The 220971-nt window shown below is 62.4% G+C and carries 228 protein-coding genes, 2 tRNA genes, 1 other RNA gene and 4 pseudogenes (1 of these 235 only partly in view); 112 read left to right on the top strand and 123 right to left on the bottom strand.

The features are described from left to right. The first annotated feature begins 116 nt into the window (after positions 1-116). The 4 genes from BLW25_RS05315 to BLW25_RS05330 all read left to right on the top strand — a co-directional run bounded on the left by BLW25_RS05315 (position 117) and on the right by BLW25_RS05330 (position 2739). Positions 117-566, top strand: a complete 450-nt coding sequence (locus tag BLW25_RS05315; protein WP_092897057.1) for a transposase — start codon at positions 117-119, stop codon at positions 564-566. A gap of 177 nt (positions 567-743) precedes the next feature. Continuing rightward, positions 744-1391 carry a P-loop NTPase family protein gene (locus BLW25_RS05320; protein WP_092897059.1) on the top strand — a complete coding sequence of 216 codons (648 nt, stop codon included), beginning with the start codon at positions 744-746 and terminating at the stop codon, positions 1389-1391. Continuing rightward, positions 1388-1894 (top strand): hypothetical protein, encoded by a 507-nt coding sequence (locus BLW25_RS05325; RefSeq protein ID WP_092897062.1) that lies wholly within the window; start codon positions 1388-1390, stop codon positions 1892-1894. Before BLW25_RS05320 ends, BLW25_RS05325 begins: the two co-directional genes overlap by 4 nt. 524 nt (positions 1895-2418) lie before the next feature. Further along, the gene (locus tag BLW25_RS05330; protein WP_143040446.1) at positions 2419-2739 is read left to right on the top strand and encodes a hypothetical protein; all 321 of its coding nucleotides are present in this window, start codon (positions 2419-2421) and stop codon (positions 2737-2739) included. 575 nt (positions 2740-3314) lie between these two features. On the opposite strand, the gene BLW25_RS05335 is transcribed toward BLW25_RS05330, so the two are convergent. From BLW25_RS05335 to BLW25_RS05350, 4 genes are all read right to left on the bottom strand, one after another. Beyond that, on the bottom strand, positions 3315-3488 hold the full coding sequence (locus tag BLW25_RS05335) for a hypothetical protein (protein WP_092897066.1): 174 nt from the start codon (positions 3486-3488) through the stop codon (positions 3315-3317). Between the two features lie 137 nt (positions 3489-3625). Next, on the bottom strand, positions 3626-3937 hold the full coding sequence (locus tag BLW25_RS23890; RefSeq protein ID WP_143040447.1) for a hypothetical protein: 312 nt from the start codon (positions 3935-3937) through the stop codon (positions 3626-3628). A 463-nt stretch (positions 3938-4400) separates the two neighbouring features. Further along, on the bottom strand, positions 4401-4601 hold the full coding sequence (locus BLW25_RS05345) for a hypothetical protein (RefSeq protein WP_092897070.1): 201 nt from the start codon (positions 4599-4601) through the stop codon (positions 4401-4403). Between the two features lie 439 nt (positions 4602-5040). Next, the gene (locus BLW25_RS05350) at positions 5041-5298 is read right to left on the bottom strand and encodes a sulfurtransferase TusA family protein (RefSeq protein ID WP_092897072.1); all 258 of its coding nucleotides are present in this window, start codon (positions 5296-5298) and stop codon (positions 5041-5043) included. 102 nt (positions 5299-5400) lie between these two features. Here BLW25_RS05350 and BLW25_RS05355 point away from each other — a divergent pair, with 102 nt between their 5' ends. The 3 genes from BLW25_RS05355 to BLW25_RS05365 are packed head-to-tail and all read left to right on the top strand — an operon-like array spanning position 5401 to position 8842. After that, positions 5401-6156, top strand: a complete 756-nt coding sequence (locus BLW25_RS05355) for a cytochrome c biogenesis CcdA family protein (protein ID WP_092901560.1) — start codon at positions 5401-5403, stop codon at positions 6154-6156. A 53-nt stretch (positions 6157-6209) separates the two neighbouring features. Further along, positions 6210-7430: a hypothetical protein gene (locus tag BLW25_RS05360; protein WP_092897074.1), complete on the top strand. Its 1221-nt coding sequence runs from the start codon at positions 6210-6212 to the stop codon at positions 7428-7430. Positions 7431-7477: 47 nt separating this feature from the next. Next, on the top strand, positions 7478-8842 hold the full coding sequence (locus BLW25_RS05365; RefSeq protein WP_092897076.1) for a cytochrome P450: 1365 nt from the start codon (positions 7478-7480) through the stop codon (positions 8840-8842). A 160-nt stretch (positions 8843-9002) separates the two neighbouring features. Here the strand turns inward: BLW25_RS05365 and purS are convergent, their stop codons facing one another. Together purS and BLW25_RS05375 are read right to left on the bottom strand one after the other, a co-directional pair. Next, complete coding sequence (purS, locus tag BLW25_RS05370) at positions 9003-9242, bottom strand: phosphoribosylformylglycinamidine synthase subunit PurS (protein ID WP_092897078.1); 240 nt, start codon at positions 9240-9242, stop codon at positions 9003-9005. A gap of 69 nt (positions 9243-9311) precedes the next feature. Next, entirely contained in the window at positions 9312-10088 is a 777-nt protein-coding gene (locus BLW25_RS05375; RefSeq protein WP_092897080.1) for a phosphoribosylaminoimidazolesuccinocarboxamide synthase, read from the bottom strand. Between the two features lie 235 nt (positions 10089-10323). Here BLW25_RS05375 and BLW25_RS05380 point away from each other — a divergent pair, with 235 nt between their 5' ends. Both BLW25_RS05380 and bmt read left to right on the top strand, forming a co-directional pair. Further along, a complete protein-coding gene (locus BLW25_RS05380; protein ID WP_092897082.1) occupies positions 10324-10638 on the top strand; it encodes a DUF1476 domain-containing protein in 315 nt (104 codons plus the stop codon). Positions 10639-10837: 199 nt separating this feature from the next. Further along, a complete protein-coding gene (gene bmt / locus BLW25_RS05385) occupies positions 10838-11869 on the top strand; it encodes a betaine--homocysteine S-methyltransferase (RefSeq protein WP_092897084.1) in 1032 nt (343 codons plus the stop codon). 148 nt (positions 11870-12017) lie between these two features. Here bmt and BLW25_RS05390 read toward each other — a convergent pair whose 3' ends face one another. Together BLW25_RS05390 and BLW25_RS05395 are read right to left on the bottom strand one after the other, a co-directional pair. After that, on the bottom strand, positions 12018-12242 hold the full coding sequence (locus tag BLW25_RS05390) for a DUF6324 family protein (protein WP_092897086.1): 225 nt from the start codon (positions 12240-12242) through the stop codon (positions 12018-12020). Positions 12243-12344: 102 nt separating this feature from the next. Then, positions 12345-12421, bottom strand: a tRNA-His gene (locus BLW25_RS05395). Between the two features lie 177 nt (positions 12422-12598). On the opposite strand from BLW25_RS05395, the gene BLW25_RS05400 reads away from it, so the two are divergent. From BLW25_RS05400 to BLW25_RS05415, 4 genes and pseudogenes are all read left to right on the top strand, one after another. After that, positions 12599-14926: a Tex family protein gene (locus tag BLW25_RS05400; protein WP_092897088.1), complete on the top strand. Its 2328-nt coding sequence runs from the start codon at positions 12599-12601 to the stop codon at positions 14924-14926. A 97-nt stretch (positions 14927-15023) separates the two neighbouring features. Then, a complete protein-coding gene (locus tag BLW25_RS05405) occupies positions 15024-15602 on the top strand; it encodes a peptidoglycan recognition protein family protein (RefSeq protein ID WP_216279333.1) in 579 nt (192 codons plus the stop codon). Further along, positions 15599-15790: a hypothetical protein gene (locus tag BLW25_RS05410; protein WP_092897092.1), complete on the top strand. Its 192-nt coding sequence runs from the start codon at positions 15599-15601 to the stop codon at positions 15788-15790. Before BLW25_RS05405 ends, BLW25_RS05410 begins: the two co-directional genes overlap by 4 nt. A gap of 233 nt (positions 15791-16023) precedes the next feature. Further along, positions 16024-16215: pseudogene (locus BLW25_RS05415) on the top strand (integrase core domain-containing protein); the annotation flags it as partial. A 47-nt stretch (positions 16216-16262) separates the two neighbouring features. On the opposite strand, the gene BLW25_RS05420 reads toward BLW25_RS05415, so the two are convergent. Further along, positions 16263-17519, bottom strand: coding sequence for a D-amino acid dehydrogenase (locus BLW25_RS05420; RefSeq protein WP_366268261.1), 1257 nt, complete (start codon positions 17517-17519; stop codon positions 16263-16265). Positions 17520-17686: 167 nt separating this feature from the next. Here BLW25_RS05420 and BLW25_RS05425 point away from each other — a divergent pair, with 167 nt between their 5' ends. After that, the gene (locus BLW25_RS05425; protein ID WP_092897098.1) at positions 17687-18127 is read left to right on the top strand and encodes an Lrp/AsnC family transcriptional regulator; all 441 of its coding nucleotides are present in this window, start codon (positions 17687-17689) and stop codon (positions 18125-18127) included. Between the two features lie 872 nt (positions 18128-18999). After that, positions 19000-21507 (top strand): Hint domain-containing protein, encoded by a 2508-nt coding sequence (locus BLW25_RS05430; RefSeq protein ID WP_092897100.1) that lies wholly within the window; start codon positions 19000-19002, stop codon positions 21505-21507. A 255-nt stretch (positions 21508-21762) separates the two neighbouring features. Here BLW25_RS05430 and BLW25_RS05435 read toward each other — a convergent pair whose 3' ends face one another. Beyond that, positions 21763-21990 (bottom strand): DUF1127 domain-containing protein, encoded by a 228-nt coding sequence (locus tag BLW25_RS05435; protein ID WP_092897102.1) that lies wholly within the window; start codon positions 21988-21990, stop codon positions 21763-21765. An 87-nt stretch (positions 21991-22077) separates the two neighbouring features. Here BLW25_RS05435 and BLW25_RS05440 point away from each other — a divergent pair, with 87 nt between their 5' ends. The 5 genes from BLW25_RS05440 (at position 22078) to BLW25_RS05460 (ending at position 26810) form a co-directional block, all read left to right on the top strand. Then, a complete protein-coding gene (locus BLW25_RS05440; protein ID WP_092897104.1) occupies positions 22078-23478 on the top strand; it encodes an aminotransferase-like domain-containing protein in 1401 nt (466 codons plus the stop codon). A gap of 153 nt (positions 23479-23631) precedes the next feature. Next, a complete protein-coding gene (locus BLW25_RS05445; RefSeq protein WP_092897106.1) occupies positions 23632-23889 on the top strand; it encodes a hypothetical protein in 258 nt (85 codons plus the stop codon). 148 nt (positions 23890-24037) lie between these two features. Beyond that, positions 24038-24904 carry an ABC transporter permease gene (locus BLW25_RS05450; RefSeq protein ID WP_092897108.1) on the top strand — a complete coding sequence of 289 codons (867 nt, stop codon included), beginning with the start codon at positions 24038-24040 and terminating at the stop codon, positions 24902-24904. After that, on the top strand, positions 24901-25710 hold the full coding sequence (locus BLW25_RS05455; RefSeq protein ID WP_092897109.1) for an ABC transporter permease: 810 nt from the start codon (positions 24901-24903) through the stop codon (positions 25708-25710). The genes BLW25_RS05450 and BLW25_RS05455 overlap by 4 nt, the downstream gene beginning before the upstream one ends. Beyond that, entirely contained in the window at positions 25710-26810 is a 1101-nt protein-coding gene (locus tag BLW25_RS05460) for an ABC transporter ATP-binding protein (protein ID WP_092897110.1), read from the top strand. Before BLW25_RS05455 ends, BLW25_RS05460 begins: the two co-directional genes overlap by 1 nt. A gap of 152 nt (positions 26811-26962) precedes the next feature. On the opposite strand, the gene BLW25_RS05465 is transcribed toward BLW25_RS05460, so the two are convergent. From BLW25_RS05465 to BLW25_RS05495, 6 genes are all read right to left on the bottom strand, one after another. Beyond that, positions 26963-27580, bottom strand: coding sequence for a TetR/AcrR family transcriptional regulator (locus BLW25_RS05465; RefSeq protein ID WP_092897112.1), 618 nt, complete (start codon positions 27578-27580; stop codon positions 26963-26965). Positions 27581-27602: 22 nt separating this feature from the next. Then, the gene (gene ppk2, locus BLW25_RS05470) at positions 27603-28490 is read right to left on the bottom strand and encodes a polyphosphate kinase 2 (protein WP_092897114.1); all 888 of its coding nucleotides are present in this window, start codon (positions 28488-28490) and stop codon (positions 27603-27605) included. Positions 28491-28505: 15 nt separating this feature from the next. Further along, the gene (gene metA / locus BLW25_RS05475; RefSeq protein WP_092897116.1) at positions 28506-29423 is read right to left on the bottom strand and encodes a homoserine O-acetyltransferase MetA; all 918 of its coding nucleotides are present in this window, start codon (positions 29421-29423) and stop codon (positions 28506-28508) included. Between the two features lie 38 nt (positions 29424-29461). Then, the gene (locus BLW25_RS05480; RefSeq protein ID WP_092897118.1) at positions 29462-30343 is read right to left on the bottom strand and encodes an ATPase; all 882 of its coding nucleotides are present in this window, start codon (positions 30341-30343) and stop codon (positions 29462-29464) included. 900 nt (positions 30344-31243) lie between these two features. After that, positions 31244-31384 carry a hypothetical protein gene (locus BLW25_RS24260; RefSeq protein WP_171909484.1) on the bottom strand — a complete coding sequence of 47 codons (141 nt, stop codon included), beginning with the start codon at positions 31382-31384 and terminating at the stop codon, positions 31244-31246. A 14-nt stretch (positions 31385-31398) separates the two neighbouring features. Continuing rightward, positions 31399-32157, bottom strand: a complete 759-nt coding sequence (locus tag BLW25_RS05495) for a response regulator transcription factor (RefSeq protein ID WP_092897124.1) — start codon at positions 32155-32157, stop codon at positions 31399-31401. Between the two features lie 684 nt (positions 32158-32841). On the opposite strand from BLW25_RS05495, the gene BLW25_RS05505 reads away from it, so the two are divergent. From BLW25_RS05505 to BLW25_RS05515, 3 genes are all read left to right on the top strand, one after another. Beyond that, the gene (locus BLW25_RS05505; protein WP_092897128.1) at positions 32842-33138 is read left to right on the top strand and encodes a hypothetical protein; all 297 of its coding nucleotides are present in this window, start codon (positions 32842-32844) and stop codon (positions 33136-33138) included. 9 nt (positions 33139-33147) lie between these two features. Beyond that, on the top strand, positions 33148-33672 hold the full coding sequence (locus BLW25_RS05510; protein WP_092897130.1) for an N-acetylmuramoyl-L-alanine amidase: 525 nt from the start codon (positions 33148-33150) through the stop codon (positions 33670-33672). A gap of 117 nt (positions 33673-33789) precedes the next feature. Next, complete coding sequence (locus BLW25_RS05515) at positions 33790-34110, top strand: glutaredoxin domain-containing protein (protein WP_092897132.1); 321 nt, start codon at positions 33790-33792, stop codon at positions 34108-34110. Positions 34111-34459: 349 nt separating this feature from the next. On the opposite strand, the pseudogene BLW25_RS24895 reads toward BLW25_RS05515, so the two are convergent. The 3 genes and pseudogenes from BLW25_RS24895 to BLW25_RS05530 all read right to left on the bottom strand — a co-directional run bounded on the left by BLW25_RS24895 (position 34460) and on the right by BLW25_RS05530 (position 38085). Then, positions 34460-34791 (bottom strand): annotated as a pseudogene (locus BLW25_RS24895) (glyoxalase superfamily protein). Beyond that, positions 34788-36179, bottom strand: a complete 1392-nt coding sequence (locus BLW25_RS05525; RefSeq protein WP_092897134.1) for an MATE family efflux transporter — start codon at positions 36177-36179, stop codon at positions 34788-34790. The pseudogene BLW25_RS24895 and the gene BLW25_RS05525 overlap by 4 nt, the downstream one beginning before the upstream one ends. 1009 nt (positions 36180-37188) lie before the next feature. Then, entirely contained in the window at positions 37189-38085 is an 897-nt protein-coding gene (locus BLW25_RS05530) for a LysR family transcriptional regulator (RefSeq protein ID WP_092897136.1), read from the bottom strand. A 94-nt stretch (positions 38086-38179) separates the two neighbouring features. Between BLW25_RS05530 and BLW25_RS05535 the strand changes: the two genes are divergently transcribed. Then, entirely contained in the window at positions 38180-38608 is a 429-nt protein-coding gene (locus BLW25_RS05535; RefSeq protein WP_092897138.1) for a PACE efflux transporter, read from the top strand. 418 nt (positions 38609-39026) lie between these two features. Here the strand turns inward: BLW25_RS05535 and BLW25_RS05545 are convergent, their stop codons facing one another. After that, positions 39027-39485 (bottom strand): SOS response-associated peptidase family protein, encoded by a 459-nt coding sequence (locus BLW25_RS05545; protein ID WP_216279334.1) that lies wholly within the window; start codon positions 39483-39485, stop codon positions 39027-39029. Positions 39486-39564: 79 nt separating this feature from the next. Between BLW25_RS05545 and BLW25_RS24640 the strand changes: the two genes are divergently transcribed. Together BLW25_RS24640 and BLW25_RS05550 are read left to right on the top strand one after the other, a co-directional pair. Further along, the gene (locus BLW25_RS24640; RefSeq protein ID WP_216279335.1) at positions 39565-39756 is read left to right on the top strand and encodes a hypothetical protein; all 192 of its coding nucleotides are present in this window, start codon (positions 39565-39567) and stop codon (positions 39754-39756) included. A 563-nt stretch (positions 39757-40319) separates the two neighbouring features. After that, positions 40320-40556 carry a glutaredoxin family protein gene (locus tag BLW25_RS05550; RefSeq protein ID WP_092897140.1) on the top strand — a complete coding sequence of 79 codons (237 nt, stop codon included), beginning with the start codon at positions 40320-40322 and terminating at the stop codon, positions 40554-40556. A gap of 1492 nt (positions 40557-42048) precedes the next feature. Here the strand turns inward: BLW25_RS05550 and lexA are convergent. From lexA to BLW25_RS05590, 8 genes are all read right to left on the bottom strand, one after another. Next, the gene (lexA, locus tag BLW25_RS05555) at positions 42049-42780 is read right to left on the bottom strand and encodes a transcriptional repressor LexA (protein WP_092897142.1); all 732 of its coding nucleotides are present in this window, start codon (positions 42778-42780) and stop codon (positions 42049-42051) included. Positions 42781-42951: 171 nt separating this feature from the next. Continuing rightward, complete coding sequence (locus BLW25_RS05560; RefSeq protein WP_092901563.1) at positions 42952-44115, bottom strand: molybdopterin molybdotransferase MoeA; 1164 nt, start codon at positions 44113-44115, stop codon at positions 42952-42954. A 44-nt stretch (positions 44116-44159) separates the two neighbouring features. Next, complete coding sequence (moaC, locus tag BLW25_RS05565) at positions 44160-44660, bottom strand: cyclic pyranopterin monophosphate synthase MoaC (RefSeq protein ID WP_092897144.1); 501 nt, start codon at positions 44658-44660, stop codon at positions 44160-44162. 14 nt (positions 44661-44674) lie between these two features. Then, positions 44675-45496, bottom strand: a complete 822-nt coding sequence (gene trpC / locus BLW25_RS05570) for an indole-3-glycerol phosphate synthase TrpC (protein WP_092897146.1) — start codon at positions 45494-45496, stop codon at positions 44675-44677. Positions 45497-45640: 144 nt separating this feature from the next. After that, positions 45641-46306, bottom strand: coding sequence for a uracil-DNA glycosylase (locus tag BLW25_RS05575; protein ID WP_253188222.1), 666 nt, complete (start codon positions 46304-46306; stop codon positions 45641-45643). A gap of 574 nt (positions 46307-46880) precedes the next feature. After that, positions 46881-47894 carry an anthranilate phosphoribosyltransferase gene (gene trpD / locus BLW25_RS05580; RefSeq protein WP_092897148.1) on the bottom strand — a complete coding sequence of 338 codons (1014 nt, stop codon included), beginning with the start codon at positions 47892-47894 and terminating at the stop codon, positions 46881-46883. Further along, complete coding sequence (locus BLW25_RS05585) at positions 47891-48478, bottom strand: aminodeoxychorismate/anthranilate synthase component II (RefSeq protein ID WP_092897150.1); 588 nt, start codon at positions 48476-48478, stop codon at positions 47891-47893. The genes trpD and BLW25_RS05585 overlap by 4 nt, the downstream gene beginning before the upstream one ends. 192 nt (positions 48479-48670) lie before the next feature. Beyond that, positions 48671-49042, bottom strand: a complete 372-nt coding sequence (locus BLW25_RS05590) for a hypothetical protein (protein ID WP_092897152.1) — start codon at positions 49040-49042, stop codon at positions 48671-48673. A gap of 91 nt (positions 49043-49133) precedes the next feature. Here BLW25_RS05590 and BLW25_RS23895 point away from each other — a divergent pair, with 91 nt between their 5' ends. Next, positions 49134-49520, top strand: coding sequence for a hypothetical protein (locus tag BLW25_RS23895; protein WP_143040448.1), 387 nt, complete (start codon positions 49134-49136; stop codon positions 49518-49520). 459 nt (positions 49521-49979) lie between these two features. Here the strand turns inward: BLW25_RS23895 and dtd are convergent, their stop codons facing one another. The 10 genes from dtd to BLW25_RS05640 all read right to left on the bottom strand — a co-directional run bounded on the left by dtd (position 49980) and on the right by BLW25_RS05640 (position 60606). Then, complete coding sequence (dtd, locus tag BLW25_RS05595) at positions 49980-50423, bottom strand: D-aminoacyl-tRNA deacylase (protein ID WP_092897154.1); 444 nt, start codon at positions 50421-50423, stop codon at positions 49980-49982. Continuing rightward, a complete protein-coding gene (locus tag BLW25_RS05600; RefSeq protein WP_092897156.1) occupies positions 50420-51355 on the bottom strand; it encodes a carbohydrate kinase family protein in 936 nt (311 codons plus the stop codon). The genes dtd and BLW25_RS05600 overlap by 4 nt, the downstream gene beginning before the upstream one ends. A gap of 51 nt (positions 51356-51406) precedes the next feature. Continuing rightward, complete coding sequence (locus tag BLW25_RS05605) at positions 51407-52387, bottom strand: phosphoribosylaminoimidazolesuccinocarboxamide synthase (RefSeq protein ID WP_092897158.1); 981 nt, start codon at positions 52385-52387, stop codon at positions 51407-51409. Positions 52388-52561: 174 nt separating this feature from the next. After that, positions 52562-53695 carry a TFIIB-type zinc ribbon-containing protein gene (locus BLW25_RS05610; protein ID WP_092897160.1) on the bottom strand — a complete coding sequence of 378 codons (1134 nt, stop codon included), beginning with the start codon at positions 53693-53695 and terminating at the stop codon, positions 52562-52564. Between the two features lie 3 nt (positions 53696-53698). Continuing rightward, on the bottom strand, positions 53699-54796 hold the full coding sequence (locus BLW25_RS05615; RefSeq protein ID WP_092897162.1) for an SPFH domain-containing protein: 1098 nt from the start codon (positions 54794-54796) through the stop codon (positions 53699-53701). Positions 54797-54952: 156 nt separating this feature from the next. Then, positions 54953-55678 (bottom strand): DUF4241 domain-containing protein, encoded by a 726-nt coding sequence (locus BLW25_RS05620; RefSeq protein WP_092897164.1) that lies wholly within the window; start codon positions 55676-55678, stop codon positions 54953-54955. Beyond that, a complete protein-coding gene (locus tag BLW25_RS05625; protein WP_092897166.1) occupies positions 55675-56634 on the bottom strand; it encodes a DUF2927 domain-containing protein in 960 nt (319 codons plus the stop codon). Before BLW25_RS05625 ends, BLW25_RS05620 begins: the two co-directional genes overlap by 4 nt. After that, positions 56631-57812, bottom strand: a complete 1182-nt coding sequence (locus BLW25_RS05630; protein ID WP_092897168.1) for a toxic anion resistance protein — start codon at positions 57810-57812, stop codon at positions 56631-56633. Before BLW25_RS05630 ends, BLW25_RS05625 begins: the two co-directional genes overlap by 4 nt. Before the next feature lie 15 nt (positions 57813-57827). After that, the gene (locus tag BLW25_RS05635; RefSeq protein ID WP_092897170.1) at positions 57828-58742 is read right to left on the bottom strand and encodes a 5-bromo-4-chloroindolyl phosphate hydrolysis family protein; all 915 of its coding nucleotides are present in this window, start codon (positions 58740-58742) and stop codon (positions 57828-57830) included. A gap of 442 nt (positions 58743-59184) precedes the next feature. Continuing rightward, complete coding sequence (locus tag BLW25_RS05640) at positions 59185-60606, bottom strand: pseudouridine synthase (RefSeq protein WP_092897172.1); 1422 nt, start codon at positions 60604-60606, stop codon at positions 59185-59187. Between the two features lie 108 nt (positions 60607-60714). Between BLW25_RS05640 and BLW25_RS05645 the strand changes: the two genes are divergently transcribed. Continuing rightward, a complete protein-coding gene (locus BLW25_RS05645) occupies positions 60715-61176 on the top strand; it encodes a nucleoside deaminase (RefSeq protein ID WP_092901569.1) in 462 nt (153 codons plus the stop codon). Between the two features lie 267 nt (positions 61177-61443). On the opposite strand, the gene BLW25_RS05650 is transcribed toward BLW25_RS05645, so the two are convergent. Then, the gene (locus BLW25_RS05650) at positions 61444-62139 is read right to left on the bottom strand and encodes a metal-dependent hydrolase (protein ID WP_092897174.1); all 696 of its coding nucleotides are present in this window, start codon (positions 62137-62139) and stop codon (positions 61444-61446) included. A 229-nt stretch (positions 62140-62368) separates the two neighbouring features. On the opposite strand from BLW25_RS05650, the gene gatC reads away from it, so the two are divergent. From gatC to BLW25_RS05680, 6 genes are all read left to right on the top strand, one after another. Then, entirely contained in the window at positions 62369-62656 is a 288-nt protein-coding gene (gatC, locus tag BLW25_RS05655) for an Asp-tRNA(Asn)/Glu-tRNA(Gln) amidotransferase subunit GatC (RefSeq protein WP_092897176.1), read from the top strand. Then, positions 62653-64143, top strand: coding sequence for an Asp-tRNA(Asn)/Glu-tRNA(Gln) amidotransferase subunit GatA (gatA, locus tag BLW25_RS05660; RefSeq protein ID WP_092897178.1), 1491 nt, complete (start codon positions 62653-62655; stop codon positions 64141-64143). Before gatC ends, gatA begins: the two co-directional genes overlap by 4 nt. A 90-nt stretch (positions 64144-64233) precedes the next feature. Next, complete coding sequence (locus BLW25_RS05665) at positions 64234-65007, top strand: hypothetical protein (protein ID WP_092901573.1); 774 nt, start codon at positions 64234-64236, stop codon at positions 65005-65007. After that, the gene (locus BLW25_RS05670; protein WP_253188224.1) at positions 65004-65678 is read left to right on the top strand and encodes an N-acetylmuramoyl-L-alanine amidase; all 675 of its coding nucleotides are present in this window, start codon (positions 65004-65006) and stop codon (positions 65676-65678) included. The genes BLW25_RS05665 and BLW25_RS05670 overlap by 4 nt, the downstream gene beginning before the upstream one ends. Positions 65679-65712: 34 nt before the next feature. Continuing rightward, an RNA gene (gene rnpB, locus BLW25_RS05675) (RNase P RNA component class A) lies at positions 65713-66133 on the top strand. 468 nt (positions 66134-66601) lie between these two features. Further along, entirely contained in the window at positions 66602-69304 is a 2703-nt protein-coding gene (locus BLW25_RS05680) for a DEAD/DEAH box helicase (RefSeq protein WP_216279336.1), read from the top strand. A gap of 180 nt (positions 69305-69484) precedes the next feature. On the opposite strand, the gene BLW25_RS05685 is transcribed toward BLW25_RS05680, so the two are convergent. Continuing rightward, entirely contained in the window at positions 69485-70030 is a 546-nt protein-coding gene (locus BLW25_RS05685) for an HNH endonuclease (RefSeq protein ID WP_198836412.1), read from the bottom strand. A 918-nt stretch (positions 70031-70948) separates the two neighbouring features. Here BLW25_RS05685 and BLW25_RS05690 point away from each other — a divergent pair. After that, positions 70949-71293: a lytic transglycosylase domain-containing protein gene (locus BLW25_RS05690; RefSeq protein ID WP_249495713.1), complete on the top strand. Its 345-nt coding sequence runs from the start codon at positions 70949-70951 to the stop codon at positions 71291-71293. 69 nt (positions 71294-71362) lie between these two features. Here BLW25_RS05690 and BLW25_RS05695 read toward each other — a convergent pair whose 3' ends face one another. The 4 genes from BLW25_RS05695 to BLW25_RS05705 form a co-directional block, all read right to left on the bottom strand. Continuing rightward, entirely contained in the window at positions 71363-72487 is a 1125-nt protein-coding gene (locus tag BLW25_RS05695) for an aminotransferase class V-fold PLP-dependent enzyme (RefSeq protein WP_092897186.1), read from the bottom strand. A 73-nt stretch (positions 72488-72560) separates the two neighbouring features. Continuing rightward, a complete protein-coding gene (locus tag BLW25_RS05700) occupies positions 72561-73025 on the bottom strand; it encodes an Lrp/AsnC family transcriptional regulator (protein ID WP_092897188.1) in 465 nt (154 codons plus the stop codon). Positions 73026-73080: 55 nt separating this feature from the next. Further along, positions 73081-73203: a hypothetical protein gene (locus BLW25_RS25200; protein WP_290438663.1), complete on the bottom strand. Its 123-nt coding sequence runs from the start codon at positions 73201-73203 to the stop codon at positions 73081-73083. Between the two features lie 43 nt (positions 73204-73246). Then, a complete protein-coding gene (locus tag BLW25_RS05705; RefSeq protein ID WP_092897190.1) occupies positions 73247-73711 on the bottom strand; it encodes an Lrp/AsnC family transcriptional regulator in 465 nt (154 codons plus the stop codon). Between the two features lie 132 nt (positions 73712-73843). On the opposite strand from BLW25_RS05705, the gene ilvC reads away from it, so the two are divergent. Both ilvC and BLW25_RS05715 read left to right on the top strand, forming a co-directional pair. Next, positions 73844-74866, top strand: coding sequence for a ketol-acid reductoisomerase (gene ilvC, locus BLW25_RS05710; protein ID WP_092897192.1), 1023 nt, complete (start codon positions 73844-73846; stop codon positions 74864-74866). Positions 74867-75266: 400 nt separating this feature from the next. Continuing rightward, complete coding sequence (locus BLW25_RS05715) at positions 75267-76568, top strand: MFS transporter (RefSeq protein WP_092897194.1); 1302 nt, start codon at positions 75267-75269, stop codon at positions 76566-76568. Positions 76569-76625: 57 nt separating this feature from the next. Here the strand turns inward: BLW25_RS05715 and BLW25_RS05720 are convergent, their stop codons facing one another. The 9 genes from BLW25_RS05720 to BLW25_RS05760 all read right to left on the bottom strand — a co-directional run bounded on the left by BLW25_RS05720 (position 76626) and on the right by BLW25_RS05760 (position 88883). Beyond that, positions 76626-77468 (bottom strand): hypothetical protein, encoded by an 843-nt coding sequence (locus tag BLW25_RS05720; protein ID WP_092897196.1) that lies wholly within the window; start codon positions 77466-77468, stop codon positions 76626-76628. Positions 77469-77576: 108 nt separating this feature from the next. After that, positions 77577-78920 (bottom strand): phosphoglucosamine mutase, encoded by a 1344-nt coding sequence (glmM, locus tag BLW25_RS05725; protein ID WP_092897198.1) that lies wholly within the window; start codon positions 78918-78920, stop codon positions 77577-77579. 69 nt (positions 78921-78989) lie between these two features. Next, the gene (folP, locus tag BLW25_RS05730) at positions 78990-80033 is read right to left on the bottom strand and encodes a dihydropteroate synthase (protein ID WP_092897200.1); all 1044 of its coding nucleotides are present in this window, start codon (positions 80031-80033) and stop codon (positions 78990-78992) included. A 64-nt stretch (positions 80034-80097) separates the two neighbouring features. Next, complete coding sequence (locus BLW25_RS05735; RefSeq protein ID WP_092897202.1) at positions 80098-80994, bottom strand: dihydroneopterin aldolase; 897 nt, start codon at positions 80992-80994, stop codon at positions 80098-80100. A 167-nt stretch (positions 80995-81161) separates the two neighbouring features. Next, positions 81162-82163 (bottom strand): cell wall hydrolase, encoded by a 1002-nt coding sequence (locus BLW25_RS24905; protein WP_253188225.1) that lies wholly within the window; start codon positions 82161-82163, stop codon positions 81162-81164. 249 nt (positions 82164-82412) lie between these two features. Further along, positions 82413-84968, bottom strand: coding sequence for a putative PEP-binding protein (locus BLW25_RS05745; protein WP_092897204.1), 2556 nt, complete (start codon positions 84966-84968; stop codon positions 82413-82415). A gap of 131 nt (positions 84969-85099) precedes the next feature. Next, positions 85100-87226 (bottom strand): glycine--tRNA ligase subunit beta, encoded by a 2127-nt coding sequence (gene glyS / locus BLW25_RS05750; RefSeq protein WP_092897206.1) that lies wholly within the window; start codon positions 87224-87226, stop codon positions 85100-85102. A 164-nt stretch (positions 87227-87390) separates the two neighbouring features. Then, complete coding sequence (locus BLW25_RS05755) at positions 87391-87813, bottom strand: DUF6446 family protein (RefSeq protein WP_092901583.1); 423 nt, start codon at positions 87811-87813, stop codon at positions 87391-87393. A gap of 110 nt (positions 87814-87923) precedes the next feature. After that, positions 87924-88883 (bottom strand): glycine--tRNA ligase subunit alpha, encoded by a 960-nt coding sequence (locus tag BLW25_RS05760; RefSeq protein WP_092897208.1) that lies wholly within the window; start codon positions 88881-88883, stop codon positions 87924-87926. Positions 88884-89262: 379 nt separating this feature from the next. Here BLW25_RS05760 and BLW25_RS05765 point away from each other — a divergent pair, with 379 nt between their 5' ends. Genes BLW25_RS05765 through pssA form a run of 3 tightly spaced genes read left to right on the top strand, consistent with a single transcriptional unit; the run spans position 89263 to position 91752 of the window. After that, positions 89263-90123, top strand: coding sequence for a DUF2189 domain-containing protein (locus BLW25_RS05765; RefSeq protein WP_253188227.1), 861 nt, complete (start codon positions 89263-89265; stop codon positions 90121-90123). A 48-nt stretch (positions 90124-90171) separates the two neighbouring features. Further along, a complete protein-coding gene (locus BLW25_RS05770) occupies positions 90172-90924 on the top strand; it encodes a phosphatidylserine decarboxylase (protein WP_290438703.1) in 753 nt (250 codons plus the stop codon). Next, the gene (gene pssA, locus BLW25_RS05775; protein WP_092897212.1) at positions 90925-91752 is read left to right on the top strand and encodes a CDP-diacylglycerol--serine O-phosphatidyltransferase; all 828 of its coding nucleotides are present in this window, start codon (positions 90925-90927) and stop codon (positions 91750-91752) included. Between the two features lie 74 nt (positions 91753-91826). Here pssA and BLW25_RS05780 read toward each other — a convergent pair whose 3' ends face one another. Together BLW25_RS05780 and BLW25_RS05785 are read right to left on the bottom strand one after the other, a co-directional pair. Further along, on the bottom strand, positions 91827-92306 hold the full coding sequence (locus tag BLW25_RS05780; protein WP_092897214.1) for a VOC family protein: 480 nt from the start codon (positions 92304-92306) through the stop codon (positions 91827-91829). A 165-nt stretch (positions 92307-92471) separates the two neighbouring features. Then, on the bottom strand, positions 92472-94322 hold the full coding sequence (locus BLW25_RS05785) for a M3 family oligoendopeptidase (RefSeq protein ID WP_092897216.1): 1851 nt from the start codon (positions 94320-94322) through the stop codon (positions 92472-92474). Positions 94323-94455: 133 nt separating this feature from the next. Here BLW25_RS05785 and BLW25_RS24265 point away from each other — a divergent pair, with 133 nt between their 5' ends. The 7 genes from BLW25_RS24265 to BLW25_RS05815 all read left to right on the top strand — a co-directional run bounded on the left by BLW25_RS24265 (position 94456) and on the right by BLW25_RS05815 (position 100048). Continuing rightward, entirely contained in the window at positions 94456-94593 is a 138-nt protein-coding gene (locus tag BLW25_RS24265) for a hypothetical protein (protein WP_171909485.1), read from the top strand. 163 nt (positions 94594-94756) lie between these two features. Then, complete coding sequence (locus BLW25_RS05790; protein WP_092897218.1) at positions 94757-96172, top strand: circularly permuted type 2 ATP-grasp protein; 1416 nt, start codon at positions 94757-94759, stop codon at positions 96170-96172. A gap of 6 nt (positions 96173-96178) precedes the next feature. After that, positions 96179-97129 carry an alpha-E domain-containing protein gene (locus tag BLW25_RS05795; protein ID WP_092897220.1) on the top strand — a complete coding sequence of 317 codons (951 nt, stop codon included), beginning with the start codon at positions 96179-96181 and terminating at the stop codon, positions 97127-97129. After that, positions 97129-97956, top strand: a complete 828-nt coding sequence (locus BLW25_RS05800; RefSeq protein WP_092897222.1) for a transglutaminase family protein — start codon at positions 97129-97131, stop codon at positions 97954-97956. Before BLW25_RS05795 ends, BLW25_RS05800 begins: the two co-directional genes overlap by 1 nt. 33 nt (positions 97957-97989) lie before the next feature. Then, the gene (locus BLW25_RS05805) at positions 97990-98712 is read left to right on the top strand and encodes a proteasome-type protease (protein WP_092897224.1); all 723 of its coding nucleotides are present in this window, start codon (positions 97990-97992) and stop codon (positions 98710-98712) included. 127 nt (positions 98713-98839) lie between these two features. Continuing rightward, positions 98840-99157 (top strand): hypothetical protein, encoded by a 318-nt coding sequence (locus BLW25_RS05810; protein ID WP_092897226.1) that lies wholly within the window; start codon positions 98840-98842, stop codon positions 99155-99157. A gap of 405 nt (positions 99158-99562) precedes the next feature. Next, a complete protein-coding gene (locus BLW25_RS05815) occupies positions 99563-100048 on the top strand; it encodes an MmcB family DNA repair protein (RefSeq protein WP_092897228.1) in 486 nt (161 codons plus the stop codon). 72 nt (positions 100049-100120) lie between these two features. Here the strand turns inward: BLW25_RS05815 and BLW25_RS05820 are convergent, their stop codons facing one another. Next, positions 100121-101209, bottom strand: a complete 1089-nt coding sequence (locus BLW25_RS05820) for a PA0069 family radical SAM protein (RefSeq protein ID WP_092897230.1) — start codon at positions 101207-101209, stop codon at positions 100121-100123. Positions 101210-101407: 198 nt separating this feature from the next. On the opposite strand from BLW25_RS05820, the gene BLW25_RS05825 reads away from it, so the two are divergent. The 3 genes from BLW25_RS05825 to BLW25_RS05830 all read left to right on the top strand — a co-directional run bounded on the left by BLW25_RS05825 (position 101408) and on the right by BLW25_RS05830 (position 103094). Continuing rightward, positions 101408-102106 (top strand): corrinoid protein, encoded by a 699-nt coding sequence (locus BLW25_RS05825; protein WP_092897232.1) that lies wholly within the window; start codon positions 101408-101410, stop codon positions 102104-102106. Between the two features lie 108 nt (positions 102107-102214). Next, a complete protein-coding gene (locus BLW25_RS24270) occupies positions 102215-102370 on the top strand; it encodes a hypothetical protein (RefSeq protein ID WP_171909486.1) in 156 nt (51 codons plus the stop codon). Positions 102371-102446: 76 nt separating this feature from the next. After that, entirely contained in the window at positions 102447-103094 is a 648-nt protein-coding gene (locus BLW25_RS05830) for a DUF1638 domain-containing protein (RefSeq protein ID WP_092897234.1), read from the top strand. Positions 103095-103577: 483 nt separating this feature from the next. Here BLW25_RS05830 and BLW25_RS05835 read toward each other — a convergent pair. The 6 genes and pseudogenes from BLW25_RS05835 to BLW25_RS05860 all read right to left on the bottom strand — a co-directional run. Next, positions 103578-103961: pseudogene (locus BLW25_RS05835) on the bottom strand (transposase); the annotation flags it as partial. Between the two features lie 287 nt (positions 103962-104248). Then, complete coding sequence (locus BLW25_RS05840) at positions 104249-104470, bottom strand: ribbon-helix-helix domain-containing protein (protein WP_092897238.1); 222 nt, start codon at positions 104468-104470, stop codon at positions 104249-104251. 81 nt (positions 104471-104551) lie between these two features. Then, a complete protein-coding gene (locus tag BLW25_RS05845; RefSeq protein ID WP_092897240.1) occupies positions 104552-104782 on the bottom strand; it encodes an N-(5'-phosphoribosyl)anthranilate isomerase in 231 nt (76 codons plus the stop codon). A gap of 46 nt (positions 104783-104828) precedes the next feature. Then, on the bottom strand, positions 104829-105050 hold the full coding sequence (locus tag BLW25_RS05850) for a DUF4169 family protein (RefSeq protein WP_092897242.1): 222 nt from the start codon (positions 105048-105050) through the stop codon (positions 104829-104831). Further along, entirely contained in the window at positions 105050-106456 is a 1407-nt protein-coding gene (fumC, locus tag BLW25_RS05855; RefSeq protein WP_092897244.1) for a class II fumarate hydratase, read from the bottom strand. Before fumC ends, BLW25_RS05850 begins: the two co-directional genes overlap by 1 nt. Positions 106457-106657: 201 nt before the next feature. Continuing rightward, on the bottom strand, positions 106658-107227 hold the full coding sequence (locus BLW25_RS05860) for a peptidoglycan L,D-endopeptidase MepK (protein ID WP_092897246.1): 570 nt from the start codon (positions 107225-107227) through the stop codon (positions 106658-106660). A 360-nt stretch (positions 107228-107587) separates the two neighbouring features. Here BLW25_RS05860 and BLW25_RS05865 point away from each other — a divergent pair, with 360 nt between their 5' ends. From BLW25_RS05865 to BLW25_RS05880, 4 genes are read left to right on the top strand one after another with little or no spacing between them, the layout of a single operon-like run. Beyond that, positions 107588-109219 carry a L,D-transpeptidase family protein gene (locus tag BLW25_RS05865; protein WP_092901592.1) on the top strand — a complete coding sequence of 544 codons (1632 nt, stop codon included), beginning with the start codon at positions 107588-107590 and terminating at the stop codon, positions 109217-109219. A gap of 30 nt (positions 109220-109249) precedes the next feature. Further along, positions 109250-110350, top strand: a complete 1101-nt coding sequence (locus BLW25_RS05870; protein WP_092897248.1) for a UDP-3-O-(3-hydroxymyristoyl)glucosamine N-acyltransferase — start codon at positions 109250-109252, stop codon at positions 110348-110350. An 11-nt stretch (positions 110351-110361) separates the two neighbouring features. Further along, complete coding sequence (locus BLW25_RS05875; protein ID WP_092897250.1) at positions 110362-110652, top strand: acyl carrier protein; 291 nt, start codon at positions 110362-110364, stop codon at positions 110650-110652. Continuing rightward, a complete protein-coding gene (locus BLW25_RS05880; RefSeq protein ID WP_092897252.1) occupies positions 110649-111845 on the top strand; it encodes a beta-ketoacyl-[acyl-carrier-protein] synthase family protein in 1197 nt (398 codons plus the stop codon). Before BLW25_RS05875 ends, BLW25_RS05880 begins: the two co-directional genes overlap by 4 nt. A 5-nt stretch (positions 111846-111850) precedes the next feature. Here BLW25_RS05880 and BLW25_RS05885 read toward each other — a convergent pair whose 3' ends face one another. Next, positions 111851-112552 carry an invasion associated locus B family protein gene (locus tag BLW25_RS05885; protein WP_092897254.1) on the bottom strand — a complete coding sequence of 234 codons (702 nt, stop codon included), beginning with the start codon at positions 112550-112552 and terminating at the stop codon, positions 111851-111853. Positions 112553-113263: 711 nt separating this feature from the next. On the opposite strand from BLW25_RS05885, the gene BLW25_RS05890 reads away from it, so the two are divergent. The 6 genes from BLW25_RS05890 (at position 113264) to BLW25_RS05915 (ending at position 121918) form a co-directional block, all read left to right on the top strand. Then, positions 113264-114874, top strand: coding sequence for a helicase HerA-like domain-containing protein (locus BLW25_RS05890; protein ID WP_253188228.1), 1611 nt, complete (start codon positions 113264-113266; stop codon positions 114872-114874). Positions 114875-115223: 349 nt separating this feature from the next. Continuing rightward, positions 115224-115829 (top strand): hypothetical protein, encoded by a 606-nt coding sequence (locus tag BLW25_RS05895; protein ID WP_143040449.1) that lies wholly within the window; start codon positions 115224-115226, stop codon positions 115827-115829. A gap of 144 nt (positions 115830-115973) precedes the next feature. Further along, positions 115974-117374: an aspartate aminotransferase family protein gene (locus tag BLW25_RS05900; protein WP_092897260.1), complete on the top strand. Its 1401-nt coding sequence runs from the start codon at positions 115974-115976 to the stop codon at positions 117372-117374. A gap of 405 nt (positions 117375-117779) precedes the next feature. Continuing rightward, positions 117780-118814, top strand: a complete 1035-nt coding sequence (locus BLW25_RS05905; protein WP_092897262.1) for a cysteine synthase A — start codon at positions 117780-117782, stop codon at positions 118812-118814. A 43-nt stretch (positions 118815-118857) separates the two neighbouring features. Continuing rightward, entirely contained in the window at positions 118858-121200 is a 2343-nt protein-coding gene (locus tag BLW25_RS05910) for a DUF3772 domain-containing protein (RefSeq protein WP_092897264.1), read from the top strand. Between the two features lies 1 nt (position 121201). Further along, the gene (locus BLW25_RS05915) at positions 121202-121918 is read left to right on the top strand and encodes an alanyl-tRNA editing protein (RefSeq protein ID WP_092897266.1); all 717 of its coding nucleotides are present in this window, start codon (positions 121202-121204) and stop codon (positions 121916-121918) included. Between the two features lie 282 nt (positions 121919-122200). Here BLW25_RS05915 and BLW25_RS05920 read toward each other — a convergent pair whose 3' ends face one another. The 8 genes from BLW25_RS05920 to BLW25_RS05960 form a co-directional block, all read right to left on the bottom strand. Continuing rightward, positions 122201-123205: a CheB methylesterase domain-containing protein gene (locus BLW25_RS05920; protein WP_092897268.1), complete on the bottom strand. Its 1005-nt coding sequence runs from the start codon at positions 123203-123205 to the stop codon at positions 122201-122203. Between the two features lie 128 nt (positions 123206-123333). Next, positions 123334-123711, bottom strand: coding sequence for a hypothetical protein (locus tag BLW25_RS24275; RefSeq protein ID WP_092897270.1), 378 nt, complete (start codon positions 123709-123711; stop codon positions 123334-123336). Then, positions 123708-124094, bottom strand: a complete 387-nt coding sequence (locus BLW25_RS05930) for a response regulator (RefSeq protein ID WP_092897272.1) — start codon at positions 124092-124094, stop codon at positions 123708-123710. The genes BLW25_RS24275 and BLW25_RS05930 overlap by 4 nt, the downstream gene beginning before the upstream one ends. Positions 124095-124098: 4 nt before the next feature. Then, complete coding sequence (locus BLW25_RS05935) at positions 124099-124995, bottom strand: CheR family methyltransferase (protein WP_253188230.1); 897 nt, start codon at positions 124993-124995, stop codon at positions 124099-124101. Next, the gene (locus BLW25_RS05940; protein WP_092897276.1) at positions 124971-125435 is read right to left on the bottom strand and encodes a chemotaxis protein CheW; all 465 of its coding nucleotides are present in this window, start codon (positions 125433-125435) and stop codon (positions 124971-124973) included. The genes BLW25_RS05935 and BLW25_RS05940 overlap by 25 nt, the downstream gene beginning before the upstream one ends. Next, positions 125422-127869, bottom strand: coding sequence for a chemotaxis protein CheA (locus BLW25_RS05945; protein WP_216279337.1), 2448 nt, complete (start codon positions 127867-127869; stop codon positions 125422-125424). Before BLW25_RS05945 ends, BLW25_RS05940 begins: the two co-directional genes overlap by 14 nt. A 2-nt stretch (positions 127870-127871) precedes the next feature. After that, positions 127872-128273, bottom strand: a complete 402-nt coding sequence (locus tag BLW25_RS05955) for a response regulator (RefSeq protein ID WP_092897278.1) — start codon at positions 128271-128273, stop codon at positions 127872-127874. Then, positions 128270-128704, bottom strand: coding sequence for an STAS domain-containing protein (locus BLW25_RS05960; protein WP_216279338.1), 435 nt, complete (start codon positions 128702-128704; stop codon positions 128270-128272). Before BLW25_RS05960 ends, BLW25_RS05955 begins: the two co-directional genes overlap by 4 nt. A gap of 239 nt (positions 128705-128943) precedes the next feature. Here BLW25_RS05960 and tpa point away from each other — a divergent pair, with 239 nt between their 5' ends. Continuing rightward, entirely contained in the window at positions 128944-130323 is a 1380-nt protein-coding gene (gene tpa / locus BLW25_RS05965) for a hypotaurine--pyruvate aminotransferase Tpa (protein WP_092897282.1), read from the top strand. 56 nt (positions 130324-130379) lie between these two features. Here tpa and BLW25_RS05970 read toward each other — a convergent pair whose 3' ends face one another. Further along, complete coding sequence (locus BLW25_RS05970) at positions 130380-130871, bottom strand: GNAT family N-acetyltransferase (RefSeq protein WP_092901598.1); 492 nt, start codon at positions 130869-130871, stop codon at positions 130380-130382. A gap of 93 nt (positions 130872-130964) precedes the next feature. Here BLW25_RS05970 and BLW25_RS05975 point away from each other — a divergent pair, with 93 nt between their 5' ends. From BLW25_RS05975 to phoB, 7 genes are all read left to right on the top strand, one after another. Continuing rightward, positions 130965-131417: an RbsD/FucU family protein gene (locus tag BLW25_RS05975; protein ID WP_092897284.1), complete on the top strand. Its 453-nt coding sequence runs from the start codon at positions 130965-130967 to the stop codon at positions 131415-131417. A gap of 21 nt (positions 131418-131438) precedes the next feature. Continuing rightward, positions 131439-132377, top strand: a complete 939-nt coding sequence (locus BLW25_RS05980) for a ribokinase (protein ID WP_092897286.1) — start codon at positions 131439-131441, stop codon at positions 132375-132377. A 299-nt stretch (positions 132378-132676) separates the two neighbouring features. Next, on the top strand, positions 132677-134134 hold the full coding sequence (pstC, locus tag BLW25_RS05985; RefSeq protein WP_092897288.1) for a phosphate ABC transporter permease subunit PstC: 1458 nt from the start codon (positions 132677-132679) through the stop codon (positions 134132-134134). After that, on the top strand, positions 134131-135525 hold the full coding sequence (gene pstA, locus BLW25_RS05990) for a phosphate ABC transporter permease PstA (protein ID WP_092897290.1): 1395 nt from the start codon (positions 134131-134133) through the stop codon (positions 135523-135525). Before pstC ends, pstA begins: the two co-directional genes overlap by 4 nt. A gap of 30 nt (positions 135526-135555) precedes the next feature. Next, complete coding sequence (gene pstB, locus BLW25_RS05995) at positions 135556-136353, top strand: phosphate ABC transporter ATP-binding protein PstB (protein WP_092901601.1); 798 nt, start codon at positions 135556-135558, stop codon at positions 136351-136353. Between the two features lie 14 nt (positions 136354-136367). Beyond that, a complete protein-coding gene (phoU, locus tag BLW25_RS06000; protein WP_092897292.1) occupies positions 136368-137069 on the top strand; it encodes a phosphate signaling complex protein PhoU in 702 nt (233 codons plus the stop codon). Positions 137070-137096: 27 nt separating this feature from the next. Then, entirely contained in the window at positions 137097-137789 is a 693-nt protein-coding gene (gene phoB / locus BLW25_RS06005) for a phosphate regulon transcriptional regulator PhoB (protein ID WP_092897294.1), read from the top strand. 200 nt (positions 137790-137989) lie between these two features. On the opposite strand, the gene choV is transcribed toward phoB, so the two are convergent. The 3 genes from choV to choX all read right to left on the bottom strand — a co-directional run bounded on the left by choV (position 137990) and on the right by choX (position 140986). Then, positions 137990-139021: a choline ABC transporter ATP-binding protein gene (gene choV / locus BLW25_RS06010; RefSeq protein ID WP_092897296.1), complete on the bottom strand. Its 1032-nt coding sequence runs from the start codon at positions 139019-139021 to the stop codon at positions 137990-137992. After that, positions 139018-139884: a choline ABC transporter permease subunit gene (choW, locus tag BLW25_RS06015; protein WP_092897298.1), complete on the bottom strand. Its 867-nt coding sequence runs from the start codon at positions 139882-139884 to the stop codon at positions 139018-139020. Before choW ends, choV begins: the two co-directional genes overlap by 4 nt. Positions 139885-140056: 172 nt before the next feature. Continuing rightward, positions 140057-140986 (bottom strand): choline ABC transporter substrate-binding protein, encoded by a 930-nt coding sequence (gene choX, locus BLW25_RS06020; protein WP_092897300.1) that lies wholly within the window; start codon positions 140984-140986, stop codon positions 140057-140059. Positions 140987-141130: 144 nt separating this feature from the next. On the opposite strand from choX, the gene betI reads away from it, so the two are divergent. From betI to BLW25_RS06040, 4 genes are all read left to right on the top strand, one after another. Beyond that, complete coding sequence (gene betI, locus BLW25_RS06025) at positions 141131-141718, top strand: choline-binding transcriptional repressor BetI (protein WP_092897302.1); 588 nt, start codon at positions 141131-141133, stop codon at positions 141716-141718. Continuing rightward, positions 141715-143169 carry a betaine-aldehyde dehydrogenase gene (betB, locus tag BLW25_RS06030; RefSeq protein WP_092897304.1) on the top strand — a complete coding sequence of 485 codons (1455 nt, stop codon included), beginning with the start codon at positions 141715-141717 and terminating at the stop codon, positions 143167-143169. The genes betI and betB overlap by 4 nt, the downstream gene beginning before the upstream one ends. A 115-nt stretch (positions 143170-143284) precedes the next feature. Beyond that, positions 143285-144934 (top strand): choline dehydrogenase, encoded by a 1650-nt coding sequence (gene betA / locus BLW25_RS06035; protein WP_092897306.1) that lies wholly within the window; start codon positions 143285-143287, stop codon positions 144932-144934. An 82-nt stretch (positions 144935-145016) separates the two neighbouring features. Further along, the gene (locus BLW25_RS06040; RefSeq protein ID WP_092897308.1) at positions 145017-145256 is read left to right on the top strand and encodes an HP1242/YdcH family protein; all 240 of its coding nucleotides are present in this window, start codon (positions 145017-145019) and stop codon (positions 145254-145256) included. A 109-nt stretch (positions 145257-145365) separates the two neighbouring features. Here BLW25_RS06040 and BLW25_RS06045 read toward each other — a convergent pair whose 3' ends face one another. The 13 genes from BLW25_RS06045 to BLW25_RS06105 all read right to left on the bottom strand — a co-directional run bounded on the left by BLW25_RS06045 (position 145366) and on the right by BLW25_RS06105 (position 157415). Further along, positions 145366-146697 (bottom strand): NAD(P)/FAD-dependent oxidoreductase, encoded by a 1332-nt coding sequence (locus BLW25_RS06045; RefSeq protein ID WP_092897310.1) that lies wholly within the window; start codon positions 146695-146697, stop codon positions 145366-145368. Further along, complete coding sequence (locus tag BLW25_RS06050) at positions 146697-148052, bottom strand: glutamine synthetase family protein (protein WP_092897312.1); 1356 nt, start codon at positions 148050-148052, stop codon at positions 146697-146699. The genes BLW25_RS06045 and BLW25_RS06050 overlap by 1 nt, the downstream gene beginning before the upstream one ends. A 35-nt stretch (positions 148053-148087) precedes the next feature. Then, positions 148088-148801, bottom strand: coding sequence for a type 1 glutamine amidotransferase (locus BLW25_RS06055; protein ID WP_092897314.1), 714 nt, complete (start codon positions 148799-148801; stop codon positions 148088-148090). Between the two features lie 93 nt (positions 148802-148894). After that, positions 148895-150229, bottom strand: a complete 1335-nt coding sequence (locus BLW25_RS06060; RefSeq protein ID WP_092901604.1) for a glutamine synthetase family protein — start codon at positions 150227-150229, stop codon at positions 148895-148897. A 227-nt stretch (positions 150230-150456) separates the two neighbouring features. Then, positions 150457-151287 carry an ABC transporter permease gene (locus tag BLW25_RS06065; protein ID WP_092897316.1) on the bottom strand — a complete coding sequence of 277 codons (831 nt, stop codon included), beginning with the start codon at positions 151285-151287 and terminating at the stop codon, positions 150457-150459. Beyond that, the gene (locus tag BLW25_RS06070; RefSeq protein ID WP_092897318.1) at positions 151284-152165 is read right to left on the bottom strand and encodes an ABC transporter permease; all 882 of its coding nucleotides are present in this window, start codon (positions 152163-152165) and stop codon (positions 151284-151286) included. The genes BLW25_RS06065 and BLW25_RS06070 overlap by 4 nt, the downstream gene beginning before the upstream one ends. Before the next feature lie 181 nt (positions 152166-152346). Beyond that, the gene (locus BLW25_RS06075; RefSeq protein ID WP_092901607.1) at positions 152347-153060 is read right to left on the bottom strand and encodes a transporter substrate-binding domain-containing protein; all 714 of its coding nucleotides are present in this window, start codon (positions 153058-153060) and stop codon (positions 152347-152349) included. Between the two features lie 48 nt (positions 153061-153108). After that, positions 153109-153819 (bottom strand): ABC transporter substrate-binding protein, encoded by a 711-nt coding sequence (locus BLW25_RS06080; RefSeq protein ID WP_092897320.1) that lies wholly within the window; start codon positions 153817-153819, stop codon positions 153109-153111. A 7-nt stretch (positions 153820-153826) separates the two neighbouring features. Next, positions 153827-154597 carry an ABC transporter ATP-binding protein gene (locus tag BLW25_RS06085; RefSeq protein WP_092897322.1) on the bottom strand — a complete coding sequence of 257 codons (771 nt, stop codon included), beginning with the start codon at positions 154595-154597 and terminating at the stop codon, positions 153827-153829. A 199-nt stretch (positions 154598-154796) separates the two neighbouring features. After that, positions 154797-155543 carry a phosphate/phosphite/phosphonate ABC transporter substrate-binding protein gene (locus BLW25_RS06090; RefSeq protein WP_253188233.1) on the bottom strand — a complete coding sequence of 249 codons (747 nt, stop codon included), beginning with the start codon at positions 155541-155543 and terminating at the stop codon, positions 154797-154799. 14 nt (positions 155544-155557) lie between these two features. Further along, a complete protein-coding gene (locus BLW25_RS06095; protein WP_092901610.1) occupies positions 155558-155998 on the bottom strand; it encodes a tellurite resistance TerB family protein in 441 nt (146 codons plus the stop codon). Positions 155999-156176: 178 nt separating this feature from the next. After that, entirely contained in the window at positions 156177-156956 is a 780-nt protein-coding gene (locus tag BLW25_RS06100; RefSeq protein ID WP_092897326.1) for a 23S rRNA (adenine(2030)-N(6))-methyltransferase RlmJ, read from the bottom strand. 27 nt (positions 156957-156983) lie between these two features. Further along, the gene (locus BLW25_RS06105) at positions 156984-157415 is read right to left on the bottom strand and encodes an Lrp/AsnC family transcriptional regulator (protein WP_092897328.1); all 432 of its coding nucleotides are present in this window, start codon (positions 157413-157415) and stop codon (positions 156984-156986) included. Between the two features lie 210 nt (positions 157416-157625). Here BLW25_RS06105 and BLW25_RS06110 point away from each other — a divergent pair, with 210 nt between their 5' ends. Both BLW25_RS06110 and BLW25_RS06115 read left to right on the top strand, forming a co-directional pair. Next, positions 157626-158771 carry a type III PLP-dependent enzyme gene (locus BLW25_RS06110; RefSeq protein ID WP_092897330.1) on the top strand — a complete coding sequence of 382 codons (1146 nt, stop codon included), beginning with the start codon at positions 157626-157628 and terminating at the stop codon, positions 158769-158771. 251 nt (positions 158772-159022) lie between these two features. Then, on the top strand, positions 159023-160048 hold the full coding sequence (locus tag BLW25_RS06115) for a DUF2235 domain-containing protein (RefSeq protein ID WP_143040451.1): 1026 nt from the start codon (positions 159023-159025) through the stop codon (positions 160046-160048). On the opposite strand, the gene BLW25_RS06120 is transcribed toward BLW25_RS06115, so the two are convergent. The 3 genes from BLW25_RS06120 to gltX form a co-directional block, all read right to left on the bottom strand. Continuing rightward, positions 159988-160710, bottom strand: coding sequence for an acetyltransferase domain-containing protein (locus BLW25_RS06120; RefSeq protein ID WP_092897334.1), 723 nt, complete (start codon positions 160708-160710; stop codon positions 159988-159990). The two genes, BLW25_RS06115 and BLW25_RS06120, sit on opposite strands and share 61 nt — an antisense overlap. A gap of 266 nt (positions 160711-160976) precedes the next feature. After that, positions 160977-162266, bottom strand: coding sequence for a citrate synthase (locus tag BLW25_RS06125; RefSeq protein WP_092897336.1), 1290 nt, complete (start codon positions 162264-162266; stop codon positions 160977-160979). Positions 162267-162373: 107 nt separating this feature from the next. Next, positions 162374-163786, bottom strand: coding sequence for a glutamate--tRNA ligase (gene gltX, locus BLW25_RS06130; protein ID WP_092897338.1), 1413 nt, complete (start codon positions 163784-163786; stop codon positions 162374-162376). A gap of 184 nt (positions 163787-163970) precedes the next feature. Here gltX and BLW25_RS06135 point away from each other — a divergent pair, with 184 nt between their 5' ends. Both BLW25_RS06135 and BLW25_RS06140 read left to right on the top strand, forming a co-directional pair. Then, a complete protein-coding gene (locus BLW25_RS06135; RefSeq protein WP_253188235.1) occupies positions 163971-166205 on the top strand; it encodes a ComEC/Rec2 family competence protein in 2235 nt (744 codons plus the stop codon). After that, positions 166186-166374: a hypothetical protein gene (locus BLW25_RS06140; protein ID WP_092897340.1), complete on the top strand. Its 189-nt coding sequence runs from the start codon at positions 166186-166188 to the stop codon at positions 166372-166374. Before BLW25_RS06135 ends, BLW25_RS06140 begins: the two co-directional genes overlap by 20 nt. Before the next feature lie 46 nt (positions 166375-166420). On the opposite strand, the gene BLW25_RS06145 is transcribed toward BLW25_RS06140, so the two are convergent. Beyond that, on the bottom strand, positions 166421-169534 hold the full coding sequence (locus BLW25_RS06145; protein WP_092897342.1) for a valine--tRNA ligase: 3114 nt from the start codon (positions 169532-169534) through the stop codon (positions 166421-166423). Positions 169535-169798: 264 nt separating this feature from the next. After that, positions 169799-170338, bottom strand: a complete 540-nt coding sequence (infC, locus tag BLW25_RS06150) for a translation initiation factor IF-3 (protein ID WP_092897344.1) — start codon at positions 170336-170338, stop codon at positions 169799-169801. Positions 170339-170662: 324 nt separating this feature from the next. Between infC and BLW25_RS06155 the strand changes: the two genes are divergently transcribed. Further along, on the top strand, positions 170663-171322 hold the full coding sequence (locus tag BLW25_RS06155) for a hypothetical protein (RefSeq protein WP_092897346.1): 660 nt from the start codon (positions 170663-170665) through the stop codon (positions 171320-171322). 178 nt (positions 171323-171500) lie between these two features. Here BLW25_RS06155 and BLW25_RS06160 read toward each other — a convergent pair whose 3' ends face one another. From BLW25_RS06160 to cobA, 6 genes are all read right to left on the bottom strand, one after another. Continuing rightward, complete coding sequence (locus tag BLW25_RS06160) at positions 171501-172322, bottom strand: ferredoxin--NADP reductase (protein ID WP_092901616.1); 822 nt, start codon at positions 172320-172322, stop codon at positions 171501-171503. 107 nt (positions 172323-172429) lie between these two features. Further along, positions 172430-172834, bottom strand: coding sequence for a DUF934 domain-containing protein (locus tag BLW25_RS06165; RefSeq protein WP_092897348.1), 405 nt, complete (start codon positions 172832-172834; stop codon positions 172430-172432). 89 nt (positions 172835-172923) lie between these two features. Further along, the gene (locus BLW25_RS06170; RefSeq protein WP_092897350.1) at positions 172924-173673 is read right to left on the bottom strand and encodes a phosphoadenylyl-sulfate reductase; all 750 of its coding nucleotides are present in this window, start codon (positions 173671-173673) and stop codon (positions 172924-172926) included. Further along, positions 173663-175333 carry a nitrite/sulfite reductase gene (locus BLW25_RS06175; RefSeq protein WP_092897352.1) on the bottom strand — a complete coding sequence of 557 codons (1671 nt, stop codon included), beginning with the start codon at positions 175331-175333 and terminating at the stop codon, positions 173663-173665. The genes BLW25_RS06170 and BLW25_RS06175 overlap by 11 nt, the downstream gene beginning before the upstream one ends. Then, positions 175326-175634 (bottom strand): DUF2849 domain-containing protein, encoded by a 309-nt coding sequence (locus BLW25_RS06180; protein ID WP_092897354.1) that lies wholly within the window; start codon positions 175632-175634, stop codon positions 175326-175328. Before BLW25_RS06180 ends, BLW25_RS06175 begins: the two co-directional genes overlap by 8 nt. Next, a complete protein-coding gene (gene cobA, locus BLW25_RS06185) occupies positions 175631-176404 on the bottom strand; it encodes a uroporphyrinogen-III C-methyltransferase (protein WP_092897356.1) in 774 nt (257 codons plus the stop codon). Before cobA ends, BLW25_RS06180 begins: the two co-directional genes overlap by 4 nt. Before the next feature lie 167 nt (positions 176405-176571). On the opposite strand from cobA, the gene BLW25_RS06190 reads away from it, so the two are divergent. After that, entirely contained in the window at positions 176572-177033 is a 462-nt protein-coding gene (locus BLW25_RS06190) for an Lrp/AsnC family transcriptional regulator (RefSeq protein ID WP_092897358.1), read from the top strand. On the opposite strand, the gene BLW25_RS06195 is transcribed toward BLW25_RS06190, so the two are convergent. The 5 genes from BLW25_RS06195 to ssb all read right to left on the bottom strand — a co-directional run bounded on the left by BLW25_RS06195 (position 177030) and on the right by ssb (position 180932). Then, the gene (locus BLW25_RS06195) at positions 177030-177986 is read right to left on the bottom strand and encodes a DMT family transporter (RefSeq protein WP_092897360.1); all 957 of its coding nucleotides are present in this window, start codon (positions 177984-177986) and stop codon (positions 177030-177032) included. The two genes, BLW25_RS06190 and BLW25_RS06195, sit on opposite strands and share 4 nt — an antisense overlap. Before the next feature lie 176 nt (positions 177987-178162). Next, the gene (gene tpiA / locus BLW25_RS06200; RefSeq protein ID WP_092897362.1) at positions 178163-178906 is read right to left on the bottom strand and encodes a triose-phosphate isomerase; all 744 of its coding nucleotides are present in this window, start codon (positions 178904-178906) and stop codon (positions 178163-178165) included. Positions 178907-179022: 116 nt separating this feature from the next. Then, positions 179023-179394: a HesB/IscA family protein gene (locus tag BLW25_RS06205; RefSeq protein WP_092897364.1), complete on the bottom strand. Its 372-nt coding sequence runs from the start codon at positions 179392-179394 to the stop codon at positions 179023-179025. A 279-nt stretch (positions 179395-179673) separates the two neighbouring features. Continuing rightward, positions 179674-180051: an SUF system Fe-S cluster assembly protein gene (locus BLW25_RS06210; protein ID WP_249495647.1), complete on the bottom strand. Its 378-nt coding sequence runs from the start codon at positions 180049-180051 to the stop codon at positions 179674-179676. Between the two features lie 314 nt (positions 180052-180365). Beyond that, a complete protein-coding gene (ssb, locus tag BLW25_RS06215; protein WP_092897366.1) occupies positions 180366-180932 on the bottom strand; it encodes a single-stranded DNA-binding protein in 567 nt (188 codons plus the stop codon). Between the two features lie 337 nt (positions 180933-181269). Between ssb and BLW25_RS06220 the strand changes: the two genes are divergently transcribed. The 4 genes from BLW25_RS06220 (at position 181270) to BLW25_RS06235 (ending at position 185478) form a co-directional block, all read left to right on the top strand. Further along, complete coding sequence (locus BLW25_RS06220) at positions 181270-181911, top strand: lytic transglycosylase domain-containing protein (RefSeq protein WP_092897368.1); 642 nt, start codon at positions 181270-181272, stop codon at positions 181909-181911. Positions 181912-182149: 238 nt separating this feature from the next. After that, positions 182150-182803, top strand: coding sequence for a protein-L-isoaspartate O-methyltransferase family protein (locus BLW25_RS06225; protein WP_092897370.1), 654 nt, complete (start codon positions 182150-182152; stop codon positions 182801-182803). 98 nt (positions 182804-182901) lie between these two features. Beyond that, on the top strand, positions 182902-184338 hold the full coding sequence (locus BLW25_RS06230) for a TolC family outer membrane protein (RefSeq protein WP_253188245.1): 1437 nt from the start codon (positions 182902-182904) through the stop codon (positions 184336-184338). Positions 184339-184545: 207 nt separating this feature from the next. Then, complete coding sequence (locus tag BLW25_RS06235; RefSeq protein WP_092897372.1) at positions 184546-185478, top strand: hypothetical protein; 933 nt, start codon at positions 184546-184548, stop codon at positions 185476-185478. Between the two features lie 139 nt (positions 185479-185617). On the opposite strand, the gene BLW25_RS06240 is transcribed toward BLW25_RS06235, so the two are convergent. The 5 genes from BLW25_RS06240 to BLW25_RS06260 form a co-directional block, all read right to left on the bottom strand. Beyond that, positions 185618-185944: a DUF6280 family protein gene (locus BLW25_RS06240; protein WP_092897374.1), complete on the bottom strand. Its 327-nt coding sequence runs from the start codon at positions 185942-185944 to the stop codon at positions 185618-185620. 399 nt (positions 185945-186343) lie between these two features. After that, positions 186344-187168 (bottom strand): CAF17-like 4Fe-4S cluster assembly/insertion protein YgfZ, encoded by an 825-nt coding sequence (locus BLW25_RS06245; protein ID WP_092897376.1) that lies wholly within the window; start codon positions 187166-187168, stop codon positions 186344-186346. A 78-nt stretch (positions 187169-187246) separates the two neighbouring features. Then, entirely contained in the window at positions 187247-189001 is a 1755-nt protein-coding gene (locus tag BLW25_RS06250) for an ABC transporter ATP-binding protein (protein ID WP_092901625.1), read from the bottom strand. Between the two features lie 181 nt (positions 189002-189182). Further along, entirely contained in the window at positions 189183-189761 is a 579-nt protein-coding gene (locus tag BLW25_RS06255; protein ID WP_171909489.1) for an exopolysaccharide biosynthesis protein, read from the bottom strand. A 387-nt stretch (positions 189762-190148) separates the two neighbouring features. After that, entirely contained in the window at positions 190149-190541 is a 393-nt protein-coding gene (locus BLW25_RS06260; protein ID WP_092897380.1) for a CopM family metallochaperone, read from the bottom strand. Between the two features lie 256 nt (positions 190542-190797). Here BLW25_RS06260 and BLW25_RS06265 point away from each other — a divergent pair, with 256 nt between their 5' ends. Both BLW25_RS06265 and BLW25_RS06270 read left to right on the top strand, forming a co-directional pair. Beyond that, complete coding sequence (locus tag BLW25_RS06265) at positions 190798-191619, top strand: gamma-glutamyl-gamma-aminobutyrate hydrolase family protein (protein ID WP_092897382.1); 822 nt, start codon at positions 190798-190800, stop codon at positions 191617-191619. A 164-nt stretch (positions 191620-191783) separates the two neighbouring features. Further along, a complete protein-coding gene (locus tag BLW25_RS06270; RefSeq protein ID WP_092897384.1) occupies positions 191784-192470 on the top strand; it encodes a D-lyxose/D-mannose family sugar isomerase in 687 nt (228 codons plus the stop codon). Positions 192471-192579: 109 nt separating this feature from the next. Here the strand turns inward: BLW25_RS06270 and BLW25_RS06275 are convergent, their stop codons facing one another. Further along, a complete protein-coding gene (locus tag BLW25_RS06275) occupies positions 192580-193629 on the bottom strand; it encodes a L,D-transpeptidase (RefSeq protein WP_216279339.1) in 1050 nt (349 codons plus the stop codon). 231 nt (positions 193630-193860) lie between these two features. Next, complete coding sequence (gene kynU / locus BLW25_RS06280; RefSeq protein WP_290438664.1) at positions 193861-195057, bottom strand: kynureninase; 1197 nt, start codon at positions 195055-195057, stop codon at positions 193861-193863. A gap of 366 nt (positions 195058-195423) precedes the next feature. Between kynU and BLW25_RS06285 the strand changes: the two are divergent. After that, a pseudogene (locus BLW25_RS06285) lies at positions 195424-196997 on the top strand (Re/Si-specific NAD(P)(+) transhydrogenase subunit alpha). A 15-nt stretch (positions 196998-197012) separates the two neighbouring features. Continuing rightward, the gene (locus BLW25_RS06290) at positions 197013-198518 is read left to right on the top strand and encodes an NAD(P)(+) transhydrogenase (Re/Si-specific) subunit beta (protein ID WP_092897388.1); all 1506 of its coding nucleotides are present in this window, start codon (positions 197013-197015) and stop codon (positions 198516-198518) included. Positions 198519-198778: 260 nt separating this feature from the next. On the opposite strand, the gene lipB is transcribed toward BLW25_RS06290, so the two are convergent. Beyond that, on the bottom strand, positions 198779-199456 hold the full coding sequence (lipB, locus tag BLW25_RS06295) for a lipoyl(octanoyl) transferase LipB (RefSeq protein ID WP_216279340.1): 678 nt from the start codon (positions 199454-199456) through the stop codon (positions 198779-198781). A gap of 328 nt (positions 199457-199784) precedes the next feature. Here lipB and BLW25_RS06300 point away from each other — a divergent pair. Beyond that, positions 199785-199871, top strand: a tRNA-Leu gene (locus tag BLW25_RS06300). A 136-nt stretch (positions 199872-200007) separates the two neighbouring features. Beyond that, entirely contained in the window at positions 200008-200976 is a 969-nt protein-coding gene (locus BLW25_RS06305; protein WP_092897390.1) for a tyrosine-type recombinase/integrase, read from the top strand. Here the strand turns inward: BLW25_RS06305 and BLW25_RS06310 are convergent. The 11 genes from BLW25_RS06310 to BLW25_RS06355 form a co-directional block, all read right to left on the bottom strand. Beyond that, the gene (locus BLW25_RS06310) at positions 200973-201218 is read right to left on the bottom strand and encodes a helix-turn-helix domain-containing protein (protein WP_143040452.1); all 246 of its coding nucleotides are present in this window, start codon (positions 201216-201218) and stop codon (positions 200973-200975) included. The genes BLW25_RS06305 and BLW25_RS06310 overlap by 4 nt on opposite strands. Before the next feature lie 76 nt (positions 201219-201294). Next, positions 201295-202308 (bottom strand): DUF5131 family protein, encoded by a 1014-nt coding sequence (locus BLW25_RS06315; protein WP_092897394.1) that lies wholly within the window; start codon positions 202306-202308, stop codon positions 201295-201297. Continuing rightward, a complete protein-coding gene (locus BLW25_RS06320; RefSeq protein WP_171909490.1) occupies positions 202301-202735 on the bottom strand; it encodes a DUF4326 domain-containing protein in 435 nt (144 codons plus the stop codon). The genes BLW25_RS06315 and BLW25_RS06320 overlap by 8 nt, the downstream gene beginning before the upstream one ends. Beyond that, positions 202728-203033: an acetyltransferase gene (locus BLW25_RS24280; RefSeq protein ID WP_171909491.1), complete on the bottom strand. Its 306-nt coding sequence runs from the start codon at positions 203031-203033 to the stop codon at positions 202728-202730. Before BLW25_RS24280 ends, BLW25_RS06320 begins: the two co-directional genes overlap by 8 nt. Further along, complete coding sequence (locus BLW25_RS06325) at positions 203033-203227, bottom strand: hypothetical protein (protein WP_092897398.1); 195 nt, start codon at positions 203225-203227, stop codon at positions 203033-203035. Before BLW25_RS06325 ends, BLW25_RS24280 begins: the two co-directional genes overlap by 1 nt. A gap of 174 nt (positions 203228-203401) precedes the next feature. After that, positions 203402-204298: a DUF2303 family protein gene (locus tag BLW25_RS06330; RefSeq protein ID WP_092897400.1), complete on the bottom strand. Its 897-nt coding sequence runs from the start codon at positions 204296-204298 to the stop codon at positions 203402-203404. A gap of 41 nt (positions 204299-204339) precedes the next feature. After that, positions 204340-204675: a hypothetical protein gene (locus BLW25_RS06335; RefSeq protein ID WP_143040453.1), complete on the bottom strand. Its 336-nt coding sequence runs from the start codon at positions 204673-204675 to the stop codon at positions 204340-204342. A gap of 11 nt (positions 204676-204686) precedes the next feature. Then, positions 204687-204881, bottom strand: coding sequence for a hypothetical protein (locus BLW25_RS06340; protein ID WP_092897404.1), 195 nt, complete (start codon positions 204879-204881; stop codon positions 204687-204689). Further along, complete coding sequence (locus tag BLW25_RS06345) at positions 204878-205144, bottom strand: hypothetical protein (protein ID WP_092897406.1); 267 nt, start codon at positions 205142-205144, stop codon at positions 204878-204880. The genes BLW25_RS06340 and BLW25_RS06345 overlap by 4 nt, the downstream gene beginning before the upstream one ends. Continuing rightward, a complete protein-coding gene (locus BLW25_RS06350) occupies positions 205141-205368 on the bottom strand; it encodes a hypothetical protein (RefSeq protein WP_143040454.1) in 228 nt (75 codons plus the stop codon). Before BLW25_RS06350 ends, BLW25_RS06345 begins: the two co-directional genes overlap by 4 nt. A gap of 238 nt (positions 205369-205606) precedes the next feature. Then, positions 205607-205912 carry a hypothetical protein gene (locus BLW25_RS06355; RefSeq protein ID WP_092897410.1) on the bottom strand — a complete coding sequence of 102 codons (306 nt, stop codon included), beginning with the start codon at positions 205910-205912 and terminating at the stop codon, positions 205607-205609. Between the two features lie 411 nt (positions 205913-206323). Between BLW25_RS06355 and BLW25_RS06360 the strand changes: the two genes are divergently transcribed. The 24 genes from BLW25_RS06360 to BLW25_RS06475 form a co-directional block, all read left to right on the top strand. Further along, entirely contained in the window at positions 206324-206551 is a 228-nt protein-coding gene (locus BLW25_RS06360; RefSeq protein WP_092897412.1) for a hypothetical protein, read from the top strand. Continuing rightward, entirely contained in the window at positions 206548-206703 is a 156-nt protein-coding gene (locus tag BLW25_RS24285; protein ID WP_171909492.1) for a hypothetical protein, read from the top strand. The genes BLW25_RS06360 and BLW25_RS24285 overlap by 4 nt, the downstream gene beginning before the upstream one ends. Next, a complete protein-coding gene (locus tag BLW25_RS06365; protein ID WP_216279341.1) occupies positions 206700-207404 on the top strand; it encodes a hypothetical protein in 705 nt (234 codons plus the stop codon). Before BLW25_RS24285 ends, BLW25_RS06365 begins: the two co-directional genes overlap by 4 nt. After that, on the top strand, positions 207401-207811 hold the full coding sequence (locus tag BLW25_RS06370) for an HNH endonuclease (RefSeq protein ID WP_092897414.1): 411 nt from the start codon (positions 207401-207403) through the stop codon (positions 207809-207811). Before BLW25_RS06365 ends, BLW25_RS06370 begins: the two co-directional genes overlap by 4 nt. Before the next feature lie 9 nt (positions 207812-207820). Beyond that, positions 207821-208876, top strand: a complete 1056-nt coding sequence (locus BLW25_RS23905; RefSeq protein WP_143040455.1) for a hypothetical protein — start codon at positions 207821-207823, stop codon at positions 208874-208876. Beyond that, entirely contained in the window at positions 208873-209211 is a 339-nt protein-coding gene (locus BLW25_RS06385; RefSeq protein WP_092897419.1) for a hypothetical protein, read from the top strand. The genes BLW25_RS23905 and BLW25_RS06385 overlap by 4 nt, the downstream gene beginning before the upstream one ends. Continuing rightward, positions 209208-209909 carry a DNA methyltransferase gene (locus BLW25_RS06390; RefSeq protein WP_092897421.1) on the top strand — a complete coding sequence of 234 codons (702 nt, stop codon included), beginning with the start codon at positions 209208-209210 and terminating at the stop codon, positions 209907-209909. Before BLW25_RS06385 ends, BLW25_RS06390 begins: the two co-directional genes overlap by 4 nt. Continuing rightward, complete coding sequence (locus BLW25_RS06395) at positions 209910-210143, top strand: hypothetical protein (protein WP_092897423.1); 234 nt, start codon at positions 209910-209912, stop codon at positions 210141-210143. Between the two features lie 444 nt (positions 210144-210587). Beyond that, the gene (locus BLW25_RS06400) at positions 210588-210794 is read left to right on the top strand and encodes a hypothetical protein (protein WP_092897425.1); all 207 of its coding nucleotides are present in this window, start codon (positions 210588-210590) and stop codon (positions 210792-210794) included. Next, complete coding sequence (locus tag BLW25_RS06405; protein WP_171909493.1) at positions 210791-211432, top strand: helix-turn-helix domain-containing protein; 642 nt, start codon at positions 210791-210793, stop codon at positions 211430-211432. Before BLW25_RS06400 ends, BLW25_RS06405 begins: the two co-directional genes overlap by 4 nt. 19 nt (positions 211433-211451) lie before the next feature. After that, positions 211452-212036 (top strand): hypothetical protein, encoded by a 585-nt coding sequence (locus tag BLW25_RS06410; RefSeq protein WP_092897429.1) that lies wholly within the window; start codon positions 211452-211454, stop codon positions 212034-212036. Continuing rightward, positions 212036-212647, top strand: coding sequence for a transcription termination/antitermination NusG family protein (locus BLW25_RS06415; protein ID WP_092897431.1), 612 nt, complete (start codon positions 212036-212038; stop codon positions 212645-212647). The genes BLW25_RS06410 and BLW25_RS06415 overlap by 1 nt, the downstream gene beginning before the upstream one ends. A 178-nt stretch (positions 212648-212825) precedes the next feature. Further along, entirely contained in the window at positions 212826-213182 is a 357-nt protein-coding gene (locus BLW25_RS06420; RefSeq protein ID WP_092897433.1) for an HNH endonuclease, read from the top strand. 81 nt (positions 213183-213263) lie between these two features. Beyond that, positions 213264-213782 (top strand): hypothetical protein, encoded by a 519-nt coding sequence (locus tag BLW25_RS06425; RefSeq protein WP_253188248.1) that lies wholly within the window; start codon positions 213264-213266, stop codon positions 213780-213782. Then, positions 213766-215463, top strand: coding sequence for a terminase large subunit domain-containing protein (locus tag BLW25_RS06430; RefSeq protein WP_092897437.1), 1698 nt, complete (start codon positions 213766-213768; stop codon positions 215461-215463). The genes BLW25_RS06425 and BLW25_RS06430 overlap by 17 nt, the downstream gene beginning before the upstream one ends. After that, complete coding sequence (locus tag BLW25_RS06435; RefSeq protein WP_092897439.1) at positions 215460-216701, top strand: phage portal protein; 1242 nt, start codon at positions 215460-215462, stop codon at positions 216699-216701. The genes BLW25_RS06430 and BLW25_RS06435 overlap by 4 nt, the downstream gene beginning before the upstream one ends. Beyond that, on the top strand, positions 216688-217359 hold the full coding sequence (locus BLW25_RS06440) for an HK97 family phage prohead protease (RefSeq protein WP_092897441.1): 672 nt from the start codon (positions 216688-216690) through the stop codon (positions 217357-217359). The genes BLW25_RS06435 and BLW25_RS06440 overlap by 14 nt, the downstream gene beginning before the upstream one ends. A 13-nt stretch (positions 217360-217372) precedes the next feature. Further along, positions 217373-218704, top strand: coding sequence for a phage major capsid protein (locus tag BLW25_RS06445; RefSeq protein WP_171909494.1), 1332 nt, complete (start codon positions 217373-217375; stop codon positions 218702-218704). Between the two features lie 56 nt (positions 218705-218760). Continuing rightward, positions 218761-219195 (top strand): hypothetical protein, encoded by a 435-nt coding sequence (locus BLW25_RS06450; RefSeq protein ID WP_092897445.1) that lies wholly within the window; start codon positions 218761-218763, stop codon positions 219193-219195. A gap of 4 nt (positions 219196-219199) precedes the next feature. Beyond that, positions 219200-219712 carry a head-tail connector protein gene (locus BLW25_RS06455; protein ID WP_092897447.1) on the top strand — a complete coding sequence of 171 codons (513 nt, stop codon included), beginning with the start codon at positions 219200-219202 and terminating at the stop codon, positions 219710-219712. Continuing rightward, the gene (locus tag BLW25_RS06460) at positions 219709-220044 is read left to right on the top strand and encodes a phage head closure protein (RefSeq protein ID WP_092897449.1); all 336 of its coding nucleotides are present in this window, start codon (positions 219709-219711) and stop codon (positions 220042-220044) included. The genes BLW25_RS06455 and BLW25_RS06460 overlap by 4 nt, the downstream gene beginning before the upstream one ends. Next, the gene (locus BLW25_RS06465) at positions 220044-220460 is read left to right on the top strand and encodes a hypothetical protein (RefSeq protein ID WP_253188250.1); all 417 of its coding nucleotides are present in this window, start codon (positions 220044-220046) and stop codon (positions 220458-220460) included. The genes BLW25_RS06460 and BLW25_RS06465 overlap by 1 nt, the downstream gene beginning before the upstream one ends. After that, positions 220460-220891, top strand: coding sequence for a DUF3168 domain-containing protein (locus BLW25_RS06470; RefSeq protein WP_092897451.1), 432 nt, complete (start codon positions 220460-220462; stop codon positions 220889-220891). The genes BLW25_RS06465 and BLW25_RS06470 overlap by 1 nt, the downstream gene beginning before the upstream one ends. Then, on the top strand, positions 220884-220971 hold the 5' end (the start) of the coding sequence (locus tag BLW25_RS06475) for a hypothetical protein (protein WP_092897453.1). Its footprint extends 95 nt past the window's final position; only the first 88 of its 183 coding nucleotides appear in the window; the start codon lies at positions 220884-220886; its stop codon lies off the right edge, out of view. Before BLW25_RS06470 ends, BLW25_RS06475 begins: the two co-directional genes overlap by 8 nt.

Here is a 220971-nt window from a genome sequence, read left to right on the forward strand (position 1 = left end):
TGTGACGACCTTCTAGCACCAATTTTGTCATCAGATTCGCCATATGTGCTCCCACCGAGAGATGATAAAACTGTCTCCGATTACTTGCAACACTCCTTCTCCGCTGAAAGTCAACCATGCCGACTGAAAATGACGACATCGCAGCGCAAGCCCATAAAATATGGGGGATTCCTGTTCGGATCGATACCGCTGGACGCCGCAGATGGCTGAAAGAAGTCAAGGCAGAGGCCGCCAGAAAAGTCGCTGCTGGCGCGACGATTGCCAACTTGGCTCGGGAGATCGGCATCGATGACTGCACGCTGGGAAAGTGGGTCCGCAAAGAAAATCCCATCAAAACAGGCGCGCCAAGATTTGTCGAGATTAAGGCGCCAGAAGTCAGATTCGATACGAAAGGAATTTGGGATCCTCGCGATGTGCGGCGACCGGTTGATACTCAAAAATTGAGTCAGGTGGATGATTTTTATGAATGCACTTTGCAAATCAGAGATGCGACACTGAGATTTGATGCATCCATGCCAATCGAGATGTTATCGAATATAATACGGGCTATTTCTTCGTCCGATTGACATATCGATAAATGCTGATCGTAATCTGATATATGTGAGTAGTCCTGCTGAAAAATTCTGGGCGCGGGATCTCAATCCGGAAAATCAGAAAATTCATAATTCTATATCCGAGGGAGTAATTTCTCTTCGGCCCTAAAACCATGACATAAGGCTAACCTTGCCATGCCCAAAATACCCATGCTCGGGGTCAGACTCTTCGATCCGGACGATAATCGCTTCAAGCTGACACGCCGCTTCATGGCCCATCTCGTCCGCCTGCGTCAGGCCACGGTCGAGGCGGCGAAGTCGCTCAGCATGACGGAGCTCGATGAGCTGGTCAAAAAGCTCCCCGATCATGAGGTCGACAGGATTGACCGCCGTGTTGGCCTGATCCTGGCGGCCCGGGCAAAGCTGCCGGGCGCGGGCCATCTGAAGACGGAGGATCGCAACGCGCTGCGAGCGCTGGCCGACGGCGCGGAGCTGATCGCCATCCCCAGTGAGCATCGCGCGGATGAGATCGCCGCCGAACTCCATACGGATATGCCCTGGATGGGTCCGGCCAATGAACTCGCCTGGCATGCCATGCGCCGTTCCGTCCGCGAGGGCTGGAAGGGTTTCCGGCTGCCGCCAATGCTGCTCGACGGGCCGCCCGGCATCGGCAAAAGTCACTGGGCCCGCAAGCTCGGCGAGCTGCTTACGGCGCCGGTCATGGTGCTGGAAGCGGGCAGCGAGGGGGCCAGTTTCGGGCTGGTGGGCAGCCAACGCGGCTGGAGCGGCGCGGAGCCGGGACGGCTCATCAGAACGATCCTGCGCACCGGGGTCGCCAAGCCGAATACGGATATGTGACGATACTGGCCGCTATTGATGCGACCCTTCATCCTCTCCTGAAAGAACCGCACCAGATCGTCTGGCTCAACGGCCCAGAACAGGTCTCCATCGTCTTGCTGACCGCCAATGCCAAGCTTCAGATCTATAGGGTCGAAGCTTGCCGGCGTCCGGCCAATTGCCTGCATGGCTGCGATACACATGTCGACAGGAATGGCTGTCTCATTGGCAGCAATCTGGTTCGTAAACCGCAAAATGTGAGACTGGCTGGCGGGGCGCAGGCCCACGGAGCGCGAAATCCAGTCCTCGTGTTCGGCCTTCTTCCGGCGCAACACCTCCACCGGATGCTTGTCACTTTCGTCGCGATCAATCACACGGTGACAGCCATCGCAGAGCAACATGACATTATCCGGGTCCTTGGCCAAGGCCTTGGACAGCTCAGCGTTTCCCCGGGGCCCGTCCTCGCTCGAGCCAATGATGTGCGCGATGTATCCCTTATTTGCGGTGCGGTTGGGGTGGTCTGACTGTAAAGGTTGCAAATCGTCAGGCCCTCTTGTTGCGCCAAGCCATTTCACACCCGTCAGGGAAAGGGGGAGTGATGGGATGAAATGAAAAAAGCCGCCATCGCGACATGCGCAAGGGCGGCTCTCTCTTCAATCAATACTACTGGAACTCAATCACTCGTAACCAGAGGTAATGAGGCATTTCTACTCCGCCCGGTGGGAGAGGCGAAGATGGCATCATTGCGTAGGCAATTCTGCCCTGGCGCGAGAAACGGGGCGCCCCATTCCCTGAGCGCCCCGGTCGGACAGGGAGGGCGGCTGGCCGAGGGAGATTGCGGTCGCCACAATTGCCAACCGATTGCGACGCAAATGGTTCCCGGTGCTGGTATCGGAAAAAAGCCGGGACGCACATAGGCGACCCGGCAGTCATACAGGCAGATCAACAGACAGGTCACGGGACAGTGTGACGGTCTGATAAGACAACGTGTAGTGGGCTGTTTGGTTCCCGCATCAACCCGTTGTGATCAGGGGGCGGTATGAGCAGAATGGCACCAGAGGAAATCAGGCTCCGGGACGAAGCGATGTCGGCTGGCGGGGTTGTGCGCCCGCGCTCGCGCCAGGCGAAGGCCGCACCGCCAGTTATCAGCTCGGAAATCATCCTCCAGCCAAGGCTGTCCGCAAACGCCCCATCAGCCGATCTGCCCCAGGCTGACATCTGCAGCATGTCGATCCAGCGCGTGCTGGAATGGGCATTTGGCAGAGAACACGCCGGCCTTGAGTTTGACGAGACGGGTGAAACCTCCGGCAGTCAGCGCATGCGTATCGAAGGCATCTGGCTGATGATGCAGCACGGCGCTATCGGCTGAGAAAGTGACTGCGCAGGGCGGTCGGATCCGGCCAGGGACGATCAGATCATCGCCTCGAGGGGGGCAAGCCTGCCGGTCAGCCATGGCGGGTGGCAGATGGCGGTGTTCGTCGCCCAGCATGCCCGCGCCGGGATCACGCCTGGCTGGATGCAGGATGCGCGGCCGACGATCCAGCCTTGCGGGGGGGGGCACTCCACATGGGGAGCTGGCAGTGACGGAAGAGGCGCATCATCTCGGCGCACAGGGCTGTGCCCATACAGAAGTGCATCGGCCGCAAGGGCAGGGTGCATGAGGAGCCGGTTCTGAATTGTCCTGTGGTCATGACCCCGTCCAGATCACAGATCACAGATCGCCGCAGCGCAGCGCCGCTATCTCGCATGGTATGGCGCACTGCTCTGGATCAGGGCGGAGCTGGATGGCCTCGCTATTCTCGCGGGGATCGATCTCATCCTGGATATGCCCCCATCTGTAGCTCAGGAACGCAAGACAGAGCTTTCGAAACTCTGGCCCACTTGATACTTTTGCCCGTAGAATAATCGCGCCCGGAGGAGAGATCCCGCCGGGCGCTTTGCGTTTCAGCCGCGATGGCCGTTCTCACGATTTGCCCCGCCCGCATTGGGCTCATTGGTTCTGGGCGCTTTGTTCGGGTTAAACGGCTGGGCAGCGTTACCCATCTTTTGCTTCTGCGCCTCTTCCTCGACGTTGAACTTCGTGTTCTCAGCTTCTTTGTCGAAATCGGGTTTGGTCATAGCTTCCTCCTATTGCTGAGAGATCAACTGTCTCGCTCCGCCAGGGGTTCCGCTTTCGCTGATCACGTTTTCACTGATTGGGTAATTGGGGAAGGTGGGTAACTCTGCCCGGCACGATCCGCGCGGGGCAGAACATATCAACCACCGGTTGCCTCTGCCGCAACGCTCGCCGCGCCGGTTGCGACGGCATGACTCACTGCACCCTTACTCGCGGTCTTTGAACCGGTATTCGCAGTATCGGCGTCCTTCTCAGCTGTGCCGCATGCTGCAAAGGTGGCCAGAAGCGTGTCGGCGAACAGGGATTTCATTTTTGATTCTGGTGGTTTGGCTGGGATCGCCACTGCGCGCGCGAAGGCGAAGCTATGAGCCTGCGAGAAACACCCCCGGCTTGCCGAGGGCGCCTGGCTTTTAAGGAAGTGAAACCGGCGGTGGGGAAATGATGTTGCCATTCTCCCGATGATACAGACCCTGCACCCGCGACACTGGCTCGCAGTTCCCGAGAACGAACCTTTCCTCAACAACTTCGTTCGCCCCGTCCTTCAACACCTGATGGAAAACGCGAGTTAAATCGCCATTCTCATCACGGCAGGCGAGCTTATGCGCTGTCGTCCATTTCTGACCCATCGCGACCTCCTCCTTCTGTTGTGCGGTGATCGAAGAGGAATCAGACGATTCGCGCAACCATGGCGGGTATATGGCTGCGGATCCCGGCGAAGGCCTGCCGGCTTACCCGTTTGCGACAGTGTAACCACAGCGCATCGCCCCGCCTTTCATAGACCCACTTCGCCCGGCCATACCCCGCAGCCGTAATCACCCCGACGCGCGGATCACTGCGTCAACTCGCCGGGGCCCGCCTGGCGGCGCGAATGGGCGGGACTGTGGGGAGCGGGAAACAGCGGGATAGCGGAGGCCTTATTCGATCTCGAGAGGGGCTGAAACCGGAGCGTCATTCGGCATGTCCGGAGCGTTCAGGCTATCAGGATCTCTCTCCTGGACGTCCGAATGCCAGAAGACCCGCAGGACGAAGAACAGGACGACGATGACGGCCACCACTATGGCGAAAATCACCGCAGCCTTCTCGCGGTGTCTTGTTGGCGGTGTCGGCGGCTTCATTGGTATTCCTTCCCTGGTGTCCGGAACATAACGAAGGACCGCCGCCACTGGTTTCATGGCCTGCTGGCATAGGTGTCAATCCGCCGGTTCTCTGGTGAGATGGGGGATGCATGATCAGGTCCGACAGAGGGCGCGGGCAGGGACGACGCTCAAACGAGAGGCCGCCGGATTGCCGGGGGCGTTCTGTTTATAATGATTCCCCGACACCCTCCTGGCATGCCAGGGTGATCTCGGCCGCCAAGTCTAAGATAGCAACCATGAAAGCGGATGTCGGCGCGCATGAGCGACTGTCAAAAGCTGGGTAGCAGATTTCTGTCTGGTCAGGCCCCGGCTCCGGCACTCGCGTGTCGGCGCCACCTTTGGAATCATTTTGGCGGGGATCTTTATCCCAGGCACTACCGGCCCCGTCATTCGGCACCGGCATTACAGACTGAGCAGTTCAGTCCTGCGCGGGAAGGCTGTTCGCGCCGCGCCGGATCAGATGGCGGGTCACAGCGGCGTCAGCCTGTGCCTCAAGATAGTCATGCCCGGCACCGGCGCAGAAATGCGGCAGATCGATCACTGCCATCCGGTCCGTGGTGCTTACCCGTAAAACCTCGCCCGGTTCCATCGCCAGCAGACGTTTGCGCGCTTTCAGCACGGGGAGGGGGCATAGCAGCCCCTCGCAATCGAGTTCATGGTCATACTGCGCGGTCATATGGCGGTGATAGCGGGCTGCGACGGAATGTGACAGGGGAATGCCGTCAATGTGAGCGCATAGCGGATGACGCGCCCTCCGGCTATGGCTATGAGTTTGACCATGTTTGGAATTGATCTCTTCGATGCAGGGCTGGGCCCGGCCACTTTCATCGCGCTGATCGCGGGGGTTTTGTCATTCCTCTCGCCCTGCGTGCTTCCGGTCGTGCCGCCATATCTGGCCTATATGGGCGGGATTTCTGTCGGCGAGATGAAAGAGGGAAGGGCAAGGCGCCGTATCCTCATCCCGGCTTTGTTCTTCGTGCTGGGCCTTTCGGTGATCTTCCTGCTTCTGGGATTCACCATGTCGGCCTTTGGTGCGTTCTTCCTGCAAAACCAGGTGATGTTCGCCCGGGTTGCGGGGGTGGTGATCTTCATTTTCGGCCTGCATTTCACCGGCATCATCCGCATCCCGATCCTTGATCGCGAGGCGCGGCTGGATGCGGGCGATCAGGGCGGATCTGCCTTTGGCGCCTTCCTTCTTGGGCTGGCTTTTGCGGCGGGCTGGACGCCCTGTATCGGGCCGCAGCTAGGCACCATCCTGTCGCTTGCGGCACAGGAGGGCTCGGTCACGCGCGGGACGTTCCTTCTGGGCGTTTACGCGGTGGGGCTGGGGCTGCCCTTCCTGATCTCTGCCCTGTTCATCGAGCGCGCTATGGGGGTGATGACCCGTCTCAAACGCCATATGAAATGGATCGAGCGCGCGATGGGTGCCCTGCTGCTGATCGTCGGCATAATGATGGTGACCGGGGCCTTTACCGATTTCAGCTGGTGGCTCCTGAACATTTTCGAGACACTCGGCCTGCCGGTGCCCGGATGATCCCTTAATCCTGCCCGATTTCTCCGGCAGACCGGGCCTTGCCGGAGGTGGGAATGACTGATCAGCGACAGGGCGAGATTTTCCGCCGGAAGGTATTCTACCTTCCCGGCTATGACCCGTTTCACCCGCGCCGCTACCGCGAGCTTTACCGCAAGGAAGGCACCGAACAGGCACGGCTTTCGGGCTATGATCTTAGCCTCAAGCCGAAAAAGGCCGGCGGCCCCTATGGCTGGCGTGTCGAGGCCACGATCGAGGGGCGCGCCGCCGAGACCGATATGGAGGTGCTGGTCTGGTCCGATATCGTCAAAGGCTCGATGTCCGAGACGATCCCGGCGACCTATCTGCAGCTTTTCCGCACCGCCTGGGCCTATATCGGATCGGGAGCACTCTTCCGGCTGATGCGGCTGCGCAAAGGCCCGATGATCGCGGCGCTGTACCCGATTGTCTTTCTGCTTTTGCAGCTGGGTGTCGCTTTGGGGCTGGCCTGGGCCGGATTTGCCCTGGTGGCGCATCTGTTGCATTGGGTGCCGGGCCTTCCGGTCGCGGGCGGCATCCTCTGGTATGTGCTTTATTGGTTCCGAAAGAAGGACAATAAGGTCTTTGCCTGGTATCTTATGCATGATTATGCCTATTCGGCGCAGTATAAGGGCGCCAACCCGCCCGAGCTTGAGGCACGGATGCGGGATTTCGGCAGGCAGATCCGGGCCGCACTGTCCGGAGAATACGACGAGGTGCTGGTGATCGGCCATTCTTCGGGCGCGCATCTCGGCGTCTCGATTCTTGCCGATCTTTTGCACGCGGGCCTTCCCGCACCGCGCCCGGTTCTGTCGTTCCTGTCGCTCGGCCATGTGGTGCCGATGGTGTCGTTCCTGCCAGAGGCCACCCGCCTGCGCGCCGATCTGGCCTGGCTTTCCACCCGCGACGAGATCGCCTGGATCGATGTGACGGCCCCCGGCGACGGCTGTGCTTTTGCGCTATGCGACCCGGTTTCGGTTTCGGTCACGCCGCCCGAGGGCAAACGCTGGCCGCTGGTCATTTCCGCCGCCTTCACCCAGACGCTGAGCCCGGCCCGCTGGCGCGCTTTGCGGCGGCGCTGGTTCCGGCTGCATTTCCAGTATCTTTGCGCCTTCGACAATCTCGCGGGCAATCCCGACGAATATGACTATTTCCGCGTGACCGCCGGGCCGCAGACGCTGGGCGCGCGTTTCAAAACCCGCCACCCGTCGAAAAGCCGCATTGAAGCCACCGTCAACCGCTATAGAAACGTGGCGTGAGCAACGATCCCAAATCCTGCCCCTTTGCGGGGGCATCCGGGGCCCCTGTGCCCCCGAAACCCGCGGCCCGCGCCGAAAGGGTCTCGCTTCTGACCTATCTCAGGCTCTTTCGGCGCGACATCCTCTCGGCCCAGCCTGCGCGGCTTTACCGCGCCTGGATGGCCGAGTTCCGCACGCCTTTCTTCCGCTCCTATCTCTGCAATGACCCGAAGCTTGTCGATCTGGTGCTGAAGGACCGACCCGAAGATTTCCCGAAATCGAACCGGATCCGGGCGGGGCTGGAACCCCTTCTGGGCAATTCCGTCTTCGTCACCAATGGCGAGACCTGGAAGCGCCAGCGCCGCATCATCGACCCGGCCTTCGAGGGCGGACGCCTGCGCGACACGTTCCCCGCCATGGTGGCGGCGGGGCAGGCGGCGGTCGCCCGGATGCAGGATCTGACCCAGGGCGTCACGGGAACCGAGGTCGAGGTCGAAGAGGAAATGTCCCATGCGGCGGCGGATGTGATCTTCCGCACGCTGTTTTCGATTCCGATCGAACATGAGATCGCGGCCCGGGTCTTTTTTGAATTCCGCGCCTATCAGCGCACGCAGCCGATCCTGAACCTTGCGGCCTTCCTGCCGCTGCCCCGCTGGTTCCCGCGCCTGCATCGCAAGCGCACCCGGGCCTCGGCAAAGATGATCCGCGATCTGATCACCCGGCTGACAGATGCGCGGGCGGCTGAAATCGCCGCGGGCACTGCCCCTGATGATCTCGCAACCAAAATCATGACCACCGCCGAACCCGTGACCGGAAAGCGCTTCACGCCCGCGGAAATGGTCGATCAGGTCGCGATCTTCTTTCTTGCCGGGCATGAGACCAGCGCCTCGGCGCTTGGCTGGTCGCTCTATCTGCTCGCGCTCAGCCCCGATGTGCAGGAGCGCGTCGCGGCCGAAGCGGCCTCGCTTGGCGCGGCCCCCGATTTCAGCGCCGTGAACCGGCTGCACTACACCCGCGATGTCTTTCGCGAGGCGCTGCGCCTCTACCCGCCGGTGCCGATGATGGTGCGACAGAACACGCGCGCCGAGACCTTCCGCGACCGCAAGGTCAGGCCCGGCGCCCAGGTTGTGCTCTCGCCCTGGCATCTCCAGCGCCATGAACGGCTCTGGGCGGAACCCGACGCCTTCTGCCCCGCCCGCTGGCAAACCAGCGAGGGCCGCCACTCCGCGCGCGAGGCATATATGCCCTTTTCCGCCGGCCCCCGCGTCTGTACCGGCGCCGGTTTCGCCATGGTCGAAGGCGTCCTCCTCCTCGCCATGCTGGTCCGGCACTTCCGCTTTGACCGCATCGAAGGCGCCGACCCGGTTCCGGTGGCCCATCTGACGGTGCGCGCCGAAAACGGCATCCGCCTCCGCGTCACGCCCCGCGGCTAGAAAAGCCGGGCGCATAAAAAAAACGGCGCGCAAAAAAAAAGGCACCCCGAAAGAGCGCCTCCCAATTTCTCCGACAGCAATTTCATCTGTCTCTAAATATCCCGGGGGAGTCTGCCAAAGGCAGGCGGGGGCAGAGCCCCCGTGCCCGGCCAACCAGATCTCAGAGGATCTCGACCTTGTAGCCTTCGATCACCGTATTCGCGAGCAGCTTCTCGCACATAGCCTTCACATCGGCCTCGGCGGCCGCCTTGTCATTCGCCGTGAGGTCCAGTTCGATGACCTTGCCCTGGCGCACGCCTTCCACACCGGCAAAGCCAAGCGCGCCAAGCGCATGGCGGATCGCCTCGCCCTGGGGATCGAGAACGCCGTTTTTCAGCATGACGGTGACGCGGGCTTTCATCGGGGCCTCCGGTGGCTCAGGGGAATCTCGCGCCCCTGATAGCCAGGGCGCGCGAAGGGGGCAATCGCTTCAGTTGATCAGCGAGGGTTTCGAGACATGGGTGACATTCGAGGGCAGAACGCCGATGCGCCGCGCCAGTTCCGCATAGACATCGGAAAGTGGCCCCGGTTCGGGCACCGACCCATCGGCGCGTTCGGGCTGGCGCAGATCCCACAGCGTCATGGAATCCGGGCTGATCTCATCGGCGAGGATCAGCCGCATATAATCGCCATCCCAGACCCGGCCGATCTCGATCCGGAAATCCATCAGCCGCACGCCTACGCCCAGCATGACGCCCGAAAGGAAGTCATTCACCCTGAGCGCCAGCTCGACCATATCGTCGAGATCCTGCTGATTGCCCCAGCCAAAGGCGATGATGTGTTCTTCGGTCACCAGAGGCGTCCCGAGTTTCTCATCCTTGAAGTAATATTCCACGATCGGGCGCGGCAGGCCCATGCCTTCGGGGATACCCAGTCGCTCAGAGATCCCGCCGGTCGCGAAATTCCGCACGAGGATCTCCAGCGGAATGATCTCGGCCATCCGCACCAGCTGCTCACGCATGTTCAGGCGGCGGATGAAATGGGTCGGAACCCCGATATTGTTCAGCCCGGCCATGAAGAATTCCGACAGCCGGTTGTTCAGCACACCCTTGCCTTCCGAGGCCGCAGAGATCGGTGCGACATTGGCGCCGCTGCCGGCTTCGGGGCCGTTCTCGTCATCCTTGAAATACTGGATCAGCGTGCCCGGTTCCGGTCCTTCGAACAGGATCTTGGCCTTGCCCTCATAGACCTTCTTGCGACGTGCCATGGTGACCTTTGTACAGACAATGACGAAAGGGGCGGCTCAGCCACCCCGGAGGTTTCCCGGCCTATAGCTGAGCCCCCAGGCGGGGGCAAGCGGGCAGGGGCGCCGCGAGGGGGCAGGCGGTGCTGCGCCGGGCAAAATTTGCCGCAGGCTTTCTTCTTGCAGGTGCCAGGGGGGATGATCATATGGAAGATGAGACCATGAAAACCATGACCCGGACAGGGAGCTGAGAGATTACATGAGCACTTTTGACGACCGCGAAAACGCATTCGAGGCCAAATTCGCGCATGACAGCGAGATGCAGTTCCGGGCCGAGGCGCGGCGCAACAAGCTTGCCGGCCTCTGGGCGGCAGAGCTTCTCGGCAAATCCGGCGATGATGCCAATGCCTATGCGCTGGACGTCGTGGCGGCTGATTTCGACGAGCCGGGCATTGAGGATGTGGTGCGCAAGCTCGCCGCCGATCTGGGGGACCGGGTGAGCCCCGACCAGATCCGCGCCAAGCTGACCGAGCTTCTGCCGGTGGCCAAGGCGCAGCTGCTGAACGAAGTCTGAGGACTGGTTTTCTCAGGAGGCTCTGCGTCAGCGCAGAGCCGGCATAAAAGAACGCCGCGCCGGAAATCAGTGCCCCGACGCGGCGTTTTGCGTGGATCTGGTGTCGGGAAAGCGATTGTGCGGCCAGCGGCACCATGTCAGGAACAGGATCAGCACCGCCGCCCGTGAGGCGACGCAATCTGTTAAGAAAGGGTGCCCGATGACCAATGATGCCCCAAAGAAGAATGACCTGCTGAGCCAGCTGCTGGCCGAGCGGGACTGGCTGATGGCCGATGGGGCGACCGGCACCAATCTCTTCAATATGGGGTTGGAATCGGGCGAACCGCCGGAGCTGTGGAATGTCGACCGCCCCGATAATATCCGCACGCTCTACCGCAATGCGGTCGAGGCAGGATCGGATATCTTCCTGACGAACACCTTTGGCGGCAATGCCTCGCGGCTGAAATTGCATAATGCGCAAGGCCGCGTGCATGAGCTGAACAGGGTCGGTGCGGCTTTGGGGCGTGAGATCGCCGATGCCTCGGGGCGCAAGGTGGTGGTGGCGGGCTCGGTCGGGCCGACCGGCGATATTTTCGAGCCGATGGGCACCCTGACCCATGCGCTCGCGGTCGAGATGTTCCATGAACAGGCCGAAGGGCTGAAGGCCGGTGGCGCCGATGTTCTCTGGGTTGAGACCATCTCGGCGCCGGAAGAATACCGCGCGGCGGCCGAGGCTGCGAAACTTGCGGGCATGCCCTGGGTCGGGACCATGAGCTTTGATACGGCAGGCCGCACCATGATGGGGGTGACTTCTGCCGCGATGGCAGAGCTGGTCGAGAAACTCCCCGAGGCGCCGCTGGCCTTTGGCGCGAATTGTGGCGTGGGGGCCTCGGATCTGATGCGCACGGTGATGGGCTTCATTGCCACCGGGACCACGCGACCGGTTGTGGCAAAGGGGAATGCCGGGATCCCGAAATATCACGACGGCCATATCCATTATGACGGCACGCCGGAACTGATGGGGGTCTATGCTGTGATGGCCCGCGATGCCGGGGTGAAGATCATCGGCGGTTGCTGCGGCACCATGCCCGAGCATCTGAAAGCGATGCGGCGCGCGCTGGAAGAAACGCCGCGCGGTCCGGCCCCGAGCCTGGAAGACGTAGCTGCAAAGCTGGGCGGGTTCTCTTCCGTGTCAGATGGCACTGACGGTGAAGGCCCGGCCAAACGGGAACGTCGCGGCCGGCGCGGCTGACAGCTGCCGGTAACGCCTGCACCTGTAACGCCTGATCAGGATACCGACGCGCCGCCAGGAAACTGGCGGCCGTTTTCTTTGCAGAAAACGGCCAAATTCCTTTCTGAAAGGAATTTGCGGCGCGTCTGGCGCCGGGCTTGCGACAAGGTCAGCGGCGTTTGGGTTTGCCGCCCTTGCTGCCTTCTTCCGTCATCAGCCGGGCGGCCTCGGCGGCAGCGCGCAGCTCTTCTGCGATCTCTTCCGCCTCTTCGGGGTCGAAATCCAGCGGCAGTTCGATCCCGCCTTCGGCCTCGATATAGATCCGCACCATACCGGCATCGGTCGGCCCGATCTGGATATTGGCGGCGATGTCGCTTTGTTTGTTGATGCCCATGGCGGCTCAGGCTCCCGGATGAGACTTTTCTGCCCGTGAGTTTCCGCCCCGCAGGGCGTTACCTGCAAGAAATATCGCCACTGGGCGCGTAAAAGGGAGGAATGGTACCGACACCCCGGCTCGAACGGGGGACCCCCAGATCCACAATCTGGTGCTCTAACCAACTGAGCTATGTCGGCACTTGGCGGTTGATTAGCGCCCGGCTGCGGATATTGCAAGGGCAGAGCGGCAGGAATTTTCACCCGGGCCAAAACAGGCCCTGCGGGCAGGGCCGCGCCTCTTCCGGGCTTGCCCTGCGCCGGACCTCAGCTATTTTCGCCCCTCCTGTCTTATCGGTTTCGTCTCGGAGGATTCGTATGTCTGTCGCCCGTATTCCGGAAATCATCGCCGCCGAGATCGGGGCCCAGACCCGGCAGGTTGTGGCGGCGGTCGAGCTGCTGGATGGTGGTGCCACGGTGCCGTTCGTCGCGCGCTACCGTAAGGAAGTGACCGGCGGGCTGGACGACACGCAACTGAGGAAGCTTGAGGAACGGCTGACCTATCTGCGTGAGCTTGAGGCGCGGCGCGGCTCGATCCTCGGTGAAATCACGAATCAGGGCAAGCTGACCGACGATCTTGCCCGCGCGATTTCCGGGGCGGTGACCAAGGCCGAGCTTGAAGATATCTACCTGCCCTATAAACCGAAGCGCCGCACCAAGGCGATGATCGCGCGCGAGGCCGGTCTTCAGGGCCTCGTTGACGCGATTCTCGCGGATCGCCGGGCGGATCCGGCGGTGCTGGCGGCCGGGTTCCTCACCGACGGATTCGTGGATGCAAAGGCTGCGCTTGACGGCGCGCGCGACATCATCGCCGAGGGGCTGTCGGAGGATGCGGGGCTTCTGGGCCGGCTGCGCGAGCATATGCGCAAGGAAGGCCGGCTGAGTGCAAAGGTTCAGGCCGGGAAAGAGGCGGCCGGCGCGAAATTCTCGGATTATTTCGACCATAACGAATCCTTCCGCGATGCGCCGTCGCACCGCGTTCTCGCCATGCTGCGCGGCCGCAATGAAGATGTTCTGTCGATTGATCTCGAGATCGACCCCGAGGCGCCGCGCGGCGAATCTCCGTCCGAGCGCGCCTGTGCGGCGGTGCTGCTGGCCTCGGGCCCGGGCGCGGGCGACAAATATCTGCGCGAGGCGGCGGCCTGGGCCTGGCGGATCAAGCTGAAAACCTCGCTGACGCTGGACCTGATGGCAGAACTGCGCGAGGCGGCGGAGGCCGAAGCGATCCGGGTCTTTGCCCGCAATCTCAAGGATCTGCTGCTGGCGGCGCCGGCGGGCGGCAAGGCCACGATGGGGCTTGATCCCGGCATCCGCACCGGGGTCAAGGTTGCCGTGGTCGATGCCACGGGTAAGCTTCTGGCAACCGAAACCGTCTATCCTTTCCAGCCGAAGAACGATCTGCGCGGCGCCCAGGTGGCGATTGCGAAACTGATCGGCAATCACGGCGTCAAGCTGATCGCCATCGGCAATGGCACAGCGAGCCGCGAGACCGAGAAGATGGTCGCCGATCTGCTGGCGCTGCTGCCGGCTGGCGCTCATAAGCCGGTGAAGGTGGTGGTCTCCGAGGCCGGCGCCTCGGTCTATTCGGCCTCGGAACTGGCCGCACGGGAATTCCCGGGGCTGGATGTGTCCCTGCGCGGTGCGGTTTCCATCGCGCGGCGGCTGCAGGATCCTCTGGCGGAACTGGTGAAAATCGAGCCGAAATCGATCGGCGTTGGCCAGTATCAGCATGATGTCGATCAGCACCGGCTGGCGAAAAGCCTCGACGCGGTGGTCGAGGATGCGGTGAACGCGGTCGGCGTTGATCTCAACACGGCTTCGGCGCCGCTGCTTGCCCGGGTGTCGGGCGTGGGGCAGGGGCTGGCCGAAAGCATCGTGGCGCATCGCGATGCCAATGGGCCGTTCGCAAGCCGGCGCGAGCTGTTGAAAGTTGCGCGGCTCGGGCCAAAGGCCTTTGAACAGGCGGCGGGCTTCCTGCGCATCCCGGATGGGAAAGAGCCGCTCGATGCCTCCTCCGTCCATCCGGAAGCCTATGATGTCGCCCGTAAAATCGTCGCCGCCTGCGGGCGCGACATCCGCAGCCTGATGGGTGATGGCGGGGTGCTGAAACAGCTCAACCCCGGTCAGTTTGTCGATGAGAAATTCGGCCTGCCCACGGTGCGCGACATCCTGTCGGAACTTGAAAAACCGGGCCGCGACCCGCGTCCTGAATTCAAAACCGCAACCTTCGCGGATGGGATCGAAGAGATCAAAGATCTCAAACCCGGCATGGTGCTGGAAGGCACCGTCACCAATGTCGCGGCTTTTGGCGCCTTCGTTGATATCGGCGTGCATCAGGACGGGCTGGTCCATGTCAGCCAGCTGGCCGATAAATTCGTTTCCGATCCGCATGAGGTGGTAAAGGCCGGCGATGTGGTGAAGGTGACCGTGGTCGAGGTTGATGTCGCGCGCAAGCGGATCGCTCTGACGATGAAGAAAGACGGCGGCGCCTCGGCGAAATCGGCGCGTGAGGAACGCGGCCCCGGCCGGGAGCAGACCCGCGACCGCAGCCCGCAAAAGGGCAACCGGCCAATGTCCTCGTCGCCACAATCCTCGGGCGGGGGCAATGCCTTTGCCGATGCGCTCAAGGGCAAATTCGGGCGCTGATCCGTTGCGCGCCTGCCGCCGGGGGCGATCCCCGGCGGAACCCTTATTAAGAGATTAACCGCTCACTCTGGCCCCGCAGCTTTTGCGGAGGGGTCACTTGCAGCGCATCATCATTCACTGGACCGGCGGCCCGCATCAGCCGACCGGGCTTGACCTGCATCATTATCACTATGTTATCGATGGCGCCGGTAAGGTTCATCCTGGACAGTTCCCGGTTGCCGCCAACCAAGGGCCGCTGGTCAGGGGCGCTTACGCCGCCCATACGCTCAATTGCAACAGCGGCAGCATCGGCGTCGCGCTGGCGGCGATGGCGGGCGCGGTTGAGCAGCCGTTCTGCCCCGGCAGCGCTCCGGTCACCGAGGCGCAATTGCGGGCGCTGGCGGGTCTGTGCCGCGAGCTGTGCACGCGCTATGCCATCCCGCTCACACCGCGCACAGTGCTGACCCATGCCGAGGTGCAGCCGACGCTGGGCATAGCGCAGCGCGGCAAATGGGATGTGACCTGGCTGCCGGGCATGGTCGTACCCGGAACAGCGATCGCGACCGGCCACCGACTGCGTGCCCTGATCGCCGCCCCGGTGGTTGTGCAAAATAACCGGGCCGGCAGCGGCGTAATTGCCAGCATCCTCGCGATGATCGCGCGGCTTTTCTCACGTCAAAACAGGAGCTTCATATGATGGCTGTTCTGGCCCGTATTCTCGCGCGCTATGTTTCCGGCGCCCTGGTGGCTTACGGTGTGATCGATCCGGGGCTTGGGCGCGAGATGGCGCTGGACCCGGATCTGGCATTGTTGATCGGAACAACACTCGGCGCGCTGGCTGAGGCCGGCTATGCGCTGGCACTCCGCTTTGGCTGGCAAAGATGACGGGGTGGCCGAGGGCGGCATATGGGCCGGGTTCTGGCGCCTGTTATGGCGTTGATTGACTGATGGCGGGCGCGCGTGGCAGCACCCAAGGCGGTTCAGGTGGAAAGCGAGGCGCTTTTTGCGCAGACACGCAGGCAAATGGATGCGGCAGCATCTCTGGCCAATGATCCTGATGCTGCGCTTCGCTGATCTGCGCCCGGTCGATGCGCTTCAACATGATCTGTAAGGTCGGGCACTGGCTGACAAAGCCCAGTCACCCCTGGACCAATCGCCAGCTCGAACGCATGAACCGCACGAACGAGGAGGCCACCGTCAAACGCTTCCATTACGACAGGCACGACCTGCTGCGAGCTCATCTCGCCGACTTCATAGCGGCTTACAACCTCGCGCGCAGCGTCAGGCCGCTCGGCGGCCTGACGCCCTGGCCACAGGCAAGAACGCCCTGAAGATCATTCCGTCGGCGATACCGGCCTCAGGCGTAGCGGCTGATCGCGAGGTCCTTCGCGTCGATCTCCGGCGCGCGCCCCGAAACCAGATCCGCCAGAACCCGACCCGAGCCGCAGCTCATCGTCCAGCCAAGCGTCCCATGGCCGGTATTAAGGAACAGCCCCTGAATCTTTGTTCCGCCGATCACCGGTGTGCCATCCGGCGTCATCGGGCGGAGCCCGGTCCAGAATGAGGCCTGTTTCGGATCGCCACCCGGGAAGAGATCCATTACGGAATGCTCAAGCGTCCGGCGCCGTTTCGCATCCAGCCGGTCATTATAGCCGGAGATTTCGGCCATGCCGCCGACCCGGATCCGGTCGCCCAGCCGGGTGATCGCGATCTTGTAGGTCTCGTCCATGATGGTCGATTCCGGGGCCCGCGCCGGGTCCGCGATCGGAATGGTCAGCGAATAGCCCTTTACCGGATAGACCGGCAGTCTGATCCCCATCGGCTTCAGGATCTGCGGCGAGTAAGACCCGAGGCAAACCACCACCGCATCTGCCGTTACCAGACCCTTATCGGTCCTGACCCCGGTCGCCCGCCCGCCCTCGGTGACGATATGCTGAATCGTCTCACCCCAGCGGAAGGTCACGCCCTTTTCTGCCGACAAAGCCGCCAGCGCAGTGGTGAATTTGAAACAGTCGCCGGTCTCGTCCAGCGGCGTGCGCAGCCCGCCCACGATCCGGTCCTTCACATGGGCGAGGCCGGGCTCCACGGCAACACAGCCGTCCGGATCGAGCAGCTCGCAGGGAATGCCATCCGCCTTCAGCGCTTTCACATCCTTGGCCGAAGCCTCCAGCTGCGCCTCGGTCCGGAAAAGCTGCAGGGTTCCGTTCATGCCGTGATCATACTGGATCCCGGTCTCCTGGCGGATCTGGGCAAAGCTCTCGCGCGAGTAATCCGCGATCCGGAGCATCCGGCTTTTGTTGATCGCATAGCGCGAGGCAGTGCAGTTCCTGAGCAGTTTGAACAGCCAGCCGATCATCGTCGTGTCGATCTTCAGCTTAAGGATCAGGGGGGCATGTTCCATCATCACCCATTTGATCGCCTTCAGGGGGATCCCCGGTGCGGCCCAGGGGCTGCAATAGCCAAATGACACCTCGCCCGCATTGGCGAAAGATGTCTCCAGCGCCGGCCCGTCCTCGCGGTCGATCACCGTGACCTCATGGCCGGCCTTGGCCAGATACCAGGCCGAGGTGATCCCTACGACCCCGCCGCCGAGAACGATGACTTTCATTGCGATTTTCCCCTGTTGCCGGACCCGATCCTGCGCGCGATCTTGGGGGGCCTGGCTATGATGTCGATTTTTCCCGATGCTCGTTGATCATTGATCGAATGTCCTGTTGATTGACGCAATATTCTGCGATTATTTGGCGATAATTGAAATAATAAGGCGGCAGGCGCAATTCCATGTCAGAGATCGACCGGATCGACCGCGCCTTGATTCGAGCGCTTCGCCGCGATGCCCGCATGTCCAATGTCGCGCTGGCGGCAGAGGTCGGGCTCTCGCCCTCGGCCTGCCTGCGCCGGGTGCGTCTGCTGGAAGAAAACGGCACCATCCGCGGCTATACGGCGCTGGTGGCGGGCCCCGCCTCGGAAAGCCGCCATGTGGTGATCGTGCGGATCAGTCTCTCTCGCCAGACCGAAGAAATCCTGAACGCCTTTGAGGCCGAGGTCCGCAAACACCCCGAGATCCGGCAATGCTGGCTGATGACCGGGGAGGAGGACTACCTTCTCCATCTCGAGGCCGAAAATCCGGGTGACTATGAGCGGATCCATAAGGAGATCCTGTCGCGCCTGCCGGGCGTCACCCGGATCAATTCCAGCTTCGCCATCCGCAGCGTTATCTGACAGGCCTTCGCGCGCGTGCGGAGATCTGTCGGGAGAGATGCGTCAGACCACGCGCCCCGCCTGCCTCGGCTCGGGTTTCCCCCCTGGTGCCAGGGAGGGGAGGGATTGTGGCCAAATTGCGGCGAATCCCCGGGGCGGAACGCTGCATTGGCACGGATGATTCGCAGATTTCCCTTGGGTCAATGTTGCTCAGGTGAGCGTTAATACTTCTAAACCAGCTTACTGATCAGCCTTTGGCAACGCGGCGTCACGAGAGGGGCACAAACTCATTGGCTTTTCGGGGCAGGGTTAATTCGCGCCCTGGTTGATGTGCGCTGTTCTGTTTCAGGCAACAAATCCAGGCAGTCTGGCCGGTTTCGGGGGCTTGTGAGCAGAGATTTCGAAAGTTCCTAGAGAATTTTGCTGAAATTTTCTGAAACTCTGACTGGACCTGTCTCTGGTGCGGAAACAATTGACCTGCCGAAAATGACCTCCGGCTCGCCTCGCAGGACTGGTTTTGTCCTGCAGGAGAACACCTTCTTGCCGCAATCTGCGCCTTTTCCGCTTCCTTCCGGGACAAAGCAAAGCTAGATATTGATCGTCAGCTGCAAGACGTATGGGCCGTGGGGGCGGTCGTATGTTGGTGGTGTGCCGCAAGGCACCAGAGTGGTGACGAGAGTGCTGCCGATACCGGTAATCCGGATGCCCGCTTTTGCGGGTAAGGTCTTTTACAGGCCGGCGTATCCTCATCCCATCCACCTCCATTCGACGGGTTCGCTCGGTATTATCGTGCGATTGTGCCCGTTGCAGGAGTTTACGACGACCATTTCGGGTCGTTTCTGGATGGGATTTGCGGCGACGGATTTCGTTGTCGGGATGTACGAGGACCTGAGATGCCTGTTATCGCACTTTACAATTTCGAAGAACCGACGACGCACCTCATCCGTGACGAAGCCCCTTCGCATGGCGAGCAGAATGGTGGCCTGACCGGCGGGGCGACCGTCAGTGGCGGCAACCTCAATCTGGACGGCCAGACCGGCTATGTGAAATTCGATCCTCACATGGATTTCCAGCTGTCGAGCGGCACCGTCGGTATCAGCTTTACCCCGACCGCCAGCCCGATGAGCGAAAATCAGACCGTTGTGTCGCGCGACACCGCCGGCGATCACGAGGGCAGCTTCCGCATCGAAGTCACCCCGGATGGCGCAGTGATCGTGACCAGCGAAAGCGGTGCGGGTGATACCGTTTACACCACCGGCCCGGGGTTCTTCACCCCCGGCGACACCATCGACCTGACCTTCTCCTGGGATCAGGGCGGTGCCGGCGGCCAGCTTAATGTCACCAATACCACCACCGGCGGCGTCAGCTCGCAGCCGACTTCGCCTGATGTGACCCTGGTGATGGCCGATTACGGCCAGCCCTGGATCCTCGGCGGCGGCCAGGAAACCACTTCCGACCCGCTGAATCCCGAAGTCACCAGCCATTTCGAAGGCACGGTCGGCCATTTCTGGGTTTCCGACAGCGTTGACAACCATCCAGTCGGCGAGCCGCCGATTGCAAATCCCGACATCGCCGAGGTGGATGAGGATGGCGTGGTGGAGATCGACGTCCTCGCCAATGACAGCGATCCCGAGGGCGGCGCCCTGACCGTGACCAGCGCCAGTGCCGGCAATGGGACGGTTGAGATCGGCGAAAATGGCGTGCTGATCTATCGTCCGAACCCCGATTTCAACGGCGAAGACACCATCACCTATACGATCACCGATCCCGACGGCATGACCGCCTCAACCACGGTGACCGTGACGGTGCATCCGGTGAATGACGATCCGGTGGCGAATGACGACTTTGCCTCGACCACCGGCAGCACCCCGGTCGTGATCTATCCGTTGGCCAATGACACGGATGTCGATGGCGACACTCTGTCGCTGGTTGGAACACCGACCTCGCCCAATGGCACGGTCGAGCTGCTGCCCGATGGTGGCATCCGCTTTACGCCGAACCCGGGCTTCACCGGCACTGCCGAGATCGGCTATGAAATCACCGATGGCAATGGCGGCACCGACACCGCGACGATCTTCGTCACCGTCAATCCCGGAACCGGCCGCGACGGCATCATCACCGGGACCGATGGCGATGATCTGATCGGACCTGGCTATATCGATGCCGATGGTGATGAAGTTGACGCCGGTGACGCGATCATCCCGGGCGATGGCCCGGATGATGACCGTATCTATGCCGGCGCCGGTAATGACACCGTGCTCGCGGGTGCAGGCAATGACACCGTTTACGGCGGCACCGGCGATGATCAGATTTACGGCGGCTCCGGCGATGACGTGCTCTACGGCGATGAGGGCGACGACATCCTCTATGGCGGCTCCGGCGACGACGTGCTCTATGGTGGCGAGGGTGACGACATCCTGTTCGGCGGCACTGGCGATGACACGCTTTACGGCGGGGCAGGGAACGACACCCTGTTCGGCGGGGAAGGCGCGGATCAGCTGTTCGGCGGCGAGGGGAACAATGTCATCTTCGGTGGCGCCGGAAATGATACGATCACGCTCAGCGGCGGCGGAGACACGGTTTTCGGCGGCGCAGATCGCGACACGTTCATTGTTGAAAACCAGGGCGCCGGCATCGGCAGCTATATTGATGGCGGCGAAGAGGGAGACGATTACGACACGCTCGACCTTTCGGGCGCCGGTCCGCTGCGCATCGTCTATGACGAGGAAAACCCGGAAAATGGCCGCGTCCATTTCCTCGACCGTGACGGCAATGAGGTCGGCCATCTCGATTTCCGCAATATCGAGAATGTCATCCCCTGCTTTACCCCGGGCACGCTGATCGCGACGCCGCGTGGTGAGGTGCCGGTCGAGGAGCTGCGCGCCGGTGACCGGGTGATCACCCGCGACAACGGCATCCAGGAGATCCGCTGGATCGGTGAAAAGGCGCTGACCGGGCAGCAGCTGCGCGTCGACAGCCACCTGCAGCCGGTTCTGGTCAAGGCGCACAGCCTTGGCAATGGTCTGCCCGAGCGTGACATGCTGGTCTCGCCGAACCACCGTCTGCTGGTCGCCAATGACCGGACCCAGCTTTACTTCGACGAACATGAAGTGCTGGTCTCGGCCAAGCATCTTGTGGGCGCGAACGGCATCCATCAGGTCGCATCGATCGGTGTCAGCTATATTCACTTCATGTGTGACCGCCACGAGGTCGTGCTGTCGAACGGTGCCTGGACCGAAAGCTTCCAGCCCGGCGATTACACGCTGAAAGGCATGGGCAATGCGCAGCGTAATGAGATCTTTGAACTCTTCCCCGATCTGAAGACCGAAGAAGGCCTCGGCAATTACCATGCCGCCCGCCGCACGTTGAAAAAGCATGAGGCGAGACTGCTCGCCCGCTGAGCCCTCAGGGCCCGGCACCACGGTTTATGCAGCGACTCCGGCGGAGCAATCCGCTGGACGAGAGGAAAAGGGCTCCGCTTGCGGGGCCCTTTTTCTTTTACGCGGCAGCTGTCTGGCGGAATTGGCTGGGCGGCGGCTTCAGATATGGGCCCCAGATCCGGAAGCCGGAATGAAAAAGAGGGGCCGGAAATCCGGCCCCAGTCTCAGGGGTTCAATTAAGGGGAAGGCGATCTTGCAGCGCGTTTGCGCCCGCGATCACGCGCGCCAGAACGGCTTTGCCACTTCGCTGTCGCGCGTCACCGGGGCCATGCCGATATCGCGCAACAGGTGATCATCCAGCCGGGCCAGCGACAGGCGCGTGCGCTTTCGGATCTGCCACCGCGCCAGCCCCAGGCCAATCGCGACCAGCAGACGCGATACCGGCGGCAAACGGTCAAGCCGCGACAGAGAGGCAGGACGGGACGGAGTGGATTGCCAGGTCATTTCTGTTATGCCTTGTATTGGTACAATCTGGCTGATATGCTACAAAAAGAAATACAATAGCCAAATATCAATCACCAGAGCTACATTGTGCCGGATACAAGATGGTCTCCTGATCTCAGCGCCTGGGCTGGTCCGAAATATCTCGGGCTCAGCCGCGCGCTTCGCGATGCAATACGGAGCGGTGATCTGCCGCCGGGCACACAATTGCCCACGGTTCGCGATCTGGCCTGGCGGCTGTCTCTGACGCCGGGCACTGTGGCCCGTGCCTATCAGATCTCGACGCAAGAGGGGCTTTTAGAGGCAACTGTCGGCCGCGGCACCTTTGTCGCCTCCAGCCAGCCGCGGCTCGGGCCGACGCAGCCGCTTTATACCGAACGGTTGCCGATGCGGGTCGGTGCCATCGATATGCGGCCGCCGCAGGTGCCCGAGGTCGGTCAGGCCGAGGCCTTCCAGGAGGCGCTGACCGCCATGGCCGCCGGCACTGCGCGCGGCTGGACCGATTACACCAGCCAGTCGGGGGAATATGCGCTCCGGACCGAGGTCCTGCGCTGGATGGGCGACCGGATCCTTGGCCCGGCGACGGCGGATGACATCATGCTGACCCATGGCGGGCAGAATGCGGTCGGGCTGATCTTCGATTGCTGCCTGCGGGGCGACCGGCCGGTGGTGGTGCTGGAAGAACTCGCCTATCCGGGCTTCCGCTATGCCGCGCGCTCGGCCCGCGCCGATGTTGTAGCGGTCGAGATCGACGAATATGGCGTCATCCCCGGGGCGCTGGAGGCGGTCTGCCGCCGGCATGGGCCGCAGGTCCTGTGCCTGACCTCCGAGGCGCAGAATCCGACGACAGGCAGGATGCCGGTGGAACGTCGGATGCAGATTGCCCGGATCGCCCGCGATTATGATCTGCAGGTGCTTGAGGATGATTGCTATTCCGTCGCGGAAAGCGATCTGCCCACCTTGCGCGCTCTGGCGCCGGAACGGGTCTGGCTGGTTGGCAGCATCTCGAAAACTGTTTCGGCGGCGATGCGCTTTGGCTTTGTGATCTGCCCGGCAGGGATGGGCGAGGCGGGGCGGCTCTCGGCGCAATATGGGTTCTTCGCACTGGCGCGACCTGTTTCGGATCTGATGCTGCATCTGTTTCGCTCGGGCGCTGCCGAAGAGATCCGGGCGAAGGTCCAGGCCGAGTTTGCCCATCGCATCCAGGTCGCCGTCAACCGGCTGGGCGGCTATGATCTTTCCTGGCAGCCCGGCGTGCCCTTTGTCTGGCTGAACCTGCCGCAGGGCTGGCGCGCCTCGTCCTTTTCGCGGATGGCTGAATCCGAGGGGGTCATGGTGCGCTCGGCCGATGAATATGCGCTGGTGGGCGGGCGCGCGCCGCATGCGATCCGCCTTGCCATTCCGGGTGCCCTGCCGCTTTGCGATTTCGAGCTGGGCCTTGACCGGCTGGCGGCTTTGCTGGCCAATCCGCCCGCGGCACTCGCGGTCTGAGACGGCTGGTCTGAGAGGCATCGCCTGGCGCGCGTAAGTGTTGCTCTGCGGACTCGGATCGTGATTTCGGGGGGTTACAGGGTTTTCTGCATGTTGACGGCGCGGGCCTGACATTGTCCCATAGGGAAAAGAGCAGCAAAAATGAGATCTCGAATGGGACAGCAGGCCATTTTCCACGCCCCGCGCGGGTGTTCCGATTTCCTTGGCTGGCGCCGTCGCGGCGATGCGGTTGAGGTGGTTTACGATGACGGGGCAGCCCGTCACATGATCTGGCGCGTCGAGGCGGGCGAGGGCTTTGAAGAGCAGCTTTCCGATGCGCTTCAGGTCGCGGTGGAACAGCCGCGTATCCTGCGCGCGCTCTATGCCGAGCTGAATAAACGCGCCATAGCCGTAGAAATGATCAGAGGCTGATCAGAGCGCCGCCGCCCCCCCGGGCGGCGCAATTTTTTTTGGCAGCTTCCCTTGCCTTCGCATCTGCAGACTTGCATGAAAGCCAGAGCGGCGTCAGTATTTTGATCAAACTGACGTCGGCAAGAATCCGGCAAACCCGGGGGTAAAGGTGCAATCAAAATCCTCTGAAGCACGCACGGGCTGGCTGCTGATTGCGCCCCCGGCAGTGGTGACGTTTCTCTTGCTTGCGGCACCGCTGGCAACGGTTCTGGTCTATTCGGTGCTTACCGGCTCGCGCGGCGCGGTCAGCCTGCCGATCACCGGCGAGAACTATCTCCAGGTACTGACACGGCCACAATATCACATCGTGATGCTGCGCTCGCTGAATGTCTCGGTGCTGGTGACGCTGGCAACGGTGCTGCTGGCCTATCCGATCGCCTATTTCGTCAGCTTTCATGTGCAGCCGTCGAAAAAGTCGCTCTGGCTGTTTCTGATCACCATTCCGTTCTGGACCAGCTACATCATCCGTGTAGCACTCTGGCGCACCATTCTGGGCTATGACGGCATTGTCGACAGCTCGCTGATGGGGCTGGGGATCATGGATACGCAGCTCAATGTGCTGCAATATGGCGTGACCTCGATCATCATCACGCTGGCCCATGCCTATGCGCCTTTCGCGGTGCTGCCGATTTTCGTCAGCCTTGAAAAAGTCGACCGCTCGCTGCTCGAAGCCGGGCAGGATCTGGGCGAAAGCAAATGGCGCACCTTCCTGCGCGTGACCCTACCATTGTCGATGCCGGGTGTGATCGCGGCAGTGCTGATCGTCTTTATCCCGACCGCCGGCGATTATGTGACGCCGGAACTGATCGGCGCGGGCAAAGTGCCGATGGTGTCGAATTTCGTGGAAACACAGCTGCTTAAATCGCGCAACTTTGCGATGGGTTCGGCGCTCGCGGCGAGCGCAATGATTGCGGTGGCGATTATCAGCGTGGGCTTTCTGCTATTGAACAAGCGCTTTATCGGAGGCCGGAAATGACCAAAGCTCCCGGCCTCAGAACCTATGCGATCCTCTATCTCGCCTTTCTCTATGGCCCGATCCTGGTGCTGCCGCTCTTTGCCTTCAACAATGCCGCGGTGGTGTCTTTTCCGCTTTCCGGATTCACCACCAAGTGGTTTTCCGAGATGTGGGCCGATCCGAACCTGTGGAAAGCGCTGAAGAACAGCCTGATCATTGCGCTCTCAGTGGCCACGCTGTCGACCATTCTGGGCCTCTTCGCGGCGCGGTCTTCGGTGCGCTATCAATGGCCCTTCAAGGCGCCGGTCATGGGCTTTATCATGCTGCCGCTGGTTTTGCCCGAGATGATCGTCGCAATGTCCCTGCTGATCGTATTGATGGCGATCGGCATTCCGCTGTCGATCTTCACGGTGATCCTTGGCCATCTGCTGATCTGCACGCCATTCTCGGTCGCGCTGCTGACCTCGGCCTTCCAGTCGCTGGATCGCTCGCTGGAAGAGGCGGCGCTGGATCTGGGCGAGACCGCCGCCTCGACCTTCCGGCTGATCATCCTGCCTTTGGTGATGCCGGGGATACTGTCTTCGTTCCTGATCACCTTCACCATCTCGATCGATGAATTCATCGTCGCGAACTTCCTCGGGTCGGGCCAGCCGATCCTGTCGGTCTATATTTTCGGCCAGTTCCGTTTCCCCGCGAAAGTGCCCTCGATGCTGGCTCTGGGGACGATCCTGGTCGGCCTCTCCATCTGTCTTCTCGCAATCGCTGAATATTTCCGTCGCCGCGGTATCGCCAGGACCGGTGGCAAGGATTCCGGAGGCTTCCTGTAATGAGCGCTGATAAACGCCCGACCATGATCGAGTTTCGGGATATCCAGAAATACTACGGCGATTACCACGCGCTGCGGGGCATCAACGGGACGATCCGGGCGGGCGAGTTCTTCTCGCTCCTCGGGCCCTCGGGCTGTGGCAAGACCACGCTCCTGCGCACGATTGCCGGCTTTGAAGGCGTCGATTCCGGTGCCGTGCTGATCGATGGCAAGGATATGAGCTCGGTTCCCGCGAACCTGCGGCCGACCAATATGGTGTTCCAGAGCTACGCGATCTTCCCGCATATGTCGGTGGCGGAAAACGTGGCTTTCGGGCTGCGCCGCGATCCGCGCAGCAAGGCCGAAAAGGCTGCGGCCGTGGAAGAGGCGCTGGAGATGGTCGGCCTTAAAGGTTACGGCGGTCGCGCGGCCCATGCACTGTCTGGCGGCCAGCGCCAGCGGGTTGCGCTGGCGCGCGCGCTGATCCTGAAGCCGAAGGTTCTGCTGCTCGATGAGCCGCTTTCCGCGCTCGACAAGAAGATGCGCGAGCATATGCAGGTGGAACTGATCAAGCTGCAGCGCCAGGTCGGGATCACCTTCATCCTCGTGACCCATGACCAGGAAGAGGCGCTGGTGATGTCCGACCGCATCGCGGTGATGTTCGAGGGCCAGATCGCGCAGCTCGCCGATCCAGAGACCCTTTACCGCCGCCCGAACAGCCGTAAAGTCGCGGATTTTATCGGCACGATGAATTTCATCCCCTGCGAGATCCTTGCGGAAACCGGCGGCAGGTTTGAGGTCGAGGCCAAAGGCCTGGGCCGCGTGACGCTCGAAGCCGATCAGGCGCCGGCCCCGACCGGAGAAGGGAGCCCCGTCGTCGGGCTGCGCCCCGAGACCCTGACCATGCTTTACCCGGGGCAGAGCGCGGATGAGCGGTCGGTCAGGGGCAAGATCGACGAGGTGATCTATATCGGCGACATGACCTATTACGATGTGTTTATCGGCGATACGGATGTCGAGGTGCGCCTGTCGATGCGCAACACGCCCGGCCGTCCGGTGCTGGATGTCGGCACGGAGGTCGAGCTTGCCTGGTCGCCCTCGGCACTTGTGCTCTTCCGCTGATCGTTCCCCCGCTTGCGCGGGGGAAGGCCTCCGGCGGGGATATTTAAGAGACAGATGAATACAGAGCCGGGCTTTGCGATTTCATCTGTCTTTAAATATCCCGGGGTGAGAGGCAAAGCCTCGAGGGGCAGGGCCCCTTTCTGCGGCCAGCCCTACCTGTCAGGCGGCAGGATGCCGAGACCGCGCAGATAGATCCCGACCGAGGCCTCGAGCAGGTCTTCGGGCGTATAGGGCAGGCTGCCGCCATTGCCGCGCAGGAAGAGCTCTACGATGCCATGACTGGTCGCACGGATATGGGCGGCAACCATCGTGGCCGGCGGGCGCCGGGCGGCGGGGAGCGCGGCGAGCAGCGCTTCGGCAGCGTTTTCCATGATGCCGCGCGCGCGGGTGGCGATCAGCGCGAGGTCGGGATGGCTGGCCGGTTGTAATCCGCTTTCAAACATCGCCTGGTAATGGCCGGGATATTTGCGGGCAAAGGCCAGATAGGCGCGCCCGATCGACGCAAACCCTGCCAGCGCTGAAGGGCGGCCCTCATTCCAGGCATATTCCAGCAGTGCCGCAAAAATCCCGAAACCCTGATGCGCCACTTCGGCGATCAGGTCGTCGCGGCCGGCGAAATGGCGATAGACCGCTGCCGGGGTCACATCCGCAGCTTTGGCAGCCTCGGAAAGGGAAAAGCCCTGCGGGCCATTGGCCGCGATCAGCTCCAGCGCGGCATCGATCAGCGCCTGACGCAGATTGCCATGGTGATAGCCGCGTTTCGTGCTCATGCCCGGATCCGTAAAGGCGGCATCAGCCGCGCGGCATCCGTTCGGGGCCGCCGCTGATCAGCGGATCGATGGCGCCGATCACCGTCGCATCCTTGCCCTTGTAATCGACACGGCTCAGCACCTCGCGGATTGCCGCGAGCCTGGCGCGTCGCTTGTCATCCGCCAGGATCACCGTCCAGGGCGCATGAGAGGAATGGCTCAGGGTCAGCGTCTCGGCTATGGCAGCGGAATAGTCCTCCCATTTCGCGAGACCCTCGATATCAACCTGGGACAGCTTCCACTGTTTCAGAGGATCCTGCTCGCGCTCGATGAAGCGCCGGAGCTGTTCGGCGCGCCCGACCTCAAGCCAGAGCTTGATCAGGATCACGCCCTCATCGACCAGCATATGTTCAAACCCGGGAACCTGGCGGAAGAAGGTAGCGCGTTCCGCATCCGAGCAGAAGCCGAAGACCTTTTCGACCACGCCGCGATTATACCAGCTGCGGTCGAAAAGTACCATTTCGCCTTTGGCCGGCAGCCAGTCGATATAGCGCTGGAAATACCACTGGCCCTTTTCGCGATCAGACGGCGCGGGCAGCGCCACGACATTCGCGACGCGCGGGTTCAGGTTTTCGCGGAAACGCGCAATGGTGCCACCCTTGCCGGCGGCGTCGCGCCCCTCGAAGATCACCACGATGCGCTTGCCGGTGGCTTTCACATCCGCCTGGAGGCGGACGAGCTGGCGCTGCAACCCTTCCATCGCGGTATCATAGTCTTTGCGCCCCATCTCTTCGGAATAGGGAAAGCCGGGGGTCAGGATATCATCCTTGCCGGCTTTCTCGATGGCCTCGCGGATCGCCTTCGGGGCCTCTTTGCGGAAGTAGCGGCTGATCGCGCCGTCAAAGGGCAGATCGTGGTTTTCTTTTACCATGGCGCATCTCCTCGCTCAGCTGCCGATATCGCGCATGTCGAAGGGCGTGTGCTGATAGATCTCGTTGATCCAGTTACCGTAGAGCAGATGCGCATGGCTGCGCCAGCGGTTGCGTGGCTGCTTTGTCGGATCATTGCCGGGATAGTAATGCGAGGGGATATTGATCGCGGTGCCATTGGCGATGTCGCGATCATATTCCTGCTTCAGCGTGTCATTCTCATATTCGAAATGGTTGAAGATATAGAGGGCGTTCAGCCCGGAATCTTCCACGAGACAGGGGCCGGTCTGATCGCTGTCGAGCAGGATCTTCATCCCGTCGACGCCTTCGATATCGTCGCGTTTCATTTCCGTCCAGCGCGAGACCGGCACGAAACAATCATCCGAAAACCCGCGCAGATAGGGCGAGGCGGGGGCGACGTTTTCATGCAGGAAACAGCCGAAGGCCTTTCTTTCCAGCATATGCTTCGGCACGCCGTGGAAATGGTTGATCATCGCCATGCCGCCCCAGCAGACGCCGAAGGTGGAATGGACATGGGTCCGGGACCAGTCGAAGACCTCGCGCAGCTCGTCCCAATAGGTGACCTGATCGAAATCGAGATGTTCGATCGGGGCGCCGGTGATGATCAGCCCGTCGAATTTCTCGTCTCTGACCGCCTCGAAGGGGCGGTAGAAGGTTTCCATATGTTCGGCGGCGGTATTTTTCGTCTGATGCTCGGTCATCCGGATCAGCGAGAGATCGATCTGCAAAGGCGTGGCACCGATCAGCCGGGCGAACTGGTTCTCGGTCTGGATCTTTTTCGGCATCAGATTGAGGAGGCCGATTTTCAGCGGCCGGATATCCTGCCTGGCCGCCCGTTCGGGCGACATGACCATGACGCCTTCGTCTTGCAGGACGGAATAGGCGGGCAGGGTCTCGGGCAGGGTGATCGGCATGGTCTTTCCTTGGTATGATGCCAGCTGGGCGGTGGTGGTCAGGCTACGCTTGCCTTGCGGTCGATCGCGCGGGCGATCATCGCGTCAAATTCATCCGGGCCGGTGACTTCAGCGACCTCTTCGGCGGTGACCGTGACACCCCATTCGGCCATGGCGGCATAGCGCGGCTGGCGATGGGCGAGGGCCTTCGCATAGGTCCAGCGCACGAAATGGTCCGGGTCGCAGCTGTCTTCGCTGACTTTGTATTCGGCGCGGTATTCCTCCCACATGCGGGTGAGGAAGTCGGGCTGATAATACATCGGTTTCGGGGCGCGGTCAAAGCGGCGGACGAGTTCCTCGGTATGGGCATCAGAGCCCCTGATCCAGACCATCAGGAGCGTCTGGCTGAGCTGCGTCATCACCGGGTCTGTTTCATCCCAGGGGTTCACCACTTCGCAGATCGAGCCGGAGGTGTCGCAGATGAAATTCCGGTAACCATAGAGGTCATTTGCGCGGGCGATGAAGGGTCTTGTGTCCAGCGTTGCCGCAATTTCGGCGCCACGATGCTGGTCCTGGCGCAGCATATATTCAGCAAAGGGCAAGCCGCCTTTTGCTGCATCCCCCGGCTTGCCGAGATAGGTCGAAAGCGGCGCCAGATTGTTGAAGGTGATGTTCGAGGCGATGAAGACGGAATCCGACATCAGGAGTTCCCGCAGGAGCGGGACCTTCATGGCTTCGCGTTTGAAATTGTCTGCGATATATTCACCCATATAGCGGGTGCCGATGCGGTAATCGACCGAGTAATGGAACCAGCCGCCCTGATCGGCCGGGGCCGCGCGCAGCATGTTCGACAGATATGTCTTGCCCAGACCCGACATGCCGAACAGGAGAACCTGCTTGTTCGGGGCCTGAAGATAAGCCGCGCCGGATGGGTAAAGCATGTCGGACCTCTTTGCTCGGATCCGGTCTGAGATAATCCCGCGCGGCGGGGCACGCAATGGCAAAGGGCGGGGCGGCGTGAGGCGCTTGGGCGAGGGGCCGTTCGGAGGGACCCGCCATTGCGCTGGCCATCGAGGCCAGCGCAAAGGCTGCTGCCGCCTGCTTCCTGGGGCGGCGGAGGCAGATGGCAGGCCGCCACACATATGGCCAGGTATTCCCGCCGGTTCGATGGCAAAGCGACTTCAACATGCTTGAGTTCCGGCCTGCGTCAGGATCCGGGCCTCGGGGCATTTCCGGTCTTCGGGGGCCAGTTGAGAAATGCCTGCAGGTCCGGCACGATTTTCGGGCCCTGCTTCCGGCGCACCAGGGCAGGCACCCCGAGGCCGTTTCGGATATTGGTTGGGTTTTCCCCTTCTTTGGGCAGGATCTGGCGCTTTTCAGGCTCTGAGTTGCTCCTGTTGATCGGGTTGCGTAACTTCGCAGTGCAGTGAGCAGATCGTTGTGGGCGGGTGCCGGCTGTAAAAATTTCATCCGGTTGCGGACATGAGCGCGTGGCTGCGATCCGGCGTCCCATGCATGCAGGCAAGCGACGTCAACTGGCCCCTTGATTGCTGTTCGTGATGTCCGGCGGTCCGAACCGAGAGATGGCCTCGTTCAGAGCTGCGACGCAGAAGTCGGCATCCGGCGTATTTGAGAACAGGCTCGTCTGTTCCAACACGGGCTCCTCGCCTTGCAGCGCCTCTAGGGCTTCCTGCGCCCCGAATTCAGGGGGACGCGCTGCTTTCGTTTCGACATCGTCAATCTCCCATGTGAGGCACATCGGCAGACAGCAAAGACTGAGCTTACATCAGTGTCGCATTTGCAGCGCCCACTCACATACAGGGCAAAGCGGCGATCACTCCTCACTGCGGCGCTGCCCAAAGTGCAGCGCGCCGCGTTTCGGGATCGCCCGCATTCCCGCCACAGGCCATGCGGGCCGAGGTGAAAAGCGCCGGGGTGAAGATCTCCGGTGCCGGGGCATCATCGCCCAGAGCGGCTTTCATACCGATTGCCCGCCTCATTTGGATCTTGGCGTCTTCGACAGATAGCGTTGCGCCAGCGTCACCAGTTCGGCGACGGTACGCACCTGCAACTTCTCCAGAATGCGGGCACGGTGGTGATCGGCGGTGCGGGGGCTGATCCCCAGCCGCGCCCCGACCTCTTTGCTGGAGGTTTGTGACGGGTTCGCGGCCATGTGGCTGACGACTTCCATCTCGCGGACGGTCAGCCGTTTGAATTTTGCGTTCAGGCGCGCGGTGCCTGCTTTTGAGGCGATCCGTTCGGCAGCCATCGCCAGAGCGGTTTCGATCCTTTCAATCAGAACCGACTGGCTGAAGGGCTTTTCCAGAAAATCGAGTGCCCCGGCCTTGATGGCCTGCACAGATTCCGGCACGCCCCCATGGCCAGTGACGAAGATGATCGGGAGAGTATTGCCCGCCGAGTTAAGATGGGCCTGCAACTCCAGCCCGTTCATTCCGGGAAGCCTGTAATCGAGGACGAGGCAACCGGGCTCTACCCCATCATAGGCAAACAGAAAATCCATCGCTGAAGCATAGGATTCAACCCTGAAATCCCGCAATTGCAGCGCATTCGCCAGCGAGACACGGAACGCCTCATCATTGTCGACCAGAAACACCGTCAGCGATGTGCCGCGCCGGTCAGCGCCGCGCCGCTCGCCCTTACGGCGATCCGGTCCGCGGTAGGGCGTTGCACTTCCTATGCCAGAGCCGCGCCGGTCTGTGCGGCCTGGAGGAGCGGGATCAGATGGTTTCGTCATGACATCCTCGCTGCGGCTGCGAGCGTGAAATAGAATCTGGCCCCGCACATGTGCGGATGTTTATGCCCAAGAGTACCGCCGTCAACCCTGACAAAGGGATTCATTACTGAAAACAATGAGCTAAAGTTTGGTGTAAATCAATCCAGACAGGCCAGCTCGTCTTGACCAGGGCCCGCGCACGCTAAATCCGGATGGGCTCTGTGCTTTGATCCCGGCGCGTGGCCCATCAGAAGCGCCGGAGAAGGACCGCGATGGCGGCTGTGCAGACGGAGCGGGCGCTGTGAACCCAGGTGTTCAGTCCCGGCATCTGCTGTATCAGGCTCAGGTTGAATCTGTCTGGCGCTGATGCCCGGAATTTGAAGATCTGTTCGTAAGGCGTGCGACTGCCGAGCGTCCTGAGCCGTCGAGAGAAGCTGCAGGCGGCCATGAAGTCGGCAAGGTGAGGCTGCAACTGTACGCCGGGCCCGTCGCCGCCAGGATGCTCAGCCTAGTGTCAGGGAGGACGGCCAGCTGTCGGATAATATCGCGGCCAGCATCCGGGTTAATAACGAGGTCGGTGCCGCTGCCAGCGCGGCCCGGATGCGCGAGACCGGCGGGGCAGACAAGGCCGGTGCTGTTTCGGCAATGCGCGATGCGCGCCGCGCCGCCAGGGGAATTGCGCCGCCGCTGTTCACGTAAGTCGGATTGACCGTCAAAGCGCCTCACGCCCATCTGGTCGAGCTCGGCACCGCCCCGCATATCAATGCCGGGAAACTCATTGGCACACAACACCCCGGCACCGCGCAGCAGCCGTTCGTCCGGCCCGCCTGGGTCGCTGAGAAAAATGCCACTATTGAGCGGATCGCCAAGGCGCTCGGCAACGAGATCATGAGGGCCGCCCGCCGCGCTGCGAACAAGGCCGCGACCTTCGCATCACCTGGAGCGCAAGCCGCTTTCCACCACACCCCGCCAGCCTGCGGGGTTTTTTCACATCCAAAATAGGAGAACATCATGAGCAAGATCGCTCTGGTGATCGGGCATAACGTCCGGTCGCAGGGGGCTGTCCGCGTGACGGACAAGCGCACCGGATATGACATCAACGGCGACCTCGCGGTGGCGATCCGGGATCTGGACCCGGCGCGCTATGTGATCGTGCGGCGCACGGCTGGCACGGGTGAGATCGGCCGGGCCTATGCGGAGGTTGACCGGCTGGGCATCCTGGTCTCGGTCGCGCTGCATTTCAACAGGACGAAGGCCGTCAGCGCCACCGGGACCGAAACGCTGACCAGTGGCACCACCAACAGCGCCCGCCTCGCGCGCGGCGTCCAGGCCGGCATGGTCCGCGCCCTTGGCCTGCGGGATCGCGGCGTGAAGGTCATCGCGCGGAACGGAAGGGGAGGCGCCTCGCTCTGGACCGGCAAGCCGCCGGCCTTCTTTATCGAGCCGTATTTCGGCAGCAACGCGGGCGACTGTGCCGCAGCGGATCGCAACTTTTCGGCACTTGTCCGCGCTATCCATGAGGCCTGCCCGGCCTAATTCACAGGAGCCTGATCATGAGTTCCGTCAACATGCGCTTCGCGCATTACGTTCTCTCCACCTTCCTCGGGCTGACTGCTGCATGGCTGGCCGGCTGAGGTGAGGTCCGGGAGGCTGATGCCCCGGACCCTGACCATCCACTTGCCGACGCTGGTTGCGGCAGTCCTGGGAGCGGCTGGCGCCTCCTTGGGGGATCTTCGCACGGTGGGGCGTGAGGTGATCACCCTCCACAGCAAATCCTTATGCGTCCAGTGTGACGCCACCAGGCGCGCGCTGGATCAGGCCTGGCTCCGGTATCGCGTGATGGACCTGACCGAGGACGCTGAGGCCATGGGCTATGTCCAGAGCCTTGGATACCGGCAGGCCCCGGTGGTGGTCACCGAGACCGAACGGCACTGGTCAGGGTATCAGCCGGGGAAGATCACCACGTTGAGGTGAGATCGGACATTTTGGCCAATTTGAGAGCCGCCCCCGGGATGCCATGGGCCGCTCTATTTGTTTCGGCGACCGGCAGCTATGCGGGACATTGCTGCCGGTCGCTCCGGTTGATCCCTGTTGCCAATCATTTAGCACGTTACGTGGCGCTTGCGGCAAAGACATGAGATACGAAAGCCCCTGATTTTCTTGACTTTGCCGATCTGTCGCGGGTTTTAGCACTTCCGCGACAGACCGTCCCGCTTTTCGGCAGCCAGGGGAGGTCTCCTTTCCTTTGCTCAATGATCAACTGCGGGTCACCATCTGAGGTCTGGCGATGTGAGCAGCCGTGTTCGTTGTTCGCCGCTTTGATCTAAGGGCGCAGGTTCGTGGAGTTCTCGAACCTGACCACATCGACCGGCGTATCGATGCGGATTGTAATCTGTCGGTGTTTGGCCGGGCCGGAATGGCCGATTATCCGCCTGGTGAAAGGCCGACCAGTATAGCGGCCGCGTACCCGATCGCTCAGCGCCTGTTCGGGAGGTGCGTTGCACAGAGCTGATCGGGCGTGGAGCGTGTTCCAGTCCTTTGCGCTATGCTGTCCGGCTATCAGCTTCAACACCTGTGATGGCTGATCGCAGTTCCTTGCGCCTGAAGCGCCGCGCGCAAGGTTTTGGCCGCCGCCTTTGCATCATCAATGGTCATCTGCGTTTCTCCGCATTGACCTCCTGCGTATCAGCGGTGTGCAGGACGTTGCGCCCGATCATCACGGCGAGCATGAGAATGATCGCGTCCGCCATCGGAAAGGCCAGCCAGATACCCGGCACCCCGAAGCCGACAGAAAGCACCAGTATGAACAAGGGGGTCAGAAGCCAAGGCTTCACCAAAGTCAGTGCCGCGGTCCGTCCCGGTTGACCAAGAGCCTGGAAATACAGCGCCAGGACAAGGACCGGGCCGGATGCTGCGTAAAACAGCATCACAGGCCGCAATATCTCCGCAACGGCGACGATCACGGCGGGGTCATCGCTGAACCAATGACCGAGGGTGGCCCCCGCAAAGACACCGACCAACACCACCGACAGACACCAGAGGAAAGCGGCCGCCATCGCCAGCCGTAACGCGGCCCGTGCCCGGTCAATCCTTCCCGCACCAGCATTATTGCCGGCAATGCTTTGCATAGCCAGCGCGATTGCCATCTGTGGCATGAAGGCAAAGCCTAAAAGTCGCGTCACTACGCCATAAGCGGCGATCAAGGTGTCAAATTCCGTGCCGGCAGAAAACCGCAGGGACAGCATCACGATACTGGCGACCAGGGCGATGCCGATGAAACTGAGGCACAGTGGCATGCCCAGCCGAATGATCTGTGACCACGCACTTAGCCAGCTTTGCGAGCGCAGAACGGATAGCGGCGGCAGCCCCCTGTTACGTCCCCTCACGCCGACAACCAGCGCCAATCCAAGGGCCTGGGCCGCGACAGTGCCAAGGGCCGAACCCGAAATCCCAAGGCCAAGCACCACGATCCCCAACCAGTTCGCACCGATATTGAACAGGTTGACCAGTACGGACAGGGCGGCAATCAGACTGGCCCTCCCCTCGTTGCGCAGGGCATCTGCATGGATGCCAAGCAACAACTGTGCCGGCGCGCCGAGAATTATGATCCGCAGATAATCCTGCGCCAATCCGGCGACCCTGGGATTGCCTGCAGCCATAGAACCGACAAGCGCGGGGCCGATCACCAGCCATAGCGCGACAAGACCAACCGAAATCGCGAGCACCAGCCCATGCGCCCCGGCAAAGACGCGCCCGGCGGCTACGCGATCTCCGGCACCCAGATACCGGGCCATCAGGCTCGACATGCCGCCGCCCGCCAGGGTCGTCAGCGCCGAAAGCACCATAGCCACCGGAAAGGCCAAGCTCACCGCAGCCAGCGCGTCGGACCCGATGAAATGGCCGACGAAAATTCCATCGACAACATTAAGAACTCCGCCCATCGACATGACCACGGCCATCGGAAGGGCGTTTGACAGTAACAGCCGCCCGATTGGGGCGTCCAGAAAAGGGTTAATCTGCTGATCAGCGTGCCGTGCAGACATCGCTCACTCCTCTTGTGAGGCATTTCAAGGTGGAATGGGGGCCTGCATTGCCCACCGCGCGAAATGCTTCGAAGGTGAGATGTCTTGTCTGTCCGGGCTTCACCGTGGCTTGCGCCGCAGGCGGCAGGTGCCGGAACCTTGGGCGTTAGACATAGGGGATGGGAGTTGCCCAGTCAATCAAGCTGCTGTCGCAAAAATCTCTAAACCTGCGACAATCCGCAATTTCGCGCGGTCCATCAAAATCAACTCTGCCATTGCGTCCGGAGCGCCGAGGTCTAATGATCGAAATGGGCTTCACGCAACTTCCACCACCGGTGGCGGTTATTCCCCAAACCGTGAAAAACCTACTTCGCCCGGTCTTGAGGGTATGCCCAGATCGCGACTGACCCCAGGTCGGGGATCTCCGCTCTTACAGGTTGGCACGAGCGGCGTTCCAGCCACACTCTCCGATTTCGGGGTCAGGTCCAAGCAAGTAACCTGGCTTTGCTCCTCCGTTCTGGGGGGATCGCTGTCCATGGGGGACGGGGGGCGCTGAGATTTCAGGGTATCTCGGCGGTCCGGCAATCCCAGGTGCCTCCATTGTGGATTTGCCAGGTCGAACTCTGAAGGGTTGTGCTTGATTTATGATTCATCTGAGGAGGGGCAGAGGAGCCACTGTCATGGGGGAATTGATGGGCACAGCGCCTGTTCCCCCGGCGTTAAACGTGAAAGACCCGCCCGAAAGGAGGTCTTTTCCAAGTAGCTGTACCCACCAGCGATTTTTTTACTCCGGCGACAGGGGTGGAATGGATACTTATAAGTATTTGAAAAGAGTTATATATTTCTGTCATGTTTTCGAGTCAGGTGTCATACTTGATGGTATTATGTATGACACCTGGCTGGTTTTTCTGATGGGCGGCGGTCGATGTCTCTCGCGCGAAGGGTGTGATGGCCTTTCGATGGGCCGGAGGGATGTGGCACTACCCATTTTCCGGCAGAGTGGTTTCAACCCTTTTAGGTCCCGGGCCCTTCAGTTGCTATGCGCCCGAGTGTTTCGCGTCTTCGGAATCCAGTCGAGAAATGACCTGAGGCCCAGCCCCATAGCCTTGCCCCTTTTGCGGCGGAAGAGGACCGGCACTTCAAGACCATTGCGGACATTGGTGAATTTCAACGCCACCAGGCTGCGCGTCCGGAGATGATTTTTAAGGGCCGAGGCCGGAATATTGGCCCAGCCAAGCCCTTGCTCTGCCAAAGCTGACATCTGGTATAGCGTGCCGACCTTCCACAGCTGCGACGCGACCAGCGTGCTGCGGGTTTCGGGTGGGCCAAAAGGGCTTGCGCTGATGATCTGGCGGTGACTGTGCAGCGCCTCAAGCGTCAGTCCGCTTTGCCGGGTCAGCGGATGGTCCGGTGCGACCACCGCCACGATGGTTTCCATCCACAGACCAGTAACCTCTTCATCGACGCCAATCGTGCTGTCGCCATAAGTCAGACAGCCGTCGATCTCATCGCGCGACAGCGCGCGCAGAATATCGGACTGCGGCGCGGTGATCAGATTGACCGGCAACAGGGGATAGGTCTCGGACAGCCGTCGCAGCGCCGGAATGATATTCTCCATCGGCAGGTCTGAAGAAATCCCTAAGGTCAGTTCGGTTTCAAGCCCGCCCTCCATATCTTCCAGGCGCTGGTTGATGGCGGCGATATCGGCCACGACCATCCGCGCATCCGCCAGCACCGCGCGCAGCCTTTCGCTCGGCAGCGCCTCGCGGCCGCTGCGGTCAAACAGGGGAAAGCCCAGTTCGGCCTCGAGACTGGCGATCATCATGCTGATGGCGGCGGGCGTGCGATGCAGACGCCGCGCGGCCGCCGAGAAGGATCCCTCGTCGACAATGGTCAGCAAAAGGCCGAGCTGCTCTCCGGATATCATCGTACACCATTAAGTTAAACTTAAATTACCATATTTGCCATGTCAGATCACATTACAGTATCAGGCCGCAAAACTGAAGCTGTGAGGCAAGATCATGCAAGGCTGGAAACGCCGCGTCACCTATATCGGCCTGTTCGAGGTCACTGCGATCCTGATTTCATCGACCTTCCTGAGCTATGTCAGCGGCAAGAGCGGCGCGCATAGCCTGGCGCTTTCGATGATGATCACCACCACGGCCATCACCGTGAATTTCTTCTACAACCTGTCCTTCGAGGCCTGGGAGGTCCGCCAGGCCAGCCGCGAGCGCACTGTCTTGCGGCGCGTTTTTCATGCGATGGGTTTCCAGGTCTGCCTCGTTACGCTGCTTATTCCGCTGATCGCCTGGTGGTTCGTGGTTTCGCTGGTTGAGGCCTTTTTTATGGATTTGGCGCTGATCGTCTTCTTCCCGATCTATACCATGATCTTTACCTGGGTGTTTGACCTCGTATTCGGCACCCCGGCCCATTTGCTGCAAGAAGCGTGAGGTGCCGTAGGGGGGCGGTCACATCATGAAGATCCACGATTTATCAAAATTTTAAGTAATATTCTGATATTATAGCTGCACCCGCCCCCCCCTCAGTTTCTCATGGAGCTTCCCTGGCCCCATCGGGGCGGCGATCAGGCCGGCCTGGACCTCCTCCGAGGCAAGTGCCTGTTTGCTCAGCTCCTGATGGGTGTCCAACGCATCTATAATCGCATTGACCAGGGCGCACCTCAGGACCGGAGAATGGGTCAGCTGCTCTTTCGAGTTGTTCTGGTCCTGTTGGACAAGGACGGTACCCGGTTCAGCGCTTTGGCCCGGGTCGCGAAAGAGTTCCTGCTGAGGTCGGACAACGGGCTCGTTTTTACCAGTCGCAAGCTCACGGCACTGGTCCGCAGCTACAGCCTGAAGCAGGAGTTTATCACCCCGCCCTCGCCAGCGGGCTCGAACCGGTGGCGCTTTCGCTGGCTCGATCCGCATCCAAATGGCATGGTCGAGCGCGTGATCCGGCCGGCAGTGGCCCCTGTAAGGATTTGGCGTCCGTCCACGGCTCTTCCAGCCATTCCTCCCAGTCGTCCGGCTCCGTCAGGATCACTGGCATGGCCTTGGGATGGATTTCTGCCACTTCCGCATTCGGATCACAGGTCAGGAAGGCGAAGAGGTCATCCGTGATCTCGCCGTCCTTCAGTTTGCGGATGCTGGTCCAGTCCGGCACCCAGATTCCGGCAAAGAACGCCGGGCGATCCTCTTTCAGCGCGAACCATGCATTGCCTGCACATTTGCCCTGGCGGTGGCTCTGCGAACCACTCGACCGGCACAAGGCAGGGATGCGGTGGTCCCAGCCACCGTCGCCAGTATGGCGAGTTGGTGTTGCGCACATTGGTGACGCCCCGGTCGATGCCGCTCTTGCTGTGAACCTGAGGCGGGGAGGGCAGGCCCCACCGGGCGCTGCGCAGAACATGACCACCATCCCCGGCGGTGATGATCGGCGCCACGCAATCGTGCCAGATGTCGCCGGGTTCGATATTGCCGGCGGCGTTCGTCAGCCCGGCGAAGAGCTGGCGCATCGCTTCGGGGGAAGTGGTCTGACTGTAAAGATTGACATCGTCAGGCCTTCTCATTGCGCTATAGCCATTTCACAATCTGCCTGACCGGACGGCGGATGGTCAATCCGTTCAGGAAGTCGGGTGAAGGAAACCACCATGTAACATTGATCCACTCCGCACTTTTGCACCGCGCGCAAGGCCATGGCGCCATATGCAGCTGGTGATCATTGCCGACGACTTTCACAAGATCCAATGCCCGGAAATGAACGCTCCGTCTGCAGCCATTGCACCGCATGGTGATGATCATGCGCCGGTTCTGGAAGGGGTTGGCCGAGGGATGGGCAGATGGCATAGGGCCGGTACCGGGCTTCTCGAACCGCCAATTGTTCCCTTTATGTTTTCGCCATGAAGCGGATCTTTCACTTCAAATGTTCTTGCGGTCAGTCGCGCCGCCTGGCGGCAGACGATATGCCGCCCCAATGGCTCGAGGCGGGCGGCACGGTCATACGCGCCGAGGCCCTCGCCATCATGAAGTGACTGCATTGCGGGAGGCGGGGTGCGCCATCGTTCGTAGGGATGGTGTCGCCTGAGGTTGCATTGCCCGAGTCGGTCATGACGCCTGCTGGTTACACCGGCCCCTGATCCACACTCAAAGACGGACCATCTCCATGATCATTTTTTACACCCAGCCGGGCCGTGGCCCCTGCGTTGCGACCAAACGCGCGCTGGATCGGGCTGGGCCGGTCTATGAGGAGCGGGCAGGGGCTGACTGGCCGGAAGGGGTCGAGCGGCTGGCGCGAATCGCCGGTTCGCTGCAGGGGCCGCTGGTGGTGGCCGGGGATCGTATATGTTCCGGTTTTCAGCCCGGGGAGATTGCGGGCACCCTGCCGATCAGGTCCGCATAATTTACGCATTCAAAATATACTATTATCAATGACGTAGGTTTCCGAGCATCCGTACCATGGCTTTCCCGCGGCTTCGGGTTTCAGTGATTTAAGGGATACTCGTGCAGCATATGCTGCGCGTTATACGTATCGCGCCGCTCTCCAGGTGATGCTTGCTCCGCATTTCGCATGCATGCAGCGCCGGAATGGCTGATCGGCGAATCCTTCCGTCAGCTGCCACCGTTAAGCAGGCGGCGACAGAACGGACCGCAGCAGGTGCTTATGTTGCAGGATGTTGTTGAAATAACAGGTTGGCTCCGGAGACGCACGCTTGCTGCTTTGGTTTCAGTCGACGCCCCCGGCTCCTGCCGTGAAGGGCGGAAGGAAGCGGTCATCACCGCGATGCGGATCCGGACGCTGACGCTTAGACGGTCCGGGCGATTGATATGATCGCATTCCCCGAGAGGCTTGTTCAAGTCATCCGATCCACAGGAAAACAAGGCTGCGGACGGTGCACCCGTCGCTTTGGCGTCCCGTTGCGGGATGAGACATTACCCCTCCCCGGTGCGGGGAGCCTGTCGGGCGGAGGGAGGGGAGTCCTCATGCCATCGCCGGCGTTCGTACTGAGGGCGGGGGCTTAATGCCGTAGCGCTCAGGGGGATCGCAGGGCGTATCTCAGGAACAGTCGCCTGCACGGTCAGCGCATTAGGCGTGGGAAAGCCTTATCCTTGGAGGTCATCCGGTCCCGAAGTGGCGGCGGATCAGCTCACAGGTGCTCCGGCACTGCATGTCAGCGGGTTCCTAACCGGTGGCGAGACCTTTGGCAGCGGGGCGTATCCGCGATGGCGCCGGTGACACCAAAGACACGGACGTGCGCAGGGCAGTGTCGGGCTTCTCCGTCTGAGGCGTTTCCGCCGAACGCTGCCTATCCGCACGAGGGCTCGGGTCTCAGGCAGCAGAAGGCTCAAAAGCCACCGGTGGCGAGAATACTACTTGTCTGGCGCTGCCGGGCTGGGTTTTTCGCGGCTGGCTTCAAGGGGGGATGCCGCACCTGACGCGGAGCAAGCAGCATCTCTTATGGAAAACCCGATGGCGGAGGCCGCCAGGCAGATCAGCAGAAACAGATATCGCGCAGGATGCCTGTAGTATCGCCATCTTCGGGCGTAGCGGTTTGCCTTCAGGGCTTCCTAAAGCGGCCATATAGACTGGCGCACCAAATGCCGTGGGGCAGGAGACCGACCCCGTGCGGGTGGTGCTCTGCACGACAGAGATCCGCGAACTCACCATGTGAGACCTGCCGTTTCGCAGTCTTGATCTGCTCTTCCGCCGGATCTCAACAAAAACGGCAGGCCGGAACTTTCATGTTTGTCCGATTCTCAGCCGGGATCACTACCGCCCAGAGTACCCCGGCACATTGCACGGCTGTACACGGCTGTATATGCAATCCCGCGTCGCATTCCGATGCGCAAGACATCCAATTCGGCAGCAGGAAGCGCATCACGGGGGGCGGATCTCAGTAACTGCGGATCAGCCCGACCAGCCGCCCCTGAACCCGGACCAGGTGATCCGGGATAACCCGGGTTTCATAGGCCGGATTGGCAGCCTCCAGCGCGATCATATTGCCGCGGCGGCGATAGCGTTTCAGGGTTGCTTCCTGATCCTCGACCAGTGCCACCACGATATCGCCATTATCGGCGGTTCCCTGTTCGCGGATCACCACGATATCGCCATCGTTGATCCCGGCCTCGACCATGGAATCGCCTTTGACCTCAAGGGCATAGTGGTTGCCGCGCCCCGAAAGCATCGACCCTGGAACCGCGATGTGATGCGAGACCTCGGCAATTGCCTCGATCGGCACACCGGCAGCGATGCGGCCCATGACCGGCAGTTCCAGCGCATGAACCGCCGAGACCGGCAGCGCATTGGCGGGTTGCGTGACGCGGTCGCCGTCGATCACGCGCGGCGAGAAGCCGGGCGCAGTGGCGGCGAGATCCCCCGCAGGCGCGGGTGCCGCAGTGCGTTTCTCAAGCGCTTCGGGGAGGCGGATGATTTCCAGTGCGCGTGCGCGATGCGCGAGCCGGCGGATGAAGCCGCGCTCCTCAAGCGCCGTGATCAGCCGGTGGATCCCCGATTTCGACCGCAGATCCAGCGCCTCCTTCATCTCGTCAAAGGAGGGCGGCACGCCATCGCGGTCGAGCCGGTCCCGGATGAAATTCAGAAGCTCGAGCTGTTTCCGCGTCAGCATATGTTTCTCCGCCAGAGATCCGGGTTGCCCTGCCTGATTGCGGCGTATTTCACGACACATATCACGAGGCGTTGGTGTAATGTTCTGACGATGTTCTCTGTTTGTGTCAAGCCCCGTGCGGGTTTGCACTGAAGGCGCAACCATGGCGTGTGGCGACTTTAGTGCCGCCTCTCAGATCGGGATATAGCGGACGGCGTCGCCGACATGACGCGCTCCATCGCCGACCGGGCGCAGCAAAAGCGCGTTCGAGGCGCTCAGCACGGTCAGCAGCGCGCTGTCCTGACGGTCAAAGGCGGTGATCCTGCCGTCTTCGACGCGGGCGCGCATGTAATGGGCGCGCGGGCCATTGGCGGGAAGATCCTGAGCGAGTTCCGCCGTCAGGAAATGTGGCCCCGGCGCGGGGTCGCCCTGCATATGGCGCAAAAGCGGGCGCAGGAAGAGTTCGGCACAGATCAGCGCCGAGACCGGATTCCCGGGCAGCCCCAGCATCGCCGCACCGAACAGCCGCCCCGCCATCAGCGGTTTGCCGGGGCGCAGCGCGATCTTCCAGAACCCCGCCTCCATGCCGAGACTTCTGGCCACTGGTGCCACCAGGTCGTGATCGCCCACCGACGCACCGCCCGAAGTCACGATCACATCTGCATCTTGCGCGAGGGAGAAGACCGCGCTCAGATCGGCCTCGCTGTCGCGGGCAATGGGAAGGAAGCGGGCAATCGCGCCTTCCTCTTCCGCTATCGCTTTGATCGCAAAAGAGTTCGAGGCGATGATCTGATCAGGGCGGGGAGTGTCGCCGGGCATGACCAGCTCATCTCCGGTCGAGATGACAGCCACGACCGGGCGGCGGCGCAGCGTGACATTTGCGACATTCATCGACGCGATCAGCGCCAGATCGGCGGCGCGCAACCGGCGCGGGCCGATTTCGGATCCGATGCGGAAATCCTGGCCGCGCGGGCGGATATTGGGGCCGGAATCACGGTCGGTGATGGTGATGCGGTCGCCGTCGCGGCTTACATTCTCCTGGATCACCACACGCGAGGCGCCATCCGGAACCGGAGCACCGGTGAAGATCCGTACCGCCTGGCCTTCGCCGATCACGTCGGTGAAGGCGTGACCTGCGCCTGCCTCACCGATCACGCGAAAGCTCTCGCCCGGTGCGGGCGTGCCGGACAGCGCATAGCCATCCATCGCCGAAGCATCAAAAGGCGGCTGGTCGCGGCTGGCGATCACCGGCGCGGCGAGCCAGCGACCGGCGGCGTCGCAGAGCGGCACCTCTTCGGTCTCCAGCTCTGGCGCAAGAGCAAAGAGCCGCGCCATGGCCTCATCGACCGGCATCAGGGGGCCGGGGTTCTTCGGGCCGGGGCCCGTATCGGTGGGGCTGTTCATAGCCCGGCCTCGAAACTGCCGGATTTGCCGCCTTCTTTGCGCAAAAGCCGGATACCTTCGATCCGCATGCCCTTTTCCGCCGCCTTGAGCATGTCATAAACCGTCAGTGCCGCGACAGAAACAGCGGTCAGCGCTTCCATCTCGACCCCGGTCTGGCCAGTGGTGCGGACGGTTGCCGTGATATGGACGCCGCCTTGCGCCGGATCCGCGGTCAGTTCCAGCGCGACTTTGGTCACTGGCAGCGGGTGGCAAAGCGGGATCAGATCGGCGGTGCGTTTCGCCCCCATGATCCCGGCAAGCCGCGCCGTTCCCAGCACATCCCCCTTGGCCGCACGGCCCTCTGTCACAAGCGCCAGCGTCGCGGGCGCCATCATCACCCAGCCTTCGGCCAGAGCGAGGCGTGAGGTCACGGGCTTGTCAGAAACATCGACCATATGGGCATGGCCCTGCGCGTCGAAATGGCTGAGCGGCGAGGGCTTCCCGGCGGGCGTTGGCATGGACATGGCGTCTCTCAGAGCGGCATTCCGCCCTGGGCGGTCAGCGGGCGGGAAAGGATCTCACGGGTGGCGGCGGCAACATCTTCCTTGCGCATCAGGCTTTCGCCGATCAGGAAGCAGCGCGCGCCGTAACGGGCAAGATCGGCGAGATCATCGGGCGTGTGGAGCCCGGATTCTGCGACGATCAGCCGATCCTCCGGCACCCGGCGCGCGAGGCGGCGCGTGGTGTCAAGCGTGACCTCGAATGTGTGGAGATTGCGGTTGTTGATACCGATCAGCGGGGATTTCAGATGTTGGGCGCGTTCGAGTTCTTCCTCGTCATGCACCTCGATCAGCACATCCATCTTCCACTCAAACGCGGCGGCCTCCAGTTCCATCGCCTGGTCATTCGACAAAGACGCCATGATCAGAAGGATGCAGTCGGCCTTGAGTGCCCGGGATTCAGCGATCTGCCAGGGGTCATAGATGAAATCCTTGCGCAGGCAGGGCAGTTTCACCGCATCATGCGCCTGGGTGAGGAAGTCGTCATCGCCCTGGAAAGACGGCGTGTCGGTCAACACGGAAAGGCAGGTGGCGCCGCCCTCTTCATAGGCGCGGGCAAGGGCGGGCGGGTCGAAATCGGCGCGGATCAGGCCCTTGGACGGGCTGGCCTTCTTGATTTCGGCAATCAGCCCGTAGCCGCCACTGGCTGCCGCTTGCAGCGCCGCGGCAAAGCCACGCGGGGCCGGAGCCTGGCGGGCGCTGTCCTCGACCTCGCTCTGCGAGCGCAGCGCTTTGCGGGTCGCGATCTCTTCGAGCTTATAGGCCCTGATGCGATCGAGAACGGTCTTGGACATGGGGCAGTCTCCGTCTTGGCAGTGCGGTTTGCCCCGGCGGCAGCGCCGGGGTTTCACACCCACAGACCCCCGTGGAGTATTTCCATCAAGAGGAAGAGGCGCTCGTTTCCTGTTCTAACCGGCTGACCGGCTGAAGGAAAGGCTTCAGGCGGACCAGTCGATGATGGTGTCGCCGCGGGAGGCCAGCCAGGCATTGGTCTGGCTGAAGGGGCGCGAGCCGAAGAAGCCGCGATAGGCCGAGAGCGGCGAGGGATGCGCGGATTCGAGAAAGAGGTGATTTTCCCGGGGGAGGCGGGCGCAGAGTTTTTGCGCGGGGCCGCCCCAGAGGAGGAAGGCGCGGGGCCCGTCCTGGGCGGTGGCGCTGAGGATCTGGGCGATGAGACTGTTCCAGCCCCAGCTCTTATGGCCAAACGCCTGGCCCACCGGCACGGTGAGGGTGGTGTTGAGGAGGAGAACGCCCTGTTCGGCCCAGGCGCTGAGGTCTCCGTCGGATTTGGCCTGGCCGGTGTCGGAGGCGAGTTCGGTCAGGATGTTTTTCAGCGAGTCGCGCGGGGGCGCGCCGGGAGGAAAGGAGAAGGCGAGCCCCTGGGCGCGGCCTGGCGTGTGATAGGGGTCCTGGCCAAGGATGATGACGCGCACCTTCTCTCGCGGCGTCAGCGCGAGCGCGCGGAAGATGTTTTGCGCCTCAGGCTGCCAGCCGGGATTTGCGCTGAGCCGCGCCCAGAGCGGCGGCCAGTCCGTCCGGAAGAAAGGAAGCGAGGCCCAGGAAGCCGGGATTTCGGGGGAGACGGCGATTTCGGGCGGCATCATGGCGGGTTACCTCGGTGCCTGGGCGGGCGCCCGGCCGTGCGGTCGGCGCAGGCTGTTCCAGGACGTGTGTTGAATGTGGTGAAGCGGCGGGCGCCTCGAAAGCTGCCTTGACCGGTTTGTCTGACGGAAAACCGGATGCACCCAGTCCAGAAATCCCGTTCAGGCGTGATACATTTCGGGCGACCATGGCCGGGAGGTGAGTTTTTGCATCCGCCCCGGCACGCCGGAGGGCAGGGCGATCCTCACCAGTCCCGGCGGGAGAGGCCGTGGCGGAGAAGTGGCCTGCCCTGGAATTTGGGCTCCGCCCGGGAAAAACGCCGTGCAGCCCGTCGGGCTGGGGGCGGTCCAATCCGCGAAAAATCAGTCCGGGAACGGGGGGCAGGCCGCTTCCCGATCCGGTTTTCGTAAAACCGGCCGCATGGCTGTAATGCCGGGCCCGGTCATGATTTGCCTCGGGCCGCCGAAAAAAATTCTGGTTCGGCCAACCGCTTTCGCCGGGTGGGTATGTATGAGGGGGAAAGAGGCGCTCCGCCTCATTCTTGCGGTCTGTGGTCAGCTTCACGCAGGAGCTCCCTCAGGCATTCGACACCTTCACCAGTGCCTCCAGCTTTGCCTTTGCCGCGCCGCTGTCGATGGCGGTACGGGCAAGCTCTGCGCCCTCTTTCAGGTTCGCGGCCTTATCGGCCACCACGAGGGCCGCCGCGGCGTTCAGGAGTACCGCGTCACGATATGCCCCCGCCTCGCCGTCGAGCAAGGCCCGCAAGGCTGCGGCGTTTTCCGCAGGATTGCCGCCCATGATCTTCTCAAACGGGTGATAGGGCAGGCCCGCATCTTCCGGATGCAGGGTGAATTCGCGGATCTCGCCACCCTCCAGCGCCGCCACTTTCGTAGGCGCGGCGATTGAGATCTCATCAGTGCCGTCGCCGCCATGCACCAGCCAGGCTTTGACGCTGCCAAGGGCGCGGAGCGTTTCGGCCATCGGGCGGATCAGCGCTTCGGAAAAGGCGCCGGTCAGCTGGCGGGTCACACCGGCCGGATTGGTCAGTGGCCCGAGGATGTTGAAGATCGTGCGGGTGCCAAGCTCGGTGCGCACCGGTCCGACATGGCGCATCGCCGGGTGATGCATCGGGGCCATCATGAAACCGATGCCGGTTTCCCTCAGGCAGGTCTCGACCTGTTCCGGCGCGAGCATCACATTGAGGCCAAGCTCCGTCAGCGCATCTGCCGCGCCCGATTTCGAGCTGAGATTGCGGTTGCCGTGCTTGGCGATGGCGACGCCGGCGCCTGCGACAACGAAAGCGGTCGCTGTCGAGATGTTCAGCGTGCCTTTGCCATCGCCACCGGTGCCGACGATATCCATCGCGCCTTCGGGGGCGCGGACGCGGTGGCTTTTCGCGCGCATCACGGCACTGGCGGCGGCATATTCATCGACCGTTTCGCCACGGGTGCGCAAAGCCATCAGAAAGCCGCCCATCTGGGCCGGTGTTGCGGCGCCCTCGAACAGCGCGTTGAAGGCGGCTTCGGCCTCGGCACGGGTCAGCGGGCGGCTGGCGGCAAGGCCGATCAGCGGTTTGAGAATATCGCTCATGCGGTGACCTTAACGCCTGCTTCTTCAAGGAAATTCGCGAGCAGCCGGTGGCCGTGTTCCGAGGCGATGGATTCCGGGTGGAATTGCACGCCCTCGATCAGTTTTTCGCGATGACGGAGCCCCATGATGGTGCCGTCTTCCAGCCATGCGGTGACCTCAAGGCACTCGGGCAGGCTTTCGCGCTCGACGATCAGGGAATGGTAGCGGGTGGCCTCGAACGGCGAAGGGAGATTACGGAACATGCCCTGGCCTGCGTGATGCATCGACCCCATCTTGCCATGAACGATCTCATGGCAGCGCACCACCTTGCCGCCAAAGGCCTCGCCAATGGTCTGATGCCCAAGGCAGACCCCCAAAAGCGGCACATCGGCCTCATAAGCGGCGCGGGTCAGGGGCAGGCAGATCCCGGCCTGGGCCGGATCGCAGGGGCCGGGCGAAAGCACGATGGCCTCGGGGCGCAGCGCCAGCGCTTCCTGCACCTCAAGCGCATCATTGCGCCTGACCACCACATCGGCTCCAAGCTCGCCGAAATAATGCACCAGATTCCAGGTGAAACTGTCGTAATTGTCGATCAAGAGCAGCATATGTCTTCACCCTCCGGGCCCTGGCGGTTCCGTCACGGTGGTCGGCGGGATGCTGCCGGGAGGCGCCCGTGGGCCCAGGCCTGGGCTGCGGTCTCCTGTCCGGACGGGTATCGGCCCCGGGGAACGTGAGACGCTTATCGCGTATCTGCCGGGGGGGAGCAACTGCCCCCGCACCCGGTTTGGTCTGTCAGATCAGTCTCTGGAATTGACGAAGCCGCCGCCAAGGCCGAAGTCGATATTGCCGGTGCCGATATTGTAGCCGAAATTCGCATCAACATAGCCGCCATCGCCGACATAGGAGATGCCGAGATTGGGGCGCAGAGACTCGGATCCGAAATGGTAGTCCAGCCCGAGCGAGCCGGCCGAGTGGTCTTTGTCGCGGTCGGTGAAGATCTTTGCACCAGCAGCGAGGCCGCTGTTGTAACCGCTGCCAAACACCCAGCTCAGGCCGATGCCAAGCCCGGCATCACCGGCCTGCGCGGGGGTGGAGGTGCCGGGAACGATGCCGGCGATAAGGGCGCTCAGCGCAAGGCCGAGCCCGAAGGCTTTGCTGATTTTGGTCATGGCGTTACTCCTGCCCGATCGCAGATCCTGTCTGAGGGAAGCATCTGTCCCCCTGGATCTGGCGTTGATTATGGGCGGAGCTTAGACCATTTTGTATGGGATGAAAACCCTCGCGGCGGGGGCAGGCGGTGGCTTCGGCCCCGATCAGCGGCGCGAAGCCGAGGGCGCAGGTTCAGAAGATAAGGAAGCCGGTGGCGGAGAACGCGAGGCCCGCGACCGGTATCGGGATGGTGGCGATCAGCACTGCAGCACCCGCGCCATTGCCCTCGACATCATTTCAGATCGTATGGTTCGAAATGCGATGCGTGAACCTCACACTGGCCCAGAACGGAGATCCGGAAAATGCACACCGACTTCCCCCGTTGAAGGTGTCAGCGCCGTTCGGATGACCAAAGAGGACATCATCGCTCGCGCCCCCGGAGACGGTGCCATTCAAGATGCCTCGGCGCGTTTTGATCAGATCGCTGGTGGTCGATGAGGCCTTGATTGATTACAGAGCGGATGCCGCCACCCGAGGTGATGCGCAGCGCGAACTGACCGGGATTGGCGCTTGCCGCCTCAGTGATGACTCTATCGGCGGTTTCCACCATGAAACAGTCGGCTTTGCGCTGATTGGCAGGTTAAGCGTGCCGGTTCTGTCGACCAGGAGTCAGTGGCCACTCGGGTCGGGAGTATTTGCGTTTGCAAAGCGGATCACAGTGTTCCAGGTCCTAGCCTCACCACAGACACGGCGCTCAGAGGGCTGCCCAGGTCACTGAAAATCGCGTTTCTGTTGGCCGAATGCGCGGCGACGTGCGGCGATGGCGGTTTTCCCGCAGGGCAGAAATCACCACGCCGCAGTCAGAGCTGCGGTATTCCGGTGCCATCTGGTGCTGCGAAAATCTGAAAATCATGCGTTTTATGCAGCGCGGGGCAATCAAGGCAGGGCCGGCGGCGCTCAGCCTGCCGCACTGTCGATCCAGATGGTGACTGGCCCGTCATTTGTCAGGCTCACCGCCATATCGGCGCCGAAAATTCCGGTCTCAGTCGGCACCCCTTCGCGGGTGAGACTGGTCGCGAAATGCTCATAGAGCCGCTTGCCCTCTTCGGGCGGCGAGGCGGTCGAAAAGCCGGGCCTGTTGCCGCGCAGATCAGCCGCCAGGGTGAACTGGCTGATCACCAGCGCCGAGCCGCCGATATCCCTGACCGAGAGGTTCATCTTGTCCTGGTCGTCTTTGAAGATCCGCATCTTTGCGATCTTCGCCGCCAGTTTTGCCGCCACCGCCTCGTCATCGCCCTGCATGGCGCAGATCAGGATCATCAGCCCGGGGCCGGAGCGCCCGACCACCTCGCCCGCCACCGCCACTTCGGCGTGGGTGATACGCTGCAAAACGGCCCTCACGCGCGCAACCCGATTTCATGCGCCCAGGGCGGATTGGCGCCTGCGCGCGAGACGGTGATGCCGGCGGCCCGGATCCCAAGGTCGAGGCAGGCGTCGATCTGCGGCCCTGTCAGCGCAGCAAGGCCCGCGCGGGTCCGCGCGCCTTCGTGGGCGAGACCGGCGAGGAAGCCCGCATTGAACGTATCGCCCGCGCCGACCGTGTCGACCACCGTGACCTGTCCTGCCGGGCGGTGACGGCTGCCATCTGCGGAAATGGCCCGCGCGCCATTGGCGCCTTCGGTGATCAGCACCAGCGACGGACCCTGGCGCAACAAGCGGGCAGCCAGCGCTTCCGTGTCGCCCGCACCTTCCAGCCAGTGGAGGTCTTCATCCGAGAGTTTCACGATATCGCTTTGCGCGATCATCCGGGAGATGCGGGTGCGGTAGGGGTCTTCCTGACCCGCGATGAAGCCAGGACGGATATTCGGATCGATCATGATCAGCCGCTGCCCGGCCTCGCGCGCCAGCAGCGCCTCATAGCTTGAGGCCGCCGGATCATTCACCAGCGAGATTCCCCCGAAAAACAGCGCCTGGATCCGGTCGGGCAGGGCCGGAAGATCCGTCGTCGCCAGCATCCGCCCGGCGGTGGCCTCGTCGTAAAAAGCATAGCTCGCCTGGCCATCGGTCAGTCTGACAAAAGCCACGGTGGTCGGCCGGTCTGAGCGCGCAAGCAGGCTTGTATCGACCTTTGATGCCGTCAGCGTATCCGCCAGGATCTCGCCCAGCATATCGGTCGAGACCCCGGAAAAGAACCCCACCGGCGTGCCAAGCCGCCCAAGCGCGATGGCGGTGTTGAACACCGCACCCCCGGCATAGGGCGCGAAACAGGCCTCTCCCGCGGTTGAGACCCGCGGCAACATGTCAATCAACGCCTCACCACAGCAGAGAATCATCACGCCCTCCCGGTTTCCCTGTGCATTGTTAGCGCAAACATTGCGGCGCTGTCAGGCGGTGAAATACGGTGCCAGATTGGAGCGTACCCGATCCAGTGGCGTTTCACCCGAGATATCGGGGCGGAAGGTCTCGCCGGTGATCCGCTCATAGGCGGTGATATAGACCTCAGCGGTCTTCGCGATCATCTCCGAGGGGATTTCCGGCACCGGATCCTTATAGGGATCACAGCGCGTCGCGACCCAGGACCGGATCACATCCTTGTCGAAAGACGGCGGGCGCGCGCCGGTGGTCAGCGCTTCCTGATAGCCATCGGCGATCCAGTAGCGGCTGGAATCGGGGGTGTGGATCTCATCTGCAAGCAGGATGCGACCCTGGTCATCCAGGCCGAATTCATATTTCGTATCCACAAGGATCAGCCCGCGCTCTGCCGCGACCTTCTGGCCAAAGGCAAAGAGGGCCAGCGCCTTGTCCGAAACCTCGTCCCATTGTGCCTGGGTGAGGAGCCCCTGGGCGACGATCTCTGCCGCCGTCAGCGGCTCGTCATGGCCGCCGTCAAAGGCTTTCGAGGTGGGGGTGATGATGGCCCCGGGCAGGGCCTCATTGTCGCGCAGACCATCGGGAAGGCGGTGGCCATACATCTCTCGCGCGCCGGCCTTGTACTGGGTCAGCACCGAGGTGGAGGTGGTGCCGGCCAGATAGCCGCGCACGACCACTTCGACGGGCAGAATGCTGACATGACGTCCGACAACGACATTCGGATCGGGATAGGCCACGACGTGATTGGGGCAGATATCGGCCGTGCGGTCGAACCACCAGCGTGCTGTCTGGGTCAGGACCTGGCCCTTCCACGGGATCGCGGCCAGAATGCGGTCAAAGGCCGAAATCCGGTCCGAGGAAATCAGGATACGCCGCCCGTTCGGGAAATCTGCATCCGCCGGCAGGTCGTAGCAATCGCGCACTTTGCCGAAATAGGGCGAGGGCAATTCAGGAATACGCGCCTCGCTCAGCACGCGGGAGAGATCAATCGACATATGCGCCTGCCTTCCTCTGGTGACGCGGCTGCTATGAGCGCCGGGCGCGCCCATGTCAACGCCCGGAAGGGGGCGCCGCAGGGGCCCGCCCGGAGTATTCGGGTCCGGAGGAAAGAGCGGGCTTCCTCTTGCCTTGAATACGCGCGCAGGAGGCGAAGGCCGGCAGGGTTTGCCTCAGTCCAGCCAGTCGAGCCCATGCCCGCCAATGCTGATATCGCCATCCTTCATCACATAGAGCAAGGCGGCCGCAACCAGCGCCGCGGCGACAGCGGCAAGCGCGATTTTCCAGACCGACCACGGGCGCTGGCCCTGGACTTTGCCGGTCTGGCCATTGACGAGGAACTGATAGCTTTTGCCGTTGTATTTATAGGCCGCCATCCAGATCGGCAGCATTATATGTTTGAAGGTCTCGCCGCTGTATTCAGTATCAATGCCGGAGATCCGCTGTTCATCGCCGCCGATGTCACGGCGCACATCCGTTTCGATCACACGGGCCATTTTCTGTTTCGATTGCAGGCTCGCGGGTTCCAGCGGCACAGTATAGCCCTCGGCCGAAAACCCGGCGAGATAATCCGGCGCGTAGGGGACCAGCCTCGTCAGATCCCAGGGGTCAAGCTCATTCGCATAGCGCGGTGGCACGCTCAGCGAGGCCAGCACTCCGACATCATCGAAATCGCGGGCGACATGGCCGGAGACCGAGGTCCAGCGGATCCTGCGCTCCTGCCGGGTCTCGCGTTTGCCGTTCACCGTAACCGTGCGCGAGACGTAATAGGCGTCGCCCCGGCTGCCGGAATAACGCGAGCGGGTTTCGGCATCAAAGGTCCACCAGGGCACATAGACGCCATTCATCGCCCGCCCGCGCCTTGTATATTCCAGCAACCGGTTCGGCGCGAACCAGAGCGAGCCAAGCCATTTCACCAGGGCTTCACGCGCCTCGCGTTCGGAAAGCACGAAGGGGATCAGCGCCTGGGGCTTGATCTGCCTTGTCTCGCCGGTCGAGGTCACCACAGGCGTCGCACAGAAGGGGCATTCGGTGGCGTGGCTGGCGCCGATCATCTCGATCAGCGCACCGCAGGAGGTGCAGCGCGTGGTCCGCACCACTTCCATCGCCGAAGAGGACAGGTCGTCGGCGATCCCCCTGGCGAGGTCATGTTCGACCAGCGCCCGGTCCTGATCGGCGAGGGCGATATCGGGCAGGCGCTGGTGATTGCCGCAATGTTCACAGACCAGATCGCGCTGGCCCGGGGCATAACGCAGCTGTGCGCCGCACTGGCTGCAGGGCCAGCGGTGTTCTCCGAAGGCGGGCATGGCTCAGCCTGCGGGCGGGGGTGGCGGCGGCAGATGTGAGAAGAGGCGGGCGAGCTCGGTCTCGGCGGCGGGTTTCCAGCCCTCCATCCCCTGCGCCCAGACCATAGTGCCGCGTGCAAGCTGGCCCGAGGCGGCAAGCCCGGAAAGCTGTGCTTCGGTAAACGGGCCCTTGGTGGCGCCGTTTTCGGCAAGATGCCATTCCTTGCCAACCGGCGGCGGGGGCGGCGGAGCATGCGAGGCGGCGGCGGGCTGTGCCCCCCAGGGGCCCATATTCTGGGCCATGCCCATCCCCATCGCCATGCCCGCCCCGGTCGCCATCGCCGAGCCGGCCCCCGAGGCCGGATTGCCCATCGCCTCGGCTGCGTTGAACTGCATATATTTGTTCAGATCGCCCACCACACCCATCGAGGTTCGCTTGTCGAGCGCCTTTTCAACTTCTTCCGGCAGGCTGATGTTCTCAATGTAGAATTCCGGAATGCTCAGCCCGTATTCCGCGACCTTGGGCGTGATCGCTCCGGCGATCAGCTTGCCGAGATCTTCGGTATTCGCGGCCATGTCCAGCACCGGGATCTGTGACGCCGCCAGCACCTGGCTCGCCGCCTGGACTATGATATTGCGGATTTGCACCGAGATCTCGTCGGCGGTGAATTCGCCATCGGTTCCGACGATCTCGGTCATGAATTTTCCGGGATCCGCGACCCGCATCGAATAGGTCCCGAAGGCCCGCAGCCGGACCGGGCCGAATTCCGGATCGCGCGCCATGATCGGGTTTTTCGTGCCCCATTTCTGGTCGTTGAACCGCGTGGTCGAGACGAAATAGATCTCGGATTTGAACGGTGACTGGAAGCCGTGATCCCAATGCTGCAGCGTGGTCAGAACCGGCATATTGTTGGTCTCAAGCTGGTAGAGACCGGGTCCGAAGACATCCGCCAGCTGACCCTCATGGATGAAGACCGCGGCCTGGCCCTCGCGGACCGTGAGTTTCGCGCCGTATTTGATGGCCTGGCCGCGACGCTCAAAGCGCCAGACCATGGTGTCGCGGGTGTCATCGAGCCAGGAGATGACATCGATAAACTCGCCCCTGAGGAAGTCGAAGACCATGGGTTCAGCCTTTCTGTCACGCGCGGGCCGGCGGCGCCGCATCTGCCTTTGTCAAAATAGCGCGCATGCGCCCGGATTGAAGGAGAAATTTCGTCTGGCGGGGCCTGATGCCGCTATGTTCATCGCTGCTCCCGTCCGCACCTTCCCGCGCGCCGGTCATGACGTGCCGCAATCCGTAGGCAGGAGCCAGTCTCCCTCTGCGTTTTTGCCCATGAAATCGGCATAGAGGGCGACGGTCTCACCAGTGGCCGATCGCAATCGCGCGACCGGATAACCGCCATCGCCCCAGCCAGAGGATGCGATGGGAATCAAAGTCTTGTCGGGCAGAGGCAGGATGTGACCCACCACCCAGACCTCGCCGATCATCGGGTCGAACCAGCCATTATAGAGATCTTTTTCCGGGCCGAGGATCCCGGCCGACCGGGTGACGGCTGCGGCCATGGATCTGTCAAAAAAGCCGGCAAGGCCGGTATCGACAAGGATCGTCGCAACATCATCGCCGCAGGTCGGGGCGGCATCGGAAAAAACCAGCAGCGCTTTGGAGACGCTCGCTTCATCCCGGTCAAGCGCCAGCAAAAACCGTGCCGCGCCGGCGGGCACCTCGATCCAGGGCAGATCCGCGGCTTCGGACCAGGTCAGCGGATCGACCGCAATCACCCCGCCAGGGGCAAGGGTGAGCTGCCCCACATCGCGAAACTCTAGCGCGAAATCAGATTGCGCCTGCATCCAGCCAAGGCTGCCTGTCTGCGCGACCACTGCCGCCGACATTGCAGCGCCTGGCGGTTGTTGCAGGGCGAGGGGCGGGTCTGGCGGTGCCTCCTGCGCTTCGCCCGCGCCGGCCAGCAGCGCGGTCGCGGTCAGAAGGCAGGAAACCCGGATCATGCGCCACTCCCGAGCAGTCTTTGCGCGATGCGTTTCACCACCGGGGCCGCTTCTGCCTCGGTCATGCCCGGCCACATTTCCGGATCATAAAGGATCTTCAGCATCAGCTCGTCCTGTTTGGTCAACAGAGCGAATTCCTCGTCATCATTAAAGATCGAGGGCCGCGCGCGCGGGCTGTCATTGGCGAGCCCCAGGCCTTGCGCGATTTCCTCATGATAGCAGGATTGCCGCAGCAGATCGGGGTGTTCGGCCCGGACCACGGCGACTGCGCGGCGATAATTGCCGCTGTCTCCGTCTGAGAGCGCATAGACGAGGCAATAGGTGGTCTGGGCCATGCCGGTCACATCGGCCACGTCCTGGGGGCTGAGGCCGGGAAGCTCGCGGCGCAGCGTGGGGCCAAGCTGTTCGCGCTCGTCTTCCGAGACGACATGCAGCGTGAAATTGCCGCCCTGATCGACAAGGGTGATCGGGTGGCCGGTCAGGCCGGCAAGGCGTTTGATATAAGAGGCGATCCGCGCGCGGTCGGTGGCGCGGCGCTCCGGGGAGACAGAGGCGCCGAACTGGATCTGAAACCGGATCGGCACATCCCAACGGCGCAGGATCGAGGCGGTTTCACCGCGCGAAAACGCCCCGCCGGTGCGACTGTATTCATCGTAAAGCGCAATGCGGATGAAATTTTCAGAGAGAATGCGGGCGTCGAAAGGCGTATCCACGCCGCCGCCATCGGTGCGCAGCAATCCCTGGGACAACAGCGAGTTCTGCACCTGGGCGTAATAGGCACGGGCCGCCGCGCTTTTCGGTGTCTCGGGCGTCACCGCGACCGGAGCAACGGGGCGGGGCGGTGGCGGGCCGATCCTTTGCGGCGCCTGGCCACCCGATGGCACACAGGCGGAAAGGCCCGCCACCAGCAAGGTGGCAGGCCAGAGGGGCAGTCGCTTGCGCCGGGTTGGCGTCATGATTGCGGCTGTGCGGCGGGCGCAGCCGTCCGCGCCCGGGCCGAAGCCAGCGTTTCGCGCAGATCGGTTTCCATCTTCTGCAGCTCGACCTCTGCAGCCGCGCGCCGCGCCTTGCCCTCATCCGCGATCTGCAGGCTTTCATTGATCGTGGCGATCAGGGTCTCATTCGCGTGTTTCACCGTTTCAATATCGAAGACACCACGCTCCATTTCCTCGCGCACGGTACGGTTGGCCTGCTGAAGGTTCTCGGCATTCGATTTCAGCAATTCGTTGGTCAGATCATTGGCGTCGCGGATGGACTCTGCCGCCTCTTTCGACCGCTGGATGGTGACGGCCTGGGCAAGCTGCGTCTCCCAGAGCGGTACGGTGTTGACCAGCGTCGAGTTGATTTTCGTCACCAGCGACTTGTCGTTTTCCTGCACCAGCCGGATCGAAGGCAGCGACTGCATGGTGACCTGGCGGGTCAGTTTCAGATCATGCACCCGGCGTTCCAGATCGTCCCGCGCCGCGCGCAGATCGCGCAGCTCCTGCGATCTGATCATCTTGTCGTTCTCGGGCGCCGCCGCGACCTCGGCCTCTTTCGCCGGGATTGCGACCGCGTCGGTCTCTTTCAGCTTTGCCTCTCCCGCCGCAATGTAAAGCCCCAGCTCATCATAGAAATTCAGGGTTTTCGCGTAAAGCAGATCCAGCGATTTGATGTCTTTCAGAAGCTTCGTCTCATGGCCGAGCAATTCGCCCGTGACCTTGTCGATCTGGCTTTGGACATCCTCATATTTCGCGACGAAATCCGCAAAGGGCGCGGCGCGGCCCAGCAGACGCTCCCACCACGAGCTTTCGCGGCGCAGGTCCAGCTCAGCGGTCGAAAACCCGCGAATGGTGGTGACGATTTTGCGCAGGCTGTCGCCGGCCGGGCCGACATCCTTGTTCTTCACATCCTGGAGCATTTCCTGGCTGATCACCTGCAATTCGGCCTGGGCCGAAGAGCCGAACGAGATGATCGACTGCGTATTGGTCAGATCCAGCTCGCCCATGCGCTTTTCAATCGCTGCGGCCTTGTCGGGCGAGGCGGCTTCCAGCGGCACGATTTCGCCCGTCGGTTCCGGCAGGATGACGGCGGTGACCTTCTCGACCTCGGCCAGGGTGGCCTCGGCGGCGGCGCGGGTGGTGTTCTCGGTCATGGCAAAATCTCACACTTAGGAAGGGTTGGAGCCGGAGGGCGTCTCGAATTTCAGCCGGTCACGCAGCACGGAAATCTCGATATCGAGATTGTCGCGGTCATTTCCAAGCAGGCGTTCCGAGCGGCTGGCAAAGGTGGTTTCCAGATCGGTCAGCAATTGTTCATAATCTGCGCGGGCCTGCGGGTCGGGGCGGATCGCCCATAAATCGGCGAATTTCACCGTCGCATCGCGGGCGCCTTCCAGGTAGACGGTCAGATAGCGGCGCGCGGCGGTCAGATCACCGGGATCTTCCTCGACCCTTTGCATGAGCCCTCTTGTCTGGGCGATGAAACGATCAACCCGGGCCTCTAGCTGGCGGTCGCGGGCGCGCAGGATTGCGTCTTTCATCTGCGCGAGCGTCTTCTCGGCTCCGGCCAGGGCGCGGGCCACACGGTCGGTCTGAAACCGGTCGACGCCCTCCATCCCCTTGTCGGTCCAGGGATCAAATCCGAAGGTGCCGATATGCAGCCCGGCACCGGCGAGACCAAACAGGATCGGATAAAGCGAGATCCCATGCCCGATCAGCCCGCCGATGAACAGCGCGGCCCCGGTGGCGATGGCGCCGAACAGGATCCTCGGCATCGCGGGGCGGCGCGCGACCCGGCGGGCGTTAAAGGCTGCGCGGGCGCGCATGCCCTCACGGGTGAGCCAGGCGCTCAGGATCAGGCCGCCGCCGGCAAGCAGGCTCAGCAGCATCGCGCCGGGCTCTTCTCCAAAAGCGGGGAAAAGGAAGATAAAGGCCGAGAGAAACAGGAATGTGGCGCGCCAGCCACCGACTGGCTTTTCCGTCCCCGGGGCCGCGCGCGGGATTGGCGGGTGTGGGCCGGATCCCGCACCGGCGGGCGGGGTGCCATCGGGGCTGTATTTCCCGCCAAAGCGTTGAGCGGCCATCACATTCCTCCCGAACCGGCGACATAGAAAACAAGGGCGATCAGAATCGCCAGCGAGAGGGTGCGCAGGCCGGATTCGGACATTCTGGGTTCCGGAAATAACGGTCGGTTGCCGCAATCCTAGCGAATGGATTTGCAGCTTGCCAGTCTGAGACAGGGCGCATGGGCGGGAATCTTCCGCCCGATTTCCCGGTTGTGTCTGGCCCGCGCCCTTCAGTGCGCAGTGCACCGGATCCGCTATTCCGCGATGCGGCATGAGGGGCAAGGCATTCTGGCACCATCGCCTCGGGTGGCAGCGCGCCCTGCCGATATACCTCATTGATATCGAGTGATTATTGGCCTTGTCTCGCCTCCCGGATGCCCCGCCGCAGGGCGGGAGCCTCCGGTATGTGCAGCCCCTCACGAGGAATGGGGGGCGCGAAACGCACAGGTCCGTTTACATCCTATCCCTTGCGTCCCGGGCCGCCGCGACCGGAAGGTGTGCCGGGCCGGGTGGGGCCGCCGGGTTTGGCGGGGCTGCGCGAGGGGCGCGCGCCGGTGGTCGCCGGCGCATTGCGGGTGCTGACAAGCTTCGGGGCGCGTGGTTTGCGCGGCGCGGACCGGTCAGAGACCGGGTCGGCCCCGGCTGATGCCGGGCGGCGATTTGTCATGCCAGGAGCCCGGACGGGACGCGCAGCGTCGCCCGTGCTGCGTGCGGGAGGTTTTGGCTGATAGGAACTGCCGCCAGAGCCCTCGCTGTCTTTGCGCCCGGCAGCTTCCGCCCGGTGGGTAAAATATTCGCGTGCGGTAAGGCCGGACTTCTTTTTGGCGGTGGCCGGTTTTCCGGCCGCGTCGGTGGATGCGGCGCCCGTTGTTGCACGCGAGGCCGTGCGCGCGCCCCTCTCCGTGGCCGGGAAGGCCGATCTGGTCGCATTGGCCGGTCTGTCAGCGCTGGCGGTCCTGACCGCACTGGCGGATCTGACGGGACGGGCCGCGGGGGAGGCGCGTTCGGCCCCGGCGCGCTCAGGCTTGCCTGCTGCTGGTCTTGCCGGTGCAGGCTTTCCGGCCCGCACCCGTGTCAGGGCAGGGCGCTTGCGGATGGCCTCTGCTGCCGCCTCGTCAGCCGCGATCTCGCCCAGCTGGTCGCGCAGCACGCGGGCCTTGACCTCTTCGACCTGGCCCGGTTCCAGGCTTCCCAGCCGGAAGGGGCCATAAGAGACCCGGATCAGCCGGTTCACATAAAGGTCGATGGCATTCATCGCGCGACGGATCTCGCGGTTTTTACCCTCGCGCAGGCCCACGGTCAGCCAGGCATTGGCGCCCTGCTGCCGGTCGATGGTGACCTGCATCGGTTTGAACCGCTCGCCCTCGATGGTGATTCCATCGCGCAGGATCTGCAATTTCAGGTCATCGGCCTGACCATTGACGCGAACCCGGTATTTCCGCAGCCAGCCGGTCGACGGCAGTTCCAGCCGCCGTTTCAGCCCGCCATCATTCGTGAGCAGCAAAAGCCCCTCGGAATTAAGATCGAGCCGCCCGACCGACATCACCCGCGGCATATCCTCGGGGAGGTGGTCGAAAACGGTGTCGCGGCCCTTTTCATCCGACGCGCTCGTCACAAGACCCTCGGGTTTGTAATAAAGCCAGAGCCGCGCTTCTTCCTCTTCGGGCAGAAGCCTGCCGGAAATGGTGATACGCTCGGTTCCGGTTACATTCAGCGCCGGGCTGGTGATGACCTTGCCATTGACGGTGACTTCGCCCGCCTCGATCAGCCGCTCGGCCTCACGCCGCGAGGCGACGCCCCGGCGCGACAGCAGCTTGGCAATGCGTTCGCCATCGGGCGTGCCATTCGGGTCCCGGGCGGGAGGACTTGTGTTTTCCGGCATGGGAGGCGACCTTTTGAGGAAGAGCAGAAGCCAGGGGAAGTCTGCGCCCCGGATTTTTTGACTCGTTGCCCCAAGGATATTTCAGGACAGATGAAAGGACAATGCGGCGTGGTCTTTCGATCCCATATGGACCTTGCGCTGGAAGAGGCGCGGGCTGCGGCTTTGCGCGGCGAGGTGCCGGTGGGGGCGGTACTGGTCTCGGGCGCGGGCGAGATTCTGGCCCGGGCCGGGAACCGGACGCGCGAGCTGAAAGACCCGACCGCACATGCCGAGATGCTGGTGATCCGCGAGGCGTGCCGGCGCCTCGGGCAGGAGCGGCTGCAGGACTGTCTTCTCTATGTGACGCTGGAGCCCTGTCCGATGTGTGCGGCTGCGATTTCGGCGGCCCGGATCGCGCGGCTGGTTTATGGCGCGGCGGATCCCAAATCCGGGGGCGTGACCGTGGGCGCGCGGGTCTTCAGCCATCCGCAATGCCATCACGTGCCCGAAGTGCTGGATGGAATCGGCGAGGTCGAGGCCGGACGGCTGCTGCGCGATTTCTTTGCCGCCCGACGCGAAAGCCAGGGCTGACGTCAGGACAGAGTAAGGGCCGGAACCCGTGCGTGAGCGGGGGGGGCATGGCACTGGCAGCCATGATGGTTACCGTCGCAACTGCCAAGCCTGGGACTTTAAGCAAGACGTCCCGCACGGACAGTGGCCCGGGCCGCGGCCTTCCACGATCCCAATCACCGCGCCGGTCTCATAACGCCCGGGAAAGATGCGGCCACCCCGATGAAGGTGGCCGCAGGGCTGGTTTTGGGCAAATCGCGACCCTTGATGGCGTCTCCGCAGGTCGGGTCAGAACGAAATCGGCTCCAGCACGACGGGTTCGATCACTTCGACGCCGGGCGGCAGGCCGGCGCGCAGGGGATCGGCATTCTGCGCCAGCAGCGGGAAGGTCTTGTAATGGCAGGGAATCACGAAGCGGAAGTTGAAATATTTCCGCGCAGCCCAGGCGGCACGCTCCATATCCATCGTGTAATGCCCGCCGCAGGCGAGAATGCCGATCTCCGGCTGATGCAGCTCTCCCATCCAGGCCATATCGGCCATGATATCGGTATCGCCCGAAACATAGATGGTGCGGCCTTCGCCCCTGATCATGAAACCGGCGGCGGATCCGGCGGGCAATAGCGCGCCGCCGCCGAAATCGACCGAGGCCGAATGGGTGGCGTTCACCATCGTCACTTTGGCGCCGCCGCAATCGATAGTGCCGCCCTTGCCAAAGCCGATTGTCGAGGCACCCCGGCCCTTCAGCCAGACCGAAACTTCATGAATACAGGCGACCGGGATCTGCAGTTCCTGAGACAGGCCGGCAGCATCGGCGGCATGATCGCCATGGGCATGGGTCAGCAGGATATGTGTGGCACCCGCCACGGCCTCGGCGCGCGAGTCGGCGGGGAAAAGCGGATTGCCGGTCAGCCAGGGATCCACCAGAAGAACCGCCTGTTCGATTTCGATGCGGAAACCGGAATGTCCGAGCCATGTGATTTTCACGGCAGTTTCTCCTGTTCTGTTTTGCAGGCGGTAACTTACCCGCCCATTATGACAGGTTTCCAGTGTTTTCGAACCGCTCGGTTCGAATTCTCTTTCCGGCCGCCTATCATCCCGACCAGAATTTGCCCGCCGCAGCCTGAGGCCGGACAGAGGCAGACTGTCCAGCCTTTGCCTTGCACAGCCGCAAAGCGCTCGCTAAACGGGGCCGGAGCTTAAAAGGGTCTGATCCATGTCCATCGACATTGATACCGCGCGGAAAGTGGCGAAGCTTGCCCGCATCCGGGTCGAGGAAGCAGCGCTTCCCGATCTTGCACGCGATCTCTCCGGCATTCTCACTTTCATGGAACAGCTGAACGAGGTCGATGTGACCGGCATCGAACCGATGGTTTCGGTCACGCCGATGCGGCTGCGCCGGCGCGAGGATGTCGTCACCGATGGCAATATCCAGGCCCAGGTTCTGAAAAATGCCCCCGAAGCCCGTGAAGGCTTCTTTGCCGTGCCGAAGGTGGTGGAATGAGCGTGACCTCCGAGTCGAACAGCTGGACGATCGAAAAGGCGCGTGATGCGCTCAGGAAAGGCGAGATTTCCGCCGTCGATCTGACCATGTCCTGCCTGACCGCGATCGACGCGGGCGATGCGCTTGGCGCCTTCGTGCATAAAACCCCCGAGATCGCGCTGGAACAGGCGCGGGCGGCGGATGCGCGGCTCAAAGCCGGGGACGCGCCGTCTTTGTGCGGCATCCCGCTGGGGATCAAGGATCTTTTCTGCACCAAAGGCGTGAATTCCCAGGCTGCATCTGGCATCCTCGAAGGGTTTAAGCCGGAATATGAGTCGACCGTCACCACGAAGCTGTTCGCGGATGGCGCGGTGATGCTCGGCAAACTGAACATGGACGAATTCGCCATGGGGTCGTCGAATGAGACCTCGGTTTACGGCCCCGCCGTGAACCCGTGGAAGATCGATGACCGCAAACTGACGCCGGGCGGCTCTTCGGGCGGTTCGGCCTCGGCAGTGGCGGCGGATCTCTGTCTGGCGGCGACCGGCACCGATACCGGCGGCTCGATCCGTCAGCCGGCGGCTTTCACCGGCATTGTGGGTATCAAACCGACCTATGGCCGTGTCTCCCGCTGGGGGGTGATCGCCTTTGCTTCTTCGCTGGACCAGGCCGGTCCGATGACCAAATCGGTCCGTGATGCGGCGATCTTCCTGCAATCCATGTCGGGCTATGACCCGAAAGATTCGACGAGCTCCGAGCAGGCCGTCCCCGATTTCGAGGCGGCCCTGACCGGCGATATTCGCGGCAAAGTCATCGGTATCCCGAAGGAATACCGTCTCGACGGCATCCCGGCCGAGATTGATGCGCTCTGGGAGCAGGGCATTGCCATGCTCAAAGACGCGGGCGCCGAAGTGCGCGGGATCAGCCTGCCGCATTCGAAATATGCACTGCCGGCCTATTACGTGATCGCGCCCGCCGAGGCCTCGTCGAACCTCGCCCGCTATGACGGGGTGCGCTACGGGCATCGCGCCAAGCTTGGCCCTGGCGATGGCATCACCGAGATGTATGAAAAGACCCGCGCCGAGGGCTTCGGGTCTGAGGTGCAGCGCCGGATCATGATCGGCACCTATGTGCTGTCTGCGGGCTTTTATGACGCCTATTACAACCGCGCCCGCCGCGTCCGCGCCCTGATCAAACAGGATTTCGAGAAGGTCTTCGAGGCCGGGGTCGATGCGATCCTGACACCCGCGACGCCCTCTTCGGCCTTCGGGCTGGGCGAGATGGCCTCGGCCGATCCGGTCGAGATGTATCTCAACGATGTCTTCACCGTGACGGTGAACCTTGCCGGCCTGCCGGGGATCTCGGTTCCGGTCGGGCTGGATGCCAAAGGTCTGCCGCTCGGGCTGCAACTGATCGGCCGTCCCTGGGATGAGGCCGGGCTTCTCAATCACGCCTATGTGCTGGAACGCGCAGCAGGATTTGTAGCCAAGCCGCAAAAATGGTGGTAATTGCCGCCGGATATGCACCCGCGCCGCCCGGTTTTCCGGTCGGATAACACGTCTGTGGTGCGCTGCTTTGCCGTTTTACATGAGGACGCGATGACCACCCGCCGGCAGATCATTTCGGGTTTTTCACGTAAAGGCGCTGCCGTTCTGGGCGTTCTGGGGCTTGCGGCCTGCACGCCTTCGGTCCCCGATTCCGGCAGCGGCGTCGGCTTTCAGGATTACAACTCTTATATCCGCAACTCCAACAGCGGCACGGGTCAGGCTGCGGCGCCTGCGGCGGCGACTCCGGCCAGAACCGGTTTTGATCCGACCGCGGCGGCAGCGGCGATTGACCGTGCCGATGGCAGCACCCCGACCGCCCCGATCAGTGCAATCACGCCGAATACGAATTATGTGCCTCCCGCCAGCACCGGTGGCGCGCGCCCGCGGGGCAATGCGCCGGCCGGGATCAAAGAGGAATCGGGGGAGCTGGTCCATTCCAATCCGACCATCTCGGATGAGAATGATTTCACCGCCGTGGCCGCCCGCGAATCCATCGCGTCGGATGCCGAGCGGATCGCCCGGAACCGCGCTGAATATGTCGTGGTCCAGCCCGGCGCGCTGCCGGTGCGCCCTGGCGAGAGCGGGCCGAATATCGTCGAATTCGCGCTTGCGACCACCCATGCGCCGGGTGTGCAGATGTATAGTCGCGGTCGCAGCTCGAAAGATCCGATGATTGCCTGTGCGAAATATCCGTCTCCGGATCTGGCGCAGCAGGATTTCCTGGCGCGCGGCGGCCCGGACAAGGATCGCTTGGGCCTTGATCCCGATGGCGACGGTTTCGCCTGTGGCTGGGATCCACGCCCGTTCCGCACCGCATTGCAGTGACCGCCTTCCCGTCGCCGAATTTCGGCGCGCGGCGGGGTGGGGTGCGGCCTTCGCTGATCATCCTGCATTACACCGCGATGGAGAGCGCTCAGGCTGCCCGGGCGCGGCTTTGTGACCCGGATTACGAGGTCTCGGCCCATTGGCTGATTGCCGAGGATGGCCGGAGCGAGGCTTTGGTCTCCGAAGCAGCGCGGGCCTGGCATGCCGGGCGCAGCTACTGGCGTGGCATTGACGATGTGAACAGTCATTCCATCGGTATCGAGCTCGCCAATCGCGGCACACATCCTTTTCCCGAGCCGCAGATGTCGGCGCTGGAGGATCTCCTCAGCGGGATCATGGCGCGCTGGAACATCTCCCCGGCGGGTGTTCTGGCCCATTCCGACATCGCGCCGGATCGCAAAATCGACCCCGGCCCCCATTTTGACTGGCTGCGTCTTGCGCGCCAGGGCCTTGCGCTGCGGCCTCAGGTAGGGACAGCGGCAGGGGCAGGGGGCGGCACTGAGTTCAGCAATCTGCTGACTGAAATCGGCTATAATCCGGCACAGGAGCCGGAGCTGCTTTTGCGCGCCTTCCGTCTGCGGTTCCGCCCCTGGGGCCGCGGGCCGGTCGGGACGCAGGATATCCGCCTTGCCCAAGGGGTTCTGGCCGCGATTTCCGCCGATGGCGCTTGACGACAGCCGGGCAGGGGCCTAAGCCCCGCCTCGCACGGATGGCCGGATGACCGCGGGGGGCGCGCAAGCGTCGTGCCGAGGAAAGTCCGGACTCCATGAAGCAAGGGCGCCGGGTAACTCCCGGCCGGGGTAACCCGAGGGAAAGCGCAACAGAGAAGAGACAGCCGCGCCGCCGGCCTCGGTCGGAGACCGGTGCGGTGATGGTGAAACGGTGGGGTAAGAGCCCACCGCGGTCCTGGCAACAGGAATGGCATGGCAAGCCCCGCCCGGAGCAATGCCGAATAGGGGCCTCGCGCGGGGCAGGTCGGGTCCGCCCGATACCGCCGCAGGGATGCTTCAGCCCGAGAGGCCCGGGTTGGCAGCTGGATCCCGTCCGTAAGGGCGGGGGCAGAGGAATGGTCATCCAGGGCAGGCAACTGCCTGGACAGAATCCGGCTTACAGGCCATCCGTGCAAACTAACCTCTTTAGACCCTATGATCGCGGGATGAGTTGTCTCGTTGTGTGATCCTACGGTTTGATGGTGTGACGCTTTCTTTGGAATGGAAGGATCTGCACGACCCGGAAGACATGCGTGTCTCGGATAGGGCTCTTTTCGAAATGAAAGTCGGGCCCGGCAGTTCCGAGGACGGCGGCCATGGGGGCGATGTATAGGCGACCCGCTATTCGAGGATTCAATAAGGTGGTTCGATCCCGAACGACGAGCGCCTCCTTCTTACCCCTCGTTCAGCCGGGGGCAAACCTTCGGCCTGACGGAGGCCACCCGGCCTCTGCTCGAACCGCTCAGCGCAAAACTCTGGAGTTGCCCCTATTATCATGTGGAGTTCGACATGAGCTGGATCGGCTGGATCTCGGCCTCCGCGCTCTGAATGCGCTCCGTCTACTACTTCTGCGTGGTGTCACCAATCTCGCCCGACAACTGACCATGCGCACGGATGTATCGCCAGAGCTTGGTGGTATCACACCCGCCAACGTCCTGTTTGCGCAGGTGCGTGCTCTTGCGAAGGAGCCGCTTGATGGTGGGGGCGCCGTTGGTGAAACGCTGCTCAGCCTATATCCTGGCCCTCTTCATCTAGCCAACCTAATGCTCGGACTCGAAGGGGACCTTCTGGCGACGGCGATCAGCCGCGTTCAGACTCCGGGAGATGTTGATGAACACGGTTGGTGGCAAACGCTTCGCCGAATGGCCCGAAAACGTCCCTATCTTTGGCGCAACCATCGTGAAGCAATCAATAAGGGATACCTTGAACAGGGCGTATCTTCGGCCATTAGCTTTCCGACCGGCGGTGGCAAATCGACGCTCGCGGAACTGAAAATTGCGACTGCATTGCTGCGTGGAGAGCGGGTCATCTTCCTTGCTCCGACCCATGCACTCGTCGGGCAGACTCAGAGGTCGCTTGCAGGCACGTTCCACGACTACAGCGTTCTTGCCGATGTCGACGATGAACACGGAGTTGGTGAAGACGTGGCGCTCGGAGAAGTCACAGTAATGACGCCCGAACGTTGCCTGATGTTACTCTCTGTGGATCGGGAGGCCTTCTCTGATCTGGGACTTATTGTCTTCGACGAATGTCATCTTTTGCATCCCAGGGATGATGATCGAAGTCGTCGCGGGCTTGATGCGATGCTCGCTATTCTCAACCTTACGAGCGTGGCACCCGCAGCGGACTTGCTCCTTCTCTCCGCCATGATGAAAAACACGGGGGAGATCGCTGGATGGCTTGCCTATCTGACCGGTCGCCCATGTCTCACGCTCGACCTGAGCTGGAAGCCAACGCGCCAGGTGCGTGGCTGCATTGTCTACCCTGCCGAACAGATTAGTGCGCTCAAGAAGGTCCTCGCTAAAGCTGGCGCCGAGTATCCGGATCGCAGCACTTTGCCTGCTTCGGTGAAGAATAAATTGCTCGCCCGACCCTTTGGTCTTTTCAGTCTACTCCAGACCTGGTCGACGACAGATCGCGACGACTATGCATTGCTTCAGCTCCTTGAGGGGCGCGGCTTACTGACCGCAGGGCGTTCAAAGCGCGGAACATGGTATCTCACGCCGAATGGCAATGAGACGAGTAGCTCGATTGCGGCAGCTGCGGCGACCTCGGGTATGAAGACGTTGGTTTTTGTCCAGACCACCGTTTTTTGTGAGAGCTGTGTAAAGCACTTCCCAGCTCGAATAGCGGCCAGCCAGATCACACTCACAGAGGAAGAACAGGCTTGGCGAACCCTCGCAGTGGAGGAGATGGGAGGATCTCAATACTGCTATATGCAGCTGGCCGCGGATGGAACTCTCAGGACGGGGACTGCTAGCCATCACGCACTTCTGTTGCGCGAAGAGCGCGAATTGCACGAAAGCCTCTTTCGACGGCCCGACGGTATCAAGGTGCTTTTCGCGACCTCGACCCTTGCGCAAGGGATGAACCTGCCGAGCGAGGCGGTCATCATTTCTGGCGACAGCCGGTTCGATTCAGAAGCCGACAAGATGCAAAAGCTCGAAGCACATGAGCTCTTGAACGCCGCCGGGCGAGCTGGCCGAGCCGGAGAGGGAGCACAGGGTTTTGTCCTGCTGGTTCCGAGCAAAGTCATCGACTTCGATGACAGGAATAATCAGATCAGTGGTCATTGGATGGAGTTGCAGTCAATCTTTGAGCAGGCTGACCAGTGTCTTGTCATTGATGACCCGCTGAAGGTGGTGCTCGACCGTATCCATGACGGGGTCACACAAACCGGCTCATCAGCTTATTTGCTAAGCAAGCTGCCACTATCGATCGCGGGGACAGATAGCGACCCAGCGGAGGCGTTACTCCGCAAGAGCTTCAGCGCATATCGCGCGATCATTGCCGCCGATGCCGATTGGACGAGCACGCGCATTGCGTCCGCCCTAGCTGCCCGGACAAAGCTAGATCTGCCGGAATCTGACCGTTGGCTCGAGCAGGTCGCAGGAGCAACAGGGCTCCCCGCATCAATACTGCAACAGATGATTGAACGAGTTGATGCCGATGACTTTTCTGGAACGACGAAAGAGGTGGTCGTGGGGTTGCTCGACTGGCTCGATACTCATCCGCGCCAGTTGCTCATCTTGGTGCGCCCTGAGAGCCTGGAGGAGATGTTCGGCACTGCCTACAAAAAACTCAGCGATGACGAGGCACGCGGAAAACTCGCGTTGAAATGGCTTCGTAAGCTTTGGCCGATCTGGATGTCGGGAGCCCCTTTGTGCGAGATTGAAAGGGCATTCCTCGGACCCACTGCTAATCTCAAAAAGTGTAAAAACGCCCGAGTGTTTGCCTCACGGCTTGTTCCCGATCTTGCGTTTCTCGCGGGACTTCCCGGGCGACTGGTCGCAGCGCGCTTGCGCGCCGCCGGAGATGAAACACCTATTTCAAGTGTGCTCGCCTCACTGAGCGCAGCCGTCAGAGAGGGCTGCGATAGTCCGGAAAGCCTAGCCGTGCGGCTCCATCTGACGCGCACCGCGTCGAGGGTTGCGGCGCGCAAACATTATGAAGGTATCCGACGCCACATTCGGCCAGGACAGCCCTATGAGAGCATCGAAGACACTCTTGATCGCATCCGAACTGCTGAAATTCTAAGTGATTTCGACAACATTGAAGACCTCGGCGACTCTGAATCGAAGAGCTAAGCTCAAATCAACCGTGGCTCATACCGAGGAATGGCCAGGCACGAGCATGGTCCGACCTGCTGATCCTAGAAACTGCCGAAAATCGGCAAATTGTGAATCCGATGCATAGTCGCAACTAACAGAAACCCGGTTCCGGTGCTTTCAATGTTAGATTTTACACAAACCCTGGCGTCGCACAGATCAGCTCTCCAGCTCGCTGTCCCAATAGAGGAAATCGAGCCAGCTGTGATGAACGTCCGATTGCGGATAGCGTGGCGCGGCCATGACCAGTTCGCGGCGGGTCGGGGTGTAAGGTGCGCGCAGGAGTTTCATCCCGGCCTCTTTCGGGGTCCGGTTGGCTTTGCGGTGGTTGCAGGGCGCGCAGGCGGCGACGATATTTTCCCAGGACGACCGCCCGCCGCGCGAGCGTGGCTGGACATGGTCGAAAGTCAGCTGATCCGACAAAAACCGCCGGCCACAATACTGGCACAGCCATTTGTCGCGGCAATAGATGTTGAAGCGGGTAAAGGCTGGCCAGCCATCCAGCCGCTGATATTGTTTCAGCGCGACCACGCTTGGCACGCGCATCGTGATGCTGGGTGAACGCACCACATGGTCATATTCGGCCACAAGGCTCACCCGGTTCAGGATGATGGCCGTCACCGCATCCTTCCAGTGCCAGGATGAGGGCGGATTGCAGGACAGGGGGCGGAAGTCTGAATTCAGGACAAGGGTCTGTATCGCCATCACATATTACTCTCTGCCATCCGCCGCGGGGCGTTTCCCGGGGCAGAGCAAACCCGGCTGCGGCCGGCTGGGGAAAAAGAAAAAGGCGCGTGACCAGCACGCGCCCGATATGGATTTCTCGATGATGTCGTCCGAAGGCTCGTCTGCGTGTTCATCTGGCTGACAGGACGGATCGTGTGCTGACCGGGATGCGGCCAGCTGCAACTTTGCCGGAAGAAGGGGCCGGTTGCGCGGCGATGCCCGGACCAAAGCCGGGTGACGCGAAGGCTGCGGGGAAAGGGGCAGCTGCGACGGGGGCGGGGGCTGTGAAGACGGGCATGGGGCAGAAAGCAGCCGCAGCGCGGCACAAGGCCTGCCGCAACCCCGGCCTCACTCGCCTTATATCCAGAGCTCCTGCCTTCCATATCCGTCGGCTCCTGCCTACAGCTGGTATGGCCGCACCGTATTTGGCCCGGTCGGTCCGGGCGGCGGAGAGGGCTTTGGCCCAAACTGTTCCACCGATCCGGACGAGCCGACTATATATGGGCGCGACCCCTGTGCAACCCCCTGGTGACGGACGGTCTCCGGGGCGTTACCTCTTCCTGGCGGTCGAGTGAAACAGGGGCATGACAGCGGGCACCGGCAAGGGTCTGCCGTTGCGCAATCAGGGGTCCGGCCTTGCCCTTGCCGGAAGACGGGCGAGCGCATAAACCCGCGCGACAAGGCTCGCGAAAGACCGGGACTGTCCTGGGCCGGAGAGAGCAAAGCCCCGCCCGTCAGATCTGAACCCCTTACCCGAAAGCCCTCAGGATGCATCTGGACCGCCGCTCTTTGCTTGCCCTTGCTCTTGTTGCGCCCCTTGCCCTCGTGGCCTGTTCCCGCCGGCAACCCGCCGGGCCGTCGTCATCACAGGGGCTTAATGCCGGGGAGACGCCCGAGATGCGGGCCCTGATCCGCAAATATGCGGCAGAGCATCAGATCCCGGAGAGCCTTTTGCACCGGATGATCAGGCGCGAGAGCGGCTATAATCCGGCGGCGCGCAACGGGCCCTATTACGGTCTGCTGCAGATCCATCCGCAGACCGCAAGGACCATGGGCTATAATGGGCCGCCGGAAGGGTTGCTGAATGCCGAGACCAATCTGCGCTATGCCGGAAAATATCTCCGCGGCGCCTGGATGGTCTCGGATGGCAGCCAGGACCGGGCCGAGAAGTGGTATGCTAATGGCTATTATTACGAGGCCAAGCGGCGCGGGATTTTGCGCGAGACCGGGTTGAAATCGTAAGGCCTGGCTGAAAGCGCCGAAAAAAAGGGGGGCCAGACGGCCCCCCGATCCTCAGATCACCCGGTATCCTCAGATCACCTTGTCAAGCGCACGGGTCAGCCGCGCGACAGTGCCATCGACATCCTTCAGCTTGTCGAGACCGAACAGCCCGAGCCGGAAGCTGCGGAAGGTCTCGCCCTCATTGATCTGCAATGGCACACCTGCGGCGATCTGGACCCCCTCGGTGCGGAATTTGGCGCCGTTCTGGATGGCGGGGTCGTCAGTATAGCTGACCACAACGCCGGGGGCTGCAAAACCTTCGGCCGCGACCGAGCGGATGCCGCGCGCGGCCAGCGCGGCGCGGACTTTGCGGCCCAGATCCCATTGCGCCTCTTTCGCGGCGTCCAGCCCCATCTCGCGGGTTTCCTGCATCGCGTCGCGGAAGGCGAGGATCGCATCGGTTGGCATGGTGGCATGATAGGCGTGGCCGCCATCTTCATAGGCCTTCATGATCGCGCGCCATTTCTTCAGATCCAGCGCGAAACTGTTCGAAGTGGTGTTTGCGAGACGTTCCTCGGCGCGCGGGCCCAGCACCACGATCCCGGCGGCGGGCGAAGACGACCAGCCCTTTTGCGGCGCGGAAATCAGCACATCGACCGAGAGTGCCGCCATATCGACCCAGATCGTGCCCGATGCGATGCAATCAAGCACAAACAGCGCACCGACCTCGCGGGCAGCCTCGCCGATCTGGCGGATGTAATCATCGGGAAGGATGATGCCGGAGGCGGTTTCGACATGCGGCGCGAAAACGGCGTCTGGCCTGGTTTCGCGGATCCTCGCGACCACTTCCCCGACGGGAGGCGGCGCGAAAGGCGAGGTCGGGTCATTGCCGGCGGCGCGCGCCATGGCGACCTCGACCTCGCTCGCAAAACCACCCATGTCGAAGATCTGGCTCCAGCGGAACGAGAAAAATCCGTTGCGCACCACCAGGACGCGACCACTCCCGAACTGGCGTGCGACGGATTCCATCGCATAGGTGCCGCCGCCGGGGACGAGTGCCACGGCGCTGCCATTATAGACCTCGCGCAGCCAGCCCGAGACATCGCGCATCACCTGCTGGAACCGCGCTGACATATGATTCAGCGAACGGTCGGTGAAGACGACCGAAAACTCCTCCAGCCCCTCGGGGTCGATATGGTCATGCGGCAGTTTCATAGTATTCCTCCTGTGGCAGCGTGACGCTAGCGCCGCGAGCAGGGCTGCGCCACCGGAATTTCACGCTGAAGGATCAGCCAAAAGGTCCGGGACGGCGCTCTTCGGTCAGCACGACATTGGCCTCGACATTTCCGACCCCGGGCAGCGTCATCACCCGCCGCCGCAGCACACGCTCGAAATCCGCAAGATCGCGGGCGACGACGCGCAGGCGGTAGTCGAACAGGCCCAGCACGTGCTGCACGACCTGGACTTCGGGGATGGCGGTGGCGGCGCGTTCGAAATCCTCAAGGCTGACGCGGCCTTTGGTCGCCAGTTTGATCCCCAGGAACACCGTCACGCCAAAGCCAAGGCTTGCGCGGTCAACCTCGACCCGGCGGCCTTTGATCACGCCGGTCTCTTCCAGCCGCCGGATGCGTCGCCAGGTGGCGGGTTGCGACAGACCATGGCGCCGGCCGATTTCGCCCGCGCCGAGATTTGCGTCCATCGCAAGGTCGCGCAAAATGGCGCGGTCGGTCTCATCCAGTCCGGCGGTGGTCATGCCATTCCCTTTTCCTTTAGTGGCGTCCTGCGTCAGTCTTGCCCGATGCCTGTAGTCATGCTTGCCGGCGCCCATCCACCACGATCACATCGAGGGTATAGCCGTGCCCATTGCCACCCGAGTAGTAAAGCAGATAGCCGGGTGAGGTGCATTTTCCTTTGGATCTGGCCTTTTTCACCAGTTTTATGATGATCGGCTAAGTCTGGATGAACGGCGATGGGTCACAAGGGCAGGGCGCTGTCATCCTTGATCGTTGAGATCAGCATCAGCGCGTCAACCTCGGCGATATGGGGAAGCGCAAGAATCTTTTCGCGGTAGACCTCTGTCCAGTGCTGCATGTCGCGGGCGATCACGTTCAGGCGCACATCGACGCGACCAAGGAAGGTTTCAATCGCCAGCACCTCGGGCACCTCGCGCGCGGCATCGATGAAATCGTCAAAGGCACGCGGGTCGGTTTTGTCGAGGGTGAAGCGCAGCGACACCTCGACCTCATAACCAAGTGCGCGCCAGTCGATCTGCAAGGTCTCGCCCCTGAGGACACCGGCCTCGCGCAGCCGCTCGATCCGGCGCCAGAGCGTGGCCTGGGTGACAGCGGCGCGCAGCGCCAGATCGCTGCGGGCGAGATCCGGTTCTGCCAGCCAGTGGCGCAGGATGCGGCGGTCTGTATCGTCGAGTGTAAGGCTCATTGCATGATTATTTCACAAAATACAAAAATGATGAATGATAATATTCATATTTCCGTCATGTGGGCGATTTTTGAACGGAGCGCGCGAGAAATATTCCTATTCTGCCCCCATCTTCAGCAAAGGAGTGCTGTTATGCGCGTCTACTACGATCGCGACTGCGATGTGAACCTGATCAAGAACCTGAAAGTGGCGATCCTCGGCTATGGCAGCCAGGGCCATGCCCATGCGCTGAACCTGCGCGATTCGGGTGCGAAAAATCTCGTCGTCGCACTGCGCGAAGGCTCGCCGTCGGCCAAGAAAGCCGAAGGCGAAGGCCTGAAAGTCATGGGCATTGCCGAAGCGGCTGCCTGGGCTGACGTGATCATGTTCACCATGCCCGACGAGCTGCAGGCTGAAACCTATAAGAAATACGTTCACGACAATATCCGTGAAGGCGCTGCAATCGCATTCGCCCATGGTCTGAACGTGCATTTCGGCCTGATCGAGCCGAAAGCCGGCGTCGACGTCATCATGATGGCACCGAAAGGCCCGGGCCATACCGTGCGCGGCGAATACACCAAAGGCGGCGGCGTGCCCTGCCTCGTGGCGGTTCACACCAATGCTTCGGGCAAAGCGCTCGACATCGGTCTGAGCTATTGCTCGGCCATCGGTGGCGGTCGTTCGGGCATCATCGAGACCAATTTCCGCGAAGAATGCGAAACCGACCTCTTCGGTGAGCAGGCCGTGCTCTGCGGCGGTCTGGTCGAGCTGATCCGTTGCGGCTTCGAGACCCTGGTTGAAGCCGGTTACGCGCCGGAGATGGCTTACTTCGAATGCCTGCACGAAGTGAAGCTGATCGTCGACCTGATCTATGAAGGCGGTATCGCCAATATGGATTACTCGATCTCGAACACCGCAGAATACGGCCAGTATGTCACCGGCCCGCGTATTCTGAAATATGACGAGACCAAAGCCCGCATGAAAGAAGTGCTGGCCGATATCCAGCAGGGCAAGTTCGTCCGCGACTTCATGCTGGAAAATGCCGTTGGCCAGCCGACGCTGAAAGCTTCGCGCCGCGCCAATGACGAGCATCAGATCGAGAAGGTCGGTGCGAAACTGCGCGAAATGATGCCCTGGATCTCCAAGGGCAAAATGGTCGACAAGGCCCGCAACTGATTGCAGAATGACAGGGCGCCGGAGAGATCCGGCGCCCTTTTTCTTTCAGGGGGCACTGTTGCCCCTGAAGATCAGGACCGCTCCGCCGGATGGGGGCGGGGAAGGTCTGGCGCTCAGCCGCCCGACACCGGAGGAACATCGCGCCCACCAGCCCCGGGCCGGGATTGACCCTGCCAGAGAGGCGATCTTCCGCTTTTGCCTCCTGCGGCAGCGTCCGCTTAACAGAGGGAATTGCGTTCAGAGCCGGATGATGACTCCCGCAAGCCATGCATTTTTCGCAATCCGGCCAGTCACCCGCGCTTTGTCGCTTTCACCCGGATTGACAAAGCTTTACCGCAACCAGTCAGCGCGGATTGCGAAAAGCGACCCGCCAGTGCAACAAAATTACCCGGATTGAGAAATGTCTGACACCACTCTGGCCGGCGGTACCGCCGCCGAAGGGCCGAAGAATTCGCCGCGGCGTGTGCTGCTGGCAAGTCTGATCGGCACCACCATCGAGTTCTTCGACTTCTATGCCTATGCCACGGCTGCCGTGCTGGTCTTCCCGGCGCTGTTCTTCCCGGGTTCTGACCCGATGACCGCGCTGCTGGCCTCGTTTGCGACCTTCTCGATCGCTTTTTTTGCGCGGCCTTTCGGTGCCATTGTCTTTGGCCATTTCGGAGACCGGATCGGCCGCAAGGCGACGCTTGTGGCGGCGCTGCTGACCATGGGGGTTTCGACCGTCATCATCGGCATGCTGCCGACCTATGCACAGATCGGTGTCGCGGCGCCCCTGCTGCTGGCGGTTTGCCGTTTTGGTCAGGGCTTTGGCCTTGGCGGTGAATGGGGCGGTGCGGTGCTGCTGGCCACTGAAAACGCCCCCGAGGGCAAGCGGTCCTGGTATGGCATGTTCCCGCAGCTCGGCGCGCCTGTCGGCCTGTTCCTGTCATCGGGCTTCTTCTGGATCCTGCTGCATTTCATCTCGGAAGAACAGTTCATGGCCTGGGGCTGGCGCCTGCCATTCCTCGCCTCGATCTTCCTGATCGTGCTGGGGCTCTGGGTGCGGATGTCGATCTCGGAAACCCCGGAATTCGCGAAAGCCATCGAGAAGAAAGAACGCGTGAGCGTGCCGGTCGCCGAGGTGTTCAGGAACCACAAGCGCAATCTGTTCCTTGGAACTTTTGTGGCGCTGGTGACTTTCGTGCTGTTCTACATCTGCTCGGCCTGGCTGCTGGGCTATAACATCAAGACGTTGGGCATCCCCTTCAAGGATGCGCTGCTGATCCAGATCTACGGCTCGGTGATCTTCGGTCTTGCGATCCCCTTTGCGGGCAAGGTCGCGGACCGGGTTGGCCGCTACAGCTTCCTGATCGTGGTGACGGTTCTGATCGGGATCTTCTCGTTCTTCCTCGGCCCGCTGATGCAGGGTACGGCCGATGATGAAAGCTCGATCTACCTCTTTGTCACCATCGGCATGTTCCTGATGGGGCTGACCTATGGGGTAATCGGCGCAGTGCTGGCGGCACCATTCCCGACCAGGGTGCGCTATACCGGCTCGTCGATCACCTTCAACTTTGCCGGCATCTTCGGCGCCTCGCTCGCACCCTATGCCGCAACCTGGCTGCAGGCGAATTACGGCATGGCCTATGTCGGCTATTACATGCTGCTGGCTGCCGTGATCACGCTGGTCTGCATCATCGCCTCGGGCCGCAAAGAGGTCTGATCCCAGGCTGACCAACCAAGAAGGGCCGGAGCGATGCTCCGGCCCTTTTGCTTTGTCTCAGTTCGCGCCGCCGGCCGATGAACCGGCATCCAGCTGCACCCATTCCGGCCAGCTTCCCGGATCGGCGGGCCAGGTCTTCGGCATCTCTTCATCCCCGGGCTTCCACATCGTGAATGCCTGCTGGCTGGCCTGGTCGATCCACAGGATCGCCCATTCCGTGTCGCAGATCAGCTTGTTGCAGGCACTGCCGCGATAGCCGCCTTCGACCAGATCCCCCGAGCCAAGCTGGGCGAGAATCTCGGTATAGGCATCCCAGTCTGCAGCGGACATGCCCGCCTTGACCTCGGCATAGACCGGCGCGAATCCAAGCGCATCGATAGGATGCGCGCTGTCGAGGCTGGCGAAATTCTCCCAGCCCTGGCCGGATTTCGGAGTGAAGCCCTCGGGAGAGGCCTCGGTCAGGCCCGAGACCGGGCTCCATGTCCAGATCTCGGCAGGGCTGCCGGGGAAGGCCTCGGACTGGAAGACAAGCGCGCCGTCCTGCGGGGTCATTTCAAACCAGGAACAGCTGTCAATCGGCCCGTCGATCACCGGCTTGCCGTCTTTCAGCGACAGCACGAAAGGGGTGCTGTTGCAGGCATTGCCGCCGGCGCCCGCGATGCCGGTGATTACCTGTTGGCCCGCAACTTCGGTGACGCCGTCCAGCAGGACCTGTCCGTCTTTCAGCACCTCGACGCCATCGACGCTGATCACCTGTTCGAAATCGGCATTCTCGCTGCGGGTGACCTCATGACCCTGCAGGTCCAGCCGGTCGGGCGGGGTGTCCTGCGCGAGGGCCGCGAAGGGCAGGGCGAATGCACTGCCGAGAAGGGCGGTGCGCAGCGGGGTGAATAGGGTCATGCTGACCTCCTGTCGGGTATCCTGCCCCACCCTGGCGCAAAGAGGGGCGGGATACCAGTCAGGCAAACCCTGGGCTCTGTCATGGCCCCGCAGCGGGATCGGCGGGGATCAGCCGGCGCTGGCGACGGTCGCGGCGATCTCATCAACCACTTCGGTCAGAAGGGCCGCGTCGATACATTCCGCCATCACCCGGATCAGCGGCTCGGTCCCGGATTTGCGGATCAGGATGCGGCCCTTGCCATTGATGCGCTTTTCGCTGGCCTGGATCACCGCCTTGACCCGCGCATCCTCAAGCGGCTGCGCACCGGCGGTGTAACGGACGTTTTTCAGAAGCTGCGGCACGGTTTCGAACTGATGCGTAAGCTCGGAGGCCTTTTGCCCAGATCGTGCCATCTCGGCGAGGAACTGCAGCGCTGCCGCCAGCCCGTCGCCGGTGGTGGCGTAATCGGTCATCACGATATGGCCCGACTGTTCGCCGCCAAGGTTGAAGCCGCCGGCGCGCATCCGTTCCACCACATAACGGTCGCCCACGGCGGTGCGCTCCAGCCTCAGGCCTTTGGCCTCAAGAAACCGCTCCAGCCCAAGGTTCGACATCACCGTCGCAACCAGCGCGCCGCCCTTCAGCCGCCCATCCGCCGCCCAGCGACTTGCCAGCAGCGCCATGAACTGATCGCCATCCGCGACAAGGCCATTCTCATCAAGGATCATCACCCGATCCGCATCGCCATCAAGCGCAATCCCCAGATCGGCGCCATGGGTGATCACCGCCTCGGCCGCCGTCTGCGGATGGGTCGAGCCGCAATTGTCGTTGATATTGGTGCCGTTGGGGGTGATGCCGACCGGAATTACCTCGGCGCCAAGCTCCCACAGCACTTCGGGTGCGGCGCGGTAGGCGGCACCATTGGCGCAATCGACCACCACTTTCAGCCCGTCAAGCCGCAGCCCAGCCGGGAATGAGGTCTTGACGAATTCCTGATAGCGCCCGCGCCCGTCTTCGATCCGTTTGGCGCGGCCGATCATGCGGGCCTCGGCCAGCTCGATTTCGCCCTCGACCATGGCCTCGATTTCCGCCTCGGCCTCATCCGAGAGTTTGAACCCGTCGGGCCCGAAAAATTTGATGCCGTTATCTTCATGCGGATTATGGCTGGCCGAGATCATCACGCCGAGATCGGCGCGCATCGAGCGGGTCAGGAACCCGACCCCGGGCGTCGGAACCGGGCCAAGAAGCAGCACATTCATCCCCGTCGAGGTAAGACCAGCGGTCAGGGCGTTTTCCAGCATATAGCCCGAAAGCCTTGTATCCTTGCCGATCACCACCCGATGCGCCGCCGATCCGTCGCGGCGGAAATAGCGCCCGGCAGCGGCGCCAAGCTTCAGAGCCATCTCGGCCGTCATCGGCCAGCTATTGGCCCGGCCGCGCACGCCATCAGTGCCGAAGAGCTTTTTAGACATGATCAATCCTCTTTGCCGGGCTCAGCCCTGACCAAATATTTACCGCGCACGGGCGTCAGACCTGACGCCTCATGCCTCACTGATGTTGCCCTGAATCGCCTGCCAGATTGACAGGGCCTGCCGGGTCTCTCTTGTGTCATGGACACGCAGAATATGCGCGCCCATCGCGGCGCCCTGCAAGGCCACCGCAACCGATCCGGTAACGCGTTCCGCAGGCGTTGCCGCCCCGGTCAGCGCGCCGATGAATTTCTTGCGTGAGGCCCCCAGCAACAGCGGCAGCCCGAAATCATGGAACCCCGCAAGCTCGCGCAAGAGCCGCAGGTCATGCGCGGTGGTCTTGCCAAAGCCGATACCGGGGTCAAGGATCAGGTTTTCCGGTCTGATCCCGGCGCTCAGGGCTGCCGCGACCCGCTCGTAGAGATGGTCGCGCACAGACCAGAGCACATCGTCATAGACCGCGTGTTTCTGCATCGTCTCGGGCGTGGCGACCGAATGCATCAGCACCACCGGCACGCCGCGCGCCGCCACCAGCGCCGCCATATCGGGGTCGAAACGCAGGGCGGTCACGTCATTGACGATATCGGCCCCGGCCTCCAGCGCGGCTTCGGCCACGCGCGCCTTGCGGGTGTCGATCGAGATCGGCGTGGTGATTCCTGCCTCGCGCAGGGCACGGATAACCGGGGCGGTGCGCCCGATTTCCTCGGCCACCGGCACCTCGGTGGCGCCGGGGCGGGTGCTTTCGCCGCCGATATCAAGGATCTCCGCATCGCGGATCATCTCACGCGCGCGGTCGACCGCCGCGTTAAGGCCGTTATGGCGCCCGCCATCGGAAAAGCTGTCCGGGGTAACGTTCAGGATGCCCATGATCCGTGGCCGATCCAGGGTCAGGCCGCACAGATCGGCCCGGCTCCGGCTGATCGCCGCTGTCTCTGCCGGGGCAAGCTGTGCCGGCGGTGCCGCCCGGGGCGCGCGCCTGCTCAGACGGTCAGCGCTGTCCCACCACAGATGCCGCGATCCCGCGAGCGCATGTCGGGTCGCAGATGCGGGTCCCGTCAGGGCACTGCGCGGCAGCGGTGACAGGATCTGGTCAGGATGGGGCAGGCGCTCAGGCATCAACGGCTCCGCAGAAGGGTGCGGGGGTTCTGCATGCGGAGCCGGTGTTTGACAAGCGGGGGGCTCAGCCCTTTACCGCCGGGATGCGGCTTCCCGCCGGGACTGAAACATCGCCGTGAAGAACGAGGCCAGAGGCCGCCATTTCCTCGGCCAGCCACAAAGCCAGTGCCACCGGGTCGCGGGTCTGCGGCCCGTCGACCGCATCGAGCACCAGTTTCGACGGCGCCCAGACGACGGATCTGCCGCGTTTGATGGCCCAGTCGATCTCGGTGCGCGAGGAGACGACCACGCAGCGCGGATCGCGCGCGGCCAGCACCCAGGCGTTTTGCTCGATGGCCAGCAGATCGACGCGGCGCTGCGTCGGGCGGTGGCCGGTCTGCGGGCGCGCCATATCGGGCAGGCCGACACAAAAGACTGCGGGCTGGCCCGAAGACAGCACCCCGTCGATCCGGGAAGTCAGGTCAGGCGCATGGATAGTCGCATTGTCAAAGTAAACGACCAGCGGATGCAGCGTGTCGTCGCCCGCCCGCACCGGCACTTCGGCGCGTGAGCGCACGATCTCGACCCCAAGCGCATAGGGGCCGACATCGAGCTTTTCGATCCGGATAAAGGCGCGCATCGCCTGGGGTTCTGCAAGGAGCCGCTCGGCCAGGTGTTCGGCGAGGGTTTCCAGAAGGTTCAGGCGCTCGGTCGCGAGTTCAGTCGCGATGGATTCGGTGATCCGGTCATAGGACAGGATCCGGTCGACATCATCTTCCAAGGGCTGCGGTGTCGGGCGCACCTCGATCACGATATTGAAACGAAGCCGTTGTTTATGGCCGCGTTCCTTCTGGAAAGCGCCGATATCGGCCTCGACAACATGGTCGCGCAGGCTGATCCGGTCACGCGGATCGGCACTGGCCGAGGCCTCGGCACGGGCTTCGGGATGGCCGAAGGCGAGGGCGCTGTCGCTGGTGGTCATGATGGGCGGCCTCTTTCGGCTGGTCTGGCGGCGGCGGGATGTGCCGGTATTGCAAATCCCTAGCAGCCCGTGCCGCCGATCCCAAGCCCTTTACCGACAGGAAAAGCTTTTGCCCCGACCGGACCGGAAATCGCCGGACCGGGTCGGGGCAGCTGTCTGTCTTTGCCTCAGCCCCGGACGCCGGGTTGCCGGTAGAAGAGATGCGAGCCGATGGCCGTGGTCCGGGCGAAGCGCTTCGACCAGGAGGGGCTCACGCCGCGGGTGTGGAAATGGGTCGCGCCCTCGGTCAGGCTGCGTGGCGCGCCCGACAGCATGACAGAGGCAATGCGGCCAGCGATTTCGCGCGAATAGCCATCGCGCATCTGGGTCGAACTGCCATTGCAGGTATAAGAGAACTGGCAGCTGCCGCCGCCGGCCTGGCGCACCACACCGCAGACCGAGGCGGGGTAGAGACCGCTGTCGCGCCGGTTCAGGATCACTTCGGCCACGGCGAACTGACCCTGGAGGCTTTCGCCGCGCGATTCGAAATAGATGGCTTCGGTCAGGCATTGCCATTCGCGCCCGCCCTGTTCCAGCGGCTGCGACCTGAGCCAGGCGGTGTCGTAGCGGATGTCGGGCCTGACAGGTCCGAGAGCCGGAGCAATGGCGGCCGTTTTCACTGCGCCACCCCGGATTGTTGTCCTTTTGATCACGCGCCGGATCTTGCGGCCCTCGGGCGTGTCGACCATGGTTTCCGAGACCACTTCCTCGATCACCCGCAGACTGCCCGTCTCGGTGGCTCTGACCACGGTATGTGGAGCATCGTCCTCTGCGGCGGCGTCGGGGCTGACCGAGGCGGTCCTGGTGTCTGCCTCGGTGCCCGCGTCATTATCCGCACCGGGACGGATCACTTTCGCGGTGGTTCTTTTCGTCACAACCTTGCTGCCGGTTTCTGCCGCGCTGGTTTTGGTTGTGGTCCTGGGCTGGCCAGCCGACTGGCCGGAAAACTCTTTCAGTCGTGACTTCTCGCTGCCGAGAAGCTGCCCCATCTCTTCAGCGATGGTCAGGCGTGGTTTGTTCATGTCACTGCGGGTGACATCTGCCTCGGCCGCCATCGGAGCGGCCAGTTGGGTGAGGGCGACGGTGGCGGTCACGGTGACCGCTGCCAGCACATTCCCTGAGCGTTTCATAGTCGGGTTCCTGCTCTGTTACCCCAGGGCCTGGTTTTCCAGACACCGTGGGCACCAAAAACGCAGCTTTGGCCAAAACTGTGACCAAAGCCGTCAACGAGCGGGGTGATTAAGCGAATCGCAGACCGTCGGTCCAGTATTGTTGCGAATTGGTCACAAGATATTCGTGAGCGTCGGCGGAATAATGCCGAAAATGCGTTTCGAATTTATTAACTTTGCACGGCAACCACATGATATTGTGGTTCCATTTCACTTATCCACATGGTCCCGAAGCGCCAGATGGGCAGCCGCAAGACGTGCCATGGGCACCCGGTAAGGGCTGCAAGACACGTAATCGAATCCCGCCAGACGGCAAAAAGCGATGGAAAGCGGGTCGCCGCCATGTTCGCCGCAGATCGAAAGTTTCAGCTCCTGGCGGGTTTCCCGCCCGCGTGCGGCGCCAATCAGCAAAAGCTCGCCGACCCCGTCCTGATCAAGAATGTGGAACGGGTCTTCCGGGAAGACACCCTGCTGCACATAGGTGTTCATGAATCGCCCGGCATCATCGCGCGAGAGACCATAGGTCATCTGTGTGAGGTCATTTGTGCCGAACGAAAGGAAGCTCACATGCTGCGCGATCTCGCCGGCGCGCAGACAGGCGCGGGGGGTTTCGACCATGACGCCGAGCCGGTAATCGAAATCGGCTTTTGCACGGCTGCGCACGGCGGCGGCGACCGCGTCGATCCGGGTGCGAATCAGCTCGACCTCGCGCGCGGCCGAGACCAGCGGGATCATCACTTCGGGCACCACCACCGCACCGCGCTTCGCGCTCTCTATTGTGGCCTCGAAAATCGCCTGCGCCTGCATGTCGTAGATTTCCGGCAGCACGACGCCGAGGCGGACCCCGCGCATGCCCAGCATCGGGTTCACCTCGCGCAGGGCCTCGGCGCGGCGGGTGACCTCGGAAAGCGGACGGTCCAGCGCTTCGGCCAGCTCGCGCAACCCCTCGCGCGTGGCGGGCAGGAATTCGTGCAAGGGCGGGTCGAAGAGGCGGATACAGACCGGCAGACCCTGCATGAGGTCAAAAAGTTGAAGGAAATCCTCGCGCTGCATCGGCAAAAGCCGCGACAGCGCCGAGGCCCGGTCGGCAGAGGTATCGGCGAAGATCATTTCACGCATGACGGTGAAGCGGTCTTCTTCGAAGAACATATGTTCGGTGCGGCAGAGCCCGATGCCTTCGGCGCTGAACTTGCGCGCGGTGGCGGCGTCAGAGGGCGTGTCGGCATTGGCACGCACGCCGATGTCGCGGAACTCATCCGCCCAGGTCAGCAGCCGGTGAAAGCTGTCATCCAGTGCAGGCGGCAGCATTTCGGCAGCGCCCGCCAGGGCTTCGCCGCGCGATCCGTCGATGGTGATGACATCGCCCTCGCGGAAGATGCGGCCATCGCGGGAGGTCAGCTTCTTGTCCTTGCCATCAAGGCGCAGATCAGAGGCACCGACCACGGCAGGCAGGCCAAGGCCGCGCGCGATCACGGCGGCGTGGCTGGTCATGCCACCGCGCTCCGTCAGTACGGCGACCGCCGAATGCATGCCGCGAATGTCTTCGGGGGCCGTCTCACGCCGCACAAGAATACACTCTTCGCCGCGCGCGGCTGAAGCCTGGGCTGCTTCGGAGGTGAAAACCAGTTTGCCCGTGGCGGCGCCCGGCGAGGCGGCGATGCCGTTCGAAATCACATCGCGCAGCCCGCGCGGATCGACCTGGTGGTGCAAAAGCTCGGACAGGGCACGGGGTTCGACCCGCAACACCGCTTCGGATTGCGGGATCACCCCGTCCTCGGCCAGCGTCACCGCGATTTTCAGCCCGGCCCGGACGGAACGCGCCACGCGGATCGCGTCAAGCACCGCGAGCCTGCCGTCTTCGACGGTGAATTCGATCTGCATTTCCTCGCGCAGTTTCACCCGGCAGACCGCGCCCATCCGGATCAGGTCCTGCATGATTTCCGGGGCTTCCTCTTCCAGCGAGGGGCCGCGAGGGTCACGGGTAAGATAAAGCGCCTCGCGTGCGGCCAGCGCGTCACGGCCCTGGCTTTGCCCGAGATAGCGCCCGGTGATGCGGCTCAGCCCGGTGACAGAATCGACGAACTGGATCACGCCAGAGCCGGAAATGCCCTGACCGATTCCCTGTGCCATTTGCTGCACGACAAGGCCAAGCGCGGCATCTTCCGGCGCGCCTTTGGCCGAACGCAGAAGGCGGGCCGAGGTGCCTTCCCAGGCCCGCGCCATCGAGCGCAGCACTTCGGAAAGCTGGCGCGCCGGGTCTTCCGGGAAGGGCTCGTCGGTCTCATATTCATAAAGCCGGCGCAGCTCGCGCAGCGCGTCGGGGCCAGGGGCTACATCCTCGAACATATCGGGATCAAGGCGCGCGACATGGATCGCATAGCTCTGGATGAACCGACACCAAAGTGCGTCTGCGGCCTCGCGGCCATGGCTTTCCGCCAGCGCCGCATGGCGGGCCGCGTTCAGCCCGATATTGAGGATGGTGGCCGGGCCGCCCCAGTCGGGATTGGCGGGAGAGGCGCGGACCGAGACAAGGGGGCCCGCGGTCTGGTCGGTGCCGAAATGCGCAAGGATGGCAGTGGCATCGACCGGCTGCCCCTGGGCGAGGGCGCGGATGGTGGCCGCAGGCAGGGCGACCGATTGCGGCACCGGCAGGTCAAGACGAACGAGGCGCTGCAGGCATTTCGCCTTCCAGCCATGGGCCTCGGTTGTGATGGGCGCCGATTGGGTGATTTCCGAAAAGGCGGTGATCTTCGCTTGTTTCTGCACTGCAGCACTCCTCGCACGGCTGGCAGAATAGGGCGGATTTTGTTTCGCGCAAGCGGTGTGAGAGGCGGGGTGCGGCGGCGGGGGCTTCCTGCCCCCGCACCCCGGTGCGTATTGGCGCCGGGCGGGTGGGATCAGCCTTCGACTTTGGTCAGATCGGCGGTGCCGGAGCAGATGGCGCGGATCCGGTGCAAGAGGTTCAGGCGGTTCCGGCGGATGATCGGATTTTCCGCATTGATCTGCACGGCGGTGAAGAAAGCATCAATCGGCGCGCGCAATTCGGCCATGGCCTGCATGGCGGTTGCGAAATCTTCCTTCGCCATGGCGGGGGTGATTTTGGCTTCGGCCGCGTCGAGGGCAGAAAAGAGCGCGCGTTCCTCATCCGTCTCGGCCAGTTTCGGCTCGGGGCCGAAGGAATACTCGACACCGTCCTTGGCCTCGGCCTGGGTGAGGATGTTGTTCGCGCGCTTGTAGCCCTGGAGGAGGTTTTTGCCGTCGTCAGATTTCAGCGTCTCGGCAAGCGCGGTGGCGCGTTTGACGAGCAGCGTGAGGTCGTCATTCCCCGGCATCGCCAGGCAGGCGTCGATCACGTCATGACGGATGCCCTGGTCTTTGAGGAAGACTTTCAGGCGGTCGTGGAAGAAGGCAAGGAGGTCACTTGCCACCTGAGGGGCGTAAGAGTTGGAATCGCCGAGAGCACTAAGGTTGTGGACCTCAAGTGCAGCCGGTGTCCCGACTGTGGCGATGCGGCCGCTCAGAATGGGCAGCAATTTCAGGCCGGCGCTGTTGCCCAGCACCAGCCGGATCACGCCAAGGGCGGCGCGGCGCAGCGCGAAGGGGTCTTTCGAGCCGGTGGGTTTTTCGTCGATGGCCCAGAAACCGGTCAGGGTGTCGAGTTTGTCGGCCAGAGCCACGGCGACCGAAACGGGTTCGGACGGTACTGCGTCGGAGGGGCCGAGCGGGGAATAGTGGTCGCGGGCGGCGTTCGCCACAGCGTCCTGCTCTCCGGACTCCAGCGCGTAATAGCGGCCCATGACGCCTTGCAACTCGGGAAATTCGCCGACCATCGCAGAGCGCAGGTCGAGTTTCGCCAGACGCGCCGCATGTTCGGCCTGGTCTGCATCTGCGCCGACGAGGGGCGCGATCTCGCGTGCCAGTGCCGCAATGCGGGCGATACGCTCAGACTGCGAGCCGAGTTTCGACTGGAAGGTGACATGGGTCAGGCTCTCGGCCCATTCGCTCATGCCCGCCTTCGCCACCCGCAGGTCGTTTTCCCAGAAGAAGCGCGCGTCTGACAGCCGCGCGGTCAGCACTTTCAGATTGCCGGCGAGGATGGTCGCACCGTCATCCGGGGTCTCGATATTCGCAACCGTGATGAAGCCCTCAATGCGGCCGGTCTTTGGGTTGCGGGCCGAGAAGAACTTCTGGTGCTCTTTCATCGAAGTTTGCAGCACTTCTGCCGGCAGGCCGAGGAAGGCCTCGGGGATGCGGCCCATCAGCGGCACCGGCCATTCGACAAGGCCCGCGATCTCGGTCAGGAGGCCCTTATCTTCGACCACTTCCAGCCCGGCGGCGAAGGCGAGGTTTTTCGCGCCATGCGCGATGGCCGCTTCGCGCTCTGCCTGGTCGAGCATGACTTTGGCGCGGCGCAGCTTAGCGGCGTAATCCTCGAAAGAGGTGACGGTGAAACTGTCGGGCGCCATGAAACGGTGGCCGCGCGTGGTCTCGCCCGAGGTGATGCCGTCGATATCCAGCGGCACCACGGTGGCGCCGCTTTCATCCGAGAGGATGCAGAGGATCGAATGCAGCGGACGCACCCATTTCAGCGCGCCCGAGCCCCACCGCATGGATTTCGGCCAGGGGAAGGTGCGGATCGCGCTTTCCAGCACTTCGGCGACGATTTCCGACGCCGGGCGCCCTGGCTTTTTCACCACGGCGAACCAGACTTCGGCCTTTTTATCGGCGCGCTTTTCCAGCTGGTCGATGCTCAGCCCGGTCGAGCGCAGGAAGCCGTCAAGCGCGGCCTGGGGGGCATCGGTCCTCGGCCCTTTGCGCTCTTCGCTGACAGTGCGGCTGGCGGGGGAGAGGTCTTCGATGGCGAGCGTCAGGCGGCGCGGTGTCGAAAATGCTCCGGCGCCACCATAGGTCAGGCCAGCCTCGACCAGCCCGTCAGTGACAAGCTTTCTCAGCGCCTCGCGGGCACCGGCCTGCATCCGCGCCGGGATTTCCTCGGAAAAGAGTTCGATCAGCAGGTCTGGCATGGCGGCACCGTATTTTGTCAGTGCCGCAGTCCCTAACCAGTCTTGCGGCGGATCACAACAGAGGCAGCGTGGTCACGCTGCAGTTTGGCGTCCCGCCCGGGGGGCGCCCGCGAGGCCCGAATGCAGCGCGGGTCCAGGGCGAGCAGGGGGTATTCCTGCTTTGGTCAGGGGCCGTCGTCGGTTTCCGGCTGCAGCTGATGCCAGGCATAGGCGCGGCCATCGGGGAAGACCGCGATCACGCGGTCGACGCCGGGATGAATGCCGGGCTCAGAGAGAAAGGCCAGTGCCTCGCCGGTTTCCAGCGCATGGCCGATCTCATCCGCCTTGTAGCAGGAGAACCAGCCCGGGCCGTTAAGCGGTTCCGGGTTCGGGTAGATCTGATAGGTCTCGGTCAGCATCGACTGCGACAGCGGTGTGGTGAAACAGGCGCGGAACCTCAGCGGCGAGCTGTCCGCGTCGATCCCCTCGACATGGTCTGCGACGATGGCCTCTGGCTGCGCCGAGCCAAGCGGCGTCAGACGGATTTCCGTCTCGCCTGGCCCGAAGGTGACCGGCTCATAAAAGGCATAGACCTGAAGCCAATACATCAGGACACCCGCAACAAGACCTGTCACCAGAAGCCCTCCGGCTGCGATTTTGCCAGCATTCACTCTGTATCTCCTGTGTCCGCGCGCGCAGCTCTGCCGCTGAGATCCGGTCAGGCCGGGACAGCCTCTGCCGCATCGCGACCCGCTTCGGTCTGACGGAAGGCATCGGCGCATTTCTTGGCCAGTGCCCGGACGCGGCCGATATAGGCCTGGCGTTCGGTGACCGAGATCACGCCGCGCGCATCGAGGAGGTTGAACAGATGCGAGGCTTTGATGGTCTGATCATAGGCCGGATGCGCCATGATGATGGTCTTGCCGGTTTTCGGGTCAGAGGGCGGGAAATCCAGCAGGCGCTGGCATTCGGCCTCGGCATCCTCGAAATGGCGAAACAGCATCTCGGTCGTGGCGCCGTCGAAATTGTGACGCGAATATTCTTCCTCGGTCTGGCGGAAGATATCGCCGTAGGTCAGCGGGATCGGCGCGTCCGGGTTGTTGAACGGCATATCCATGACGTGGCTGACATTCATCACATACATGGCCAGGCGTTCCAGGCCATAGGTCAGCTCGCCCGAGACCGGCTTGCAGTCATGGCCGCCGACCTGTTGGAAATAGGTGAACTGGCTGACTTCCATCCCGTCGCACCAGACTTCCCAGCCCAGCCCCCAGGCGCCCAGCGTCGGGCTTTCCCAGTCGTCTTCGACAAAGCGGATATCATGCAGGCCAAGGTCGATGCCGATGGCCTTCAGCGAGCCGAGATACAGCTCCTGCAGATTCGGCGGCGAGGGTTTGATGATGACCTGATACTGGTAGTAATGCTGCAGCCGGTTCGGATTCTCGCCATAGCGGCCATCGGTAGGGCGGCGCGAGGGCTGTACATAAGCCGCAGCCCAGGGCTTGCTGCCAAGGCTGCGCAGCGTCGTGGCCGGGTGGAAAGTGCCTGCACCGACTTCCATGTCATAGGGTTGCAACACGGCACAGCCCTTGTCGGCCCAGTAATTCTGCAGCCGCAGGATGATCTCCTGGAAGCTCTTCGGAACAGTGCTTCCCGGATTGGTGCTGTCTTGTGACATGCTGAAAGCCCTCTTCACGCCTGGCTGCCTTAACCTGGGCTTTTCCCTATCCATTGGGCGCGACGGGGTCAATTGCCGAAGCCGGACCTGGCGGCGACGCGCAAGGGCGCGCGCCCGGAGGCAGCGTGTGATCCGGCCAGAAATGGGCGACGGGATCCCGGTTAGCGCGACCAGTCGGGTGCCGCCCGGAACGCATTTTCGGGCCTGACTCACGGCCTGGTGGCCGACCTGCCGGAACACCCTGCGGCCGGGATTGGACCGCGAGCGGCCTCGTGATCTCCGGGGTGGCATCAGGGCGTCAGAAATCCATCGGGAAAGTTACAACTTTGAGAAAGACCAACCCCCGCCTTAGCCTTGCCAGGTCAGGAGGGAGGACAGCATGACAGCGATGAGCGAGACCGAAGCCCAGGCGGGGACAAGGCTGCCCGGAGAAGAGGGGAGCGGAGACAGGTTGCCGGGCGCGAGGCCGGAAATCCTGCGGCTTGATCCGGGCGATCTGCGCTATGCGCTGAAAATGGGCTGGCAGGATTTTCGTCGCGCGCCGGGCTGGGGCCTGTTCTTCGCCCTGATCTATGTGCTGGGCGGCTGGCTGGTGGTCTGGGCGCTGACCACCCAGGGGCAATTCTGGTGGACTTTGCCGGCGGCTGCGGGCTTTCCGATCCTTGGCCCCTTCATTGCCTGCGGGCTTTACGAGGTCAGCCGGCGCCTCAGTTCGGGCCGCGCCCTGGAGGGCAGGGCGATCCTTGGCGTGATCTTCGCGCAAAAGGACGGGCAGATCCCATCGATGGCGGCAATGATTGTCTTCTATTTCCTGTTCTGGAACTTTTTTGCCCATATGACCTTTGCGCTGTTCATGGGCAATGTGACGATGACCAATGTCTCGCAATCACTCGAGGTTTTCTCCACCCCGCCCGGGATCGCGCTGCTGGTTTTCGGTACCCTGACCGGGGCGGCGATTGCGGCGCTGCTTTTCGCGCTGACGGTGGTGAGCCTGCCGATGCTGCTTGACCGCGATATCGACTATGTCACCGCGATGCTGACCAGCTTTGCGCTGGTGCGGGAAAACCCGGTCCTCATGCTGGGCTGGGGCGGGTTCATCGCGCTTTTGCTGTTTCTTGCGATGTTGCCGGGGTTTCTCGGGCTTTTCATCGTGCTGCCGGTCCTTGGTCACGCGAGCTGGCATCTTTACCGCCGCGCGATCGACTGGCCCGGAGATGAGACGCCGGTCACAGAGCCGTGAAGCAGGCTGTAATCGCCGCCTGTATGGCGCCCGCGCATCGCGCCTGTGTTGCCGCCTGCACCCGGAGCGGCTAGAGACAGGGGAGATACCCGGCAAGAGGACAGCCCCATGCGCATGATCGACACTTTCGTCAAGCCGATGCACCGTGAGGGGATACCCTTCGTCGCGATCTTCGCGCTGGTCACTTTGGTCCTGTTCTTTATCTGGGAACCGCTGGGCTGGATCGGGGTCGGGCTGACGGTCTGGTGCTATTATTTCTTCCGCGATCCGAAACGTGCGGTGCCCGAGAATAAGGGTCTCCTCGTCAGCCCCGCCGATGGTGTGGTTTCGATGATCACCCCGGCAGTGCCGCCGGTTGAACTGGGGCTCGGCAATGAACCCCTGACCCGGGTTTCGGTCTTCATGTCGGTCTTCAATTGCCATGTGAACCGCGCGCCGATCTCGGGCAAGGTCACGGCGGTCGCTTATCGGCCGGGCAAATTCTTCAACGCCTCGCTCGACAAGGCCTCGGTGGACAATGAGCGCAATGCGCTGGCGATCCAGCTTGAGGATGGCCGCCATATCGCGGTGGTGCAGATCGCGGGCCTTGTGGCGCGGCGCATCGTCTGCTGGACGAAACCGGGTGACAGCCTGCGCACCGGCGAGCGCTTCGGCCTGATCCGTTTCGGCTCGCGCCTTGATGTCTATCTGCCCGAAGGGGTGGAGCCGCAGGTGGCGCTTGGGCAGACCGCGGTGGCCGGCGAGACGGTGATCGCGCTGATCGGAACCGAGGCGCCCGCGCGCCATGCCCGGATCGAATGAATGGGCGGGCCTGACGACGAGACCGGGTCCCCGGCTGCACCTGATGCCGGCAGCGATGCGGCAGCTGGCACCGCTGCGGAAGGTGGTCAGGAAAGTGGCCGGGATGTCAGAGGCGAGCGCAGCCTTCTTGTGCTGCGGCTGTTGCCGAACCTCGTCTCGATCCTCGGGCTTTGTGCCGGTCTGACCGCGATCCGCTTTGCGATCACCGGCAATGTCAATATCGCGGTCCTGCTTGTCGCGCTGGCGGCGTTTCTGGACGGGCTCGACGGGCGTCTGGCGCGGATGCTGCGATCCGAGAGCGCGATCGGCGCCGAACTCGACAGCCTGTGCGATTTCGTGAATTTCGGCGTGGTGCCGGCGATGGTGCTGTGGATCTGGGGCCTGAGGGCCGAGGCTTCGATGGGCTGGATCGCGGTGCTGATCTATGCGGTCTGCTGCATGCTGCGCCTTGCGCGCTTCAATGTCGGCAATCGCGAAGAGGTGCCGACAGAAAAGACCGGTTTCATCGGGGTGCCGTCGCCCGCAGGAGCCATGCTGGCCCTGACACCGATCTATGTCGCGCATGTGACCGGCTACCGGCTGCATGAGGCGGTGATCACCTTCTGGATGGTGGCGGTCGGCGCGCTGATGATCTCACGCCTGCCGACACCAAGCCTGAAACGGGTGCGCATCCCGGCCTCGGCTGCGCCCTATGCGCTGGTGGCTGCGGTGGCGGCGGTTGCCCTGGTGATCACCTACCCCTGGGTGACGCTTTTGCTGTTCTCGGTGGGCTATGCCACGTCACTGGCCTGGCATGCGCTGCGCCATCTGCGGCACCGCGAGGGCTGAGGCGCAGGGGAACATACCCTGCGCCGCCCCCGACAGCAGTTCGCTGTGATCAATCCTGCATCAGTCCTGCGAGATCACCCCCTGCGGGCGGCATCAATCGTCGCGACGTCGATCTTCTGCATGGTCATCATCGCCGCAAAGGCGCGCGCGGCTTCTGCGCCACCTGCGGCCATCGCCTCGGTCAATGTGCGCGGCGTGATCTGCCAGGACACGCCCCAGCGGTCCTTGCACCAGCCGCATTCGCTTTCCTGGCCGCCATTGCCGACAATCGCAGTCCAGTACCGGTCGGTTTCCTCCTGATCCTCGGTGGCGATCTGGAATGAGAATGCCTCGTCCTGGCGGAAAACCGGTCCGCCATTCAGCCCGATACAGGGGATCCCGGCCACGGTGAACTGAACGGTCAGCACGTCGCCCTTTTTCCCCGAGGGATAATCAGCAGGCGCGCGATGGACGGCTTCGACCCGGCTGTCGGGGAAGACCGAGGCGTAGAAATTTGCCGCCGCCTCTGCGTCTTTGTCAAACCACAGACAGATGGTGTTTTTTGCAATCGACATTGGATTTTCCTCCCTCAGCGCATAACGCCGTGCGCCGGGCAGGGTTCCCGGGGGGCAGGGGAAACCCGCTAGCCGCCTCTGACCGCCTCTGGCCGGAACACGGCCGGAGGCAGCGGGGACATCGATATGAAAGCCCCCGGAGCCTTTCGGTCCGGGGGCTTTTTCTTATTCCATCGCTTCCAGCTCGTCGATGAAGCCTGCGATCATCGAAAGGCCCTTGTCCCAGAATTTCGGGTCCGAGGCATCAAGGCCAAATGGCGCCAGCAGCTCTTTGTGATGTTTCGAGCCGCCCGCTTTCAGCATGTCGAAATACTTGTCCTGGAAGCCAGGCAGCCCGTCAGCATAGACCGCGTAAAGCGCGTTCACGAGGCCATCGCCAAAGGCATAGGCGTAGACATAGAAGGGCGAGTGGATGAAATGCGGGATATAGGCCCAGAAGGTCTGATAGCCATCCATGAAGTCAAAGACCGGGCCAAGGCTTTCGGCCTGGACCGACATCCAGAGCGCGTTGATATCGTCGGGCGTCAGCTCGCCCTCCTGGCGGGCGGCGTGAAGCTTGCATTCGAAATCGTAAAACGCGATCTGGCGCACGACCGTGTTGATCATGTCCTCGACCTTGCCCGCCAGAAGCACCTTGCGCTCGGCCGGGGTTTTTGCCTCGTCCAGAAGCTTGCGGAAGGTCAGCATCTCGCCGAAGACCGATGCGGTTTCCGCAAGCGTCAGAGGCGTCGAAGACAACAGCTCGCCCTGGCCTGCCGCCAGCACCTGATGGACGCCATGGCCCAGCTCATGCGCCAGCGTCATCACATCGCGCGGTTTGCCCAGATAATTGAGCATGACATAGGGATGGACAGTGGTGACGGTCGGATGGGCAAAAGCCCCGGGCGCCTTGCCGGGCTTCACGCCGGCATCAATCCAGCCTTTGGTGAAGAAGGGTTTCGCGAGTTCCGCCATGCGCGGATCAAACGCGCTGTAAGCCTCGGTCACCTGGCGCTCGGCGGTCGCCCAGTCGATGGTCTTCGGCGCCTCGACCGGCAGCGGCGCATTCCGGTCCCAGACCTGGAGCCGGTCCAGCCCCATCCATTTCGCCTTCAGCGCATAATAGCGGTGCGAAAGCTTCGGATAGGCGGCGACAACGGCATTCCTGAGCGCCTCGACCACTTCGGGTTCGACATGGTTCGAGAGGTGCCGGCCGGTCTGCGGCGTCGGCATCCTGCGCCAGCGATCCTCGATTTCCTTTTCCTTCGCGAGCGTATTGGTGATGCGGGCGAAAAGCTTGACGTTCTTATCAAACACCACCGCCAGCGCCCGTGATGCCGCCTCGCGTTTGGTACGGTCGGTATCGGTCAGAAGGTTCAGCGTCGCCTCAAGGTTCAGCTCCTCCTCTTCGCCCTCGACCGTGAACATCAGCCCGGCAGTGGTTTCGTCAAAGAGCTTGTTCCAGGCCGAGGCGCCGACCACCGACTGGTCATGGAGGAATTTCTCCATCTCATCGGAAAGCTGGTGCGGCCGCATCGCGCGCATGCGCTCAAAAACCGGGTTGTAGCGGGCGAGATCGGCATTTTCGGCAAGCAGGGCGCTGAGATGCGCATCTTCCAGCCGGTTGAATTCAAGGCTGAAGAATACGAGCGCAGTGGTCGCCACGGTCACCGCATCCTGGGCGTCTGACATGAACTTGGCGCGTTCCGAGTCCATGGTGTTCTGGTAATAGCGCAGCCCCGCGTAAGACATCAGCCGCCCGGCAGTGACGTCAATCGCCTCGTATTCCTGCACACATTGCAAAAGCGCCGCTGCCTCAAGCGAGGCGAGCTTACCCTCATAGCGCGCGGCAAAATCAGTGCAGGCTTTGCTCAGCCATTCCATATCGCGCTCAAATTCCGGCGCATCCGGCGCAGGGTAGAGATCGGTCAGATCCCATTCCGGCAGGTCACCAAAACCCTTGCCAGACGCCGTGGCACCGGAATTTGCATCGAATACAGGGCGGGGGAGGCTGCGGGTCGGAAGGCTGCGGATCATCGGAACTACCTGTGCTGTTTTGCCCCTGGCGGGGCCTTGCCTTCCATCTAGGCGCGAGGGGGGGCGGGCTGCAAGGGCAAGGGTCGATCTGGCGCCTGCCCGGGGGGGCTGAACCGGGGGAGGAACGACGAAAGTGGCCGGGCTCTTTGCCCGCGTGACCCCGATCCTGCTCGTCTGGGTCTGTGACCTGGTAGCAGGTATGCTTGCCTGGCTTCTGGTGACTTTTGATATCACCCGGTCACATGTCCGCCTCGATCAGGGCGAGGATTGACGGAACCGCCGGCGGGATGGGGCGTTTGCGTTGGCGATGCCCCTTTTTTGGGCGGTTGCATCTGTTGCAGTCAGTCATTCGTGCAGTTTTGACCCGTTCAGGCCTTTACGACGCGGAAACGGCGCGCTTGACTGAATGGGCCATTAAGCGAGTGGAGCCAGATATGGGCGTATTCTTCGACGAGATGAACGGATCCGGCGGGGGCACCCGCGCCCCCTATGCGAGGCTCGAAGAATGGCTGGCGACCATGCCAAAAGAACTCCGGAGCCTGAAACAGGCCGAGGCGGAGGCACTGTTTCGCCGCATCGGCATCACTTTCGCGGTCTATGGAGAGGGCGGCGACCCGGACCGGCTGATCCCCTTTGACATGTTCCCGCGCGTGTTTTCCGGCGCGGAATGGGCCAGGCTGGATCGCGGCGTGAAGCAACGCGCCAAAGCGCTGAACATGTTCCTCGTCGATGTTTACGGCCGGGGCGAGATCATCCGGGCGGGACGGGTGCCGGCCAATCTCGTCTATCAGAACGCCGCCTATGAGAAGGCCGCCGTGGGCTTTGTGCCGCCGAAAGGCGTCTATTCCCATATCGTCGGCATCGACCTCGTGCGTACCGGGCCGGAAGAGTTTTTTGTGCTGGAGGACAATTGCCGCACGCCGTCAGGCGTGTCTTACATGCTGGAAAACCGCGAGATCATGATGCGCATGTTCCCGGGTCTTTTTCGCGAGAACCGCATCGAGCCGATTGATTCCTATGCGGAAATCCTGCGCCGCACACTGGCCTCGGTGGCGCCCGCAAAGTGTCAGGGTGACCCGAAGGTCGTGATCCTGACGCCGGGGCATTTCAACTCGGCCTATTACGAACATTCCTTCCTTGCCGATCTGATGGGGGTTGAACTGGTCGAGGGCCAGGATCTCTTTGTCGATGGCGAATTCGTCTATGCCCGCACGACCGAAGGCCCGAAACGCGTCGATGTGATCTACCGCCGGATCGATGACGCCTTCCTCGATCCGCTGTGTTTCCGCCCGGATTCGATGCTGGGTGTGCCGGGTCTGATGGATGTCTATCGCTCGGGTGGGGTGTCTATCTGTTCGGCCCCTGGGGCAGGGGTCGCGGATGACAAGGCGATCTATACCTATGTGCCCGAGATGATCCGCTTTTATCTGGGCGAAGAGCCGATCCTGAGCAATGTCCCCACCTGGAAATGCGCCGGGCGCGACGATCTGAAATATGTGCTCGACAACCTTTCCGAGCTGGTCGTGAAAGAGGTGCATGGCTCGGGCGGCTATGGGATGCTGGTCGGCCCCACGGCGAGCAAGGCCGAGATTGAGGCGTTCCGCGCGCAGCTGGTGGCCAACCCATCAAATTACATCGCACAGCCCACGCTGGCGCTGTCGACCGTGCCGACCTTTGTCGATGAAGGCGTGGCGCCGCGCCATGTCGACCTGCGCCCCTATTGCCTTGTGGGCGAGCGGATCGAGCTCGTGAAGGGCGCGCTGACCCGGGTGGCTTTGCGCGAGGGCAGCCTCGTCGTGAATTCGTCGCAGGGCGGTGGCGTCAAGGACACCTGGGTATTGGCGGAGTAACCGGATATGCTTTCAAGAACCGCCAATAATCTTTACTGGATCGCACGTTACATGGAGCGCGCCGATACCGTCGCGCGTCTGCTGGATGTGGGAAGCCGCATCTCGCTGATCCCCTCGGAACATGGCTATCGCAGCGAATGGGACAGCCTGTTGCAGGCCAGTGGCATGGCTGAGGGCTTTACCGCCAAATATGGCGACCCGGTGCAGCGCAATCTGGAATCCTGGCTGTTTTTCGACCGCGACAACCCGTCCTCCGTTGCCAGTTGCCTGACGGCTGCGCGGGAAAATGCCCGGATCGTGCGCACGGCCATGACCGCCCAGGTCTGGGATGCGCTGAACATGGCCTTTCAGGACCTGCGCCAGCTTGAGCGGCAGGAACGCTCGACCCTCGACCAATCCACGCTCACGGATTGGGTCACGCGGCAATCAGCGCTGGTGCGCGGTGCGATCGATGCCAATCTACTGCGCGATGATGGCTATAACTTCCTGAATCTGGGATATTATCTGGAACGCGCCGACAATTCAGCCCGGCTTCTTGACGTGAAATATTACGTGCTGCTGCCGCGACTGGATTTCGTGGGATCGGGGCTCGACAATTACCAGTGGTCGACGCTGTTGCGGGCCATGGGCGCGCAGCGTGCCTTTCACTGGGCTTATGGCGGCGAGATCACCGCCGGCAAGATCGCCGATTTCCTGATCCTGAACCGTCAAAGCCCGCGCGCCCTGATCACCTGTATCGCGGGCGCCGAAAACCATCTGACGCGGCTGGCCAAGGCCTATGGCAGAGAGGGCCTGGCCCAGCTGCGCGCGCGCGCCATGCTGGGCGAGCTGGAAGAGGAAACCGTCGAACGTATTTTCGAGGAAGGCCTGCACGAATATCTCTCGCGGTTCATCGGGTCTGTGGCAGAGCTTGGGTCTGTCATCCATGAGGTCTATCTGGGCGGAGAACTCAGCTGATGCGCCTGAGCGTCAATCATATCACCCGCTACAGCTATGACCGCCCGGTCAGGGGGCTTGTGCAAAGCCACCGGCTGACGCCTTCGGTGTTTCAGGGCCAGAAGGTGATTTCATGGGAGATCTCTGTCGAAGCCGGCGATGCGGCGGCGGTCAGGGGCGCCGAATTCACCGATGGCGCCGGCGACCGGATCCAGGGCTGGAGCATCGCCGGGCCGCTGACCGAAGTGGCGGTGACAGTGCGTGGCACGGTCGAGACCACTGACACTGCCGGGATGCTGAAAGGCTGCCGCGAGGTGATCAACCCCTGCGCCTATAAGCGCGGGACCGCATTGACGGCGGGATCCGTGGCGCTTTCGGATCTGGCGGAAAGCGTATCGGATGCCGGGGGGGCTCTCGCGCTGGCGCATGGCCTGTCGGCGGCGGTGACCGGGGCCATCGCCTACCATCCTGGCGTGACCGATGCCCATAGCTCGGCATCAGAAGCGCTCGCCCTGGGCGAGGGGGTCTGTCAGGACCATGCCCATGCGCTGATCGCGCTGGCGCGGTTGCGGGATCTGCCGGCGCGCTATGTGTCGGGCTATCTTTTCGCCGATGCCTCGGGTGCCGCGCATGAGGCCGCCCATGCCTGGGCCGAGATCCATGTGCCGGGTCTGGGCTGGATCGGGTTTGACCCGGCGAATGCCTGTTGCCCGGATGAACGCTATATCCGCCTTGCCTCTGGCTTTGACGCCCGCGATGCCGCCCCCATCCGCGGCGTCGCCCGCGGCGGCCAGGCGGGCGAAGAAGCGATGGATGTCACGGTTGCGGTCCTTTCCTCCGGTCAGTAATGTCCTGCGGGTGAATAAATTTTCCGGTGAGAAATGACCTATTGCGTCGGCCTTCTGCTCAATCAGGGTATGGTATGCCTGTCCGATACCCGCACCAATGCGGGGCTCGACAATATTTCCACCTATCGCAAGATGTTCACCTTCGAGGCTCCGGGCGAGCGGGTGATTGTGATCATGACCGCGGGATCGCTTTCCGTCACGCAGACCACCATCGCGCGGCTGCATGAGGCGATGGATGAGCCTGATGCCACGCCGGAAACGTCTATCCTGCTGGCGCCGACCATGCTGAAAGTGGCGCAGCTGGTGGGGAATACGCTGGCCTCAGTGCGGCGCGAGATCGATGAGAAACTGTCGATGAGCCAGGGCGCCTCGGCCTCGATGATCGTCGCGGGGCAAAGGAAGGGCGGCGGTATGCGCATGTTCCTGATCTATCCCGAGGGGAATTTCATCGAAGCGACCGACGACACGCCCTTCCTCCAGATCGGCGAGCATAAATACGGCAAGCCGATTCTTGACCGCGTGGTCCGGCCCGAAACCGGCTTGCAGGATGCGCAAAAGGCGGTGCTGTTGTCGATGGATTCGACCCTGCGCTCGAACCTCTCGGTGGGGATGCCACTGGATCTGGCGGTGATCGAAAAAGACGCGCTGCGGGTGACGTCGCGGCGCCGGATCGAGGCCGGGGATGAAGGCTTTCGCGCGATGAGCGAGGCCTGGTCCAACGCGCTGCGCGATGGTTTTAGCCGGATCGAAGTCTGACCGGTTCGGATGACGTCGCGGAAGTCCTGGCGGAAATCTGTCATGCTTTTGCGTAAATCCTGTGTCCGGGGCTTCACACTGGCGTCGCAGATGCCTAGCTTTCTCGAAACAGCAGGAGAAACGACTCATGCCAAAGCTCGTCCGCCTTTATATTCAATCCGTTGCTATCGGGTTCGGATTGTCCGCAGGTTTCGTCGCAGCCCTGCTTTGGACCAATGTTGCAGCTGTCGGCGCGCTGGTTGACGGAGCGGGGGCGATCGGTTGGGTGGCTGTGGCAATGCTGGTCGTGTTTTTCGGCGTTCTCTTTTCGAGTGTGCAATTCGCGATCCGCGTCATGATGCTGGCCGAAGGGGATGACACGCCGCGCGGGGGCCTGCGTCAGCAGATGATCCCAATTCGGGTCGAAGCGCGGGCTGAGCAGCAAAAGCGCCAGCCCCGCCGCTGATCCTTCCAGCCCCGCCGCTGATCCTTAAGGTATCACATTAAAGAAACCCGCCGCGTCACCGCAGGCGGGTTTTTCTTTGGCCGAAGCGGGTCATCGACAAGGAAGAGCTGGGACAGAGAAGAGGTGGCGGGCCCGCAGCGGCCGTGGGTGGTCTCGATATCCCGAGAGCCAGAGGTCTCAGGTGGGAACCAGGTATCCGGACCAGGATCCGGGCAGAGCCAGCCCCCATTCATATGCTTATCGGCCACTGGGTTATGGACCCCTCACGCGAAGAGCAGCACCCGCCGCCTTCATATCTAGGGCCGCCGGGGCTGCAGTACAAGACCGCCGCTGACCCCTGTCGGGTATTGCTTGCAGCGGGCCGGAAGACTGGACAAATGTTTACTGTTTGTTCATGTTGGGGTGATGGATGAATCGCTGCATCGCCTGGCCCTGGCTGAAATCCCTGAAGACACCCGTGATCTCTTGCCGATGCAGGCGGGCCAGCGCATCGCGCGCGGGGTTGCGCGGCTTTTGTGCAGCCACGGATTTGCGCCGGTTACGGAAATGCCGCTGGCAGGCAAGCTGCGCGCGGATGTGATGGCGATCGGGCCAAAGGGCGAGGTCTGGATCGTCGAATGCAAATCCTGCCGCGCGGATTTTCGGGCGGATCGCAAATGGCAGGGCTATACCGCCTGGTGCGACCGTTTTTTCTGGGCGGTCGGACCTGATTTCCCGCAAGAGATCCTGCCTGAAAACGACGGGCTGATCCTCGCAGATGCGTTCGGAGGCGAGATCATCCGCCTCGCTGATGAGACGCCGCTGGCGCCCGCCCGGCGCAAAGTGGTCAGCCGCGATTTCGCCCGCTATGCCGCCCTGCGGCTGCTCGCTTTGCGCGATCCGGCCCCCTGAGGCGCAACGCAAATTTCTTAAAAGAAATTTATCCGGTTTCTGTCACAGAAACCGGTCTTCTGGCTCGTCGGATCAGAACAGGCCGAGCTGGTCGCCTCTGGCAAAAGGCACCCGGAAGAGATCACAGCGCAGCGCCGGCTGCGGCGCGTCCAGGCCCAGTTTCGCGGCCGCGCGGCGGAAACGGTCGGCGATCAGCCGCGACCAGAGACCTTCGCCCTTCATCCTTTTGCCGAATGTGGCGTCATAATCCCTGCCGCCATGCATCTCGCGCACCCGGTTCAGCACCTTGGTCGCGCGCCCGGGCTCGGCCCGTTCCAGCCAGTCGCGAAACAGCCCAGCCACCTCCTGCGTCAGCCGGAGAGAGATCCAGCTTGCGCTGGTCGCGCCGGCCTCCTGCGCGGCTTCCAGCAGCGGCTCGATCTCGTGATCGGTCAGGCCAGGGATCACCGGCGCCAGCATCAGCCGCACCGGGATGCCGGCCTCGCTCAGCCGCCTTATGATCTGAAGCCTGCGGGCAGGCGCCGGTGCGCGGGGTTCCATCTTGCGCGCAAGCGACTGATCCAGCGTGGTAATCGAGATGCCCACCCGCACAAGACCCTCCGCCGCCATCGGCGCGAGAAGGTCGATATCGCGTTCGATCAGCGTGCCGCGGGTGGTGATCGCCAGCGGGTGGCGAAAGGCTGAAAGCACCTCGACCACCTCACGCGTCACCCGGTATTGCGCCTCGCCCGGCTGCCAGGGATCGGTATTGGTGCCAAGCGCGATGGGCGCGACCTTGTAGCTTCTGGCGCGAAGTTCACGGTCCAGCACCGCGCCGATCCCCGGTTTCGCGATGAGCTTCGTCTCGAAATCCAGCCCCGGCGAGAGGTTGAGATAGGCATGGGTCGGCCGCGCGAAACAATAGATGCAGCCATGCTCACAGCCTCGCCAGGGATTGACCGAGCGGTCAAAGGGCAGATCGGGCGAGGCATTGCGGCTGATCGCGGATTTCGGCATTTCGCGGCTGATTTCCGTCTGCACCAGCGCGTCATCTTCGACCATATCCCAGCCGTCGGACAGCGTCTCGCGGTGATGCGGCTCATAGCGGCCGGCCTCATTCAGACCGGCACCGCGTGCCCTGACGCGCTGTCCCGGCAAAAGACCGGGCAGCGGTGTCGTCACAGGGCTTGAAGGACGGGGCGCTGGCACGGTGGGATTCCCTGAAAAAAGTTAAGAACAAAAATAGAACATGCGCCGGCAAAGAAAAGGGGGAAACGTGCGGAAGTCGGCTTTCTCTTCGCTAGTGTCGCAAACATCTGAGTGGAAGTGTCGTTTTCAGCCCATTGAAGGGGGAACGAACTCTCTCCGCTGGAGCGCCCCATGGCCGATGACGACGAAATCATCCTCTCGGAACTTCCCGATGACGAGCTTGTCCTGCAGATGCATGACGATCTCTATGACGGGCTGAAGGACGAGATCGAAGAGGGGACGCGCCTCCTGCTGGACCGCGGCTGGACGCCTTATGACGTGCTCACCCAGGCGCTGGTGGCCGGCATGAAGATCGTCGGCGATGATTTCCGTGACGGGATCCTGTTCGTGCCCGAAGTTCTGCTTTCGGCAAATGCGATGAAGTCGGGGATGACCATCCTCAAGCCGTTGCTGGCGGAAACCGGCGCGCCGCGCATGGGCAAGATGGTGATCGGCACCGTCAAAGGTGACATTCACGACATCGGCAAGAACCTTGTCGCGATGATGATGGAAGGCGCCGGCTTCGAAGTTGTGGATCTGGGCATTAACAACTCAGTGGAGAAATATCTTGAGGCGCTTGGCACGGAAACGCCTGATATCCTTGGGATGTCGGCGCTTCTGACCACCACCATGCCCTATATGAAAGTGGTGATTGATACGCTGAAGGAAAAAGGCATGCGCGAGGACTATATCGTGCTTGTGGGCGGGGCGCCGCTGAATGAGGAATTCGGCCGGGCGATCGGTGCGGATGCCTATTGCCGCGACGCGGCGGTGGCGGTCGAGACCGCGAAACAGCTGGTCGCGCGGCGGCACAATCAGCTGAGCGCCTGAGATACCCCCGAAATTAACAGGCTCCGGCGCAATCCGGAGCCTGATTTGTTTTCGGCCTTGTGCGGGCCCGGTTGTGACCCCAGATTTAACAGGTGGAGGGTTGCGAAAATGCCATTAACGTCGTTTCTCGGGCTGATTGCCCTGGTGATCCTTGCCGCTGGTCTGACGCTTTCGCTGGCGCTGAGCCTTGGTGTGCCATTATCCGTCATTGCGGTGGTGGCGATGCTCGGGAGCTTGGCCCTTGGCATGAAGCGGTGGCACTGAAATCTGGTGACGGTCGCGGCCTGAGGCTCAGGCCGACGATATCGTTTGCGGTGAATCCGAAAATCGGAGGCCTGTGATGGAAAGGCCGAACCTGGCTGCAGAAGAGGTTATCGTGCCAGGCGGGGCAGAGGACCAGGGCGAGGGGCGGATCCTGTTGATCGCCTGCGGCGCGCTGGCGCGTGAAATCCTTGATCTGAAACGCGCCAATGGCTGGACCCATCTCGATCTGCAATGTCTGCCCGCCAATCTGCATCTCTGGCCCGATAAGATCACCGCTGCGGTCGAAGCGGCGGTCCTTGCCTGGCAGGACAGCTATTCCCGGATTTTTGTGGTCTATGCTGATTGCGGCACGGGCGGCCTGCTTGCTGCGCGCTGTGCGGAGCTGGGGGTCGAGATGGTGGCAGGCCCGCATTGCTATTCGTTTTTCGAGGGCAATGAGAGTTTTGCGGCGCGGTCAGAGGAAGAGTTCACCGCCTTTTACCTCACCGATTTTCTCGTCCGGCAATTTGAGGCTTTCGTGTGGAAGCCTATGGGGCTCGACCGGCACCCGGAGCTGCGCGACATGATCTTCGGGAATTATGAAAAGCTGGTCTACCAGGCGCAGACCGATGATCCGGCGCTGGACGCGAAGGCGCAAGACTGTGCAGCGCGGCTGGGCCTGGTCTATGAGCGTCGATTTACCGGATATGGCGATCTGGCGGCAGCGCTTGCCCGGCTGGGGTGAGGGGGCGTCGAGGCGGCCGGTTCAGATCAGCGACAGGCGCGACTGGCTGCGCAAAGGACGGGGTGTGCAAGTAAGGCGCGTTCCGCGTGAGCCAAAGACCGCAAACTGGTGGCAGTATATTGTGTTTTGATCGACCTGCATATGCGCGCAGTGCCCGGCGGCAAGGCCGACCTGTACTTGGCAGCCCGGCGGGCGCAGGGAGCGTGACGCGCTGTAGGTCGTGGCCTCAATCCCGAGCACGCCAACAGTGACTGGTCGCCGCAGCCGCTCAGAGCAACGATGTTTTTGGATGCGATGCTGCTGGTGGCGCTGTCGGGGCCCCGGCTCCTGGTGCCAGTCTTGAACAGACCCGCGTTTTCTGGATGCTTTCGCGTCTCATCTTCTGTTGCCATTCGAACCCGGCGGGCGAGAGTTTTCAGTTCCTCGCATGCCTGCGCTTCGGGTTGCAGAACATCGCTACGTGAACGAACACGTCCTGCCTGGCGTTTCTCTGATCTGGTTTCGGTTCTTCGTGAACATCGTGGGGACCCTGATCCCGAGGCCCAGAGAACAGCAAAACAGCTGGCTGTAATCCGTCTGTTCTATGAGCTGCTGCCCGGACCGCGTCGGTAAAAGGAACTGCAGCAGGCCGGCCCGGATCAGTCGTACCGGCGCGATTGCGGGGCGACCCTCTTCTGCACCAAGCCGGTCGAGTTCGGCATCCAGTGAGCGCAGCGCATCGTTGACGACGGCCCGGATCTTGCGCTGTGGTTGCCGCGGCGGGATGCGGTGCTCGGGGTCGACCTCGCTGAACAGAGATCCCGTCGCTTCGTAGGGTCCACGCTTGGCCCCCTTCGTCCATGCAGGGGGCGATGAACCGTCTTTCACGAGGGGCCTCGGGACGACAAGGCAGGGGTTTTCAGCGACCTCTTAAGGCGTGGAGCCAGGCCACAGTCCGGCAGCCGAAAGACACCTCCTGTCGGGTCACGGCCCTGACCGGCTCTGCGAAGCGCGGACTGACCTTCGGGTATTCGCCCACCCAGCCATGCGGGTCCGCGCAGGAGATGCCGCAGGCCAACAGCTTCAGCACAACACCCTCCCTGGCGCAGGCCGGATCGGGAACGGTTTCAATCGGGAGCGCAGCCCGGCAGTCGCGGATAAGGGCCGTGCGTATGTCAGGCCCCGGGCTTCCGGAAATGCTGCAGACAATAGACGCGGATCGCTGAGGCGAGACCTTCCTCCGGGCGCCGTGTTTCGTCAATTTCAGATGCCAGGGCATTAACAGAACAGGGCCTGGCATGCGCAATTTCAAGGAAAGCCTGCCAGAATTCCGGCTCCAGCGTGACACTGGTGCGGTGGCCGCGCAGCGTGAGTGAGTGTTTTTCCGGACCAGCCATGGCTGAGGCTACCAAGCGCCGGGCAGGGGCGCCAGCCGGAGTTTTGCAAAACTCCGGCACGATTTCTGAACAGAAATCGTTTCAGACGACGCGGCGGAGCGGTTCGCAGTTGCAAAAGATCACGAATTGCCCCGCGTTTTCCACCACGGGGAAGCCACGCCTTTTCATCTCAGACAGAAACCAGGCCCGTCCGGCAAAGCGTTCGATATCGCGGACCTTGCGGCGGATCACGCCACCGCTTCGGGCGGCCTGGGATGAAAAGAGATGCAGGGTCCAGGCCTCACGGCTCAGACGATCTGAAAACCCGATCATGGCGTACCTCCTGTCGGAGGGTGCACTGATCCGGGTTAAACGGGGGTTAATCCTGATCAGGATCTGGTCCGGCTGACGGACCGGGCTCGGATCCTGTATCCCGCCGGTGCTGGTCGAGTTCGCGGGTGGATTTCTCCACCCGCGCCTCTTCAGCCGCGCGCTCTGACAGGCTGCGACCGAATTTTACGGCATTGGCGTCAGCCTGTGCCCGCTTTTCGCGGCGCGCCCGATCCTTGCGGAAGCGGTTCAGGTTGACGAGGTCTGCCATCAGTCTTTCGGACCGATCATATCTTCAGGACGCACGATGCGGTCGAAAGTCTCGCCATCGACAAAGCCGAGCGCGATTGCCTCCTCACGCAGGGTTGTGCCGTGTTTATGCGCGGTCTTGGCCACTTTCGTTGCATTGTCATAACCGATGGTGGGCGCCAGCGCCGTCACCAGCATCAGCGATTCCTTCATCAGCTTTTCGATCCGGGGAATATTCGCCTGGGTCCCGACCACCATATTATCGGTGAAGGAGCTTGCCGCATCGCCCAGCAACTGGATCGACTGCAGCACATTATAGCTCATCATCGGATTATAGACGTTCAGCTCGAAATGGCCCTGGCTGCCGGCAAAGGTCACCGCCGCGTCATTGCCCATGACATGGGCGCAGACCATGGTCAGCGCCTCGGCCTGGGTCGGGTTGACCTTGCCCGGCATGATCGAGGATCCGGGCTCATTTTCCGGCAGAATCAGCTCGCCCAGACCCGAACGCGGACCAGAGCCCAGGAGCCGCAGGTCGCTTGCGATCTTGTACAAGGACGCGGCCACGGTTTTCAGCGCGCCCGAGAAGAAGACCATCGCGTCATGCGCGGCCAGCGCCTCGAACTTGTTCGGGGCAGTCACGAAGGGCAGGGAGGTGATCTTTGCGATCTCGGCCGCCACGGCCACATCATACCCCTTGCGCGTGTTCAGGCCGGTGCCGACAGCGGTGCCGCCCTGGGCGAGCTCATAGATATGCGGCAGGGCGAGCTTCACGCGCTCGATCCCGCGGTCGACCTGGGTCGCATAGCCCGAAAACTCCTGGCCCAGGGTCAGCGGTGTCGCATCCTGAGTATGGGTCCGACCGATCTTGATGATGTCTTTGAATTCAGACGATTTCGCCCAGAGCGCTTTCGCGAGTTTCTCGAGCCCGGGCAGCAGCACATCGCGCGTATGCATCCCGATCGCGACATGCATTGCGGTCGGGAAAGTGTCGTTCGAAGACTGGCCCATATTTACATGGTCATTCGGGTGAACCGGTTTTTTCGAGCCCATCACGCCGCCGAGAATCTCGATCGCGCGGTTCGAGATCACCTCATTCGCGTTCATATTCGACTGGGTGCCCGAGCCGGTCTGCCAGACCACCAGCGGGAAATTGTCGTCGAACCTGCCGTCGATCACTTCCTGCGCGGCTTGCGCGATTGCGCCAACCAGGTCCTGGGACAGATCGCCCTGGGCGGCATTGACTGTCGCCGCCGCCTTTTTGATCACGCCGAGCGCGCGGATGATCGGGACCGGCTGCTTTTCCCAGCCAATCGGGAAATTGATGATCGAGCGCTGCGTCTGGGCGCCCCAGTATTTATCCGCGGGGACGTCCAGCGGGCCAAAGCTGTCGGTCTCGGTACGGGTCTCAGTTCGGGTCGCAGACATGCGTGCCTCCTGCAAGTTCTCGGGGATTGCTGTACCGCAGCATGGCAGCGGAAATCAATCGGTATGCCATTGTATGCTAAGATGGTCCGCAGCCCGGCTGCCAGAACCGAAAAGGCACCCGCGCGGGGTGCCTTGTTCAAAGCGCTGTGGAAACAGGGTTGTCTGAAAACCGGACTTGATCTCTGGTTTCAGAGGTTTTTCTCAGGCGCCCCAGCTGCGCACCGCGCCGCAATCCATATGGACAAAGTCCGAGCGCGAATAGCGGCCGACGCCGCCAGCTGCACAGGCCGCAGCCGCACGTGCCATCTGATTCACCGAGCGCGATTTCAGCCGCAGATCGGCAGCCTGGCCGACGAGATGCAGCGAGTTCTTGGCGACCCCGCCCGATTGCGAGCGCAGCATCGCATTGGTCTTGGCGCTGCGGAAGCCAGAAAGCAGCATGTAAGATTCGCTGACATCCATCAGCCGATGCGCCGCAGCCATGATATCGACATTGCGCGGATCCATCTGCTTGACATCGCCCGTGCGCCAGTCGCGCATGAAGTGATTGATTTCTTTCAATACTTCCGGAATGTATTTGCCTTCGATCCAGTAGATCGTGTCGATGCTTTCGCCTGTACGGCCCGAATACATCCGGATGCGGCGGATATCGCCCGCACCTTTCAGCACGCCAAAAGCATTGGAATAGGTTGGCGCGGCAACCACAGCCGTAGCCGCGAACACGCCCAACAGCCCGCGACGCGAGATAAGGTTCGATGTGTTTTCAGTCATAGCCTGTCCCGTAGTTTAGTCTTGTCGACTGCCTGAGCGGCAGCTTCTCCTGCACGTTCATCTTCGGCTGGCGCATTTGCCTGCGCCCTTCCGGATGCATGGTCTGTATGGCACATCATGATTCGAAGCCCAAGCAAAGATTGCCTTTGGTTCCCCACTCAACCGCCGATAAGCAAAAAATCGCTGAATTCCTGACTGGTGGTCAGCGTGGCCCTGCTGCAACTATGATCGAAAAACCGGCCCGGGTCTGTCGGGGGAGCGCAATATGGGGCCCGATGGACAGGATTGTGAATGGACATGGTGTCCAAATCGCTGAATCTAGCTGAAGCCGAAGCTTTTCGCATGTTTACGAGGTTGCAGATGCCGATTTCCCTCCCCGGTTATGGTCTGAAAACGGGGGTGCGTGGCCTTCTTTCTTCGGTAGCGCTTGGGTTTGTGCTGGCAGCCGGGCTGGTATCGGCAGGGCTGCCTGTCGCGGCAAAATCCACGGCATTTTCCCAATCTCTCGCGATCGCTGCGGCGGATGATGAAGAGGTCGCAGCCTGGTATCGCGATACTGCATATGACACGCTCTGGACCGGGCCTGAGGATGCGGCCCGCCGCCAGGCGCTGATCGCCGCGCTTGAGACCGCCGGGGATCACGGGTTGCCGGTCGCGCGCTATGATCTGGCCGGGATCCGCGCCGCGCTGGCCTCGGCCAGGACCGAGGGAGATCTGGGCCGGCTTGAAGTCAAGATGACACGCGCCTGGCTTGACTGGGCCCGGGATGTCAGTTCGGGCGCGCTGGATCCGGCAAAAATCGATTCCACCATCGTGCGCGAGATCACCCGGCCCGATTCCTATGCATTGCTGCGCGCGATTGCCACGCGCGACCCTGCCACGGTGGCGCGTCGGCTGCTGCCCGATTCCGACGCCTATGTGCAGCTGATGAAGACGCGTTTTGACCTTGAGGAGCTGAGCGCTTCGGGGGGCTGGGGGCCGCAGGTGCCCGCCGGCGCGCTGGAGCCGGGTGCGACCGGCGAGCGTGTGGTGATCCTGCGCGACCGGCTGATCGCCATGGGCTGGCTCTCGCCCACACCGACCGCGGTTTATGACCGCATGGTGCAAAACGCGGTGATGAATTTCCAGCGGGCGCATGGTCTGCCCGCTGATGGCGTGGCCGGGGGCGATACCCTGGCCGAGATCAACAAAGAGCCCGAAGACCGGATGAAATCCGTCCTTGTCGCGATGGAACGCGAGCGCTGGATGGATATAGACCGCGCGGGGCGGATGATCTGGGTCAATCTGACGGATTTCTCGGCCGAAATCATTGATGACGGGCGGGTGACATTTCGCACGCGCTCGGTGATCGGGCGCGAGGAGATGGACCGCCGCACGCCGGAATTCTCGGATATGATGGATCATATGGTGGTGAACCCGTCCTGGGGGGTGCCGCGCTCGATCATCGTGGGGGAATATCTGCCGCTTTTGCGCTCGAACCCGAATGCGGTCAGCCATATGCAGATCGTGGACAGGAATGGCCGCGTCGTGCCGCGTGGATCGGTGAATTTCGCGGGCTATACCGCGCGCAGCTTCCCCTTTGGCATGCGCCAGCCGCCGGGCGACAATAATGCGCTTGGCAAGGTCAAGTTCATGTTCCCTAACAAGCATAACATCTATCTGCATGATACGCCTGCTAAATCCCTGTTTGCCCATGACAAGCGGGCTTACAGCCATGGCTGTATCCGGCTCGCCGATCCCTTTGATTTCGCCCATGCCCTGTTCCGCAACCAGGCGCCGGAAATCGAAAGCGAGTTCAACCAAACTCTCAAGGGTGGGCGGGAAACGCCTGTAAAGCTTGAGAAAAAAGTGCCGATCCATCTGGTCTATTTCACGGCCTATCCGCAGGGGCATGGCGTGATGGGCTATCGGCGCGACGTTTACGGCCGCGACGCAAAGCTCTGGTCGGCGCTCAGCGCCGAAGGGGTGGTCGCGCGGACGGTTTCGCAGTAACTGTCTCTTCGGGTTCCGGAGGGATTTGCGATGGCTGAGCATAGTATTGGCGATATTGCAGCCGCACTTGATGCGGTGGCCGAAGGCGATCTGACGATCCGCGTCTCTGAGGCATCCGAGCCGCAGGCCGCCGGGCCGCAAAGTCTCGCTCTGGCAATGGACCCGCGCTACGCGGGCCGGATCTCTGAGGGCCGGGCGCGTGCGGCCGTGGTCTGGCCGGGGGCGGACTGGCGCGCGATGGGGCTGGAGGCCGCGATTTTCGCGCCGCGCGGGCGGCTCGCGATGGCGGGGCTCACACATCTGATGGATCCGGGGCCGGAGATCGCGCCGGGCATCCACCCGCTGGCCGTGGTGCACGCGACGGCGCAGATTGGCGAGGGTGCGGCGATTGGCCCCTTTGTGGTGATCGGGCGCGATGTGATCCTCGGTGCCAATGCCCGGATCGCAAGCCATGTCTCGATCGCCGAAGGCGCGCGTATCGGCGAAGATGCGATGATCCTGCAAGGCGCAAAGATCGGTGCACGCGTCACCATCGGCGCAAGGTTCATCTGCCAGCCCGGCGCGGTGATCGGCTCGGACGGGTTCTCCTTTGTCACGCCCGAGAAATCCGGCGTCGAAGAGATCCGCGAGACGCTCGGACAGCGCGACCAGATCCTGGAACAAAGCTGGACCCGCATTCATTCGCTGGGCGCAGTGACCATCGGCGATGATGTCGAGATCGGTGCCAATACCTGTATCGACCGCGGCACCATCCGCGACACCACCATCGGGCGCGGCACCAAGCTCGATAACCTCGTTCATGTCGGCCATAATGTGCAGATCGGCGAGGACAGTCTGATCTGCGGCCAGGTCGGCATTGCCGGCTCGTCAAAGATCGGCAGCCGCGTGGTGCTGGCCGGGCAGGTCGGCGTCAGCGACAATATCTTCGTGGGCGATGATGTGATCTGCGGTGGTGGCACCAAGATCTTCACCAATGCGCCGGCGGGGCGGGTGCTTCTCGGGTATCCTGCGGTGAAGATGGAAACCCATGTCGAGATCCAGAAATATCTGCGCCGTTTGCCGCGCCTTGCCGCACGGGTCGCCGCGCTGGAAAAACTGACCTCCGGCACTGATGCCGGGACGGAAGACTGAGGGTCACCCCGATGAGCCGCAGCGAGACAGGGAGCCAGGTGATCGCGATCCTCGCCGCCCAGGCGCTGATCGATCCTGCCGGCATAAATGAAAGCGACCGGCCCGAGGATCTGGGCATCGACAGCCTCGGCCTGGTGGAGGCGATTTTCGCCATTGAAGAAAGGTTCGACATCTCGGTCCCTTTCAACCCGAATGACCCGGGGCAGGCCGGACCGGAAGATCTGGACGTCTCGGATATCGGCGGCATAATTCGCGGCATCGAGGCACTGATCGCGGCGCAAAGACCGGTCGGGCACCTATGAGGCGGGTGGTCATCACCGGCGCGGGAACGGTGAATGCACTGGCCCATGATCTTCCCGGCACTTATGCGGCGCTGGCGGCGGGGCGCTCGGGCATCGGGCCGCTGGAATTTCGCGATGCCGACCGGCTGACGATCCGCATCGGCGCGCAGATCCGGGGCTGGGCCTGGGATCAGGGCCTGACCCCGCAGGAACAGTCGCTTTACGACCCCTTTACCCGCTACGCGCTTGCTGCGGCAGAAGAGGCGCTGGCCATGGCCGGGCCGGGCGCGGCCGAAGGGGCGGGGGTGCTGATCGGTTCGGCCTCCGGCGGCATCCATACCTGGGAAGAAAACTACCGTGCGGTGTTCGAGGGCGGCCGGAACCGCGTGCCGCCGCTGACGGTGCCGCGCCTGATGATGAACGCCGCCGCCTCGCATATCGGGATGCGGCACGGGCTGACCGGACCGACTTTCGCAGTGTCTTCAGCCTGTTCCAGCTCAAACCATGCGATTGGCCAGGCCTTCCGCCTGATCCGCGACGGGCATGCGCCCGCGATGCTGGCGGGGGGCGCCGAGGCGATGCTGTGTTTCAGCGGTATCAAGGCCTGGGAGGGGCTGCGGGTGCTGTCCCCCGACGGATGCCGCCCGTTTTCGGCCAGCCGCAATGGCATGGTGATGGGCGAGGGGGCGGCGGTCTTCGTGCTGGAAGACGAGGCCCGCGCCCGGGCGCGCGGCGCAAAGGTTCTGGCCGAGATTGCCGGTTTCGGCATGACGGCGGATGCGGGCGATATCGTGGTGCCCTCGGTCAGCGGCGCCGCGGGGGCGATGCGGGCCGCACTGGCCGAGGCCGGCCTTGCCCCCGAAGAGATCGGCTATATCAACGCCCATGGCACCGGCACAAGGGTCAATGACCGCAATGAGGTTGCGGCGATCCGTGAGGTGTTCGGGGCGGGCACTGGGCTAATGGTTTCATCGACCAAGGCGGCGCATGGTCACGCGATCGGCGCGACCGGCGCGCTGGAACTGATCGCCTGCCTGATGGCGCTGGATCAGGGCGTAATCGCGCCGACGCTCGGGCTGGACCGCGCAGATCCTGATTGTGACCTTGACCATGTCCCGAATGAAGCACGCCGCGCCCGGACGGGCGCGGCGTTGTCGAATTCCTTTGCCTTTGGCGGGCTGAACGCGGTGCTTGCACTGCGCGCGGCCCGGTAAGGTCCTTACTCGGCGGCGGCAGGAGCCGGCGCTGCGGCAGCGGCAGCCGCGGCGGCTGCATCGGCCTTCACATTAGCCGCGACCATTGCGTCATAGCCCGAGGTGAAGCCTTTCAGCGAGACATCGAGGCTGACTTTCTGATCCGGTGCCACGAAGGGCGAGATCGCGAATTTCGCGGTGGCGCCCTTTTTGAAGCCGGCAATTTCTTCGGCGGTGAAACCGATCCGCGCCACGCAACCGATCTGGGTGCAGACGGTGAACGGATAGGCGCGCGCTTTGGCGGTATCGACCGTCAGCTGCATTCCTTCGGTCAGAAGGGTCTCCAAGGGAGCGATGAAGTTCGCACCGGCAACCGCCGGGCCGGGGGCGCCTGCAGGCAGCGAGAAGATCGCGAGTTCGGCCACTGGCGAGCCATCGGCATCTTTCAGCAGCTGGTAAAGCTGGCAGGGATCGGCTTCGAGGCCGACGCGCTCGCAGCGCAGCTCCCATTTCTCATGGGTCGAGGCGGTGTAGATCGCGCTCTGGCCACCGATCTCGGAGCCCATCGACAGATCGCTGCCCCCGGCCGGTTGCCCGGCGGCTTCTGCCGGAGCGGTGGTGTCGGCGGTTGCTTCAGCGGGTGCTTCTGTCGTGTCCTGGGCGAGCGCGGCAAAGGGGCTGCCGAATGCAAGTGCAAGAGCGAGAAGCGAGATACGCGGGTTCAACATATAGTCATGTCCTTTGAACGGTGACTGTAGCCGGTGGAAATTTGCCTGGCTGCCGCAGGCTGAATATCACGCTGAAATGGCAGTGTCAGGTCTCATTTGCGCGACCAGCGGCGGGTTGTTGCCGGACAGCGTTCCGGTAAAAGCGGCTTCAACCCTGGATATAGTAGTGACCTCTGCACCTGGACTGGCACAGGGGCGATGGCCACCCGTCTGAAGGTCGGAATGCGAGGGGAAATGGGCGGGGCAGAAAAAACAAAGGGCCGGAATGACCGGCCCTTTGCATGCGCTGCGGGGCGGGCCCCTTACGCTTATATTTTTTGCTCCCTGTCGGACTGGCCGACTTCACGTAAAGGGACGCTAAGCAGCTTTCTGCACTGCGTCAACAGGAAATCTGTTACATCTGGCGGCCAGAGACAGAGAAAAAAATCTAACCATTTGGTCAGGATTTCTGTGATTTTACGCTAATACGGCTTCCCTTCTGCTTCCCTTCTGCGCAGGCGGAACCGGGGCGGAGGCCCGCCTTGCGAGAGCGCGCCGCGAGACAACCGGACGGCGTCCTGCCCGCAGCCGGCCCGGTAAGAACGAGGCTGGTTTCGACGGCGGAACAGGGTATGGTCCATGCCGCAATGTAAGGTCGGAAACGGCAGATCTGAAATGGTATGGCCGCCGTTGCCTGCCCGGATCTCAGGCCCCGAGACAGGAGTTTACCCGGTGACAGCACAGAATGATCCAGCCACACCCGCCGCAGCGCAGGACCGGATTTTCCTGGGCGGAGGCGGCGAGGGCTACGGTGTCGCGCAGGAGTTGCTGCTGAAATACGGCAACCGGCACGGGCTGATCGCCGGTGCAACCGGGACCGGCAAGACGGTGACGCTCCAGGTGCTGGCCGAGGGCTTTGCGGCGGCGGGCGTGCCGGTGTTCCTTTCAGATATCAAGGGCGATCTTTCGGGGATCTGCCAGCCGGGCGATCCGGCCGCAAAGACCCACGCAGCCTTTGCGGCCCGCGCCGAAACCATCGGCATTGATCTGGCCTATCGCGCTTATCCGGTGCTGTTCTGGGATCTCTTTGGCCAGCGCGGCCATCCGGTGCGCACCACCATCGCCGAGATGGGGCCTTTGCTTTTGTCGAGGCTGCTGGAGCTGACCGAGGTGCAGGAAGGCGTGATGAATGTCGCCTTCCGACTGGCCGATGATGAGAAACTCGCGCTTCTCGATATGAAGGATCTGCGCGCGCTTCTGACCTTTATTGCGGAGAATTCCGCCGAGATCTCCTCCACCTATGGGCTGGTCTCGTCGCAATCGGTGGGCGCGATCCAGCGCCGGCTCCTGATGCTGGAAAACGAGGGGGCGACCCAACTCTTTGGGGAGCCGGCGCTGGAACTTGCGGATCTCATGACTGTGGATCCCGACGGGACGGGGCGGATCTCGATCCTTGTCGCCGACAGGCTGATCAACAGCACGCGGCTTTATGCGACCTTCCTCCTGTGGCTCCTGTCCGAGCTGTTCGAGGCGCTGCCGGAAGTGGGCGATCCCGATAAGCCAAAGCTCGTCTTTTTCTTTGATGAGGCGCATCTTCTGTTCAATGACGCGCCTAAGGCGCTGATTTCGCGGATTGAACAGGTGGCGCGACTGATCCGGTCAAAAGGCGTCGGCGTCTATTTCATCACGCAAAATCCGGCCGATGTGCCCGATACCGTGCTGGGTCAGCTGGGGAACCGGGTGCAGCATGCGCTGCGCACTTTCACCGCGAAGGACCAGACCGATCTGGCGCGGGCGGCCCGCACCTATCGCGCCAATCCGCGCTTTCCGATTGAAGAGGCGATCCGCGAGGTCGGCACCGGCGAGGCGGTGACTTCGCTGCTGGAGGCCAAAGGCGTGCCGGGCATGGCCGAGCGCACCCTAGTCCGTCCGCCCTTCAGCCGGCTTGGGCCTGCGGAGGAAAGCGCAAGGGTGGCGGCTTTTGCCGCCTCGCCGCTGGCCGGGAAATACGATACCGAGATTGACCGTGAAAGCGCGTTCGAGATTTTGCGGGCGCGCGCCGGGAAGGCGGCGGCAGAAGCGTCACGTTCGCAAGAAGCGGTGGCCGAGGGGGCCGCGGGCGAAGAGTTCAGCCGTGGCAGGCGCTATGGCGGCGAAAACTCTTCGCGGCGCTATGAGGCGCCGACGAGGACGACAGAGCCGGCTCCGAAGAAAAAGAGCAGTTCTTCGCGCTCGGATTCGGTCGGTGAGGCATTCGCCAAGAGTTTCGCACGCCAGCTGGGCAGCAAAAGCGGCCAGGCCGTTGTGCGTGGCGTGCTCGGGACGATCTTCGGCAAACGCTGAGGTGGTGTTCTGTTCGGGCCACTGGCTGGCAGCGGAACGCCTTTGCTGCGGTATTTGTCAATGCGGCCGGTCTGCATGGCCGGGCTTTGGCTGGGTCAGTTTTTCTACACCTGTCCTAAGGGCAAGTGACCGGCCTCGGGTGGGCCGGGTCCTGACCCCAATGAGTTCGCCCCCAAAGATGATGCATCTTATTCCGGCGGTCACACGCTCTGCTCGCTGACGCCCGGACCATTGCACCCGGAAAATCCTTCCAGAGCATTTGCAGAGGTGCAGAGGTGGGGGATTCCACCTTTGCTTTGCCGCCTGGCCCGTCCTAAGGCTTGGCAGTTACCTGTTCAGGAGGTCGGCAATGCGGCAAGCTACAGTTCTGGCGATGATGGCGGCGGTCGGGATTTCGCTCCCGGCGCTTCCCGGTCTGGCCCGGCAGGCGGACAACGAGGTGACCGGCAACTGGGCCGGTGCAGCGGGCGATGGGTTCTGGTTCCGCGCGCAGCTGGAGACCGAGTCCGATCTGGCAGCGCTGAAGATCTGGAATGGAATGGGGGCGGTGCCGGATGGCAATGACGCGCCGGACCTGGACGTCGCCGATTTTGCCGTTGCGGCCTTTGCGACCTCGCAGCGGCTGGAAGTGGTCGAGACCCCGGATGGCAGCACGCTGCAGGTGATCACCGAATTCGCCGATGAGGAGGGCGAGGGGCGCGAGGTCGTGGAAATCCGTTTTATCGATTTTCAGTATACGATTGTCGGCTATGCGCTCCAGGCCTCTTTCCAGGGCTTCGATGGTCCGGCCGAAGAGACGCAATGTGTGGTCGACACGCTGGCAGGCCGCGTGGTCGAGAATGGCAGGATGCGCAACCTGCCGCCTCTGAACCCCGAGGCGCTGAATGCGAGTGGCTGGGGCGAGGCGGCGGCCTTTGAGCGCGGCTGGTGCAGCCGGTCCGGCGAGGGGGACTGAGATCGCCGCGCGGCTTTCGCGCGGGCCGTCGCGAGGCGCAAATAATTTGATCAAATTTCTTGATGCCGGTCGGGATTGTTCCTATCCTGCGAGGTGAGGGCGCCAGGCGCCTGCTGATTCTTCCTGACGGAAAGGGTGGTCACCATGAATATGATCAACAACAACACGCCCACGGCCGAGTTGCAAAAGCTCGACGCAGCGCATCACTTCCACCCTTTCACCGATAAGGCGGCGCTGGCGAAAAAAGGCGCGCGGGTGATCCTGCGCGGCGAGGGCTGCTGGCTGACGGATTCGGAAGGGCACCGCATTCTGGACGGGATGGCGGGCCTGTGGTGCGTCAACATCGGCTACGGCCGCAAGGAACTGGGTGAGGTTGCAGCGCGCCAGATGATGGAGCTGCCCTATTACAACACCTTCTTCCAGACGACGCATGTACCGGCGATTGCGCTGGCGGCAAAGCTTGCGGAACTGGCGCCGGGCGATCTGAACCATGTGTTCTTTGCCGGCTCGGGATCCGAGGCCAATGACACCAATATCCGCCTTGTCCGCCGCTATTGGCAGGTCAAGGGCCAGCCGGAAAAGCAGGTGATCATCGCGCGCTGGAATGGCTATCATGGCTCGACCATGGGCGGCGGCAGCCTTGGCGGCATGAAACCGATCCATGCCCATGGCGGCAAAATCGACGGTATCGAGCATATCAACCAGCCCTATTGGTGGGGCGAGGGTGGTGACCAGGACGAAGATGCTTTCGGCCTTGCCCGTGCGCAGGAGCTGGAAGCGAAGATCAATGAGATTGGCGCCGACAAGGTTGCGGCCTTCATCGGCGAGCCGGTACAGGGCGCGGGCGGCGTGATCATCCCGCCGAAAACCTATTGGCCGGAAATTCAGCGGATCTGTAAGAAATACAATATCTTGCTGATCGTTGATGAAGTGATCACCGGCTTTGGTCGCACCGGAAACTGGTTCGGCAGCCAGACCTTTGACATCAAGCCCGACATCATGACCATCGCCAAGGGCCTCTCCTCGGGCTATGCGCCGATCGGCGGTTCGATCGTGTCGGATGACGTGGCCGAGGTCGTCGGTTCGGGCGGCGATTTCAACCATGGCTATACCTATTCGGGCCATCCGGTTGCGGCAGCTGTCGCGCTGGAAAACCTGCGCATCATGCAAGACGAGAATGTGGTCGAACATGTGCAGAAGGTCGCCAATCCCTATCTGGCGGAACGCTGGGCGGCGCTGGCCGATCACCCGCTGGTCGGCGAGACGAAACTTGTCGGCCTGATGGGCTCGCTGGTGCTGACCCCGGACAAGGCAACCCGCGCGCGCTTTGCCTCGGAAGAGGGCACCGTTGGTCTGCGGGCGCGCGAGCGCTGCTTTGCCAATGATCTGGTGATGCGCCATGTTGGCGATCGCATGATCATCTCTCCGCCGCTGGTGATCACGACGGCCGAGATCGACACGCTGATCCAGCGCGCGACCAAATCGCTGGATGAATGCTATGCGGGGCTGCAAAAAGACGGGCTTCTGGTCGCGAAAGCGGGCTGATCGCCTGGCGATGGAAATTAAGGCGGGCCGGCTGGCCCGCCTTTTTTGATGTGCTGCCGGCAATCGGGGTCTGGCTGTCCGCAGCTGCGCCGCCCGGGGAAAAATGACGTACTTTCAGGACCGGCCTGGCCTGTGTTGAGCCGGCAGATCTGCGCTTTTTCAGGCGCATACCGGGCCGCAGGAAGCAGAAAATTTCTCTTAAGTTCGTGGCAATTTAAGGAGATCCTCGGCCCTAGAGGGGACACCGCGCGAGGCTGGTGCCCGGGATCGGCGAATTATGGAATATCAGGCCTGCTTCACGCTTTGGCCGACGCGCGGATGACTTGAGTTTGAGCGCCCGCGCTTTTACACCTGAAGCATGAAAGCGGGCATGGCGCCCGGAGAAAGACCCCAGGGGAAAGACCCATGCGAATTCACAGCGATCTGGCGGGCATCATTGGCAATACGCCGCTTCTGAAACTGAAGAAGGCGTCTGAGCTGACCGGCTGCACCATCCTTGGGAAATGCGAATTCATGAACCCGGGCCAGTCTGTCAAGGACCGGGCGGCGCTGTATATCATCCGTGATGCGGTGGCGAAGGGGCTTTTGCAGCCCGGCGGCACCATTGTCGAAGGCACGGCCGGGAACACCGGGATCGGCCTTGCGCTGGTCGGGAATTCGCTGGGCTTTCGCACAGTGATCGTGATCCCCGAGACCCAGAGCCAGGAGAAAAAGGACATGATCCGCCTCGCCGGGGCTGAACTCGTCCAGGTGCCGGCGGCGCCTTATAAAAACCTGAACAACTATATCCGCTATTCCGGGCGCCTGGCGGAAGAACTGGCCAGGACCGAGGCCAATGGCGTGATCTGGGCCAACCAGTTCGACAATACCGCGAACCGCCAGGCCCATATCGAGACGACCGGGCCCGAGATCTGGGAGCAGACCGGCGGCAAGGTCGACGGCTTCGTCGCGGCAGTCGGCTCGGGTGGCACGCTGGCGGGGGTTGCGATGGCGCTCCAGCCCAAAGGCGTGAAGATCGGCCTTGCCGATCCGGAAGGCGCGGCGCTTTACAGCTATTACACCAGTGGCGTGTTCGAGAGCCCCGGCAATTCGATCACCGAAGGCATTGGCCAGGGCCGTATCACCGCCAATCTTGAAGGCTTCCGCCCCGATATGGCCTGGCGGATCCCGGATGCCGAGGCGCTGCCGCTGGCCTTTGACCTCCTGACCGAAGAAGGGCTTTGCGTCGGTGGATCGTCGGCGATCAATATCGCCGGTGCGATCCGCATGGCGCAGGAAATGGGGCCGGGCCATACCATTGTCACAGTGCTTTGCGATTACGGCAACCGGTATCAGTCTAAGATGTTTAACCCGGCTTTCCTGAAGGATAAGGGCCTGCCGGTGCCGGAATGGCTGGCGCGCGGCAACCGCCCGCTGCCGGCGGTCTATCAGGATCTCTGAAGGGGGGCGCGGTGGCGGTCTGGTCTTTTGCGAGGCGGCCCGCATGAGGCTGCCACTTTGCATCCTGCACTGCCTGCTGGCGCTCTGGCTTGGTGTCGCTGCGCTTGCGCCAGCGCCGGTCCGGGCCGAAGGCGATGATCAGACCCAGCCGCTGGATTATGCGGCCTGGGGCGAGATTGCGACCACCGCCGAGGCCGAACTGGGCTCCGACACGGTCACAGATGCGCGGCTTGATGAGTTGCGCGGCCTTATCGTCGACTGGCGCGCCAAACTGACCCTGGCGCAGACCACCAATGCGTCCCGCATTGCCACGGTGCGCGAACAGATCAGCGCGCTAGGCCCGGCGCCAACCGGTGATGCCACCGAAGCACCTGAAATCGCGCAGAAACGCAAAGATCTAGGCCAGCAGCTTTCCTTGTTACAGGCGCCGGGCATTGCGGCAGAAGAGGCTTACCGCCGCGCCGATGGTCTGATCCGCGAAATCGACGGCAAGGCCCGCAGCCGTCACACTGACCAGCTTTTGCAGCTCTGGCCCTCGCCGCTGAACCCGGCCAACTGGCCCGAAGCAGCAGGTGGCCTGACCGACACCGCCCTGCGGCTCTGGGGCGAGCTGAGCACCAAACTCCATGACAGCCGCGCCAGAGCACAGTTCTGGAATGCGCTGCCGCTGATCCTTTTGCTTCTGGCGGTGACTGTCGCCACCACGATTTTCGCCCGGCCCTGGATCGAGGCTTTTGCCGACCGGCTCCGCATCGGCAAGACCGAGGCGCGGCGGCGGATCTTTGGCCTGCTGGCCTCGCTCGGGCAGATCATCGTGCCATCGATCGGTATGGTGGCCCTGTCAGCGGCGCTGATCCGCACCGGCTTTATGGGCCGCACCACCGGCGAGGTGGCGCTCGCGCTGCCGGTGCTGGGGGGCGTGGTCTTTGTTGCTTTCTGGCTGGCGGCGCGGGTATTTCCCCGGGTCGATGTCGACCAGGCGATCCTGCCCTTGCAGCGCAATCAGCGCCAGGAAGGCCGTATCCTTGCCGCGTTGATGGGCGTCGTGCTGTCCTTTGAGGCGCTGCGCCGGCTGACCATGGACGGGCAGAATTACCCCGATGCCGTCACGGCGGTTGCAAGCTTCCCGATGCTGGCGGGTGGTGGCATCCTTTTGTGGCGCATGGGGCGGATCCTGCGGCTCAGCCAGGAACAGGGCGAACAGAACGGCTATGGCGAAAAGCTGATCGGGCTTCTGGGACGGGCACTGAAACTGATCGCGGTTGCGGGCCCGGGGCTTGCGGCCCTCGGCTATGTCACGGCCGGTGCGGCGCTGGTCTATCCGGCGATCATGTCGCTTGGGCTGATGGCGGTTCTGATCATTCTGCAACGGCTGCTCGCTGATATCTGGGCGGTGGTCTATCCCGCCGCCGATGCCGAGGCCGAGAATGAACGCCTTGTGCCGGTGCTTGCAGGCTTTGCGCTCGCGCTGATGTCGATCCCGCTTTTCGCGCTGATCTGGGGCAGTCGGATCGCGGATCTAAGCGAGATCTGGACCCGGTTCCGCGAAGGCTTTCAGCTGGGCGACACCAGGGTCTCGCCCTCGGATTTCCTGCTTTTCGCAGTGATTTTCGTCATCGGCTACCTGATCACGCGGCTGTTTCAGGGCGCGTTGCGCAATTCTATCCTGCCGCGTACCCGGATGGACCGCGGCGGCCAGAACGCGCTGGTCTCGGGAACCGGTTATGTCGGCATTTTCTTTGCGGCGCTGGTGGCGATCAATGCGACCGGGATAGACCTCTCTGGCCTCGCCATCGTCGCCTCGGCGCTTTCGGTCGGTATCGGTTTCGGCCTGCAAAACATCGTGCAGAACTTCGTTTCCGGCATCATCCTGATGATCGAGCGCCCGGTTTCCGAGGGTGACTGGATCGAGGTCGGTACCACCCAGGGCATCGTGAAAACGATATCGGTGCGCTCGACCCGCATTCAGACCTTTGACCGCAATGTCGTCGTCGTGCCAAATGCCGATCTGGTCAGCCAGCGTGTCACAAACTGGACCCGGTTTGGTCTGGCCGGGCGGCTGATTGTGCCGGTGACCGTGGCCTGGACCGAGGATACGAGGCGGGTCGAGAAGCTTTTGCGCGAGATTGCAGAAGCACAGCCCATGGTGATCCTGAACCCGGCGCCGACCATCGTTTTGCAGGGGTTCAACGGCGGGCTGAATTTCGAGATCAGGGTCATTCTGCGGGATGTGAATTTCCAGGGCTCGGTGCGCAGTGATATCAACCATATGATCGTGCAGCGTTTTATTGCCGAGGGGATAAAGTTACCCTCGACCAGCGCCGAGATCACGCTTGGGAATGCAGGCGAAATCGGGGCAGCGCTGCGCGGCACCGGGCAGGGGTAAGATGCAGCATCATTACAGGACCGAGCCCTATCTTCAGCAGTGTGAAACGCTTGTCACCGGCCATTCCCCCGAAGGCGGCATCGTGCTTGAGCGGTCCATTTTTTTCCCGACCGGCGGTGGCCAGCCCGGCGATTCCGGCCAGTTGATCTGGGAGGGCGGCAGCATCCCGGTCGGCACGACCACCCGCACCGGCGATGGGAATGTCGTGCTGGTGCCAGGCCTGCCGCAGGCGCTGCCGGCGGTGGGTACGAGGGTGGTGCAACGCCTCGACTGGGGCCGGCGATATCGCCATATGCGGATGCATACGGCGCTGCATCTGCTCGCGGCAGTGGTGGCGCGTCCGGTCACGGGCGGCCAGATCGGCGCAGCGAAGAGCCGGCTGGATTTTGATATTCCCGACCCGTTGCCGGATGTGCAGCGGCTGACCGCGCAGCTGAACCTGCTGATTGATACCGATCTGAAAGTGACGACCGGCTGGATCACCGAAGAGGAGCTTGAGGCAAGGCCGGAGCTGATCCGCACGCTTTCAGTCCGGCCGCCCCAGGGTCATGGCCGGTTGCGGCTGGTCGGGATCGGGGAAGGGCCGGCACAAATCGACCTGCAGCCCTGCAGTGGCACCCATGTCGCGCGTATCGGCGAGGTCGGGCGTCTCACGGTCGGTGAAATCGTCAACAAAGGCCGCAATAACCGGCGGATCACCATCCGGCTGGATGACTGAAACAGGTGCAGCGGCCTGAAGGGCGGTTTCCCGCCGGGGGGGTGCTGCAGCGCTTGAAGAAGGGACCGGAGCAGGGGATCTCAGGCGGAGTGACCCGCCCGGACGGTTTTCTGTGCGGGGTCTGTCTGGTCTGAACGCCTTCGCAGATGAGAAGGAACCGCCGGCGACGCTTCCTTGCTGTCGATCTGAACTGACAGGGCTAACGGGAACGGCTGAGCCACTATGCTACATATGGGTTTCCGACAGAGACCTCCTGGCAATCAGGGGTGTTCATGCCTGCAGTCAGCGCGCCAGGGGCATTGGCTGGCGTTTGCGGCAATGGCTCAACAGTTGACCGGCGATGCGGTTCAGCGGCAGGCTCTCCATCGCGGCGCCGATTTCGACCGCTGCGCGGGGCATACCATAGACCGTGGAACTTGCCTCATCCTGGGCGAAGGTCACGGCCCCGGCGCGGCGCAGATCAAGGAGCCCCGCCGCCCCGTCACGCCCCATGCCGGTCAGGAGCGCCGCGGTGACCGAAGGCGCAAAGCTGAGCGCGGATTGAAACAGGATATCCACCGAGGGCGTATGGCCCGAGACCGGTGGCCCTGAAGCCAGGTCGCAGATATGGGGCGTGCCGTGTTTCACGATCAGATGGCCAGGACAGCCCGCGCCAATCACCACCGTGCCGGGAAGCAGCGCCTTTCCAGGCGCGGCGGGCACAACCTTCGCCGCGCAGCAACGGGAAAAGAGGCGCACAAGACTGTCTGAGAAACCCGCGCCGGTATGCTGGACGATGGCACAGGGCGGACAATTCGCAGGAAAGGCCGACAGAATTGTCAAAAGCGCATCGATCCCGCCGGTTGAGGCGCCGATCAGAATGATGCGGTCGGCCAAAAATGTACCGCCGGCCTCGTTTTGTGCAGCAATTGCATTTGGGCGGGAGGACACAGGGGAAGTAACAGGGCATTGTCTTTTGGCGCTTTCCAGCCACTGGACCAGGCCTGGCAAGGCCGTGGGATCGCTGCCGTTCTGGCGGATTTCGCCGGTAAGGCTGTCCGGAATTTCCAGCCAGGCGGTTTGTGCGACGCGAAACAGCGACAAAAGACCTTCGAATTCCGGCAAGCGCGTGAGGTCGCTTCCGATCAGCGCAAGCGCTGGCTCACTGCTCTCGCTGAGCATATAGGCGGAGGAAAGGTCTTGTACCTGCCCGCAGATCTCATAGCCGGGCAGTTCCCCGATACGCCGGCTCAGCCTTGCACCGCTGATGGCGCGGGCCGTGGCAATCATGACTTTCTGCCTTTTCATGCGCGGCCTCCCTCTGCGAACAGGACAGGGGCAGGGCTGACCCGGCTGTAAATGCGGTGGCCTGTGCTGGAGAAGTGCAATCCTGGCAGGCGGGTCATGGCGTATTTTATCCGACTGGTTGTGAGAGTTCAGAACAGAACCGGATCATCCGGTGCCGGCTCAGGGCGGGTCATTTCCGTGGCAAGGCCCGGAATTATCCTGCGGATTTCGGCGAGTCTGATGCGGCTGGCCAGTTTGGGCGCCGGGAGCGGTGGGGGAATATTGTCACTGGCAGCAGCGAGATCCTCAAGCAGCCGTCGCAGATCGTCGAGCCGTTGCCCGATACGGTCGATATCTTGCATGCCGGCGGGCGCGTTCCCATTGGTGGTGAGAATTGCCTTTTCGACTCGCAATAGCATATCGCGGCTGTCGCATAGCCCACGGGATATCGCTGTCAGCAGTGCAGCGAGACCATTGCGATCATATTGCGCCTGCACCTTCGGACAGGCAGATCCAGATTGCGTCATAGCGGCCCCACCACCCTTTCGATTGCCGTTTTTACCGTGGCAGCGGTGAACGGTTTTCGGATCAGATTGTTCAGGCCCAGCTCCTGGCCGCGTTTAAGAACCTCGGGCGAGGGGGTGCCAGTGATCAGAATGAAGCCGATCTTCTGCGTCGCGGTGTTCCCGCGCAGGGCCGCGAGCAGATCGAGACCGGAAAGCCCCGGCATATTCATGTCGGATATGACCAGATGCACAGGGCTGGTTGCGAGCTTGCCCAGGACCGCACCGCTGTCGGATTCAGTGGCGAAATGTCTGATGCCGATTTCTTCGAGGGATTGCGAGATCAAAGCGCGGCTGACGGACATGTCGTCAACAACCATCACGCGAAGGTTTTCTTTCAAACTCATTGGTTTATCCTTTTATGTCCTTGCTGCGGCGATAGGTGGTGATCCCTGCGCTGACGAGATGGTTCATGGCCGGGCCTGAGACGCGTTCGGAATGGCCGATGAAGAGCAGCCCGCCCGGGCGCAGCAAGGCTGCAAATCTGCTCCAGAGGCGGGCCTGGGTTGGCTTGTCGAAATAGATTGCCACATTGCGGCAAAAGATCGCGTCAAATGGCCCGCGCATCGGCCAGTCTCCAACAAGGTTAAGCTCTGCAAAGCGGATCAGGCCGGTGACACATGGATCCGGAGAGAAACATCCTGCGGCGCGGGTGGTGATGAACCTCTTGCGAAAGGCGGGCGGGATGCCACGCGCTTCCTCTTCGGGATAGACCGCAGCTCGTGCCTTTGCGATAATGGCCGGGTCAATATCGGTAGCAAGAATGCGGATATTGAGCTTTGCTGCATCGGGCAGCAGATCAAGGATCCGCATCGCGACCGAATATGGTTCCTGGCCGGCAGAGCATCCGGCTGACCAGACCCGGAGCCTCTGGCCTGATCTGAGGCCGGACAGGCTGGGCTTCAGCAGGTTTTCTGCGAAGATGTCGAAGTGATGCGCTTCACGGAAGAAGCTGGTCACATTGGTGGTCAGCGCAGTGACGAAGGCCTCACGTTCGGCCTGGAAATCGCCCGATTCCAGTCTCGAGCAGAAGGAGGCGATATCTGTGCACTGAAACTCCTGCAACAGCCGGGTGATCCGGGACTGGACGACCTGTTTTTTGTTTTCCTGTAAGACGAGGCCGAATTCGCGTTGTGCATAATCAGCGACCCGGCGGAATTCGGCGCTGCTGAAATCGCTGATGCCGGGTTCGGGGGGGATGATTGGACGGGGGGCGGTCCGGGTCATGCTGCCTGTTTCGATTTGCATTGAATGACCGCCTCGAGATCGATCACCCGGGTCATGCCTTCCTCCATCTGGATGATGCCGGTGATGGAGGCGCGCGTGCTTTCAGAGCGGATATCGGGTGTCTCCTGGATCTGGTTTCTGGCGACCGAGAGGATTTCTGAGACCGCCTCGACGAGGAGACCGACGGTCTGATTGCCGATGGTGGCGACCACGACCACATTGCGCGGATTGTCCTGGGTGGGGCCAAGGCCGAACCGGGCGGAGAGATCATAGATCGGGATGACCGAGCCGCGCAGGTTCATCACGCCAAGAACTTCTTTCGGCGCATGGGGCAGGGGCGTGACCGTGCTCCAGCGACGGATCTCGCGGACATGGGAGATATCGAGCGAGAAGCTCTGCGCGCCGGCGAAGAAGGTGACGAATTCGACGTCAAGGCGGCTCGCGAGATCAATGGATTGCATGGGGGCCTCCGGTTTGGGGCTGGGGCAGGGCCTGGGCCCGCGCGGCCAGCGGATGGAAGGACTGAGAGGCCGGGTCCGCAGTGGCGCCGGCCGCAGGCGGCAGATAGTTTGCGCCGTTGCGCCCATTGATCAGCCCGGACATGTTCGAGGTCAGGGCTTCGGTATCGAGGATCAGGGCGATCTGGCCGTCGCCCAGCACGGTTGCCGCCGAGACGCCGGGAATGGCGCCGTAATTTGAATCGAGGCCCTTGATCACCACCTGCCGTTGATCCAGCACCGCATCCACCATCAGTGCGCAATGGGCCTGGGCATCGGTTTCCACCAGAAGGGCAAGTGAGGCCTGAGCCGGATCGCGTCGACCGAAACCAAGGCATTCGGCGACATCGATCATCGGCAGGAAACGGCCACGGATGGAGAGCAACCGGTCGGAGGTTCCAAGGAGATGCAGATCGGCGGCAGTCGGGCGGATGGTTTCGATCACCGATGCGATCGGAATGACCATGGTTTGGCCGGCTACGGAAATGACCATGCCATCCATCACGGCAAGGGTCAGGGGCAGCGAAATGGTAAACTCGGTGCCGCTGCCAAGGGTCGAGCTGATCGCAATCCGACCGCCAAGGGCTGCAACAGCGTTTTTCACCACGTCAAGGCCAACCCCCCGCCCGGAGAGATTCGAGATTTTCTCGGCCGTAGAAAAACCAGGCAGGAATAAGAGGTTATCAATCTCTGCATCGGTCAGTTCGGCGCCCTCTGCAACCAGGCCGCGTGAGATTGCTTTTGCGAGGATGCGACTGCGGTCCAGCCCGCCGCCATCGTCGCTGATGGTGATGATCACGCTGCAGGAACGGTGTGCGGCAGAGAGGCGAATAGTGCCTTCAGGATCCTTGCCAGCCGCCGCACGAGCTGCGGCACTTTCGAGCCCGTGATCAACAGCATTGCGGATCATATGGGTCAGCGGATCCGCCAGCCTCTCAACCACTGTCTTGTCGACTTCGGTCGCATCGCCAATGGTGACCAGATGCGCGGCTTTACCGGTTGCTTCGGCCGCCTCGCGCACGATGCGGGACATGCGCTGGAAGAGCGGTTTCACCGGCTGGGCACGGATTGCCATCACCGCCTCTTGCAGGTCACGCGCAAGCAGGCGGTAATCCTCGGTATGGGAGATGATTTCTGTGTCTGCGGGCAGGGACAGGTCGGTCACGCTCTGTTCGATCATCGCCTGGTTGATGATCAGCTCGCCTACTGCGTTGATCAGCCGGTCCACCCGCTCCAGATCGACACGCAATGTGGGTTTTGGACCACGCCCTTCGGCATCGTCCTCGCTTTTCGGAAGACGGCGCCGGAGAAGGGTGCTGGCGCCTTCGCCAATTGTTTCTCTCGCCGTGTCTTTATCTGGCGGAGGTGCGGAGGTCCCGATCTCCGCATCCGGCGCAGGGCCGGCTGAGGGGGAGAGGGCGACCTGCTCTGGTTCGGGGGCGCGCGTCTGAAATGTCAGTGGCTCTCTCAGAGGCTCTGTCAGAGGCGCAGGCCAGGGGAGCGTTGTAGCCGGGTCTTCGATCCCGCTCGCAGGCTTGATTTCCGCCGCGACGGAAAGCTCACACAGGCCGCGCACGAATTCGAAATGGGCCTCGACTGCCGCTTCGGGCAGCTGGCTTGCAACCAGAATATCCCATGCAAGGCAAGGCTTTGCCGGGTCGAAATCAGCCAGTTCCGGCAAGGAGGAGAGATCCGGTCTGATCTCGAGCTCGCCGGGGGCTGCGAGGCTTGTGATCAATACCAGCGGATCATGGCCATTGCTGTAAAGCTGCGGCCAGGGAATGAAGCGGATCCGGTGGCGGGGAGCGCTGATGGTCTTGTCGGGGGGGAGACCGGCGGGCGCAGGCGCCGCCCTCACCCCGGAGCCAGACATCAGAGGATCGGGGAGGGACAGATCCGGGATTGGGAATTCCTGGTCCGGAAGGTCAAGGGCGGGCAGGCCGGGACTTGCGCCGAAATCCAGCGTGATGGCACTGAAGCCGAAATCTTCATCGGCGGCTGGCTGCGCGAAACCGGCATCACCGAGGCAGGTGCCAAGATTGACAAGAAACGCGGCTGTGACCTCTGCATCGATGCTGCGTTCTTCGCGCGCGGCCTCGACCTGATCGGCGAGATGATCTGCCGAACGCAACAATATATGCATTACCTCATCGCTCAGATCGAGCCGGTCAGAGCGGATTTCATCAAGGACTGTCTCGAACCGATGGGCAAAGGCGACCAGATCCGAGAGCGCGAAGGCACCGGCCCCGCCTTTGATCGAGTGAACGGCGCGGAAGACGGCATTGAGACATTCACTGTCGGCCTCGCCGGTCTCCATCCTGGCGAGACCTTCGGCCAGCGCCTCAAGCAGATCCTCGCATTCTTCGAAAAACGTGTCACGAATGGATTGCATTGACATGGTCAGGCCTGTTCCCGTTCGGAATGGCCGGGGCCGGCATAACCGGTGACACGGCGCAAGATGGCGATCAGTTGCAGATCCTCGAAAGGCTTCACCAGCCAGCCGGTGGCACCTGCGGCCCGGGCGCGCGCTTTCAGCGCCTCGCCGCTTTCGGTGGAAAGCACCAGAATCGGCACGCGGGTATTATGTGTGCCGGTGCGAATGGCCTCGATCACGCCGAAACCGTCGAGCCGGGGCATATTGATGTCGGTGATCACAACGTCAGGATCGACCTCGCTGAACATATCGACACCGTCTTTGCCATCATTCGCAGTGGCACAGGCGAAGCCGGCATTCTCGACCGCCTGCCGGAGCAATGTGCGGATGGTCAGGGAATCATCAATTGCCAGGATACGCAGGGTCATACCGGCAGCACCTCCGCCCCGGGATCAAGGCCGAGAGGGGCCGCGAGGCCCAGCCAGCGCAGTTGTTCGACATGACCGGGCGCGAGGCCGGTTATGGAAAACGCGATTCCCCTGGTGCGCCAGGTTCTGGCCGCAACAAGAAGTGTTTCGATCAGTGGCCCATTGGGTTGGCGGAGCCGGCTGGCATCGACCTCGACCGGCTGGTCCTGATGGCGGCGCAGGAAAGCCAGAATTGCAGGATCGCCCAGCGGATCGGCCCGCTCCGCCAGCTCCAGCTTTGCAGATTGCGCGCGGGTCTCTGAACCCGCCTGGTCTGACGCCGGAAAATCCGGATCTGGCGGGTCCGAATCCGGCAAACCCGAATCTGGCGCAGCCGGATCTGATCCTGCCACCTCTGGCAGCCCCGAAACTGGCAGCTCTGAACCTGGCATGACCATGGCCCCCTGTTTGCAACACCTCTGATCCGGATATGGATAGACCGCTGAAACTTAAGGAAAGGTTGTTCCGGCCAGGTCAGTTGCCTGAAAATTCGTCGATCTTTCGCAGATTTTATGCATCCGCCGGCAATCGGGCTTCTGGTCTTAGGGCCATTTTGCGTCTGGCCCTAATGACGCAGCGCGATTTCCGCGATACTCGCGGCGAAGGCGATCTCGCAGGGAAAGGCAGAGCCATGGAAGGCATTCAGGGCATGAACGATATGGGGCGCGTGGTCGAAGCCGACCGCGCCCATGTCTGGCACCATCTGGCGCAGCATAAGGCGTTTGAAACCGCTGACCCGCGCGTGATCGTCGAGGGCAAGGGCATCCGGGTCTGGGATGCCAAAGGCAAGGAATATATCGACGCGGTTTCGGGCGGTGTCTGGACGGTGAATGTCGGCTATGGCCGCGAGTCCATCGCCAATGCAGTGCGCGACCAGCTGATCAAAATGAACTATTTCGCCGGTGCGGCGGGCACGGTCCCGGGCGCGCTTTTTGCGGAAAAGCTGATCACCAAAATGCCGGGCCTGACCCGGGTATATTATTCGAACTCGGGCTCCGAGGCGAATGAGAAGGTCTATAAGATGGTGCGCCAGATCTCGGCGCGTCATCACGGCGGCAAGAAATGGAAGATCCTCTACCGTGACCGCGACTATCACGGCACCACCATCGCCGCCTTGGCGAGTGGCGGCCAGGACGAGCGGTCCAGCCAATACGGGCCGTTCCCCGACGGATTCGTGAGGGTGCCGCATTGTCTGGAATACCGCAAGCAGTGGGATGTCGAGAATTACGGCGAGCGCGCCGCTGATGCCATTGAGGAAGTGATCCTGCGCGAAGGCCCGGATACGGTCGGCGCCATCGTTCTGGAACCGGTGACCGCAGGCGGCGGCGTTATCGTGCCCCCGAAAGGTTATTGGGAACGCGTGCAGGAGATCTGCACGAAATACAATATCCTGCTGCATATCGACGAGGTCGTCTGCGGTATGGGCCGCGCCGGTGCCTGGTTCGGCTATCAGCATTACGGCATCAAGCCCGATTTCGTGACCATGGCGAAAGGCCTTGCCTCGGGCTATGCGGCGATCTCCTGCACCGTGACCACCGAGCGCGTGTTCGAGATGTTCAAGGATGATGCCTCGGATCCGCTGAGCTATTTCCGCGACATTTCGACCTTTGGCGGCTGCACCTCCGGCCCGGCAGCGGCGCTGGAAAACATGCGGATCATCGAAGACGAGGATCTGATCGGCAATACGGTCGCCATGGGCGATCGCTGCCTCGCTAATCTCCAGGCGCTGATGGAAAAGCACAAGGTGATCGGCGATGTGCGCGGCAAAGGCCTGTTCCTTGGCGCCGAGCTGGTGGCGGATCGCGGCACCAAAGAGCCGGTGGCCGAGAAGCTTGCGGCCCAGGTTGTGGCGGAATGCGGCGCGCAGGGTGTGATCATCGGGGTGACGAACCGCTCACTGCCGGGCTTCAACAACACGCTCTGCCTTGCGCCGGCGCTGATCGCGACGCCGGACAATATCGACGAGATCACCGGGGCCATCGACGTCGCCCTGACCCGCGTTTTCGGCTGATCCTGTTTCAGGTGACATCGGGGGCCGCGGGGGAAACCTCGCGGCCCTTTTGCGTTTCATCCGGTAAAGACGGCGTGGAGATCCAGCTCTCCCACCGGTGCGGCGCCGGTCAGCCCGCGCGAGAGCACATAATCTGACGGGATCCCGGCGCAGCCGAGGCCCGCGCGCGCCGCAAAGCCAAAGCGCTGATAATAGTGCGGATCACCGACCAGCGCCGCGCCGGGAAACCGCGCCGCCTCCAGCCGTTGCAGCGCTGCCTGCATCAGGGCGGAACCGATGCCCTGACCCTGGCGGGAAGGCAAAACAGAGACGGGTGCAATCAGCGCATACCCGCTTTGCCCCCCTATCCTGCAGGGTGAGGCCGCGATATGGCCGATCAGCTGGCCGTCCTCATCCGCGACCAGCGACAGCAACAGGGCCTGCGCCGCGCGCAGACCGCTGACCAGACAGGCCTCATTGCCATCCCTGTGTGGCGCCTCCAGGAAGGCTGTGGTGATCAGGGTCGCGATGAGATCCTCGTCCTCACGTCTCTCATCGCGGATCTTCATCTGCATCCTCCCGGGCGGGGTTCTGGCCGAGCGGGGTTCTGGACGCCGCCGACCCGGCGACATATCTTCGCCGCAGGTTCAGGGAGAATATGGATGCTCAAGGGAATTGACCACCGGCTGAATGCCGATGTGCTGGGCACACTGCGCGCGATGGGACATGGCGATATGCTGATCCTCGTCGACACCAATTTCCCCGCCCATTCGGTGGCGAAAGAAACCGTGCTGGGTCGGCCCCTGCTGATGGAGAACCTGACGGCGGCCGAGGCGGCGAATGCGATCCTCTCGGTACTGCCGCTGGATGATTTCGTGCCGGATTTCGCGGGCCGGATGGAGGTTGTCGGCGACGCCGATGCTCGCCCTGAGGTTCAGGCAGAGGTCCAGGCCGAGATCGACCTTGCCGAAGGCCGCGCCCGCCCGCTGCCGGGGATCGACCGTTTCGCCTTTTACGATCTCGCGAAACAGGCCTATGCGGTGGTGGTGACCGGGGAGCGCCGGTTCTACGGCTGTTTCATGTTGCGCAAGGGCGTCATCGCGCCCGAGGCCTGACCTTCAAGACCGGAGCTGATGATGAGTGCAGTCAAACCTGTGGTGGTGCTTGGCATTTTCAATGCCGATGCGGTCTACCGCGCCAGCCGTCAGCCCAAGATCGGCGAGACGATCATGGGCGAGGATTTCAAGCTGGAGCCGGGCGGCAAAGGGTCGAACCAGGCTGTGGCGGCGGCAAAAGCCGCAGGGCCGGGCGGCGGTGCCCATATCATCACCCGACTCGGCCGGGATGATTTCGCGAAAATGGCGCGCACGGTCTGGTCCGACGCCGGTGTGATTCCTGAAGTCACCGAAGATGCAACAAGCCATACCGGCTCGGCCTTCATCTTCATCGAGGCGGCGACCGGCAATAATGCGATCATCGTGGCCGCCGGGGCAGGAGGGCGGATCACGCCCGGGGATCTCGAGGCCCGGGCAGATCTGATCCGGGGCGCGGGCGTTTTCATCACGCAGCTCGAACAACCGATCGAGGCGGCGCGGACCGGGCTGCGCCTCGCGCGCGAAGCGGGCGTGACCACCATCCTCAACCCGGCCCCGGCGGCAGAGCTTGATGACGCGCTGCTGGCGCTTTGCGATTTTCTGACGCCAAACGAATCCGAGGCCGAGCTGCTGACTGGCATTCCGGTCACTGATATCGCCTCCGCCGTTTTTGCGGCGGATGCGCTCCTCGCGCGCGGGGTTGGCGCGGTGGTGGTGACGCTCGGCGCGAATGGTGTTCTCTATCGTGACCGTGAGACACAGCTGCATATCCCGGTCGTCAGCGCTGGCCCGGTGGTTGAGACAACAGGCGCGGGTGATGCCTTTAACGGAGGCTTCGCGGTCGCGCTTTCCGAAGGGATGGAGATCGAAACTGCGCTGCGATTTGGCAATGCAACAGCGGGTCTCAGCGTCACCCGTGCGGGGGCCGCCTCTGCCATGGCCGGGCGCGATGAGATTGACGCGCTGCTGGCAAAAGACTGACATCCGCCCTCTGGCTGCTTTCGGAAGCCTCCGGCGGGGATATTTAAAGACAGATGAAAAAGATGCCCCTTTTCATCTGTCTCTTAAATATCCCGGGGGGAGCGCGAATGCGCGTGGGGGGCAGCGCCCCCCTTTCTGAGTTTCGCATTGGGAAACGGCGCTGTGGCTCTGGTGGAGATATCCTCCGTCCGGTCAAGTTTTTGCGAAACTGTCACACTGGGGTTACAAAACCGAAGCATCACGGCCGCAGAAGGGAACTGCCCGTATGAGGGCTTCCTGTAACCCGAACGGACGTGGTCATGACGGTCCTGCCTCTATTGATGATCCTCGCGGTGCTCGCTGCCGCCGGTTTCATCCTCGGTCGCCAGCGCGCGCTGGCACTGGCCGGGGGTGAGACGAAAAAACTCCATTCTCTGCCCGCCTATTATGGCTGGCATGCCGCGATCATGGCCTTTGTGCCCGCGTTTATCGCGTTGATCGCCTGGTTGCTGATACAACCATTTTTCATTGAGAGCGCTGCGCTGACGCATCTGCCTGCAGCCATGGCGCAGGATACGACCGCTGCCACGCTGGCCATGTCGGATGTGCGCAAGATCGCAGGTGGTCTGGATGGCGCGGTTTCGGCTGGGGCGCTTGATGAGGCCGGGATCCGGGCCCTCAATGCGTCCGAAGATCTGCGCGCCTTTTTCGGCACGGTCGGTGTGGCGCTGGCCGCCCCGGTTTCGCCGGAGGTTCTGGCGGCCGCGATCCAGTATCGCGAGTCGGTCGCCTCGGCTTCGGTGGTGCGTGCGGTTGTGATCCTTCTGATCGCCGTGGCCGCACTGGCCTGGGCGCTGAAGCTGACCGCGCCGGATTTCTGGGCGCGGAACCGCGTTGAAAAGGTCGTGCTCTGGCTTTTGATGCTGGCCTCGCTGATCGCGATTCTGACCACGGTCGGTATCATCTGGTCGCTTCTGTCCGAGAGCTTCAACTTCTTCAGCCAGTATCCGATCGGGGATTTCTTCTTCGGTCTGACCTGGAACCCGAAATTCGGCGGTGGTTCGGATCTTGGCTTCATCCCGCTCTTCTGGGGCACGATCTATATCACCATCATCGCGCTTCTCGTCGCGGTGCCGCTGGGTCTTTTCGCCGCGATCTATCTGGCGGAATATGCCTCCAGGCGCACCCGGGCCTGGGTCAAGCCGATGATTGAGGTGATCGCCGGCATCCCGACGGTGGTCTATGGTCTTTTCGCCCTGATCACGGTCGGGCCCTTCCTGCGCGACTTCTTCTCGGCACCGATGGGGCTGGGGAATTCGGCGGCCTCGGTGATGACCGCCGGTATCGTGATCGGTCTGCTGAATATCCCGTTCATCTCGTCTCTGTCGGATGACATCATCAATGCGGTGCCGCAGAGCCTGCGCGACGGGGCCTTCGGCCTTGGTTCGACCAAATCCGAGACCATCCGCCAGGTCGTGCTGCCCGCCGCCCTTCCGGGGATTGCCGGTGCGATCCTGATGGGCGCCTCCCGCGCCATCGGTGAGACGATGATCGTGGTGATGGGGGCAGGGGCTGCGGCCAAGCTCAGCCTGAACCCCTTTGAGGCCATGACCACAATGACGGTGAAAATCGTCGGTCAGCTGACCGGGGATACCGATTTCAACAGCCCTGAAACCCTTGTGGCTTTCGCACTGGGCATGACGCTCTTTGTCATCACGCTTTTGCTGAATGTGATGGCCGTCTGGATTGTGCGGAAATACCGGGAGCAATATGAATGAGCGACATTTCCGCAAATGGCCCTCTCGGCGGCCCGGCTTCGGCGCCGGGCAAGCCGAAGGTCTCGATCATCGGCCAGTCGGCGCGGATGAAGGCAAGGAACCGCACCGAGAGCATCTTTAAGATACTCGGCCTCTCGGCGATCCTGTTCAGCCTCGCCGTCCTTGCCCTGATGCTCTTCACCATCTTCCGCGACGGTACCTCGGCCTTCTTCCAGACCAAGGCGACCTTCCCGATCACGCTTTCGGCCGAAGTCATCGACCCTGCCGGCAATCGCAACCGCGATGACCTGACGAAACAGACCACGATGACCTATAACAAGGTCGTCAATGAGGCCTTCCTGGCTGCGCTGGCGGCCAATGGGATCAAGACCGATGATGTTCCGCAAAAGGAAATCACCGACATGATCTCGAAAGGGGCGGCGGGGGAGCTGCGGGCCGATGTGCTCGCCAATCCCGCGCTGGTGGGCCAGACCATTGATGCGAGCATCGTGCTCGGCGGCCGGATCGACGGCTATATGAAGGGCCGCGTCACCCGGGAAAGCTCAGAGCGCGATTCGAATGTCACCCTCGGGCAGCTCGATATCGCAGACCGGATGAAAGAGGCCGGGATGCTGGCCACGGTCTGGAACTGGGATTTCATCACCAATACCGACAGCTCGGACACCCGTCCCGAGACCGCCGGTCTGGGTGTCGCGATCCTCGGCTCGGCTTACATGATGTTTCTCGTGCTGATCATGTGTGTGCCGGTCGGTGTGGCGGCCTCGATCTATCTTGAGGAATTCGCGCCGAAGAACCGCTGGACCGATCTGATCGAGGTGAATATCGCGAACCTCGCAGCCGTGCCCTCGATCGTTTATGGGATCCTGGGTCTTGCGATCTTCATCAACGTCATGGGCGGCCAGATGGGCGTCGAGGCGCTGAAGATGTCGGCCTCGCTTGTGGGGGCCCTGGTGCTCAGCCTGCAGACCCTGCCGACGATCATCATTGCGACCCGTTCGGCGATCCGCGCGGTGCCGCCCTCGATCCGTGATGCGGCACTTGGGATCGGCGCCTCAAAGATGCAGACCGTGTTCCACCATGTGCTGCCGCTCGCGATGCCCGGCATCCTGACCGGAACCATTCTGGGCCTTGCCTCGGCACTTGGCGAAACCGCACCCCTGCTGCTGATCGGCATGGTGGCCTTCGTCGCCAACTACCCGTCGGCGCCCTGGGATGGTGGCTTTTCGGATCCCGCGACTGCGCTGCCGGTGCAGGTCTATTCCTGGGCTTCGCGCTCGGACCCGGCCTTTATCGAACGGTCGAACGGTGCCATCATCGTCCTGCTGGTCTTCCTTCTCATCATGAACCTGACGGCCATCTTCCTGCGCCGCAAGTTCGAGCGCCGCTGGTAAGCAGCGAACAGGCGAAAGCGAGTAATGAACATGAATGATATGCGTATTGCTGATCGCACCGTTGAGACCAACGGCATCCGGATCAAGGCCAGCACTGTCCAGGTCTTTTATGGCGAGAGCCAGGCCATCAAAGATGTCTCGGTCGATATCCCCGATAAGGCGGTCACCGCGTTTATCGGGCCGTCGGGCTGCGGAAAATCGACCTTCCTGCGCACGCTGAACCGGATGAATGACACGATCCCGATCTGTAAGGTCCAGGGCGAGATCCTGCTTGATGGCGAGAATATCTACGACAAGCGGGTCGATCCGGTGCAGCTGCGCGCCAAGGTCGGCATGGTGTTCCAGAAACCAAACCCCTTCCCGAAGTCGATCTATGACAATGTGGCCTATGGCCCGCGCATCCATGGTCTGACCCGTTCCAAGGCGGAACTTGACGGGGTCGTGGAATCGAGCCTCCGGAAGGCTGCTTTGTGGAATGAGGTCAAGGACCGCCTCCATGCGCCCGGTACCGGCCTTTCGGGTGGTCAGCAGCAGCGTCTGTGCATCGCGCGCGCCGTGGCGACCTCGCCGGAGGTTCTGTTGATGGATGAACCCTGTTCGGCGCTTGATCCGATTGCGACCGCGCAGGTCGAGGAACTGATCGACGAGCTGCGTTCGAATTTCTCGGTGGTGATCGTGACCCATTCGATGCAGCAGGCCGCCCGTGTCAGCCAGAAAACCGCTTTCTTCCACCTCGGCAACCTGGTGGAATATGGCGAAACCTCGCAGATCTTCACCAATCCGAAAGATCCGCGCACTGAATCCTATATCACCGGCCGCATCGGCTGAGGGGAGAAGAGACCATGCAAGACAGTCACATTGTTTCTTCCTTTGACCGCGATCTGGAAGGTGTCCAGGCCCAGGTGATGAAGATGGGCGGCCTGGTTGAGAAGGCGCTTCTCGATGCGGCCGAAGCTCTGGAACTGCGCGACGAGGCGCTGGCGGAAAAGGTGCGCCAGGGCGACCGCGCAATCGACGGGCTGGAAGAGCTGATCCAGACCGAATGTGCCCGGATCATCGCACAGCGCTCACCGGCGGCCTCGGATCTGCGCACCGTCCTGACGGTGATGCGGCTTTCGACCGCGCTGGAACGCTCGGGCGATTACGCGAAGAACCTCGCGAAACGCAGCCTCGTTCTGATGGGTATGGCGCCTGTGGGCACCGCCACCGGTACCGTGCGGCGGATGGCGAAGCTTGTGGTCCAGCAGATGTCGGATGCGCTGGACGCCTATATCGCGCGCGATGCGGTGCGGGCCCGCGAGATCCGCGCCCGGGATCAGGAAATCGACCAGATGTATTCCGGTCTCTTCCGCCAGCTCCTGACCTATATGCTGGAAGATCCGCGCACCATCACCGCCTGTATGCATCTGCATTTCATTGCGAAAAACATCGAGCGCGTTGGCGATCACGCCACGGGCATCGCTGAGCAGGTGATTTATCTGGTCGAGGGCGAGCTGCCCTCTGATGACCGTCCGAAACATGATGCCGTTTCCGAGACGGTCTGACCTGGACGGAATGTGAAGGAGTAGCATATGGCACAGGACGGCAGACCGACCGTGCTTCTGGTCGAGGACGAGCCCGCGCAGCGGGAGGTCCTCGCCTATAACCTCGACGCCGAAGGCTTCCGGGTGGTTCCGGCGGATAATGGCGAGGATGCCCTGATCCTTGTCGAGGAAGAGGCGCCCGATATCATCATCCTTGACTGGATGATGCCCAAGCTTTCCGGCATCGAAGTGTGCCGGCGGCTTAAGATGCGGCCCGAGACCCGGTCGACCCCGATCATCATGCTCTCGGCCCGCGCCGAGGAGGTGGACCGGATCCGCGGGCTTGAGACCGGGGCGGATGACTATGTCATCAAGCCCTATTCGGTGCTGGAGCTGATGGCCCGTACCCGCGCGCAGCTGCGCCGGGTCAGGCCCTCGACCGCCGGTGTGGTGCTGGAATATGGCGATATCCGGCTCGATCCCGAGACGCATCGGGTCTACCGCTCGGACAAGGTGCTGAAGCTCGGACCGACCGAGTTCCGTCTGCTGACCACGCTGATGGAGAAACCGGGTCGGGTCTGGTCGCGCGAGCAGCTTCTGGACCGGGTCTGGGGCCGTGACATCTATGTCGATACGCGGACGGTGGATGTTCATGTCGGGCGTCTGCGCAAATCACTGATGCAGTTCGGCGGCGATGATCCGGTCAGAACGGTGCGCGGCGCGGGCTATGCGCTTGGGTAAAGGGGGTGCCCCTTCGGGGCGCTTTGCCTCCGGCGGGCGTGTTACTGTCGCGGGGAAATGATAAAGGGCCCGCCGGGGGATCGGCGGGCCCTTTGTTTTCGCTCTGGTCCCTGATCCGGGATTTTAGATCTCCGGCTTTCAGTGGTTGCCTCCGGCGGGAGGTGTCGGGTCAGGGGGAACGGGGCGTGTATGGCCTGGGATCAGGCGCGCGGGTTCAGCAGTTTCCCGAGGAGCGCATTGGCGCGGATCGTGCCGAGGCGCGCGCCATTCTCAATGACGGCGAGGGTTTCGGTGCCGGAGGTGATCGCCTCCATCACCTCGCGGACCGGCATTTCGGGATGGATTTCGCGACCGGCGGGGAGGGCGGTGCCCGCCTCCATCACATCGCGCGCGGTGAGAACGCCGAGCGGGTTCATATGAGCCACGAAGTCGGCGACGTAATCCGAGACCGGGTTCGCGATGATCTCGCGTGCGGTGCCGCATTGCACGATGCGTCCGCCCTCCATCAAAGCGATGCGGTTGCCGAGTTTGAAGGCCTCATCAAGGTCATGGCTGACGAAGATGATGGTGCGTTTCAGCCTTGCCTGAAGGTCGAGGAGCTCGTCCTGAAGATGGGCGCGGATCAGCGGGTCGAGGGCCGAGAAGGGCTCGTCCATCAGAAGGATCGGCGCTTCGGTGACAAAGGCGCGCGCAAGGCCGACACGCTGCTGCATACCGCCCGAAAGCTCTCCGACCTTGCGGTCGGCCCATTGGCTGAGGTTCACAAGCTTCAGCTGGGTGTCGACGCGGTCGCGGCGTTCCGGCGGGCTGATCCCGGCAAGTTCGAGGCCGAGGCCCACATTGTCGCGCACGGTGCGCCAGGGCAGCAGACCGAATTGCTGGAAGACCATGGCGATGCGGTTGGCACGCAATCCGCGCAGTTCTTCGGCGCTGGCTCTGGTGACCGAGACCATCTGACTGCCATCATGGACCCTGACCTCGCCGCGCACCACCGGATTGAGCGCATTGACGCCCCGGAGCAACGTGGATTTGCCTGACCCCGAGAGGCCCATCAGCACGAGGATCTCGCCCTCGGCGACGCTCAGGCTGCAGTCATGCACGCCCAGCACCTGGCCGGTGCGGGCCTGGATCTCGGCCCGCGACAGCCCTTCGTCCATCAGCGGCAGGGCGCGGTCCGGCCGGTCGCCGAACACGATAGAGACGCGGTCGAATTCTACAGCTTTTCTGGTCATTTGCGTCTCACCCGCAGCATACGGTCCAGCATGACGGCGACCACCACAATGATCAGCCCCGATTCAAAGCCGAGCGCGGTATTGCCCTGTTGCAAGGCGCGCACCACCGGAATGCCAAGCCCATTTGCGCCGACCATGGCCGCGATCACCACCATCGACAAAGACAGCATGATGGTCTGGTTGAGCCCCACCATGATCTGCGGCAAAGCCCAGGGCAGTTCGACCTTGAGCAGCTTCTGTCGCGGTGTCGCGCCGAAGGCGGTGGCCGCTTCGGTCAGGGCGAGGGGGGTCGAGGACACGCCAAGATAGGTCAGCCTGATCGGGGCCGGCAGCACGAAGACGACCGTGGCGAGAAGCCCGGGCACCATGCCAAGGCCGAAGAACACGACCGCAGGGATCAGATAGACGAAGGTCGGCAATGTCTGCATCAGGTCAAGCACCGGCGAAAGCGCGGCATAGAGCTTTGGGCGATGGGCGCAGGCAATGCCGATGGGAACGCCGACAGCCATGCAGGTGATGCAGGAATAAAACAGCAAAACAAGGGTTTGCGTGGTTTCCTTCCAATATCCCTGGTTCAGGATGAACAAAAAGCCAAAGAGGACCAGCAGGCAAAGCTGCCATGACCTTTGCCGCCACCAGGTCAGCGCCATGAAGATCGCCACGACCACCAGGGCATGCGGATATTGCAGCACATCAAGCGTGCTGTTGATCAGCCAGCTCAGCGCGTCACTGATGGCATCGAACAGCCAGCTGAGATTCAGCTTGAGCCAGTCCACCACTGTCTTCGCCATGGCGCCGATGGGGATTTTTGCGATCTTGTCATAGCCGAAAAAGGCGAGAACCGAGGCGAAGAATGAGTCCATTGCTGCCTGTCCAGGAAGGAAACCGGGCAAACGGAGCGGGCGGCGGCGGCGCGCTGCGCCTGAGGCGACCCTCTCCGGCTGCGGTGTCAGGGGGCGGCCCCGGCCGGGTTTACCGGTGCAAAACGGGGCCGGTCAGACGGGGTCCGGGCGCGTGGCCCGGCCCCTGCCTGCATCAGTTCAGGCCGGCTTCGACCGCCGCCACTGCGTCGCCGCCGTCTTTGGTGGTCACACCGGCAAGCCAGGGCTCCCAGGCGTCGGGATTGGCTTTAAGCCAGGCTTTCGCCGCCTCATTCGGATCGGCGCTGTCATTGAGGATCGCCCCCATGATCTCATTTTCCATCGCCAGCGAGAATTCCAGGTTTTCGAGGAACTTGCCGGTATTGGGGCATTCAGCGACAAAGCCCTTGCGGGTATTGGTGTTCACGATGGCACCGCCGAAATCCGGGCCAAAGACATCATCACCGCCTGAAAGATAGGTCAGTTTGAAGTTCGAGTTCATCGGATGCGGTTCCCAGGCGAGGAAGACGATCGGTTTACTGGCCGCGCTGTTGCGCTCCACCTGGGCCAGCATGCCCTGTTCCGAGCTTTCGACGATATCGAATTTGCCAAGGCCGAACTGATCGGCGCCGATCATGTCGAGGATCAGGCGGTTGCCGTCATTGCCGGCCTCGATGCCGTAGATCTTGCTTTCCAGCGCATCGGCCTGGTCTTTGATATTCGAGAAATCCGAGATCCCCGCAGCCGCTCCGGCCTCATTGGTCGCAAGGGTGTATTTCGCACCGGTCAGGTTGGTGCGCACGGTGTCTACCGTGCCCGCCTCGCGGTAAGAGGCGATATCGCCCTCCATCGTTGGCATCCAGTTGCCGAGGAAGATATCGATATCGCCCTGGGCGAGACCGGCATAGGTGACCGGGACCGAGAGGATCTTAACTTCGGTCTCATAACCGAGCGCTTTGAGCACTTCGGTCGTGGCGGCGGTGGTGGCGGTGATATCGGTCCAGCCGACATCCGAGAAAACGATCTTGTCGCAGCCTGCCGCCTGGGCGGCGCCGGAAAGGGTGAGGGTTGCGGCACTGGCGAGGAAGATGGAACGCAGGGTCATTTCGGCTCCCGGTCTGTTGGACATTGTGCCGGCCAGTCTCTCGGCCGGTCTGTCTGGTGATGTCATTTAAAAGTTATTGTTGATTGACGAGTCAATAAACTTCATGCTTTTCCCATATGGCAAGAGTTTTGTTGGATATGGGCGATGCCGAAGCTTGGAATGGAGCCTATCCGAAAGGATGCGCTGATCAAAGCCACCATTGTCGAGATCGGGCGCACCGGCTCCCTGGATGTGACGGTCAGTCAGATCGCAAAGCGGGCTGGCATGTCTTCGGCGCTGGCGCATCATTACTTTGGTTCCAAAGAAGAAATCTTTCTGGCCGCGATGCGCCATATCCTTTCGCTTTACGGCGCCGAGGTGCGCGGTGCGCTGGCGGTGGCCGAGGGCGACGAGGCGCGGGTCAGGGCGATTTTGCGCGCCTCTTTCAGCCCCGGGAACTTCCGGCGCGAGGTGGTCGGGGCCTGGCTGAATTTCTGGGTGCTGGCCCAGACATCTGAAGGCGCACGGCGTTTGCTGGCGATTTATCAGGGACGGCTCAGGTCGAATCTGCTGGCGCCCCTGCGCGGGCTGGCAGGCAGCCGGGCCGGGGAACTGGCCGAGGCGCTTGGTGCGATGATTGACGGGCTTTATCTGCGCGAGGTCCTGAAAAAGGGCACGCCGGACGGGGCAGGCGCGGCGCGGATGGCGCTGGCCTATCTGGATGCGGAACTTGGAAGGAAAGACAAGGCATGAAGGCGCAACCGAAGGCGAGCCATTTTATCGGCGGCGTTTATGTCGAGGACAGTGCGGGGGCGGAGATCACCGTTCTCTTTCCCGGCACCGGCGAGGTGATCGCGCGGCTCCATGAGGCAACGCCGGCACTGGTGGATCAGGCGGTGGCATCTGCGGCGCAGGCGCAGAAGGAATGGCGCCGCATGCGCCCGGTCGAACGCGCCCGGGTGCTGTCGCGCGCGGCCGCGATCATCCGCGAACGCGGCGAGGAACTCGCGCAGCTTGAAACCCTCGATACTGGCAAACCGATCCAGGAGACACGGGTCGCAGACTGGCCATCAGGCGCCGATGCGCTGGAATATTTCGCGGGCCTCGCGCCCACCGTGACCGGCGAGACGATCCCGCTGGGTCAGGATATGGTCTATACAATCCGCGAACCTCTGGGCGTTTGCGTCGGCATCGGCGCCTGGAACTACCCCAGCCAGATCGCCTGCTGGAAATCGGCCCCGGCGCTGGCGATGGGCAATGCGATGGTGTTCAAACCTTCGGAAGTCACGCCGCTTGGCGCGCTGAAACTGGCGGAAATCTTCATTGAGGCAGGTCTTCCGGCGGGGCTTTTCAACGTTCTGCAGGGCAGGGGCGCGGTCGGCGCCAGCCTGATCTCTGACAGCCGCGTGGCCAAGGTCTCGCTGACCGGCTCGGTTCCGACCGGGCAAAAGGTCTATGCCAAAGCCGCCGAAGGGCTGCGTCACGTCACGATGGAGCTTGGCGGCAAATCGCCCCTGATCATTTTTGACGACGCGAGCCTTGAGGATGCGGTCGGCGCGGCGATGCTCGCGAATTTCTATTCGGCGGGTCAGGTCTGTTCCAATGGCACCCGGGTCTTCGTGCAAAAGGGGCTGAAAGACCGCTTCCTCGCGCGTCTGGCCGAGCGTTCCCGGCAGATCCGGATGGGAGATCCGCTGGATGAGGCGGTGCAGATGGGGCCGCTGGTCTCGCAGGCGCAGCTGGAAAAGGTCACGGGCTTTATCTCGCGGGCAAAATCCGAGGGTGCGCGGCTGGTCACCGGCGGTGGGCGCGGCGCCTCGAATGACGGCTGGTTTGTCGAGCCCACGGTTTTTGCCGATGTCACTGATCAGATGGAGATCGCGCGCGAAGAGGTCTTCGGCCCGGTGATGGCGGTTCTCGATTTCGAGACCGAAGACGAGGTGATCGCCCGCGCCAATGCTACCGAATTCGGTCTTGCGGCAGGGGTCTTTACCCGGGATATCGCCCGCGCGCATCGCGTGATCGCAGAGCTTGAGGCCGGCACCTGCTGGATCAACGCCTATAACCTGACGCCGGTAGAGGCGCCCTTTGGCGGGTCGAAACTGTCGGGTGTCGGGCGTGAAAACGGCCATGCGGCTGTCGAACATTACTCTCAGGTAAAGTCGGTCTATCTGGGTCTGGGCCCGGTCGACGCGCCTTACTGAGCGGAACAAGTGCCGGGTCGCAGATCCCGGAAACGATGAAACAGAGGGCGCCTGGCCCGGCTGTCGGACCCCGTTCCGGCAGGCGGAGACGGCTTGTCTGGCCGGAGGGAAGAAGATGGTTGCTGATTATGTCATCGTCGGTGCGGGTTCGGCGGGATGCGCCATGGCGTATCGGCTGACCGAGGCCGGCAAGCGTGTGACGGTGATCGAACATGGCGGATCGGATTTCGGGCCGTTCATCCAGATGCCGGGTGCGCTCTCTTACCCGATGAATATGGGCATATACGACTGGGGCCTGAAATCCGAACCCGAGCCGCATCTTGGCGGCCGTGTGCTTGCCACGCCGCGCGGCAAGGTGATCGGCGGATCTTCCTCGATCAATGGCATGGTCTATGTGCGCGGCCATGCGAAGGATTACGACACCTGGGCCGGGATGGGGGCGGATGGCTGGTCCTATGCCGATGTTCTCCCCTATTTCAAACGGATGGAACATTCCCATGGCGGCGAGGGGCCGGAATGGCGCGGCACCGATGGCCCGCTGCACATCACCCGGGGTCCGCGTGACAATCCGTTGTTTGACGCCTTTATCGAGGCGGGGGCGGCCGCCGGCTATCCGGTGACACAGGATTACAACGGCCGCCAGCAGGAGGGCTTTGGCCCGATGGAGGCGACGATCTGGAAAGGCCGGCGCTGGTCGGCGGCGAATGCCTATCTCAAACCGGCGCTGAAGACCGGAAATCTGCAGATTATCCGCGGCCTTGCCCGTAAGGTGGTGATCGAGAATGGCCGCGCGGTCGGGGTCGATGTCGATACAAAGGCCGGGCGTCAGGTGATCCGCGCGGGTTCGGAAGTGATCCTCGCCGCCTCATCGCTCAATTCGCCAAAGCTCCTGATGCTGTCCGGGATCGGCCCGGCGGCACATCTGAAAGAACACGGGATCGAAGTTCTGGCTGACCGCCCGGGCGTTGGCGCCAATCTCCAGGACCATATGGAGATCTATATGCAATTCCAGGCGACGCAGCCGATCACGCTTTATAAATACTGGAATTTGTTCGGGAAGGCCTGGGTTGGTGCGAACTGGCTGTTCCTCGGGCGCGGCCCGGGAACATCGAACCAGTTCGAGGCCTGCGGCTTTATCCGATCGCGCGAAGGCGTCGAATATCCTGATATCCAGTACCATTTCCTGCCGATTGCCGTGCGCTATGATGGCAAGGCCGCGGCGGGCGGCCATGGCTTCCAGGTGCATGTCGGGCCGATGCGGTCGAAATCGCGCGGCTCGGTGACGCTGCGTTCGTCCCGTCCCGAAGATGCGCCGGTGATCCGTTTTAACTATATGTCGGACCCCGATGACTGGGTCGATTTCCGCGCCTGTGTGCGGCTCACGCGTGAGATTTTTGCGCAGGATCCCATGGCGCAATATGTGAAATCCGAGATCCAGCCGGGCCCGGCTGTCGGCACTGATGCCGAGATCGATGCCTTTATCCGCGAACATGCCGAAAGCGCCTATCACCCCTGCGGCACTGCGCGGATGGGGCGGCGCGATGACCCGATGGCGGTGGTAGACCCGGAATGCCGGGTGATCGGGGTCGAAGGGCTGCGCCTTGCCGACAGCTCGATCTTCCCGCAGGTGACCAATGGCAATCTCAACGGCCCCTCGATCATGACCGGCGAAAAGGCCGCCGATCATATCCTGGGTCGCCAGCCCTTGCCGGCGCTGAACAACGAGCCCTGGATAAATCCCGCCTGGGCGACCAGCCAACGCTGAATTTCACTTATTTGATCGGCGTCAAAGTGGTGGGATGGCATATGTTTTAACCTCTTCTCAACAAGGAAGAAGGAGACTGCCGATGTCGAACACGCCGCACACGCTGCAAGAGGAATTTCCGGGCAAAGAGGCCCGCATCACCGAGCTGAAGGTCTCGAATGCCCGTTTCGCGAAGCTGCTCGAGGAATATGACACAGTGAATGATCAGGTTCACCGCGCCGAGACGCGGATCGACACCGTGTCGGAAGAACATGAGGACGCGCTGCGCCGGTCGCGCTCGCGCATCAAAGATCAGATCTATGCGATGATCCAGGACCAGTAAGGATCCGGGCGCCGTAAGTGGTTCTGAACGGAAAACGGGCGGGGCCATTATGCCCCCGCCCGTTGTCATTCTTATGCCCACCAGCCCCTGCGGCGCGCAGGGAATATTGTCACCAGCCCAGCCGGTCGCGAAGCGAGAACCAGGTCATGGCGCTGACCAGCAGGGGCCAGCGCAGCGCCTGGCCACCCGGAAAACGGCGATGCGGCAGGTCTGCCAGAAGATCAAAGCCGCCCCTTGTCTTTCCCCCAGTCTGCCCGGAGGCCTCGGCGGAAACCGCTTCGGCAATCATCTTGCCCGCAAGCGTCGCCAGCGCGACACCATGGCCGGAATAGCCCGAGGCCGAGAGCACATTTTTCGCCGGTCGCGCGAAGCACGGCATCCGGTTGACGGTGATCGCCAGCGTGCCACCCCAGGCGTAATCGATCCGGGTTTCAGCAAGCTGTGGATAGATCTCCAGCAAGGGCTTTCTGACCACCTTCGCCACATCGGGAAAACGGTAGCCATAGCTTTCCGCACCGCCAAAGATCAGCCGGTCATCTTCCGACAGACGCCAGTAATTCACCACGAATTTGGTGTCATGCACGGCGATGGGCGTGGCAAGGATCTCTTTCGCGCGTGCGCCCAGCGGTTCGGTCGCCACCACGAAATTGTTGATCGGCATCACCCGCGCCGCGATGGTCTTTTCCAGGCTGCCGACATAGCCATTCACCGCCAGCACCATATGGTCGCACGTGACCCGGGCCCCGGCCGTTTCGGCCACCGGCTTATCGCCATAGATCAGCCTGGTGACTTCGCTTTCCTCGAAAATCTGCACTCCGGCGGCCATTGCCAGCTTTGCCAGCCCGATCACGAAATTCAGCGCATGGATATGGCCGGCGCCGCGGTCGATATCACCGCCTTTGAACGCCTCAGACCCCACCAGCGCGCGCAGCCCCTCGCGGTCGAGCGGCTCGACCTCGTGGTAATCATAATCCCGGGCAAGCTTTTCGGCATAGTGCTTCGCGTGATCGACCTCGGACTGGTGCCAGCAGGCATGGGCGATGCCCGGGCGGTAATGGACCGCTTCCATCCCGGCGGCGAGATCGCGCACCAGCGCTTTGGCATCCTGCGCCATATCCCAGAGCCGCCGTGCATTTTCGCGCCCGGCGACCTTCTCCAGCCAGTCCTGGTCCTGGCGCTGGCCGGAGCCGACCTGGCCGCCATTCCTGCCCGAGGCGCCAAAACCGACGCGATGCGCCTCGAGCACCACAACCTTCAGCCCTTTTTGCGCCAGATGCAGCGCGCTTGAGAGGCCGGTATAGCCGGCCCCCACAACGCAGACATCGGCACGGATTTCGCCCGTGGCGCGCGGAAAGGGCGCAAGGGCTACACGGGTCGCCGCATACCAGCTGTCGGGATATTGCCCTTGCTGGTCATTGGCGTGCAGAAGATTGACCGCCATCACACGTTCAGGAGCAGATGCTCACGCTCCCATGGGCTGATGACCTGGAGGAACTCTTTGTATTCGTTGCGTTTCACCGAATCGTAGCATTTGATGAAATCGACGCCCATCACGTTTTTCAGGGCCAGGTCCTCATCCAGAAGATCCAGCGCATCGCCAAGGTTCACCGGGATCTCATCCGAATCGATATAGGCGGAGCCGGTGAATTCCGGGCGCGCGGCTTTCTTTTCCATCAGCCCGAGATAGCCGCAGGCCAAGGTCGCCGCGATGCCGAGATAGGGGTTGCAATCCATCCCCGGCAGGCGGTTTTCGATGCGCCGCGCCGCCGGACCAGAGATCGGTACCCGCAGGCCGGTCGTGCGGTTGTCGCGGCCCCATTCCAGATTGATCGGCGCCGCGAAATCCGGAACGTAACGGCGGTAAGAATTCACATAGGGCGCCATCAGCGCGATTGCCGCCCCCATATGGTTCTGCATCCCGGCGATGAAATGCTGGAACTCTTCGGTCTCGACGCCCTTGGCACCGGAGAAGATGTTCTTTCCGGTTTTCAGATCCACGACCGAGGTGTGGATATGCATGGCAGATCCAGGCTCGCCTGCGATGGGCTTGGCCATGAAGGTCGCGAAACAATCATGGCGCAGTGCCGCCTCGCGGATCAGGCGTTTGAAGTAGAACACATGATCCGCCAGTTCAATCGGGTCGCCATGCGCGAGGTTCAGTTCGATCTGTCCGGCGCCGCCTTCCTGCAGGATACCGTCGATTTCCAGCCCCTGGGCTTCGGCGAAATCATAGATATCGTCGATCACCTTGCCATATTCGTCGATTGCGGAAAGGCTGTAGGCCTGTTTCCCGGCGGCACGGCGCCCGGTGCGCCCCATCGGCGGGATTACCGGCATATTTGGGTCGATATTGCGCGCGGTCAGGAAGAATTCCATCTCGGGCGCAACGACCGGTTTCCAGCCCTGTTCCTCGTAAAGTCCCACGATCCGGCGCAGCACATTCCGGGGCGAAAACGGCACCAGATTGCCCTGCTGATCTTTCGCATCATGGATCACCTGGAGCGTGATATCGGCGGTCCAGGGCGCGGCGGTCGCGGTGGACCAGTCGGGCTCGAGGATCATGTCCGGCTCGGTAAAGGCGTCGAAGGGGCTGTCGGCCCATTCACCGGTGATGGTCTGCAGAAAGATGGAGTTTGGCAGGAAGTAATTGGTTTGTTTTGCGAATTTCGCGGCAGGCATGGCCTTGCCGCGTGCCACACCGGCAATATCGCCGATCACGCATTCCACCTCATCGACGCGACGTTTACCGATATAGTCCCGTGCCGCTTTGGGCAGTTTTTCCGTCCAGTTGGACATGTTTCACACTCTGGTTTGGGGCCCTGGCCTGCGCTTCACGCGCGGCGCTGTGCGGCCCTTGTCTGGTGAGAGAGAAAGAAATCCGCGATTCTTTCCGCCATGGTCGTGGTCCCAAGCGGCGTGTCGATCTTCTCTGTTGCGGCATCCAGTGTCGCTTGTGGCACGAGGCCCGGGCCGCGATATTTGATCAGACCTTCGATGAAATCTTTCTTAAATTCCGGATGCGGCTGCACGGTGAACATGCGGTCATCGTAAAGCAGCCCGGCATTGGAGCAGAAATCGGTCGAGGCGATGACCTCGGCCATTTCGGGCTTTTCGACCACCTGATCCTGGTGCCAGGCGTTCAGCGTGATCGTTTCAGCATCAGGGCCGGAGCCGAAATGGTAATCGGTCGGGCCGACCGACCAGCCGCCTTTATATTTCTCGACGCGGCCGCCCATCGCCTGGGCGATGATCTGATGGCCAAAGCAGATGCCCACGACCGGCACATGTTCGGCATAGGCCTCGCGGATAAAGGCTTCGAGTGGCTTGATGAACGGGTGATCCTCATAGGCGCCGAATCGCGAACCGGTGATCAGCCAGCCGTCACAGTCATGGACGGAAGACGGGAAATCCATCTCCATCACGGTGAAGCGGCGGAATTCCAAGCCGCGATCCGCGAGCAGGCGCTCGAAGAAATCGGGATAATCGCCCATGGTGGGTTTGAGGGCGTCGGGGGAGGCCCCGGTTTGCAGGATGCCGATGATCATTGGGGCGCTCTGGGTCACGAAGTTGCGGTCATAAGGATGGTGGGTGCGGCCCCGCCTCTGGTCAAGGGGGGCCGGACTGTATCGCGGTTCAGATCATACGGTATCGAGATAAAGTTCGACCAGTTCTTCGGGCGAAAGCTCGGCGGTGTAATGCAGTTCCTGACGCTTGGTCATCACCATATTGGCGATCAGCTCGGGCGGCAGGAACCGCGCGACATGCGGCGAGAATTCAAAGGCGTCGATGGCATCCTGCCAGGTCGTCGGGATCTGCGGCAGATCAAGCGCATAGGAATTGCCGCTGATCGGTGCGACGGGTTCCTTCCCGTCTTCGATTCCCGAAAGTGCCGCGCCAAGGATGGCTGCGAGCATCAGATAGGGGTTCACATCCCCCCCCGCCACGCGATGCTCGATCCGCCGCGCCGCCGGGTTGCCCGAGGGAATGCGGATCGCGGCGGTGCGGTTCTCATAGCCCCAGCAGATCGCGGTGGGCGCATGGGCATCGGGCACCAGCCGGTCAAAGCTGTTGGCATGGGGCGCGAAGAGAAGCGTCGAATCGTGCATTGCCTCCAGGCAGCCGGCCACGGCATGGCGCAGCAGGGCGGTGCCTTTGGGGCCACCGGAATCGAAGATATTGTCGCCCTTCTGGTCCAGCACCGAGAAATGCGTATGCAGGCCCGAGCCCGAATAATCGGCATAGGGCTTCGCCATGAAAGACGCCGCAAAGCCGTGACGGCGCGCCAGCCCCTTCACCAGCATCTTGAAGAACCAGGCATCATCGGCGGCGCGCAGCGCGTCGTCGCAATGCATCAGGTTGACTTCGAACTGGCCAAGCCCGGTTTCCGAGGTTGTGGTATCGGCCGGAATATCCATCGCCTCGCAGGCGTCATAGAGATCGGTGAAGAAGACGTCGAAAGCGTCCAGTGCCCGGATCGAAAGCGCCTCGGCCGCCTTGCGGCGCTTGCCCGAACGGGGCGAAAGCGGCACCTGCATCGTCTTGCCGGAATCGTCGATCAGGAAGAACTCCAGCTCCATCGCGCAGACGGGCGTCAGGCCACGTGCCTTGTAGCGGTCGACGACCGCGCGCAAAGCATGGCGGGGATCGCCCTCATAGGGTTTGCCGTTTTCGCGGTACATCCAGATCGGCAGCAAGGCCGAAGGGCTTTCCAGCCAGGGCATCGGCATGAAGCCGCGCTCGGTCGGGCGCAGGGTGCCGTCCTGGTCACCCTCCTCAAAAACCAGCGGGCTGTCGTCGATATCTTCACCCCAGATGTCGAGGTTCAAGACAGAATAGGGGAAACGTACGCCGCTTTTCACCACATTATCGGCAAAGCGCGCCGGAACGCGCTTGCCGCGCGCCTGCCCGTTGAGATCAGCCGCGGCCACACGAATTGTGCGGACCTGCGGATGTTTTCTGAGCCAGTCCTTCATCATTGATTTAAACCAGCAAGCATGGACGCGCCCTCGCGCCATCGCTCGTGGTGGCCTGACGACCATCGTGGAAGACGGCCGGCCCACAAGATGCGCAAGGTGCCGGACCATGCCCTGGTCCTTCCCTTGGTTTGATCGCCTCTCCCGCCGGGCATTGGCCCCGATTGAAACGCTGTGGTCGAGCGGGTCCGGGCGGGTGCCCGGATAATTTGATCAAATATAAGATACTAGCGGATCAGCTGAGGACGCAAGCGAATTCTTTTCTTCTGATACGAGGGCAGGTGACGGTTCAGCCGCTGGTTCACCAGACCGAAGATCCCGATCAGAACCAGCGTCAGGATGATGAAATAGAAGGCGACGATCGGATAGGGGACAAAGGGGTTGAAGGTCTTGTCGGCGAGGTAATTCGCGTAATAGAGCGCGTCGCCGCGTTGCTGAAACGCCGGGAAGCCGGAAAAGAACACCAGCGTCGTGGCGTGGAAGAGAAAGATCGCCTCATTGGTATAGGCGGGCCAGCCGAGCCGCAGCATGGTCGGCCATTCGATGCGGAAAAACCGGTCACGCCCGGTGATGCCATAGGCGTCGGCCGCCTCGAGATCGCCTTTCGGCACGGTCATCAGCGCCCCGTAGAAGATCTCGGCACTATAGGCGGATGTGTTGAGGAAGAGGGTGAGGGCCGCCCCCGCCCAGGCATTGGCCAGCCAGGCGGTTGGAATGGTGAATAGGCCGAACACATCGACCGAACCGCGCAGCACGGTGGTGATGAAGAAATATACGAGGAAGAACTGGATGAAGAGCGGCGAGCCGCGGAAGATAAAGATATACCACTCGGCGGGCTTGCGGATCCATTTGTTGCGTGAGGCTTTGGCCATTGCGAGGCCGACGGCAAAGACAAAGCCCAAAGAAAGCGCCAGCAGGCCGAAATAGAGGTTCCAGAGCATCCCCGATCCGATCAGCACGAACTGATCGCAGAGCGAGATATTGGTGAGGGGCAGTGCATTTTCGCCAAAACCCAGCGAGCGCAGCCAATAGGCCTGAACAGTATCCCAGCAGGTCATGCCGCATCCTTCCTGAGGGTTTCGCCGGCGCGGGTGGCCTGGCCATGCGAAAGGCGGCGGGTGAGGCGACCGAGGCCGATTTCGGAGACACGGGTCAGCGCGAGATAGAAGACCAGCAGGGCGAGGAAGTAATAAAGCCGCCAGTCGCCATGCGGATAATCGAACCGCGCGGATTTAGAGCCGCCCAGCTCGCGCGCCCAATAGACGATGTCCTGGATCCCCAGAAGAAACAGCAAGGGCGTTGCCTTGATCAGGATCAGCCAGAGGTTTGAAAGGCCGGGCAGGGCATAGGTCCACATCTGCGGCACCAGGATGCGGCGGAAGGTCTGGCGCGGCGAAAGGCCATAGGCCTCGGCGGTCTCGATCTGTGCGCGTGGCACGGCATCCATCGCACCTTTCAGAACATTGGCAGCGAAGGCTCCGAAAACAATGGCAAATGTCAGCACGGCCAGCAGGAAGGCATAGGCCTGATGTACAAAGAGCGACGCGTTATTGGGCGGCACTTTCGCCGCCGGGCAGACGCGGAATTCAAGCCCCTGGCGGATCGGTTCAGACCAGTCCGGGCACCGGACCTGATGCATCACCCATTCGATCCCCTGATCCAGCGCGATCACGAAGAACAGGAAAAAGACGATATCGGGCACGCCGCGCACCATGGCGGTGTAGATCTTGCCGAGCCACCGGATGGGCGCGATATGCGACCGCGCCGCCATGGCACCGCCAAAGCCGAAGGCCAGTGCTGCCGGAGCGGTCACCAGCAAGAGCGCCATCACCGTGAGGAAGGAGAAATAGAACTCCATATGTTTGGGCGTGGTGAGATAGCAGGAAAGCCAGCTCAGCCCTTCAATGGTCTTCGGATCGGCGCAGAATTCGAACATGGGCTTGCCCTGGCGCGGCGGCTCCGGTCAGGGCATTCACAATGCGGCTGACCAGTGGCAGACGGGTGAGGAGGGGCACCTTGCCCCGGTCTGGGTGACCGGGTGCAAGGCGCGAAAGGGATGCCCGCGCGGGCCCCGGGAAGGCCGCAGCCTCCCTGAGATCACGCGGGCGAGACCCGGATCAGAACGGCGTGTAATTGCCGTCGAACCACTCATCCGTCAGTTTGTTGAGCGTGCCGTCTGCCTTCATCGACTGGATGGCCGCGTCGAATTTTGCCTTCAGCTCGGTGTCGGATTTGCGCAGCCCGATGCCGATCCCGTCGCCAAGCAGCACATCATCGCCGATGATTTCCAGCCCATCGCCGATCTGCGACAGGAGGTAATCTTCATCGGCCATGACCGCAGCCGCCTGACCATTGCGCACTGCGGCAATGGTCTCGTCAGGCGTTGCGAATTCAAGGAGCTTGGCGCCCGAAGCCGCCACATGCGCCGCCTGGATGGTGCCGGTCTGCGCCGCGATCACACCGCTGTCGAGCGGCGTATCAGCCGACATCGCGGCATAGGACGAGGGCGCGGGCTGGGTGTAGTTTTCCGAGAAGGCGATCTTCTCGCGGCGCTCATCGGTGATCGACATGCCGGCCATGATGGCATCGTAATTGCCCGATTGCAGGTTCGGGATGATCGAATCCCAGTCATTCTTGACAAAGATGCATTCCAGCTCAGCGCGCTTGCACAGCTCATTGCCAAGCACGATCTCGAACCCGTCCAGCTCGCCCTTGTCATTGATGAGGTTATAGGGCTCATAGGCGCCCTCGGTGGCGATCCGCACCGGATCGGCAGCAGCTACACCGGCGCCAAGGGCGGTGAGGGCGGTCGCAAGCAGCAGTTTCTTCATTGTCATCTCCCGAAGGTTGCGTTTCTGGGTTTTGTGCCGGTTCCGGGGTCAGAACCAGGTGTCGTGAAGAGAGTCCAGCGTGCCATCGGCTTCCATAGCGGCGATGGCGCTGTCGATTTCAGCCTTGAGCGCATTCCCCTTGCACACGGCGATGCCGGTGCCCTCATCGGGGATCTCCTGGCTGTAGACATATTCCAGACCCTGGCCGGCGATCAGCGTCTCAAGATCTCTGCGGTCTGAAAAGGGCCCGAGCGCCAGGTCGGCCGCGCCCTGGGCCACGGCGTTCAGCACTGCTGGCTCTGAGGTATAGGACCGATAATCCAGCTTTTCCTTGCGCAACCAGGTTTCATGCATGGTGCCCGCTTCTACTGCGATCCGGGCCGCTTCGGGCGGCGGCGCAGCAGCAAAGCCGACAAACCATTCCAGAGAATTGCCAAAGGTATAGGGGATCGACATATCCACCACCGCGCGGCGCTCCGGCGTGATCGCCATGCCACCCAGCACCACATCGAACCGCCCCTCGGCGACGCCCGGGATCAGCTCGCCGAATTGCGCGACCTCCCATTGGCAGTCGCGATGCGTACGGCTGCAGATCTCGGTCATCACATCGTAATCAAAGCCCGAAAGCCCTCCCGCCTCATCGCGCAGGATATAGGGCGGAAAGGTGTCTTCGGTGCCAATCACCAGTGTCTCGTCCCCGCCGGTCGAGGCAAGCCAGACACTGGCGGTGATGGCTGAGATTGTGGCGATGCAGGACATGCCGGCCTCAGACCATCGTGGCCGAAAGGAAGCCGCGCAGGCGTTCCGATTTTGGCTGGCCGAAAAGCTGCGCCGGCGCACCTTCCTCTTCGATCCGTCCCTGGTGAAGGAAAATCACATGATCCGAACAATCCGAGGCCAGTTTCATGTCATGGGTCACAAGGATCATGGTGCGGCCTTCATCAGCCAGCGCCCGGATCACCTTGATGACCTCCTGCTCCAGTTCGGGGTCAAGCGCCGAGGTCGGCTCGTCGAACAAAAGCGCGCGCGGCTCCATACACAGGGCGCGGGCGATGGCGGCACGCTGCTGCTGACCGCCCGAAAGCTGCGCCGGCCAGGCATCGGCCTTATCGGCAATGCCCACCTTTGCGAGATATTCACGCGCTTTCGCCTCGACCTCGGCCGGGTCACGTTTCATCACCGTGACCGGCGCCTCCATGACATTCTGAAGAATTGTCATATGGGCCCAGAGGTTGAACTGTTGGAAGACCATCGAAAGATTGGTGCGGATGCGGGTGACCTGGGCGCGGTCGGATGGATGGCGGCGCAGGCCTTCGCCCTTCCAGCGCACGGCTTCGCCTTCAAATTTCACATCACCCTGCTGGCTGTCTTCCAGCAGATTGCAACATCGCAACAGCGTGGATTTCCCCGAACCCGAAGAGCCGATCAGCGAGATCACATGACCGCGTGGCGCGACAAGATCGACACCTTTGAGCACTTCGAGCGGGCCATAGGACTTATGCAGCCCCCGGATCTCGATTACGGGCACCTCTGCCATAAACCTGATATCTTCCCCTGTTGTACTTTTCGCCCGCGCCCGTCTTTTTGTCGGATCGCCCTATGACAGGTCGCAGGGATAATTCTGTCAGTAGGACGCAGATCTGCGCGGTTTGCAACGTGGTTTTGCAGCATCCTGCGGCCGCATTCCGGCAATCCGTCGTCTGAACTGCGGCAATCTGTCTGATCGGAGGATCGGATCAGGCTGCAGGGACGGGCGGGCCGGGATCGGGCACCGCGAGGTAATCCGCCTCAGGGACGGTGACAAGCCCGTAGAGATGCAAAACCGCACGGTCCTCATCCGTGAGACCCCGGATCGCAGCGTCAAGCGCCGCAAAAACCGCCTCCGCGTCGAGATCCTTCCCTGCGATGAAAGGTAAGGCAGGGGTGGCCCCGGTGCGGCCGACCTCTTTCAGCCCGGCGGCGTCGCCGCTGTCATCCTCGGACATGATCGCCCAGGTCACCGCATCAAGCGCGGCGAGATCGGCCTTTCCGGCGCGCACTGCCCGGGCCGAGGCGCGATGGCCGCCACTGCGCCAGGCCGGCACAAGCCTGATGCCGGACCGGGCCGCATGATGCGCCGGCGCCGCCCAGCCTGATTGTGAGAGATCATCATTCCAGGCAAAAGCCGCGCCGTCAAAATCGGTGAAATCCGCGCGCGGATCATCGTCGCGGGCGACCAGAATCGAATGATACTGCCCGGCAGGGGTCCCGGCCAGGCGATGATCTCCTGCCCCGATCAGCGTCACCTGGCCTCTGAGCCGCGCGCGAAACGGGTAGCCGCAGCATTGCGCCAGCACGAGATCGGGGGAAAGCCAGCCCGCCATGTAAGCACCGTCGCCGCGCGTCAGTGCCTCTGGCGCGGCAATCCCGCGCGCGCGCAACCCCTCGCGGACCTGCGCCCAGAGCCGGTCATTCGCGCCTTCGGTCCGATCTGTATCATACATGCCAAGCGCGGCAATCACAGGCTGCGCGCCGCCCGCTGCCGCGCTTCGGCGCTTTCGACATCGGAAAGGCCGAACAGGCTTGAGACCATGCGCAAAAGCCGGTCCTCATCCGCATCACGGCTGCCATCGGCCAGGGCCACCGACCAGAGCGCCTGCATCAGCTCGCCCCGTTCTTCGGGCGAGGTGGCGGCCTTCAGCGCGCGTGTAAACCGGACAGTGTCCGGCGCCTCGGCCTCCACCGCCTCGGCCTCGGTCCTGAGCGCGGCTGCAGCGAAAGCGTCCAGCTCGTAGCGTGTCATCAGGATCCGGTCGATGCGCTCCACCTCTTCAATGGCATAAAGCCCGTCACTGCGGGCCAGCCGCACCAGAAGCGCCGCCAGCGCCAGCCTCGCATCGGTATCTTTCAGGGGCTCGGGGGCGGGGGCCAGCAAATGGCGCAGAAGGTTCTGAATCATGCCCACAAGAGTAGCGCGAAGATAAGGCCCGCGCCAGCGCCGCAACCTCGCGATTCTGACAACTGCGGGAGCCTCCGGCGGGGATATTTAAGGGACAGATGAAAAGCTCCTTCATCTGTCTCTAAATATCCCGGGGGTGAGCGGCTTTGCCGCGAGGGGGCTGGCCCCCTCTGCGCCTTCAGCCCGGATCGGCGAAGATACGGGTCAGGCATGCGGTCTCGGTTTCGATGCCAAAAGGCGGGTTTACGATGAACATGCCGGTGCCGATCATCCGATGGCCTTCGCGGGCGGGGGGGAAACGCAGCTCGTGGCGCAGAGCCTCGGGGAACTGTGCCGCCAGTGTCCTGAGCATCGGCACATGCGGCGCATCTCGCAGGATCGGATACCAGAGCATCAATACCCCCACATTCCATTTCCGCGAGACCTGCGCGAAGAACTTCGGGATATGGTCGTAATCGGATTTCACCTCATAGGGAGGATCGACCAGCATCAGCCCGCGCCGCGGTGTCGGCGGCGTCAGGGACAGCGCGAAATCAAAGCCGTCTTCCTTGCGGATATGTGCGCCCCAGGAGCCAAGTACCTCTTTCAGCGCCGCATTTTCCTGGGGATGCAGCTCTGCCAGATGCAGCTTGTCAGTCTCGCGCAGCCCAAGCGCCGCGATCAGGGGCGAGCCCGGATAGGCATCGGCGCCGAACATCGCGCGGGTTTCCTCCAGCCGCTCGGGATAGGGGTGGCGTTCCGGGAAGGCATCCGCAAGTCGCCCGATCCCCTGAGCCGCCTCACCGGTCTTCAGCGCCTCGGGGCCGGAAAGCCGGTAGAGGCCGCGCCCGGCATGGGTCTCAATATAGGAAACCGGCTTGTCCTTTTGCACCATGTAATCCAGCACCCAGGCCAGGAGCGCGTGTTTTTGCACATCGGCCAGGTTTCCGGCGTGAAAAGCGTGTTGATATGACAGCATGACAGGCCCCCAGGTTCAGCGCCCGCCTTACACCGCCCGGTCGATGCGGGTCGAGAGGTGGATCAGGCTTTCCGAGCTTTTCACCCCGGTCATCGCGCCGATCTGATCCAGCACCTGATCGAGGATCTGCGTATTGGGGCAGGAGATCTGCAGCAAAAGATCGAACCGCCCTGAGGTCGTATAGACCTTCTCGACCTCATGGATCGATTTCAGCCGGGTCAGAATCGCGGCCTGACCGCGCGGTTCGATCGTTACCAGCACCGAAGCCCGCAGCCGGCCTTCACGTGCCGCTTCCCCCAGTTTCAGCGTGTAACCCGCTATGATTCCAGTGTTTTCCAGCCGCTCAAGCCTTGCCTGGATCGTGGATCTTGCGACCTTGAGGCGCCGCGCCAGCGTCGCCACCGAGATCCGCGCATCGGCGCTGAGAAGGCCGATCAGACTTCTGTCGAGATCATCCATGCAGTTTGTCTCCCCGTATCGTCATAATAACGATGATTTCAGTCATTTCTATAGTTTTGTTCGGTGAGATTGTCACACATATGCAGCATCCTTCTGGCAGGAAAAGGGCGGCTCATACGCACCTGGCCTGGTTTCTTTAAACCACGCAGGTGCCCGACCCGGAATGCAGGGGAAGGGCGAAGCGTCTTGTTGGCTGAAAGGGAAACGCCGATGGGACTTTCACGGACGATCTTCAACAATCCGACCGAATTCATCAGGCTGCATCAGCCTGAAAATCCGGTCCTTTTTTTCGCGCCCAGCGTGGCCCAGGCCGCGGCGCGGCGCTTTCTCCGGGGCTTCCCCGGGCTGGTCACCTATGCGGTGAAATCGAACCCGGGCGAAGAGATGGTCGAGAACCTGGCGGCCGCCGGGATCCGCGGATTTGACTGTGCTTCGCCCTTCGAGATCGACCTGATCCGCGATCTCGTGCCGGATGCGGCGATCCATTACCACAACCCGGTTCGCTCGCGCGCCGAGATCGCGCATGCCGTTGCGAAAAACGTCAAAAGCTACAGCGTTGATTCGCGCTCTGAACTGGTCAAGCTGATCGCGCTGGTGCCGGCGAAGGGCTGCGAGATCTCGGTCCGTTTCAAGCTGCCGGTTGGCGGCGCGGCCTATAATTTCGGTGCGAAATTCGGCGCGACGGCCGAGCTGGCGGTAGATCTGCTGAAAACCGTGGCCGGGGCCGGTTATATCCCCTCGCTGACCTTCCACCCGGGCACCCAATGCACCGATCCGGAAGCCTGGGCGACCTATATCCGCAAGGCGGCTGAGATCGCCTCCGAGGCCGGTGTGAAGATCGCGCGCCTCAATGTCGGCGGTGGCTTCCCGAATCATCGCCTTTCGGCGGTGATGCCGGACTATGACGCGATTTTCGCCGCCATCGGCCGCACCGCCGATGAGGCGTTCGGCGAGGGCCGTCCGGCGCTTGTCTGTGAGCCGGGGCGCGCGCTTTGCGGTGATGCTTTCACCCTGGTCGCCCGCATCAAGGCGATCCGCGACGATGCCCATGTCTTCCTCAATGACGGGGTTTATGGATCGCTGAATGAGATGCCGCAGATCGGTATGATCGACCGGCTTCAGGTGATTTCGCCGGAGGGTGTGCTGCGGACAGGCGATCCGAGCCCGCGCATCACCTTTGGCCCGACCTGTGATTCGGTTGACCGTCTGCCGGGTGAGATGGCTTTCCCGGTTGATGCCGAGGAAGGCGATTTCGTCGTGCTGCATGGCATGGGGTCCTATTCGGTCGTCACGAACAGCCGTTTCAACGGTTTTGGCGAATTGCAGATGGCGACCGTCCTGTCCCTTGCGATCTGAGCCTGCGCGGACAATCTGACGTGATTTCCATATCTTCTGCACGCCCCGCCGCTGGACAAAACCTGTGGCGGGGCTAGTCTTTCCATGGACAGAGGCCCGGCAGGGCCACCCGCAAGGGATTGCCCGGAAAGGACAGTATCATAGGACTGCGCGCTCTCTTCACGCGCTTTTTCCGGCCGCGCCCGCGCGCCGAGGTGGAGCCTGCGAGCCCCGCAGTCCCGGGCTTTGCGCGCCGCCGGGTGGATCATGTGGTGATCCTTGACGGCACCATGGCCTCCCTGCGCCAGGGCGAACGCACCAATGCCGGCAGGGTCTTTCTGCTCCTCTCGACCGGCAAGGCGCAGGCGGGGCGGTCGCTTTACTATGACGAGGGCATTCCCTGGCGTGGCTGGAAGCGCATCATGGATCTCATCGAAGGGCGGGGGATCGAGGAACAGATTCTGCGCGCCTATGGTCATCTCGCCAGCCATTACCGCGAGGGAGACCGCATCTTCCTCTTCGGCTATTCGCGCGGCGCATTTGCAGTGCGCAGCCTGGCCGGGGTGATCGCGAAAGTGGGGCTTTTGCGTCATGAGGCGGCGACCGAGCGCAATCTGCACCTCGCCTGGCGCTGGTATCAGCGGCGCGGCAATGACGATGGTCTGAAGGCCTTCCGCCACGCCTCCTGCCATGCACGGGCGCCGATCCGGTTGATCGGGGTCTGGGAGACGGTTAAGGCGCTCGGCCTGCGCTTTCCGCTTCTGTGGATGCTGACCGAGGGGCGCTATGCCTTCCACGATCCGCATCCGGTGGCGGACCTGGATTTCGCGCTCCAGGCCCTGGCGCTGGACGAGACCCGCGTGGTTTTTGATCCGGTGCTCTGGCAGGGCCATCCGGGCGGTGGCACCCATATCGAACAGGTCTGGTTTCGCGGCGCACATGGCGATATCGGGGGCCATCTGGGGAATTTTGCCGCAGCGCGGCCTTTGTCAAATATCCCGCTGGTCTGGATGCTGGACCGCGCGGCCCAGGCGGGGCTGGAACTGCCAGAGGGCTGGCGCAGGCGGTTTCCCTGTGACCCCGCCGCGCCGATGGTCGGCACCTGGCGCGGTCTTGGCGCAGCCTTTCTCTATCGCAGGCGACGTGTGATCGGGCGCGATCCCAGCGAGCGGCTGCATGAAAGCGTGCCGGAGACGGAACGGCTGCGCTGGCATCTGGCGCGGCAAGGGGCGGGGGATCAGCTGACGACTGAGATCAGCCAGACCAGTGAAGCCAGCGCTCCGATCAGCAAAGGCTGATGGATCAGATAGATCGCGAGCGAATGGCGGCCAGGCCAGGCCAGCCGGTTCAGGATGCGCGAGGGCGGCAGGGACAGTCGCTGCCACAGATTCAGATCCCCGAACATCCGCGCCATAGCCATACCGGCGAGGAAGGGTGCGAACCAGGGAAAGAACGGCTCGAAATCGGCCGTGACGGGCACCTGACCTGAGAGCCCGGTCCAGACCAGCACCCCGCCGGATGCCGGATGCGACCAATACCAGGGCAGGGCAAAGACCAGGGCCGCGATTGCAAGCAGGACAACCGCAGGCAGGCGCAGGAAAAAGAGCCCGAGGATTGAGGAGACCGCAATGGAATGCAGGATGCCGTAAAAGATCCAGGCCTCCGGCATCGCGACATAACTCGCGACCGAGACCAGAGCCGCCGCTGCGACGATCTTTACGAGACGGCGGAAAAAAGCGGGCCAACGGATCGCGGATGCATGCGAAATGTAAAATCCGATACCGGCAAGGAAGATAAAACTGCCGGCGGTGAGACGCGCGAAATACCAGAAAAAGCCGGTAAAGGCGGTGCCGGGCGGGATCAGGCCAAACATGCCCAGATCCCAGGTGAAATGAAATATAACCATGCACAAAAGCGCAAGGCTGCGGGCGAGATCAATCAGGATCAGTCTTTGCGACACGGATTTGGCCTTCTTGCAGCACCCCTCTTACCTGACGCCAAATCCCCTGACCGGCAAGGGCCTGTCCCGCCTTTGGCGGGATGCCTCCGGCGGGGATATTTAAGGACAGATGAAAAGCCAAAGACCAGGGCCATGTCATCTGTCCTTAAATATCCCGGGGGGAGAGGCTCGGCAGAGCCGAGGGGGGCTGGCCCCCCTTCTGTCTACATCGGCCAATGCAAAAGGCGGCCCGCGCAGGAGCCGCCTTTCCCAACATATTGATCCGTTCAGCGCGAGCGCAGGTCGGTATAGTCGCGTTTCTGCGGGCCGACATAGAGCTGGCGCGGGCGACCGATCTTGCCGGTCGGGTCAGAAATCATCTCTTTCCATTGCGAGATCCAGCCGACCGTGCGCGAGATCGCGAAGATCGGGGTGAACATCGAGGTCGGGAAACCCATCGCTTCGAGGATGATGCCGGAATAGAAATCGACATTCGGATAGAGTTTCTTCGAGACGAAATACTCGTCTTCCAGCGCGATGCGCTCCAGCTCTTTCGCGACCTGCAAGAGCGGGTTGTTATGGACCCCCAGAAGCTCCAGCACCTCGTCCGCCGATTCCTTCATCACTTTGGCGCGCGGGTCGAAATTCTTATAGACCCGGTGGCCAAAGCCCATCAGGCGGAAGCCGGAATTCTTGTCTTTCGCCTTGGCGATGAATTCCGGGATCCGGTCAACGGTGCCGATTTCCTTGAGCATTTCGAGGCAGGCCTGGTTTGCGCCGCCATGGGCCGGCCCCCAAAGGCAGGCGATGCCGGCCGCGATACAGGCAAAGGGGTTGGCGCCCGAAGAGCCCGCCAGACGCACGGTCGAGGTCGAGGCGTTCTGCTCGTGATCGGCATGGAGCATCATGATGCGGTCCATGGCCTTTTCGAGGACCGGATTGACGACATAATCCTCGGCCGGAACCGAGAAGCACATATGCAGGAAATTGCCGGCATAGCTGAGCGAATTCTTCGGATAGACGAAGGGCTGGCCGACCGAATATTTATAGGCCATGGCCGCAATGGTCGGCAGTTTCGCGATCATCCGGATCGAGGCGACCTCGCGGTGCCATTCATCGGTGATGTCGAGGCTGTCATGATAGAAGGCCGACATCGCGCCGACCACGCCCACCATGGTCGCCATCGGATGAGCATCGCGGCGGAAGCCACGGAAAAAATTCATCATCTGCTCGTGCACCATCGTATGACGGGTCACGCGGGTGTTGAAGTCGGCCAGCTGCGCTGCGGTCGGCAGCTCACCATACATCAGCAGGAAACAGGTCTCGAGATGGCTGGATTTCTCGGCCAGCTGTTCGATCGGATAGCCGCGATACAGAAGCTCGCCCAGATCGCCGTCGATATAGGTGATCGCGCTTTCGCAGGATGCGGTCGAGGTGAAGCCGGGGTCATAGGTAAAGACATCAGCCTGCCCATAGAGCTTGCGGATATCCAGCACGTCGGGGCCAAGTACCGGTTTCATAACCGGCAGGTCGAACTCCTTGCCGTCGAGCGTCAGTGTCGCTTTTCTGTCAGACATTTTCCCAGGTTCCCCGTGTGGCAAACCGCCCGCGTAAGCGCGGCGGTTTCGTGGCTTCTTCGCTGCTCCTCGCGGAGCGTACACCTGGCCCCGGGGGCCGTCGCAGATCAGACTGCGGCGTCCGAGAGCCTGGCGATAGTTTCGTCGCGACCGATGACCAGCATCATGTCAAAGACCGAAGGCGTCGCGGCCCGCCCCGCCAGTGCAGCCCGCAGCGGTGCAGCAAGTTTGCCGAATCCGATGCCGTTTTCGGCCGACACCGCATTGAGCATGGTCTCAAGCGCTTCCTTCGTCCAGCTAGCATTTTGCAGCTGCGGCGTCAATGAATTCAGTATACCACGGGATACCGCATCAAGGCTGGCCGCGGCTTTCTCATCGGGAGTGATCGGGCGCGATATCATCACAAAATGCGCCTTTTCAATAAGTTCCGGGAAAGTCTTCGCGCGGTCCTTCACGCAGTACATCGCTTTGTGCAGCAGCTCAGACTGGGTCTGCGTCAATGCAGGCTTCCCGGCAGCCGCCAGATATGCCTCAATTTCATGCAGCAGTGCGGCATCCTCCTCCATCGCGATATGATGGCCGCAGGTGTTTTCCAGTTTCTTAAAATCCAGCCGTGCCGGGGCTTTTCCGATACCTTTCAGATCGAAAACCTCCATCGCCTCCTGGCTGGTGAAAATCTCCATATCGCCATTCGCCCAGCCCAGCCGGGTCAGGTAATTGCGCATACCAGAGGCCGGGTAGCCCATGGCCTGATATTCCTCGAGCCCGGTCGCGCCATGGCGTTTCGAGAGCTTTTTGCCATCCGGCCCGTGGATCAGGGGGATATGCGACCAGACCGGCACATCCCAGCCCATCGCATCGTAAACCATCTGCTGACGTGCGGCATTGACGAGGTGGTCATCCCCCCGGATCACATGGGTCACGCCCATATCATGATCATCCACCACCACCGCCAGCATATAGGTCGGCGTAGCGTCCGAGCGTAACACGATCATGTCGTCGAGCGTGTCATTTCTGATCACCACATCGCCCTGGACCTGATCGCGGATCACGGTCTCGCCTTCGCGCGGTGCCTTCATGCGGATGGCATAGGGCGCATCGGGGAAACTGGCCGGATCGGCATCGCGCCAGGGCGAGACGAACACCGGATAGCTCACGCCACGCGCCTTTTCGGCCTCTTTGAAGGCGGCGATTTCTTCAGGTGTCGAAAAGCACTTATAGGCGGTGCCGCGCGCCAGCATCTCGCGTGCGACCTCGGCATGGCGGTCCTTCTGTTCGAACTGGCTGACCACATCGCCATCCCAGTCAAGGCCGAGCCAGGTCAGCCCCTGCAGGATCGCCGCCGTTGCCTCGGGGGTCGAGCGCTCGCGGTCAGTATCTTCGATCCTGAGGAGAAATTTGCCGCGCCGCCCGCGCGCATAAAGCCAGTTGAACAGCGCCGTGCGCGCGCCACCGATATGGAGATAGCCGGTTGGCGAAGGCGCGAAACGGGTGACGACGGGGGCGGCGGAGGTGGACATGGCGGGTGTTAACCTTTCGGAAACCATGGCGGAGGAAGATCGCCGCGATGGCTGGCTGTTATCTGGCGGACATTTCTGGCGGGTCGGGGAGCGGTTGACTGCTTGCCCGGAGGAAGATCGGTGACTGCGGCAAAGGCAGGCGCAGTTGCGCTGCATTTATGCGCGGTCGAGGGGGAAGGGCAAGGTGGCTGACAGCATTACCGCCACAGGCGCAAATGAGGCGGTGTCCGGGGGGGCGGATCATCCGGCTGCGTTGTCACGGCAGGTCTGGCGTCACCTCGTCAGATTCTGCCGCAGGCTGATCCGGGCGCTGATCCGGGCGCTGAACGGGGCACTGATCGCGCCGCTGATCGCGCTCGAAGACGCGCGCGGGCATCTTCTGCCGCTGGCGGTGATCCTTTTTGGCAGCGGCATCGGGCTGTGGTTCGCGCTGGAAACCGAGCCGGGCGCGCTGGTCTATGGCACGCTTGTCGCCCTCGCCGTTCTGGCGGCAGTCGCGGCCCGGATTGCGCCTTTTCCCTTTCGCAGCATCGGAGGCGCCGTAGTCGCGCTGTCGCTGGGCCTGCTGGCAGCGGGGCTGCGCGCGCATATGATCGCGGCCCCGATGCTTGATTTCCGCTATTATGGCCCGATCGGGGGGCGTGTGGTCGAGATCGACACTTCCGCCTCGGATGCGGTCAGGATCACACTGGACCAGGTTGTGCTGGAGCGCACCGATCCCGCGCGCGTGCCGCATCGCGTGCGGGTTGCGCTGCACGGAAACGCCTATGGCCATAGTCCCGCCGCCGGCGAAACGGTGATCCTGACCGGGCATCTCTCGGCCCCTCAGGATGCGGCAGAGCCCGGGGGCTTTGACTTCCGCCGCATGGCGTTTTTCCAGGGCCTCGGCGCGGTCGGTTACAGCCAGACCCCGGTCCTGCTGCTGGAGCCGCCGCGCGACGGAGAGGAATGGATCGGCCGGCTCAGGGCCTGGTTTTCCAGTGGTATCCGTGCCCATATTCCGGGCGAGGCAGGGGCCTTTGCCGCAGGCGCGATGACCGGCGACCGCTCGGGCATCAGCCAGAAGACGGTCGAGGATCTGCGCGATTCCTCGCTGGCGCATATCCTTGCGATTTCGGGGATGAACCTCGTTTGCCTGACGGCTTTTGTTTTTGCGCTGATGCGGGGGGGGATCGCGTGTTTTCCCTGGCTCGCGCTGCGGGTGAACGCGAAGAAGCTCGCGGCCCTGGTCTCGATCTTTGTCGCCTGGTTCTATCTGCAGCTCTCCGGCGCCAATGTCGCGACCGAGCGTGCCTTTGTCATGACGCTGGTGATGCTTCTGGCGATTTTGATGAATCGCCGGGCGATGACGATCCGCAGTGCCGCGATTGCCGGCGCGGTCATTCTGGCGCTGAGACCCGAAAGTCTGCTCGCGCCCGGTTTCCAGATGTCGATGGCGGCGACCGTCTCGCTGATCGCCGGGTTTCAGGCGATGGATCGCTGGCTGCAACGGGGCCGCCTGGCGCACTGGCAGATTGTACTGATCACAGTGATCATGAGCTCGGTGATCGGTGGTTTCGCCACCGCGCCCTATGCGGCGGCGCATTTCAACCGGTTTGCCGATTACGGGCTCATGGCCAATATCCTGACCGCGCCGGTCATGGGGGTCGCCATCATGCCGATGGGGGTTCTGGCCTTCCTGCTGGCGCCGGTCGGGCTTGAGGCTCTGCCGCTCTGGGTCATGGGCAAGGCCTCGGAATGGATCCTCTGGGTTGCCGCCTGGGTTGCCGGGCTGGAAGGCTCGGTGACGGCGATCCCGGCGCCGCATTGGCTGGCGCTGCCGGTGATCAGCTGGGGCGGGCTCTGGCTGATCGCCTGGCCGGGAAGGGCACGGCTTGCCGGTATCGGGCTGATCGTGGCGGGGATCGCGCTCTGGCCCCTTGCAGATCGGCCGGGGCTGCTGATCTCCGCTGACGGGCGGCTGGTGGGCGTGATGGTGCCAGAGGGCAGGGCGCTGTCTGCGGCCACAGGCGGGGGCTTTTCGGCAGGCAACTGGTTGGAAGGCGACGGGGATCTCGCATCGCAAAAGACCGCCGCGCTGCGCCCGGGCTTCACCGGTCCGGTCACGGCAAAAGCCTTCGGCTTCGCAGGCCGGAAGGGTGTAGCCCTGAGCGGGAAGGCCGGGCTTTCACAGCTTGCGGCGGCCTGTGCCAGCTATGACCTCGTGATCCTCAACGCGCGGGCGGAACACCCACCACCCGATTGCCCGCTGATCGACCAGCTTCTGCTGTCCCGGACCGGTGCAATCGCGCTCTGGAGTCGGGGGGCGAAGATCGACGCGAGATTTTCTGCCCGCGACAGGATCTGGTCCTCTGGGGCGGGAAAAACCGGCGCTCGGGGGGACGAAGTGGCGGATCGCCTTGACCGCCTGTTCCGGTAAGGCGCATCGCCCGCCGGGCGGCACTGTCGGGCTGCGCTTTCTGGCGGTCTGGCGCATGGGGGCGCAGCGGCAGGGGGCAGATTTCCCCGCTTTGCCCGACGCACGGCTGCTCCGCTCCTTCGACCATCATGTTGCCCTGCGCGGCACCAATGGCTTGCACCAAATGTAAAGCGCGCGCCTGTTTTCAGGCGCGCGCTTAGCAGAAACAACTGAGGTCAGGCCAGTTCGGACAACCGCTTCAGCGCGGTCTCGACCTTGGCACGCTCATCCTCGCGTGCTTCCAGATTGGCGCGGGCCTCATCCACCACATCTTCCGGCGCGGAGGCTGCGAATTTCGGGTTGTCGAGCCGGCCCTTCAACCCGCCGATCTCTTTCCCGAGCTTCTCCAGAGTCTTCGTCAGCCGCGCTTTTTCCTCGGCAATGTCGATCAGCCCTTCCAGCGGGATCGCGAAACCGGCACCGCCCGCAGCCACCAGGATCGAGCCTTTCGGCGCAGATCCCTCGCTGAAGCCCTCGATCCGTGCCATGCGGCGGATCAGCGCCTCATTGCGGCTCCAGGCTTCACGCGCCGCACCGGCAAGTTCGGTCGCGACGATGTCGATTTTCAGCCCGGCCGGCACATGGCATTGCGCGCGGGCCGAACGGATCTCATCGATCAGCCCGGTGACAAACGACATCTCGGTATCCGCTGCCTGGTCGATCAGGGCGGGGCCATATTCCGGCCAGTCGGTGTGGACGAGCAGCTTTTCACGCGTGCCGGTGGTCGCCCAGAGCTCTTCGGTGATGAAGGGCGTGAACGGATGCAAGAGGATCATGCACTGGTCAAGCACCCAGGCCATGGTGGCCCGCGTCTCGTCTGCGGCCTCTCCGTCAAACAGCGGCTTGGCGAATTCGACATACCAGTCGCAGACCTTGCCCCAGACGAATTTGTAAAGCGCATCTGCGGCCTGGTCGAAACGGAATTCGGCCAGCGCCAGATCGACTTCGGCGAGGGCTTTCGCGGTCTCGCCGATGATCCATTTATTCGCGGTGGCGGTTGCCACCGGCGGCTCTGCCTTGGTCGCATGACCTTCCCAGACACCGTTCATCTCGGCGAAGCGGCAGGCATTCCAGAGCTTGGTACCGAAATTGCGATAGCCCGCGATGCGGTCTTTCGACAGTTTCAGATCGCGCCCCATCGCAGCCATGGCTGCCAGCGTGAACCGCACGGCATCTGCGCCGTAATCTGCGATAAGATCCAGCGGGTCGAGGACATTGCCCAGCGATTTCGACATCTTCTTGCCCTTCTCGTCGCGGACAAGGGCATGAACATAAACGGTTTTGAATGGCACCTGGTCGACCACGGCCAGTTGCATCATCATCATCCGGGCGACCCAGAAGAAGATGATGTCAAAGCCGGTCACCAGAACGCTGGTCGGGAAATAGCGCGCGAGTTCCGGGGTCTGTTCCGGCCAGCCCAGCGTGCCGATCGGCCAGAGCCCCGAGGAGAACCAGGTGTCCAGCACATCGGCATCGCGCCAGACCGGATAGACCAGCTTTGTCGGGTCCTGGGTCAGGTTATATTCTGCCAGCGCCGCCGACAAAGCGGCCTCGGCGGCCTCGCGGTTTTCGACCTCGATGATGCGGGCATGGTTCAGTGGCATCGGCAGCGGCGCCAGTGCGTCCAGGAACTGGCCCGTCACCTCTTCAATCGAAGGGGCGCAGAAATAGACCGGATCCTGGGCATTGAACCCGCCGTCAAAGAGGAAGCGGAACAGTTCCACCTCATCCAGCGCATTATCGCCCTGATCGTCTTTGAACCCCGCCGGGCGCAGGTCGAGACCATACCAGACCGGGATCTGATGCCCCCACCAGAGCTGACGCGAAATGCACCAGGGTTCGATATTTTCCAGCCAGTGGAAATACACTTTCGCATCGCGCTCGGGCAGGATCGTGGTCTCGCCATTGCGAACCGCATCCAGCGCCGGGCCGACGATTTTCGAGGTCTCGACGAACCACTGATCTGTCAGCATCGGCTCGATCACCACTTTCGAGCGGTCACCGAAGGGCTGCATGATCTTTTTGTTCTCGACCACCGGCACCCGTTCCAGATGCTCGGCATTGGTCTCTTTGTCGATCGACTTCACCAGCTTGGTGACGGCGAGGCCTTCATCATTGATCTCGGCCACCACCAGTTTGCGGGCCTCGTAGCGGTCGAGACCGCGCAGATGGTCGGGCACCAGGTTGATGCGGTCGACATCGGCCTCGGTATAATTCGCGCCATCAAGGATCGCTTTGGCATTCGCGCAGCTTTCCTCATAAGGCAACCCGTCCTCGCGCATCCGTGCGCGGGTATCCATCAGCCGGTATAGCGGGATGCCATTGCGCTGTGCGACGCCGTAATCGTTGAAATCATGCGCGCCGGTGATCTTTACCGCGCCCGATCCGAATGTGGGGTCGGGATACATATCGGTGATGATCGGGATCAGACGGCGAAGCGCGCGCGGGCCGACCGGTATCTCGCAAAGCTTGCCGACGATGGGTGCATAGCGGCTGTCCGAGGGATGCACCGCCACCGCGCCATCGCCGAGCATCGTCTCGGGCCGGGTGGTCGCAATCGAGATATAGTCGCGGGTTTCCGAGAAGGTGACGTTCCCGTCTTCGTCCTTCTCCTCGTAAAGATAGGTCTCGCCGCCGGCGAGCGGGTACTTGAAATGCCACATATGGCCGTCGACCTCGGTCTGCTCGACTTCGAGATCAGAGATCGCGGTTTCGAAATGGGGATCCCAGTTCACAAGGCGTTTGCCACGATAGATCAGGCCCTTGTTGTAAAGATCGACAAAGACCTTGATCACGGCATCATGAAAATTGCCATCCTCGCCCTCGGGTGCACCGGGCGCGCCGGACATGGTAAAGGCCTCGCGGTCCCAGTCGCAGGTGGCGCCAAGGCGCATCAGCTGGCCAATGATGTTGCCGCGCGACTTCTTCTTCTGTTCCCAGACGAGGCCGAGGAATTCCGGGCGCGAAAAATCTGAACGGCGGCGGTTTGTCTTTGCCAGTTCCCGCTCCACCACCATCTGGGTCGCGATCCCGGCATGGTCGGTGCCGGGCTGCCAGAGCGTGTCAAAGCCGCGCATCCGGTGCCAGCGCACCAGCACGTCCTGCAAGGTATTGTTGAAGGCATGGCCCATATGCAGGCTGCCGGTGACATTCGGCGGCGGGATGACGACGGAAAAGGCGGGCTTTCCGGGTTTGGCATTGGCCCCGGCGCGGCCGACCTTCTGGTCGATCCACAGATCCATGATCCGGGCCTCGGCTTCCTGAGCGTTGAAGGTCTTTTCCATTGCCATCGCGCGTCCCCTTTTGCTGAAAGGGGATTTAGCCAATGCAAAGCGCAAGGGAAAGGGGCAGGGCAGCGCTTAACAGCTGATCGGGCCATCTCTGGCTGACTGCGGATGCCTTTGGGGTATGTCCGGTACAAGACGGGGCAGTGCCGCCTTTTGTGCGATCAGGCACGGGAGATGAGGCCGGAGAGATTGGAAAGGGATCCGCCTCTCAGATATGCAAAACCCCGCCAGGGCGGGGCTTTTACATGTCAGGATATCAGGCGCCGGTTATCTCGGCCCGATCATCATCACCATCTGGCGACCTTCAAGCTTTGGCATGCTCTCTACCTTGCCGGCATCGCCGACATCGGCCGAGACGCGGTTCAGAAGCTCCAGCCCAAGCTGCTGGTGGGCCATTTCGCGGCCCCGGAAACGCAGGGTGACCTTTACCTTGTCGCCTTCGTCAAGGAATTTCAGGACCGAGCGCATCTTGACCTGGTAATCATGCTCATCCGTACCGGGACGGAACTTGATTTCCTTGATCTCGATGATCTTCTGTTTCTTGCGGGCTTCGGCTTCGCGCTTTTGCGTCTCGTATTTGAATTTGCCGAAATCCATGATCTTACAGACCGGCGGCACGGCATTCGGCGAGATCTCGACCAGGTCGAGCCCGGCCTCTTCCGCCAGCGCCATGGCACGCGCCGGAGTGACAACACCGACATTTTCGCCATCTGCGCCGATCAGACGGATTTCGGGCGCGCGGATACGATCGTTTACGCGCGGGCCGGTCTCACGTTGCGGCGGGGCGTTATGGGGTCTGCGTCCTATGGTAGTATTTCCTTCTGAGGTAAAAACCGGTCGCGAACTTACTCCCGAAGGCGATGGCTTTCAAGCGCCCGGGAGCAGGGAATTCCGGGGCAGAGGGCCATCCCGGGAAAGACGCGCCGCGTTTGCGGTTTTGCGGGCCCGGACAAGCCGCGGCATTTCGGGGCAGCGGCCGGGATCAGGCCGTCAGGCGTAAATTCGCCGGTCGCAGGGCTGAGCGGGATTCTTCCCTTTCTGACCGCCTTTCGGGGCCGAGACTTTTCAATTCGGGCAGATCCTGCCATATGCGGGCAATCCGGGCTGTTTTCCGGCAATGGGAGATTCATCATGAACAAAAGCGTAATCATCGGCGCCATCGTCGTCCTGCTGGCGGCGGGTGGCTACTACCAGTTCAGCTATAAGCCAGCCCAGGAAGCTGCCGCAGCGGCAGAGAAGGTGAAAGCCGAAGCTGCGGCCAAGGCCGCAGAAGATGCAAAACTCGCTGAGGAAGCTGCGAAGAAAGCAGAAGAAGAGGCGGCTGCTGCCGCGGCTGCCACTGCCGCAGCAACCGAAGAAGCCGCTACCGATCTCGGCAATGCTGCAACCGAAGCGGCGGGCGAGGCCGGTGCGGCTGTCGCCGGCGCGGCGGAATCGGCCGCAACTGCTGCGGGCGAGGCCGTTGATGGTGCCGCCACCGCTGTTGGCAATGCCGCAGAAGCCGCTGGCAATGCCGCTGCCTCGGCCGGCGAAGCTGTGTCGGAAGCGGTCGAATCCGCCACCACCACAACCGAAACCGCTGTCGAAGGCGCCGCCGCTCCGGCATCGGATGCGAATGCCGCACTCGATCCGGCCAATTTCGATGCGGATAAGGTGAATGCGCTGATCGATGCGTCCTCGCTGGACGCGGCAAGCAAGGGCATTCTGAAAACCGCAGTCGAAAGCGCGAAAGCGAACCCGGCTCTGGTGGCAAGCGTGCTGGCTCAGGTGCGGACCGCACTCGGCCTGTGATCGCAGGGCCCTGCCGGCTCGGGCCGGAGGCGTAAAGCAAGGAAAACGGCTGCGGGTATGATCCCGCAGCCGTTTTTTTTATTGGCCAGCCCGGGCTCTGAGCGGAGACAAAAATCAGATGCAGAAGGCCGCAGGGGTGATCCCTGCGGCCTTTGCGTGTCTTAACCTGTCCGAGGTATCAGATGCCGTCGCCCACGAAAGCCTTCTCGACCACGAATTGTTTCGGATCGGAATTGGCGCCTTCCTCAAGCCCGAAGCTTTCCAGCGTCGCCTTCACATCGACGTTGAATGCGAGCGAGCCACAGACCATGGCGCGGTCTTCTTCCGGGTTGATCTTCGGCAGGCCGAGATCCTCAAAGACCTTGCCGGAGGCGAGGTTATCGGTGATGCGGCCCATATATTGCGACTCTTCGCGGGTGGTGGTCGGATAATAAAGGAGCTTGTCGCCGATCAGCTCGCCGATCAGCGGGTCTTCTTTCAGCCCTTCGACCAGTGCGCGGCCATAATCCAGCTCCGCATTCTCGCGGCAGGTATGCATCATGATGACCTGGTCATATTTCTCCCAGGTCTCCGGCTCGCGCAGCAGCGAGGCGAAGGGCGCGAAGCCGGTGCCGGTGGCAAGGAACCAGAGCCGCTTGCCCGGAAGCAGCGCGTCATGGACCAGGGTGCCGACGGGTTTCGGGCGCAGGATGATCTGATCGCCCGGTTTCACATGCTGCAGTTTCGAGGTCAGCGGGCCATCGGGCACTTTGATCGAATAGAATTCCAGCTCCTCATCCCAGGCGGGCGAGGCGATGGAATAGGCGCGCAAAAGCGGTTTGCCATTCTCGCCCATCAGCCCGATCATGACAAACTCGCCGGAGCGGAACCGCAGCGATTGCGGCCGCGCAACGCGGAAGGAAAACAGCCGGTCGGTCCAGTGTCTGACCGAGGTGACGGTCTGGGCATCGGGCAGATGCGGTTTTGCCGGGCGCTCAGTGGTTGCGGCGGTCTCGGTCATCTCGGGCTCCGTCTCGGGCGCCATCCCGGCGCGGTCTCATTTAAGGCACAAGCGGGGCCGGGGTAAACCGGGCCTCGCCTGTGGCATATTTTCGCGTGGCCAATGGATCAGGCGCGCAGGCGGCCCTGGTAATCATGCGCCGTCCAGTTGGCGCGGAATTTCCATTGCTCTTCCGGCTGGCGTTGAGCAAGCTCATCCGGGATCTCGACCCCGTCAAAGCCGACCCGGCGACACATGGCATATTGATCGGAGATAACGGGCCCGAGTGCAAGCAACTGCCCTTTATAACCAAGCATCCGGAGCCTGCGCGCGATCGTGAAGGCGCGACCATCCGAAAAGGCCGGGAAGGCGACCCGGATCAGGGTCAGGCGGTCAAGATGCGGGATCAGCGCATCGGGAGTGTCGGTATTCGACAGATCGACTTCGAGACCGGTTTCGGTCAGCTCAGCCAAAGCCGGGATCTCGCGGGCGGGGGCCGGGGTGAAACCGGCATCGGTGACAATAATGCTCATGTCTCAGTCCTCTTTCTGCTTACGGTCGGGCAGGGAGCCCGGTTCCTGTACAGGAACCGGACCGATTTCTGTGCAGAAATCGCCGCCGCTCATGCGGCGCTCTCGCTGGTGTTGCGCACGGGCTTGCCGCCCGTAAAATGGATGCCGCATTCTGTTTTCTGCTGGCCCCGCCAGCGCCCGGAGCGCGGGTCTTCGCCGGGTTTTACCGGGCTCGTGCAGGGCGCACAGCCGATGGACGGATAGCCTTTCGCGACCAGCGGATGGCGCGGCAGGTTGTTATTGGTGATATAGTCTTCCAGATCCTCGCGGCCCCAATGGGCCAGTGGATTGACCTTGATGCGGAAATCACCCTCATTCTCGAAGAAATCCAGCGTGCCGCGATCCGAGTTCTGAAAGCGTTTGCGCCCGGTGATCCAGCCGTCAAAGGGTTTCAGCGCGCGTTCCAGCGGCTCGACCTTGCGCACATTGCAGCACGAATCCGTGCTGTAGAGATGCAGTGTATTATCCGGGTCTTCGAATTGCAGCCGGCGCGGATTGGCGCGGATGGTGCGGATATCGCAAAGATCGAGACGTTCGGCCAGTTCGCGCTGATAATCCAGCGTTTCCTTGAAGAGCATCCGCGTGTCAACGAACAGCACCGGGGTTTCCGGTGCCAGCAGCGACACCAGATGCAAGAGCACGACCGATTCTGCCCCGAAAGATGAGACCAGGGCCACCCGGCCCAGGTCATCATCCTGCAAAGCATGTTCCAGCACATCATGGGCCGAATGGTGTTTGTAGCGCGCGTTCAGCGCGGCCACCCGGTCGGCAACCGGATAGGCGCTCAGGTCACGCGGCATCCTTCGCGTCTCCGCTCTCATAAAGGGCGGCCTTGAACGGCTCCATCCCGAGGCGACGGAAGGCGTCGAGGAAGCTTTCCTGCGGACCTTCACGCTCGCTCAGATAGGCGCGGACGATCCGCTCCACCGCCGGCACCACCTGATCATAGGCAAAGCCCGGGCCGGTCTTGTCGCCAATCGCGGCATCTTCGGCGCCCGAGCCACCGAGGGTGATCTGGTAATTCTCGACCCCCGCCCGGTCGAGACCGAGAATGCCGATATGGCCGACATGGTGATGGCCGCAGGCATTGATGCAGCCCGAGATCTTGATCTTCAGCGGTCCGATCTCATGTTCGAGGTCGAGTTCCTTGAACCGCATGGCAATTTCCTGCGCCACCGGGATCGAGCGCGCAGTGGCCAGGGCGCAGTAATCCATGCCGGGGCAGGCGATGATATCCGAGATCAGCCCGACATTGGCGGTGGCAATGCCGCCCTGAACCAGCGCTGCATGCAGCGCGGGCAGATCGCCCTTATGCACATGCGGCAGGATCACATTCTGCTCATGGCTGATGCGGATATCGTCATGGCCGAATTTCTCGGCCAGATCCGCGATCAGTTCCATCTGCTCCGAGGTCTGGTCGCCCGGCGTCTTGCCCTGTTCCTTCACCGAGATCGTCACGATCGCATATTGATCGTTCTTATGGGCGGCAAGGTTGGTGTCGGCCCAGGCGCGGAACAGCGGATCGGCCTTGTAGAAGTCATCATAGGCGGTCACGGGCGCGTTGCGGAACGCGGGCGGCGCGAAGGCCGCCTGGATATCTTCCAGCAGCGCCTGATCGGCCCCGCCAAAGAGCGGGCGCAGCTCTTCAAACCGCTCTTCCACCAGCCGGGTGATCTCTTCCTTGCCTGTTTCATGCAGCGTGATCTTGATGCGCGCTTTGTATTTATTGTCGCGCCGGCCCAGCACGTTATAGACGCTGAGAACCGCTTCGACATAAGGCAGCAGATCGGCCTCGGGCAGGAATTCGCGCACCACCATGCCGATCAGCGGCGTGCGGCCAAGGCCGCCGCCCACAAGCACGCGGAAACCGATCTCGCCCTGATCGTTCTTCACCAGTTGCAGACCGATGTCATGCGCGCGGATCACCGCGCGGTCATGCGTCGCGCCGGTGATGGCGATCTTGAATTTGCGCGGCAGGAACTGGAATTCCGGGTGATCGGTCGACCACTGGCGCAACAGTTCGGCATAGGCGCGGGGATCGGCGATCTCGTCAGCCGCCGCACCCGCGAAATGGTCGGCGGTCACGTTGCGGACGGTATTGCCCGAGGTCTGGATCGCATGCATGCCGACATCGGCCAGCGCGGTCAGGATCGCAGGAATATCCGGGAGTTTCGGCCAGTTGAACTGGATGTTCTGCCGCGTGGTCCAATGGCCGTAACCCTTATCCCAGGTCGCGCCGATCTTCGCCAGCTGGCGCATCTTGCGCGCGTTCAGCGTGCCATAGGGAATGGCGACCCGCAGCATATAGGCATGGAGTTGCAGATAGAGCCCGTTCATCAGCCGCAAGGGCCGGAACTCTTCCTCGGTCAGGCTGCCATCGAGACGGCGTTCGACCTGTTGCGAAAACTGCGCCACGCGCTCGCGGACGAAACGCTCATCGAAGTCGGTATAATCATACATGGTCGAGGTCTGCCTGTTTCCCGTGGTGATAGTTCGAGGGGCCGCGCGTGCGGAAGGCCTCACGGAAATGGGTGGGTTCGGGGCCGTTCGGGCCCGGTTTCGCATCTGCCAGATAGGCACCCACGATCAGCCGCCCCTGCGCATTGGCATGGATCAGCCGCAGCTGGGCATGGGCCTCGTCTTCGATCAGCTCGGCCTCTGCATGGACCAGGGTCCAGCGGTCATCGGCGGTGAGATAGACGACATCCCCTTCGCGCAGGCGATTGGCGGTGACGACTTTCGGGGTAAAGCGGCGGCTCATGCGCGGGCCTCCTCGTGACTGGTCATGGCGGGAATGGCCGCGCGGGGCGCGAGGCCGAAAAGGATAATGGCGGGGCCGGAGCAACAAAGCGCCAGCGCGGGCAGCGTTGCGAGCGTCCCGGCATGGACCCGCTGATCGGCGCGCGAGGCGTTCTCGACCAGTGTGACCGGCGTTTCCGGCCCTGCGCCATGCATCAGCAGCCGGCCCTGGATGAAACGGGCCGATTTCTTGCCCATATAAATCGCCGCAACCTCAGTGGCACGGGCGAGACCGCGCCAGTCCTGTTCGGCAAAACCGTCCATGTCATGGCCGGTCAGAATACGCAGGCTCGCATTGCGGCCGCGCTTTGTCAGCGCCTGGCCGATTGCCGCCGCCGCAACCGGAGCGGTCGAAAGGCCGGGCAGGATACGAAAGCTGAGGCCAGCGGCCTCAAGCGCCTCGATCTCTTCGTCGAGACGGGCGAAAATTCCCGGATCGCCGCCTTTGAGACGGACGACGCGCGCGCCCGTCTGTGCCGTTTCAACCAGAACCCGGTTGATCGCGGATTGCGGCACCGAAGGGCCAAATCCCTCTTTGCCGACATCAATGCGGCGCACATGGGCCGGGATCAGCGCCATCACCTCTTCGCCGACGAGACGGTCATGGATCACCACCTCTGCCGCCTCAAGCGCACGCAGCACGCCGAGCGTCAGGTGCTCAGCCGCGCCCGGGCCGGCCCCCGCGAAGGTCACGGGCGGCAGATCCTTGAGGGGAGCGCTGGCTGTCAACATGGCTTGGATCCTGGCTTTCGGGCAGGTATGGCGGCGGCGCCGGTTTGCACTGGCAGCAATATAGGACTTTTTCCTCTGAATCGGCCAGATCCCCTTGCAGATAAGGAAGAATGTTCCGATACTCTGGCCTCTGGGAACGCAGTTCTGCGTCAGAGGGGAAATCAGGAATGGCAGCCGCGCTGGACGATCTGGACCGGAAAATCCTGTCCGAACTGCAACAGGATGCAGAGCAGTCGCTGGACGAGATCGCCCGCAAGGTGGGCTCGTCGAAAACCCCGGTCTGGAACCGGATCCGGCGGATGAAAGAACAGGGCGTGATCTCGCGCCAGACAGTGATCCTCGATGCCGAGGCCCTCGGGCTTGAGGCCTGTTTCTTCGTGCTGATCCGCACCTCGGAACATGAGGCGGACTGGCAGCGCAAATTCCTCCATGCGCTGCGCGAACGCCCCGAAGTGCTCGAGGCGCACCGGCTGGCGGGCGATATCGATTACATCCTCAAGGTGCGTGTGAAAAACGCCCGCGCCTATGACGAATTCTACCAGGCGCTGATTTCCGAGGTGAAAATTTACAATGTCACCGCGCTTTTAAGCATGGAAGAAATCAAGTCGACCACAGTCCTGCCGGTTTAACGGAAGCGCCGCAGGGGGATGACCCCCTGCGCCACCAGCACCCCAAGCGCGACAAGCCCCGCCGCCCCGGCCTGGAGCCAGTTCCAGGGCGCGGAAAGCCAGAGGAACATGATCAGCATGACGTAAAACGGCGAGGCATTGGTATGCAGCGATGACATGCCGATGCCGATCCTGTTGATCGAGATGATCCATAACAACTGGCACAAGGCGAGCCCGCCTATGGCGAAAAGGCCGAGCGAGATCACCTCGCGCATTCCCCAAAGGTTATGATCGGCCAGTGGCGCACCCATCGCGATATTGGCCCCGGCAATGACCAGCATGGAAAGGGCCGCCCCCGCCATAGTCAGCGCCGTGCGCCCGATCAGCGATAGTGTTGGAAAGCTGGTCACCGTCAGACGTGAGCCAAGCGTATAGAGCAGCACCGAGCCGCAGCAAAACATCGCGCCAAGCGCAACATTGCTGCCGCCGGCGCTGAAATCGAGGGCAAGCACCCCGCCGGCCATGGAAAGCGTAATTCCGGCAATGAGTTGCAGGCTCAGCCGGCGCCCGTCGAACAGTACCTCCAGCGCAATGGCCACAACCGGCATCGCTGCGGTGATCACCGCAGCCGTCACCGGCCCGCCTGCGGCCTGGCCCATGATCAGACACCAGGCCGCGAGCCCGATCAGCGCCCCGACCGCGATCCCGCGCAGCCAGTCCGCCCGCAAAATCGCGCGCGGCCCATCCGCGAGCAGCCAGACCGGCAACAGCACCATTGCCGCCAGAGTGATCCTTACCGCGCCCAGCTGGTCCGAAGGCATGATCGGAATTAGAAACTCTGCCGCCGGCAAACCAGCGGCCCAGACCACCATCGAGATCATGCAGATCAGATGACCGGACAGAAGCCGGTTCCCCGGCAGATGCTGGCCGGGGATCGGATCGGAAGGCGGGGCAGGGCGCGCAAAACTTGTCATATGGCGAAATCTGTCACGCCACAGTCCTGGTCACTGTTCTCCGGGCGACCGGTTCTGGCGCGTTCCGGCCAGCCGGGCTGAAGATATGTGTTTAAGCCAGAAGGAAGAGGATCTGACTTCCTCCTGACAGAAATACTGCCGCCCGGGGCGTCCGCAGGCGGTCACATGCGCTGAGTTCAGGCAGCCGAGAGCGCGGCAACGATCGCGCCAAAATCTGACGCTTTCAGGCTCGCGCCACCGACCAGGGCACCATGAACATGCGGCACCGCAAAGATTTCGGCGGCGTTCGAGGGTTTGACCGATCCACCATAGAGAAGCCGGATCGCGCCAGCCGCAGTGCCAAAGCGCGCATTCAGCGATCTGGAAATGAAATCATGCACTTCCGCGATCTGCTCAAGCGTAGGCACGCGGCCGGTACCGATGGCCCAGACCGGCTCATAGGCGATCACCGTATTGGCGCCGGTTGCGCCATCCGGCACCGAGCCCGCCAGTTGCGCTGCGATCACATCGAGGGTCCGCCCGGCATCACGCTCGCCTTCGGTCTCGCCAAGGCAAATCACCGCAACGAGGCCCGCCTCGCGTGCGGCAACTGCTTTTTGCGCCACCAGCTGATCGGTTTCTCCGTGATCGGCCCGGCGCTCGGAATGACCGAGGATCACATAGCCGGCACCTGCATCTTTCAGCATCGCGGCCGAGATATCGCCGGTATGCGCCCCCGAGATGTTCTGGTGGCAATCCTGACCGCCGACAGAAAGCGCCGTGCCCGCGGCCAGCGTCGCCAGGGGGGCGAGCAGGGTTGCAGGCGGGCAGATCATCATCTCACAGGCCGGATCGGAATGGAGTGCAAGCAAGGCGCGAATCTCGTCAAGCGAGGCCGAAACACCGTTCATTTTCCAGTTGCCTGCCGCCAGTCTGCGCATTCGATCTCTCCCTGTTACCGCTCCCATCTGGTCGCAAATTCAGGAGCGTCATGCAATGGGGGCATTGCGGAATGAGGCGTCAGACCGCCGGTCAACACTTCTGGCGCGCGGGCGTGTCAGATCCCGGACGGCGCCGTGGCCGGTTCGTTGAAGCGGATCGATTCGCCGCAGCCGCAGGCCTCGGACACGTTCGGATTGCGGAACACGAATTTCGATTCCAGCAGGCTGGTCTCGTAATCAATGATGGTACCGATCAGGAACATCTGCGCCATGGGGGCGATCAGCACCCGCGCGCCATCCTGTTCCACGATCTCGTCCAGCGGGTTCACCTCTGCGACGTAATCCATCGTATATTCCATACCGGCACAGCCACCCTTTTTCACGCCGATCCGCAAGCCCTGGCTGCCATCACGCGCCATCAGGCGGGCGATCTGTTTCGCAGCGGGCGGGGTGATGGAAACGGCGGCTTTGCCGGGGATGCCGAACATGATGGAAATCCTTTGTCTGGGGTAAAGGTAATCCCGCAGGCGCTCTGCTTCAAGAGGGCTGCGCGCGGCCTGACGCCAGGCCAGCCAGATATCACGTCATGGGTACAGAAAAGGCGTATAAAGCCTGTGTCCGGCTGGTGCCGGGGAGCATATTCCTCGAAGGGCGCGGCGTGATACGATCGCGCGCCAAGCCGAAAATGAGGTCTGTCTGGCGATGAAAGACCGCGCGGTCAGCCCGGCGGGTGCGTTTCAGGGGATAAGCGTCAGGGCCGTGGGCGTTTACATGAAGCCCAGTTCAAGACGCGCCTCATCCGACATCATTTCCATCCCCCAGGGCGGATCAAAGGTCATCTCGACCTGCACCTCGCGTATGCCGGGCGTGGCCTCAACGGCCTCCTGCACCCAGCCGGGCATCTCGCCTGCGACAGGGCAGCCCGGTGCGGTCAGCGTCATCACGATCCGCACCGCATTCTCGTCATCGATGGCGATGGTATAGACAAGGCCGAGATCGAAAATATTCACCGGGATCTCGGGGTCAAAGACCGTCCGACAGGCATCGGCGACAGCATCATAGAGCGGGTGATCGACAGAAGAGGGCGCAATCAGCGGCGCGCCTTCGGCGGCGGTCTGATCGGCGGTCGAGGTGGTCATGTCCATCTGCGTGGTCCCGGTCCGGAAAACTTCTGCCATCAATATAGGGATTGCGGGCCTGAGGTCCAGATCCGGCGGGCCGTTTTCGGTCCGGGTGGCAGCGCAGCCTGGCCCCGGTGAGGCAGCCTCTGAAGAGATAGGTGCAGCAAAGCGCGGCGCCATTGCGGGCCGGGCGAAAACAATTGCGGCCGCCTCCGCATAGAAGCAGCCGCAGCTTTCAGCACCAGTTCAGGGCGGGGCGCTCCGGAGCCGGGAGAATGCAATCTGGCTCCGGAAGTCCTTTTGCGCGGTTTCGCGTCTTCGGGGCGTAACCGCGCGGCTCAGAACGGGATTTCGTCATCCATATCGGAATTGCCGCCCGAGGGGCCGCCATAACCGCCCCGACCACCGCCGGAACCACCGCCCTGACTGCCGCCACCCTGGCTGCCGCCGCCATATCCACCGCCACCGCCGCCATAGCCGCCGCCCTGGCCACCATAGTCATCACCATAGCCGCCCTGATTGCCGCCGCCGCCCGCGCCACCGCCTCCGTCACCACGGCCGCCCAGTAGAGTCAGGTTGCCCGAGAAGGGCCGCAGCACGATCTCGGTCGAATAGCGGTCCTGGCCGGACTGGTCCTGCCATTTGCGGGTTTCCAGCGCGCCCTCGATATAGACGGTCGAGCCTTTGCGCAGATATTGTTCGGCGATCTTTGCAAGCGGCTCCGAAAAAATCGCGACCGAATGCCATTCGGTGCGTTCCTTGCGTTCGCCCGTATTGCGGTCGCGCCAGGTTTCGGAAGTTGCGATCCGCAGGTTGCAGACCTTGCCGCCATTGGGGAAGCTGCGCACCTCGGGGTCGCGGCCGAGATTGCCGATGATGATGACCTTATTGACCGATCCGGCCATATGCGCCTCCGCTTTGCTGGCTGAGTGACCCCTGAACCTGATGCGGGATCAGGGTTACTATTGTGTTGACGCCCGTATCTAAAGACAGCCGCGCGGCCTCGCAACCGCGCATTGGCGCCAGCGCCTCCGGAAGGCCGGTCAGGCGGCCGCTGCCGCAGCAGGGTTTTCCGCCCTGATCCTGATTTTTGGCCTGGATCCGGGGCGAATCGCAGCCTTTCTGCCCGGGATCGGCGGGGATTTGCCGGTTTTACCGCCGGGGGCGGGGATTCCCCGCTGGCCGGATTGGCCCTGCGCCGCTATAGTCCCGCCCGATTTGGTGACTGTGGACGGCTTTCCTATGACCCCTCGGCTGAGTTTCCGGTTCCGGGCTGCGCTGGTGCTGAGTGTTTCTTTTGTGACTGCTACGGGTGGGCTTACCGGCAGTGTCGCCGCCGAGCCGCTGAAACTCCATGGCTCCAGCAAGTCGCGCATTGCGGTGTTCGAATCGCAGACCGCCTTGCTTGATGGCAAGCTTGCCAGACAATATTCGGGCTCGGTCAAGCTCACGCCGAACCATAAGGCGGGTAAGGATGGTGAGACCGCCTCGGCCGAGGCCGTGCCGCGCTATAGTGGCCGCTACAAGGGCGAGCATCTCGAACATGCGAAGACTGTGGCCCGCAAACATGGCGTGCCGGAGGATCTGTTCCTGCGGCTCGTGCAGCAGGAAAGCGGCTGGAATGCCCGCGCGGTCAGCCATAAGGGCGCAACCGGCCTTGCGCAGCTGATGCCGGGAACGGCAAAGCTGCTTGGTGTCGATATTGACGACCCGAAGCAAAATCTCGAAGGCGGCGCGCGGTATCTCAAGATGATGCACGCGAAATTCGGGTCATGGAAGCTGGCGCTTGCGGCCTATAATGCCGGCCCGGCGGCGGTTGAAAAGCATGGCGGGGTGCCGCCTTTTGCCGAAACCAAAGCCTATGTGAAGGCGATTCTCGGCTGATCCCGGCGATGCTCAGGACGAAGGCGCGACCGACACAGCGCGCAGGCGGTTGCCCCGGCACAGGGACCGCCATTACATCATCCTTGTCACGACGGAAAATTTCGCCTGCGGCGTTTACGCAACAGGCTTTTAAACACTGGCAAATTTGCGCTTTCCAGGGCAAAAGACTGCAGAGCCGGCGTTGCTTTCGGGTGGCGTTGCAGGCATTCAGATACAGACCTAAACCGCAGGGTTCAGAATGAGCGACTTCGCATCCCTCCGCATGACGATGGTGGACACCCAGATCCGGCCTTCCGACGTCACCAGGTTCCCCATTATTGATGCGATGCTGCATGTTCCGCGTGAGAATTATGTGCCGCCGTCAAAACGGGATGCCGCCTATATCGGCGCCAATCTCGACCTCGGCAGCGGTCGCGCTCTGCTGGATCCGCGCACCTTCGCCAAAATGATCGAGACGCTGGATATCCTGCCTTCGGATCTCGTGCTCGATATCGGGGCGGGATATGGCTATTCGACCGCGCTGCTGGCACGTCTGGCGCAGACGGTGGTGGCGCTTGAGGAAGACGAGGCCATGGCCGAGGAGGCCGGGCGGATCCTCGCTGCCGATGGCGTCGATAATGCCGTTGTGGTCAAGGGCAGCCTGACGGCGGGCGCGGCGAAATACGCGCCCTATGATGCGATCCTGGTCGGGGGCGGCATTGAAGAGCTGCCCGAGGCGATTGCCTCTCAGCTGAAAGAAGGCGGCCGTATCGTTGCCGTGGTGATGACCGGCGCGCTTGGCACCGTGAAATACGGGCTTAAGACCGATGGCCGCATCGACTGGCGCTATGCTTTCAACGCCTCTGCACCGGTCCTGCCGGGATTTGCCAAAGAAAAGACTTTCACGCTTTGACGGGCCCCCACCGACAGTAGGGCGCCCTCTGACAGGTTGAACGGAATAGTGCCCTGGGCCCCTGGCCCGGGACTTGCGAGCAGACAGGACAGAACAAGATGCGCAACTGGCTCAAGGTGATGACGATCAGCATGGCGGCGGCGGTGGTTGCGCTGCCGGCAAGGGCCGAGACCCTGGCCGATGCGCTGATCGCGGCCTATCGCAATTCGAACCTTATGCAGCAAAACCAGGCCGTGCTGCGCGCCGCCGATGAGGATGCCGCGATTGCCATGTCTGCGCTGCGTCCGGTTGTGGCCTATGCGGTGCGCGCCGGGTCAAGCTATTCCCATACGGAAGGCTTTGGCGCCAGCGGCTTTCTGGGCACAGGACCGGTTGTTCCCACGTCAAGCTGGTCGAAGAATTTCAACGCGACCTTTGAACTCAGCGTCTCGCTGACGCTGATGGATTTCGGCCGCCGCGCCATCGCGCTGGAAATCGCGCGTGAAAACGTGATGGCGACGCGCCAGGCACTGGTTTCGGTGGAACAGGATGTGCTGCTGGCGGCAGTGCGGGCCTATGTGCAGGTGCGTCTCCAGCTTGAGATCGTGGCGCTGCGTCAGTCGAATGTGCGGCTGATCACCCAGGAACTCCGTGCAGCCCAGGACCGGTTCGAAGTGGGCGAGATCACCCGTACCGATGTCTCGATTGCCGAAGCCGCATTGGCGGCCTCGCGCGCCAATCTGGCGGCAGCCGAGGGTGATCTGAAAGTCGCCCGCGAGACTTACAAGGCCGCGACCGGCGCCTATCCGGGCACGCTTGCGCCGCTGCCGAAAAGCCCCGCGATCGGTAAGTCGATGGAGGAAGCACGCCGCGTCGCCGTCAGCACCCATCCGACGATCCGCCAGTCGCAGCACACGGTCAAGGCGTCGGATCTGAACGTCTCGCTGGCAGAGGCCGCGATGAAACCGGTGCTTGGCCTTTCGGCCGGGATCACCGGCAGCCGCACCGAAGCCGATGGGCTGCTGCGCGATTCCGATACTCTCGGCGGCAGCGTTGGCCTCAATCTGAGCCAGACGATCTATGCCGGCGGCGAGTATTCGGCGCGCTATCGCAAGGCGGTCGCCCAGAAAGAAGGCGCGCGCGCCGGCCTGCACCAGACGGTGGTGGTCATCGAGCAGAATGTCGGCACGCTCTGGGCGATGTTTGAGGTCTACAATGCCTCGATCGAAGCCTCGCGCCAGCAGATCGTGGCGGCTCAGGCGGCGTTTGACGGGGTGCGGGAAGAGGCGGCTCTGGGCGCGCGGACCACGCTTGACGTGCTGGATGCCGAGCAGGATCTGCTGAACGCCCGCGCCTCGCGGCTCGAATCCGAGGCGAACCGGTATTACGCGGTCTATCAGATCCTTGCCGGTATGGGGCTTCTGACGGTCGAACATCTCAATCTCGGGATCCCGACCTATGACCCGGCGGCCTATTACAACGCGGTGAGAAATGCGCCGACCACCTCGGTTCAGGGCAAGAAACTTGACCGGATCCTGAAGCGTGGCAATAACTGAGCCACCGCAACTGGGCCACGGCGCCCGAAAGGGCTGCAGGGAACAGTCACGGGCGTTCAGCTGAAATAATACGGGCCGGAATGCACAAGGCGTTCCGGCCCTTTGCTTATCCGCCGCTCCGGGTTGCGATTTCGCGGCCTTCCTTGTCTGCGGGCCAAACTGGCGGTACACTCAAAGTCAAGAAAAGTCAGTGACGGGCTGGGCAACATGTCGGAACCACTTACATCGCATGAGATCGAGGATGTTCTGTCCTCGATTCGTCGTCTGGTATCCGCAGATCTGCGACCGGCAGTGAAGCCGACGGAAAATGCAGCCCCGGCCGATAAGCTCTTGCTGACCCCTTCGCTGCGGATCGTCGAGACCCCGGCGGCAGCTGTCAGTGCCAAAGCCCCGGCAGCCGCGCCGGTCGCAGACTGTATGCCCGTAACGGCGAGCCAGGAGGTTGCAGCCGCAGCGGTTTCCGACCCTGACGCCGATGAGATCGGGGCGCCGATGGCGGTGGTCGGCGATGAAGAGATACTTGTCTTCTTTGGCGAGGCGGCGCCGCTCGGGCGATCCTATGGCGGTGAGGACTATGATGATGCCGGCCTTTCTGAGGGCGGCACGGGTTTGCGGGTGGTGCTCGACAGCCGTCCGGCGCTGACGGATGAGCACGAACCGACCGCGGCAGATGGTGTGCTGAGGCTTGAGCAGCCGATCCCGGCCAGGGTCGCCACCATTCCCGAGGTGGATTGGGGCCAGGGCAGCGAGGCCTGGGATGGATCACTGGCGCCGGAGACCCTGTCGCCCGCGCCACAGCCGCGCCGCGAAAACCCGGACGAGCCGCTGGCCAGAGCCTGGGCAGACCGCGCCGAGGCCCGGATCAGAGAAGAGCTTACACAGCCCGAAGCAGCCCCGCGCTTTACCGCTGCGGCAGAAGCGCGGCCCCCTGTGGTTGCCGTTTCATCAGATGACCTGGCGCAGGATGACGGCAGCGACGCAGATGAAGCCTGGATTGACGAAGAGGTGTTGCGCGACCTTGTCACGGAAATCATCCGCAAGGAACTCGCGGGTACGCTCGGAGAGCGGATCACCCGCAATGTGCGCAAACTGGTGCGGCTGGAAGTCAACCGCGCGCTGTCATCCCGGGATTTCGAATAACACCCTCTGAACCCGCGCCGTGGCGCGGACGGATCCGCTGCAGCGGTCGCGGGTGGTTCAAAACAAAAAGCGCCCCGCAAGGGCGCTTTTTGTTTCAGGTCCGTCTGTACCGGACTGTCCAGGTGCAGAGACGCCTTGATCAGGCCGCTTCGGCCTGATCCGCTTCGAGGGCCGCACGGCGCTCGGATTCTTCGCGGCTCAGCGCGACCGAGGTACGGATCCCTTTGGCGACGAATTCCATCAGCCCTTTGACCACGCGTTCATTCGGGTCGATACCCGCACAGGACAGGACTTCACGTCCGTCACGCGACCGCGCCCAGCGGGCGATCTGTTCCGGGCCATTGCCATATTTCTTGTCATCGGCAATGGCATCATCCAGGGCCGCAAGAACAACAGCAGCAAAAAGCTTACGAGCGCGCTGACCCTGCTCGAAATTGAAAGCCGAACTATCGATTGAATCGAGCATCACGCACATCCTTGGTCGTTTTTTGATCTTGCCGGGCCGCCTGCCGCTTGTAACGCCTTGATTACGATTCGGGCAGCCCTGTTTGGAATGCCCGTCATGCGAAATACGCATAGCTAAGAACAATGGCCACATAATCTGGGTGTCAGGCAGGGGGGGCACCGCCGAAATATGGGCTTTGGGAGAATTTTTTCAAGTTCAGGCCGTGCCTGCCTGCGTGGTTTCGGCGGAATATCGGCTTGCTGTTGATCGAAAAAGATGTCTCCGCCCGGCCTCCGGGCAGAGGCCCGCGCGAAAAGCGGGCGATTCTGCAATCACAGGCCGAAACCGGCGGCGGGTCTGGCTGACCATCCGCGCGTAAAGTCATCTGAAGCGCCGGTTTTCAGCCTAAGGCCTTAGGGCTCAGCTTTCGGCACGCAGCTTTGCAGTCCCGGCGCTCAGCTCGCCTGCCATGCGGTCGAAGCGCATATAGGCCAGGGCCCTGCCTTCCGCCGAGGTGCCGATCTGCCCGGCCTCGCGCCCGTCAGGAAGGGTGATCGGCGTGCCGGGTGCAGCCTCGCCCTCGACCTGCAGCCGCACGAGGCCCTTGCGCAGCTCGGTCTTGTGTTTCATCCGCGCGGTGACCTCCTGGCCAACATAGCAGCCCTTGCGGAAATCGACGCCATGCAGCCGCTCAAAGGCCTGTTCCAGAATGAAGGTCTCATTCGGGCGCAGCTCATTGGGATATTCCGGGATGAGATGCGCAAGGCGGATCGCGTTCCAGTCTGTCAGGTCCGGGGCCGCAGGGGGCGCTTTGGTATCCGGAGCGGCCGACTCCTGGGGCAGGGCTGCATCGCTGTAAAGCCGCCAGCCAAGTGCCGCGTGGCGCGGATCTGCCAGCGCGGCTTCCGGCGCGCTGCCGGTTCCACGCGACAGGGTCAGGTCGCTCTCACTGATCGTCACCACAGCGCGCAGTTTGTAAAGCGTCAGCAGCCGCTGCACCTGTGGCGCCAGCTCAGCGTCGGTGTCGAGGAAGATCAGCCCTTCGGGGTCGTCCCTGCGGCGCACCAGAAAGAAGTCAGCGATGTATTTTCCCTGTGGCGTCAGCAGCGCGGCCCAGACGAGGCCCGGCGCTTTTTGCAGCGGCAAGACATCATTGGTCACCAGCCCCTGAAGGAAGGGAACCGCGTCCTTACCCTCGATCCGCAGGATTTTGCGGGGGCGCTGTGCAAGGGCGGTCTCGGTCATGATCTGTTCCGGTTTCTCTGGTCGGTCTGCGGTCAATATGGGGCCGGCGGGCGGGCGCGGAAAGGGCGCTTGCGCCGGTCAGTCGCGAAATTGCAGCGCATAGAGCCGCGCATACTGGCCACCGGCCGCGATCAGCGCGTCATGGGTTCCTTCCTCGATCACGCGGCCCTGGTCGAGCACCACGATATGATCGGCTTCGCGCACCGTGGCGAGGCGATGCGCGATCACCAGCGTCGTCCGCCCGGCCTGGGCCCGCGCGAGCGCCCCGGTCACCGCGCGCTCGGATGCGGTGTCCAGCGCCGAGGTCGCCTCATCCAGGAGGAGGATCGGTGCATCTGCGAGCAGCGCGCGCGCGATGGCGACCCGCTGGCGCTGGCCGCCCGAAAGCGCCGAGCCGCGCGGGCCGGCAAGGCTGTCGAGCCCATCGGGCAGCCGGGCGAGGAATTCGCTTACCCGCGCGTCTTCAAGCACATGTTCTAGCCGGGTCTCGGTGATGCCGTTGCGGCCAAGGATCAGGTTCTCGCGGAGCGTCTCGTCAAAAAGCGCGGCCTCCTGGCTGACGGCCGCAATGAGCCTGCGCTGATCGGTGAGGCTCATCCCGCTGGCATCGGCGCCGCCGATCAGGATGCGGCCCTGTTGCGGGTCGGCCAGCGCGGTCAGAAGGTGGAAGATGGTCGATTTTCCCGCGCCCGAAGCGCCGACCAGCGCGGTGACGCGCCCGGCTCGGGCGGTAAAGCTCAGCCCGTTCAGGACCGGTGTTTCCTCATAGCCGAAGCTGACATTCTCCAGCCGGATTTCGGGCGGCAGGGTCGCGGGCAGGGCGTGGCTGACCGCCGGGCGGCTGGTATTCGGCTCGGTGTCGAAAAGCCCATAGATCCGTTCCAGAGAGGCCAGCGCGATCTGGCGCTGCCCCGCGATTTCCGAAAGTTTGCGGATCGGCTGGAAGGTCAGGGCCATCGCGGTGAAAAAGGCCATGAATTCGCCGGTGGTGCGGGTGCCCTCGACCACTTGCGTCCCGCCAAAGATCAGCACTGCGAAAAAGCCGATCCCGGTGACGATATCGACCAGCGCCGGCATGGTGGACCGCCCCAGCGTCGATTTGATCTCGGCGCGGCGGATCCGGTTGACGATGCCCGAAAAACGGCTGGTCTGGTAATCTTCCATCCGGTTCAGCTTGACCTGCTGGATGCCGTGGAAGATCTCGTCCAGCCGCGTGGCACGCAAACCGGATTCCACCCGCATCTGCCGTGTCTTGCGCCGCACATAGCGCTGCAGCGCCATGGCGGGCAGCAGCAGAAGCGGCGTGCCGATCAAAGCGACCAGCGTCCATTGCACGTCGATCATCAGCGCCACAACAAAAAGCCCGATCAGCGAGACAAGGTCGCGCCCGATCCCGGCGATCACCAGCTGTGTCGTGGTCTGGGCCGCGATCGTGTCGCCCTGAACGCGTTCGATCAGCGAGCCGGGTGGGTTTTTCTGGTAGAAATTGCCGTCCAGCGTCAGCAAATGCCGCACCAGCGCGACCTGCATCTCGGTCGCATTGGTGAAGTTGACCAGAGCCAGCAGCCAGCGCCCGAGGATCGAGGTCAGCGCCCGGAAGAGGAAGAGCGCAAGGATGCCCAGCCCGACCCAGATCAGCGCAGTTTCGGAACGCGAGGCGAAAACATCATCGAACAGGGGTTCGAGCGTTGCCGACAGCAGGCCGAGCGTCGAGCCTTCCAGCGCCGAGACCAGCAGGGCCAGCAGCATCAGCCCGGCGCGGCGTTTCAGGAAATCGCGCCAGAAGCGGCGAAAGAGCTGGTCGCGCTGTTCCGGTGGCACCACCGCCGGCATCGGAACCTCAATCCTTTGGGCCGGGTCGGGGCCAAGTTGCCCGGGGGCGATCTGCTCGGGAACGGGGGTCATGGGGCGGTGCCTCTCAATTGCCGTTTGCGGCGTCTGGCAGCACGCATCCGTCCTGGCGGTTTACCCCAGAGGGCGGGGCCGCTCAAGCCTCGCTGGTCCGGGGGCTCGGTCAGAAGGCATTGTCGACCACAAAGATCAGCGAGCGCAGCAGCGCATAGCCAAGCCCTGCGACCCAGGCCAGCGCGCCAGCCGCGCCGACCAGGCCTATCCCGATCCAGAGCCCGTCACGCTGCAAAATGCCAAGGCCGATGACCGAAATGGCGGCAGCCGGTGCCAGGTTTGCAAAGGGCACCGGCAGTGCCAGTGCGATGGCAAGGATCAGGCAGATAAGACCAAGCACCCGCTGCGCGCGCGCGCCAGCCATTGCCTCAAACCGGGGATGCATGAGGGATTCGGCGCGTCTGATCCAGGGCAGGATCTTCGTCACCATCGCGGCAAAGACCTCGCGTGACATCGAGCGCTTTGCGATGAATTGCGGCAGCCAGGGTGCCTGGCCCAGCATCATCTGCGCCGCCAGAAAGATCAGCGGCAATCCCAGCACGCCCGCAAGGCCAGGGGGAGAAGGCAGGATATTGGGAAAGGCAAAGATCAGCAGCAGCGCGCCAAAGGCCCGGGTGCGCATCATATCGAGCATGTCGCCTATCGCCACCCGCTCGCGGCTGCGGTCATCGGCGAGCGCGATCAGCATGGCGCTCAGCCCCGGCGGCATCGCGCTTTGGGATGCGCTCTCCGGCGGAGAAGCAGTTGCGGGTCGTGCAGGGCTGTATTCGTGTTCCACGCCGGCGGCACTCTCGGGGCTGGGGCGCTGTGGCAGGAGAAGGCGCCTGGGATCGGGTCAGCCCAGGATCTTGTCTTTGCCGGGCCGCGCCGCAAGGGGAGAGGCCACAGGAGCGTGTTGGATCGGCATATCCCCGCGTGGCGGGAACGTGTTCAGGCCCCGATCCGCGACCGGATCGGGGGGCAGGCTGGCATTGGCCTGTGGAGAAGCCCGCCAGGGGTTCACCGCCAGCGTTTCGCGGCGAGGGGGTGCCCCGGATCAGGCCCGCCGCAGCCACGCCGGAGCAGGGATGCGGCCTTATTCGGCGGGCGCGTTCTTTTCCAGCCAGGCCTGCATCCAGGCAATCTCGCCTTCCTGAGCGGCGATGATCTCTTCGGCCAGTTTGCGCAGTTCTGGGTCGGAGCCATATTCCAGCACCACCCGCGCCATCTCGACCGCGCCTTCGTGATGCGGGATCATGCCGCGCACGAAATCCACATCCGCATTGCCGCTGTAGTCGATGGTCATATCGCCATGCATTTTCATCGCCGCCGCCTCATAGGCTGCGGTGGAGGCAGGAACCTCCGATGCGGCGGGCGCGGCACCATGGGCGGAATGATCCATCGCCGGGACTTCTTCAGCTCCGGCGGGGGCTGCGAGCGGGGCCGCAAGCGCCATCGACAGCGCGGCAAGGGCGGGAAGTTTGAACATCTGACTTTCTCCTGTGGACCATATTGCGGTGTGGTAGGGTAGCCATGCGGCCTTCCAGCAGGGGGAAGGCAAGTCACGCTCGGGTGATCTGCATAACGGGAAGGCGTGGGTTTTGGCCCCGATGCCGGATTTGCGGGCAGGGTTCTGGAATTCCGGCACTGTGCAGGGCAGGACGGTTCATTGTGCGGCTGAGAGAGGTTCAATCCGCCGCGCCGTGTCGCTATCTTGCCCCTATAGCGTTGTATTGGATTGAGTCATGTCCCGCCCGCAGCCCGTTCCCGACCGCGGTTCCCGCGCCATAAACCGCCGGCCCCTGATCGGTGTGATCGCCAATTCGCATCACATCGAAGGGCGCTATGAGGTCCATGGCAGTGGCGTGATCAATACCGAGGCCCTGGCCCAGGTGTCAGGCGTGTTGCCGCTGATCGTGCCGACCGATCCGCGTCTTGCGCGGGTGGAGGATCTGCTGGAACAATGCGATGGCTTTTTGCTGACCGGCGGCCGCCCGAATGTGCACCCGTCCGAATATGGCGAGGACGAGACCCCGGCGCATGGTGATTTCGACCGCGCGCGCGATGCGATCACCCTGCCTTTGATCCGGGCCTGTGTTGAACGTGGCCAGCCGGTATTCGGCATCTGCCGTGGTTTTCAGGAGGTCAATGTCGCGATGGGCGGCAGCCTTTTTCCCGAGATCCGCGACCTGCCGGGGCGGATGAACCACCGCATGCCGCCCGAAGGCACGATGGAGGAAAAATTCGCCCTGCGGCACCCGGTGCGCTTTACCGAAGGCGGCGTGTTCCATCATTTGCTCGGGGCGTCAGAGGTGATGACCAATTCGCTGCATGGCCAGGGCATCAACCGCGCGGGCAAGCGTATCGTGATCGACGGCCATGCGCCGGATGGCACCCCAGAGGCACTCTATGTCGAGGGCGCGCCGGGCTTCACGCTTTCGGTGCAATGGCATCCCGAATGGCAGGCCGGCGAAGACCCGGTGTCGCGGCCCCTCTTCGAGGCATTCGGCCTGGCCGCGCGGGCCTGGGCCTCGGAGCGCCGCCCGCTGGCGGCCGGGGCTGCCTGAGCCGGTTGCCGGATCTGATCGTGCTGAAGGGGCCGGCGGTTTGGCCCGCCCGTTGCAGAATGTCGCTTTTCCGTCAGGTCTTCCGCCGCTAGGTTAGCGCAAACGGAGCGGCCGGTGCCGGAGTTGCGCCGACCGCGTCGCATCAGGGCGAAAGCGGAGGAAAGATGAAGCGTTCGCGTATCAATGAGATCATGGCGGCAGCGGATGAGATGATCCGCCATTATGGCTTTGTCCTGCCGCCCTTCGCCCGCTGGAGCCCGGACGAGTTCCGCGCCCGCAAGGACAGCGCCTCGCGCCTCATAGCCGGGCGCTGCGGGTGGGATATCACCGATTACGGCGAGGGGCGGTTTGACGAGCTCGGGCTTTTCCTCTTCACGCTGCGGAATGGCGAGCTTGCGGATCTGCAGCGCGGCGGCGGCATGTGCTATGCGGAAAAGCTGCTGATCTCGCGCCAGGATCAGATCTCGCCGATGCATACCCATGTCATCAAGGCCGAAGATATCATCAACCGGGGCGGCGCGACACTGGTGGTCGAGCTGTTTGGCAGCGACGAGACCGGCGCCTATGCTGCGGATCGCGGCGGGATTGTGCGCTGTGACGGGGTAGAGCGGCCCTATAGTCCCGGCGATAAGCTGCGGCTTGCACCAGGGGAATCGGTCACGCTGATGCCGGGCGACTGGCATGCCTTCTGGGGCGAGGGCGGCGATGTGCTGATCGGCGAGGTCTCGACCGTGAATGACGATCTCACCGACAATATCTTCCGGGAGCCGATTGGCCGTTTTGCCGAGATCGAGGAAGATGTCGCACCGACGCATCTGCTGGTCAGCGATTACGAGACCTGGCTCAGGTAAAACCGGGCCCGGCTGACCTGGCGCCCCCGGATATGAAAAAGGCCGCCCCGAAAGGCGGCCTTTTGCGTTTGAAGAGGTCCGGCGCGCGGCCGGACCGTTTGACCAGGTCTCAGTTCGCCGGGCAGTCGGCGCCGGTGCAGGCCGGAGCCGCCGGTGCTGCAGGGGCAGGCGTCACAACCGCCGGGGTCGAAGTGGCTGGCGCAGCAGGGGTCTCAACCGCAGCCGGAGCGGCAGGTGCAGCGGGTTCGGTCACGGTGAAGGTATCCGCGGGCACCACCGGAGCGGTTGCGGCCGCAGGCGTTGCCGCATCAGGCGCCGCCGGGGCAGGTGCGCCGGGCAAAGCCGGGCCGATCATCGGCAGCACGGCAGGCGTTGCCGCCGGTTTTTTCGGCTCAGCCGGTTTTTTCGGGGCCACCGGTTTGGGGATGTTCAGGCCGGTCGGCATCGCGCCGGTCGAGGTCAGGGTGATCACCCGCTCGCCGCCTTTGACGCGCTCATAAAGGTCCATCACATCCTGGTTGATCATCCGGAAACAGCCCGAAGAGGCGTTGCGGCCGATCGATTTCCATTCCGGGGTGCCGTGGATGCGATAGCCGTAATCGCGGCCGCCCGAGGTCAGGTAGATCGCGCGCGAGCCCAGCGGGTTGGTCGGACCGCCCGGCTGGCCATTGCGCCATTTCTCAAGCGAGGGTTTGCGGGCGATCATCTCGGCCGGCGGCGTCCAGGTCGGCCATTGCCGCTTGTTCGCGACGATGGATTCGCCCGACCAGCCAAAGCCCTCGGCGCCCACGGCGATGCCATAGCGCAGCGCCTTGTTCTTGCCGAGCACGTAGTAAAGGAAGCGCGGCGTCGGGTCGATCACGATGGTGCCCGGCGCGAGATCGGTCGGGTAATCGACGACCTGGCGGCGATAGGCCTCGGGGATCTGTTCGACCGGCAGGCCGGGAACGGTGAAGGTCCCGTCAGAGCGCGCGGCATAGATCGTCGGATCCGTGCTGATCGCGGGCTGTTCAATAAGCTGGGCTGCGGGCTGGTCTTTGGCGTCGGTGCTGGTCATCGTATCGACACAGGCCGAAAGCAGCATGGCCACAAGCAGCACGGCTTTGGCGGGGCTGGCCGCGATACCGCGCAGCGGGGCGACGAAACCGGTCATTCGCATCTGGATCTCGCATTAAATTTTCACACGGGATTGTCATCCGGACCCGAATGAGGGGCCGACTGATTTCCTTCGCTTTTCAGTGGGGGAGCAAGGCCCGCAGGTCAAGTCCCGTGATATGCGGGACACTCTGATGTGAACACAGAAACGTGACAAAAGCCGGCTTCACTGCAAAATTTCCTGCATCTGGTATTCATTTACGCCCGGCAACGCCGGATCCACGCTCAAATGACCTCAGGTCACCTTGCTGCGAATACGGAATTCCGGACGGTCCCAGCGGCGCTCTGCCATGATGCGGGCAAGGATTTCAACCGCCCGCGCCACGTCATCCTGGTCAATGTAGAGCGGCGTAAAGCCGAATCGCAGGATGTCCGGGGCGCGGAAATCACCGATCACCCCTTCGGCGATCAGTGCCTGCATGATGGCGTAACCCTCGGGATGGCGGAAACTGACCTGGCTGCTGCGCATCGCGTGATCGCGGGGCGTGGCAAGGCTCAGCTCGGGGCAGGCGGCCTCGACACCTGCGATGAACTGGTCCTGCAATTCAAGCGAGACCCGGCGCAGGTCTTCGAGATCGACCCCTTCCCAGACATCCAGCGCCGCATCCAGTGCCGCAAGCTGGAGGATCGGCGGCGTGCCGACCCGCATCCGCTCGATCCCCTGGCCGGGGCGGTAGTCGAGGTCAAAGGCGAAAGGCGCTTCATGACCCATCCAGCCCGCAAGCCCCGGGCGCGCCCGCGCCTGATGGCGGGGGGCGACATAAATGAAGGCCGGGCCGCCAGGGCCGGAATTGAGGTATTTATAGGTGCAGCCGACCGCGAAATCGGCGCCATCCCGGGCGAGTTCCACCGGGAAAGCGCCGGCGGAATGTGCCAGATCCCAGACCAGCAGCGCGCCCTTTTCATGCGCGATCCGCGCAAGCTCGGCCATGTTATGGCGCCGCCCGGTGCGGTAATCGGTCTCGGTGATCATCACGACCGCAATCGTCTCATCGATGGCACCTGCGACCTGTTCGGGCGCAACCGTCTTCAGGCTGTATTCCGGCCCGAGCATCCCGGTCAGTCCCTGGGCAATATAGAGATCAGAGGGGAAATTGCCGGTATCCGACAGGATCACCCGCCGGTCAGGCACCATGCCGAGGCCGGCGGCCAGCGCCTGCCAGACCTTGATCGACAGCGTATCGCCCATCACAACCGAGCCCGGCTCGGCGCCAATCAGCCGCCCGACGCGGTCGCCGACGCGCGACGGCATCTCCATCCATTTCGCCTCATTCCAGGCGCGGATCAGCATCTGGCCCCATTCGGCAGTTACCGTTTCCGCCACCCGCGCCGCGACCGCTTTCGGCAGCGGCCCGAGCGAATTTCCATCCAGATAAACCACCCCTTCGGGAAGGTCGAACATGGCCCTGGTTGTTTTGAAATCGGTGGTCACCGGCGTTTCTCCCATCTGCCTGTTCCGGTCTCGCATGTCGGGGGCAAATATGCCAGTGATCCGCGGAGGACAGGGGCGGAAATCCGGGATCAGGCCGGAGGTGGCAGGACCCGACGCGGCCATTCAGGATCTGTTAGCGCTAGCGACGAAACCTGCCCGAACGGATGGGGCGTTTTTCCATCCCAAAGCGTCGTAAAGCGCTTGCACTTTCCGCCGGGTAAGGGAAAAGTCCGCCTCAGATTACGCTTTCGTGATCCTGCGTCACAATGTCGCGCAACAAAATTGCATGTCAAAAGTATGGATTGTAATTTTATTGCGGGATGCTATTGGGACTGCGCCTGCTCAGAAGAAGGGGGAGAACGCACTTTGAAAATTGGTGCCTTGAAAGAGATTTTCGCGGGAGAGAACCGGGTCGCGATGACCCCGGATTCCGCGTTGCAGCTGCAAAAGCTGGGTCACGACTGTCTGATCGAGACTGGCGCCGGGACCAATGCGGGGTTCACCGATGAGGCCTACAAGGCCGCAGGTGTCGCCGTGCTGCCTTCGGCGAAAGCGGTGGCGGATGCGTCGGATGTGGTCGTGAAAGTGCGCGGGCCGGAACCGGCCGAGCTTGACCTGCTGCATGAGGGCGAGACGGTGATCTCGTTCTTCTGGCCGGCCCAGAACCCCGAACTGCTGGAGCAGGCGAAAGCCAAAGGCGTGACCGCTGTTGCGATGGATATGGTCCCCCGGATCAGCCGCGCCCAGAAGATGGATGCGCTGTCTTCCATGGCCAATATCGCCGGCTACCGCGCGGTGATCGAGGCCGCGAATAACTTCCCGCGCTTTTTCACCGGCCAGGTGACGGCGGCGGGCAAGGTGCCTCCGGCGAAAGTGCTGGTGGTGGGGGCGGGCGTCGCGGGTCTGGCGGCGATCGGCGCGAGCGTTTCGCTCGGCGCGATCACCTATGCCTTCGACGTGCGGCCCGAAGTGGCCGAGCAGATCAATTCGATGGGCGCTGAATTCGTCTATCTTGATTTCACCGAAGCGCAGACCGATGGCGCGGCGACCGGCGGTTATGCCGCGCCGTCCTCGCCCGAATTCCGCGACGCACAGCTGAAGAAATTCCGTGAACTGGCGCCGGAGATCGACATTGTCATCACCACCGCCCTGATCCCGGGCCGGCCCGCGCCCAAGCTCTGGACCGAAGACATGGTCGGGCTGATGAAGCGCGGCTCGGTCATCATCGACCTTGCGGCCGAGCGCGGCGGCAATTGCGATCTGACGGTTCCTGACCAGAAGATCGTGACCGCCAATGGTGTGACGATTGTGGGCTATACCGATTTCCCCTCGCGTATGGCGACCCAGGCGTCGAACCTTTATTCCAACAATATCCGCCACATGCTGGCCGATCTTACGCCGGGAAAGGATGGCGTCATCAACCATAATATGGAAGATGACGTGATCCGCGGCGCGACCGTGGCAAAGGCAGGCGAGATCACCTTCCCGCCGCCGCCGCCGAAGATTGCGGCTATCGCGGTTCAAAAGCCGAAAGAAGCCGCGAAAGAGCTGACAGCGGAAGAGAAGCGCGCCGCAGAAGTCGCTGCTTTCAAAGCACAAACCCGCAACCAGTTCACGCTGCTTGCCGTGGGGGGGGGCTCTTGCTGCTGGCGGGGCTTTATGCGCCAGCGAGCTTTATGTCGCATTTCATCGTCTTCGTGCTTTCGTGCTTCATCGGCTTCCAGGTGATCTGGAATGTTGCGCATTCGCTGCATACGCCGCTGATGGCGATCACCAATGCGATTTCCTCGATCATCATCCTTGGCGCACTGCTGCAGATCGGTTCGGGCAACTGGCTGGTGATCGTGCTGGGGGCGCTGTCTGTCCTGATGGCCGGGGTGAATATCTTCGGCGGTTTCCTCGTCACACGGCGCATGCTCGCCATGTTCCAGAAGTCGTAAGAGAGGGGGAAACAGATGCATCTAGGTTTCACCACCGCCGCCTATGTTGTCGCGGCTGTTCTTTTCATCCTCTCGCTTGGCGGGCTTTCGAACCAGGAAAGCGCGAAACGCGCGGTCTGGTATGGGATCGTTGGCATGGCGCTGGCGGTAGTCGCCACGCTGGTCGGCCCGGGCGCCGGTCTGTGGTGGCTTTCGGCGCTGCTGATCGCTGCCGGCGGTGCAGCGGGCTATGTGGTCGCACAGCGCGTCCAGATGACCGAAATGCCGCAGCTCGTGGCGGCGATGCACTCGCTTGTCGGTCTTGCGGCGGTGTTCATCGGCTTCAACACCCATATCGAAATGGCGAGCCTTGGCGCGCTCCTTGGGGCCGCCCAGGATCCCGAGGCTTTGCTGAACCTTGCCTTCGGCTCTGAGGCCGGCCTGCAATCCTTGCAGGATCTGGCGACAACCCCGCCTTCGGGTTTTGTGGCGACCCTGATCGGTAAATCTGCGGCCGAGATCTCTATCCTGCGGGTCGAGACTTTCCTTGGCGTCTTTATCGGCGCGGTGACCTTTACCGGATCGGTGATTGCCTTTGGCAAGCTCGCGGGCAAGGTCGATGGCAAGGCGAAGAAGCTGCCGGGCGGCCATGTTCTGAACGCATCTGCCGCGCTGATCTCGCTCGTGATGCTGGTGGTCTATCTGCAAACGGGCTCGTTCTGGGCGCTGGCAGTGATGACGGTTGCGGCTCTGTTCATCGGCTATCACCTGATCATGGGGATCGGCGGCGCGGATATGCCGGTCGTGGTGTCGATGCTGAACAGCTATTCCGGCTGGGCGGCGGCGGCGATCGGCTTCTCGCTGTCGAATGATCTGCTGATCGTGGTCGGCGCGCTGGTCGGCTCTTCGGGCGCGATCCTGAGCTATATCATGTGTAAGGCGATGAACCGCTCGTTCATCTCGGTGATCCTTGGCGGCTTCGGTGGCACCACCGGTCCAGCGATGGAGATCTCGGGCGAGCAGGTGGCGATTGATGCCGATGGCGTCGCCTCGGCGCTGAATGACGCGGATTCGGTGATCATCGTGCCGGGCTACGGCATGGCTGTGGCCCAGGCGCAGCAATCGGTGTCCGAGCTGACCCGCAAGCTGCGCGCCCGTGGCAAGAATGTGCGCTTTGCCATTCACCCGGTCGCGGGCCGTCTGCCCGGTCATATGAACGTGCTGCTGGCCGAGGCGAAGGTGCCTTATGACATCGTTCTGGAAATGGACGAGATCAATGAGGACTTCCCCGAGACCGATGTGGTCATCGTGATCGGCTCAAATGACATCGTGAACCCGGCGGCGCAGGAAGATCCGAACTCGCCCATCGCCGGCATGCCGGTGCTGGAAGTCTGGAAAGCGCGGCAGGTCTTTGTGTCGAAACGCGGCCAGGGCACCGGCTATTCCGGCATCGAGAACCCGCTCTTCTACAAAGAGAACACGCGGATGTTCTATGGCGATGCGAAAAAGTCGATCGACCAGCTGCTGCCGATGCTCGACTGAGCGGACCGGTGAATGGATTGAAGAGAAAGGGCCGCCCTTCGGGGCGGCCTTTTTTCTGTTTGCGCGCGGCAGGGACGGTATCGGGAAATTCGGTCGCGAATCCCTGCACGGAGAACCAGTGCCACGATACCGGGTTGACCGGTTGCAGCATGCAGCCATCAGAATCGCAGCTGATTGTTCCGATCAGAGGGGAATAGCGGGCATCTGGTACGCGCACATCATGTGGCTTTGCAGACCCGCGCGGCTGATCCGGGTGTCGATCAGTCGGGGGCACAGGCAAAGGTGAAAGCGGGTTCGAAATGGCGCATCAGCGCCGCGTCGAGGTCGTTCAGGCTGACCGGCAGGCCCAGATCTACAAGGCTCGTCACCCCGTGGTCCTGGATGCCGCAGGGCACGATGCCGGTGAAATGCGACAGATCCGGCTCGACATTGATCGAGATGCCGTGAAAGCTGACCCCCCTCCGGATCTTGATGCCGATGGCCGCGATCTTATCCTCTGCCGGGCTGCCATCAGGGGCAGGCGGGCGGTCGGGGCGCGTGACCCAGACGCCGACGCGGCCGGGGCGGATCTCACCCTTCACCCCGAATTCCGCGAGCGTGTCGATCACCCAACGCTCCAGCGCACGCACGAAACAGCGCACATCGCCGCCATTCGGGCCGCCGCGTTTCTTGAGATCGAGCATGGTATAGATCACCCGCTGGCCCGGCCCGTGATAGGTATATTGCCCGCCACGCCCGGCGGCAAAGACCGGGAAACGGTCGGGTTGCACCAGATCTGCCGGACGTGCCGAGGTGCCGGCAGTATAAAGCGGCGGATGCTCCAGCAGCCAGACGGCCTCATCCGCCGTGCCGGCGGCTATGGCACCGGCACGTGCTTCCATCCGGGCAAGTGTCTCGGCATAGGGCGCAAGGCCAGGGATATGGGTCCATTCGGTCACGGCAGGGGGCCTTCCGGCGGTTGAGAGACGGGACACGGGGCCGCGCATCGGGCGGGCAGGGCGCGGTTCAGGGCAGATCCTGTGATCCCCGCACCGCTCTTTTGCCATGAACCAGGCGGCGCAGGCAACCGGCGGTGGCAGATCAGACCGCAGTTCTGGAAAAGACAGGGACAGGGCGCCGGGCAGGGGCATGATCCTGGGGTAACCCTTCGGAAAGGCTGAACAAATGGCGGCGCAAAGAAAGTTCACCTCAGGCCTGAGAAAGTTGAAATTACCCCTTTCCTTCGCCCGAGAGTAAAGCTAAATACCCGACAGCTGATCTGAAAGTGCGGATGTGGCGGAATTGGTAGACGCGCAGCGTTGAGGTCGCTGTTCCTTAACCGGAGTGAAAGTTCGAGTCTTTTCATCCGCACCAGATCAGTTTGATGAACCCCCGGTTTCCCGCCGATTATGGGAAATCCGGGGGTTTTTTCGTTTCAGCGTTCGGTGATCGGTTGCCATTTTGCCGGGTTTTCCGGATGCTCTTACGCATTGAAACCGCACGTGCGTAAATGGCCAGCTTCAGAAAACTCCCATCAGGTAACTACCGAGCCGAGGTCGCCCGCCAGGGGCGCCGTCTGTCTAAGGTTTTTCCAACAAAGACAGCTGCCAAAGAGTGGGCGGCGCGCGAAGAGTATATGATTCTGCAGGAGGCGGAAGCCCCGGTAGATCATGGGGATTTCGGGGACCTCCTGAAGCGCTACGCAGAAGAGGTGTCAATCAAGAAGCGTGGCGAGAGATGGGAGACGATCCGCATCGCTGCGCTTTGCAAAGATGACCTGGCCAAGGTGCGCTTGGCTGTTCTCAAAGCCTCTGACTTTGCGGAGTGGCGCGAACGCCGGTTGAAACAGGTGGCGCCTGGATCTGTTATCCGTGAAATGCAATTGATGTCGTCGGCTCTAAATGTTGCGCGGAAGGAATGGGGCACAATCTCCAGCAACCCGCTTTCGGATGTAAGGAAGCCGCCAAAGCCTCAGCCGCGCGACAGGCTGGTGACCGCGAATGAGGAGGTCCGCCTTCTTCATGCAGCAGGGCAAGACCTGACGCTGGCTACGGCGAGGGCATACCACGCCTTCCGCTTCGCGCTCGAGACTGGCATGCGAGCTGGCGAGATTGTCGGCTTGACCTGGGACAGGGTTGATATCGATCGCAAGGTCGCAAGGCTAACGCACACGAAGAATGGCCGGGCTCGCGATGTGCCGCTTTCGTCCGAAGCTGTCCGGCTAATTGAAGCATTGCCAAAGATGGCTCCGGTGTTCGGTCTCGATGGCACACAGCTTGATGCGCTTTGGAGGAAGATTCGGGATCGCGCCAAGGCTGAAGGGCTTACTTTCCACGACAGCCGGCATACGGCGATTACGCGCCTTTCGAAGAAGCTCGATGTGTTGGCGCTGGCCAGAATGGTAGGCCACTCGGATCTGCGGATGTTGCAGGTCTACTATAACGAAACGGCGGAGGAGTTGGCAAAGCGGCTCGATTAGGCCGCTTTGACCATCAGGACCGTACCCTGCCTGCGGCTTTCGATTTTTCCCTCACGCACCCATTCCCGGATAGTTTTGGGTGTTCTGCCTAGCAGCTCGGCGCATTCGCTGATGGTGATCCACTCCGATTTCGGCGTCATGTTCACCCGTTCGACCGCGCGCCGCAGCGCTGCCATTTCATCCAGCAGTTTTAACATCACTGCCTGATCCACGGCGATCATCATGCTCGGCTGACTGTTCACGCCGCTTCCTCCCTCACCATCAGATGGGCGCAGTTCGCCCTGACCAGGGCCTCAGCCAGCGGCGGGCAGGCCTGCATCATGCGAACGCCCTCGGCATTTGATCCCATGTGCGGCCATCAAGCGTGCGGCCAGCTTTGGCTTTGCCGTGCTTGGCGAGTTGGTCTGCGGGTGTGTATGGCGCGAATGATATCTGCGGCATCTTTTTGGCGTCGATGCTTGCTGGCCCCCACTCGCCCCACTGCTTGAAAAAGAACGGTGTCCCGGCGCTGACGCATTGGTCGCGTAAGTCCCGCGCCCAGTCCGGGTGCATCGGGCGCGCGCCGGGGCCGCTCTCGCCGCCGACAATCACCCAATCCAACAGGAGTCCGTCCGGGTCAGGTCCGATATCGTTGTTGAAAATCTTTACCGGCCCCAGCAATGGCTCTGCCGAGACGAAGCGGACCGCTGCCGGCGCTGCCAGCAGTTTCGGGATCCGCTCGTCTGCGGTCTTCTGATCCTCGACGCTGGTACCGATCCATACATTCGGCAAGGGCCACCGTCGAACGGTGCCGTTTGCGGGGTTACTGTCGCTCGAGGCTTCCTGGGGGCGGGACCATCCGTTGATCCAGTTTGCGACGAAGCACTCAGCGTCCTCCCCAAGCCAAGCGCCGGCAGCAGCCTCAATATCGCGTTGCAGGTTGGGATTCGTAAGGTAGGCCTGTGCGCGCTCAGGGCGCTTCGTCAGCACCTGAAACGTGTGTCGCGGGCAGAGCGCCATCACCGCGAAAACCCGGTCAATCCAGTCATCCGGCACCGATTCATGAAAGAGGTCTGACGTGGAGTTGACGAAGATCCGACGAGGCTTTTTCCAGCGTAAGGGGAGGTCGAGCGCATCCTCGACGAATGCGACCTTGCCGGTCCAGCGGTGGTCAACGCTGCCGTCCTGGCACTGCACCATCTCGGCCCGCCCGTGGCCCCATTGGCCGGGCTTTGAAAATCGCGCCGCCATCACCTCGGCATAGCAATTGACGCAGCCCTGCGAGACGCGGGAGCATCCGCGCAGCACGTTCCAGGTGGCATCTGTCCATTCGATGGAGGTGCGGTCAGCCATTGGCGATCTCCATCAGCGTCACGGCGTGGCAGGGCGATCCCGGCTTGCACCAGCAGGCGAAGCTTTGGCCGCGCAGGGCGGGCAGGCGCTCAAGGACTGCAGTGCGCAGCTCTTCGAGGGCGTCGATGCAGCGCGTCACGTCGGTCCCGCTCAGGCCGGCAGGCAAAAACGGAATGCCGGTGCGCAGCCAGTCCGCGTGAAGCGAGACCACGCGTTCCGGCGTCAGGATCTCGCTCATGGGGATCGGCGGATACCAATCCATTTTCCCCTGCAGTGATCCGTTCGGGATGCGCAAGCCACTGGGCTCGCCCGGTACCCATGGATTGCCAAACAAGGTGGAACGGTCGCAGCGCACGGTATTGGCCGGCAGGCGCGAGCCTTTGGCGCGCGAGAGCTGAACGCGGGAGGAAGGGGTATGATCACGCATCATCGCCTCCGTCGTGGTTTTCAATCTGGGGCTGGTAATCGATCGGGCGCTGCGGGCGCGGGTCGCGCGCTGCATAGTGATCGCGGGCGATCTGCTCCGAGACCGGCCGGATCGCGTAAATCGCGGACGCCGAATAGAATTCGGTCGCGTAGCCGTCGCCTTCGGTCGGGATATCGATACGCAGCATCTGGCTTCCCGCAATCTCATCCTCACGGGCGCGCCCGACGCGCTGCCGGTGACCCATGAGTTCGAGAAGCACCCATCCAAAATCGCGGGGGAGAGTGTCGCTGTGGGCCATCACTCGATCCCCATCGTAATCCGGTGGCGCGGGCGGGCGCGCATCTCGGCGATGGTTTCGCGCATGGTGGGCGGGGTGGTATCGCCCTGGCACCATGTCCAGTCGGTCAGGCCGAGGTTCGGTGCCATTTGCGCCGCCTGCGAGAAGCTGTCGCAGGGCCAGTGGCGGCCGGTCTTATCGCAATGCAGGGTCATATCGGTTCCGGGAAAAAGCTCCCGGCCTTTGATCTGGCCGGGAGAGGTCCAACAGGGAGGTTGGGGCGGATCACCCGCCGCCCCGGTCGGGGTAAAAACCCCGGTGGTCACCTGGCAGGGCGCCACCGGGGCAAGTAGGCGCGGGGCTAGGCATGCCGCTCGCGCCTGCGAAACTCAGGCTGCGGGAGCTTCGCGACCGATGAAGACGGGCAGGCCGGTCTCTTCGGCAGCGGCGTAGGCGATGGTGGTGAAATGTGCCCGGCGGGCATATTCGACGCGGTGCCATTCCAGGGCGAACACGACTGCGCCGCCACCAGACGGGCGCCACCGGAACAACGCCTCGAGGTCAGACGGCTCTTCGCCGTTATAGAACGGGATGTTCAGCGTGATCTTCTTCGGCACGGTCACACCGTTGGACGCGCGGTTCTCGGTCTCGAAGAAGATCTTGCGGTCGCCATTGTCGAGGCGCGTCGAGGTCTTATAGGTCTGGCCGACGGTGGCTTCGAAGTCGCGGCTGATCTCGATCAGGGTTGCAGGATCGGGGTGCAGCACGTCCGAACTGTTTTCTTCCAGGAAGCGCGCGAAGGTCTCCTGATCCTGAAACTTCGCCTTCACAAAAGCATCCCAGCGGCTGAACTCCTCGGAGGGGCGCAGTTTCAGGGTGACGCTGTGTTCGTTCGGGCCGGCGGTGCCGGTGTTGTGCGACTGGTTGTCGTGGTGCCAGTCGAGCCGGGCCGAGATGGTCAGTGCGTCATAATCGGCGATGATGATCGAGCGCTCATCCGAGAAGCGGTTGGCATAGGCCGAAAGCGAGGCGCGGTCATCGACGATCACGCGCTGCTTTTGCCAGGGCGGCAGCTGGGCTCGATCGGAAAGCTCGACCAGCCTGAAGCCTTCGGGTAGGGCAAGATAGGCGCGATCATCCGGTCCGGTATGACGCGGATCTGCCATTCGCGCGGCCTTCATGACGGTTTCCAGTGTCTCCCCGGGGTTGCGCACATCGAAGCCGAGGGTGAGGGGCGATATCAGTTCGCCATCGGTCTCGGTCTCGGTCTGGTTCTCTTTGGCCATTGCAGGCTCCTTTGAGGGTGGAAAGGGAAAGGTGGATGCGGTCAGCCGGTCTCGCGGTCACGCTCGCGCTGCCGCTCGATCTCGTCCTCGATGTCCATCTGGCGCGGGTCACGCCGGGTGAGCCGGTTCTGATCGTTCGTGAAATAGATGCCCGGCGGGATCGCCTGGCTGGGCTTCGAGATCTTCGGCGTGGCAGTGACCTCAAGGTGGCCACCCTTCGCGATCTTGAAATCGAAAGTCAGGGCGAGCTTGCCGCTCTTTCCGGTTTCACCGATCGCGTCCATCAACTCGTTGAGTTTCTGGTTGCAGTCGTCGAGCAACTCGCCCCGGCGAAAGGTTTGCACGAATTGAAGGAAGTTCAGTTCAGGCGCTGACATGCCAGATCCTTTCAGCAGCATCCCGGCGGGGTGCCGGGGAAGGTGAGGGAGAGAAGGGTGGTCAGCATCATCCGGGCGCTGATCACGACCAGAATGGCGAGGAAGACCACGATTGCGATGGTGGTGAGGTGATCCATCGCCTGCCAGAAGCGGCGCCAGAACAGAAAGCGCCTGACCTCGCGGGCGTAAGAGATGCGCGGGATCATGCGGCCGCTCCCGGATTGGGCGGGTTCACCGCGGCGCCGTTGATGTCGGGCGAGAGAATGGCCTGCAATTCCTCGACGCTGCGATCAGCCAGGCCGGGGTGGATGCTGGACAGCGCGCGGATGCGCGGGCCGAGGCCTTTGCCGCTGGCGGGTTGCAGGCGCAAATGCCCGCCATGGATCACGGTCTCGGGGCGGGTCTCTGCCAGATGCGGCATCCAGCGGCCCTCGGGCGAGACCGTCTCGTAATACCAGCGGGCGCTCATGCGGCACCGCCGGGGTGCTGATCGAGGCGGCGGTTGCTCAGCCCGGCCTCGGCCACGCTGCTGGGCAGCTGGAGGATTATACAGTCAACCGGGACACCTGCCGATTTCAGGACGTGGCGGGCTTTGCGCTCCTGAAAGGCCTGCTCGGCGGGCGAGAGCGCAGGATCGGGGCGCGCCAGCATCCGTCGGGCGCGCTCGATCTGGGAAGGGCGATAGTCGGGCACGGGTGGCCTCCATCGGGTTGCGATGGGGGTGGACATTGATCTGAAAAAATCAGACTGTCAATCTTGCAATCTGATTTTTTCAGACAGAATTATGCCGCATGATGGTCGCATATCTCAGCGCCACTCGCGCTTTGCGTGAGCGGATGAATGGGAGGAGAGGATTTGAGGATCACGATTCGGCTGATCGTGCTGCTGCACAAACTTGGGATAAATCCGCAGCGAGTCCTGTGGCCGATTGTCAGTTGGCGCGCTGGAGAGCGGCTATCAATGCGAGCTGAACGTCGCCGGGGAGCGGAAGCATCTCACCGATGATGACGAAGTTTGGGCCCACTCGGGCGTTTCTGTAGAGATAATCAAGCACTTGGAATGATGGCGCGCCGGTTTTTTCTTGGTAGTGGTAGGTCTTTGGATTGATGTTCAGTAGCGCGGCGAAGTCTTTTTGTTGTTCGGCCACAAGTGACCTGGCTGCGCGGAGCCGCAGCGCTATCGCTTCGGGAGATGTGTCTCGGAAGCGCGCGATGCGCTCTTTTTCTTCGATATCCATGACCCGACTTCTAACGGTTTGATCTGAAAAAATCGAACAGCATCGCAATCTGATCTTGACGATCTGAAATAATCAGATTGTAAGATGCGGTATGTATCAAAATGCTCGCTCCTTTATCGATGCTCTTGGTGGCTACCGCGCGGTGGCCGCTCGGCTTCGCATGGGATCCTCGACGCTTCATGGATACGTGACAGCAGGCTCCCTGCCTCCGCGCTGGTATTCGGCGCTACTGGCTCTTGCGTCAGAGATTGGGGTCGAGCCACCGCCTCGCTCCCTGTTCTCCTTCGAAGTGCTCCCTCCTAAAGATGAAAAGGACGCTGCGTGATGAAGCACACAGCGCCCTCGTCCCTTTCCCATCCAAACCCGGTTGATCGCGTCTCCTGCGCTCAACATGGGGAAGGACCCACACAAATGTCATGGTCAAAAGTTTTTGAGCCTCGCTCTTTCCGGGCGCGGTTCGCCGGTTTCTGGTCTGATTTCCTTCACGAAAACTACCGTAACCCCGAAGAGGTCTCGGTGGCGTTCGGTGTCCGGTATCAGACCGCGCTGAACTGGTGGCAGGGGATCAACAGGCCCTCGGGTGATGTCGTGGCGCTGGCTGGTCGCCCGTTCCAGGACTTCCTGGAGGGCAGAGGATGATCTGGCTTCTGGGAGCAATCAGGGCAGGGGTCAGCGCCGCGATCATGGCGCTGACCGGCGTTTCGTTCGTACCCAGGGAGGCAGCCAGCAGGCTGATCCCGCTGCAAAAGTTTTTGACCAGAGAAATTGAGCGCCGGAGGGCGGGTCAGTGACCGCCGCTGCGCCCAAGGGTCAAAACGTCTCGACGGCCGTCATGCAGCGCAGGGTCGAGCCGCATGACAGCCTCGACGATTTCCCGACGCCGCCTTGGGCAACGCGCGCCCTGTGTGAGTGGCTTAAGATTTCGGCTGAGTGTGCTGAGGAACACCCTTTGATGCTCGCCGCTCGCGAGCCCTGCGCCAACAGAGGGCACATGGTGCGGGTGCTGTGTGAGTATTTTGCGACTGTCGATGCCGCTGATGTCCATGATTACGGCGCCGGGTTTCCGGTGCGCGATTACCTGTTCGGGCCGGATCCCGAACTGGTCGACTGGACCGTGATGAACCCGCCTTTCCGCCTGGCTGAGCAGTTCATCCAGCGCGGCCTGCGCACCAGCCGGCACGGCATCGCAGTGATCGTCCGCAGCGCGTTCCTTGAGGGCGTTGGTCGGTATCGCGACCTGTTTTCGGTAATGCCGCCGTCGGATGTTCTGCAATTCACGGAAAGGGTGCCGATGCATCGCGGCAAGCTGGCGGGGCCGGGCGGCACAACTGCCACGGCCTATTGCTGGATCATCTGGCGGTCGCGGTATCAGGGCTCTGTAACCCGCTTCCGCTGGATCGCGCCTTGCCGGGGCAATCTTGAACGGGACGGCGATTATCCGGCCGAGCCGGGCGAGTTCGCGCCGGTTGATGCTGGGGCGGTGCTGATATGACCCCGACCGCCCGCAAGCACCCGGAATGGATCGGCAAAACGCCAGACACGGCTGTGCCATCGTGGGTCAAATCCCGCATCCTCGATGCGCAGGATGGTCGCTGCGCGGAATGCCGCAATGATTTCTGCGCACAGCTGCGCCCGGAATTCGATCACATTACCGCCCTGATCAATCTGGGCGAGAACCGCGAGAGCAACCTGCAGGCGCTTTGCGGCCCATGCCACGGCAAGAAAACCGCCGCCGATGTGGCGCTCAAGGCGAAGGTCGCCCGCGTTCGTGGAAATCACCTCGGCCTCAAGCCGAAGTCCAGCCGACCGGTCGGCGGGCAGAACGCGAAAAACTTCATAATTCAGCCGGGTGGCAGGGTTCTTCACCGCGACACCCGGGAACCCGTCACCAGACGATAGGGGGCCGATATGTCAGATCATCCCGAGCAAAACACCGGCGCAGATCTCACTGTAGCCGCCGCCGGCGCAGGTTTGGGGGAGGGTGGTTCCTCCGCCATCCCCGGCCACCACCCTGGGGCGCTCGCCGCTGCGGCGTCCTCGGCCGGACTGGCTGAAAGGGCGCTACCCTCACCCCCCACGCCCGAGGGCGACCTGATCAGCATTCCGCGCGCTTTGATCTCGGTCTGGTATGACGCGGCGGGTGAACTGCTTCAGGAGTGCGACGACTGGCTCAAGCTGAAGCGTGGCAACCATCCGTCTGCCGAGGGTCTGAATTTTGGGGAGACTGAGCGCCGCCGTGAAATCGGTCGCCTGCTCTTTCTCGACCTCGCCTGGCTGTCTGGCGGCAGTGAACTGGATCAGGCTCCTGCTCGTCTCGCCTCTCTCCCCGCCTCTCAGGCACAGGGGGAGGCGGCTCTGCGTCGAGCAGAAGAAAAGGCCGCCGCCTTGCAAGGTGGAGATGCTGGCGACGGCCACAGCACTGTTTACAACAGCGCACATCAGAGTGCCGACAGGTCAAATGTGTCTTTGACACAGATCAAGTCTGTTTGTCTGGTTCCCGCCGCCCCCGCGCCGGTCAGCACCGGGGTGGATCTGGAAGCGCTGCTGGATGATGTGTGGAATGTCGCCGTCGAACAGGCTGCTGTGGTCGCGCGCAGCTGCGTCCATATGACCCCAGATCCTGACAATGCGATCAGGATCATGCTGAACGGACGCAAGAAGCTGCACCCCGCCAGTCAGGTTGCCATCACCACCCTCCGCTCCCGCCCTGTCGGGGAGGTGAAGCCGGGGCCGGTTCGCGCTCTTGAATGGGAAGGCAAAAACGGCTTCTGGCGCGCTGACGATCTGGTTGGTGGCTTCTTCGAGGTCACCCATGTCAATGGCGCCTTCCACATGTGCCGGATCGTCCATGGCCATGCCAACAAGATGATCCCGTATGTCAGCTATGACGCAGCTACCGCCGCCGCGCAGGTCGAGCATGATCGCCGCATCCGCGCCGCCCTGACAGAGGGGGAAGCGGGATGAAGGCTCAGGACTTTATCGCAGATCGCTTGCAGGCCTGCCTACCTGATGGGGTGCCGCCCGCATATCGCGAGATCGTTTCTGCATCCTTTGAGGGATCAGGCGCGAACCGTAAGGCGGTAGCGGATCTGATTATGATCGACGGCCATCCCGCCACGGTCGAAATCAGCACTTGGGGCCTTATGCCTCAGCGATACACAAGCCTGCCCGGCGGCCACCTTTCATTCGAGGATGGCCGATGGCAGCGTATCAACCCGGAAACGCTTGAGCCTTTTCCAGCGCAGGGTGACTTTCTCGCCACCCTCACCGCCCCCAGGGAAGGGGAGGAGCGGGAATGAGCATCATTCGCGAAGAGCGCATAGGCGACTGCAGGCTGATCCTGGGTGATGCCACAAAGATCGCGCCCATCCTGTTCGGCTTCGACAGCATCGTGTCCGATGTTCCCTATGGGATGGGGTACCAGAGCGGGCATGCCACCGATGACCTCTGGGGCGAAGAGCGCGAGATCAGGGGCGACCGCGACACGCGCGCCCGCGATCTGATCTGCCTTTTCTCCGATCAGGTACCAACGCTGGTTTTCGGCACATGGAAGATTGATCGCCCAAATGGCACCCGTCAGGTGCTGATCTGGGACAAGGGCGGTGCGCTCGGTATGGGCGCCCTGGATATTCCGTGGAAGCCTGATCACGAGGAAATCTATGTTCTCGGCAAGGGCTTCACCGGACGGCGTGATTGCGGCTCGGTCCTTTACTGCCCGCCGGTCCAGAGCATGGCGAAAAACGGGCGCCAGCACCCGAATGAAAAGCCGGTCGGCCTCATGTCTATGCTGATCGCCAAGGTGCCTGGCGTGATCCTTGACCCATTCATGGGATCTGGATCCACGCTGGTCGCGGCGGCGCGCGCAGGGCGGAAGGCAATCGGGATCGAGGTTCATGCCGGGCATTTCGAAACCGCTTGCCGCAGGCTGCGGGAGGCATATCGCCAGCCGGTCGATATGTTCACCCTCACCGCCCCCAGGGAAGGGGAGGAGCGCTAGATGGGTGATCTGGAACTTTGGCAAAAGGAAGTTGTCGCCTGGCTCATGTCGGGCGATCCGGTCCGGTTTGGGTGCAACGCGCTCAATGGCGAGGTGATGGACTTCATGGCCGGCCTGCAAACGAGCGGCCATGTCACTATGCAGGACATGGGGCTGGAGCAGGAAACGCGCATGGAGGCGCGATGGACTGGACTGCCCTTCTCCCTCCCCACCCACGACAAGGGGAGGGGGTGAGATGGTGCGCAACAAAAAAGCCGCCATCGCGACATGCGCAAGGGCGGCTCTCTCGTCACTGAAAAACAAGCTCAACAGGGAAATCGTAAACACCAACAATAACCGCAATTTAGAGGCGATTTGGTGCTCGGGAAAGATGGCATCGTTGCGTAGGCAAAACTGCCCATGGGAAAGAAACGGGGCGCCCCATTCCCTGAGCGCCCCGGTCGGTCAGGGAAGACGACAGGCCGAGGGAGATTGCGGCCGCCTGATGTTCAAACAGGTGGTGACTAAATTGGTTCCCATACGGGCGATCCAAAAAAAACCGGGACGCAGCTCGGCGCCCCGGCAGTCATACAGGCAGTTCAACAGACAGGTCACGGGACAGTGTGACGGTCTGATGAGACAACGTGTGGTGGGCGGGTTGGTTCCCACCTCAACCTGTTGTGAACAGGGGGATGAGGCATGAACCGCGCCTATTCCTCATGGGATGCCTTTGCGGCTGAGCTGCGCGAGGCGATGGGGTTCGATCTTCGCAGCGCTGCCGGCGAGGCGCGGCGGCATGAGGCCACCAAAATTCAACGCATGAGACGCCTTGAGCGGCCCGGTGATGTGCCGGGCGCGCTGGTTGAAGGGCGCTGCGAGGATGTAACGGAAGGGGGCAGGCTTTGAGCCACGCTGCCACAAACTGGCTTTCTACGCTCCGGGCGGATGAGGTTTCTCATGCCGAGTTCCGGGTGCTGTTCCATCTATGCGACTGTCACAACGCTGCCCAGGGGTGCTTCCCGACACAGAAGTTTCTGTCCGGAGCGTGCGGGATGGCTCGCTCGACGGTCAACGTCGCGCTGGCAAACCTCGAGGAAAGGGGCCTGATCCAGCGGCACCAGAGCATTGATGAGCGCACCCGGCGCCAGCGCCCGACCCGCTACATCCTGGGCTTTGAGATGAGCGAGGCACAAGAGCCGGGTCCGAAATCCGGACACGGAAAATCGGCCAGTCCGCGTCCGGCAGACCGGACACGGGCCGTGTCCGAAATTTCGCAAAAGCCGTGTCCGGAAATCAGCAAAAGCCGTGTCCGGGCTGTCGGACACAAACCAGTAAATAAACCCGTAAGGGAACCGGGCGCCGCGAAACCGGACACGGGTTTCGATGATCAGCGCGAGGTCGAGGTTCTGGCGTGGTGGGCTGAGAAGATCGAGGCAGGCGGGTTCATACCGCAGTCAGCGATTTCACCGGCTCAGGCTCAGAAGATGATCGGTCTTTCAATGGTCAACGCCGAGCAGCTGAGAGCTGTCGGGATTTCCTGCTGAGAAAAGAAAGGGGGCAGAGATGGAAAGCGATGCGCTGAAGGCAGGCAAGGAACGGGTCAGAAAGCTTCTGGTCGAGCCGCTGACCGCCCGTGGGCTGAAGCGGGCAGGCGGGGCGACCGTCGCGCAGCATGAAGCCACGATGGAAGGGCTGGCCGCGCGTCTGGCCTATATGTCTGCCGAGAACCTCGGTGCGCTGGCCGATGTGGTCGAGCAGCACGGGCAGGGCAAGCACAAGGATCGCTGGCCGTCTGAGGTGGTGATCTGCAACTGGGCGCGTCAGCTTCAGGAGCCGCCGCCCTCTGACAGCCGGTTCGTCACCACGTACCTGCGCAGCCGCGTAGGGCGGCAGGCGCTGGCCGAAGGGTGGGCGGTAGAGCTGTATCTCTCCATCAAGAAGTTCGGCCAGCCACCGAATGGGTTCGTGGTCAAAACCCTGAAAGATGAGGCTGATGCGTCGAAGCGCCGTCGCGGCAGGATCGAGGCAGAAAGCCGGTTCGGCACCGTGGCGCCTGCGGATCGCCAGTGGCTCGAATGGTATCACATGGTTGAGGCGCGTGTCGCGGCCATCATGGATGCGCAGGATACGGAAGGGGATGTGGCGTGATGATGTCGGGGAATTTCAGGATCGGTGATGTTGTGCCGGTTTCGACGGATAGGGCAGCGATCTTCACGCCGGGCAAGCCGGATTGGTACGCGCTTCGTGTCGCGCCGCAGCGTGAGGATGAGGCCGAGGCGTGGTTGGGGATCAGGGGTGTCTCCGCATTTCATCCGGTACTCGCCCGACAAGTGCGTCGCCATGGCATTTTGCGCGAATACCATCGCCGCTACCTGCCTGGCTATGTCTTCGCACGCTTCAAGGGTGAGCCGTTGCCGCATCGCGTCATGTCCTGCCCATGGATCATTGGTGCTTTGTGCCTATCAAATGGTGAGTGGGGCGTGCTGGAGCGCTCCGGCCTTCGCAAGATCCATGCGATGCGCAAGATTGATGCGGGCCAGCGCGATGCCAGGGCAGCCTTGCGGGCGCGCCGCCTTGCTGAGGCTCGGTTGCGATCTGGCGATGGCGTCATGTTCCGTTCCGGGCCGTTTGCTGGCTTCCGCGCTGAGGTAGTGGAGCTGAAGGCAGAGGGCGGTGCTATGGTGAAATTCGAGCTGTTCGGGCGCGAGACACTGATTGCCGCGACCGATGATGCACTGATCCCTTTGAAGCCCAGTTGACAGGGGTGAATCACGCCGTCTATCTTCCGTTCCCATAGCCTCACGCTGACCGGCCCTCTGCCATTGCAGACAGCGCCCCAGCTGCTGGGCGGCGGGGATGGGTTACACGCCTGTCTGACACGCCTGAATAGCGCCCGGAGCAAACGCTCTCGGGCGTTTTGCTTTATCCGGGGTGACCATGGGAAGGTTGAAGCAAGCGCCATCGCGCTTCGTCGCCGCGCCCGGTAGGCTCGGCTCGGCGCCTCAGTCAGAGGCGGAGCGATCCCGACAGCGCCGCATCCAGTCGCCCTGGCGCAACTGGTACAACACGGCTCGCTGGAAGGATCTCCGCTGGGATGTGCTGGAGAGTGCGCTCTTTACCTGCGGTCGCTGCGGTCACCTTGAAGGCGATACGTCAAAGCTGGTTGCCGACCACATCATTCCCCATCGCGGTGATGAGGGCCGGTTCTGGGATCGGTCGAACCTCCAATGCCTCTGCAAGGGCTGTCACGACCGGGTCAAGCAGGCCGAAGAGCGGCGCGGTCTGCACGGCTGACCGGACAGGGGGGGGTATCAAAAGTCTGGGGGCCTCGCGGCCGGAGACCCGCGCCCCCCTCAGCGAGGGATTTTTTTTCTGATGGCTGGTGAAAATCTGGGGGCTGAGGGCTTCCGCAACCTCTTTGGGGAGACGTGGCTGGCTGCTGACAAGCGGCGTGGTCGCCCGGCTTTTGAGTGGACGGAAGAAAATTCTAACAAAGTCAGTATGTTGCTTGCGGCTGGTTGGTCGAATGAGCGGATCGCGGGCGTGATCCTCGATCCTCGCACCGGGAAATCCATCTCGGTGCCGACGCTGAAGCGGCATTTTAGATCCGAGCTCCAGATTCGTGATGCAGCCCGTGATCGTCTCGATGCAGAGCGCCTGATGCGGGTGTGGAGCAATGCCCAGACCGGGAATGTCGGCGCAGAGCGCTTATTCGTTCAACTCCTCGAGCGCAATGACCGGATGGAATCGGAGCGTAAGCTGGCCGCGAAGCCGAAAGACAGCGCGCAGCCGAAGGTCGGTAAGAAGATCGTCGATGAGCAGAAGGCGCTGGATGCAGACGACGCCCTGGCTGCCCAGCTGAATCTTGAGGCCGGCAATGCCCGACGGCATTGAACCGCTGCCGCGCTTTGCCTGTCCGGACTGGTGGGAAAAGCTGCAGCGTGGCGAAACGCCGATGGCGGATGTGCCGCTCAATCAGGAGAAGGCGGCGAAGGTGCTGGCCTTCTTCAACCGGCTGCGGTTGCCCGATGTCGCTGGAAATCCGCCGCTGGCCACGGCCTGCGGTGACTGGTTCAAGGATCTGCTGGTGGCGTTTCTTGCCAGCGAGGATCCGGAAACGCACCGTGATCTGGTCTGGGAACTGCTTTGCGCGGTGCCCAAGAAGAATTCGAAATCGACCTATGCTGCGGCCCTCGGCCTGACCGCGCTTTACATGGAGGATGCGCCGAACCGGCAGATGCTGCTGGTGGGGCCCAGCCAGAACATTTCGGAACGCCTGTTCGGCCAGGCCACCGGGATGATCGATCTCGATCCCGTTCTGGTGGACATCTTCAAGGTGCAGACGCACCTGAAGACGATCACCCGGCGCAAAACCGGCACTGCGCTGGATGTGAAAACCTTCGATACTTCGATTGTGACCGGGGAGATCCCGGTGCTGACCATCCTCGACGAGCTTCACGAGCTGGGGAAAAAGGCCAAGGCTGCGAAGGTGATGCAGCAGATCCGGGGTGGGGGCATCACTAAGCAGCGCGGCAAAGTGCTGATGATAACCACCCAGTCGGACGAAACGCCGGCGGGGATCTGGAAGACCGAATTGGACAAGGCTCGCGCCATCAGGGACGGCAAGGGCGGCAAGTCGCCGATCATGTTGCCGGTTCTCTATGAGTTTCCAGAGGTGTTGCAGCGCGACAAGTCCTATTGGCGCGACAAGAAGAACTGGCCGCTGGTGCTGCCGAATTATGGCCTTTCGATTGATGAGCAGGCCCTCGAGGACGATTACGACAACAACGGCAAGGTCTCGAAAGAGGCGGAGCAGATCTGGGCCAGCCAGCATCTCAATATCGAAATCGGTGTTGGTCTTGGCGGCTCGGCATGGTCCGGCGCTATGCACTGGGAAGAGGCGGTCTGCGAGGGACTGACCCTCGATGATCTGCTCGACCAATGCGAGGTCTGCACCATCGGTGTCGACTGGGGCGGGGCCGATGACCTTGCCGCGCTCGCGGTTCTCGGTCGGCGCAAGGTCGATAAGGTCTGGCTTCTCTGGGTTCGCGCCTGGGCGCGGCCATCGGTTTTTGAACAGCGCCCGAAGATCGCGCCGCAGTTGAGGGATTTCGAGGCGGATGGCGATCTGAAGGTTGTCGCCACCGGTGAAGAACAGGCGGCCGAGGCGGCAGCGATCTGCGCGAAGATCTGGTCGGCGGGGAAGCTTCCGGAAGCCTCTGGCATCGGCCTCGATAGTGCCGGCATCGCCTTGCTGTTTGACGCTCTGACCGCGCTCGATATGACCGATCCTCTTGTGCAGGCGGTCAAACAGGGATGGGCGCTGCAAACCGCGCACCAGACGCTGCCGCTGAAACTGGAATCGAAACGCCTGTTGCATTGCAACCAACCGCTCCTGAACTGGTCAGTTGGGAACGCGAAGCAGGAACTGGTCCGGAACAACTACATGGTGACCAAGGAAGCCTCGGGCGCAGGTAAGATTGACCCGCTAATGGCTGCGCTGGATGCCGCAATGCTGATGTTTCTCAACCCCGTCGCCGCTGGTGGTCGCTCATTTTGGGAGGATGGTGAATGAACCTCTTTCGCCGGTTTCTCCGATCTGAAGGCAAAAGCGCAATCGGCGGCGATGGAACCACTTCGGCAGGCCTTCGGTCGCAAGACGAGGTGTTCAGCGTCACGCCGATGAGGGCGCTGGAAATTTCCACGGTTCTCGCCTGCGTCCGCACCATTGCGCAGGGCGTGGCTCAGGTTCCGTTCCGCCTCTACCGGTCTGACGGCAAGCACCGGTTACCGGTCTCGGCGAAGGATCACCCTCTGGCGCGGATGCTGTCGCGTAAGCCGAACGGCTGGATGACCAGCTTCGAGTTGCGTGAGACGCTGATGTATCACGTCTTGCTGACCGGTAACGCTTATGTCTGGATCAACCGCGCTGGAGGCAAGATTTACGAGCTGATCGCGCTCCAGCCGGACCAGACCGAGGCCGAGTTCGACAAAGCAAACATGGCCATGCGCTACCGGACCACGCTTCCGAACGGCGCACAAAAGCTGCTGGACCAGACTGAGGTCTGGCATCTGCGCGGCCCATCCTATGATGCGCAGCTCGGGCTGAACATCATCCGTCTGGCGCGGTCTGTGATGCAGTTGACCATGGCGGTCGAGAAGTCGCAGCTCGACACCCAGAAGAGCGGGGCGCAGCCCGGCGGCATCTATTCGATCGATGGCAACCTGACGAAAGAGCAGTTCGAAGGGCTGCGCGCCTGGCTGATGAAGTTCCAGCCGGGGCAGGAGCTTGCCGGGCAAACCATGATCCTCGACCGGGGTGGCAAGTTCCAGACCGCAAAGATGACCAGCGCCGACGCTCAGGTGATGGAAACTCGCAAGTTCCAGATCGAGGAGGTGTGCCGACAGTTCGGGGTCATGCCGATCATGGTGGGCCACGCGGACAAGACCGCGACCTATGCCAGCGCCGAACAGATGTTCCTCGCCCATGTCGTTCACACGCTTTCGCCCTGGTATCAGCGGATCGAGCAGAGTGCCGATGCCGCGCTGCTCACCGACGACGAGCAGGACCAGGGCTTGTACACCAAGTTCACCGCCAATGCGCTGATGCGCGGCGCGGCCAAAGATCGTGGCGATTTCTACGCAAAGGCGCTCGGCTCAGGCGGCACCAAAGGCTGGATGAGCCAGAACGAGGTGCGCGAGCTGGAAGAGCTTAACCCCAGCGACGACCCGGACGCGGACAAGCTTCCGCAGCCGACCAATGCCGCGCCCGGCGCGCAGCCCGTAACGGAGAGGCAAGATGGACAGGATTGAGGTCAAGTTCTCGACCGAAGACATGGATGCCAAAACCGGGGAATTCTCGGGCTATGGCGCGGTCTTCGGCAATGTGGACAGCTATGGCGATGTGATCGCGCCCGGCGCCTTCAAGGCCAATCTGCGGGAGTGGGCAAAGGCTAAGAAGCTGCCGCCGATGCTGATCCAGCATGGCGGATGGATGATGGGCGACATGGACGCGCTGCCCATCGGCATCTGGACCGAGATGGAAGAGGATGACACTGGCCTGAAGGTGAAAGGCCGGATCATCAATCTGGACACCGAGCGCGGCAAGACGATCTACGGCGCCATGAAAGAGGGCGCGCTGGACGGCATGTCGATCGGCTATCGGGCGAAGAAGTTCACCCTCGGCACCAAGCCGGAAGAGCCGCGCCGGAAGCTGGAACAGATCGAGCTGTTTGAAGTCTCGGTCGTGACCTTCCCGGCGAACGGCAAGGCGCGGGTCGCTGCGGTCAAATCGGCCGAACAGATCAAGACCATTCGTGATTTCGAGGACTTCCTGCGGGATGCAGGCGGGTTCTCCAATGCTGCGGCGAAGGCGATTGCCTCGCGCGGCTTCAAGGCTGCGGACCCTCGGGATGAGGACGGGGCTGATCTGGCGGCGATGCTGCGCCGCAATATCGCAACTCTGTCCTGATAAGGAGGCAATCATGCCGTTGGACAATATGGAAGAAATCAAGTCCCTGATCGAAAAGCAGGGCAAAGGCTTCGAGGCATTCAAGGAAACCGTTGAAGAGCTGAAGAAGTCGGACGGCCTGACCGGCGAAAAGCTGGCGAAGATCGAGAAGTCTCTCGATGATGCGGTCGAGGCCAAGGCCGGGATCGAGGCGAAGTTCGCGGCAGAGGCCAAAGCCCGCGAGGAACTGGAAGCCAAGCTCAACCGCATGGGCGTGCAGGTTGACAGCGAGGACGAGGCGAAGGCTGTCGTCAATCTCGCCGAGTTCAATAATGTGCTCGGCTCGGTTTCGCGCGAGCGGTCCAAATCCTTCGACCCGCTCGACCGCAAGGGCTATGGTGAATACAAGGCCGCGCTCGACAAGTTCTTCCGGCAGGGCAAAGACAACCTGTCGCATGACGAGCTGAAGACGCTCTCGGCGGGGTCCGATCCCGATGGCGGCTATTTCGTCACCCCGGACCTTTCGGGCCGCGTGGTGACCAAGGTCTTTGAAACCTCGGTGCTGCGTCAGCTCGCCTCGGTGCAGACGATTTCGGTCGATGCTCTGGAAGGGATCGAAGATCTGGACGAGGCCGGCGCAGCCTATGCCGATGAACGCAGCACCTCTGGCGACGACAAGACGCCGAAGGTTGGCAAGTGGAAGATCCCGGTTTTCTGGATCGATACTGAGCCCAAAGCGACCCAGCAATTGCTGGATGATGCCTCGGTGAATATCGAGGCATGGCTCGCGGGCAAGGTCTCGGACAAGTTCGCGCGCTTCGAGAATCGCGAATTCGTGGCCGGCAGCACGGGGAAAATCCGTGGGCTGACCAGCTATGAGACCGTCGCCGATGATGGCGAGGGTGTCGATTGGGGCAAGATCGGACATGTGCTGTCGGGCGCCAATGGCGGCTTCGGCAGCTCTGCCCCGGCTGACAAGATCTTTGATCTGATCGGCACCCTGAAATCAGCGTATCTGACCGGCGCCACCTTCCTGACCCGTCGGCAGGTGATCACGGCGATCCGCAAGCTGAAGGACAGCACCGGCCAGTATCTCTGGCAGCCGTCGCTGGTTGCCGGTCAGCCGGAGATGCTGGCGGGCTATCCCATCGCCCGTGCCGAGGATCTCCCGAAACTGGCGGCAGGCTCCCTCTCGCTCTACTTCGGGCAGTTCGCCACGGCCTATCAGATCGTGGACCGCCAGGGCCTGCGCACCATGCGCGATCCCTTTACTTCCAAGCCCTTCGTCAAGTTCTATACCACCCGCCGCACTGGCGGTGGTGTGGTGAACTTCGAAGCGATCAAGGCGATGAAGTTCGCAGCCTGATCCGGCGCGGCCCTTCGGGGCCGCACCTTCCCCCATCATTTTCATAGGAGGGTGCCATGCACGGCATCACTGACAACCTGGAAATCCGGGTCGTGGGCGCACCGGTTGCGAACGGCTCCGGCATCAACAACGCTTCCGCCATCATCGATATGGCCGGCTATGAGAGCGTGGCCTTTGTCGCGACGATCACCGACAGTGCGGCAACCGGGGTTGCAACCCTGGCGATCCAGTCGAGCGATACGGATGGCGCCGCTGGCATGGAGGCTGTTGAAGATACGACTGCGACCGTGACCTCGGCGGCGGACGATGACCTGAACAGCCGGGCCCTGCTGTCGGAAATCCGCAAGCCGGGCAAGCGGTTCGTCCGTGCGGTGCGGACCTCTGCCACGGCCAACATCGCTTATGGAAGCGTGATTGCGATCCTGACGCCTCATCGCCGCCCCGCCGAGAAGGGCGCGACCGTGGCTGGCGCGGCCTTCGTGTCCGGCTGACACAATGAACATTCCTGTCCGCACGAAAGCGCCCGCTAATCCGGTCGTATCTCTTGAAGACCTCAAACTGCACCTTCGGGTGGAGGGGGGTGATCAGGACGATCTGATCAAGGATCTGGAGGTATCCGCCGTCTCGATGCTCGACGGTTATCGCGGCGAGCTCGGGCGCTGCATCATGGAGCAGGAATGGTCCGTAAGCTTCGGCGAGGCGGGCACATTCCGCCTCCCGTTCCCTGACGTGTCTGCGGTCAGCGCGAAGGATGGCGCGGGCAATGAAGTCGCGGCCAGCGTGGCGCAGGATGCGCTTGGCTCGGTTGTAACCATTGCCGCACCTGCGACAGTCGCTATGACCATTGCACTACCGGACGATGCGATAGGGATGGCGCGGATCCTGGTGAAGATGCTTGTAGGCCATTGGTTTGAAAACCGTGAGGCAGTCATCACCGGCACCATCTCGACAAAGTTACCACTCTCCGCCGAATCGCTGATCGAGCGGCTGCGGGTTTCGCGCCTATGACCGCCGGCAAACTCGACCGCCGCGCCCTGTTTCAGTCGCCGGTCTCCGGAGATGATGGCTACGGCAATCAGGTGACCGGCGAGTGGAAAGACGAATTCACCCGCTGGGCAGGGGCGCTGTTTCTGAAAGGCGGTGAGGCTGTCCTTGCCTCCCGGCTGGAAGGCAAGCAGCCCGTCGTCGTCACCGTGCGCGCCGACAGCGACACAGCGCGGATCACGCCGGAATGGCGCTGCGCGATAGACGGACGGAATTACAATATCCGGGAGATCCCGAGGCGGTCGGACAATCGGCTATATCTGGAATTTCTTGCTGAGAGCGGGGTGGCCATCTGATGCCGGGTCTTGATCGCGTGAAGGCGAAGCTGCGCAGTCATGCGAAGGCCGCCATTGAGGCCGGTGTCGTAGAGGCGCGCAAGCAGGCTGAGATTATCGCCGGGCTGGCCCGGGCCTTCGCGCCGGCCGAGGAACTGGACCTGGTGAAATCGATCCGGGTCGAGGGCGCTTCGACCGTGGTCACGCGGCGCGGTGGCGAACAGGGCTTTGTCGGCGTGGTGGTGAAAGCTGGCAGCGAAGCCACGATCATCACCAACAAGCAGGGCCAGCGGTTCCAGAACGCCAAGCTGCAGGAGACGGGAACGCAGGACATGCCCGCGAACCCCTATTTCAACCCGGCTAAGCGGATGCGGCGCAAGCAGGCGAAATCCGCCATCGGGCGCGCGGTCAATAAAGCGTGGAAGGCAGGCAGCTGATGGCCTCACCTTCTCTGGAATTGCAGGGGGCAATCGTCGAGGCAGTGCGCGCGGATACACGTCTCAGCCTTCTGATCGGCGGGATCTATGACCGGGTGCAGCGCGGGGCTGACGGATCACCTCTGCCGACTGTCTGGGGTGATGCGCAGGGCTATATCAGCTTTGGCCCCGAGGATGTGGTGTCAGAGGAAGGCGGCTGCGTCGCGCTCGATGATGTCTCGATCCAGCTTGATATCTGGTCGCGCCAGCCGGGCCGGGTTCACTGCAAGCAGATCATGCACGAATTGCGGCGGGTGATGCGCGGTATCGCAACCACGGAAAACCCCATTGTCAGCCGGTCAGACCCGTTCTCGCAGATCGTTCGCGACCCGGACGGCCTGACCATGCACGGGATCTTGCGCTATGAATTCGGGATGGAATGGCATGGCTAAAGCGATCTTTCACCGAGAGTTTCACTATACCAGCCGGAAGGTGAATGCCGGCTGGTCGGTGAAGGCCAGCCCGAAGCCGC

Origin of the sequence: Rhodobacter sp. 24-YEA-8 (assembly GCF_900105075.1) — a bacterium.
Lineage (GTDB): Bacteria > Pseudomonadota > Alphaproteobacteria > Rhodobacterales > Rhodobacteraceae > Pseudogemmobacter.

What these genes read in the sequence shown, in the direction of transcription:
- pstA (WP_092897290.1), top strand. Translation starts at nt 134,131, where the DNA reads ATGAGCGACATTTCCGCAAATGGCCCTCTCGGCGGCCCGGCTTCGGCG.
- BLW25_RS05815 (WP_092897228.1), top strand. Translation starts at nt 99,563, where the DNA reads ATGGATGAATCGCTGCATCGCCTGGCCCTGGCTGAAATCCCTGAAGAC.
- BLW25_RS05620 (WP_092897164.1), bottom strand. Translation starts at nt 55,678, where the DNA reads ATGATCCGGGTTTCCTGCCTTCTGACCGCGACCGCGCTGCTGGCCGGC.
- BLW25_RS05870 (WP_092897248.1), top strand. Translation starts at nt 109,250, where the DNA reads ATGGCTGAGCATAGTATTGGCGATATTGCAGCCGCACTTGATGCGGTG.
- BLW25_RS05935 (WP_253188230.1), bottom strand. Translation starts at nt 124,995, where the DNA reads ATGCAAATCGAAACAGGCAGCATGACCCGGACCGCCCCCCGTCCAATC.
- BLW25_RS05615 (WP_092897162.1), bottom strand. Translation starts at nt 54,796, where the DNA reads ATGGTCTTCGACTTCCTCAGGGGCGAGTTTATCGATGTCATCTCCTGG.
- BLW25_RS05805 (WP_092897224.1), top strand. Translation starts at nt 97,990, where the DNA reads ATGACCTATTGCGTCGGCCTTCTGCTCAATCAGGGTATGGTATGCCTG.
- BLW25_RS24270 (WP_171909486.1), top strand. Translation starts at nt 102,215, where the DNA reads ATGCCATTAACGTCGTTTCTCGGGCTGATTGCCCTGGTGATCCTTGCC.
- BLW25_RS05575 (WP_253188222.1), bottom strand. Translation starts at nt 46,306, where the DNA reads ATGATGCCGCCCGAAATCGCCGTCTCCCCCGAAATCCCGGCTTCCTGG.
- BLW25_RS06435 (WP_092897439.1), top strand. Translation starts at nt 215,460, where the DNA reads ATGAACCTCTTTCGCCGGTTTCTCCGATCTGAAGGCAAAAGCGCAATC.
- BLW25_RS05525 (WP_092897134.1), bottom strand. Translation starts at nt 36,179, where the DNA reads ATGTCTGCACGGCACGCTGATCAGCAGATTAACCCTTTTCTGGACGCC.
- BLW25_RS06085 (WP_092897322.1), bottom strand. Translation starts at nt 154,597, where the DNA reads ATGGCAGAGGTGCCCGTAATCGAGATCCGGGGGCTGCATAAGTCCTAT.
- BLW25_RS06165 (WP_092897348.1), bottom strand. Translation starts at nt 172,834, where the DNA reads ATGAGCATTATTGTCACCGATGCCGGTTTCACCCCGGCCCCCGCCCGC.
- folP (WP_092897200.1), bottom strand. Translation starts at nt 80,033, where the DNA reads ATGCCTGAGCGCCTGCCCCATCCTGACCAGATCCTGTCACCGCTGCCG.
- BLW25_RS05315 (WP_092897057.1), top strand. Translation starts at nt 117, where the DNA reads ATGCCGACTGAAAATGACGACATCGCAGCGCAAGCCCATAAAATATGG.
- BLW25_RS05715 (WP_092897194.1), top strand. Translation starts at nt 75,267, where the DNA reads ATGTCTGACACCACTCTGGCCGGCGGTACCGCCGCCGAAGGGCCGAAG.
- BLW25_RS06050 (WP_092897312.1), bottom strand. Translation starts at nt 148,052, where the DNA reads ATGTCCAACTGGACGGAAAAACTGCCCAAAGCGGCACGGGACTATATC.
- ppk2 (WP_092897114.1), bottom strand. Translation starts at nt 28,490, where the DNA reads ATGGTAAAAGAAAACCACGATCTGCCCTTTGACGGCGCGATCAGCCGC.
- BLW25_RS05515 (WP_092897132.1), top strand. Translation starts at nt 33,790, where the DNA reads ATGCCCCGGACCCTGACCATCCACTTGCCGACGCTGGTTGCGGCAGTC.
- BLW25_RS06385 (WP_092897419.1), top strand. Translation starts at nt 208,873, where the DNA reads ATGAAGGCTCAGGACTTTATCGCAGATCGCTTGCAGGCCTGCCTACCT.
- BLW25_RS05375 (WP_092897080.1), bottom strand. Translation starts at nt 10,088, where the DNA reads ATGGCACGTCGCAAGAAGGTCTATGAGGGCAAGGCCAAGATCCTGTTC.
- BLW25_RS05350 (WP_092897072.1), bottom strand. Translation starts at nt 5,298, where the DNA reads ATGACCGCGCAGTATGACCATGAACTCGATTGCGAGGGGCTGCTATGC.
- BLW25_RS05590 (WP_092897152.1), bottom strand. Translation starts at nt 49,042, where the DNA reads ATGACCAAAATCAGCAAAGCCTTCGGGCTCGGCCTTGCGCTGAGCGCC.
- BLW25_RS05430 (WP_092897100.1), top strand. Translation starts at nt 19,000, where the DNA reads ATGCCTGTTATCGCACTTTACAATTTCGAAGAACCGACGACGCACCTC.
- BLW25_RS23905 (WP_143040455.1), top strand. Translation starts at nt 207,821, where the DNA reads ATGTCAGATCATCCCGAGCAAAACACCGGCGCAGATCTCACTGTAGCC.
- BLW25_RS05600 (WP_092897156.1), bottom strand. Translation starts at nt 51,355, where the DNA reads ATGATTCTCTGCTGTGGTGAGGCGTTGATTGACATGTTGCCGCGGGTC.
- BLW25_RS06145 (WP_092897342.1), bottom strand. Translation starts at nt 169,534, where the DNA reads ATGGCAATGGAAAAGACCTTCAACGCTCAGGAAGCCGAGGCCCGGATC.
- BLW25_RS05460 (WP_092897110.1), top strand. Translation starts at nt 25,710, where the DNA reads ATGAGCGCTGATAAACGCCCGACCATGATCGAGTTTCGGGATATCCAG.
- lexA (WP_092897142.1), bottom strand. Translation starts at nt 42,780, where the DNA reads ATGCTGACGCGGAAACAGCTCGAGCTTCTGAATTTCATCCGGGACCGG.
- BLW25_RS05760 (WP_092897208.1), bottom strand. Translation starts at nt 88,883, where the DNA reads ATGTCACAAGACAGCACCAATCCGGGAAGCACTGTTCCGAAGAGCTTC.
- BLW25_RS05705 (WP_092897190.1), bottom strand. Translation starts at nt 73,711, where the DNA reads ATGAGCCTTACACTCGACGATACAGACCGCCGCATCCTGCGCCACTGG.
- BLW25_RS06305 (WP_092897390.1), top strand. Translation starts at nt 200,008, where the DNA reads ATGGCCAGCTTCAGAAAACTCCCATCAGGTAACTACCGAGCCGAGGTC.
- BLW25_RS05680 (WP_216279336.1), top strand. Translation starts at nt 66,602, where the DNA reads ATGCGCACGGATGTATCGCCAGAGCTTGGTGGTATCACACCCGCCAAC.
- trpD (WP_092897148.1), bottom strand. Translation starts at nt 47,894, where the DNA reads ATGAGCGATATTCTCAAACCGCTGATCGGCCTTGCCGCCAGCCGCCCG.
- BLW25_RS06160 (WP_092901616.1), bottom strand. Translation starts at nt 172,322, where the DNA reads ATGACCGAGACCGCCGCAACCACTGAGCGCCCGGCAAAACCGCATCTG.
- BLW25_RS05630 (WP_092897168.1), bottom strand. Translation starts at nt 57,812, where the DNA reads ATGACCGAGAACACCACCCGCGCCGCCGCCGAGGCCACCCTGGCCGAG.
- BLW25_RS06075 (WP_092901607.1), bottom strand. Translation starts at nt 153,060, where the DNA reads ATGAAGAAACTGCTGCTTGCGACCGCCCTCACCGCCCTTGGCGCCGGT.
- BLW25_RS05455 (WP_092897109.1), top strand. Translation starts at nt 24,901, where the DNA reads ATGACCAAAGCTCCCGGCCTCAGAACCTATGCGATCCTCTATCTCGCC.
- BLW25_RS05810 (WP_092897226.1), top strand. Translation starts at nt 98,840, where the DNA reads ATGCCAAAGCTCGTCCGCCTTTATATTCAATCCGTTGCTATCGGGTTC.
- BLW25_RS05930 (WP_092897272.1), bottom strand. Translation starts at nt 124,094, where the DNA reads ATGAGTTTGAAAGAAAACCTTCGCGTGATGGTTGTTGACGACATGTCC.
- BLW25_RS24260 (WP_171909484.1), bottom strand. Translation starts at nt 31,384, where the DNA reads ATGAAAGCCGCTCTGGGCGATGATGCCCCGGCACCGGAGATCTTCACC.
- BLW25_RS06450 (WP_092897445.1), top strand. Translation starts at nt 218,761, where the DNA reads ATGCACGGCATCACTGACAACCTGGAAATCCGGGTCGTGGGCGCACCG.
- BLW25_RS06090 (WP_253188233.1), bottom strand. Translation starts at nt 155,543, where the DNA reads ATGTATGATACAGATCGGACCGAAGGCGCGAATGACCGGCTCTGGGCG.
- BLW25_RS24275 (WP_092897270.1), bottom strand. Translation starts at nt 123,711, where the DNA reads ATGACGCAATCTGGATCTGCCTGTCCGAAGGTGCAGGCGCAATATGAT.
- BLW25_RS06230 (WP_253188245.1), top strand. Translation starts at nt 182,902, where the DNA reads ATGCGCAACTGGCTCAAGGTGATGACGATCAGCATGGCGGCGGCGGTG.
- choX (WP_092897300.1), bottom strand. Translation starts at nt 140,986, where the DNA reads ATGACCCTGCGTTCCATCTTCCTCGCCAGTGCCGCAACCCTCACCCTT.
- BLW25_RS06255 (WP_171909489.1), bottom strand. Translation starts at nt 189,761, where the DNA reads ATGCTGATCGCGCTCGCCGATGACCGCAGCCGCGAGCGGGTGGCGATA.
- BLW25_RS05410 (WP_092897092.1), top strand. Translation starts at nt 15,599, where the DNA reads ATGATGGCTGTTCTGGCCCGTATTCTCGCGCGCTATGTTTCCGGCGCC.
- BLW25_RS05880 (WP_092897252.1), top strand. Translation starts at nt 110,649, where the DNA reads ATGAGGCGGGTGGTCATCACCGGCGCGGGAACGGTGAATGCACTGGCC.
- BLW25_RS06060 (WP_092901604.1), bottom strand. Translation starts at nt 150,229, where the DNA reads ATGAAGGACTGGCTCAGAAAACATCCGCAGGTCCGCACAATTCGTGTG.
- BLW25_RS05795 (WP_092897220.1), top strand. Translation starts at nt 96,179, where the DNA reads ATGCTTTCAAGAACCGCCAATAATCTTTACTGGATCGCACGTTACATG.
- BLW25_RS06260 (WP_092897380.1), bottom strand. Translation starts at nt 190,541, where the DNA reads ATGTTCAAACTTCCCGCCCTTGCCGCGCTGTCGATGGCGCTTGCGGCC.
- BLW25_RS05800 (WP_092897222.1), top strand. Translation starts at nt 97,129, where the DNA reads ATGCGCCTGAGCGTCAATCATATCACCCGCTACAGCTATGACCGCCCG.
- BLW25_RS06410 (WP_092897429.1), top strand. Translation starts at nt 211,452, where the DNA reads ATGGAAAGCGATGCGCTGAAGGCAGGCAAGGAACGGGTCAGAAAGCTT.
- BLW25_RS05865 (WP_092901592.1), top strand. Translation starts at nt 107,588, where the DNA reads ATGCCGATTTCCCTCCCCGGTTATGGTCTGAAAACGGGGGTGCGTGGC.
- BLW25_RS05380 (WP_092897082.1), top strand. Translation starts at nt 10,324, where the DNA reads ATGAGCACTTTTGACGACCGCGAAAACGCATTCGAGGCCAAATTCGCG.
- BLW25_RS06095 (WP_092901610.1), bottom strand. Translation starts at nt 155,998, where the DNA reads ATGATTCAGAACCTTCTGCGCCATTTGCTGGCCCCCGCCCCCGAGCCC.
- BLW25_RS05435 (WP_092897102.1), bottom strand. Translation starts at nt 21,990, where the DNA reads ATGACCTGGCAATCCACTCCGTCCCGTCCTGCCTCTCTGTCGCGGCTT.
- BLW25_RS06275 (WP_216279339.1), bottom strand. Translation starts at nt 193,629, where the DNA reads ATGCGAATGACCGGTTTCGTCGCCCCGCTGCGCGGTATCGCGGCCAGC.
- BLW25_RS05445 (WP_092897106.1), top strand. Translation starts at nt 23,632, where the DNA reads ATGGGACAGCAGGCCATTTTCCACGCCCCGCGCGGGTGTTCCGATTTC.
- BLW25_RS05830 (WP_092897234.1), top strand. Translation starts at nt 102,447, where the DNA reads ATGGAAAGGCCGAACCTGGCTGCAGAAGAGGTTATCGTGCCAGGCGGG.
- BLW25_RS05700 (WP_092897188.1), bottom strand. Translation starts at nt 73,025, where the DNA reads ATGACCACCGCCGGACTGGATGAGACCGACCGCGCCATTTTGCGCGAC.
- BLW25_RS05390 (WP_092897086.1), bottom strand. Translation starts at nt 12,242, where the DNA reads ATGGGCATCAACAAACAAAGCGACATCGCCGCCAATATCCAGATCGGG.
- BLW25_RS06105 (WP_092897328.1), bottom strand. Translation starts at nt 157,415, where the DNA reads ATGGATGATCTCGACAGAAGTCTGATCGGCCTTCTCAGCGCCGATGCG.
- BLW25_RS05920 (WP_092897268.1), bottom strand. Translation starts at nt 123,205, where the DNA reads ATGAAAAGGCAGAAAGTCATGATTGCCACGGCCCGCGCCATCAGCGGT.
- BLW25_RS06290 (WP_092897388.1), top strand. Translation starts at nt 197,013, where the DNA reads ATGCATCTAGGTTTCACCACCGCCGCCTATGTTGTCGCGGCTGTTCTT.
- trpC (WP_092897146.1), bottom strand. Translation starts at nt 45,496, where the DNA reads ATGTCCAAGACCGTTCTCGATCGCATCAGGGCCTATAAGCTCGAAGAG.
- BLW25_RS05360 (WP_092897074.1), top strand. Translation starts at nt 6,210, where the DNA reads ATGACTGATCAGCGACAGGGCGAGATTTTCCGCCGGAAGGTATTCTAC.
- gltX (WP_092897338.1), bottom strand. Translation starts at nt 163,786, where the DNA reads ATGTCCACCTCCGCCGCCCCCGTCGTCACCCGTTTCGCGCCTTCGCCA.
- BLW25_RS05970 (WP_092901598.1), bottom strand. Translation starts at nt 130,871, where the DNA reads ATGAAGATCCGCGATGAGAGACGTGAGGACGAGGATCTCATCGCGACC.
- BLW25_RS05955 (WP_092897278.1), bottom strand. Translation starts at nt 128,273, where the DNA reads ATGACCCTGCGTATCCTGGCAATTGATGATTCCCTGACCATCCGCACA.
- BLW25_RS06180 (WP_092897354.1), bottom strand. Translation starts at nt 175,634, where the DNA reads ATGAGCCGCCGCTTTACCCCGAAAGTCGTCACCGCCAATCGCCTGCGC.
- purS (WP_092897078.1), bottom strand. Translation starts at nt 9,242, where the DNA reads ATGAAAGCCCGCGTCACCGTCATGCTGAAAAACGGCGTTCTCGATCCC.
- BLW25_RS05345 (WP_092897070.1), bottom strand. Translation starts at nt 4,601, where the DNA reads ATGAAGCCGCCGACACCGCCAACAAGACACCGCGAGAAGGCTGCGGTG.
- BLW25_RS05940 (WP_092897276.1), bottom strand. Translation starts at nt 125,435, where the DNA reads ATGCAATCCATTGATCTCGCGAGCCGCCTTGACGTCGAATTCGTCACC.
- BLW25_RS06430 (WP_092897437.1), top strand. Translation starts at nt 213,766, where the DNA reads ATGCCCGACGGCATTGAACCGCTGCCGCGCTTTGCCTGTCCGGACTGG.
- BLW25_RS06045 (WP_092897310.1), bottom strand. Translation starts at nt 146,697, where the DNA reads ATGGCGGTCAATCTTCTGCACGCCAATGACCAGCAAGGGCAATATCCC.
- BLW25_RS05690 (WP_249495713.1), top strand. Translation starts at nt 70,949, where the DNA reads ATGCGGGCCCTGATCCGCAAATATGCGGCAGAGCATCAGATCCCGGAG.
- BLW25_RS05850 (WP_092897242.1), bottom strand. Translation starts at nt 105,050, where the DNA reads ATGGCAGACCTCGTCAACCTGAACCGCTTCCGCAAGGATCGGGCGCGC.
- BLW25_RS06175 (WP_092897352.1), bottom strand. Translation starts at nt 175,333, where the DNA reads ATGTATGATTATACCGACTTCGATGAGCGTTTCGTCCGCGAGCGCGTG.
- BLW25_RS05960 (WP_216279338.1), bottom strand. Translation starts at nt 128,704, where the DNA reads ATGCCAGGTTCAGAGCTGCCAGTTTCGGGGCTGCCAGAGGTGGCAGGA.
- BLW25_RS06445 (WP_171909494.1), top strand. Translation starts at nt 217,373, where the DNA reads ATGCCGTTGGACAATATGGAAGAAATCAAGTCCCTGATCGAAAAGCAG.
- BLW25_RS06220 (WP_092897368.1), top strand. Translation starts at nt 181,270, where the DNA reads ATGACCCCTCGGCTGAGTTTCCGGTTCCGGGCTGCGCTGGTGCTGAGT.
- BLW25_RS06455 (WP_092897447.1), top strand. Translation starts at nt 219,200, where the DNA reads ATGAACATTCCTGTCCGCACGAAAGCGCCCGCTAATCCGGTCGTATCT.
- BLW25_RS05915 (WP_092897266.1), top strand. Translation starts at nt 121,202, where the DNA reads ATGCAGCATCATTACAGGACCGAGCCCTATCTTCAGCAGTGTGAAACG.
- BLW25_RS06460 (WP_092897449.1), top strand. Translation starts at nt 219,709, where the DNA reads ATGACCGCCGGCAAACTCGACCGCCGCGCCCTGTTTCAGTCGCCGGTC.
- BLW25_RS06400 (WP_092897425.1), top strand. Translation starts at nt 210,588, where the DNA reads ATGAACCGCGCCTATTCCTCATGGGATGCCTTTGCGGCTGAGCTGCGC.
- BLW25_RS06315 (WP_092897394.1), bottom strand. Translation starts at nt 202,308, where the DNA reads ATGGCTGACCGCACCTCCATCGAATGGACAGATGCCACCTGGAACGTG.
- betA (WP_092897306.1), top strand. Translation starts at nt 143,285, where the DNA reads ATGGTTGCTGATTATGTCATCGTCGGTGCGGGTTCGGCGGGATGCGCC.
- BLW25_RS06340 (WP_092897404.1), bottom strand. Translation starts at nt 204,881, where the DNA reads ATGATCCCGCGCATCTCTTACGCCCGCGAGGTCAGGCGCTTTCTGTTC.
- BLW25_RS05785 (WP_092897216.1), bottom strand. Translation starts at nt 94,322, where the DNA reads ATGATCCGCAGCCTTCCGACCCGCAGCCTCCCCCGCCCTGTATTCGAT.
- BLW25_RS05895 (WP_143040449.1), top strand. Translation starts at nt 115,224, where the DNA reads ATGCGGCAAGCTACAGTTCTGGCGATGATGGCGGCGGTCGGGATTTCG.
- BLW25_RS05975 (WP_092897284.1), top strand. Translation starts at nt 130,965, where the DNA reads ATGCTCAAGGGAATTGACCACCGGCTGAATGCCGATGTGCTGGGCACA.
- BLW25_RS05840 (WP_092897238.1), bottom strand. Translation starts at nt 104,470, where the DNA reads ATGGCTGGTCCGGAAAAACACTCACTCACGCTGCGCGGCCACCGCACC.
- BLW25_RS05695 (WP_092897186.1), bottom strand. Translation starts at nt 72,487, where the DNA reads ATGAAACTGCCGCATGACCATATCGACCCCGAGGGGCTGGAGGAGTTT.
- BLW25_RS06080 (WP_092897320.1), bottom strand. Translation starts at nt 153,819, where the DNA reads ATGTCCTGCATCGCCACAATCTCAGCCATCACCGCCAGTGTCTGGCTT.
- BLW25_RS06110 (WP_092897330.1), top strand. Translation starts at nt 157,626, where the DNA reads ATGGGACTTTCACGGACGATCTTCAACAATCCGACCGAATTCATCAGG.
- BLW25_RS06425 (WP_253188248.1), top strand. Translation starts at nt 213,264, where the DNA reads ATGGCTGGTGAAAATCTGGGGGCTGAGGGCTTCCGCAACCTCTTTGGG.
- BLW25_RS24905 (WP_253188225.1), bottom strand. Translation starts at nt 82,163, where the DNA reads ATGAAACGCTCAGGGAATGTGCTGGCAGCGGTCACCGTGACCGCCACC.
- BLW25_RS06355 (WP_092897410.1), bottom strand. Translation starts at nt 205,912, where the DNA reads ATGGATATCGAAGAAAAAGAGCGCATCGCGCGCTTCCGAGACACATCT.
- BLW25_RS05945 (WP_216279337.1), bottom strand. Translation starts at nt 127,869, where the DNA reads ATGTCAATGCAATCCATTCGTGACACGTTTTTCGAAGAATGCGAGGAT.
- BLW25_RS05845 (WP_092897240.1), bottom strand. Translation starts at nt 104,782, where the DNA reads ATGATCGGGTTTTCAGATCGTCTGAGCCGTGAGGCCTGGACCCTGCAT.
- BLW25_RS05720 (WP_092897196.1), bottom strand. Translation starts at nt 77,468, where the DNA reads ATGACCCTATTCACCCCGCTGCGCACCGCCCTTCTCGGCAGTGCATTC.
- BLW25_RS05400 (WP_092897088.1), top strand. Translation starts at nt 12,599, where the DNA reads ATGTCTGTCGCCCGTATTCCGGAAATCATCGCCGCCGAGATCGGGGCC.
- BLW25_RS24280 (WP_171909491.1), bottom strand. Translation starts at nt 203,033, where the DNA reads ATGGCCCACAGCGACACTCTCCCCCGCGATTTTGGATGGGTGCTTCTC.
- BLW25_RS05790 (WP_092897218.1), top strand. Translation starts at nt 94,757, where the DNA reads ATGGGCGTATTCTTCGACGAGATGAACGGATCCGGCGGGGGCACCCGC.
- gatA (WP_092897178.1), top strand. Translation starts at nt 62,653, where the DNA reads ATGAGCGTGACCTCCGAGTCGAACAGCTGGACGATCGAAAAGGCGCGT.
- BLW25_RS06370 (WP_092897414.1), top strand. Translation starts at nt 207,401, where the DNA reads ATGACCCCGACCGCCCGCAAGCACCCGGAATGGATCGGCAAAACGCCA.
- BLW25_RS06205 (WP_092897364.1), bottom strand. Translation starts at nt 179,394, where the DNA reads ATGTTCGGCATCCCCGGCAAAGCCGCCGTTTCCATCACCCCGCCCGCT.
- BLW25_RS06070 (WP_092897318.1), bottom strand. Translation starts at nt 152,165, where the DNA reads ATGTTCGAATTCTGCGCCGATCCGAAGACCATTGAAGGGCTGAGCTGG.
- tpa (WP_092897282.1), top strand. Translation starts at nt 128,944, where the DNA reads ATGGAAGGCATTCAGGGCATGAACGATATGGGGCGCGTGGTCGAAGCC.
- BLW25_RS23890 (WP_143040447.1), bottom strand. Translation starts at nt 3,937, where the DNA reads ATGGCAACATCATTTCCCCACCGCCGGTTTCACTTCCTTAAAAGCCAG.
- BLW25_RS05550 (WP_092897140.1), top strand. Translation starts at nt 40,320, where the DNA reads ATGATCATTTTTTACACCCAGCCGGGCCGTGGCCCCTGCGTTGCGACC.
- BLW25_RS05605 (WP_092897158.1), bottom strand. Translation starts at nt 52,387, where the DNA reads ATGTCGATTGATCTCTCCCGCGTGCTGAGCGAGGCGCGTATTCCTGAA.
- cobA (WP_092897356.1), bottom strand. Translation starts at nt 176,404, where the DNA reads ATGTTGACAGCCAGCGCTCCCCTCAAGGATCTGCCGCCCGTGACCTTC.
- BLW25_RS06190 (WP_092897358.1), top strand. Translation starts at nt 176,572, where the DNA reads ATGGCAGCCGCGCTGGACGATCTGGACCGGAAAATCCTGTCCGAACTG.
- BLW25_RS06360 (WP_092897412.1), top strand. Translation starts at nt 206,324, where the DNA reads ATGTCATGGTCAAAAGTTTTTGAGCCTCGCTCTTTCCGGGCGCGGTTC.
- BLW25_RS05425 (WP_092897098.1), top strand. Translation starts at nt 17,687, where the DNA reads ATGTCAGAGATCGACCGGATCGACCGCGCCTTGATTCGAGCGCTTCGC.
- BLW25_RS06470 (WP_092897451.1), top strand. Translation starts at nt 220,460, where the DNA reads ATGGCCTCACCTTCTCTGGAATTGCAGGGGGCAATCGTCGAGGCAGTG.
- BLW25_RS06250 (WP_092901625.1), bottom strand. Translation starts at nt 189,001, where the DNA reads ATGCCGGCGGTGGTGCCACCGGAACAGCGCGACCAGCTCTTTCGCCGC.
- BLW25_RS05335 (WP_092897066.1), bottom strand. Translation starts at nt 3,488, where the DNA reads ATGACCAAACCCGATTTCGACAAAGAAGCTGAGAACACGAAGTTCAAC.
- gatC (WP_092897176.1), top strand. Translation starts at nt 62,369, where the DNA reads ATGTCCATCGACATTGATACCGCGCGGAAAGTGGCGAAGCTTGCCCGC.
- BLW25_RS05755 (WP_092901583.1), bottom strand. Translation starts at nt 87,813, where the DNA reads ATGTATTGGCTTCAGGTCTATGCCTTTTATGAGCCGGTCACCTTCGGG.
- BLW25_RS05665 (WP_092901573.1), top strand. Translation starts at nt 64,234, where the DNA reads ATGACCACCCGCCGGCAGATCATTTCGGGTTTTTCACGTAAAGGCGCT.
- BLW25_RS05905 (WP_092897262.1), top strand. Translation starts at nt 117,780, where the DNA reads ATGCGAATTCACAGCGATCTGGCGGGCATCATTGGCAATACGCCGCTT.
- tpiA (WP_092897362.1), bottom strand. Translation starts at nt 178,906, where the DNA reads ATGCGCAGACTGGCGGCAGGCAACTGGAAAATGAACGGTGTTTCGGCC.
- BLW25_RS05545 (WP_216279334.1), bottom strand. Translation starts at nt 39,485, where the DNA reads ATGTGCGCAACACCAACTCGCCATACTGGCGACGGTGGCTGGGACCAC.
- BLW25_RS06270 (WP_092897384.1), top strand. Translation starts at nt 191,784, where the DNA reads ATGAAGCGTTCGCGTATCAATGAGATCATGGCGGCAGCGGATGAGATG.
- BLW25_RS05625 (WP_092897166.1), bottom strand. Translation starts at nt 56,634, where the DNA reads ATGACGCCAACCCGGCGCAAGCGACTGCCCCTCTGGCCTGCCACCTTG.
- BLW25_RS05765 (WP_253188227.1), top strand. Translation starts at nt 89,263, where the DNA reads ATGACAGCGATGAGCGAGACCGAAGCCCAGGCGGGGACAAGGCTGCCC.
- BLW25_RS05735 (WP_092897202.1), bottom strand. Translation starts at nt 80,994, where the DNA reads ATGACCACCAGCGACAGCGCCCTCGCCTTCGGCCATCCCGAAGCCCGT.
- pstC (WP_092897288.1), top strand. Translation starts at nt 132,677, where the DNA reads ATGACGGTCCTGCCTCTATTGATGATCCTCGCGGTGCTCGCTGCCGCC.
- BLW25_RS06330 (WP_092897400.1), bottom strand. Translation starts at nt 204,298, where the DNA reads ATGGCCAAAGAGAACCAGACCGAGACCGAGACCGATGGCGAACTGATA.
- BLW25_RS06210 (WP_249495647.1), bottom strand. Translation starts at nt 180,051, where the DNA reads ATGGACATGACCACCTCGACCGCCGATCAGACCGCCGCCGAAGGCGCG.
- BLW25_RS06335 (WP_143040453.1), bottom strand. Translation starts at nt 204,675, where the DNA reads ATGTCAGCGCCTGAACTGAACTTCCTTCAATTCGTGCAAACCTTTCGC.
- BLW25_RS05495 (WP_092897124.1), bottom strand. Translation starts at nt 32,157, where the DNA reads ATGACGAAACCATCTGATCCCGCTCCTCCAGGCCGCACAGACCGGCGC.
- glyS (WP_092897206.1), bottom strand. Translation starts at nt 87,226, where the DNA reads ATGCCAGACCTGCTGATCGAACTCTTTTCCGAGGAAATCCCGGCGCGG.
- BLW25_RS24640 (WP_216279335.1), top strand. Translation starts at nt 39,565, where the DNA reads ATGACCACCATCCCCGGCGGTGATGATCGGCGCCACGCAATCGTGCCA.
- glmM (WP_092897198.1), bottom strand. Translation starts at nt 78,920, where the DNA reads ATGTCTAAAAAGCTCTTCGGCACTGATGGCGTGCGCGGCCGGGCCAAT.
- BLW25_RS06100 (WP_092897326.1), bottom strand. Translation starts at nt 156,956, where the DNA reads ATGCTGTCATATCAACACGCTTTTCACGCCGGAAACCTGGCCGATGTG.
- BLW25_RS06420 (WP_092897433.1), top strand. Translation starts at nt 212,826, where the DNA reads ATGGGAAGGTTGAAGCAAGCGCCATCGCGCTTCGTCGCCGCGCCCGGT.
- fumC (WP_092897244.1), bottom strand. Translation starts at nt 106,456, where the DNA reads ATGTCTGCGACCCGAACTGAGACCCGTACCGAGACCGACAGCTTTGGC.
- moaC (WP_092897144.1), bottom strand. Translation starts at nt 44,660, where the DNA reads ATGCCAACGCCCGCCGGGAAGCCCTCGCCGCTCAGCCATTTCGACGCG.
- BLW25_RS06415 (WP_092897431.1), top strand. Translation starts at nt 212,036, where the DNA reads ATGATGTCGGGGAATTTCAGGATCGGTGATGTTGTGCCGGTTTCGACG.
- BLW25_RS05355 (WP_092901560.1), top strand. Translation starts at nt 5,401, where the DNA reads ATGTTTGGAATTGATCTCTTCGATGCAGGGCTGGGCCCGGCCACTTTC.
- bmt (WP_092897084.1), top strand. Translation starts at nt 10,838, where the DNA reads ATGACCAATGATGCCCCAAAGAAGAATGACCTGCTGAGCCAGCTGCTG.
- BLW25_RS05910 (WP_092897264.1), top strand. Translation starts at nt 118,858, where the DNA reads ATGAGGCTGCCACTTTGCATCCTGCACTGCCTGCTGGCGCTCTGGCTT.
- BLW25_RS24285 (WP_171909492.1), top strand. Translation starts at nt 206,548, where the DNA reads ATGATCTGGCTTCTGGGAGCAATCAGGGCAGGGGTCAGCGCCGCGATC.
- BLW25_RS06465 (WP_253188250.1), top strand. Translation starts at nt 220,044, where the DNA reads ATGCCGGGTCTTGATCGCGTGAAGGCGAAGCTGCGCAGTCATGCGAAG.
- betB (WP_092897304.1), top strand. Translation starts at nt 141,715, where the DNA reads ATGAAGGCGCAACCGAAGGCGAGCCATTTTATCGGCGGCGTTTATGTC.
- BLW25_RS05465 (WP_092897112.1), bottom strand. Translation starts at nt 27,580, where the DNA reads ATGAGCACGAAACGCGGCTATCACCATGGCAATCTGCGTCAGGCGCTG.
- BLW25_RS05640 (WP_092897172.1), bottom strand. Translation starts at nt 60,606, where the DNA reads ATGCCGGAAAACACAAGTCCTCCCGCCCGGGACCCGAATGGCACGCCC.
- BLW25_RS05320 (WP_092897059.1), top strand. Translation starts at nt 744, where the DNA reads ATGCTCGGGGTCAGACTCTTCGATCCGGACGATAATCGCTTCAAGCTG.
- BLW25_RS05685 (WP_198836412.1), bottom strand. Translation starts at nt 70,030, where the DNA reads ATGGCGATACAGACCCTTGTCCTGAATTCAGACTTCCGCCCCCTGTCC.
- BLW25_RS05610 (WP_092897160.1), bottom strand. Translation starts at nt 53,695, where the DNA reads ATGCCCGCCTTCGGAGAACACCGCTGGCCCTGCAGCCAGTGCGGCGCA.
- choV (WP_092897296.1), bottom strand. Translation starts at nt 139,021, where the DNA reads ATGACCAGAAAAGCTGTAGAATTCGACCGCGTCTCTATCGTGTTCGGC.
- pssA (WP_092897212.1), top strand. Translation starts at nt 90,925, where the DNA reads ATGGGCGGGCCTGACGACGAGACCGGGTCCCCGGCTGCACCTGATGCC.
- BLW25_RS05535 (WP_092897138.1), top strand. Translation starts at nt 38,180, where the DNA reads ATGCAAGGCTGGAAACGCCGCGTCACCTATATCGGCCTGTTCGAGGTC.
- BLW25_RS06225 (WP_092897370.1), top strand. Translation starts at nt 182,150, where the DNA reads ATGAGCGACTTCGCATCCCTCCGCATGACGATGGTGGACACCCAGATC.
- BLW25_RS06245 (WP_092897376.1), bottom strand. Translation starts at nt 187,168, where the DNA reads ATGACCGAGACCGCCCTTGCACAGCGCCCCCGCAAAATCCTGCGGATC.
- BLW25_RS05860 (WP_092897246.1), bottom strand. Translation starts at nt 107,227, where the DNA reads ATGACTGAAAACACATCGAACCTTATCTCGCGTCGCGGGCTGTTGGGC.
- BLW25_RS05480 (WP_092897118.1), bottom strand. Translation starts at nt 30,343, where the DNA reads ATGCTTTACCCATCCGGCGCGGCTTATCTTCAGGCCCCGAACAAGCAG.
- phoU (WP_092897292.1), top strand. Translation starts at nt 136,368, where the DNA reads ATGCAAGACAGTCACATTGTTTCTTCCTTTGACCGCGATCTGGAAGGT.
- BLW25_RS06170 (WP_092897350.1), bottom strand. Translation starts at nt 173,673, where the DNA reads ATGCCGCGTGACCTGAGCGCCTATCCGGTTGCCGACCGGGTGGCCGCG.
- BLW25_RS06235 (WP_092897372.1), top strand. Translation starts at nt 184,546, where the DNA reads ATGTCGGAACCACTTACATCGCATGAGATCGAGGATGTTCTGTCCTCG.
- betI (WP_092897302.1), top strand. Translation starts at nt 141,131, where the DNA reads ATGCCGAAGCTTGGAATGGAGCCTATCCGAAAGGATGCGCTGATCAAA.
- BLW25_RS06395 (WP_092897423.1), top strand. Translation starts at nt 209,910, where the DNA reads ATGGGTGATCTGGAACTTTGGCAAAAGGAAGTTGTCGCCTGGCTCATG.
- BLW25_RS06065 (WP_092897316.1), bottom strand. Translation starts at nt 151,287, where the DNA reads ATGACCTGCTGGGATACTGTTCAGGCCTATTGGCTGCGCTCGCTGGGT.
- BLW25_RS06240 (WP_092897374.1), bottom strand. Translation starts at nt 185,944, where the DNA reads ATGCTCGATTCAATCGATAGTTCGGCTTTCAATTTCGAGCAGGGTCAG.
- BLW25_RS05900 (WP_092897260.1), top strand. Translation starts at nt 115,974, where the DNA reads ATGAATATGATCAACAACAACACGCCCACGGCCGAGTTGCAAAAGCTC.
- BLW25_RS06265 (WP_092897382.1), top strand. Translation starts at nt 190,798, where the DNA reads ATGTCCCGCCCGCAGCCCGTTCCCGACCGCGGTTCCCGCGCCATAAAC.
- BLW25_RS06055 (WP_092897314.1), bottom strand. Translation starts at nt 148,801, where the DNA reads ATGATCATCGGCATCCTGCAAACCGGGGCCTCCCCCGACGCCCTCAAA.
- BLW25_RS05825 (WP_092897232.1), top strand. Translation starts at nt 101,408, where the DNA reads ATGGCCGATGACGACGAAATCATCCTCTCGGAACTTCCCGATGACGAG.
- BLW25_RS06195 (WP_092897360.1), bottom strand. Translation starts at nt 177,986, where the DNA reads ATGACAAGTTTTGCGCGCCCTGCCCCGCCTTCCGATCCGATCCCCGGC.
- BLW25_RS05780 (WP_092897214.1), bottom strand. Translation starts at nt 92,306, where the DNA reads ATGTCGATTGCAAAAAACACCATCTGTCTGTGGTTTGACAAAGACGCA.
- choW (WP_092897298.1), bottom strand. Translation starts at nt 139,884, where the DNA reads ATGGACTCATTCTTCGCCTCGGTTCTCGCCTTTTTCGGCTATGACAAG.
- BLW25_RS06390 (WP_092897421.1), top strand. Translation starts at nt 209,208, where the DNA reads ATGAGCATCATTCGCGAAGAGCGCATAGGCGACTGCAGGCTGATCCTG.
- BLW25_RS06155 (WP_092897346.1), top strand. Translation starts at nt 170,663, where the DNA reads ATGAACAAAAGCGTAATCATCGGCGCCATCGTCGTCCTGCTGGCGGCG.
- BLW25_RS05635 (WP_092897170.1), bottom strand. Translation starts at nt 58,742, where the DNA reads ATGGCCGCTCAACGCTTTGGCGGGAAATACAGCCCCGATGGCACCCCG.
- BLW25_RS05885 (WP_092897254.1), bottom strand. Translation starts at nt 112,552, where the DNA reads ATGTTGAACCCGCGTATCTCGCTTCTCGCTCTTGCACTTGCATTCGGC.
- BLW25_RS06320 (WP_171909490.1), bottom strand. Translation starts at nt 202,735, where the DNA reads ATGCGTGATCATACCCCTTCCTCCCGCGTTCAGCTCTCGCGCGCCAAA.
- pstB (WP_092901601.1), top strand. Translation starts at nt 135,556, where the DNA reads ATGAATGATATGCGTATTGCTGATCGCACCGTTGAGACCAACGGCATC.
- BLW25_RS05585 (WP_092897150.1), bottom strand. Translation starts at nt 48,478, where the DNA reads ATGCTGCTCTTGATCGACAATTACGACAGTTTCACCTGGAATCTGGTG.
- BLW25_RS06040 (WP_092897308.1), top strand. Translation starts at nt 145,017, where the DNA reads ATGTCGAACACGCCGCACACGCTGCAAGAGGAATTTCCGGGCAAAGAG.
- ssb (WP_092897366.1), bottom strand. Translation starts at nt 180,932, where the DNA reads ATGGCCGGATCGGTCAATAAGGTCATCATCATCGGCAATCTCGGCCGC.
- BLW25_RS06345 (WP_092897406.1), bottom strand. Translation starts at nt 205,144, where the DNA reads ATGAGCGCCCGCTGGTATTACGAGACGGTCTCGCCCGAGGGCCGCTGG.
- BLW25_RS05530 (WP_092897136.1), bottom strand. Translation starts at nt 38,085, where the DNA reads ATGATATCCGGAGAGCAGCTCGGCCTTTTGCTGACCATTGTCGACGAG.
- BLW25_RS05980 (WP_092897286.1), top strand. Translation starts at nt 131,439, where the DNA reads ATGAGTGCAGTCAAACCTGTGGTGGTGCTTGGCATTTTCAATGCCGAT.
- BLW25_RS05875 (WP_092897250.1), top strand. Translation starts at nt 110,362, where the DNA reads ATGAGCCGCAGCGAGACAGGGAGCCAGGTGATCGCGATCCTCGCCGCC.
- phoB (WP_092897294.1), top strand. Translation starts at nt 137,097, where the DNA reads ATGGCACAGGACGGCAGACCGACCGTGCTTCTGGTCGAGGACGAGCCC.
- BLW25_RS06325 (WP_092897398.1), bottom strand. Translation starts at nt 203,227, where the DNA reads ATGACCCTGCATTGCGATAAGACCGGCCGCCACTGGCCCTGCGACAGC.
- BLW25_RS05330 (WP_143040446.1), top strand. Translation starts at nt 2,419, where the DNA reads ATGGCACCAGAGGAAATCAGGCTCCGGGACGAAGCGATGTCGGCTGGC.
- metA (WP_092897116.1), bottom strand. Translation starts at nt 29,423, where the DNA reads ATGCCGATCACCCTGCCCGAGACCCTGCCCGCCTATTCCGTCCTGCAA.
- BLW25_RS05510 (WP_092897130.1), top strand. Translation starts at nt 33,148, where the DNA reads ATGAGCAAGATCGCTCTGGTGATCGGGCATAACGTCCGGTCGCAGGGG.
- ilvC (WP_092897192.1), top strand. Translation starts at nt 73,844, where the DNA reads ATGCGCGTCTACTACGATCGCGACTGCGATGTGAACCTGATCAAGAAC.
- BLW25_RS06440 (WP_092897441.1), top strand. Translation starts at nt 216,688, where the DNA reads ATGGACAGGATTGAGGTCAAGTTCTCGACCGAAGACATGGATGCCAAA.
- BLW25_RS06125 (WP_092897336.1), bottom strand. Translation starts at nt 162,266, where the DNA reads ATGTCTGACAGAAAAGCGACACTGACGCTCGACGGCAAGGAGTTCGAC.